General features: G+C 67.3%; 189 protein-coding genes, 3 tRNA genes, 1 other RNA gene and 3 pseudogenes (2 of these 196 running past the window's edge). 113 read left to right on the plus strand and 83 right to left on the minus strand.

Features of this window, described 5'->3' with window-relative positions; all coding sequences use genetic code 11:
* On the plus strand, positions 1 to 439 hold the 3' portion of the coding sequence (locus RTK35_RS04960) for a fatty acid desaturase family protein (RefSeq protein WP_069560568.1). It extends 644 nt beyond the left edge of the window; only the last 439 of its 1083 coding nucleotides appear in the window; the start codon falls outside the window, past its left edge; its stop codon occupies positions 437 to 439.
* A 2-nt stretch (positions 440 to 441) separates the two neighbouring features.
* On the opposite strand, the gene RTK35_RS04965 is transcribed toward RTK35_RS04960, so the two are convergent.
* Positions 442 to 663: a hypothetical protein gene (locus RTK35_RS04965; protein ID WP_316907522.1), complete on the minus strand. Its 222-nt coding sequence runs from the start codon at positions 661 to 663 to the stop codon at positions 442 to 444.
* 211 nt (positions 664 to 874) lie between these two features.
* Complete coding sequence (locus RTK35_RS04970; RefSeq protein WP_316907523.1) at positions 875 to 1348, minus strand: hypothetical protein; 474 nt, start codon at positions 1346 to 1348, stop codon at positions 875 to 877.
* Positions 1349 to 1622: 274 nt separating this feature from the next.
* On the opposite strand from RTK35_RS04970, the gene RTK35_RS04975 reads away from it, so the two are divergent.
* Positions 1623 to 3662: an AsmA family protein gene (locus RTK35_RS04975; RefSeq protein WP_316907524.1), complete on the plus strand. Its 2040-nt coding sequence runs from the start codon at positions 1623 to 1625 to the stop codon at positions 3660 to 3662.
* A 15-nt stretch (positions 3663 to 3677) separates the two neighbouring features.
* Here the strand turns inward: RTK35_RS04975 and RTK35_RS04980 are convergent, their stop codons facing one another.
* The 6 genes from RTK35_RS04980 to RTK35_RS05005 all read right to left on the minus strand — a co-directional run bounded on the left by RTK35_RS04980 (position 3678) and on the right by RTK35_RS05005 (position 7384).
* Positions 3678 to 4124, minus strand: coding sequence for a GyrI-like domain-containing protein (locus RTK35_RS04980; protein WP_074970472.1), 447 nt, complete (start codon positions 4122 to 4124; stop codon positions 3678 to 3680).
* Between the two features lie 83 nt (positions 4125 to 4207).
* Positions 4208 to 4744: a bacterioferritin gene (locus tag RTK35_RS04985; protein ID WP_044401322.1), complete on the minus strand. Its 537-nt coding sequence runs from the start codon at positions 4742 to 4744 to the stop codon at positions 4208 to 4210.
* A 114-nt stretch (positions 4745 to 4858) separates the two neighbouring features.
* On the minus strand, positions 4859 to 5200 hold the full coding sequence (gene osmE, locus RTK35_RS04990; protein WP_107331836.1) for an osmotically-inducible lipoprotein OsmE: 342 nt from the start codon (positions 5198 to 5200) through the stop codon (positions 4859 to 4861).
* Positions 5201 to 5348: 148 nt separating this feature from the next.
* Positions 5349 to 5693, minus strand: coding sequence for an osmotically-inducible lipoprotein OsmE (osmE, locus tag RTK35_RS04995; protein ID WP_044401327.1), 345 nt, complete (start codon positions 5691 to 5693; stop codon positions 5349 to 5351).
* A gap of 117 nt (positions 5694 to 5810) precedes the next feature.
* Complete coding sequence (locus RTK35_RS05000) at positions 5811 to 6023, minus strand: hypothetical protein (protein WP_107331835.1); 213 nt, start codon at positions 6021 to 6023, stop codon at positions 5811 to 5813.
* Between the two features lie 95 nt (positions 6024 to 6118).
* Positions 6119 to 7384: an Hsp70 family protein gene (locus tag RTK35_RS05005; protein WP_044401333.1), complete on the minus strand. Its 1266-nt coding sequence runs from the start codon at positions 7382 to 7384 to the stop codon at positions 6119 to 6121.
* Between the two features lie 131 nt (positions 7385 to 7515).
* On the opposite strand from RTK35_RS05005, the gene RTK35_RS05010 reads away from it, so the two are divergent.
* On the plus strand, positions 7516 to 7785 hold the full coding sequence (locus tag RTK35_RS05010; RefSeq protein ID WP_044401336.1) for a PsiF family protein: 270 nt from the start codon (positions 7516 to 7518) through the stop codon (positions 7783 to 7785).
* Positions 7786 to 7810: 25 nt separating this feature from the next.
* Here the strand turns inward: RTK35_RS05010 and RTK35_RS05015 are convergent, their stop codons facing one another.
* Both RTK35_RS05015 and RTK35_RS05020 read right to left on the minus strand, forming a co-directional pair.
* Complete coding sequence (locus RTK35_RS05015) at positions 7811 to 8248, minus strand: YqaA family protein (RefSeq protein WP_074970468.1); 438 nt, start codon at positions 8246 to 8248, stop codon at positions 7811 to 7813.
* A 40-nt stretch (positions 8249 to 8288) separates the two neighbouring features.
* Positions 8289 to 8606, minus strand: coding sequence for a hypothetical protein (locus RTK35_RS05020; protein WP_107331337.1), 318 nt, complete (start codon positions 8604 to 8606; stop codon positions 8289 to 8291).
* Between the two features lie 250 nt (positions 8607 to 8856).
* On the opposite strand from RTK35_RS05020, the gene RTK35_RS05025 reads away from it, so the two are divergent.
* Both RTK35_RS05025 and RTK35_RS05030 read left to right on the plus strand, forming a co-directional pair.
* Positions 8857 to 9726, plus strand: a complete 870-nt coding sequence (locus RTK35_RS05025; RefSeq protein WP_069560558.1) for an oxaloacetate decarboxylase — start codon at positions 8857 to 8859, stop codon at positions 9724 to 9726.
* A gap of 105 nt (positions 9727 to 9831) precedes the next feature.
* Positions 9832 to 10098: a DksA/TraR family C4-type zinc finger protein gene (locus RTK35_RS05030; protein ID WP_044401346.1), complete on the plus strand. Its 267-nt coding sequence runs from the start codon at positions 9832 to 9834 to the stop codon at positions 10096 to 10098.
* Between the two features lie 7 nt (positions 10099 to 10105).
* On the opposite strand, the gene RTK35_RS05035 is transcribed toward RTK35_RS05030, so the two are convergent.
* From RTK35_RS05035 to RTK35_RS05055, 5 genes are all read right to left on the minus strand, one after another.
* Positions 10106 to 10696, minus strand: coding sequence for a hypothetical protein (locus RTK35_RS05035; RefSeq protein ID WP_044401348.1), 591 nt, complete (start codon positions 10694 to 10696; stop codon positions 10106 to 10108).
* Positions 10697 to 10713: 17 nt separating this feature from the next.
* Positions 10714 to 11115, minus strand: a complete 402-nt coding sequence (locus RTK35_RS05040; protein ID WP_074970462.1) for a DUF3592 domain-containing protein — start codon at positions 11113 to 11115, stop codon at positions 10714 to 10716.
* Between the two features lie 132 nt (positions 11116 to 11247).
* Positions 11248 to 11595: a DUF805 domain-containing protein gene (locus RTK35_RS05045; protein ID WP_160480156.1), complete on the minus strand. Its 348-nt coding sequence runs from the start codon at positions 11593 to 11595 to the stop codon at positions 11248 to 11250.
* A gap of 223 nt (positions 11596 to 11818) precedes the next feature.
* The gene (locus RTK35_RS05050; RefSeq protein WP_172434765.1) at positions 11819 to 12100 is read right to left on the minus strand and encodes a DUF2218 domain-containing protein; all 282 of its coding nucleotides are present in this window, start codon (positions 12098 to 12100) and stop codon (positions 11819 to 11821) included.
* Positions 12101 to 12173: 73 nt separating this feature from the next.
* A complete protein-coding gene (locus RTK35_RS05055) occupies positions 12174 to 12815 on the minus strand; it encodes an NAD(P)-dependent oxidoreductase (protein ID WP_316907525.1) in 642 nt (213 codons plus the stop codon).
* Positions 12816 to 12920: 105 nt separating this feature from the next.
* Here RTK35_RS05055 and RTK35_RS05060 point away from each other — a divergent pair, with 105 nt between their 5' ends.
* From RTK35_RS05060 to RTK35_RS05075, 4 genes are all read left to right on the plus strand, one after another.
* Entirely contained in the window at positions 12921 to 13811 is an 891-nt protein-coding gene (locus RTK35_RS05060) for a LysR family transcriptional regulator (protein WP_044401363.1), read from the plus strand.
* A gap of 79 nt (positions 13812 to 13890) precedes the next feature.
* Positions 13891 to 14772 (plus strand): PA4780 family RIO1-like protein kinase, encoded by an 882-nt coding sequence (locus tag RTK35_RS05065; protein WP_160480154.1) that lies wholly within the window; start codon positions 13891 to 13893, stop codon positions 14770 to 14772.
* Between the two features lie 87 nt (positions 14773 to 14859).
* Positions 14860 to 15324 (plus strand): bacterioferritin, encoded by a 465-nt coding sequence (bfr, locus tag RTK35_RS05070; RefSeq protein ID WP_044401369.1) that lies wholly within the window; start codon positions 14860 to 14862, stop codon positions 15322 to 15324.
* A gap of 199 nt (positions 15325 to 15523) precedes the next feature.
* The gene (locus RTK35_RS05075) at positions 15524 to 16426 is read left to right on the plus strand and encodes an EamA family transporter (protein WP_044401373.1); all 903 of its coding nucleotides are present in this window, start codon (positions 15524 to 15526) and stop codon (positions 16424 to 16426) included.
* Here the strand turns inward: RTK35_RS05075 and cueR are convergent.
* From cueR to RTK35_RS05090, 3 genes are all read right to left on the minus strand, one after another.
* The gene (cueR, locus tag RTK35_RS05080; RefSeq protein WP_044401376.1) at positions 16356 to 16793 is read right to left on the minus strand and encodes a Cu(I)-responsive transcriptional regulator; all 438 of its coding nucleotides are present in this window, start codon (positions 16791 to 16793) and stop codon (positions 16356 to 16358) included. The genes RTK35_RS05075 and cueR overlap by 71 nt on opposite strands.
* 579 nt (positions 16794 to 17372) lie before the next feature.
* Positions 17373 to 19775 (minus strand): heavy metal translocating P-type ATPase, encoded by a 2403-nt coding sequence (locus RTK35_RS05085; RefSeq protein ID WP_316907526.1) that lies wholly within the window; start codon positions 19773 to 19775, stop codon positions 17373 to 17375.
* A gap of 517 nt (positions 19776 to 20292) precedes the next feature.
* Entirely contained in the window at positions 20293 to 20664 is a 372-nt protein-coding gene (locus RTK35_RS05090; RefSeq protein WP_044413027.1) for a hypothetical protein, read from the minus strand.
* Positions 20665 to 20777: 113 nt separating this feature from the next.
* Here RTK35_RS05090 and RTK35_RS05095 point away from each other — a divergent pair, with 113 nt between their 5' ends.
* The 6 genes from RTK35_RS05095 (at position 20778) to RTK35_RS05120 (ending at position 22770) form a co-directional block, all read left to right on the plus strand.
* Positions 20778 to 20975, plus strand: a complete 198-nt coding sequence (locus RTK35_RS05095) for a heavy-metal-associated domain-containing protein (protein ID WP_069563211.1) — start codon at positions 20778 to 20780, stop codon at positions 20973 to 20975.
* Between the two features lie 19 nt (positions 20976 to 20994).
* Positions 20995 to 21087 (plus strand) — tRNA-OTHER (locus RTK35_RS05100).
* Between the two features lie 426 nt (positions 21088 to 21513).
* The gene (locus tag RTK35_RS05105; protein ID WP_182851100.1) at positions 21514 to 21768 is read left to right on the plus strand and encodes a DNA-binding protein; all 255 of its coding nucleotides are present in this window, start codon (positions 21514 to 21516) and stop codon (positions 21766 to 21768) included.
* Positions 21769 to 21900: 132 nt separating this feature from the next.
* On the plus strand, positions 21901 to 22155 hold the full coding sequence (locus RTK35_RS05110; RefSeq protein WP_182851099.1) for a hypothetical protein: 255 nt from the start codon (positions 21901 to 21903) through the stop codon (positions 22153 to 22155).
* A gap of 134 nt (positions 22156 to 22289) precedes the next feature.
* Positions 22290 to 22496, plus strand: coding sequence for a hypothetical protein (locus RTK35_RS05115; RefSeq protein ID WP_316907527.1), 207 nt, complete (start codon positions 22290 to 22292; stop codon positions 22494 to 22496).
* Between the two features lie 25 nt (positions 22497 to 22521).
* Positions 22522 to 22770 (plus strand): DNA-binding protein, encoded by a 249-nt coding sequence (locus RTK35_RS05120; protein WP_316907528.1) that lies wholly within the window; start codon positions 22522 to 22524, stop codon positions 22768 to 22770.
* 5 nt (positions 22771 to 22775) lie between these two features.
* Here RTK35_RS05120 and RTK35_RS05125 read toward each other — a convergent pair whose 3' ends face one another.
* The gene (locus RTK35_RS05125; protein WP_044413014.1) at positions 22776 to 23417 is read right to left on the minus strand and encodes a TetR family transcriptional regulator; all 642 of its coding nucleotides are present in this window, start codon (positions 23415 to 23417) and stop codon (positions 22776 to 22778) included.
* A gap of 152 nt (positions 23418 to 23569) precedes the next feature.
* Between RTK35_RS05125 and RTK35_RS05130 the strand changes: the two genes are divergently transcribed.
* The 3 genes from RTK35_RS05130 to RTK35_RS05140 are packed head-to-tail and all read left to right on the plus strand — an operon-like array spanning position 23570 to position 29148.
* Positions 23570 to 24742, plus strand: a complete 1173-nt coding sequence (locus RTK35_RS05130; RefSeq protein ID WP_044413011.1) for an efflux RND transporter periplasmic adaptor subunit — start codon at positions 23570 to 23572, stop codon at positions 24740 to 24742.
* A 12-nt stretch (positions 24743 to 24754) separates the two neighbouring features.
* A complete protein-coding gene (locus tag RTK35_RS05135) occupies positions 24755 to 27898 on the plus strand; it encodes an efflux RND transporter permease subunit (protein ID WP_316907529.1) in 3144 nt (1047 codons plus the stop codon).
* Between the two features lie 59 nt (positions 27899 to 27957).
* Positions 27958 to 29148, plus strand: coding sequence for a multidrug effflux MFS transporter (locus tag RTK35_RS05140; RefSeq protein ID WP_142014038.1), 1191 nt, complete (start codon positions 27958 to 27960; stop codon positions 29146 to 29148).
* Between the two features lie 12 nt (positions 29149 to 29160).
* Here the strand turns inward: RTK35_RS05140 and RTK35_RS05145 are convergent, their stop codons facing one another.
* From RTK35_RS05145 to RTK35_RS05155, 3 genes are all read right to left on the minus strand, one after another.
* Positions 29161 to 29340 carry a hypothetical protein gene (locus RTK35_RS05145; protein WP_044413002.1) on the minus strand — a complete coding sequence of 60 codons (180 nt, stop codon included), beginning with the start codon at positions 29338 to 29340 and terminating at the stop codon, positions 29161 to 29163.
* 155 nt (positions 29341 to 29495) lie between these two features.
* Positions 29496 to 30509, minus strand: coding sequence for a zinc-binding alcohol dehydrogenase family protein (locus RTK35_RS05150; RefSeq protein ID WP_044413000.1), 1014 nt, complete (start codon positions 30507 to 30509; stop codon positions 29496 to 29498).
* 15 nt (positions 30510 to 30524) lie between these two features.
* Positions 30525 to 30818 (minus strand): putative quinol monooxygenase, encoded by a 294-nt coding sequence (locus tag RTK35_RS05155; protein ID WP_316907530.1) that lies wholly within the window; start codon positions 30816 to 30818, stop codon positions 30525 to 30527.
* A 95-nt stretch (positions 30819 to 30913) separates the two neighbouring features.
* Here RTK35_RS05155 and RTK35_RS05160 point away from each other — a divergent pair, with 95 nt between their 5' ends.
* The 6 genes from RTK35_RS05160 to RTK35_RS05185 all read left to right on the plus strand — a co-directional run bounded on the left by RTK35_RS05160 (position 30914) and on the right by RTK35_RS05185 (position 37811).
* Positions 30914 to 31831, plus strand: a complete 918-nt coding sequence (locus RTK35_RS05160; protein WP_316907531.1) for a LysR family transcriptional regulator — start codon at positions 30914 to 30916, stop codon at positions 31829 to 31831.
* A 237-nt stretch (positions 31832 to 32068) separates the two neighbouring features.
* On the plus strand, positions 32069 to 34663 hold the full coding sequence (locus RTK35_RS05165) for a PAS domain S-box protein (RefSeq protein ID WP_316907532.1): 2595 nt from the start codon (positions 32069 to 32071) through the stop codon (positions 34661 to 34663).
* A gap of 96 nt (positions 34664 to 34759) precedes the next feature.
* On the plus strand, positions 34760 to 35023 hold the full coding sequence (locus RTK35_RS05170) for a PepSY domain-containing protein (protein ID WP_316907533.1): 264 nt from the start codon (positions 34760 to 34762) through the stop codon (positions 35021 to 35023).
* Between the two features lies 1 nt (position 35024).
* A complete protein-coding gene (locus RTK35_RS05175; RefSeq protein WP_044412989.1) occupies positions 35025 to 35558 on the plus strand; it encodes a cytochrome b/b6 domain-containing protein in 534 nt (177 codons plus the stop codon).
* Positions 35559 to 35669: 111 nt separating this feature from the next.
* Positions 35670 to 37046, plus strand: a complete 1377-nt coding sequence (locus tag RTK35_RS05180; RefSeq protein ID WP_208276063.1) for an MFS transporter — start codon at positions 35670 to 35672, stop codon at positions 37044 to 37046.
* A 111-nt stretch (positions 37047 to 37157) separates the two neighbouring features.
* Complete coding sequence (locus tag RTK35_RS05185) at positions 37158 to 37811, plus strand: 7-cyano-7-deazaguanine/7-aminomethyl-7-deazaguanine transporter (RefSeq protein WP_069563199.1); 654 nt, start codon at positions 37158 to 37160, stop codon at positions 37809 to 37811.
* 327 nt (positions 37812 to 38138) lie between these two features.
* Here RTK35_RS05185 and RTK35_RS05190 read toward each other — a convergent pair whose 3' ends face one another.
* From RTK35_RS05190 to RTK35_RS05210, 5 genes are all read right to left on the minus strand, one after another.
* A complete protein-coding gene (locus RTK35_RS05190; protein ID WP_044412980.1) occupies positions 38139 to 39089 on the minus strand; it encodes an adenosine deaminase in 951 nt (316 codons plus the stop codon).
* Between the two features lie 143 nt (positions 39090 to 39232).
* A complete protein-coding gene (locus RTK35_RS05195; RefSeq protein WP_316907534.1) occupies positions 39233 to 40195 on the minus strand; it encodes a 2-oxoglutarate and iron-dependent oxygenase domain-containing protein in 963 nt (320 codons plus the stop codon).
* A gap of 61 nt (positions 40196 to 40256) precedes the next feature.
* On the minus strand, positions 40257 to 41336 hold the full coding sequence (locus RTK35_RS05200) for a BMP family ABC transporter substrate-binding protein (RefSeq protein ID WP_316907535.1): 1080 nt from the start codon (positions 41334 to 41336) through the stop codon (positions 40257 to 40259).
* A gap of 187 nt (positions 41337 to 41523) precedes the next feature.
* Positions 41524 to 42207, minus strand: a complete 684-nt coding sequence (locus RTK35_RS05205; protein WP_316907536.1) for an SDR family oxidoreductase — start codon at positions 42205 to 42207, stop codon at positions 41524 to 41526.
* A gap of 60 nt (positions 42208 to 42267) precedes the next feature.
* Positions 42268 to 43188, minus strand: coding sequence for a LysR family transcriptional regulator (locus tag RTK35_RS05210; protein ID WP_044412968.1), 921 nt, complete (start codon positions 43186 to 43188; stop codon positions 42268 to 42270).
* 123 nt (positions 43189 to 43311) lie between these two features.
* Between RTK35_RS05210 and RTK35_RS05215 the strand changes: the two genes are divergently transcribed.
* From RTK35_RS05215 to gabP, 4 genes are all read left to right on the plus strand, one after another.
* Complete coding sequence (locus RTK35_RS05215; RefSeq protein ID WP_044412965.1) at positions 43312 to 44658, plus strand: aspartate aminotransferase family protein; 1347 nt, start codon at positions 43312 to 43314, stop codon at positions 44656 to 44658.
* On the plus strand, positions 44658 to 44945 hold the full coding sequence (locus RTK35_RS05220) for a cupin domain-containing protein (protein ID WP_316907537.1): 288 nt from the start codon (positions 44658 to 44660) through the stop codon (positions 44943 to 44945). Before RTK35_RS05215 ends, RTK35_RS05220 begins: the two co-directional genes overlap by 1 nt.
* Before the next feature lie 61 nt (positions 44946 to 45006).
* Complete coding sequence (locus RTK35_RS05225) at positions 45007 to 46503, plus strand: CoA-acylating methylmalonate-semialdehyde dehydrogenase (protein WP_044412960.1); 1497 nt, start codon at positions 45007 to 45009, stop codon at positions 46501 to 46503.
* A gap of 180 nt (positions 46504 to 46683) precedes the next feature.
* Positions 46684 to 48105 (plus strand): GABA permease, encoded by a 1422-nt coding sequence (gene gabP, locus RTK35_RS05230; protein ID WP_316907538.1) that lies wholly within the window; start codon positions 46684 to 46686, stop codon positions 48103 to 48105.
* A 63-nt stretch (positions 48106 to 48168) separates the two neighbouring features.
* On the opposite strand, the gene RTK35_RS05235 is transcribed toward gabP, so the two are convergent.
* The 5 genes from RTK35_RS05235 to RTK35_RS05255 all read right to left on the minus strand — a co-directional run bounded on the left by RTK35_RS05235 (position 48169) and on the right by RTK35_RS05255 (position 51960).
* Complete coding sequence (locus tag RTK35_RS05235) at positions 48169 to 48702, minus strand: REP-associated tyrosine transposase (protein ID WP_282888134.1); 534 nt, start codon at positions 48700 to 48702, stop codon at positions 48169 to 48171.
* 422 nt (positions 48703 to 49124) lie between these two features.
* Positions 49125 to 49574 (minus strand): Bro-N domain-containing protein, encoded by a 450-nt coding sequence (locus RTK35_RS05240; protein ID WP_316907539.1) that lies wholly within the window; start codon positions 49572 to 49574, stop codon positions 49125 to 49127.
* Positions 49575 to 50264: 690 nt separating this feature from the next.
* Entirely contained in the window at positions 50265 to 50522 is a 258-nt protein-coding gene (locus tag RTK35_RS05245; RefSeq protein WP_316907540.1) for a helix-hairpin-helix domain-containing protein, read from the minus strand.
* A 9-nt stretch (positions 50523 to 50531) separates the two neighbouring features.
* Entirely contained in the window at positions 50532 to 50987 is a 456-nt protein-coding gene (locus RTK35_RS05250; protein ID WP_142014078.1) for an RDD family protein, read from the minus strand.
* 187 nt (positions 50988 to 51174) lie between these two features.
* On the minus strand, positions 51175 to 51960 hold the full coding sequence (locus RTK35_RS05255) for a hypothetical protein (RefSeq protein WP_316907541.1): 786 nt from the start codon (positions 51958 to 51960) through the stop codon (positions 51175 to 51177).
* A gap of 162 nt (positions 51961 to 52122) precedes the next feature.
* Here RTK35_RS05255 and RTK35_RS05260 point away from each other — a divergent pair, with 162 nt between their 5' ends.
* On the plus strand, positions 52123 to 52839 hold the full coding sequence (locus RTK35_RS05260) for a YafY family protein (RefSeq protein ID WP_316907542.1): 717 nt from the start codon (positions 52123 to 52125) through the stop codon (positions 52837 to 52839).
* Between the two features lie 34 nt (positions 52840 to 52873).
* The gene (locus RTK35_RS05265; protein ID WP_044412937.1) at positions 52874 to 53173 is read left to right on the plus strand and encodes an antibiotic biosynthesis monooxygenase family protein; all 300 of its coding nucleotides are present in this window, start codon (positions 52874 to 52876) and stop codon (positions 53171 to 53173) included.
* Here RTK35_RS05265 and RTK35_RS05270 read toward each other — a convergent pair.
* Complete coding sequence (locus tag RTK35_RS05270) at positions 53160 to 54005, minus strand: arylamine N-acetyltransferase (RefSeq protein WP_316907543.1); 846 nt, start codon at positions 54003 to 54005, stop codon at positions 53160 to 53162. The genes RTK35_RS05265 and RTK35_RS05270 overlap by 14 nt on opposite strands.
* A gap of 391 nt (positions 54006 to 54396) precedes the next feature.
* Between RTK35_RS05270 and RTK35_RS05275 the strand changes: the two genes are divergently transcribed.
* Positions 54397 to 55854: a sodium:solute symporter family protein gene (locus RTK35_RS05275; protein ID WP_044412932.1), complete on the plus strand. Its 1458-nt coding sequence runs from the start codon at positions 54397 to 54399 to the stop codon at positions 55852 to 55854.
* Positions 55855 to 56187: 333 nt separating this feature from the next.
* On the opposite strand, the gene RTK35_RS05280 is transcribed toward RTK35_RS05275, so the two are convergent.
* From RTK35_RS05280 to RTK35_RS05295, 4 genes are all read right to left on the minus strand, one after another.
* Positions 56188 to 57003 carry an outer membrane protein OmpK gene (locus tag RTK35_RS05280; protein WP_142014087.1) on the minus strand — a complete coding sequence of 272 codons (816 nt, stop codon included), beginning with the start codon at positions 57001 to 57003 and terminating at the stop codon, positions 56188 to 56190.
* Positions 57004 to 57726: 723 nt separating this feature from the next.
* On the minus strand, positions 57727 to 59178 hold the full coding sequence (locus tag RTK35_RS05285; protein WP_316907544.1) for an AdeC/AdeK/OprM family multidrug efflux complex outer membrane factor: 1452 nt from the start codon (positions 59176 to 59178) through the stop codon (positions 57727 to 57729).
* On the minus strand, positions 59175 to 62309 hold the full coding sequence (locus RTK35_RS05290) for an efflux RND transporter permease subunit (protein WP_044412925.1): 3135 nt from the start codon (positions 62307 to 62309) through the stop codon (positions 59175 to 59177). The genes RTK35_RS05285 and RTK35_RS05290 overlap by 4 nt, the downstream gene beginning before the upstream one ends.
* A gap of 12 nt (positions 62310 to 62321) precedes the next feature.
* Entirely contained in the window at positions 62322 to 63464 is a 1143-nt protein-coding gene (locus tag RTK35_RS05295; protein WP_316907545.1) for an efflux RND transporter periplasmic adaptor subunit, read from the minus strand.
* Between the two features lie 207 nt (positions 63465 to 63671).
* Here RTK35_RS05295 and RTK35_RS05300 point away from each other — a divergent pair, with 207 nt between their 5' ends.
* A complete protein-coding gene (locus RTK35_RS05300) occupies positions 63672 to 64304 on the plus strand; it encodes a TetR family transcriptional regulator (protein ID WP_044412919.1) in 633 nt (210 codons plus the stop codon).
* A gap of 3 nt (positions 64305 to 64307) precedes the next feature.
* Here RTK35_RS05300 and RTK35_RS05305 read toward each other — a convergent pair whose 3' ends face one another.
* From RTK35_RS05305 to RTK35_RS05325, 5 genes are all read right to left on the minus strand, one after another.
* The gene (locus RTK35_RS05305) at positions 64308 to 65195 is read right to left on the minus strand and encodes a LysR family transcriptional regulator (RefSeq protein ID WP_074973987.1); all 888 of its coding nucleotides are present in this window, start codon (positions 65193 to 65195) and stop codon (positions 64308 to 64310) included.
* Between the two features lie 72 nt (positions 65196 to 65267).
* Positions 65268 to 67025 (minus strand): sulfate permease, encoded by a 1758-nt coding sequence (locus RTK35_RS05310; RefSeq protein WP_316907546.1) that lies wholly within the window; start codon positions 67023 to 67025, stop codon positions 65268 to 65270.
* The gene (locus tag RTK35_RS05315) at positions 67022 to 68758 is read right to left on the minus strand and encodes a bifunctional protein tyrosine phosphatase family protein/NAD(P)/FAD-dependent oxidoreductase (RefSeq protein ID WP_316907547.1); all 1737 of its coding nucleotides are present in this window, start codon (positions 68756 to 68758) and stop codon (positions 67022 to 67024) included. The genes RTK35_RS05310 and RTK35_RS05315 overlap by 4 nt, the downstream gene beginning before the upstream one ends.
* 10 nt (positions 68759 to 68768) lie before the next feature.
* A complete protein-coding gene (locus RTK35_RS05320) occupies positions 68769 to 69632 on the minus strand; it encodes an MBL fold metallo-hydrolase (RefSeq protein WP_316907548.1) in 864 nt (287 codons plus the stop codon).
* Between the two features lie 120 nt (positions 69633 to 69752).
* A complete protein-coding gene (locus RTK35_RS05325; protein ID WP_044412906.1) occupies positions 69753 to 70754 on the minus strand; it encodes an AraC family transcriptional regulator in 1002 nt (333 codons plus the stop codon).
* A 216-nt stretch (positions 70755 to 70970) separates the two neighbouring features.
* Here RTK35_RS05325 and RTK35_RS05330 point away from each other — a divergent pair, with 216 nt between their 5' ends.
* On the plus strand, positions 70971 to 71726 hold the full coding sequence (locus RTK35_RS05330) for an EAL domain-containing protein (RefSeq protein WP_074973995.1): 756 nt from the start codon (positions 70971 to 70973) through the stop codon (positions 71724 to 71726).
* 152 nt (positions 71727 to 71878) lie between these two features.
* Here the strand turns inward: RTK35_RS05330 and RTK35_RS05335 are convergent, their stop codons facing one another.
* From RTK35_RS05335 to cydP, 5 genes are read right to left on the minus strand one after another with little or no spacing between them, the layout of a single operon-like run.
* Positions 71879 to 72184 (minus strand): cyd operon YbgE family protein, encoded by a 306-nt coding sequence (locus tag RTK35_RS05335; RefSeq protein ID WP_074973997.1) that lies wholly within the window; start codon positions 72182 to 72184, stop codon positions 71879 to 71881.
* On the minus strand, positions 72165 to 72275 hold the full coding sequence (cydX, locus tag RTK35_RS05340; protein WP_044412898.1) for a cytochrome bd-I oxidase subunit CydX: 111 nt from the start codon (positions 72273 to 72275) through the stop codon (positions 72165 to 72167). Before cydX ends, RTK35_RS05335 begins: the two co-directional genes overlap by 20 nt.
* 12 nt (positions 72276 to 72287) lie before the next feature.
* On the minus strand, positions 72288 to 73430 hold the full coding sequence (gene cydB / locus RTK35_RS05345; protein ID WP_107330368.1) for a cytochrome d ubiquinol oxidase subunit II: 1143 nt from the start codon (positions 73428 to 73430) through the stop codon (positions 72288 to 72290).
* A gap of 10 nt (positions 73431 to 73440) precedes the next feature.
* On the minus strand, positions 73441 to 75003 hold the full coding sequence (locus tag RTK35_RS05350) for a cytochrome ubiquinol oxidase subunit I (RefSeq protein WP_107330367.1): 1563 nt from the start codon (positions 75001 to 75003) through the stop codon (positions 73441 to 73443).
* Positions 75000 to 75221, minus strand: coding sequence for a cytochrome oxidase putative small subunit CydP (gene cydP / locus RTK35_RS05355; protein ID WP_052807659.1), 222 nt, complete (start codon positions 75219 to 75221; stop codon positions 75000 to 75002). Before cydP ends, RTK35_RS05350 begins: the two co-directional genes overlap by 4 nt.
* A gap of 257 nt (positions 75222 to 75478) precedes the next feature.
* Between cydP and RTK35_RS05360 the strand changes: the two genes are divergently transcribed.
* From RTK35_RS05360 to argE, 10 genes are all read left to right on the plus strand, one after another.
* On the plus strand, positions 75479 to 75775 hold the full coding sequence (locus RTK35_RS05360) for a YceK/YidQ family lipoprotein (RefSeq protein ID WP_044412885.1): 297 nt from the start codon (positions 75479 to 75481) through the stop codon (positions 75773 to 75775).
* A 123-nt stretch (positions 75776 to 75898) separates the two neighbouring features.
* Positions 75899 to 76723, plus strand: a complete 825-nt coding sequence (locus RTK35_RS05365) for a class I SAM-dependent methyltransferase (RefSeq protein WP_172434735.1) — start codon at positions 75899 to 75901, stop codon at positions 76721 to 76723.
* Between the two features lie 160 nt (positions 76724 to 76883).
* Entirely contained in the window at positions 76884 to 77318 is a 435-nt protein-coding gene (locus RTK35_RS05370) for a YeeE/YedE family protein (protein WP_316907549.1), read from the plus strand.
* A gap of 1 nt (position 77319) precedes the next feature.
* The gene (locus tag RTK35_RS05375; RefSeq protein ID WP_316907550.1) at positions 77320 to 77739 is read left to right on the plus strand and encodes a YeeE/YedE family protein; all 420 of its coding nucleotides are present in this window, start codon (positions 77320 to 77322) and stop codon (positions 77737 to 77739) included.
* Positions 77740 to 77751: 12 nt separating this feature from the next.
* The gene (locus tag RTK35_RS05380; protein WP_074974007.1) at positions 77752 to 77940 is read left to right on the plus strand and encodes a DUF2892 domain-containing protein; all 189 of its coding nucleotides are present in this window, start codon (positions 77752 to 77754) and stop codon (positions 77938 to 77940) included.
* Positions 77941 to 78004: 64 nt separating this feature from the next.
* Positions 78005 to 78559 (plus strand): DUF3365 domain-containing protein, encoded by a 555-nt coding sequence (locus RTK35_RS05385; RefSeq protein ID WP_316907551.1) that lies wholly within the window; start codon positions 78005 to 78007, stop codon positions 78557 to 78559.
* A gap of 604 nt (positions 78560 to 79163) precedes the next feature.
* Positions 79164 to 80438, plus strand: coding sequence for an NAD(P)/FAD-dependent oxidoreductase (locus tag RTK35_RS05390; RefSeq protein ID WP_316907552.1), 1275 nt, complete (start codon positions 79164 to 79166; stop codon positions 80436 to 80438).
* Positions 80439 to 80467: 29 nt separating this feature from the next.
* The gene (locus RTK35_RS05395; protein ID WP_044412869.1) at positions 80468 to 80896 is read left to right on the plus strand and encodes a RidA family protein; all 429 of its coding nucleotides are present in this window, start codon (positions 80468 to 80470) and stop codon (positions 80894 to 80896) included.
* 9 nt (positions 80897 to 80905) lie between these two features.
* Positions 80906 to 81583: a DUF1028 domain-containing protein gene (locus RTK35_RS05400; RefSeq protein WP_316907553.1), complete on the plus strand. Its 678-nt coding sequence runs from the start codon at positions 80906 to 80908 to the stop codon at positions 81581 to 81583.
* Entirely contained in the window at positions 81576 to 82733 is a 1158-nt protein-coding gene (gene argE / locus RTK35_RS05405; RefSeq protein ID WP_316907554.1) for an acetylornithine deacetylase, read from the plus strand. Before RTK35_RS05400 ends, argE begins: the two co-directional genes overlap by 8 nt.
* Before the next feature lie 12 nt (positions 82734 to 82745).
* Here argE and RTK35_RS05410 read toward each other — a convergent pair whose 3' ends face one another.
* The 8 genes from RTK35_RS05410 to RTK35_RS05445 form a co-directional block, all read right to left on the minus strand.
* On the minus strand, positions 82746 to 83672 hold the full coding sequence (locus RTK35_RS05410; protein ID WP_282888107.1) for an ABC transporter permease: 927 nt from the start codon (positions 83670 to 83672) through the stop codon (positions 82746 to 82748).
* A gap of 50 nt (positions 83673 to 83722) precedes the next feature.
* Positions 83723 to 84826, minus strand: coding sequence for an ABC transporter permease (locus RTK35_RS05415; protein ID WP_316907555.1), 1104 nt, complete (start codon positions 84824 to 84826; stop codon positions 83723 to 83725).
* A gap of 12 nt (positions 84827 to 84838) precedes the next feature.
* Positions 84839 to 86371, minus strand: coding sequence for an ABC transporter ATP-binding protein (locus RTK35_RS05420; protein ID WP_316907556.1), 1533 nt, complete (start codon positions 86369 to 86371; stop codon positions 84839 to 84841).
* Between the two features lie 1215 nt (positions 86372 to 87586).
* Positions 87587 to 88420, minus strand: coding sequence for a nucleoside-binding protein (locus RTK35_RS05425; RefSeq protein WP_107331372.1), 834 nt, complete (start codon positions 88418 to 88420; stop codon positions 87587 to 87589).
* A gap of 900 nt (positions 88421 to 89320) precedes the next feature.
* Positions 89321 to 90256, minus strand: a complete 936-nt coding sequence (locus RTK35_RS05430; RefSeq protein WP_142014138.1) for a LysR family transcriptional regulator — start codon at positions 90254 to 90256, stop codon at positions 89321 to 89323.
* Positions 90253 to 90852 (minus strand): IMPACT family protein, encoded by a 600-nt coding sequence (locus tag RTK35_RS05435; protein WP_074974025.1) that lies wholly within the window; start codon positions 90850 to 90852, stop codon positions 90253 to 90255. Before RTK35_RS05435 ends, RTK35_RS05430 begins: the two co-directional genes overlap by 4 nt.
* Positions 90852 to 91520, minus strand: coding sequence for a TetR/AcrR family transcriptional regulator (locus RTK35_RS05440; RefSeq protein ID WP_044412842.1), 669 nt, complete (start codon positions 91518 to 91520; stop codon positions 90852 to 90854). The genes RTK35_RS05435 and RTK35_RS05440 overlap by 1 nt, the downstream gene beginning before the upstream one ends.
* 137 nt (positions 91521 to 91657) lie before the next feature.
* Complete coding sequence (locus RTK35_RS05445) at positions 91658 to 92053, minus strand: hypothetical protein (RefSeq protein ID WP_316907557.1); 396 nt, start codon at positions 92051 to 92053, stop codon at positions 91658 to 91660.
* A gap of 191 nt (positions 92054 to 92244) precedes the next feature.
* Between RTK35_RS05445 and RTK35_RS05450 the strand changes: the two genes are divergently transcribed.
* Complete coding sequence (locus RTK35_RS05450) at positions 92245 to 92511, plus strand: type B 50S ribosomal protein L31 (protein ID WP_074974029.1); 267 nt, start codon at positions 92245 to 92247, stop codon at positions 92509 to 92511.
* On the opposite strand, the gene RTK35_RS05455 is transcribed toward RTK35_RS05450, so the two are convergent.
* Positions 92502 to 93437 (minus strand): LysR family transcriptional regulator, encoded by a 936-nt coding sequence (locus RTK35_RS05455; RefSeq protein ID WP_044412836.1) that lies wholly within the window; start codon positions 93435 to 93437, stop codon positions 92502 to 92504. The two genes, RTK35_RS05450 and RTK35_RS05455, sit on opposite strands and share 10 nt — an antisense overlap.
* Positions 93438 to 93698: 261 nt before the next feature.
* On the opposite strand from RTK35_RS05455, the gene RTK35_RS05460 reads away from it, so the two are divergent.
* The 4 genes from RTK35_RS05460 (at position 93699) to RTK35_RS05475 (ending at position 99298) form a co-directional block, all read left to right on the plus strand.
* A complete protein-coding gene (locus tag RTK35_RS05460; protein ID WP_316907558.1) occupies positions 93699 to 95201 on the plus strand; it encodes an aldehyde dehydrogenase in 1503 nt (500 codons plus the stop codon).
* Positions 95202 to 95323: 122 nt separating this feature from the next.
* Entirely contained in the window at positions 95324 to 96370 is a 1047-nt protein-coding gene (locus RTK35_RS05465; protein ID WP_107331348.1) for an ABC transporter substrate-binding protein, read from the plus strand.
* Between the two features lie 104 nt (positions 96371 to 96474).
* Positions 96475 to 97860, plus strand: coding sequence for an APC family permease (locus RTK35_RS05470; protein WP_316907630.1), 1386 nt, complete (start codon positions 96475 to 96477; stop codon positions 97858 to 97860).
* Between the two features lie 55 nt (positions 97861 to 97915).
* Positions 97916 to 99298, plus strand: coding sequence for an aspartate aminotransferase family protein (locus RTK35_RS05475; protein WP_316907559.1), 1383 nt, complete (start codon positions 97916 to 97918; stop codon positions 99296 to 99298).
* A 427-nt stretch (positions 99299 to 99725) separates the two neighbouring features.
* On the opposite strand, the gene RTK35_RS05480 is transcribed toward RTK35_RS05475, so the two are convergent.
* Entirely contained in the window at positions 99726 to 100970 is a 1245-nt protein-coding gene (locus tag RTK35_RS05480; RefSeq protein WP_316907560.1) for an acyl-CoA dehydrogenase family protein, read from the minus strand.
* A 463-nt stretch (positions 100971 to 101433) separates the two neighbouring features.
* Between RTK35_RS05480 and RTK35_RS05485 the strand changes: the two genes are divergently transcribed.
* On the plus strand, positions 101434 to 102423 hold the full coding sequence (locus RTK35_RS05485; protein ID WP_316907561.1) for a hypothetical protein: 990 nt from the start codon (positions 101434 to 101436) through the stop codon (positions 102421 to 102423).
* A 33-nt stretch (positions 102424 to 102456) separates the two neighbouring features.
* Positions 102457 to 103074, plus strand: coding sequence for a hypothetical protein (locus RTK35_RS05490; protein ID WP_316907562.1), 618 nt, complete (start codon positions 102457 to 102459; stop codon positions 103072 to 103074).
* Between the two features lie 266 nt (positions 103075 to 103340).
* Here the strand turns inward: RTK35_RS05490 and RTK35_RS05495 are convergent, their stop codons facing one another.
* From RTK35_RS05495 to RTK35_RS05515, 5 genes are all read right to left on the minus strand, one after another.
* Positions 103341 to 103811, minus strand: a complete 471-nt coding sequence (locus tag RTK35_RS05495) for an arsenate reductase ArsC (RefSeq protein ID WP_142014155.1) — start codon at positions 103809 to 103811, stop codon at positions 103341 to 103343.
* Positions 103812 to 103828: 17 nt separating this feature from the next.
* A complete protein-coding gene (locus tag RTK35_RS05500; protein ID WP_316907563.1) occupies positions 103829 to 105112 on the minus strand; it encodes an arsenic transporter in 1284 nt (427 codons plus the stop codon).
* Positions 105113 to 105122: 10 nt separating this feature from the next.
* Positions 105123 to 105479, minus strand: coding sequence for a metalloregulator ArsR/SmtB family transcription factor (locus tag RTK35_RS05505; RefSeq protein ID WP_316907564.1), 357 nt, complete (start codon positions 105477 to 105479; stop codon positions 105123 to 105125).
* Between the two features lie 150 nt (positions 105480 to 105629).
* Positions 105630 to 106655 (minus strand): sensor domain-containing diguanylate cyclase, encoded by a 1026-nt coding sequence (locus tag RTK35_RS05510; RefSeq protein WP_316907565.1) that lies wholly within the window; start codon positions 106653 to 106655, stop codon positions 105630 to 105632.
* Positions 106656 to 106791: 136 nt separating this feature from the next.
* Complete coding sequence (locus RTK35_RS05515) at positions 106792 to 108138, minus strand: 2-hydroxycarboxylate transporter family protein (RefSeq protein WP_172434722.1); 1347 nt, start codon at positions 108136 to 108138, stop codon at positions 106792 to 106794.
* A 117-nt stretch (positions 108139 to 108255) separates the two neighbouring features.
* Between RTK35_RS05515 and RTK35_RS05520 the strand changes: the two genes are divergently transcribed.
* On the plus strand, positions 108256 to 109173 hold the full coding sequence (locus tag RTK35_RS05520) for a LysR substrate-binding domain-containing protein (protein WP_316907631.1): 918 nt from the start codon (positions 108256 to 108258) through the stop codon (positions 109171 to 109173).
* Positions 109174 to 109183: 10 nt separating this feature from the next.
* Here RTK35_RS05520 and RTK35_RS05525 read toward each other — a convergent pair whose 3' ends face one another.
* From RTK35_RS05525 to leuC, 3 genes are read right to left on the minus strand one after another with little or no spacing between them, the layout of a single operon-like run.
* Positions 109184 to 109879 carry an RraA family protein gene (locus tag RTK35_RS05525; protein WP_316907566.1) on the minus strand — a complete coding sequence of 232 codons (696 nt, stop codon included), beginning with the start codon at positions 109877 to 109879 and terminating at the stop codon, positions 109184 to 109186.
* A 24-nt stretch (positions 109880 to 109903) separates the two neighbouring features.
* Entirely contained in the window at positions 109904 to 110518 is a 615-nt protein-coding gene (leuD, locus tag RTK35_RS05530; RefSeq protein ID WP_394354046.1) for a 3-isopropylmalate dehydratase small subunit, read from the minus strand.
* Positions 110515 to 111936, minus strand: coding sequence for a 3-isopropylmalate dehydratase large subunit (gene leuC, locus RTK35_RS05535; RefSeq protein ID WP_172434719.1), 1422 nt, complete (start codon positions 111934 to 111936; stop codon positions 110515 to 110517). The genes leuD and leuC overlap by 4 nt, the downstream gene beginning before the upstream one ends.
* 256 nt (positions 111937 to 112192) lie before the next feature.
* On the opposite strand from leuC, the gene RTK35_RS05540 reads away from it, so the two are divergent.
* The 11 genes from RTK35_RS05540 to RTK35_RS05590 all read left to right on the plus strand — a co-directional run bounded on the left by RTK35_RS05540 (position 112193) and on the right by RTK35_RS05590 (position 126900).
* Entirely contained in the window at positions 112193 to 113371 is a 1179-nt protein-coding gene (locus RTK35_RS05540; protein WP_316907567.1) for a saccharopine dehydrogenase family protein, read from the plus strand.
* Positions 113372 to 113373: 2 nt separating this feature from the next.
* The gene (locus RTK35_RS05545) at positions 113374 to 114477 is read left to right on the plus strand and encodes a DUF2855 family protein (RefSeq protein WP_316907568.1); all 1104 of its coding nucleotides are present in this window, start codon (positions 113374 to 113376) and stop codon (positions 114475 to 114477) included.
* 250 nt (positions 114478 to 114727) lie between these two features.
* Positions 114728 to 115732, plus strand: a complete 1005-nt coding sequence (locus RTK35_RS05550) for an AraC family transcriptional regulator (RefSeq protein ID WP_316907569.1) — start codon at positions 114728 to 114730, stop codon at positions 115730 to 115732.
* A 111-nt stretch (positions 115733 to 115843) separates the two neighbouring features.
* Positions 115844 to 116458, plus strand: a complete 615-nt coding sequence (locus RTK35_RS05555) for a c-type cytochrome (RefSeq protein WP_316907570.1) — start codon at positions 115844 to 115846, stop codon at positions 116456 to 116458.
* Positions 116459 to 116460: 2 nt separating this feature from the next.
* Positions 116461 to 117636 carry a cytochrome-c peroxidase gene (locus RTK35_RS05560; protein WP_316907571.1) on the plus strand — a complete coding sequence of 392 codons (1176 nt, stop codon included), beginning with the start codon at positions 116461 to 116463 and terminating at the stop codon, positions 117634 to 117636.
* On the plus strand, positions 117633 to 118658 hold the full coding sequence (locus RTK35_RS05565) for a tetratricopeptide repeat protein (protein ID WP_316907572.1): 1026 nt from the start codon (positions 117633 to 117635) through the stop codon (positions 118656 to 118658). The genes RTK35_RS05560 and RTK35_RS05565 overlap by 4 nt, the downstream gene beginning before the upstream one ends.
* A 13-nt stretch (positions 118659 to 118671) precedes the next feature.
* Positions 118672 to 120054, plus strand: a complete 1383-nt coding sequence (locus RTK35_RS05570; protein WP_142014175.1) for a parallel beta-helix domain-containing protein — start codon at positions 118672 to 118674, stop codon at positions 120052 to 120054.
* Positions 120055 to 120356: 302 nt separating this feature from the next.
* Positions 120357 to 121691: a DUF1329 domain-containing protein gene (locus RTK35_RS05575; protein WP_316907573.1), complete on the plus strand. Its 1335-nt coding sequence runs from the start codon at positions 120357 to 120359 to the stop codon at positions 121689 to 121691.
* A gap of 16 nt (positions 121692 to 121707) precedes the next feature.
* On the plus strand, positions 121708 to 123528 hold the full coding sequence (locus tag RTK35_RS05580; RefSeq protein ID WP_316907574.1) for a DUF1302 domain-containing protein: 1821 nt from the start codon (positions 121708 to 121710) through the stop codon (positions 123526 to 123528).
* 55 nt (positions 123529 to 123583) lie between these two features.
* Positions 123584 to 125944 carry an efflux RND transporter permease subunit gene (locus RTK35_RS05585; RefSeq protein WP_316907575.1) on the plus strand — a complete coding sequence of 787 codons (2361 nt, stop codon included), beginning with the start codon at positions 123584 to 123586 and terminating at the stop codon, positions 125942 to 125944.
* Positions 125945 to 125955: 11 nt separating this feature from the next.
* Complete coding sequence (locus RTK35_RS05590; protein WP_316907576.1) at positions 125956 to 126900, plus strand: WD40/YVTN/BNR-like repeat-containing protein; 945 nt, start codon at positions 125956 to 125958, stop codon at positions 126898 to 126900.
* A 7-nt stretch (positions 126901 to 126907) separates the two neighbouring features.
* Here the strand turns inward: RTK35_RS05590 and RTK35_RS05595 are convergent, their stop codons facing one another.
* Together RTK35_RS05595 and RTK35_RS05600 are read right to left on the minus strand one after the other, a co-directional pair.
* Complete coding sequence (locus tag RTK35_RS05595) at positions 126908 to 127456, minus strand: DUF4166 domain-containing protein (RefSeq protein WP_160158620.1); 549 nt, start codon at positions 127454 to 127456, stop codon at positions 126908 to 126910.
* Between the two features lie 241 nt (positions 127457 to 127697).
* Complete coding sequence (locus RTK35_RS05600) at positions 127698 to 128594, minus strand: DMT family transporter (RefSeq protein WP_316907577.1); 897 nt, start codon at positions 128592 to 128594, stop codon at positions 127698 to 127700.
* 83 nt (positions 128595 to 128677) lie between these two features.
* Here RTK35_RS05600 and RTK35_RS05605 point away from each other — a divergent pair, with 83 nt between their 5' ends.
* Positions 128678 to 130009, plus strand: coding sequence for a PLP-dependent aminotransferase family protein (locus RTK35_RS05605; protein ID WP_316907578.1), 1332 nt, complete (start codon positions 128678 to 128680; stop codon positions 130007 to 130009).
* A gap of 9 nt (positions 130010 to 130018) precedes the next feature.
* Here the strand turns inward: RTK35_RS05605 and RTK35_RS05610 are convergent, their stop codons facing one another.
* Together RTK35_RS05610 and RTK35_RS05615 are read right to left on the minus strand one after the other, a co-directional pair.
* Positions 130019 to 130762 (minus strand): class I SAM-dependent methyltransferase, encoded by a 744-nt coding sequence (locus RTK35_RS05610; RefSeq protein WP_316907579.1) that lies wholly within the window; start codon positions 130760 to 130762, stop codon positions 130019 to 130021.
* A gap of 98 nt (positions 130763 to 130860) precedes the next feature.
* Positions 130861 to 131061 (minus strand): hypothetical protein, encoded by a 201-nt coding sequence (locus RTK35_RS05615; protein WP_410478631.1) that lies wholly within the window; start codon positions 131059 to 131061, stop codon positions 130861 to 130863.
* Positions 131062 to 131329: 268 nt separating this feature from the next.
* Between RTK35_RS05615 and RTK35_RS05620 the strand changes: the two genes are divergently transcribed.
* Entirely contained in the window at positions 131330 to 131587 is a 258-nt protein-coding gene (locus RTK35_RS05620; RefSeq protein ID WP_160482741.1) for a hypothetical protein, read from the plus strand.
* Between the two features lie 107 nt (positions 131588 to 131694).
* The gene (locus tag RTK35_RS05625; RefSeq protein WP_316907581.1) at positions 131695 to 132027 is read left to right on the plus strand and encodes a hypothetical protein; all 333 of its coding nucleotides are present in this window, start codon (positions 131695 to 131697) and stop codon (positions 132025 to 132027) included.
* Positions 132028 to 132035: 8 nt separating this feature from the next.
* On the opposite strand, the gene RTK35_RS05630 is transcribed toward RTK35_RS05625, so the two are convergent.
* Positions 132036 to 132392 (minus strand): hypothetical protein, encoded by a 357-nt coding sequence (locus tag RTK35_RS05630; RefSeq protein WP_316907582.1) that lies wholly within the window; start codon positions 132390 to 132392, stop codon positions 132036 to 132038.
* Positions 132393 to 132606: 214 nt separating this feature from the next.
* Here RTK35_RS05630 and RTK35_RS05635 point away from each other — a divergent pair.
* From RTK35_RS05635 to RTK35_RS05675, 9 genes and pseudogenes are all read left to right on the plus strand, one after another.
* Positions 132607 to 134047: pseudogene (locus RTK35_RS05635) on the plus strand (N-6 DNA methylase); the annotation flags it as partial.
* Positions 134048 to 135009: 962 nt separating this feature from the next.
* Positions 135010 to 135444: pseudogene (locus RTK35_RS05640) on the plus strand (helix-turn-helix domain-containing protein); the annotation flags it as partial.
* A gap of 269 nt (positions 135445 to 135713) precedes the next feature.
* Positions 135714 to 135965: pseudogene (locus tag RTK35_RS05645) on the plus strand (hypothetical protein); the annotation flags it as partial.
* Positions 135966 to 135967: 2 nt separating this feature from the next.
* Positions 135968 to 136105: a hypothetical protein gene (locus RTK35_RS05650; protein WP_316907583.1), complete on the plus strand. Its 138-nt coding sequence runs from the start codon at positions 135968 to 135970 to the stop codon at positions 136103 to 136105.
* Positions 136102 to 137112 (plus strand): virulence RhuM family protein, encoded by a 1011-nt coding sequence (locus RTK35_RS05655; RefSeq protein ID WP_316907584.1) that lies wholly within the window; start codon positions 136102 to 136104, stop codon positions 137110 to 137112. Before RTK35_RS05650 ends, RTK35_RS05655 begins: the two co-directional genes overlap by 4 nt.
* A gap of 299 nt (positions 137113 to 137411) precedes the next feature.
* Positions 137412 to 138143 carry a response regulator transcription factor gene (locus RTK35_RS05660; RefSeq protein ID WP_316907633.1) on the plus strand — a complete coding sequence of 244 codons (732 nt, stop codon included), beginning with the start codon at positions 137412 to 137414 and terminating at the stop codon, positions 138141 to 138143.
* Between the two features lie 107 nt (positions 138144 to 138250).
* Positions 138251 to 157564, plus strand: coding sequence for a leukotoxin LktA family filamentous adhesin (locus tag RTK35_RS05665; protein WP_316907585.1), 19314 nt, complete (start codon positions 138251 to 138253; stop codon positions 157562 to 157564).
* Positions 157552 to 159207 (plus strand): ShlB/FhaC/HecB family hemolysin secretion/activation protein, encoded by a 1656-nt coding sequence (locus RTK35_RS05670; protein ID WP_316907586.1) that lies wholly within the window; start codon positions 157552 to 157554, stop codon positions 159205 to 159207. Before RTK35_RS05665 ends, RTK35_RS05670 begins: the two co-directional genes overlap by 13 nt.
* Before the next feature lie 20 nt (positions 159208 to 159227).
* Positions 159228 to 159965 carry a SapC family protein gene (locus RTK35_RS05675; RefSeq protein ID WP_316907587.1) on the plus strand — a complete coding sequence of 246 codons (738 nt, stop codon included), beginning with the start codon at positions 159228 to 159230 and terminating at the stop codon, positions 159963 to 159965.
* Positions 159966 to 160067: 102 nt separating this feature from the next.
* Here RTK35_RS05675 and RTK35_RS05680 read toward each other — a convergent pair whose 3' ends face one another.
* A complete protein-coding gene (locus RTK35_RS05680) occupies positions 160068 to 160343 on the minus strand; it encodes a hypothetical protein (RefSeq protein WP_044413657.1) in 276 nt (91 codons plus the stop codon).
* A gap of 338 nt (positions 160344 to 160681) precedes the next feature.
* On the opposite strand from RTK35_RS05680, the gene RTK35_RS05685 reads away from it, so the two are divergent.
* The 4 genes from RTK35_RS05685 (at position 160682) to RTK35_RS05700 (ending at position 163111) form a co-directional block, all read left to right on the plus strand.
* Entirely contained in the window at positions 160682 to 161062 is a 381-nt protein-coding gene (locus RTK35_RS05685) for a hypothetical protein (protein WP_139233618.1), read from the plus strand.
* 199 nt (positions 161063 to 161261) lie between these two features.
* Complete coding sequence (locus tag RTK35_RS05690) at positions 161262 to 161810, plus strand: hypothetical protein (RefSeq protein WP_243899092.1); 549 nt, start codon at positions 161262 to 161264, stop codon at positions 161808 to 161810.
* Complete coding sequence (locus RTK35_RS05695; protein ID WP_316907588.1) at positions 161774 to 162172, plus strand: tyrosine-type recombinase/integrase; 399 nt, start codon at positions 161774 to 161776, stop codon at positions 162170 to 162172. The genes RTK35_RS05690 and RTK35_RS05695 overlap by 37 nt, the downstream gene beginning before the upstream one ends.
* Positions 162173 to 162232: 60 nt before the next feature.
* Positions 162233 to 163111, plus strand: a complete 879-nt coding sequence (locus RTK35_RS05700; RefSeq protein ID WP_316907589.1) for a hypothetical protein — start codon at positions 162233 to 162235, stop codon at positions 163109 to 163111.
* A 66-nt stretch (positions 163112 to 163177) separates the two neighbouring features.
* Here the strand turns inward: RTK35_RS05700 and ssrA are convergent.
* Positions 163178 to 163529, minus strand: a transfer-messenger RNA (tmRNA) gene (gene ssrA, locus RTK35_RS05705).
* Positions 163530 to 163668: 139 nt separating this feature from the next.
* Between ssrA and RTK35_RS05710 the strand changes: the two genes are divergently transcribed.
* The 4 genes from RTK35_RS05710 (at position 163669) to RTK35_RS05725 (ending at position 183409) form a co-directional block, all read left to right on the plus strand.
* Entirely contained in the window at positions 163669 to 166584 is a 2916-nt protein-coding gene (locus RTK35_RS05710; protein ID WP_316907590.1) for an ATP-binding protein, read from the plus strand.
* A 209-nt stretch (positions 166585 to 166793) separates the two neighbouring features.
* Entirely contained in the window at positions 166794 to 180884 is a 14091-nt protein-coding gene (locus RTK35_RS05715) for a leukotoxin LktA family filamentous adhesin (protein ID WP_316907591.1), read from the plus strand.
* Entirely contained in the window at positions 180871 to 182541 is a 1671-nt protein-coding gene (locus RTK35_RS05720) for a ShlB/FhaC/HecB family hemolysin secretion/activation protein (protein WP_316907592.1), read from the plus strand. Before RTK35_RS05715 ends, RTK35_RS05720 begins: the two co-directional genes overlap by 14 nt.
* 184 nt (positions 182542 to 182725) lie before the next feature.
* On the plus strand, positions 182726 to 183409 hold the full coding sequence (locus RTK35_RS05725; RefSeq protein ID WP_107328328.1) for a response regulator transcription factor: 684 nt from the start codon (positions 182726 to 182728) through the stop codon (positions 183407 to 183409).
* Positions 183410 to 183415: 6 nt separating this feature from the next.
* On the opposite strand, the gene RTK35_RS05730 is transcribed toward RTK35_RS05725, so the two are convergent.
* Positions 183416 to 184156 carry a response regulator transcription factor gene (locus RTK35_RS05730; protein ID WP_316907593.1) on the minus strand — a complete coding sequence of 247 codons (741 nt, stop codon included), beginning with the start codon at positions 184154 to 184156 and terminating at the stop codon, positions 183416 to 183418.
* A 134-nt stretch (positions 184157 to 184290) separates the two neighbouring features.
* On the opposite strand from RTK35_RS05730, the gene RTK35_RS05735 reads away from it, so the two are divergent.
* Complete coding sequence (locus RTK35_RS05735) at positions 184291 to 186282, plus strand: sensor histidine kinase (RefSeq protein WP_316907594.1); 1992 nt, start codon at positions 184291 to 184293, stop codon at positions 186280 to 186282.
* 9 nt (positions 186283 to 186291) lie between these two features.
* Here RTK35_RS05735 and RTK35_RS05740 read toward each other — a convergent pair whose 3' ends face one another.
* The 4 genes from RTK35_RS05740 to RTK35_RS05755 all read right to left on the minus strand — a co-directional run bounded on the left by RTK35_RS05740 (position 186292) and on the right by RTK35_RS05755 (position 192735).
* Positions 186292 to 186573 (minus strand): hypothetical protein, encoded by a 282-nt coding sequence (locus RTK35_RS05740; RefSeq protein ID WP_316907595.1) that lies wholly within the window; start codon positions 186571 to 186573, stop codon positions 186292 to 186294.
* 305 nt (positions 186574 to 186878) lie between these two features.
* The gene (locus RTK35_RS05745; RefSeq protein WP_316907596.1) at positions 186879 to 189689 is read right to left on the minus strand and encodes an FAD-binding and (Fe-S)-binding domain-containing protein; all 2811 of its coding nucleotides are present in this window, start codon (positions 189687 to 189689) and stop codon (positions 186879 to 186881) included.
* A gap of 68 nt (positions 189690 to 189757) precedes the next feature.
* A complete protein-coding gene (gene lldD, locus RTK35_RS05750) occupies positions 189758 to 190903 on the minus strand; it encodes an FMN-dependent L-lactate dehydrogenase LldD (RefSeq protein ID WP_044413668.1) in 1146 nt (381 codons plus the stop codon).
* A 146-nt stretch (positions 190904 to 191049) separates the two neighbouring features.
* On the minus strand, positions 191050 to 192735 hold the full coding sequence (locus tag RTK35_RS05755) for a lactate permease LctP family transporter (protein ID WP_107328323.1): 1686 nt from the start codon (positions 192733 to 192735) through the stop codon (positions 191050 to 191052).
* Positions 192736 to 193050: 315 nt separating this feature from the next.
* Between RTK35_RS05755 and RTK35_RS05760 the strand changes: the two genes are divergently transcribed.
* A complete protein-coding gene (locus RTK35_RS05760) occupies positions 193051 to 193818 on the plus strand; it encodes an FCD domain-containing protein (protein WP_044413674.1) in 768 nt (255 codons plus the stop codon).
* A 60-nt stretch (positions 193819 to 193878) separates the two neighbouring features.
* On the opposite strand, the gene smpB is transcribed toward RTK35_RS05760, so the two are convergent.
* Positions 193879 to 194358, minus strand: a complete 480-nt coding sequence (gene smpB, locus RTK35_RS05765; RefSeq protein WP_044413676.1) for an SsrA-binding protein SmpB — start codon at positions 194356 to 194358, stop codon at positions 193879 to 193881.
* 148 nt (positions 194359 to 194506) lie between these two features.
* On the opposite strand from smpB, the gene RTK35_RS05770 reads away from it, so the two are divergent.
* Positions 194507 to 194941, plus strand: a complete 435-nt coding sequence (locus tag RTK35_RS05770) for a type II toxin-antitoxin system RatA family toxin (RefSeq protein WP_069561650.1) — start codon at positions 194507 to 194509, stop codon at positions 194939 to 194941.
* Positions 194934 to 195254: an RnfH family protein gene (locus tag RTK35_RS05775; RefSeq protein WP_316907597.1), complete on the plus strand. Its 321-nt coding sequence runs from the start codon at positions 194934 to 194936 to the stop codon at positions 195252 to 195254. Before RTK35_RS05770 ends, RTK35_RS05775 begins: the two co-directional genes overlap by 8 nt.
* Positions 195255 to 195349: 95 nt before the next feature.
* Here RTK35_RS05775 and RTK35_RS05780 read toward each other — a convergent pair whose 3' ends face one another.
* On the minus strand, positions 195350 to 195871 hold the full coding sequence (locus RTK35_RS05780; RefSeq protein ID WP_074970392.1) for an outer membrane protein assembly factor BamE: 522 nt from the start codon (positions 195869 to 195871) through the stop codon (positions 195350 to 195352).
* A 96-nt stretch (positions 195872 to 195967) separates the two neighbouring features.
* Here RTK35_RS05780 and fur point away from each other — a divergent pair, with 96 nt between their 5' ends.
* Entirely contained in the window at positions 195968 to 196372 is a 405-nt protein-coding gene (fur, locus tag RTK35_RS05785) for a ferric iron uptake transcriptional regulator (RefSeq protein WP_044413688.1), read from the plus strand.
* 54 nt (positions 196373 to 196426) lie between these two features.
* Here fur and recN read toward each other — a convergent pair whose 3' ends face one another.
* Positions 196427 to 198100 (minus strand): DNA repair protein RecN, encoded by a 1674-nt coding sequence (recN, locus tag RTK35_RS05790; RefSeq protein WP_253126132.1) that lies wholly within the window; start codon positions 198098 to 198100, stop codon positions 196427 to 196429.
* 155 nt (positions 198101 to 198255) lie between these two features.
* Here recN and grpE point away from each other — a divergent pair, with 155 nt between their 5' ends.
* The 8 genes from grpE (at position 198256) to RTK35_RS05830 (ending at position 208452) form a co-directional block, all read left to right on the plus strand.
* On the plus strand, positions 198256 to 198822 hold the full coding sequence (grpE, locus tag RTK35_RS05795; RefSeq protein ID WP_044413691.1) for a nucleotide exchange factor GrpE: 567 nt from the start codon (positions 198256 to 198258) through the stop codon (positions 198820 to 198822).
* A 103-nt stretch (positions 198823 to 198925) separates the two neighbouring features.
* Positions 198926 to 200836, plus strand: coding sequence for a molecular chaperone DnaK (gene dnaK, locus RTK35_RS05800; RefSeq protein WP_044413693.1), 1911 nt, complete (start codon positions 198926 to 198928; stop codon positions 200834 to 200836).
* Between the two features lie 121 nt (positions 200837 to 200957).
* Positions 200958 to 202085: a molecular chaperone DnaJ gene (dnaJ, locus tag RTK35_RS05805; RefSeq protein WP_044413696.1), complete on the plus strand. Its 1128-nt coding sequence runs from the start codon at positions 200958 to 200960 to the stop codon at positions 202083 to 202085.
* A gap of 82 nt (positions 202086 to 202167) precedes the next feature.
* Positions 202168 to 202971 carry a 4-hydroxy-tetrahydrodipicolinate reductase gene (gene dapB / locus RTK35_RS05810; RefSeq protein WP_172434700.1) on the plus strand — a complete coding sequence of 268 codons (804 nt, stop codon included), beginning with the start codon at positions 202168 to 202170 and terminating at the stop codon, positions 202969 to 202971.
* Positions 202972 to 203167: 196 nt separating this feature from the next.
* The gene (carA, locus tag RTK35_RS05815) at positions 203168 to 204304 is read left to right on the plus strand and encodes a glutamine-hydrolyzing carbamoyl-phosphate synthase small subunit (RefSeq protein WP_309041559.1); all 1137 of its coding nucleotides are present in this window, start codon (positions 203168 to 203170) and stop codon (positions 204302 to 204304) included.
* Between the two features lie 35 nt (positions 204305 to 204339).
* Positions 204340 to 207561, plus strand: a complete 3222-nt coding sequence (carB, locus tag RTK35_RS05820) for a carbamoyl-phosphate synthase large subunit (protein WP_172434699.1) — start codon at positions 204340 to 204342, stop codon at positions 207559 to 207561.
* On the plus strand, positions 207558 to 208031 hold the full coding sequence (greA, locus tag RTK35_RS05825) for a transcription elongation factor GreA (RefSeq protein WP_172434698.1): 474 nt from the start codon (positions 207558 to 207560) through the stop codon (positions 208029 to 208031). Before carB ends, greA begins: the two co-directional genes overlap by 4 nt.
* A 121-nt stretch (positions 208032 to 208152) precedes the next feature.
* A complete protein-coding gene (locus tag RTK35_RS05830) occupies positions 208153 to 208452 on the plus strand; it encodes a DUF4149 domain-containing protein (protein WP_316907598.1) in 300 nt (99 codons plus the stop codon).
* A 25-nt stretch (positions 208453 to 208477) separates the two neighbouring features.
* Here the strand turns inward: RTK35_RS05830 and yhbY are convergent, their stop codons facing one another.
* On the minus strand, positions 208478 to 208792 hold the full coding sequence (gene yhbY, locus RTK35_RS05835) for a ribosome assembly RNA-binding protein YhbY (RefSeq protein ID WP_044413714.1): 315 nt from the start codon (positions 208790 to 208792) through the stop codon (positions 208478 to 208480).
* Between the two features lie 76 nt (positions 208793 to 208868).
* On the opposite strand from yhbY, the gene rlmE reads away from it, so the two are divergent.
* The 18 genes from rlmE to RTK35_RS05925 all read left to right on the plus strand — a co-directional run bounded on the left by rlmE (position 208869) and on the right by RTK35_RS05925 (position 226322).
* On the plus strand, positions 208869 to 209492 hold the full coding sequence (gene rlmE, locus RTK35_RS05840) for a 23S rRNA (uridine(2552)-2'-O)-methyltransferase RlmE (protein WP_069561639.1): 624 nt from the start codon (positions 208869 to 208871) through the stop codon (positions 209490 to 209492).
* Between the two features lie 198 nt (positions 209493 to 209690).
* Positions 209691 to 211604 (plus strand): ATP-dependent zinc metalloprotease FtsH, encoded by a 1914-nt coding sequence (gene ftsH, locus RTK35_RS05845; RefSeq protein ID WP_044413721.1) that lies wholly within the window; start codon positions 209691 to 209693, stop codon positions 211602 to 211604.
* Between the two features lie 9 nt (positions 211605 to 211613).
* Positions 211614 to 212465, plus strand: coding sequence for a dihydropteroate synthase (gene folP, locus RTK35_RS05850; protein ID WP_316907599.1), 852 nt, complete (start codon positions 211614 to 211616; stop codon positions 212463 to 212465).
* Between the two features lie 17 nt (positions 212466 to 212482).
* Positions 212483 to 213826, plus strand: coding sequence for a phosphoglucosamine mutase (glmM, locus tag RTK35_RS05855; protein WP_074970385.1), 1344 nt, complete (start codon positions 212483 to 212485; stop codon positions 213824 to 213826).
* A 65-nt stretch (positions 213827 to 213891) separates the two neighbouring features.
* Complete coding sequence (tpiA, locus tag RTK35_RS05860; RefSeq protein ID WP_316907600.1) at positions 213892 to 214647, plus strand: triose-phosphate isomerase; 756 nt, start codon at positions 213892 to 213894, stop codon at positions 214645 to 214647.
* Between the two features lie 4 nt (positions 214648 to 214651).
* Positions 214652 to 215035 (plus strand): preprotein translocase subunit SecG, encoded by a 384-nt coding sequence (secG, locus tag RTK35_RS05865; RefSeq protein WP_052807672.1) that lies wholly within the window; start codon positions 214652 to 214654, stop codon positions 215033 to 215035.
* Positions 215036 to 215045: 10 nt separating this feature from the next.
* A tRNA-Leu gene (locus RTK35_RS05870) sits at positions 215046 to 215131 on the plus strand.
* A 98-nt stretch (positions 215132 to 215229) separates the two neighbouring features.
* Positions 215230 to 215306 (plus strand) — tRNA-Met (locus tag RTK35_RS05875).
* A 124-nt stretch (positions 215307 to 215430) separates the two neighbouring features.
* Entirely contained in the window at positions 215431 to 215889 is a 459-nt protein-coding gene (gene rimP, locus RTK35_RS05880) for a ribosome maturation factor RimP (RefSeq protein WP_316907601.1), read from the plus strand.
* A gap of 47 nt (positions 215890 to 215936) precedes the next feature.
* Positions 215937 to 217418 (plus strand): transcription termination factor NusA, encoded by a 1482-nt coding sequence (gene nusA, locus RTK35_RS05885; protein WP_044413740.1) that lies wholly within the window; start codon positions 215937 to 215939, stop codon positions 217416 to 217418.
* A gap of 26 nt (positions 217419 to 217444) precedes the next feature.
* The gene (infB, locus tag RTK35_RS05890) at positions 217445 to 219976 is read left to right on the plus strand and encodes a translation initiation factor IF-2 (protein WP_316907602.1); all 2532 of its coding nucleotides are present in this window, start codon (positions 217445 to 217447) and stop codon (positions 219974 to 219976) included.
* Positions 219977 to 220076: 100 nt separating this feature from the next.
* Positions 220077 to 220463, plus strand: a complete 387-nt coding sequence (gene rbfA / locus RTK35_RS05895; RefSeq protein WP_044413746.1) for a 30S ribosome-binding factor RbfA — start codon at positions 220077 to 220079, stop codon at positions 220461 to 220463.
* A 2-nt stretch (positions 220464 to 220465) separates the two neighbouring features.
* Positions 220466 to 221383: a tRNA pseudouridine(55) synthase TruB gene (truB, locus tag RTK35_RS05900; RefSeq protein WP_044413749.1), complete on the plus strand. Its 918-nt coding sequence runs from the start codon at positions 220466 to 220468 to the stop codon at positions 221381 to 221383.
* Positions 221384 to 221476: 93 nt separating this feature from the next.
* Positions 221477 to 221746, plus strand: coding sequence for a 30S ribosomal protein S15 (rpsO, locus tag RTK35_RS05905; RefSeq protein WP_044413751.1), 270 nt, complete (start codon positions 221477 to 221479; stop codon positions 221744 to 221746).
* A gap of 164 nt (positions 221747 to 221910) precedes the next feature.
* Positions 221911 to 224019, plus strand: a complete 2109-nt coding sequence (gene pnp / locus RTK35_RS05910) for a polyribonucleotide nucleotidyltransferase (protein WP_044413754.1) — start codon at positions 221911 to 221913, stop codon at positions 224017 to 224019.
* Positions 224020 to 224114: 95 nt separating this feature from the next.
* Complete coding sequence (locus RTK35_RS05915; protein WP_142014293.1) at positions 224115 to 225524, plus strand: DUF4013 domain-containing protein; 1410 nt, start codon at positions 224115 to 224117, stop codon at positions 225522 to 225524.
* 195 nt (positions 225525 to 225719) lie between these two features.
* On the plus strand, positions 225720 to 226076 hold the full coding sequence (locus RTK35_RS05920) for a BON domain-containing protein (RefSeq protein ID WP_044413760.1): 357 nt from the start codon (positions 225720 to 225722) through the stop codon (positions 226074 to 226076).
* Between the two features lie 48 nt (positions 226077 to 226124).
* Entirely contained in the window at positions 226125 to 226322 is a 198-nt protein-coding gene (locus tag RTK35_RS05925) for a CsbD family protein (protein WP_069561625.1), read from the plus strand.
* 53 nt (positions 226323 to 226375) lie between these two features.
* Here the strand turns inward: RTK35_RS05925 and RTK35_RS05930 are convergent, their stop codons facing one another.
* Positions 226376 to 227830: a rhomboid family intramembrane serine protease gene (locus tag RTK35_RS05930; protein WP_316907603.1), complete on the minus strand. Its 1455-nt coding sequence runs from the start codon at positions 227828 to 227830 to the stop codon at positions 226376 to 226378.
* Positions 227831 to 227870: 40 nt separating this feature from the next.
* On the minus strand, positions 227871 to 228025 hold the 3' portion of the coding sequence (locus tag RTK35_RS05935) for a DUF2845 domain-containing protein (RefSeq protein ID WP_316907604.1). 142 nt of this gene lie beyond the right edge of the window; only the last 155 of its 297 coding nucleotides appear in the window; the start codon falls outside the window, past its right edge — the gene reads right to left on this strand; the stop codon is at positions 227871 to 227873.

Consider the following 228025-nt stretch of genomic DNA (forward strand, 5'->3'; position numbering starts at 1 on the left):
GCTGCTGGCGCTGTTGCTGGGGGCCAATGCCTGGGCGGTGCTGGCGGGCAATGCGCTGGCGAACCTGATCCGCAACCTGTGGACCTTCACGGTGATCTTCTGCGGGCATTTCACCGAGCGGGCGGCGGTGTTCCCGCCGGAAGTGCTGGAAGGGGAGACCCGTGGCCAGTGGTACCTGCGTCAGCTGCGGGGCTCCAGCAACCTGGAGGGCGGCCCGCTGCTGCACTTCATGACCGGCAACCTCAGCCACCAGATCGAGCACCACCTGTTCCCCGACCTCCCGGCCCGCCGCTACGGCCAGCTCGCGGTGGAAGTGCGGGAGATCGCCCGGCGCTACGGGCAGGAGTACAACACCGGGCGCCTGTCCCGGCAGTTCGCCACCGTGCTGCGGCGCATCTGGGTCTACCGCCGGCCGGAAACCGCGCTGCCGGCGGCCTGACCTCAGGCGACGCCGTCGGCGCGCAGCAGGCGGTCCGAGCCGCCTTCGGCCAGCCACTGGTCGGGGGCGTGCTGAACCCGGTTGCCGGCCAGCGGCTCCACCACCGGCCGTTCGGCCTCGCCATCGCGGGCTTCACCGAGCACGGGCGGGTGTTCGGCGGGCAGGGCAAAGGCGGCGCTGGACAGGACGCTGAGGAAGAGGGCGGCGAGGGCGTGGGCTTTCATGATCGGACTCCTCTGCAAGGGGGTGAAAGACACGTTGCCTAGGGTACGGATCGGGCGCCGGGGGAGAAGTGAAGGTGGGCGATGGTGGTCATTGATGGAGGTGATGGCATTGATCCTGATAACCAGCTTGGCCCCGTAACACCTGATTGGGCACAGCCAACAAAAAGCCCGGCCTGTGCCGGGCTTTGACTGCCGTTACCGCTGGCCCGCATCAGACCACGCGGTTGGAGCGATCAGCACCGCCTTCAGCAACCCGGAAGCCCTGGGTACGGTCCGAGCCGTCCTCGGCGACGCGGAAGCCTTGGGTGCGGGCCGAACCGTCTTCGGCGACGCGGAAGCCCTGGGTGCGAGCCGAACCGTCTTCAGCGACGCGGAAGCCCTGGGTACGAGCCGAGCCGTCTTCAGCAACGCGGAAGCCCTGGGTACGAGCCGAACCGTCTTCAGCGACGCGGAAGCCTTGGGTGCGAGCCGAACCGTCTTCAGCGACGCGGAAGCCCTGGGTACGGTCCGAGCCGTCTTCGGCGACACGGAAGCCCTGGGTGCGGGCCGAACCGTCCTCAGCAACGCGGAAGCCCTGGGTACGGGCCGAGCCATCTTCGGCAACGGTGTAGGACACAGCGGATTGGACGACCGGTACAGCGAACAGACCGGCGAGGAAGAGGACGGCGAGGGCTTGGCTTTTCATGGTGGTTCTCCTGGAAGTGGGGGGCCGTTGTGGCGACGGGGCCTATGTTCCGCAGCGGCACGCTGGTCAGGAAGTGAACAACCGCGATAGTCGCCATCGACATCGCTGATGGTTGGAAATACCTTGTCGAATCAGTGCCTTGCGCCCCTTGGGCGGCGCGCTGCGAGCGTGATCCGAGTGACGGGGCGGCTCGTTTGCGGAGTCATCCGGCGCGTTTGCCAGTCGGATGGAAAAGGCCGTAGTGGCTCGCTGATACCGAACACGGGAGATAGGCATGACGCGCGGACGCAGAATCCTCGCTTGGACCCTTGGCAGCCTGGTGGCCGTGCTGGTCGGGTTGGGGGTGTTCATCGCCACCTTCGACTGGAACCGCATCAAGGCGCCCCTCAATGAGCGGGTGTCCGCAGCCCTTGGGCGGCCGTTCGCCATTCGCGGGGACCTGAGCGTGAGTTGGCAGCGCGAGCCCACCGAGCCCGGCCTGCGCGCCTGGGTGCCCTGGCCCCATGTGAAGGCCGAGGACCTGGTGCTGGGCAACCCGGACTGGGCCGGCGAAGGCCCCTTCGCCAGCCTGGCGCGGGTGGAGCTGAGCCTGTCCCCGCTGCCCCTGCTGTGGAAGACCGTGAGCATTTCCCGCATCGACCTCACCGAGCCCCGAGCGGACCTACGGCGCCAGGCCGACGGGCGCAACAACTGGACCTTCGACACCCCGCAGCAGGACGGCGACGCACCGTCGGCGTGGACGCTGGACATCGGCGCCATCGGATTCGACCAGGGCGAGGTGAAGGTGGACGACGCTCCCACCCAGACCCGTCTCACCCTGCAGGTGGACCCGTTGGGCCAGCCCATTCCGTTCAGCGACATCGTCGGCGAGCAGGTCGCCGGCAAGGCGGCGGAGCAAGGCGCCACGCCTCAGGACTACGCCTTCGGCTGGAGTGCCAAGGGGCGCTACAAGGGCCAGGCCCTGACGGGCACCGGCAAGGTCGGCGGCCTGCTGGCGCTGAAGGATGCCCGGCGGCCGTTCCCGCTGCAGGCCGATGTGCGCATTGGCGCGACCCGTATCGCGGTGGCCGGCACCCTCACCGATCCGACCCACCTGGGGGCGTTGGACCTGCGCCTGGCGCTGTCCGGCGACAGCCTGGGCAATCTCTACCCGCTCACCGGCGTGACCCTGCCGGACACCCCGGCCTATTCCACCGATGGCCGCCTGGTGGCGCAGTTGCGCGACGCCGGTGGGGCGCAGTTCCACTACCAGGGCTTCAACGGCGCCATCGGCGACAGCGACATCCACGGCGACCTGCATTACCTGGCAGGGCAGCCCCGGCCGAAGCTCTCCGGCGCGCTCACCTCCAACCAGCTGCGCTTCGCCGACCTGGCGCCGCTGATCGGCGCCGATTCCAACGCCGAGAAGAAGGCCCGTGGCGTCACCCGCCAGCAGCCGGCGGACAAGGTGCTGCCGGTGGAGGAATTCCGCACCGAGCGCTGGCGGGTGATGGACGCCGATGTGCGCTTCACCGGCAAGCGCATCGTCCACAGCGACAAGCTGCCCTTCAACGACCTCGAGGCTCACCTGGTGCTGGACGACGGCACGCTGAGCCTGGAACCCCTGCGCTTCGGCATGGCCGGCGGCACCCTGGAGTCCACCGTGCGCCTGGAGGGCGGCCGCGTGCCCCTGCAAGGCCGCGCCCGCCTCAGTGCGCGGCACTTCAAGCTCAAGCAGCTGTTCCCCACCTTCGAGCCGATGCGCACCAGCTTCGGCGAGCTGAACGGCGACGCCGACCTGGCCGGCAGCGGCAACTCCGTGGCGGCGTTGCTGGGCAGCGCCAACGGCAACCTCAAGCTGTTGATGAACGACGGCGCGGTCAGCCGTGGGCTGATGGAGATCGCCGGCCTCAACCTGGGCAACTACCTGGTGGGCAAGCTGTTCGGTGACGACGAGGTGAAGATCAACTGCGCCGCCGCCGACCTGCAGGTGACGCGGGGGCTGGTGACGCCCCGGCTGTTCCTGCTGGACACCGAGAACGCCCTGGTGCAGGTGGACGGCAGCGCCAACCTGGCCAGCGAACGGCTGGACCTGACGGTGAGCCCCGAGTCCAAGGGCTTGCGCATCTTCTCCCTGCGCTCGCCGCTCTACGTGCGCGGCACCTTCAGGAAGCCCGATGCCGGGGTCAAGACGGTGCCGCTGCTGGCGCGGGGTGCGGGCATGGTGGTGCTGGGGGCGGTGGTGGCTCCGGCGGCCGGGCTGCTGGCGCTGGTGGCGCCCAGCGAGGGCGGCAGCAACGCCTGCCAGGGCCTGTTGGCCAAGCCCTCGCGCTAGGCGAGGGCGGCGGGGTCAGAACACCGGCACCCAGAGCAGGGTTTCCGACTTCGGGTCGTGGGGGCCGTGGAAGCCGTCGCCGTATTCCTCGAAGCAGATGCCGGGGCTGGCCTCCAGCCCGCGCTCGGCGAGCAGGAAGTCGTGGATCACCTGGAAGCTGAGGGCGATGTCCGGCGTGCTGCCGACGTGGGTGAACACGGCGTAGCGACCGGCGGGGACCTCGATCAGGGTCATGCCGTCCGGCACCGGGGTGCCGGGCTTGACCGGGTAGCCGGCCAGATAGCCCAGCTCGCCGTTGGGGCGGTGCAGGCAGAGCCCGCAGGGCACGCCATCGCGGCCGCTGATTTCCTCGCTGCGGGGCAGGAAGCGCTCCCACAGCTGGCCGATGTCCTCGGGCGGGGCGTCCGGACGTTCCAGTCCGATGACCTGAAAGGCGGGGCGTTCGATGATGCGCGCGCGCATGGCCGTGTCCTCTTCGGCAGTCTGCTCGGCAGACTGTGCGGCCAGCGCGCGCCGGGATCAAGGGGCATGATGGCCCCGGGCGATCATTCCTTGAGGTCTTCGAGGATATCGGCCATGTCGTCGGCGTGTTCCTCCTCCTGGGCGAGGATCTCCTCGAACAGGCGGCGGGTGGTGGGGTCCTTGTCGCCGAGGAACTGCACGATCTCGCGGTAGCTGTCGATGGCGATGCGCTCGGCGATCAGGTCCTCGGTGACCATCTCGCGCAGATTGCGGCCGGCCACGTACTGGGCGTGGGAGCGCGCCTCCAGCCCGGCGGGGTTGAAGTCGGGCTCGCCGCCCAGCTGCACGATGCGCTCGGCCAGCTGGTCGGCGTGCTGCAGCTCCTGCTGGGCATGTTCGAGGAACTCGGCGGCGGCGATGCTCGCCTTGAGGCCGGTGGCCATGTAGTAGTGGCGCTTGTAGCGCAGGTGGCAGACCAGCTCGGTGGCCAGGGCTTCGTTCAGCAGGCGCAGCACGGTGGGGCGGTCGGCGTTGTAACCCTCGGTCACGGCGCCATCCAGCACGTTCTGGCGGGCGCGCTGGCGCAGGGTGTTCACATCGGTCAGTTGCACGTCACTCATCACGGTTCTCCTTCACGGGTTCTCGGGCCGTGGCGCGACTCTGGGGTCGCAGGCGCAGCGGCCTCCCTGGTGTGTGAGTGCGGCGAAGCGGGAAAAGTTTAGGAAATCTGTGCCTCAGAACAGCCCGTCGCGTTCCACCGTCTCGCGCTGGCCGCAGGTCATGAAGCCGCTGTGTTGCACGCGGCCATTGGCGCCGAAGCTGACGTGGTAGGCCTGCTGGTGGCCCTGGCGGTTGAGGATGTAGTTGTTGCACGAGCCGGGGTGGATGCTGCGCTGGACGATGGAGGACGGGCGTCCGCCGATGGCCAGCACCTGCTCCTTGCTCATGCCTTCCTTGACCTGGCGCACCAGGGGCTCGTTGCGGAAGGTGAGGTAGTCGGTGGGGTTCTCGATCTTCGTCGCACAGCCGGCCCCCGAGGCCAGAGCGGCTGCAAGCAGGAGCGCGCGTGAATGCATGCACAGTCCCCGTCATGTTCGGCTGTTGATAACAGCGCTTGGACAGCAGGGAGCGCCCGCGGTTCGCCCGGATCGGGGCGGCGGGTGTGCGTCAGTCGGCAAATACGGCACGGGGCCATCCCGGGGCGAGGCCCCGGGAGGCGTGGCATCAGCGCTTGGCGGCCTCGGCCTCGTTGCGCTCGTGCTGTTCGCAGGTCATGAAGCCCTTGCCATCGACCCGGCCGTTGGCGTCGAAGCTGACGTAGTAGGGCTGCTGGTGGCCTTCCTTGTTGAGCACGTAGTTGTTGCAGGTGCCGGGGTGCACCACGCGACGCACTTCGCTGGAGGGCGGGCCGCCGAGGGTGAGCACCTGCTGGCGGTCCATGCCGTCTTCCACCTGCTTCACCAGTGGCTCGTTGCGGTAGGTGACGTAGTCGGTGGGGTTTTCCAGCTTGGTGGCGCAACCGGTCACGGCGGCCAGGGCCAGGGCGGCGGGCAGGATGTGCTTGTACATGAAGGTGTCCTCGTATGGGGCGCGGTGGGCCTACGGGACTTTCGAGCACGGGCTCGCTTGGAGAGTTCGAGGAATATTTGCAAGGCGCCCCGGCGGATCGGCAGGGGCGGCGCGGGTTCAGCGGGTGGCGTCTTCGGCGGCGTCCAGGCGGGCCTGGTTCTGGGCGTTGGCCTGGTCGATCTGCTGCTTGAGCTGGTCGGCCTGCTGCTGCAGCTGGCGGGCCTGGTCGGCCTGTGCCTTGGCCTGGGCCGCGCCGGTGGCGGCGGTTTCGCCGAGGCCGCAGCCGCTGAGCAGCAGGGCAGCCAGTGTGAGGAGAAGCGGTGTGCGCATGAGGGTGTCTCCGGTGACGAGGCCCTCAAGGTGCACCCGCCGCCCGGCGCCGGCAAGCCGGGCCGGCGCGAATGGGCGCGGGGGCCGACCTGCGGTCAGCCGTAGCGTTTGCGCGCTTCGATGGCCAGGCCGCTGCCGATGCTGCCGAAGGCGTTGCCTTCGACATGGCGGGCGTTGGGCAGCAGGTCGGCGACGCAGCGGCGCAGGGCGGGGATGCCGCTGGAGCCGCCGGTGAAGAACAGCGTGTCCACCTGCTCCAGGGCGACACCGGCCTGGGCCAGCATGGCCGTGACGCTGGCGCGGATGCGCTCCAGCAGCGGGCCGACGGCCTCCTCGAAGCCGGCGCGGTCCAGCGGCGCCACCAGCCCGGGCTCGACGCGGCCGAGGTCGATGGGGCGTTCCAGGGCTTCGGTCAGCTCGATCTTGCTGTCTTCCACCTGCATGGCCAGCCAGTGGCCGGCACGCTGCTCGATGAGGCGGAACAGGCGGTCGATGCCGGTGGTGTCGACGATGTCGTAGCGCATGTTCTTCAGCGCCAGCTGGGACTTCTGCGCGTAGACGGCGTTGATGGTGTGCCAGGTGGCCAGGTTGAGGTGCACGCTGGTGGGCATCAGCGCGTCGCTCTTCATGCGGCTGCCGTAGCCGAACAGCGGCATCACCCCGGCGAGGGAGAGCTGCTTGTCGAAGTCGGTGCCGCCGATGTGCACGCCGCCGGTGGCGAGGATGTCGCCCTGGCGGTCGGCCACGTCGCGGCGCGCAGGCGACAGGCGCACCAGGGAGAAGTCGGAGGTACCGCCGCCGATGTCGACGATCAGCACCAGCTCCTCGCGCTGGATCTCGCGCTCGTAGTCGAAGGCGGCAGCGATGGGTTCGTACTGGAAGGAGACGTCCTTGAAGCCGAGCTTGTGGGCGACGGCCACCAGGGTGTCCTGGGCTTCGCGGTCGGCCTCGGGGTCGTCGTCGACGAAGAACACCGGGCGGCCCAGCACCACCTGCTCGAAGGGGCGGTCGGCGGCGGCTTCGGCACGCTTCTTCAGCTCGCCGATGAAGATGCCCAGCAGGTCCTTGAAGGGCAGGGCGCTGCCCAGCACGGTGGTCTCGCTCTTGAGCAGCGGCGAACCCAGCAGGCTCTTGAGCGAGCGCATCAGGCGGCCCTCGTAGCCTTCCAGGTATTCGTTCAGGGCCTGGCGGCCGAAGGCGGGGCGACGCTCTTCGGTGTTGAAGAAGATCACCGACGGCAGGGTGACCTTGGCGTCCTCCAGGACGATCAGCGGCTCGCAGTCCGGGCGCCACCAGCCGACGGTGGAGTTGGAGGTGCCGAAGTCGATGCCCAGGGCGCGGGCGGGGAGGGTGGTGCTCATGGTACGAACGGTCCGGGGGTGGAAAAACGGCCGCGCACTATACGCGAGGCGAGGGCGGGTTGCGCGCCTGGCCCGGCGCAGTCTGTCGCACCGTCTAGACTTGCCGGCACCACCGCCCTGGGAGTCACGCCATGAAGACGCTCCGCCTGCCCCTGCTCGTCCTCGCCCTGCTGGCCAGCCTGCCGACCCTGGCCGCCACCCCGCAGGAGAAGATGAAGTCCTGCAACGCCGACGCCACCGCCAAGGGGCTCAAGGGCGACGAGCGCAAGGCGTTCATGTCGCAGTGCCTGAAGATCACCCAGCAGGAACGCATGATCAATTGCAACAAGACGGCCTCGGACAAGGCGCTCAAGGGGGACGAACGCAAGGCCTTCATGAGCGAATGCCTGAAGAAGCCGTAGGCCGCTCACGGCCCGTCGCGACGACTTATCCCCAGCCCAGCGCCAGGGCCGCCACCACGGCGTAGCGGCCGGCCTTGGCCAGCAGCACCAGCAGCAGGAACACGCCGAGCGATTCGCGCATCAGCCCGGCCACCAGGGTGAGCGGGTCGCCGACGATCGGCAGCCAGGACAGCAGCAGGGTCCAGCGGCCGTAGCGCAGGTAGTGCCGACGGGCCCGCTCGATGGCGGATTCCGATACGGGGAACCAGCGCTTCTGGCGGAAATCCGCCAGGTAGCGCCCCAGCAACCAGTTCACCAGCGAACCCAGCACGTTGCCGACGGTGGCCACCAGCAGCAGCGCCCAGGTCGGCTGCGCGCCGTTGAGCAGCAGGCCGAGCAGCACGGCCTCCGACTGCAGGGGCAGCAGGGTGGCGGCGCCGAAGGCGGCGAGGAACAGGCTGGTGTAGGCGAGCAGGTCGGTCATGCGGGCGGGGAGCGAGGGCTGGCGGGCCCTCGCGGGGGGATCAGCGGGTGCCGTTCAGCTTCACCACGTCACCGGAAACGGTGGTGGTGTAGCCGGTCAGGACCCAGGCCCAGAACCAGTCTTCCTGGACCTGGGTGTTGATCATCGCGTCGCCGCCCTTGGCCTTGATGGCGGCCTGCTGGGCGCGGACGAAACGGTTGTTCTGCTGCACGGGGATGAAGCCCACGACCAGCAGGCCGGTGGCGCTGGCCTGGCTATGGCCGATCACGGTGTACTGGCTGCTGTCGAGGTTCTGGGTCTTCATCGGGGTGCCGGTGCAGCCGGCGAGTACCAGGGCGGACAGCAGGCCTGCGGCCATCTTGATGCGGTGTTTCACGGGTATCTCCTTGGGTTGGGCTCCGGCGATTCGTTCGCTGGGATGCGCAATCTAGCGGAGCGGCGGGGCCCAGGTGAACTGCTTTCTGCGGGGGCATCGCTTCCGTTAAGGAAGCTGAAAGACGGAGGCGCGTAGAATGCGCCCACGGCCTATCCGCCGGTCGGTGTGACCTGGGGGTGCGATACTTGCATCCTTCTCGTCGATCAACCTTGCCTGCTGTCTGGACATCACAATGAGAAGAGCCTCCCACCATGAATTGCGCACGGCGTTCCGTGCGTTGCTGAACTCCTCCGCCTGCTACCACACCGCTTCGGTGTTCGACCCCATGTCCGCGCGCATCGCCGCCGACCTCGGTTTCGAGGTGGGCATCCTCGGCGGCTCCGTCGCCTCGCTGCAGGTGCTGGCAGCGCCGGACTTCGCCCTCATCACCCTCAGCGAGTTCGTCGAGCAGGCCGTGCGCATCGGCCGCGTGTCCCGCCTGCCGGTGATCGCCGACGCCGACCACGGCTACGGCAACGCCCTCAACGTGATGCGCACGGTGGTGGAGCTGGAGCGCGCCGGCATCGCCGCGCTGACCATCGAGGACACGCTGCTGCCGGCCCAGTTCGGCCGCAAGTCCACCGACCTGATCAGCGTCGAGGAAGGCGTCGGCAAGATCCGCGCGGCCCTCGAGGCGCGGGTCGACCCGGACCTGGCGATCATCGCCCGCACCCACGCCGGGGTGCTCGGCACCGACGAGGTGATCGCCCGCACCCAGGCCTATCAGGCCGCCGGTGCCGACGGCATCTGCATGGTCGGGGTGGAGGACTTCGAGCACCTGGAGGCCATCGCCGCCGGGCTCCACGTGCCGCTGATGCTGGTCACCTACGGCAACCCCAAGCTGCGCGACAACCAGCGCCTGGCCGACCTGGGCGTGCGTATCGTGGTCAACGGCCACGCCGCCTACTTCGCCGCCATCAAGGCCACCTACGACTGCCTGCGCGAGCAGCGCCACATCGACACCAGCGCCCCTGAGCTCAGCGCCACCGAGCTGACCCACAAGTACACGCTGCCCGAGGACTACATCGTCTGGGCGCGGGAGTACATGAACGTGAAGGAATAGCCCGGAGCGACCTCCACTTGTCGCCCACCGGCCCACGGCCTTGCAAAAGGCCGCCGGCCGCCCGCATAACTCCAGGGTCATCGACAGCGAGAACGGGAGGTCGGGATGGCCAGTGGCTGGGCGGGAGACGGCGCGGTGCAGGAGCAGATCGACAGCACCATCGAAGACGCCGTGCAGCGGGCACGCAGCCAGTTGCCCAAGGGCGAGAGCCTTACCCATTGCGAAGAATGCGACGCCGTGATTCCCCAGGCACGCCGCGAAGCGGTGCCGGGCGTGCGCCTGTGCGTGAACTGCCAGGCCGAACACGACCGCGAGAACGCCGCCTACGCCGGCTACAACCGGCGCGGCAGCAAGGACAGTCAGTTGCGCTGAGGGCGCGTCAGAACAGCGCGCCGAGGTAGGCCGCGCCGCCGGCGCCCGCCTGCAGGCCGACGTTGGCACCGCCCATCACCAGGGCGCCACGGGCCGACTTGAGCAGTTGCTGGGTCAGCATCGGCGACACCGAGAGGCTGGTCAGCGGGCTGGCGTTCATCAGCATCACCGCCGCCAGCAGCTTGGCGTCCAGGCCGAACAGCATGGCCGTGCCGGAGACCCCGGCGAGCACGCCGGCGCCCACTTCCATGTACAGGCAGGGCCCGGTGATCTCATCGCGGGTCAGGTCGCGGTCCTTGATGTCGTCGGCGACGAACACCGCGCCGTCGCTGGGGAAGGCTTCCGCCGCCCCGGCACCGCCGATGCTCTTGCCCTTGATCTTCACGTCCACCTTGCCGAAGCGCGGCAGCTTGGCGCCGATACCGAGGCCGGCGCCGATGCCGCCGTAGCGGAACGGCAGGTCCTGGCCCTGGGGCGAGCGCAGGGTGATGGAGCCGCCGCCCCCGGCAACGAAGGCGATGGTCAGGCCACCGCCGCTGGCGGTGACGTACTGCCAGCGGCTGGGGTTGGCGGGGAAGGGGATGGGCATCTGCGACATGGGTACGTCCTTGTGGGTCAGGGGCGGCGGCCGAAGAGGGTCATCAGGCCGGTGGCGGTGAACACCGCACCGAGTACGCCGAGCAGGGCGGCGGTGCCCCACAGCGCGCCGAAGTCATCCACCACGGCACTGCCGGTGGGGTCGTTGGCCTGGTAGTGGACCTTCACCGGCTGGCCGACCTGGTAGCCGAAGATCAGTCCGCCCTGGGGGTAGGAAACCCGGGCGCCGGTGCTGTCGGTAAAGGCGATCTCCGGGTGCGAGCCGCCGGCGTTCAGGGCGACCACGGCGCCGTCGGCGATCAGGGCCGACTGCAGGAAACCCATGCGGGAAGAGGCGTTGATGGCCATGGCGGCCAGCAGGGCCAGGCCGAGGAGGGCGAAGAGACCACCCTTGAAGAGGGATACCTGGGGTTCCGACATCCTGTGGGTTCCTGAACGTCCGTTTCTGAAAGCAAGAAAGCAAAACGGGCGGTTGCCCGCCCGTTGCAGCGACTGCCGTGGGACAGTCGCGTCGCCCGAGGGTTCCCGTTCAGGCGGGAACCCCGGCCTGGATCAGGCCTTCGGGTTGGGACCGTAGGCGTTCTGGCCCGGGTCGCTGTCCTTGGCCAGCAGGTAGATCAGGTACAGGCCGACCAGCGGGATGAGACCGATCAGGATCATCCAGCCGCTCTTGCCGATGTCGTGCAGACGGCGGACGGTGACGCCCAGGGCCGGCAGCAGGACAGCCAGGCTGTACAGGTTGGCCAGCGGCAGCAGCTTGGCGCTGATCATGCCGAAGATCACGGTCAGGGCGATGGAGATGACGATGTTCACCAGGGTGAACATCCAGTACTCCTTGCGGCGCGCACGGCCGTTGAAGTCAAAGTAATGCTGCTTCAGGCACTTCAAATACCATTCCATTGCGGAACTCCCTTTCTTCGCCGCCTGGCGGCTGTTCGTATCGATTGATGCCAGGCGTTTGGACATGGCTGGCAGGTGCTGCATGGGTCATGCAGGGACGCGACTATAGCGTTTCGTAACAAGCCATTACGTGGACCGGTTCACGGGCCAGCAAATTGCCACCCAGTCAATTTCGGGTGGCGTGGTCACGGAAAGGCACGTGCGATGCCCGTCCCAGAGCGCCTCAGTGCCAGTTCAGCTGCAGCGCTTCCTGCCAGGCGAAGCGTTCGAAGTGGCTGGCCATCACCTCCTTGAGTCGTTCCAGGCTGACAGCGTCTTCGGCTTCCACCCGAAGCGTCAGGCCACCGGCCTCGGCCTGCAGCAGGCCGAGGCCGATGTCGAACTGGATGCGCCCCTGCTGTTCGTCATGGCTGACGGGGATGCGGTGGGCGAAGTGCTTGCACAGCCGGCTGATGTAGCGGGCCGGGGTTTCGGTGACGACGTGGGTGGAGGCGAAGAGGGTCATTGAGGGACTCCTGAACGGTGGAAACGGGGGCAGGCCGCCGGAAAAACCGGCGACCTGATTGGGTAACGCGGCTTCAGTAGCCGACGGTGAAGCGCTTGTGCAGGTGTTGGGGGTTCTCCAGCTCGTCGACGATGGCCACCGCCAGGTCGGCCACGGTGATGCGCGCCGGGTGGTCGCCGTCCATCAGCAGCTCGTTGCCGCCAATGCGGAAGCGGCCCGTGCGTGCGCCCGGCTCCAGCAGCGCCGGCGGGGAGAGGAAGGTCCAGTCCAGGTCGGTCTCGGCCTGGATCAGGTTCAGCGCCTGGCGCGCGCCCTCGGCGCCTTCCTTGTACTCGGCGGGGAACTGCGGGGTGTCGATCAGTTGCAGGCCCGGCGCGACGTACAGGCTGCCCGCTCCGCCCACCACCAGCAGGCGACGGACGCCGGCCTGGCGCACGGCGTCGAAGATGGCGCGGGTGCCCTGGATGAACTGCTCGCGGATGTCGGGGTTGCCCCAGCCGGGGTTGAAGGCGTGCACCACGGCGTCGTGCCCGGCGAGGACGGTGGCGGTGGCGGCCACGTCGTGGATATCGCCCTTCACGGCGGTCAGGCGTTCATGGGCCGGCAGTTTTTCCGGGTGGCGGACCAGGGCGGTGACCTGGTGGCCGCTTTGCAGGGCTTCCTGGACGACGGCGCTGCCGACGAAACCGGTGGCACCGAGGATGGCGATCTTCATGGCTGTCTCCTGTTGAGAATCGTTTGCGACGGTCGCCATCTTGCAGCTGGATAATCAGCGGAAAAAGTGGCAAAAACCGCTTTCACAATTAAGCAGGGCTTACGAATGGAGCAGCTCAAGCGCATGGCGGTGTTCGCCACGGTGGTGGAGAAGGGCTCGATGGTCGCCGCCGGCGAAGCCCTGGGCATGAGCGCGTCCGCAGTCAGCCAGCAGATCCGCAAGCTGGAGGACGCCACCCAGGTCAGCCTGCTCCACCGCACCACCCGCAAGCTCACCCTCACCGAGGCCGGCGCGCTGTTCTACCGCAACTGCGCCCAGGTGCTGGAGCTGGCGCAGCAGGCCGAACAGCGCCTGGCGGAGCTGCGCGATGCGCCGGTGGGGGAGCTGCGCATCGCCGCCCCGGTGGGCTTCTCCGATCGCATGGTCACCGAGGCGCTGGCGCCCCTGCTGGCCGCCCACCCCGGGCTGACGCTGCGGCTGTTCTTCGACGACGAGCAGATCGACCTGGTGGAGCGGCGCATCGACCTGGCCATCCGCGTCGGCCGCCAGGACGACTCCAGCCTGGTGGCGCGGCACCTGGGGGACTGGCCGTCGCTGCTCTGCGCCGCGCCCGGCTACCTGGCGCGGCTGCCGGCCATCGTCCGTCCCGAGCAGCTGCTGGAGCTGGACTGGGTGACCCTGCATGCCGAGCGAACCCTGGGGCCGATCACCCTGGTCGGGCCCGGCGGCGAGGTGCAGCGGCTGCGCATCGAGAGCCGCGTCAGCTGCAACAACATCCTCTCCGCGCGCAGCTTCACCCTGGCCGGTGCCGGCCTGTCCCTGCAGCCGGAACCGGAGATCCGCGAAGAGCTGGCCAGCGGCCGGCTGCTGCGGGTGCTGCCCGACTGGCGCCCGCCGGAGATCGGGCTGTACATCGTCACACCACGGCGCGATGCGCAGCCGGCCAAGGTGCGCTATGCCATCGAGGCCTTGCGTCACAGCCTGTCGCGGCGCTGATGGTCCTGTCGGCGCGCATGCCGTATAAAGTCGGACCATTCCAGTCCCAACCCATTTTCCCGAGGAACGCCGGCAAGGCATGAAGACACCCAAGCGCATCGAACCCCTGGTGGAGGATGGCCTGATCGACGAAGTGGTCAGGCCGCTGATGAGCGGTAAGGAAGCATCCGTCTACGTGGTGCGTTGTGGCAGCGAGTTGCGCTGCGCCAAGGTCTACAAGGAGGCCAACAAGCGAGGCTTCCGCCAGGCGGCCGAGTACCAGGAAGGGCGCAAGGTGCGTAACAGCCGCGACGCCCGGGCCATGGCCAAGGGTTCCAAGTACGGCCGCAAGGAGCAGGAAGAGAACTGGCAGAACGCCGAAGTGGCCGCCCTGTTCCGTCTGGCCAACGCCGGCGTGCGGGTGCCCAAGCCCTACGACTTCCTCGATGGCGTGCTGCTGATGGAGCTGGTCACCGACGGCTACGGCGACGCCGCCCCGCGCCTCAACGACGTCGACCTGACCCCCGAGGACGCCCGCGAATTCCACGCCTTCATGATCGGCGAGATCGTCAAGATGCTCTGCGCCGGCCTGGTCCATGGCGACCTGTCCGAGTTCAACGTGCTGCTCGACCCCTACGGCCCGGTGATCATCGACCTGCCCCAGGCGGTGGACGCCGCCGGCAACAACCACGCCTTCCGCATGCTCGAGCGCGACGTCGGCAACATGGCCGCGTACTTCGGCCAGTTCGCCCCCGAGCTGCGCTACACCCGTTACGCCAAGGAAATGTGGGCGCTCTACGAGGACGGCAAGCTGACCCCGGATACCCAGCTCACCGGTCAGTTCACCGAGCCCGAGGAAGCGGCCGACGTGGATGCGGTGATGCGCGAGATCAAGGCCGCCCTCGCCGAGGAGGAGCGCCGCCAGGCACTGCTGAAGGACACCAGCGACGAACCGCCGACCCCGCCCTGGATGAAGGAGTGAGGGTGTGGCATCGGGCTGCTTGACCGGGCGGTTCCCGAGGACGACCATTGCGCCCTCGGATCACCGCGTTTGCAGGGGAGAACACAGATGAAAGGGCAAGCGGAAGTCGTCGAATACCTCAAGGACCTGCTGCGAGGTGAGCTGGCCGCACGCGACCAGTACTTCCTGCACTCGCGCATGTATGCCGACTGGGGCTTCACCAAGCTCTACGAGCGCATCAACCACGAGATGGAGGAAGAGACCGAACACGCCGATGCCCTGTTGCAGCGCATCCTCTTCCTGGAAAGCACCCCGGACATGACGCCCAAGGCCATCCACCCCGGCGCCACCGTGCCGGAGATGCTGCGCTCGGACCTCAACCTCGAATACGAAGTGCGCGCCGCGCTGAGCAAGGGCATCACCCTGTGCGAGCAGCATGGCGACTACGTCAGCCGCGACATCCTCGCCCTGCAGCTGCAGGACACCGAGGAAGACCACGCCTACTGGCTGGAACAGCAACTGGGGCTGATCGACCGGGTCGGCCTGCAGAACTACCTGCAATCCCAGAGCTGATCGGCCTCGCAACCGTTCATGTAAAAGCCCCCGGAGAGATGCCTCTCCGGGGGCTTTTTCGTGGCGGCGTGCCGGTCTTCTGTTGCCGCCCTGTACGGTCCTGTAGCCGCCCCTGTATCCCCCGAATCCCCGGAATCTGTATCCATACAGCCTCCCGGTGACCTGCTAGCGTGGCCCACCCGCTCCCGGAGTCCCTGCCATGCCGTTGCCGCACATCCTCCTTGCCCTGCTGGTCACCCTGGTCTGGGGCGTGAACTTCGTCGTCATCAAGCTCGGGCTCGGCGAGTTCCCGCCGCTGCTGTTCTGCGCCCTGCGTTTTGCCCTGGCGGCGACGCCCTTGCTGTTCCTGCGCGGGCCGCTGCCGGCGCCGTTGTGGCGGATCGTGCAGATCGGGCTGCTGCTGGGGGTGTTCAAGTTCGGGGTGCTGTTCATCGGCATGAAGCTGGGCATGCCAGCCGGGCTGACCTCGCTGGTGCTGCAGAGCCAGGTGTTCTTCACCGTGCTGATCGCCGCGCTGGTGCTGGGCGAGCGGCCCACGTTGCGGGCGTTGGCGGGCCTGGCGTTGGCGGCTTCGGGGCTGGTGCTGATCGGCCTGGAACGGCCCCTGGGCGATAGCCTGCTGGCCTTCGTGCTGGTGCTGGTGGCGGCCCTGGCCTGGGCCTTCGCCAACATCGCCACCAAGCGCGCCGGTGCCAGCGACATGCTGCGGCTGATCTGCTGGGTGAGCCTGGTGCCGCCCTTGCCGCTGCTGGCGCTGTCCTGGGTGTTCGAGGGGCCGCAGGCGATGGCGGCGGCCTTTGCCCACGCCAGCCTCACCGGCTACCTGTCCCTGGCGTTCGTGGCCTTCGGTGCCACCACCCTGGGGTTCGCCCTGTGGAGCTTCCTGCTCAGTCGCCACCCGGCGAGCCTGGTGACGCCCTTCGCCCTGGCGGTGCCGATTTCCGGGCTGCTGTCCGGCTGGCTGCTGCTGGGCGAGGCCCTCAGCCCGTCGGCGCTGGCGGCCTGTGCCCTGGTGTTCGTCGGCCTGGCGATCACCGTGTTGCCGAAGGACCTGCTGGGGCGCCTGTTGCCCCGCAGCAACCGCCCGATGCCAGGTCCTTGAGGATCGGGCAGTCGGGGCGGTGATCGCCCTGGCAGTGATCCACCAGCTCCTGCAGGGTGTCGCGCAGGCCCACCAGCTCGGCGATGCGCTGGTTCAGTTCGTCGATGTGGGCATTGGCCAGGGCCTTCACGTCGGCACTGGCACGGCCCCGGTCGCGCCACAGGGTGAGCAGGCGGCCCACTTCCTCCAGCGAAAAGCCCAGGTCCCGCGAGCGGCGGATGAAGGCGAGGCTGTGCAGGTCCTGCTCGCTGTACTGCCGGTAGCCGCTGTCGCTGCGGCCGGCCTCGGGGAGCAGGCCGATGGATTCGTAGTAGCGGATCATCTTCGCGGTGAGCCCGCTCTTCTTCGCGGCCTGGCCGATGTTCATGCAGCTGTCCTCTTGGGTTGAGGTGTCCGGGCGCCCCTTGTGGGGCGCTTGGCGAGTGAACTGGCTCTGTCTGCTTTCAAGTGTTGCCAGGCCATTTTTGGCCAGGCCGAATGCCGAACTTTGCTGTTGGTTTCTGTTTCGCCTCGCCGGGCGAGTCACTTTTCTCAATCGCCAGAAAAGTAACCAAAAGCGCTTGCCCCTGCATGCGGCCCGACTACGTCGGGTCCCCTTGCTTCATCATCCTTTCAGGGGCACGCCGCGAAGGGCCATCCCTGGCCCATCGCGGCTCTCGCGACATCCATGTCGCTCAACCCCTTACACGACGATTGCGCTCGGCCTCCTGAAAGGGGCGTTTAGCGGCTGCCCCAACTTCCTCGCCGGAATCTTGATGTGCGCATCACGCTCGAGGCGAAACGGCCTCCGTAGGGCGGTGTAGAGCGAAGCGAAACCCACGCGGCAGGTATTACAGGGCGTCATAAATGCCCGGAAGACACCGTGCTTGAATCTTCGTATCACGTTCACAACAGCTAGCGCATACAGAACCCATGAGTTCGCCCCTGCCAGAACGGCGTCCTGGCATCAGTCTTCCGTGTGTTTCTCCCCGGCCGGTTTCCAGGTCTTCAGCAGGAGGGCGTTGCTCACCACGCTGACGCTGGAGAGGGCCATCGCGGCGCCGGCGACCACCGGGTTGAGCATGCCGGCGGCGGCGAGCGGGATGCCCACCAGGTTGTAGATGAAGGCCCAGAACAGGTTCTGGCGGATCTTGCCGTAGGTGCGCCGGGCGATGTCGAGGGCGGCGGGGACCAGGCGCGGGTCGCCGCGCATCAGGGTGATGCCGGCGGCGTGCATGGCCACGTCGGTGCCACCGCCCATGGCGATGCCCACGTCGGCGGCGGCCAGGGCGGGGGCGTCGTTGATGCCGTCGCCGACCATCGCCACCACCGCGCCGCCGGCCTTGAGCCGGGCCACCTCGGCGGCCTTGTCGGCGGGCAGCACTTCGGCGTGCACGTCGTCGATGCCCAGCGCCTCGGCCACCACCCGGGCGCTGCCGCGGTTGTCGCCGGTGATCAGGTGGCTGGCGATGTGGCGTGCGCGCAGGGCCTGCACGGCATCGCGGGCGCCCTCCTTGAGGCTGTCGCCGAAGGCGAACAGGCCGAGTACCTGTGCCTGGGGCTGCAGCGCCAGCAGCCAGGACAGGGTGCGGCCCTCGGCTTCCCAGGCCTGCGCCGAGGCCAGCAGGGCGCCGCCGTCGAGGCCGTGCTCGTCCAGCAGGCGGCGGTTGCCCAGGGCCAGCAGGCGGCCCTCGACCACGCCCTGGATGCCACGCCCGGTGAGGGACTGGCTGTCGCCCACCTCGGGCACCGCCAGGCCGCGTTCGTCACAGGCATCCAGCACCGCCTTGGCCAGCGGGTGCTCGCTGCCACGCTGCAGGGCGCCGGCCCAGGCCAGCAGGTGCGCGTCGTCGCCATCGGCAGCGGCCAGGTGGGTGATGCGCGGGGTACCGGAGGTGAGGGTGCCGGTCTTGTCGAAGGCCACGGCGGTGACAGCGTGGGCCACCTCCAGGGCTTCGGCGTCCTTGATGAGGATGCCGTGGCGGGCCGCGACGCCGGTGCCCGCCATGATCGCCGTTGGCGTGGCCAGGCCGAGGGCGCAGGGGCAGGCGATCACCAGCACGGCGACGGCGTTGATCAGCGCCGTCTCCAGCGCCGCGCCGGCCAGCAACCAGCCGCCGAGGGTGGCCAGGGCGATCAGCAGCACTGCCGGGACGAACACCTGGCTGACCCGGTCCACCAGCTTCTGGATCGGCGCCTTGGCCGCCTGGGCGTCTTCCACCAGGCGGATGATCCGTGCCAGCACCGTCTCGCCGCCGAGGGCGGTGGTGCGCACCCGCAGGCGCCCCTCGCCGTTGATGGCGCCGCCGGTGACACGGTCGCCCGGGGCCTTGGGCACCGGCAGGCTCTCGCCGCTGATCAGCGCCTCGTCGGCGTGGCTCTGGCCCTCCAGCACCTCGCCGTCCACCGGGAAGCGCTCGCCGGGTTTCACCAGCACCTCGTCGCCCAGCTGGAGTTCGGCGATGGCCACGTCTTCCTCGCGGCCGTCGCGCAGGCGGATGGCGCGCTCCGGGCGCAGGGCTTCCAGGGCGCGGATGGCGGCGCTGGTCTGACGCTTGGCGCGGCTCTCCAGGTACTTGCCCAGCAGCACCAGGGCGATGACCACTGCCGAGGCTTCGAAATACAGGTGCGGCACGTGGCCGGGGTGGGCGGTGGCCCACTGGTAGAGGCTCAGGCCGTAGCCGGCGCTGGTGCCGATGGCCACCAGCAGGTCCATGTTGCCGGCGCCGGCGCGCACAGCCTTCCAGGCGGCGCGGTAGAAGCGCGCGCCGAGGATGAACTGCACCGGCGTGGCCAGGGCGAACTGCACCCAGGCCGGCAGCATCCAGTGCAGGCCGAAGGGTTCCACCAGCATCGGCAGCACCAGCGGGGCCGCCAGCAGCAGGGCCAGCGCCAGGGCCAGGCGCTCCCGTTGCAGCGCCTGGCGGGCGCGGGCCTCGCTGTCATCGGCGTGCTCGGCCTGGTGCAGCCGCGCCTGGTAGCCGGCGCGGGTCACGGCCTGGATCAGCGCCTGGTCGTCCACCCCGTCCAGCCGCTGCACGCTGGCCCGCTCGCTGGCCAGGTTGACGCTCACCTCCAGCACCCCCGGCACCTTGGCCAGGGCACGCTCCACACGACCGGCGCAGCTGGCGCAGGTCATGCCGCCGATCTCCAGCTCCAGGCGCCCCTGGGGCACCTCGTAGCCAGCCCGCTGCACCGCCTCGCGCAGGGCGGGCAGGGCATCGGCGGGGGCCTGGACCCGGGCCTGCTCGCGGGCCAGGTTGACGCTGGCGGACTCCACGCCAGGCACCTTGGCCAACGCGCGCTCCACGCGGCCGGCGCAGCTGGCGCAGGTCATTCCAGTGATGGGCAGGTCGAACGATACGGTCATGGCTGATCCTCCTCGTGGGGCACAGGATCAACCTTGACCCCGTGGCAAGGTCAAGAGGGGAGAGGGCTGCTGAGGAAACGCCGGTGGGTTTTCGATGGCGGTGTTCCAGTGCGCTGTTTCAACGCCAAGCTGGTTATCGAGTTCTGCGGATGTTTCTTGTTTCGCCCTCCCGGGCGAGCCCCTTTTGGCAGTCGCCCCAAAAGGAGCCAAAAGGGCTTGCCCCTGCATACGGGTCCCGCGTTGCGGGACTCCCCTCACTCCATCATCGTTCCAGGGGCCCGCGCTGACGGGCCATCCATGGCCCGGCAGCGCTCTCGCGACATCCATGTCGCTCAACCCCCTACACGATGACTCCGCTCGGCCTCCTGAAGGGGCGGCTTTTTCCCCGCCTCACCTTTCTCGACCAAGCATGAATCCAGAGTGCGCTCGAAAATTGCTCATCGAGCGAGAGCAGGCTGCAGGTCTGGTTCTAGAACGGCGGAACAGAACGTCGTTGAGTGCCCTTTCCAAAGACGTGTCAGGGCAACGGCACCGACGGAATCAGATACAACCCGTGGTCGTTCATGCCCAGTTCATAGCGGCTGACCATCCCGGCCTGCAGGGTGATGGTCTGCGGCTCCTGCACGCCCATGCCGGCACGGCAGGGGGCGGCGTCGAGCAGGCCGAGGCGCACCGAGACCCGGCCCGGAGGCAGGTTCAGCTCCACCGACTGGCCCTGCACCAGGCGCGCAATGAGACGGTCCTGAACGTAGAGGGCCACGTCGCAGCCGGTGGCCAGCTGCATCCGCTCGCGGGAGACCACGAGCATGCCGTAGTTGAGCGGCGCTTCCGCGCGGGCCAGGCCGGGCAGGGTGAGCAGGGCCGCGAGCAACAGGGTGAGGGCTTTCATGACAGGGCTCCGGAGGGGCTGTGGAGCAAGTGTAGGTGCGCGGGGCTTGACCTTGCCACGGTGGCAAGGCGGACACTGCGGGCCGTTCATCCAGCCATCACGAGGAGTCGATCATGCAAGTGTTCAAGGTCCAGGGCATGTCCTGTGGTCATTGCGTACGCGCCGTCACCGAGGCGGTGCAGGCCCGCGACGCGGCGGCGGAGGTCCAGGTGGACCTGGGCGCCGGTGAAGTGCGGGTGGCCAGCCGCCTGGCGGCCGAGCAGGTACTGGAGGCCATCCGCGAGGAGGGCTACCCGGCCGAGCTGGCCTAGCTCCCTGCGCCCCCTCTCTGTAAGACCATCACGCCCGGCGACGCGGCCGGGCTTCGAACCCGGTGGAGGACGACAGCCGTTCCTTACTGGGTTCGACTTCCACTGCCTTCCGCTCTATTCCTTCGCTCTTTACCGTCCTGACCGGATGCAATGCGCGGATGTCGGACCAGAAGAGTTCTTCCGGGAACATTTCCGAGCCGTTGTACTGGAAGGTGAGGAAGTGCGGGGCGTCGTAGACGCCCTCCAGCGCCATCACCACGCCGACGATGCGTACGCAGATAAATCTGGGCTCCGGGGCATCGGGCCAGTCCAGCTCTATCCAGGCCGTGCGGCCAATCAGTGCGCAGGCAGCGTCGAAGGTGAAGTCGGCCATGCTCGATCTCCTATCAAGCGGTTTCCATGGTGTGACTCAACGCGCTGGGTTGGCTTCCTGGCAGGCACGCGCAGCCCTTTCCGTTCCAGGCTCGCTCCGTCACCATCCGGCGATTGCAGGAAAGCTGATTGATAAATAATTCATCAATTAATTGAGCTTTTAGGAATGATTGAGGAGCGTCTTAGAACGCTTGTCCGCCACCTCGGGGCGACTCGACTTGCCGATGCGACCGCTATCAAGGAGCGCCAGCGTTGGCAGACGGTTGCCACAAACCGAAAGGTGAAGGCGCGTGTTGAGGATCTGGAGGAGGTGCTGAAGGCATTCCCCCACTACGAGCTGTGGCTTCTGAAGGGGGATGTGGACCCGGCCAAGGGGCAGGTATCGCCCGACTTCGATGGAGCCCCGCCGGGTGTGGAATAGCGGCCTCCACGCTGGAATGGCCGAAGGGGCGGCTACGTCCCCGTTCCGTATTGCGGTGACACGCTGCTGACCGAGTTCTGCGGATGTCGCCTGTTTTGCCCTCCTTGCGGGCCCTTATGGGGTGACTGAAAAATGGAATCCATTCAGGAAAGGGCAATAGCCCTGATCTACAAGACCGGCCTGGACCATCTGGTCCGAGCATCCGAGATCAACTACAGCCGCTGGAAGAACCTCCGTCATCGAAAGGTTCGGATGAGCACCGAGGAACTGGAGGTGCTGGTCAGGCTGTACCCCCGCTATGGCCTATGGCTGGCGACCGGGACGGTCGCCCCGGAAGCCGGGCAGACGAGCCCGGCCCATGACGATGCATCCTCCTCTCAGGCGTGACATCACCAGACAGATGCGTGGGGTCGGAGTGTCGGCCTCTGCACAGCGCAAGAGAGGCCTTGGGCGAGGCGGAAATGGAGTCAATCAGGAAAAGAGCCAGGGCACTGATCGCTATGGCAGGCATGGAGCGGCTGGTGAAAGAAAGCGAGATCGGCTTTCAGCGCTGGCACAGCGTCAGGTTCAAGGAGATCCGGATGAGCACGGAGGAGCTCGAAGTCTTGCAACGCATGTACCCGCAGTATCGGCTTTGGCTGATCTGCGGAGAGGTCGCACCTGAGATTGGGCAGACGAGCCCGGCCCATGACGACGCACGTACGGACGCATCCTCCTCCCAGTCCTGACGGCGCCAGAGATTCGTTTGAAAACATGGACGAAATCAGAAACAGAGCGCTCTACCTCCTCCGTCTGGCCGGGCCGAAGAGGCTCAGCCAGCTAGGCGAGACCAACCACGAGCGCTGGAAGATCATCAGCAAGGGCGCCATCCGCATGGGCACGGAGGAACTGGCCGTGCTGGTGCGCCTGTATCCGCACTACGCGTTCTGGCTGATCAGCGGCGAAACGGTGCCTGAAGCCGGGCAGACGAGCCCGCTGGAGGCATCCTTCCCCCAGCCGTGACGGCGCTAGGACGCGCTGCGCAGCACTTCATCCCAGTCACGGATCAGCCCACGGAACACCGCGTCCAGCAGCGGCGCGGTGTCCTGCTGCGGGTCGAACAGGGAGATGTCGCGGGTCCAGTCGGTGAACAGGCCGAGGATCTGCGCATGCAGCCCGCGCGAGGCCAGGCGCGGGGTGAGGCCCGGGTGCAGGCGTTCGACGCAGCCGGGCAGGGCGAACAGTGCCTCGCACAGGTCGATGAACTGGTTGACGAAGGCGTTGTGGCGGTCCTCCGCCTCGCGCAGTTCCTCGGTGAACTCGCAGCGGTGCAGGAGGATGGTGAAGATGCGCTTGCGCTGGGCATCCACCGCCAGTGAGGTGATCGCCTCGATGGACAGGTTGCGCAGCGACAGCAGTGCGTCGCGGCCGCTGTAGCCGCAGAGGCGTTCGGTCATCTGCTCCGGGGGCAGGCGCACCTGGTTGAGCATCTCGTGGAACAGGTGGGCCTTGTTCTGGAAGTGCCAGTAGACGGCGCCCCGGGTCACGCCCGCAGCCCGGGCGATCTGTTCCAGGGAGGTATGGGCCACGCCGTTCTCGAGGAACAGCAGCTCGGCGGCGGCCAGGATGTCGGCGCGGGTTTTCTCCGCTTCTTCTTTGGTTCTGCGCATAGCAGTCAGGTGAATAGTGTCTAGGCTTCTTCTCGGGAGTCGGATTCTAGCGACATTGCTGCCGCCCCGGCGCTTCGGCTTCCCCTCTTTTCGTCCTCTCAATCGAAATGCCATTCCACCCGTCCTGGCAGGAATGGCCGTGGAGAATCGCCATGCCGCTCGCTCGCCGCCTGCCCTTGCGCCACGCCCTGCCGGTCGTCGCCTGCCTGCTGTCCGGCCCCCTGGCCGCAGCGGACGCTCCCGCCGGAGGGGGCGCACCGGCGCCCGAGGTACTGGTGGAGACGGTGCGCGAGGGGCCCCTGCCGCTGGTGCTGGAGTACGCCGGGCGCACCGCCGGCTACCGCGAGGTGGAGGTGCGCGCGCAGGTCAGCGGCATCCTCCAGGAGCGCACCTACCAGGAGGGCGCGCGGGTGCAGAAGGGCCAGGTGCTGTTTCGCATCGACCCGCGCACCTACCAGGCCGCCCTGGGCAGCGCCAAGGGCGCGCTGGCCCAGGAGCAGGCGCGCTACCGGCAGACCGAGCGCGACCTCCGGCGCGTGCGCGAGCTGCAGAAGAAGGGCTTCGCCAGCGAGAGCGAGCTGGACAACGCCATCTCCAACTTCGAGCAGAGCAAGGCCAACGTGCAGGCCGCCGAGGCCAACGTCCAGGCCAAGCAGATCGACCTCGACTACACCACGGTGAAGGCGCCCATCAGCGGCATCACCAGCAAGGAGACGCGCTCCGAGGGCAGCCTGGTGGTGGCCGGCGACCCCAACTCCAGCCTGCTGACCCAGCTCACCCAGCTGGACCCGCTGTACGTCAACTTCGGCTACCCCGACACCGAGGCCGAGCGCCTGCGCGAGGGCGTGCAGAGTGGCCGCCTGACCCTGCCGGCCGACGGCAAGCTGACCGCCGTGCTGAAGTTCGGCGACAGCTCCACCTACCCGCTGGAGGGCCGGGTGGACTTCACCGACAGCTTCGTCAACACCGGCACCGGCACCGTCAGCGCCCGCGCGGTGGTGCCCAACCCTGAGCAGAAGCTGCTGCCGGGCCAGTTCGTGCGGGTGCTGATCAAGGGCATCACCCGCCCCGGCACCATCACCGTGCCGGAGCGCGCGCTGTCCCAGGGGCCGCGCGGCACCTTCGTGTTCGTGGTGGACAAGGACGGCGTGGCGCGCATGCGCGAGGTGAAGACCGGCGACACCACCGAGGGCCGCTGGGTGATCCTCTCCGGCGTCTCCGCCGGGGACCGGGTGATCGTCGAGGGCCTGCCCCGGGTGCGCCCGGACGCGCCGGTGAAGGCGGTGGAAGCCCCCGCCGACGGCACCCCGCCGAAGCAGTCCTGAGGAGGGCGCGCCGTGATCTCGCGATTCTTCATCGACCGGCCGGTGTTCGCCGCGGTCATCTCCATCGTCATCATGCTCGGCGGCCTGGCCGCCATGCGCGCGCTGCCCATCGCCCAGTACCCGGAGATCCTCCCGCCGCAGGTCTCGGTGACCGCCAGCTACCCCGGCGCCAGCTCCCAGGTGATCGCCGAGACGGTGGCGGCGCCGCTGGAGCAGGGCATCAACGGCGTGCAGGGGATGATCTACCAGCTGTCCAACTCCGACAGCAACGGCGCCATGAGCCTGACCGTGTACTTCCAGGTGGGCACCGACCCGGACCAGGCCACCATCGACGTCAACAACAAGGTCCAGGCGGCGCTGGCGAAGCTGCCCGAGGAGGTGCGCCGGCAGGGCGTGAAGGTGGAGAAGAAGTCCTCCGACATCCTCCAGGTGGTGACGCTGTTCTCCCCGGACAATTCCCGCGACCCGATCTACATCAGCAACTACGCGCTGATCAACGTGATCGACGAGCTCAAGCGCATCCCCGGCGTCGGTGATGCCAGCCAGTTCGGCTCGAAGAACTACTCCATGCGCATCTGGCTGCGGCCGGACAAGCTGGCCCAGTACAACCTGACGCCCACCGACGTGGTCAAGGCGATCCAGGAGCAGAACTCCCAGTTCGCCGCCGGCAGCTTCGGCAAGCAGCCGCTCAACCAGCCCCAGGACTTCACCTACACCGTCACCACCCAGGGCCGCTTCACCGACCCGAAGGAGTTCGAGAGCGTCATCCTGCGCACCGACGCCACCGGCGCCAGCCTGTTGCTCAAGGACGTGGCGCGGGTCGAGCTGGGGGCCCAGGACTACTCGCTGATGACCTCGCTGAACGGCCAGCAGAACGCCGCCTTCGGCATCTACCTGCAGCCCGGTGCCAACGCCCTGGACACCGCCGAGGCGGTGCGCCAGACCATGGACCGCCTGGCCAAGCGCTTCCCCCAGGGCATCGACTACAAGATCCCCTACGACACCACCAAGTTCGTCAAGGTCTCCATCGAGGAGGTGATCCACACCTTCGTCGAGGCCCTGGTGCTGGTGATGCTGGTGGTCTACCTGTTCCTGCAGAACTGGCGCGCCACGCTGATCCCGGTGCTGGCCATCCCGGTGTCGCTGATCGGCACCTTCGCCGGCATGTACCTGCTGGGCTTTTCCATCAACCTGCTGACCCTGTTCGGCATGGTGCTGGCCATCGGCATCGTGGTGGACGACGCCATCGTGGTGCTGGAGAACGTCGAGCGGGTGATGCGCACCGAGAAGCTCGGCCCGCGCGAGGCGGCGATCAAGGCCATGGAGGAGGTGACCGGGCCGATCATCGCCATCGTGCTGGTGCTCTGCGCGGTATTCGTCCCGGTGGGCTTCCTCGGCGGCCTGGCGGGGCAGATGTACAAGCAGTTCGCGATCACCATCGCGGTGTCGGTGGTGATCTCCGGCATCGTCGCGCTGACCCTCTCGCCAGCACTCTGCGCCCTGCTGCTCAAACCCACCCATGAGGAGCCGGCGGCGCCGTTCCGCTGGTTCAACCGGGCCTTCGACCGCGCCACCGACGGCTACGCCGCCGGGGTGCGCTTCTTCCTCAAGCGCAGTGCCATCGGCTTGCTGCTGTTCGGCGGGATGATCGCGCTGATGGTGGTGCTGTTCGGGCGGGTGCCCGGCTCCCTGGTGCCCGACGAGGACCAGGGCTACGTGATCAACGCCTACTTCCTGCCGCCGGCCGCCTCCCTCACCCGTACCGAGGAAGTCACCAGCGCCGTCACCGAGCAGCTCATGAAGCACCCGGCGGTGCAGGACGTGGTCACCTTCGCCGGCTTCGACGTGCTCACCTTCGGCACCCGCAGCAACGCCGGGGTGTCGTTCATCCCGCTGAAGGACTGGAAGGAGCGCACCACCGAGGAGCTGGATGCGCGCAACCTGCCGCGCGCCTTCATGGCCATGGGCGCCGGGCAGAAGGACGGCGTGGTGATGACCTTCAACCCGCCGCCGATCACCGGCATGAGCACCACCGGCGGCTTCGAGGCCTACCTGCAGGACCGCTCCGGCGGCTCCATCGCGCAGCTGCAGGCGATCGTCGGCAAGTTCGTCGCCGCCGCCGCCAAGCGCCCCGAGCTGGCCGGCGTGAGCACCACCTTCAACGCCAACGTGCCGCAGTACTTCCTCGACCTGGACCGCACCAAGGCCCGCGCCCTGGGGGTGGCGGTGAACGATGTGTTCACGGCCATGCAGTCCACCTTCGGCAGCTACTACGTCAACGACTTCACTCTCTACGGGCGCACCTGGCAGGTGAGCCTGCAGGCCGAGGCGGACTTCCGCCGCAAGCCCGAGGACCTCAGCCAGGTGTACGTGCGCTCCGCCTCCGGCGACCTGGTGCCGCTGTCGTCCCTGGTGCGGGTGCAGCGCATCCTCGGGCCGGACTCCTACGCGCGCTTCAACGTCTACCCGGCAGCCAAGATCCTCGGCGGCCCGGCGCCGGGCTACAGCTCGGGGCAGGCCCTGGCGGCCATGCAGGCGGTGGCGGACGAGGTGCTGGGCGAGGACTACAGCCTGGGCTGGGTCGGCTCTGCCTACCAGGAGCTGGCCACCCAGGGCTCGGGGGGCACCGCCTTCCTGTTCGGGCTGATCATCGTGTTCCTCATCCTCGCCGCCCAGTACGAGCGCTGGACGCTGCCCATCGCGGTGGTCACCGCCGTGCCCTTCGCGGTGTTCGGCGCCATCCTCGCGGTGTGGCTGCGCGGGCTGTCCAACGACGTGTACTTCCAGGTGGGGCTGGTGACGCTGATCGGCCTGGCGGCGAAGAACGCGATCCTCATCATTGAGTTCGCCGTGCTCTGCCGCGAGCAGGGCATGGGCATCTTCGAGTCGTCCCTGGAGGCGGCGCGCCTGCGCTTCCGGCCCATCGTGATGACCTCCCTGGCCTTCATCCTCGGCTGCGTGCCCCTGGCGATCAGCAGCGGTGCGGGCTCGGCGAGCCGACATTCCATCGGCACCGGGGTGATTGGCGGTATGCTAGCGGCCACGGTGCTGGCAACCTTCCTCATCCCGATGTTCTACCTGCTGGTGGAATCCGCTGCCGACAAGCTCGCCCAGCGGCGCGGGAAGAAGGCCCCGCCGGCCGACCCGGTGCACTGACCGGGTCGTCCAACAAGTCGCGCGCCGCCCTCCGGGGCGGCGCCTCGTTCAGGTGATCCATGAATTTCCGCATCCTGCTGATCCTGGGGGCGCTGAGTGCCTTCGGCCCCATGGCGATCGATTTCTACCTGCCCAGCTTCCCGGCCCTGGCCAAGGCGTTCGCGACCGACGTCGAGCACGTCCAGCTGAGCCTGGCGGCCTACTTCGTCGGCCTGGCCATCGGCCAACTGCTCTACGGCCCCATCGCCGACCGCTTCGGCCGGCGTCCGCCGCTGCTGGCGGGGGTGACGCTGTTCACCCTGGCCTCGGTGGCCTGCGCCCTGGCGCCGAGCCTGGAGTGGCTGATCGCCGCGCGCTTCATCCAGGCCCTGGGCGGCTGTGCGGGGATGGTGGTGTCGCGGGCGGTGGTGCGTGACCTGTGTGACCCGGTGTCCTCGGCCAAGGTGTTCTCCCAGCTGATGCTGGTGATGGGGCTGGCGCCGATCCTCGCGCCCCTGGGCGGCGGGTTGCTGCTGGAGAGTTTCGGCTGGCCGTCGATCTTCTACGCGTTGACCCTGTTCAGTGCGCTGGTGCTGGCCGGGGTCTGCGCCTGGCTTCCGGAAACCCTCACCCACGGTGACGAGCGCCCGCCGTTGCGCGGTGCCCTGGGGCAGTACCGGCGCCTGCTGGGGGACGGGGTGTTCATCGGCTATGCGCTGTCCGGCGGGCTGGCCATGGCCGGCATGTTCGCCTACATCGCCGGTTCGCCCTTCGTCTTCATCCAGCTCTATGGCGTGCCGGCCGAGCACTACGGCTGGCTGTTCGGCAGCAACGCGCTGGGCTTCATCCTGGCGGCCCAGGTCAACGCCTGGCTGATGCGCTTCCACGGCCCGGCCTACTGGCTGCGGCGCATGGTCTGGGTGCTGCTGGGCTTCGCCGTGGCGATGCTGGTGGTGGCCCACGCCCACACCGAGGCGCTGTGGCCGCTGCTGGTGCCGCTGTTCTGCGCCACCGCCTGCCTGGGCTGCATCATCCCCAACGCCTCGGCCTCGGCCATGGCCGGCCAGGGGCGCCATGCCGGCAGCGCCTCGGCGCTGATGGGCAGCCTGCAGTTCAGCGTCGCCGCCGGTGCCGCGGCCCTGGTGGGCGTGCTGCACGACGGCACGGCGGTGCCCATGGCGACCGTCATCGCGCTCTGCGCAACGGGGGCGGTGAGCGCGTCCACCTTCACCTGGTGGCGGACGCGCGGGCAGCCTTCAGTGCTGGGCTAGCAGTCTCAGGGGTCAGCCGACGGCTCGTCGGGGCTGTTCGGGCAGGACGTGGGGCGCCTTGAGGCGGGCCTCCAGCACGGCGACGAAGCGTTGCGCCTCGGCCTCGGTGCGGAAGCTGACGGCGTGCTGATCGATGCACACCTGCCAGCTGGGGCCCTGGGCGGTACGGGTAGGACGGACGAGCACTTTCATGGTGGTCACCTCCCTGGTTCGAAAAATTCGAGCACCCAGTGTAGAGCGCGGAGATGGCCCGGAAATGACATCGGTCAATGGCCCGACTGGCGGTCGGGCCATTGCCCATCGAGGCGACCGACGGGCACCCCGGTGACAGGGTGCCCGGCGCGGCCTCAGAAGCCTTCGAGCACGATCTTGCCCTTGGCCTTGCCGCTCTCCAGCAGGGCGTGGGCGCGCTTGAGGTTGGCCGCCTCGATGCGCCCGTAGTGCTCGCCGAAGGTGGTCTTCAGCACGCCCTGGTCGATCAGCTCGCTGACGCGGTTCAGCAGCTTGTGCTGCTCGATCATGTCGGCGGTCTCGAACATCGAGCGGGTGTACATGAACTCCCAGTGCAGCGAGATGCTCTTGCGCTTGAGCTTGAGCACGTCGAGGCCGGCCGGGTCGTCGATCAGCGCCAGCTTGCCCTGGGGCGCCAGGGCTTCCACCAGTTGCTCCAGGTGCTGGTCGGTCTGGGTCAGGCTGGCGACGTGGGTGACGCTGTCGAGGCCGATGCGCTTGAGTTCGGCCGCCAGCGGCTGGCTGTGGTCGATGACGTGGTGGGCGCCCAGCTCGCGGACCCAGGCCTGGGTTTCCGGGCGCGAGGCGGTGCCGATCACCGTCAGCCCGGTGAGCCGGCGAGCCAGCTGCACGAGGATGGAACCGACGCCACCGGCCGCGCCAACCACCAGCAGGCTCTGGCCCTGGTCAGCCTGGCCCTCGGCGATGCCGAGGCGGTCGAACAGCAGCTCCCAGGCGGTGATGGCGGTCAGCGGCAGGGCGGCGGACTTGGCGAAGTCCAGGCTCTGCGGGCGTTTGCCGACGATGCGCTCGTCCACCAGGTGCAGCTCGGCGTTGCCGCCGGGGCGGGTCAGGGCGCCGGCGTAGAACACCTCGTCACCGGGCTGGAACAGGCTGACGTCACCGCCCACCGCCTTCACCACGCCGGAAACGTCCCAGCCCAGCACGCGGGGCTGGCCGTTCTCGGGGGCGGCGTTGCGGCGGATCTTGGTGTCCACCGGGTTCACCGAAATGGCGCGGACCTCCACCAGCAGGTCGCGCGGGCCCGGCGTCGGCTCGGGCAGGTCGATGTCCTGCAGGGCGTCGGGGTGGTCGATGGGCAGGTTCTGGAAATAGGCAACGGCTTTCATCGGGGGCTCCTGGGTTCAGGCGAGGTGTTCGAGGAGGGTGAGGGTGATGCCCTTGAGGCGGCTGCCGTGGGCATCGCCGAAGTGGCGGTAGTGGGCGGTGGCCTGGTGCGCAGCGAGTGCGGCGTCGTCGCGCCAGGTCTCCAGCATGACGAAGCGCAGGGCGTCGGCACGGTCCCGGTGCAGGTCGTACTGCAGGCAGCCGGGTTCGCTGCGGCTGGCGGCGACCAGCTCCCGCAGCGCGGCTTCCACGGCCTCGGCCTGGCCGGGTTGGGCGTCGATGTGGGCGATCAGGTGCAGGGGCGAGGTCATGGTGGCTCTCCGGGAACGATGGCGCATAGGTTGGGCTATTTCGCGGCGTGGAGAAATCCGCTAGAAGGCGACAGTCTTTCAAAGGAATTTTGAAAATGCTGCGCCTCGACGACCTCAACCTGTTCGTCTGCACTGCCGCCCGGGGCAGCCTCTCCGCTGCGGCCCGCGAGCTGGACATCTCCCCGGCCGTGGCCAGCGCCGCCCTGAAGCGCCTGGAGGCCAAGCTGGAGACGCGCCTGCTGATCCGCTCCACCCGCAGCCTGCGCCTGACCCCGGAGGGCGAGCAGTTCCTGGTCCACGCCCGCGAGGCGCTGCGCAGCCTGGAGGAGGGGCGGCGGCAGCTGGCCGGCGGCCGCGAGGGCATCAGCGGCACCCTGCAGCTGTCGGCACCCTCGGACTTCGGCCGCAACGCACTGCTGCCCTGGCTCGACGCCTTCCAGGCCGAGCACCCGCGCCTGGCCCTACGGCTGTACCTGAGCGACCGCACCGCCGACCTGTTCCGCCAGCCGGTGGACATCGCCCTGCGCTACGGCGAGCCGGAGGACTCCAGCCTCGTCGCGCTGCCCATCGCCCCGGACAACCGCCGGGTGCTCTGCGCCGCCCCTGAATACTTCGCCCGCCACGGCCGCCCGGCCCAGCCCGAGGACCTGACCGGGCACACCTGCCTGCTCTACCTGCTGGGCGGCCGCGCCCACGACCGCTGGAGCTTCGAGGACGGGCGCCGCACCCACCTGGTCAGCGTGGCGGGCGACCGCCTCTGCGACGACGCCGACGTGGTGCGGCGCTGGGCGGTGGCCGGGCGCGGGCTGACCTACAAGTCATGGCTGGACGTGGCCGGCGACGTGGCCGCCGGGCGCCTGCAACTGGCCCTGGAGCGCTACCGGGGCGAGCCCACGCCGCTGAACCTGGTGTGCGCCCACCGCGACCAGCTGGGCAAGCCGGTGAAGCTGCTGCGGGAGTTCCTCCGCGAGCGCTGCGACGAGTTGCTGCGCCGCGCGCCCTGGACGCGCTGACGGAAAGCGCGCCCGCAGGGTTGCTCATGGCCCGGCTTCGGCTATCGTGGGCGCCTGTAGGGCACTTCCAGACGTGGCTTGCCGGGTGAAACACGGGCTCGTGCGCGAGTCCGATCAACATGCTCATCGACACCGCGTAAACTGCATTTTTTTCGCTTGTTTGATCTTGCGCTGACCGGCTCGCCTACCTTTTCAAAGGCGCCCTGCAGCGCCGCGACTGCACCCAGGGAGACCTCCTTGCTGCCCCCCGATCCCCGCCCGCCCTCGCGAGGTTTCCCGCTCGACCTGACGCCACCCCGGCTCGGTCTCCACCTGCTGGTGCTCTTCGTCGGCTACCTGCTGCTCGCCCTCGGGGCGGCGTGGCTGTCCCGCCAGCCGGGCACCATCTCCACCCTGTGGTACGCCAACGCCTTCGGCATCGCCTTCCTGTGGAACCAGTCGCCGCGCCGCTGGCCCGTCCTGCTGGGGGTGATGGCGGGCGCCAACGTGCTGGCCGGCAGCCTGATCGGCGACACGCCGCAGATGTCCGCCTGCTTCGTCCCCGCCAACCTGCTGGAGATGAGCCTGGCCGCCTGGCTGCTGCGGCGCACCGGGGTGGCGGTGTACATGGACCGCAGCCCCCTGGCCTTCCTGCGCTTCATCCTGCTCGGCGTGCTGGTGCCGCCGCTGTTCAGCGCACCGCTGGCGGCCGGCCTGCTGCAATGGGCCGATTACGGCAGCTTCTGGCGCACGGCGCTGTCGTGGTTCGAGGGGGCGGTGCTTGGCACCGTGTCGATCCTGCCGTTGATGGTGCAGGTGCAGCTCCACGGCCTGCGCTCCCTGGATATCCGCCGCCGCCCCCGCGAGTTCGGCCTCTACTCCCTGGCGGTGCTGGTGATGACACCGGTGACGCTGCTCTACGTGCCGTTCCCCTTCGTCTACCTGTCCCTGCCGCTGCTGCTGGCGGCGGCGCGCCTGAGCTTCGGTGGCACCGCGCTGCTGGTGGGCTGCATGTCGCTGCTGGGCGGGCTGGTGATCGCCGCCGGCGAGCTGGATGCGCCGCGGGTCGACGGCGTGGCCCGCGAGCTGGCGATCTACCTGCCGTTGCTCCTGTCGCTGTTGCCGCCGCTGCTGCTGGCGGCGGCGGTGGAGCAGGGCCGGCGGCGTCGCCGTGACCTGGCGGCCAGCGAGGCGCGCTTCCGCTCGGCCATGGACGAGTCCGCCATCGGCATGGCCCTGGTGGACCTGGACGGGCGTTGGCAGCGCGTCAACCGTGCCTTGTGCGAGATGCTCGACTACAACCGGGACGACCTGCTGCGGCTGTCGTTCCGCGAGATTTCCCACCCCGACGACCTGCCCCGGGACCTGGCCCTGCTGGACGAACTGCTGGCCGGGCAGCGCACCAGCTATCGCCTGGAGAAACGCTACCTGCGCCGCGACGGCCGCGAAGTCTGGGCGCTGCTGGCGGTGTCGCTGGTGCGCGACGACGAAGGGCGGCCGCAATACTTCATCGCCCAGATCGAAGACATCGACCGCCGCAAGCGCGCCGAAGCCCGCGAGGCCGACCTGCTGCGGCGCTATTCCCTGGCCACCGAAAGCAGTGGCGTGGGCGTGTGGGAGTGGTACCTGGCCAGCGACCGCATCATGTGGGACGACAGCCTGTTCCGCCTCTACGGCCTGGCGCCCCGGCCCGGCGCGGTCAGCTACGGCGACTGGGCGCGCTACCTGCACCCGGCGGATGCCCCCGGCGTCCACTGCCAGCTGCAGCAGGTGCGCCAGGGCCAGGAGCAGGCGGACATCGAATTCCGCGTCATCCACCCGGACGGCCAGGTGCGCGTGCTGCGCGCCCTCGGCAGCCTGGTGCGTGACGCCTCGGGCGAGCCGGAACGGATGGTCGGCACCGCCTGGGACGTGACCGAACTGCGCCAGCTGGCCGAGCGCCTGCGGGACGAGCGCGAGCGCCTGCAGGTGACCCTGAACTCCATCGGCGACGGGGTGGTGACCACCGACCTGCAGGGCCGGGTCAACTTCCTCAACCCGGTGGCGGTGCGCCTCAGCGGCTGGAGCAACGAGCGTGCCCTGGGCCAGCCCATCGAGACGGTGCTGCCCCTGGAGGGCGAGCATGGCGAGGTGCTGGAGAACCCGGTGCGGCAGTGCCTGGAGCAGGGCACCCACGCCAGCATTCCCGGCCTTTCCTCCCTGCGTCACCCGGCCGGCGGCCTGGTGGCGGTGCGCGGCCAGGCCGCGCCGATCCGCAGTGGCCAGGGCGAGTTGCTGGGCAGCGTGCTGGTGTTCACCGACGTCAGCGAGGCGCGGGCGATGCAGAAGCACCTGCGCTACGCCGCCACCCACGACGCCCTCACCGCGCTGCTCAACCGCTCCGCCTTCGAGAGCGCCCTGGCCGAGAGCTGCCACGACGCCGAGCAGAACGACCGCCACAGCGTGCTCTGCTTCATCGACCTGGACCGCTTCAAATACGTCAACGACACCGCCGGGCATGCCGCCGGCGACGAGATGCTGCGGCGCATCGCCCGGCTGATGCAGTCCCTGGTACGCAGCGGCGATGTGTTGGCGCGACTGGGTGGCGACGAGTTCGCGCTGATCCTGCGCAACTGCCCGCTGGACCGCGCCCAGTTGCTGGGCAACCGGCTGATCGAGGGCATCACCCAGATGCCCTTCGAGTGGGAGGACCAGCCCTTCAGCGTCGGCGCCAGCCTGGGCCTGTCGCGTATCCGGTCAGGCAACAGCGACCCCGAGCAGCTGCTGCGCCAGGCCGATGCGGCCTGCTACCAGGCCAAGCGCTCGGGGCGTGGCTGCCTGGCGATCCACGCGGGGTCCTCGGCGGGGGCCTGAGGCCGGCGCGAAGCGCTACAAGGGTTTCGCGCCTGGCAGCCACGGCGGCCGTGGCCTATACCTGCTGGACCCAAACCGAACCACGAGGACATTCCCATGCGCACGTTGCTGCTCTGCCTGGCCTTCGCCAGCCCCCTGGCCATCGCCGGGCCCCAGTGCACCACCGCCGACAAGGCCCAGTGGCAGGACCAGGGCAAGTTCCAGGAGGCCCTCAAGGCCCAGGGCTACGAGATCAAGAAGTTCAAGGTCACCGATGGCAACTGCTACGAGATCTACGGCTGGGACAAGGACAAGCGCAAGGTCGAGATCTACTACGACCCGGTCTCCGGCAAGGCCGTGAAGGAAGAGATCGACGACTGACATGAGCGACACCCGCATCCGCCTCTGGGACCCGCTGGTACGCATCGGCCACTGGACCCTGGTCACCGCCTTCGTGGCCAACTACTTCTTCACCGAGGCGGGCGAGGACTGGCACCGCTGGCTCGGCTACAGCGCCCTGGTGGCGGTGCTGGTGCGCCTGGTGTGGGGCTTCGTCGGCCCCACGCCGGCACGCTGGTCGGACTTCTGGCCCTGGCCCTCGCGGCTGGCCGAGCACGCTCGGGCGCTGGTCAGCGGGCGTCCCTACCACCGCCTGGGGCACTCGCCCATCGGCGCGCTGGTGATGGTGCTCATGCTGCTGCTGATGTTCGGCCTGGGCGTGAGCGGCTTCCTGATGGAGGAGGTGGACTACTTCTGGGGCGAGGACCTGCCCAAGGAGATCCACGAACTCATGGCCAACACCCTGGCCGGCCTGGTCTGCGTGCACCTGCTGGCGGCCGTGGTGGAAAGCGTGCGGCTGCGGGAGAACCTGCCGCTGTCGATGATCACCGGCCGGCGCCGCGCGCCCCACGACTGACGCCTGCCAGGTCGGCGACGGGCCCCCGCAGGTCGCATCCAGCCAATCGCCGCGCCGACCCTCCCTCCCATACTCGTGGCGGACACCGCACCGAGCCGCGAGGGACACCGCATGCACGCACCCGGATACACCGCCGCCGAGCGCCTGGAGCGCTTGCCCATCAGCGGTTACCACCGCCTCATCTTCCTGATCATCGCCCTGGCGTTCTTCTTCGACTCCATGGACCTGGCGATGATGACCTTCCTGCTCGGCTCGATCCGCACCGAGTTCGGCCTCAGCAGCGCCCAGGCCGGGATGCTCGCCAGCGCCAGTTTCGTCGGCATGGTAGTGGGGGCCTCGCTGTCGGGGATGCTCGCCGACCGCTTCGGCCGCAAGCCGGTGTTCCAGGGCAGCATCGTGCTCTGGGGGCTGGCCAGCTACCTGTGTTCCACCGCCCAGGACGTGGAGAGCCTGACGCTGTTCCGCATCCTCCTGGGGATCGGCATGGGCATGGAGTTCCCCATCGCCCAGTCGCTGCTCTCGGAGATGATCCCGGCCTCGCGGCGCGGTCGCTACATCGCCCTCATGGACGGCTTCTGGCCGCTGGGGTTCGTCAGCGCCGGGGTGCTCTCCTACCTGCTGCTGGAGCGCATCGGCTGGCGCGACATCTTCCTGGTACTGGCCCTGCCGGCGGTGTTCGTGCTGGTGATACGCTTCTTCATCCCCGAATCGCCCCGCTGGCTGGAGCAGGTGGGCCGACTCAAGGACGCCGACCGCGTGTTGCGCGACATCGAGCGGCGGGTGGCCGCTTCCCTGGGCCTGGCGCAGTTGCCCGAGCCCGCGCGGCTGCCGCGCCAGGCTGTGCGTGCGCCGAGCCTGTTCGCGGCCTTCGGCGAGTTGTGGTCGCCGCGCTTCCGTCATCGCACGCTGATGATCTGGAGCCTGTGGTTCCTCGCCCTGCTGGGCTTCTACGGCCTCACCTCCTGGCTCAGCGCCTTGCTGCAGCAATCGGGGTTCGCGGTGACCCAGTCTGTCTACTACACGGTGCTGATCTCCCTCGGCGGCATCCCCGGCTTTCTCGTCGCCGCCTGGCTGGTGGAGCGCTGGGGGCGCAAGCCCACCTGCGTGATGACGCTGCTGGGCGGCGGCGTCATGGCCTTCTGCTACGGGCAGAGCGCGGTGTTCGGCGGCAACCAGGCGCTGCTGATCGGCACCGGCCTGGCCATGCAGTTCTTCCTCTTCGGCATGTGGGCGGTGCTCTACACCTGGACCCCGGAGCTGTACCCCACCTCGGCACGGGCCACCGGCTCGGGCTTCGCCTCGGCCGTGGGGCGCATCGGCTCGCTACTGGGGCCGACCCTGGGCGGGCTGCTGATCCCGCTGGCGGGGCAGGTCGGGGTGTTCGCCCTCGGGGCGCTGTGCTTCGGCCTGGCCGCGCTGGTGGTGGCGCTGTTCGGTGTGGAGACCCGTGGGCAGACCCTGGAGGCGCTGTCCGGGGAGGGCGGCTGAGCAGACGAAGCGCCTTTTGTTGACGCGCGGGTCAAGTTAGAATGCGCGCCGCTGTGGCATAGGGCCATGGCATGGGTTCCCTCACCCCATCAGCCAAAAAGGATGACCTCCATGTCCGTCGCGTTTCCCGCGGCCTGGCGCCCTGCGCTGGCCGGCCTGATCGTTTTCCATATCCTCATCATCATCGCCAGCAACTACCTGGTGCAGCTGCCCATGACCCTGTTCGGCTGGCAGACCACCTGGGGCGCCTTCAGCTTCCCGTTCATCTTCCTCGCCACCGACCTGACGGTGCGGCTGATGGGCAAGCAGGCGGCGCGGCGGGTCATCGCCCGGGTCATGGTGCCGGCGCTGGCGGCCTCCTACGTCGTCTCGGTGCTGTTCCAGGATGCGGCGTTCCAGGGCTTCGGCGCCCTGGGCGAATTCAACCTGTTCGTCGCCCGCATCTCCCTGGCGAGCTTCCTCGCCTACGTGCTCGGGCAGGTGCTGGACATCCAGGTGTTCGACCGCCTGCGCAAGATGCGCCAGTGGTGGATCGCCCCGGTGGTCTCCACCATCGCCGGCAACCTGCTGGACACCTTTACCTTCTTCTCCGTCGCCTTCTGGCAGAGCGACAACCCCTTCATGGCCGAGCACTGGGTGGAGATCGCCACCGTTGACTACGGCGTGAAGCTCGGCGTCAGCCTGCTGCTGTTCGTACCGCTGTACGGCGTGCTGCTGGCCGGCATCCTCCGCGCCATCACCCCCCGCAGCGAACGCACCGCCTGATATCCCCCGCCGGTGCATCGGTGGAGACTCGCCAGAGTTTTGCCGGCGGTCCGATGGTGGGCTGAAGCGGAACGCCGCCCGGCCCACACTACGGTTTGCGCGCGTCAGACTCGTAGCCTGGGCTTCAGCCCAGGGAAATGGTGGATCGATGAAGCGCGATCCCCCCTACGCCACGGGCGGGTCCGCAGGCTGCGGTGAGCTCGGCGAACCGCATCGGTCCCGGCGCGGGAGTGTTGCCTGCGTAGGGCGGGCCGGGCGGCGCTCCGCTTCAGCCCACCGCTCTGCCATGTCCACTCGCAAGAAGGGCCGCTTCGCGGCCCTTTTCGTTCACTTCACCAGCCGTGCATCCAGGCTGTTCTGCGCCAGGCGCTGGGCCTGGTCCTGGGTCATGCCCAGGTGTTCGTGCAGGGCGAAGAAGTTCTCGGTGACGTAGCCGCCGAAGTAGGCCGGGTCGTCGGAGTTCACCGTGACCTTCACGCCGCGTTCGAGCATGTCGAGGATGTTGTGCTGGCTCATGTGGTCGAACACGCACAGCTTGGTGTTGGACAGCGGGCAGACGGTCAGCGGGATCTGCTCGTCGATGATGCGCTGCATCAGGCGTTCGTCCTCGATGGCGCGCACGCCGTGGTCGATGCGCTGGATCTTCAGCAGGTCCAGGGCTTCCCAGATGTATTCCGGCGGGCCTTCCTCGCCGGCGTGGGCGACGGTGAGGAAGCCTTCGGCGCGGGCGCGGTCGAACACGCGCTGGAACTTGCTCGGCGGGTGGCCTTGCTCGGAGCTGTCCAGGCCCACGGCGACGAAGGCGTCACGGAAGGGCAGGGCCTGGTCGAGGGTCTTCTGCGCTTCGTCCTCGGAGAGGTGGCGCAGGAAGCTGAGGATCAGCCCGGAGCTGATGCCGAGCTGCTTGCGGCCGTCGTCCAGGGCGTGGCGGATGCCGTTCAGCACCACCTCGAAGGGGATGCCGCGATCGGTGTGGGTCTGCGGGTCGAAGAAGGGCTCGGTGTGGATCACGTTCTGCGCCTTGCAGCGCTGCAGGTAGGCCCAGGTCAGGTCGTAGAAGTCCTGCTCGGTGCGCAGCACGTCGGCGCCCTGGTAGTACAGGTCGAGGAACTCCTGCAGGTTGTTGAAGGCGTAGGCGCTGCGCAGGCTCTCCACGTCGCCCCAGGGCAGGGCGACCTTGTTGCGTTCGGCCAGGGCGAACAGCAGCTCGGGCTCCAGGGAACCCTCCAGGTGCAGGTGCAGTTCGGCCTTGGGCAGGGCGTTGAGCCAGTCGTACATGGTGTTTTCTCGTGATCAGGCGGGGTTGTGGCGGGCAAGTTTAACTTCCCGGACAGGTTTTCGCCGTACCCGCGCCCGAACACCCGGGCCGCGCGGCACGGCCCCTGACGAATGGCCCTGTTCCGCCGAGGGCCGGCCACTGGTCAGGCCGTTTCCTCCCGTCGGTAGGCGTAGGTGTCGGCAAAGCGCGAGAGCAGGTACTCGGCGCTGGTCACCGGTGGGTACTTCGGCGGGTTGTCGGCGCTGGAGCAGTTGGGCAGGCAGCTGATCTCGGTGTCCGGGTGCGGTTCGGCGAAGAAGGGCATGGAGTAGCGGTGCACCCCCAGCGGGCTGATGACCCGGTGCGGGGTGGAGGTGTAACGGTCGTTGCTCCAGCGCGCCATCATGTCGCCGATGTTGACCACGAAGCTGCCGGGGATCGGTGGCGCGTCGATCCACTCCCCGTGGACGTTGCGCACCTGCAGGCCGCCGGCGTCGTCCTGGTAGAGGAGGGTGACGCAGCCGTAGTCGGTGTGGGCGCCGGCGCCCGGCTGGTCGGCGCTGCGGGCGGTGTGGCGCGGCGGGTAGTGGATCATGCGGAACACGCTGATGGGCTCGGCGAAGCGCGCATCGAAGAAGTCGCGCTCGATGCCCAGGGCCAGGGCGATGGCCCGCAGCAGGGTCTGCGCCAGGGCCTGCATGTCGGCGTAGTGCTGCTCCATGAGCGGCGCCCAGCCGGGCAAGTCGGGGTGGCGGTTGGGCCCGCGCAGGGGCTTGCCGGCCAGCACCTCGGGGTGGTCGGCGGCCATGTGGAAGCCCATGTCGAAGGTTTCCTTCAGGTCGCTGGGCTGGGTCGGGTCGAGCTGTTCGGTGGCGATGGCGCCGTAGCCGCGGTGGTGGGCGGTGCGGGTGATGTCGATCTTCAGCTTCTCGGCCTCGGGCAGGGCGAAGAAGGTCTTGGCCGTTGCCAGCAGCGCGTCGATGCGCTCGGGCGGGATGCCGTGTCCGGTGATGTAGAAGAAGCCCCAGTCGCGGCAGGCGGCGTCGATCTGGGTGGCGACATCGCGCCAGGCGGCGCTGTCTGTGCCATAGAGCGGGGCGATGTCGATGAGGGGAAGCGTGTTCATCGGGGTGTCCTTCGGGTATGCGGGTCAGCACCCTCTCCCGCACACGGGGAGAGGGCGGGGCTTACTTCGGCAGTTCCGCCTTGATGCCTTCGACGTAGTAGTTCATGCCCGCCAGGTCGGCGTTGGTGGCGACCACGCCGTCGGCCAGCTTGAGGGTGCCGCTCTGGTCCTTGATCGGGCCGGTGAAGGCGTGGAACTCGCCGCTCTTGATGCGGGCGATGATGTTCTCCGCCTCGGCCTTCACGTCGGTGGGCACCAGGTCGCTGATGGGCAGCTGGATGGTGTCCTCGGCCAGGCCGCCCCAGTAGTCCTGGGACTTCCAGGTGCCGGCCATCACGCCTTCGGCGGCCTGTATGTAGTGCGGCCCCCAGTTGTTGACGATGGAGGTGAGCACGGCCTTGGGCCCGAAGTGCGCCATGTCCGAGGCGTAGCCCACGGAGTACACGCCACGGCGCTCGGCGGCCTGGATCGGCGCCGGGCTGTCGGTGTGCTGGAAGACCACGTCGACGCCCTGGTCGATCAGCGCGTTGGCGGCATCGGCTTCCTTGCCCGGGTCGAACCAGGAGTTGACCCAGACCACCTTGATCTCGGCCTGCGGGTCGTACTTGTTCAGCGCCAGCTGGATGGCGTTGATGTCGCGGATCACCTCGGGGATGGGGAAGGAGGCGATGTAGCCGATCTTGTGGCTCTTGGTCATCTTCGCGGCGAGGAAGCCGCCGACGTAGCGGCCCTCATAGGAGCGCGACAGGTAGGTGCCGAGGTTCTTGTCCTGCTTGTAGCCGGTGGCGTGCTCGAAGGTGACCTTGGGGAACTGCTTGGCCACCTTGGCGGTGGGGTTCATGTAGCCGAAGGAGGTGGTGAAGATCAGGTCGTAGCCGCCCTTGGCCATGTTGCGGATGACCCGCTCGGCGTCGGCGCCCTCGGCGACGTTTTCCACGTAGGTGGTCTCCACCTTGTCGCCCAGCTTGGCCACCAGGGCCTTGCGACCTTCCTCGTGCTGGTAGGTCCAGCCGTGGTCGCCGATGGGGCCGACGTAGACGAAGCCGACCTTCAGCGGATCTGCGGCGGAGGCGCCGAGGGTGGCGCTGAAGCCGATGGCGGCGACGAGGGTGCGCAGCAGGTTCTTCTTGGAATGGAACATGGGGGATGGGGCTCCTGGTCTGTTGTTCTGTGCTGTGCCCTGTGGGCTGACCAGGCGATTGCAAAAAATTGACCAACTGGACAGGCGGCGCGAAAAGCCCCGTGCCAGGCCGGTTGGTGCAGGCGGGCGGCGCCGTCCGCGAGCGCGGATGGTGCACGGCGGTGCCGCCGCGCCGCCTGCTGGTGCGTCACCAGGGCAGGGTTTGGCCCTTGTAGTCGAGGTAATGCTGGCCGCCGCGCCCGGCGTGGGCTTCGATCTGGCGCAGGAGGCCGGCGGTGCTGGTTTCCACGTCGATGTCGGCAGCGTCGCCGCCCATGTCGGTCTTCACCCAGCCCGGGTGCAGGTTGAGCACGGTGGGGCGCGGGCCCTGCCATTCCGCCAGCAGGCTGCGGGTGAGGGAGTTGAGCGCGGCCTTGCTGGCGCGGTAGAGCGCCAGGCCACCGCTGTCGTTGCCGGCCACGCTGCCGAGGGTGGAGCTCATGAAGGCCAGGGTGCCGCCGTCGCGCAGCTGGCCCTTGAGGCGCTCGGCCAGGCGCACCGGGGCGACGGCGTTGGTCATGAACAACTGGGCGACCTCGGCTTCGCTGGCCTGGCTGGCCGACTGGTGGGCGGGGCCGTAGATGCCGGCGTTGACCAGGATGAGGTCGAAGCGGCGACCTTCCAGTTGCCGGGCCAGCGCGTCCTGGCTGTCGGCCTGGGTCAGTTCCAGGGTGGCCAGCTCGACGCCGGGCAGGGCGGCCAGTTCACTGGCGCGGGCCGGGTCGCGCACGGTGGCGGTGACCTGCCAGCCGGCGCCGAGCAGCTGGCGCACCAGGCCCAGGCCGATGCCGCGGGATGCCCCGATGACCAGGGCGGAGTGTGGGGTGCTCATGGGCGGTCCTCCTTGGGATGAGGGGGCCAGCCTACTCGCTTCCGCCGTCGCCCGCGCGCCTCAGCTGGTGCCGGCCAGGGCGTCGAGGAAGCTCTCCAGCACCAGGTGCGGGCGCCGGCCCTTGCGGGTCACGGTGGCCAGGCTGAGGTCGTAGAAGCGGCTCGCCGGCTTGAGGGCGCGCAGGCGGCCCTGCTGCACCCAGAAGGTGGCGTAGTGGTCCGGCAGGTAGCCGATGTAGCGCCCGGTGAGGATGAGGAAGGCCATGCCTTCGCGGTCCGACGCGCTGGCGGTGCAGTTCAGCGCCTGGTACAGGGCCTGGATCTCGGCCGGCAGGCGGAAGGTGGGGGCGATGGCTTCCTGGTCGTTCAGGCGGGCATCGTCCAGCTGGGTGTCGTCGACGTAGAACAGCGGGTGCCCGACCGCGCAGTAGAGCAGCGAGCGTTCCTCGTACAGCGGCTGGTATTCCAGGCCGGACAGCGCCGCCGTCTGCGGCACCACGCCGACGTGCACGCGGCCGTCCAGCACCCCTTGCTCCACCTCGCTGGGGGGCGTCATGCGGATGTTGATCACCACGTCCGGCCCGCGCTCCTTGAGCCGCGCCAGGGCGTGGGTGATGCGCATGTGCGGCAGGGTGACGAGGTTGTCGGTGAGGCCGATGTTCAGCTCGCCGCGCAGGTGCTGGTGCAGGCCGTTGACCTCGGTGCGGAAGGTCTCCAGCGAGGCCAGCAGCTGCTGGGTGGACTGGTAGACCTCGCGGCCTTCCTCGGTCAGCGCGAAGCCGGCCCGGCCGCGCTGGCACAGGCGCAGGCCGAGGCGCTGCTCCAGGTCGCTCATCTGCTGGCTGATGGCCGAGCGGCCGATGCCCAGCACCGTTTCCGCAGCGGAGAAACCGCCGCACTCGACCACGCTGCGGAAGATCCGCAGCAGGCGGATATCGAAGTCACTGACCTGGCCGAGAGGCTCTGGGCGGCGGGTGCTCATTGTTTAGTGAACCCTGAAGTGAAGTTTTCAAAAGTTGGATTTTCCTGACTTTATGCCCGTGGCAATGTCGACTGCAAGAACCCCTCGGTTCCACCCATGACCTGAATTGCGAGGCAGACAGGAATGAACATGCCGCAGACCACCACCCCGTCCCTGGCCAGCCAGCTGAAGCTGGATGCCCACTGGATGCCCTTCTCCGCCAACCGCAACTTCCAGCGCGATCCCCGTCTGATCGTGGCCGCCGAAGGTAGCTGGCTGATCGATGACCAGGGGCGTCGCGTGTACGACAGCCTGTCGGGCCTGTGGACCTGCGGCGCCGGTCACTCCCGCAAGGAAATCCAGGAGGCCGTGGCCAAGCAGCTCGGCACCCTCGACTACTCCCCCGGCTTCCAGTTCGGCCACCCGCTGTCCTTCAAGCTGGCCGAGAAGATCGCCAGCCTGACCCCCGGCGAGCTGAACCACGTGTTCTTCACCGGCTCCGGCTCCGAGTGCGCCGACACCGCCATCAAGATGGCCCGCGCCTACTGGCGCCTGAAAGGCCAGCCGCAGAAGACCAAGCTGATCGGCCGTGCCCGTGGCTACCACGGCGTGAACGTCGCCGGCACCGCCCTGGGCGGCATCGGCGGCAACCGCAAGATGTTCGGCCAGCTGATGGACGTCGACCACCTGCCCCACACCCTGCAGCCGGGCATGGCCTTCACCAAGGGCATGGCCGCCACCGGTGGCGTGGAGCTGGCCAACGAACTGCTCAAGCTGATCGAGTTGCACGACGCCTCCAACATCGCCGCCGTGATCGTCGAGCCGATGTCCGGTTCCGCCGGGGCCATCGTCCCGCCGGTTGGCTACCTGCCGCGCCTGCGCGAGATCTGCGACCAGCACAACATCCTGCTGATCTTCGACGAAGTGATCACCGGCTTCGGCCGCATGGGCAAGTGGACCGGCGCCGAGTACTTCGGTGTGACCCCGGACCTGATGAACGTCGCCAAGCAGATCACCAACGGTGCCATCCCGCTGGGCGCGGTGATCGCCAGCCGCGAGATCTACGAGACCTTCATGAACCAGGCCACCCCGGAATACGCGGTGGAGTTCACCCACGGCTACACCTACTCCGGTCACCCGGTCGCCTGCGCCGCCGGCCTGGCCGCCCTGGAGGTGCTGGAGAAGGAGAACCTCATCCAGCAGTCCGCCGAGCTGGCTCCGCACTTCGAGAAGGCCCTGCACGGCCTGAAGGGCGCCAAGCACGTGGTCGACATCCGCAACTGCGGCCTGGCCGGTGCCCTGCAGATCGCCCCGCGTGACGGCGACGCCATCGTCCGTCCGTTCGAGGCCGGCATGGCCCTGTGGAAGGCCGGCTTCTACGTCCGCTTCGGCGGCGACACCCTGCAGTTCGGGCCCACCTTCAACGCCAAGCCGGAAGACCTCGACCGCGTGTTCGACGCCGTCGGCCAGGCCCTGCAAGGCGTCGCCTGATGAGCGGGCGCCCGCAGGCCGTGCCCACCGTGCAGGTGGACAACGCCGAGGTGATCGTCACCGAGTGGCGCTTCGCCCCGGGCGCCGAGACCGGTCGCCATCGGCATGGCTACGATTACGTGGTCGTGCCCATGACCGACGGCACCCTGCTGCTGGAAACCCCGGAGGGCGAGAAGCTCACCCCCCTGGTGGCCGGGCAGGCCTACTTCCGCAAGGCCGGCGTCGAGCACAACGTGATCAACGCCAGCGACCACGACGTGGTCTTCGTGGAAACCGAACTCAAGTAATGCACGGTCCGCAGCGCCCGCTGCGGACCCACCGGACAAGAACCTGCAAGAGACCCCACCCATGAGCCTCATCCCGCACCTGATCAACGGCGAACGCGTCGCCGACCAAGGCCGCACCGCCGACGTGTTCAACCCGTCCACCGGCGAAGCCATCCACAAGGTCGGCCTGGCCAGCCGCGAAACCCTGCAGAAGGCCATCGACGCCGCCAAGGCCGCCTTCCCCGCCTGGCGCAACACCCCGCCGGCCAAGCGCGCCCAGGTGCTGTTCCGCTTCAAGCAACTGCTGGAGCAGAACGAGGCCGAGATTTCCCGCCTGATCAGCCAGGAGCACGGCAAGACCCTCGAAGACGCCGCCGGTGAACTCAAGCGCGGCATCGAGAACGTCGAATACGCCTGCGCCGCCCCCGAGATCCTCAAGGGCGAGTACAGCCGCAACGTCGGCCCGAACATCGACGCCTGGAGCGACTTCCAGCCGGTGGGCGTGGTCGCCGGCATCACCCCGTTCAACTTCCCGGCCATGGTGCCGCTGTGGATGTACCCGCTGGCCATCGCCTGCGGCAACACCTTCATCCTCAAGCCCTCCGAGCGCGACCCCAGCTCCACCCTGTTCATCGCCGAACTGTTCGAGCAGGCCGGCCTGCCCAAGGGCGTGCTGAACGTGGTGAACGGCGACAAGGAGGCCGTGGACGGCCTGATCGAAGCGCCGGAAGTGAAGGCCATCAGCTTCGTCGGCTCCACCCCCATTGCCGAATACATCTACAGCGAAGGCACCAAGCGCGGTAAGCGCGTCCAGGCCCTGGGCGGCGCCAAGAACCACGCCGTGCTGATGCCCGATGCCGACCTCGACAACGCCGTCAGCGCGCTGATGGGCGCCGCCTACGGCTCCTGCGGCGAGCGCTGCATGGCCATCTCCGTGGCCGTGTGCGTGGGCGACCAGATCGCCGATGCGCTGGTGGAGAAGATCGTTCCGCAGATCAAGGGCCTGAAGATCGGCGCCGGCACCACCTGCGGCCTCGACATGGGCCCGCTGGTTACCGCCGCCGCCCGCGACAAGGTGGTCGGCTACATCGACGACGGCGTCGCAGCCGGCGCCAAGCTGGTGGTGGACGGCCGTGGCTACCGCGTCGCCGGTCATGAAGACGGCTACTTCGTCGGCGGCACCCTGTTCGACAACGTCACCGCCGACATGCGCATCTACCAGGAAGAGATCTTCGGCCCGGTGCTCTGCATCGTTCGCGTCGGCAGCCTGGAAGAAGCCATGCAGCTGATCAACGACCACGAATACGGCAACGGCACCTGCATCTTCACCCGCGACGGTGAAGCCGCCCGCCTGTTCTGCGACGAGATCGAAGTGGGCATGGTCGGCGTCAACGTGCCGCTGCCGGTCCCGGTCAGCTACCACAGCTTCGGTGGCTGGAAGCGTTCCCTGTTCGGCGACCTGCACGCCTACGGCCCGGATGGCGTGCGCTTCTACACCCGCCGCAAGGCCATCACCCAGCGCTGGCCGCAGCGCGCCAGCCACGAGGCCGCGCAATTCGCGTTCCCCAGCAACGGCTGATCCGTACAGGCAAGGGGCATGACCGGTGACGGTCATGCCCCTTTTTCTTTTACCCACGTCCAGAGGTCCCGCTCCGCTCGTCCCCGCTGTTGAACCGCACCACGTGCGCTCGACTCGAACCGACTGTCATCGCCCTTCCAGATGGCAGCGCCACCAAGAACAATCGAGAAGGAATCGCCCATGCCCTCTTCACCGCTCCTCGCCTCGCAACTGCCCCGCGACACCTCCGCGGCCCTCGCGCCCGGTCTCAAGCAACGCCACGTGACCATGCTCTCCATCGCCGGGGTGATCGGCGCCGGCCTGTTCGTCGGCTCCGGCCACGCCATCGCCGCCGCCGGCCCTGCCGTGCTCCTGGCCTACCTGTTCGCCGGCACCCTGGTGGTGTTGGTGATGCGCATGCTCGGGGAGATGGCCGTCGCCTCGCCCGACACCGGCTCCTTCTCCACCTACGCCGACCGCGCCATCGGGCGCTGGGCCGGCTTCACCATCGGCTGGCTCTACTGGTGGTTCTGGGTGCTGGTCATCCCGCTGGAAGCCATCGCCGCGGCGGCCATCCTCAACGCCTGGTTCCCCGCCATCGACACCTGGATATTCGCCTTGCTGGTGACCCTGGCGCTGACCGTCACCAACCTGTTCAGCGTGGCGCGCTACGGCGAGTTCGAGTTCTGGTTCGCCCTGCTCAAGGTGCTGGCGATCATCGCCTTCATCGTGCTGGGTGCCGTGGCCCTCGCCGGTGGCCTGCCGGAACGCGAGGTGAGTGGCCTGGGACAGCTGATGGCGACCCACGGCGGCTTCCTGCCCAACGGCTATGGCGCCGTGGTCGGGGCCCTGCTCACCACCATGTTCAGCTTCATGGGCACCGAGATCGTCACCATCGCCGCCGCCGAGTCGCAGAACCCGGCCCGGCAGATCACCCGCGCCACCCGCTCGGTGATCTGGCGCATCGGCCTGTTCTACCTGGTGTCGATCTTCCTCGTCGTCTCCATCGTGCCGTGGAACGACCCGCAGCTCGCCGAAGTGGGCTCCTACCAGCGCGCCTTGGAACTGCTGGCCATCCCCCACGCCAAGCTGATCGTCGACCTCGTCGTGCTGGTAGCCGTCGCCAGCTGCCTCAACTCGGCGATCTACACCGCCTCGCGCATGGTCTTCTCCCTGGCACGCCGGGGCGACGCGCCCGAGCGCCTGCAGCGCACCAACGCCAGCCAGGTGCCCCGTGCCGCCGTCCTGGCCAGCACCGCCGTGGGCTTCCTCACCACGGTGCTGAACTACTTCGCGCCGGAGAAGGTGTTCGCCTTCCTCCTCGCCTCCTCGGGGGCGGTGGCGCTGCTGGTCTACCTGGTCATCGCCGTGTCCCAGCTGCGCATGCGTCGCCAGTTGCAGCAGGCCGGGGACTCCCCGGAGTTCCGCATGTGGCTGTACCCCTGGCTGACCTGGGCGGTGATCCTGTTCATCAGCGCCGCCCTCATCACCATGCTGGCCATGCCCGCCCACCGGCAGGAGGTGCTGGCCACGGCCCTGCTCAGCGTCCTCATCGTCTGCCTCGGGCTGCTCAATGCCCGGCGCAAGCGGCGCATCGAGGCCGGCATCCCCGCCAGCGCCTGACGGGCCCCGTGTGCAACGCAAAAGCCCCGGCATGGCCGGGGCTTTTGCATTCAAAGGGGCGTTTCAGCGCTCCCCGGATCGGGTCTCCGCCATGTCCCCGCCGCCCGCCCAGTCCCTGGGCAACGTGCCGATCTCCACATAGCGATGGAAGGACGACCACGGCCAGTCCACCACCCGCGCTACGTGGCCATGCTTGCGCGGGTTGTGGTGGATGTAGTCCACGTGTCGGGCGAAGTCGGCATCGTCGCGGATGCGGTGCTCCCAGAAGCGGCGTTGCCAGATGCCGCGCTCCCGGCGTTTGTGACGGCTAGGCGAGAGGGGCTCCTCCGGCATCAGGGCGCGGGAGAAGTGCGCCTTGATCAAGCCCCAGCGCAGCCCGTAGCCGGCATCACCCGGCGGCAGGGTACAGAGCGCATGCAGGTGGTCGGGCAGCACGACGATGGCGTCGATCCGCCAGGGGTGGCGGCGCATCACCGCGCGGAAGCTCTCGCGCAGCAGGTCGATCTGCTCCACCAGCAGGCGGCTGCGGCGGTCGGCGAGGTTGACGGTGAAGAACCAGGTCGAACCCGGCGTGAGGTCGCGTCGGTAGGCGGTCATGGGTAGGCATCCGTGCCAGGAGGGAACGCAGACCCTAGGAAGCGTCACCCCTGTCGACAAGGCCAGGCCAGTGAAGTCGGACCTTTCCACCGCAAAAGACGCAGCGCCCGTAGGACGGGCTTAGCTGTACGAAGCCCATCGCTGGCATGGCGCGTAGGTGGGGTTTGATGCGGTTCGCGTAGCTCACCGCATCCTACGGGGGCAGCCCATGACTGGCGGACTGGGTGTTGTGCATGGGCTCATCAATACATGAATCGTGCGGCCCGTAGGATGGGCTGAGCTGTGCGAAGCCCATCGCTGGCATGGCGCGGAGGTGAGGCTTGATGCGGTTCGCGTAGCTCACCGCATCCTACGGGTGCAGCCCATGGCTGGCGGCCTGGGTGTTGCGCATGAGCTCATCGATACGTGAATCGTGCAGGGGGTCAGGTGCCTATATAGCGGGGCACTTTTTCCCAAGGCATCCACAATTCGCCCTGCCACTCCAGCAACGACAGCCTCTGGTTCTGCCAGCCGATCACAACACGGCGAGGCGTGTAGGTGCTGGTTGCCACTTGGTCACGCAACGTGGGGATGACTTCGCGGGTCAGCCATTCATCAAGGTAAAGACATTCCGGATGACCGAAGCGAATGAGGGCCTTGTAGAGGCCGGCTTCGTTGAGGAGATGAACGTCCTCTTCGTTGCCAGTGGCATAGACGAAACGAGTGGTCCGTGTCTCGAAGGGGCGCAGGCGCCGATGTAACGCTTGAGGATGATGCAGCCCTAGCAGGCGAGCGAAATCGTAGGTGGAGAACCAGGGTTGGTTGTCGATCATCACCCCGCGTAGGGGGCGCTTGTGGCGGATGAAGGTGAAGGGAACATGTACGTCAGGCATCGTCTCTACCCGTAACCAGCAAGTGAATGCAGTGCCGTTGTCTGTTAACGGCAGTTCGTCGCGTGCGTATCAAACGCATGCGTGCATGGTTCAGGTCGTCAAGCCCGGTCGCGGGATTGACCGCGACCGGGCGAAGTTAGGGAACGTGGCGGCGGCGAACAAGGTTGCGCGGGCGGTTTCGGACGTTTCTTCCACGGCGCGAGGCGTTTCACGTTGGCACGTGCGCTTGGCATGGTCAGTTCAGCCTTGGAGTGCCCATAGAATCTGTGGGTGGGGCTGTGGATAACGTTGGGAGAAGCGCTGGCAATGCCCGCCAAGCTTGGCCTGCTGGGCGTTGTTCGCTTTTTCGCCAGCCAATCGTCGATGACAGTGGGGTGGCGGTGCGGCCCGTAGGATGGGCTGAGCTGTGCGAAGCCCATCGCTGGCGTGGCGCGGAGGTGGGGTTTGATGCGGTTCGCGTAGCTCACCGCATCCTACGGATGCGGTCCGTAGGATGGGCTGAGCTGTGCGAAGCCCATCGCTGGCGTGGCGCGGAGGTGGGGCTTGATGCGGCTCGCGTGGCTCACCGCATCCTACGGATGCGGTCCGTAGGATGGGCTGAGCTGTGCGAAGCCCATCGCTGGTGTGGCGCGGAGGTGAGCTTGATGCGGTTCGCGGAGCTCACCGCATCCTACGGGGACGGCGTTTTCGTCAGTTCGCTGGGGATTGGGTGCGGGCGAAGTCGATGATGGCCTGGATGGCGGCGCGGGCCTGGGGGCTGTTGTGCCAGCAGGTGGAGCCCATCATCCGGGCGATCTGCAGGGTCAGGTCGGCGGCTTCGCAGCGGGCCAGTTGCGCCAGGTCGCGGAAGCCGATCTGTTCCAGGCGGCTGACCACGGTGGGGCCGACGCCCTTGAGGGCTACCAGCTGGGCGCGGGTCTCGGGGGTGAAGCCTTGGGATTCGCTCATGGTCGGGCCTCAGCTTTCTGGTTGCTGTGTGGGCGCGTCTTCCATCTCGGCGATGCGCTTGCGTACGGCAGGGATGTCGCTGACCGGGACGACGAAGGTGAAGGCCCACATATCGCCCAGGCGCTGTGCATGGCTGGAGCACAGGACGGCGATGGCGGCAGGGATGGCGCCGATGACGAAGGGGTTGACCTCCACCAGGCGGAAAACGCTGCGAATCAGGACCTGGTTCAGGCTGGGCGGCTCGCCATTGGGGGCGATGACGCGGATGCGGCAGATCCACTTGCCGGGGGTGAAACCGCGCAGCAGCCACTCGCACAGCGGGAAGTACAGGACCATCGGTACGAGGAACATGAGCAGGTTCTGTGTCCACGTGATTAGCACGATGGACAAGGCATAGATCGCTGCGCCGTCGAGGCCAGTAGCGATGGCACGCAGGATGAGCATGTGGATGCGGGAAACGTCCATGTTGGGTACCACGATTGGAACTGAAGGTGCGCCAGTTTAAACGAGCCCCCTCGTTTCGACTGTGATCCGACCGAAAAGACGGCGTTGCGCTGCCCACAATTTCTGTGGGGCAAGCTGTGGATAACATTGGGGCGGATCGCTGCGGCCCCGGCCGCCCGTGGGGTTCAGGCGGCTGGTGGTTTTTCCGTCAGGCGCTGTATTCGCGGCACCAGGTTTCGCCGTATTCCGCGAGCAGGGCCTGGACCAGGCCGCTGGCCTTTGCGGCGTCGGCGAAGCGGAACAGCACCCAGACCAGGCTGCGCACCTGTTCGTCGCGGGTCTTGTAGTGGGGGATGTCCTGCAGGGCGTCGGTGGCCTGCTTGAACCAGGCGAACAGCAGGCGCTGGTCGGCGTCGTCGGCCCCGAACAGGAAGATGAACAGCACGCCGATGAAGGCGAGGCTGAAATCCAGGTTGTCGCGGTCGAAGGCCAGCCGGGCGAACGGCACCGCCTGCAGCACGCGGGTGATTTCGCTGTGCAGCCAGGCGTCCTCGCCGAATTCGGCCCTGAGCTTGGCGGCCTTGGCCAGCATGCCGGGCTGGTGGGCGAAGCGGCCCACCTGGGCGAGCAGGGCCAGGCGGCGGGCGTGGGCCTCCAGGGTCATCTCGCCGCCGAACAGCAGGACCATCTCCCAGCGTTTGAGGCGGCAGCGCGGGTAGCCGTGTTCGGCCAGCACACGGGCCGCGTCCGTCGCTGCGGCGGTTAGCAGGTCGAGGTGGCGCTGGCTCTCGACGGGCGGTGTGCCGCCGTTCAACAGCAGGTAGTAGTAGAAGGCCTGCAAGGTGGCGTCATCGAGCTCCTTCGGCGGCTTCTTCACCAGCGGGGTGATGCTCGGGTGGTGGCTGCAGTAGTAGGCGTTGGAGCTGTTGGCGGCGGCGAAGTCGGCTTCGCCGGAGGCGATGAACTGCTGGATGATTTCCGTCTTGCTGGACATGGGCATTCCCCGGTTGGCGGCGCCTCGCAGCATAGAGGGCCAGGCGGGACATTTCTGCGGGGGCGGTGGCGTTCCCGGCAGGTGGCGGCCCGGCGGCGCTGGTTTTTCAACGGATGCTGTGCGCAAATGCCCGCCGGTTTCCCTTTCACGACGACCCCTGTCATGCGCAAGGCCGATCGCCTGTTCCAGGTGGTGAACCTGATCCGTGCCCACCAGCCCATCAGCGCCCGACGCCTGGCGGAGCGCCTGGGCGTGTCGGTGCGGACCATCTACCGCTACGTGGACGATCTGTCCCTGAGCGGCATCCCGATCTACGGCGAGGCCGGCGTGGGCTATGCGCTGGACGAGCACTTCGAGCTGCCGCCCCTGGCGCTCAATGCCGATGAGCTGGATGCGTTGCTGCTGGGCGTCGAGCTGCTATCGCGCACGGTGGGCGCGGAGATGGCCGGGGCAGCGCGCTCGTTGCTGAGCAAGATCCAGGCGGCGGTGCCGGCCCATGGGCTGGACCCGCAAGCGGCGCCGGTGCGGGCCTTCGTCAGCCCCTTCACCCAGGAGCAGATGCGCCACTGGGATGCACTGCGCCGGGCGATCCGCGACCGTGCGGCGCTGCGCATCGAGTACCTGAGCCTGGACGAGCGCGCCTCCCAGCGGGTGATCCAGCCGGTGGGGTTGTTTTACTGGGTGGGCAAGTGGACGGTGGCGGCCTGGTGCGACCTGCGCGGGGAATACCGCGACTTCCGCGTGGACCGCATCCAGGCACTGGCGCGCCTGCCCGTTGCCGCGCCCGCTGGCGAGGCGCCGAGCCTGGAGGCCTACATGCGCCAGCGCTGCGCGCCGGAGCCGGCCACTGACAGCACGCTGTCAGCAGGGGGCCTCTAGGCTGCGTCGTCCCACCCAGCGGAAGGCGATCAACATGCAAGAGTCATCGGTTCTGGAACTGGTGCTGTTCACCACCAAGCCCGGTCGCGAGGCGCGGGTGGCGGAGCTGCGCGAACAGGTGCGCGAGGCACTGCGGGATTTCGAGGGCTTCATCGGCCTGCGCGGCCTGGCCGCTGTCGAGGGCGCGCCGGTCTACGCCGACCTGGTGGAGTGGACTTCCCACGAGCAGGCCCTGGCTGCCGCGCGGGCCTTCAGCGAGCGGGACCTGCGCTTCCAGCCCTACCTGCGGGAGATCCAGGAAGTGATCTTCATGGGGCACTTCAGCCCGGCGTAGCCGCCAGCAGGGCTGCCAGGCGCTGGCGCAGGGCGGCCAGATCATCGTCACGCAGGGCCAGGCGGAATTCGTGCTGCAGCACCTCCAGCACCGCGTCCGGGTCGGTGAGGGTGCGTTGGTGTGCCTGGCCATCGGGCGTGCGGCGGGTGAACAGGCCGTTGCGCAGGGTCAGGCGCTGCCCGGGTTCGGTGCGGGCGGCCACCAGCATCTGGCAGAACAGGCTGTCCGGGTGGGTGGAGGTGTACCAGTTGCGCGGGGTGTAATCGATCCAGGGCTGGGGCTGCAGGTCGAAGTGGTAGACCGGCAGCCAGGCCTCGCCGATGCGGGTCTCCAGGTGGAAGTCGCCCTGCGTTTCGCTCGGCGGCAGCAGCCGGAAGGGCAGGTCGCCCAGGCCCTCGCGGCCTTCCAGGGGCAGGGCGCGGGTCGGGTTGGCGGAGCCGAAGCCGACATCGGCGAGGTAGGCGCCGTCGGCCAGGTCGATGCGCAGCATCAGGTGCGAGGTGAGGGTCAGCGGCGCTTCGGCGGGCAGCCCCCAGCGCACCCGTGCCACCAGCGACGTGACGTGGAAACCCAGGCTCATCAGCAGCCGGCCGAACAGGCCGTTGAGTTCGAAGCAGTAGCCGCCCCGGCCGCGTTCCACCACCTTGGCGAAGACCCGCTCGGCGTCGATGTGGATGGGCCGTGCCAGCAGCACGTCGAGGTTCTCGAAGGCCACCCGCGCCAGGTGCGCGCCGATCAGGGCATCCAGGGCCTCCCGATCCAGGCGTTGCGGTGCGGGAAGGCCGAGGTGGGCGAGGTAGGCGTGGGTCTGGTCGGGGGTGAGCGGGTGCATGCCGGGCTCCATGGGCGTGACCCGAGGATGCTAGCAGAGCGCCGTGAACCTGCCGCTTGTTCTGGTTATGAAACGGGGCTGTGAAATATACGCAACGTCGCCCGCCAAATTGTCTGACAAACTCCTGATTTATCAATTGCTTGTGTCGCGCCTACGACTATCGTTTGTCGCTTTTTGCGATCACCGGGCGCGTATCTGTTTGACATATTTGACGGGTTTGGCAGACTGCTCGCCCGTTGCGGCAGGTGGCCACGACCCCGGCAAGGCCTGCGCCTTCAGGGGGAGCACTCGCCGGTCGTGACGCGCCACGAAAACAAAAATTCTGTCAGTCCCGGCGGCCTAGCGGGCCCAGCCCACGCCGGATGACGGGCGAGCCACTGGTATTCATCCCATGCTGATCTGGTTTGTTGCGGTCTACCTGCTGATCACCGTCGGTGTCGGCTTCTACGCATCCACTCGCGTCAAGAACTCCAAGGATTTCGCCGCCGGCGGCAGGAGCATGTCCTTCCCCCTGGTCGCGGCGATGGTGTTCGCCACCTGGTTCGGTTCCGAGGCCCTGCTGGGCATCCCCGCCACCTTCATCGAGGAAGGCTTCGCCGGCATCATCGAGGACCCGTTCGGTTCCTTCGGCTGCCTGATGCTGGTGGGCCTGATCTTCGCGCGTCCGCTGTACCGCATGAACCTGCTGACCATCGGCGACTTCTTCCGCAAGCGCTACGGCCCGCACGTCGAGATCTTCACCAGCCTGGTGATCATCGGCTCCTACCTGGGCTGGGTGGCGGCGCAGCTGACCGCCCTGGGCGTGGTGTTCAACGTGCTCTCCGACGGTTCCATCAGCACCACCCAGGGGATGCTGATCGGCACCGGCATCGTGCTGCTCTACACCCTGTTCGGCGGCATGTGGTCGGTGGCGCTGACCGACTTCATGCAGATGATCATCATCGTGGTCGGCCTGGTGTACCTGACCTGGCTGATCGGCGGCATGGCCGGCGGTGCTGATGTGGTCATCAGTCACGCCGCAGCCGAGGGCAAGTTCACCTTCATTCACGGCTTCGAGCCTCGGGACATCGTGGCCTTCATCGCGGCGGCAGTGACCCTGATGCTGGGCTCGATCCCGCAGCAGGACGTCTACGCCCGCGTCATGTCGGCCAAGACCGAGAACATCGCCGCCCGCGCCTCCATGGCCGGCGCGGTGTTCTACCTGTCGTTCTGCATGCTGCCGATCTTCCTCACCTACGCGGCCTCGCTGATCGATCCGGCGATGGTGCAGAAGTGGCTGGCCGAGGATTCGCAGATGATCCTGCCGCACCTGATCATGGAGCGGACCCCGCTGTTCGCCCAGGTGATGTTCTTCGGCGCGCTGCTGTCGGCGATCATGTCCACCGCTTCTGGCACCCTGCTGGCGCCGTCGGTGACCTTCACCGAGAACATCCTGAAGAACTTCGTGCCGGCCATGAGCGACCGTCAGTTCCTGCTGGCCATGCGCGTGAGCGTGGTGCTGATGACCATCGCCACCTCGGTGTTCGCCCTGAACTCCAACGCCAGCATCTACGAGATGGTCGGCAACGCCTACAAGGTCACCCTGGTGGCCGCCGTGGTGCCGCTGTTCGCCGGGCTGTTCTGGAAGCGGGCGACCACCCAGGGCGCGCTGTTCGCCATTGCCTTCGGCCTGCTGAGCTGGGTGTCCCTGGAGCTGACCTACCAGGAAACCGACTTCTGGCCGCCGCAACTGGCCGGCCTGCTGATGAGCCTGCTGGGCATGGTGATCGGTTCGCTGATCCCGCAGTTCAGCCGTGACCGTGGCCAGAGCGTGCAGGGCATCACCGCCTCTGCATCGGCCCGCGCCTGACCCCGGGCGCCCTCCCCGGACAGGGGAGGGCGCTTTGCCTGCCCGCCCGCGTTACCCCTTCCTCTTCGTACTGACTGACTCCGCGCGCCAGGCGGCGGGCCTGTGCTGCCCGTCGTGCAGCCGTGCCGAATCCGTGCCCTGGATGGGCCGGCGGGTGTGCGTGGGGAATGTGGTGGGGGAGGTGAAGAGCGCAGAGGGCGGGTGCCGGGACCCGAGGCGCGCCGGCAGGACGCCGGCGSGYGTGCGTGGGGAATGTGGTGGGGGAGGTGAAGAGCGCAGAGGGCGGGTGCCGGGACCCGAGGCGCGCCGGCAGGACGCCGGCGCGCGGATGGATCAGAAGTGCACCTTGACCAGCAGGCTGGCGGTGTTCTGGTCGGTGCCGCCGAGGATCTTGTCACCCAGGAAGCTGTTGTCGTCGATGCCGTACTTGTTGCTCCAGTAGTCGTACTCGACACCCACGTAGAGCTGCTTGGCGCCCAGGTCCAGGGCCTTGCCCAGGTCGTACTTGATCTGCGGGTTGAAGTGCAGGTTGGCGTGCAGATCGTTGGGGCGGTTGGTGGTGGCGTCCTTGTTGTTCCAGACCCAGTCCATGAAGCCGTCGATGAGGATATCGGACTTGCCCACCGGCACGGTGTAGGACCACACCGGGGTGACCTGCCACTGGCCGGACGGGTTCTTGGTGATGCCGTCGGGCTTGCGGTAGTAGAAGTTCAGCTGGAAGTAGTCGAAGCCGGGCAGGGCCAGGTCGAAGCCCGGGCCGAGCAGGTAGTTCTGGTTGCGGTTCTCGCCACGCTCATAGGTGGCGGCAAGCAGCACGTCGGTCACCGGGCCGAAGGCGATCTTCTGGTCGAACAGCTTGCCGAAGGACAGGCGCGGGGAAATCTCGCCGTAGTAGGTGTTGTTGCCGGCGTTGGCGTCGGCCTTGCCGTTGTAGTTGATCTGGTCGACGAAGAGGAACAGGTCGCCCCAGGTCCAGCCGCTGGCGTGCTCGAAGGTGAAGGTCTGCTGGATCTCGGGGTTGACCTTGAAGTCTTGCCCGTAGAGGTAGGTGACGCTGTTGTTCTGCCACAGCAGGGGACCGTCGGCCAGGGCTTGGCCAGCGGTCAGCAGGCCGCCGGCGAGCGCGAGAGCGGAGAGGGTACGGTTCATTCGGGATGGGCTCCTGGTGCTGGTTTTATTGGCTTCCCTCTGTGTGGAAGCTGTCTGATTGGTCAGGCTTGCCTGCCAGAGCAAGAAAGGAGCCAGTTTTTCGCGACGCCTTCCCCGGGCGCGGGATTATCGGGATAGGCCCCGATGTTTCAAGGGGTTATCGGTGTTTCGAGGTCAAATTCCGACTTGTGGAGGGGCGGGGGCTGCACGGTTATGGGCGGCCGGAGCTGACCGATCGAACAGGCCTGCATCAGTTTGGGGCGCCCCTCCGACGACCTCCGTCACCCCTCAGGGTGGGCTTCAGCCCACGCGGGCAGAGGCATCGCAGTGGATCGTGCTCCACCGTTCCACCAAGCCCTGGCACCCAGGCCTTGGGGATAACCCCCTGGCTCGATGCTCACCGGATGGCGCCGAGGCGCTTCGTAGGATGGGCTGAGCTGTGCGAAGCCCATCATGGTGGGCCGGGCCTGGATTGATGCGGTTCGCCGAGCTCACCGCATCCTACGGGCTCCACCGATCCACCAACGGTGGTTCGGTCTGGCACCGCTGGTGGATGTGAGAACCGCCATCAGGGCCGTTTCCACCACGCCACCGACGTGACCCGCCGTGGCGCTTCCGGTGAACGGGAAACGTGGCTTCCGTGCGCGCATAAAAAAGCCCCCGCCATGGGGCGGGGGCATCGCGCAGCAAGGGTGGCCGCTTCCGTCGGCCGATACACGCGAATCAGGATTTCGGTGCCGCCGGGGTGGTGCTGGCGGTGCGCTCGTTCCAGCCGCCGCCGAGGGCCTTGTACAGGTTGACCTCGCTGGTGAGCTGTTTGAGGCGGGCGCTGATCAGCTGCTGGCGCGCACTGAACAGCTGGCGCTGGGCGTCGAGCAGGGTCAGGTAGCTGTCCACGCCGGTGCGGTAGCGGCGTTCGGCCAGGCCGTAGTACTCCTCGGAGGTGCGCACCAGGTTGCGCTGGGCGTCCAGTTCCTGTTCGTAGGTGGTGCGGGCGGCGAGGCCGTCGGCGACTTCCTGGAACGCGGTCTGGATGGCCTTCTCGTACTGCGCCACCTGGATGTTCTTCTGCACCTCGGCGTAGTCGAGGCTGGCCTTCAGCCGGCCGGCGTTGAAGATCGGCAGGCTGATCTGCGGCTGGAACAGCCAGCTGCCGGAGCTGGCGTCGAACAGCCCGGACAGCTCGGCGCTGCGGCTGCCGGCGTTGGCGGTGAGGGTGATGCGCGGGAAGAACGCTGCCCGTGCCGCGCCGATGCTGGCATTGGCGGCCTTCAGCTGGTGCTCGGCCTGGAGCAGGTCGGGGCGCCGCTGGAGAATCTCCGAGGGCAGGCCGGCGGGCACTTCGGCCAACTGGTCGTCGCTCAGCACTTCGCCCTGGGGCAGGTCGTTGGGCAGCGGGCCGCCCACCAGCAGGGTGAGGGCGTTGCGGTCCTGGGCCACCTGGCGGGTGTACTGCGCCAGGGTCACCTGGGCGCTTTCCACGGCGGTGCGGGCCTGGCTGAGGGACAGCGCGTCGGCCACGCCCACGTCGAAGCTGCGCTGGGTGAGGGCGTAGCTTTCCTGGTAGGTCTTCAGGGTGTCGCGGGTCAGCCGCAACTGGGCCTGGTCGGCCTGCAGGGTGAGGTAGGCGTTGGCGACGCTGGCCAGCAGGCTGATCTGCGCGCTGCGCTGGGCTTCCTCGGTGGCCAGGTACTGTTCGAGCGTCTGCTCGGTCAGGCTGCGCACGCGGCCGAAGAAGTCCAGCTCCCAGGCGCTGACGCCCAGGGTGGCGGCGTAGGAGCCACTGGTGGTGGCGCGGCCGCTGCTGGAGAGGTCCGCCGGCATGCGCTGGCGGGTGCCGCTGCCATCGGCGCTGACGCTGGGGAACAGGTCGGCGCGCTGGATGCTGTACTGGGCGCGGTAGGCCTCGACGTTGAGGGCTGCCACGCGCAGGTCGCGGTTGTTGGTCAGGGCGCTTTCCAGCAGGCGTTGCAGGGCCGGGTCCTGGAAGAACTCGCGCCAGCCGAGATCGGCGGCGGCCACCCGGGACTGGGCGCCGCTGTCGCTGGCGGTGTAGGCCTCGCCCTGGGGCCAGGCGGCGTTCACCGGGGCCTCGGGGCGCTGGTAGTCGGGGATCAGGGAGCAGCCGCCGAGCAGGACGCCGGCGACCGCGAGGGACAGCAGGGACGGCCTCATTCGGCGGCCTCCTTGGTCAGTTCGTCTTTGCTGCGCTTGTCCTTGAACAGCGAGCAGACCAGTACATAGAAGAGCGGCACCCAGAAGATCGCCAGGATGGTCGCGGTGAGCATGCCGCCGATCACGCCGGTACCGATGGCGTGCTGGCTGCCCGAACCGGCGCCGCTGGAGATGGCCATGGGCACCACGCCGAGGATGAACGCCAGCGAGGTCATGATGATCGGGCGCAGGCGCATGCGGCAGGCTTCCACGGCGGCGTCGAACAGGCTCTTGCCCTGTTCGTGCAGCTCCTTGGCGAACTCCACGATGAGGATGGCGTTCTTCGCCGAGAGGCCGATGGTGGTGAGCAGGCCGACCTGGAAGAACACGTCGTTGGACAGGCCGCGCAGGCTGGTGAACAGCAGCGCACCGATCACCCCGAGCGGGACCACCAGCATCACCGAGAACGGGATCGACCAGCTCTCGTAGAGCGCCGCCAGGCAGAGGAACACCACCAGCAGCGAGAGGGCGTACAGCGCCGGGGCCTGGGAGCCGGAGAGGCGCTCCTCGTAGGAGAGACCGGTCCAGGAGTAGCCGACGCCGGCCGGCAGCTGCTTGGCGATGCGCTCGACCGCGGCCATGGCTTCACCGGAGCTGTGGCCCGGGGACGCCTCGCCGAGGATCTCCACCGCCGACACGCCGTTGTAGCGGGCCAGCTTGGGCGCACCGTAGGTCCACTCGCCGCTGGCGAAGGCGCTGAACGGCACCATCTGGCCCTGGTCGTTGCGCACGTACCACTTGTTCAGGTCCTCGGGGTTCATCCGCGCGTCGGCTTCGCCCTGCAGGTAGACCTTCTTCACCCGGCCACGGTCGATGAAGTCGTTGACGTAGCTGGCGCCCCAGGCGATGGACACGGTGTTGTTGATGTCGGAGAGGGAGACGCCGTGGGCACGGGCCTTCTCGTCGTCGATCAGCAACTGGTACTGCGGCTCGTCGCGCAGACCGTTGGCCCGCACGCGGGTGAGCACCGGGTCCTTCGAGGCGAGGGCGAGGAACTGGTCACGGGCGGCGTTGAGGGTTTCATGGCCGACGCCGGCACGGTCCTGGAGGAAGAAGTTGAAGCCGGTGGCGTTGCCCAGCTCCATCACCGCCGGCGGGGCGAAGGCGAACACCATGGCGTCGCGGAAGCTGAAGAAGTGCATCTGCGCGCGGTTGGCCAGGGCGAACACGCTGTGCTCGGCGCCGGGGCGCTCGTTCCACGGTTTGAGCATGATGAAGGCCATGCCCGAGCTCTGGCCGCGACCGGCGAAGTTGAAGCCGGTGACGGTGAACACCGATTTGACCGTGTCCTTCTCCTGGGTCAGCAGGTACTCGCGCATCTGGTCGACCACCACCTGGGTGCGCTCGGCGCTGGCGCCGGACGGGGTCTGCACCTGGGCGAAGAGCACGCCCTGGTCTTCCTCGGGGAGGAAGGCGGTGGGGATGCGGGTGAACAGCCAGGCCATGACGCCGAGGATCACCACGTACATCAGCAGGTACGGCAGCTTGCGGGTGAGGATGCTGCGCACGCCGCGCTCGTAGCCGCGCACGCTGCGGTCGAAGGTGCGGTTGAACCAGCCGAAGAAGCCGCGCTTCTCGTGGTGGCCGCCGTGCACCGGCTTGAGCAGGGTGGCGCACAGCGCCGGGGTGAACACCAGGGCCACCAGCACCGACAGGGCCATGGCCGAGACGATGGTGATGGAGAACTGCCGGTAGATCACGCCGGTGGAGCCGCCGAAGAAGGCCATCGGCAGGAACACCGCCGAGAGCACCAGGGCGATGCCCACCAGGGCACCCTGGATCTGGCCCATGGACTTGCGGGTGGCTTCCAGCGGCGAGAGGCCTTCCTCGGCCATCACCCGCTCGACGTTCTCCACTACGACGATGGCGTCGTCCACCAGCAGGCCGATGGCCAGGACCATGGCGAACATGGTCAGGGTGTTGATGGTGAAGCCGAACGCGGCGAGCACGCCGAAGGTGCCCAGCAGCACCACCGGCACCGCGAGGGTGGGGATGATGGTGGCGCGGAAGTTCTGCAGGAACAGGAACATCACCAGGAACACCAGGACGATGGCTTCGCCCAGGGTGTGGATCACGCCCTCGATGGAGGCGCTGACCACCGGGGTGGTGTCGTAGGGGAACACCACCTTCATGCCCGGCGGGAAGAACGGCTCCAGCTCGGAGATGGTCTGGCGGATGGCCTTGGCGGTGTCCAGCGCGTTGGCGCCGGTGGCCAGCTTGATGGCCATGCCGGAGGCGGGGTTGCCGTTGAACTGGGCGCTGATGCTGTAGTTCTCGCCGCCCAGCTCCACGGTGGCGACGTCACGCAGGCGCACCTGGGAGCCGTCGCGGTTGACCTTGAGGAGGATCTCGCGGAACTGCTCGGGGGTCTGCAGGCGGGTCTTGCCGACGATGGTGGCGTTGAGCTGCTGGCCGGGGGAGGCGGGCAGGCCGCCGAGCTGGCCGGAGGAGATCTGCACGTTCTGCGCCTGGATGGCGGTCTTCACGTCCACCGGGGTCAGTTGGTAGTTGTTCAGCTTGGCCGGGTCGAGCCAGATGCGCATGGCGTACTGGGCTCCGAACACCTGGAAGTCGCCCACGCCCTTGGTCCGCGAGATCGGATCCTGCATGTTGGAGACGATGTAGTTGGCCAGGTCGTTCTTGTCCATGGAGCCGTCTTCGGAGACGACGCCGATCACCAGCAGGAAGTTCTTCACCGCCTTGGTGACGCGGATGCCCTGTTGCTGGACCTCCTGGGGCAGCAGCGGGGTGGCCAGCTGCAGCTTGTTCTGCACCTGCACCTGGGCGATGTCGGGGTTGGTGCCCTGCTCGAAGGTGGCGGTGATGGTCATGCTGCCGTCGGAGTTGCTCTCCGAGGCGATGTAGCGCAGGCCGTCGATGCCGTTGAGCTGTTGCTCGATGACCTGCACCACGGTGTCCTGCACCGTCTGCGCCGAGGCGCCGGGGTAGCTGACCTGGATCGCCACGGCGGGCGCGGCGATGCTCGGGTACTGGTTGATCGGCAGCTTGAGGATGGACAGGCCGCCGGCCAGCATGATCACCAGCGCGATCACCCAGGCGAAGATCGGCCGGTCGATGAAGAATTTCGACATGGAACGGGCTCCTTATGAGCGCTTGGCCGGCTCGGCTTCGGCGGGCTTGGCCTGGGCCACGTTGGTCGCCGGGGCGGTCTTGACCTCGATGCCGGGCTGGACGAACTGCAGGCCTTCGGTGATCAGGCGATCACCCGGGTTCAGGCCCTTGGTCACCAGCCAGCGGTCACCCACGGCACGGTCGGCTTCCAGCGGGCGCATCTCCACCTTGTTCTCGGCATTCACCACCATGGCCACGGCCTGGCCCTTGAGGTCGCGGGTCACGCCCTGCTGGGGCGCGAGGATGGCCTGCTGGTTGACGCCGGAGCTGAGCTGGGCGTGCACGAACATGCCCGGCAGCAGGGTGTGCTCGGGGTTGGGGAACATGGCGCGCAGGGTCACCGAGCCGGTGCCTTCGTCCACCGACACCTCGGAGAACTCCAGGGTGCCTTCGTGCTCGTAGGTGCTGCCGTCTTCCAGGGTCAGGCGCACCTTGGCGGCGTTGTCGCCGGCCTTCTGCAGCTGGCCGCTCTCCAGGTCACGGCGCAGGCGCAGCAGCTCCTTGGTGGACTGGGTGACGTCGACGTAGATCGGGTCGAGCTGCTGGATGGTGGCCATCGCGGTGGTCTGGCCGTTGTTGACCAGCGCGCCCTCGGTCACGGCGGAACGGCCGATGCGGCCGCTGATGGGGGCCAGCACCTTGGTGTAGCGCAGGTCGATGCGGGCCTTCTCCAGCGCTGCTTCGGCGGTCAGCTGGGCGGCGCGGGCCTCGTCGTAGGACTGGCGGCTCACGGCCTGGTCGCTCACCAGGGCCTTGTAGCGGTCGGCCAGGGAACGGGCGGAGGCGAGGGTCGCCTCGGCGCTCTTCAGCGATGCCTGATAGACGGACGGGTCGATCTGGTACAGCTGCTGGCCGGCCTTCGCCTCGGTGCCTTCCTGGAACAGGCGCTTCTGGATGATGCCGTCCACCTGCGGGCGTACCTCGGCGATGCGGAAGGCGCTGGTGCGGCCCGGCAGCTCGGTGGTCAGCGTGTAGGGCTCGGCCTGCAGGGTCACGATGCCCACCTGGGGCGTCTGCTGAGGCGGCGGTGCCGAGGCCTCCTGGCACCCGACGAGCGTGAACGTAGCCAGAGCGACGGCGGAAACCATGGCGGCGAAGGCTGGCTTCTTCTGCATCTGTGTAAGACCTCGTTGTGAGAATTCGTGTGCCCGAACGGGCGAAACCCTCACTGGGAGTGAGGGTAGATTCTTTAGGTTGCTAACGAATATACTTACATGCGTGAACGTTTGTAAATGATTCTTCCTGTATCTCTGTCAGAGAATGTGTCGATAGAGATGTGGGATTTCTCCTATTCGCCCTTTTCATGTGAAGCACCTGTAGGCATGGCCAGACGAACCAAGGAAGAAGCCGAGGAAACCCGCATCCAGATCCTGGATGCCGCCGAGCGCGTCTTTTATGACAAGGGCGTCTCCCGCGCCTCGCTGGCCGAGATTGCCTCGGATGCGGGTGTGTCGCGGGGCGCCATCTATTGGCACTTCGAGAACAAGGTCGACCTGTTCCAGGCCCTCTGCGAGCGCCTGCGCAGCCCGCTTGAGGAGCTGGCCCGCGCCAGCGAGAGCGAGCGCGAGAGCGACCCCCTCGGGCGCATGCGCCAGCTGCTGGTGCGCCTGCTGCTGCGCCTGGTGGATGACCCGCAGAGCCGTCGCATCACCGAAATCCTCCAGCACAAGTGCGAATACACCGACGACCTGGGCGACCTGCGGCGCCGGATGCAGGCCTTCGGCATCGAGTGCGACCAGCGCATCGCCCGCACCCTGGCCAATGCCGTCGGCAAGGGCCAGTTGCCGGCCGACCTCGACTGCCCGCGTGCCGCCGTGGCGGTGCATGCCTACATCGACGGGCTGCAGGCCAACTGGCTGCTGGTGCCGGAAGGCCTCGACCTGGAGCACCAGGCCGAAGCCATGGTGGATGCCCTGCTGGACATGCTCCGCTTCAGCCCCGCCCTGCGCCGCTGAGCCTCAGCCGGCCAGGCGCGCCTGGAGGAAGTCGAGGAAGCACTGGATGCGCAGGGCCAGCTGGGTGTTGCGGTAGTACACCGCGTGGATCGGCTGGCGGTAGTCGCTCATGGCCTCCCCCAGCAGCTTCACCAGCCGCCCCTCGGCCAGGTCCCGGTCACTCATGAAGCTCGCCAGGCAGGCGATGCCCTCGCCGGCCAGGGCCAGCTGGCGCAGCGTCTCGCCGCTGGAGGCGCTGAGGCTCGGGGTGATCCGCCACTGCTCGCCCCCCGCGTGCCGCAACGGCCACAGGTTCAGGCTCTCCGGCTGGGTGAAGCCCAGCAGGCTGTGCCCGGCCAGGTCCTCCACCCGCTCGGGCCGGCCCTGGCGGGCCAGGTAGTCGGGGCTGGCCAGCAGGTGCAGGCGGCTGGCCCCCAGCGGGCGGGCGTGGAGGCTGGAATCCCCCAGCGGGCCGATGCGGATGGCCACGTCGGTGCGCTGTTCCAGCAGGTCGATGATCTGGTCGTTGGTGTTCAGCTCCAGCTGGATGTCCGGGTACAGCGCGCGGAAGGCACCGACATGGGGCACCACCGCGTGCAGCATGAAGGGCGAGGCGGCATTGACCCGCAGGCGCCCGGCGGGGCGCTGGCGGCGCAGGGCCAGGCGCTCTTCGAGGCTGTCCATGCGCTGCAGGATGTCCCGCGCCTGGTCGAGGAAGAAGCGCCCCTCCTCGGTCAGCTCCATGCGCCGGGTGGTGCGGTTGAGCAGGGTGGTGGCGAGCTTGCCCTCCAGCCGCGCGAGGCTGCGGCTGATGGCCGAGGGCGTCAGGTGCAGCTGTTCGGCAGCGGCGCTGATGGAACCGCAGTCGACGACCGCGACGAAGTGCAGGAGCTCATCGGAAGTGGCTTTCATGGCGGCTCATTCGTGAACGGGGCGCAAATGCCGGGCAAGCATAGCGCCCCTTCGGGCACGAATGAGCGGCTGTCAGGTCGAGCGCCGGGGCAGGTGCGCCACGCACGGGTGGTGTGGCGCCGGCTCCTGCAGGCTGTCCGGCGCCAGGGCTTTCAGTGCCTGGTACTGGCTGAGGAACACCTGCCCGCCGAAGGTGCGCAGGAAGGTGCTGCGACCGAGCTGGTCCATCACCGGGCCCTTCACCTCGGACAGGTGCAGCTGCACGTCGCTGGCCCGCAGGCGCTCGACGATGGCCTCCAGGGAATCCAGCGCACTGGCGTCGATCAGGTTCACCCCCGAGCACATCAGCACCAGGTGGCGCACCTGGGGCCGCTGGGCGATCAGCTCGACGATGCGCTCCTCCAGGTAGCGGGCGTTGGGGAAGTACAGGCTCTCGTCCACCCGCAGGGACAGCACCGTCGGGCTCTCGTTGACCGCATGGCGCTCGACGTTGCGGAAGTGCTCGCTGCCCGGCACCTGGCCCACCACCGCCATGTGCGGCCGGCTGGTGCGCCAGAGGAACAGCAGCAGCGACAGGCCGACACCCAGCAGGATGCCGCTCTCCACCCCCATCAGCAGCACGCCGGCCATGGTGGCCAGCTGCGCGGCGCCGTCCTGCCAGGCGTAGCGCCAGGTGCGCAGCAGCGAGCCCAGGTCCACCAGGCTGAGCACCGCGACGATGATGGTGGCGGCCAGCACCGCCTGGGGCAGTTCGTGCAGCAGCGGCGTCAGCAGCAGGGTGCCGAGGGCGATGCCGCCGGCGGTCATCACCCCGGCCAGGGGCGTCTGCGCGCCGGCGTCGTGGTTCACCACCGAGCGGGCGAAGCCGCCGGTGACCGGGAAGCCGCCGCTGAAGGCCGCCGCCACGTTGGCCGCACCGAGGCCGAGCAGCTCGTTGTCCGGGCCGATGCGCTGGCGCCGGGTGGCGGCCAGGGTCTGCGCCACCGACACCGATTCGACGAAACCCACCAGGCTGATCAGCAGGGCGGAAGGCAGCAGCTTGGCTGCCAGCGCCGGGTCCAGGCTGGGCAGGGTGAACCCGGGCAACCCCGAGGGAATGTCCCCCACCACCTTCACCCCGTGGGCGCCGAGGCCCAGCAGGCTGACGGCGAGGATCGCCACCACGATGGCCAGGGCCGGCGCCGCCCGTGCCAGGCCGGCGGGCAGGCCGAGGCGGAGCAGGGTGGCCTTGGCCCGGCTGCGCGCCCACCACAGCCACAGCAGGCTGAGCCCGCCGATCAGCAGCGTGGTGGGGTTCAGCGAGGGCAGGTGCTGGACCAGCGAGGGCAGCAGCTCCGGCAGGGTGTCGCCGCCGGCCTGCACACCGAGGAGGTGCTTGAGCTGGCCGCAGGCGATCAGCAACCCGGAGGCGTTGATGAAACCGGAGATCACCGGGTGGCTGAGGAAGTTGGCGAGAAACCCCAGGCGCAGCACCGCCATGCCCGCCAGCAGCAGGCCGCTGAGCAGGGCCAGCAGCAGGGCGGCGCTGGCGTACTCGGCACTGCCGGCGGGGAACAGCGGCTGCAGGGTGCTGGCGGTCATCAGCGACACCACGGCCACCGGCCCCACCGCCAGGGTGCGGCTGGAGCCGAACAGCGCATAGGCCAGCAACGGCAGGATGCTGGCGTAGAGCCCGGCGATGGGTGGCAGCCCGGCGAGCATGGCGTAGGCCAGGCTCTGGGGCACCAGCATCAGGGTCACGATCACCGCGGCGAGGGCGTCCTGGCCGGCGGCGGCGCGGTCGTAGCCACTCAGCCAGTCGGTGCAGGGCAGCCAGTGCTTGAGGCTCACTTCCGTTCCCGCTCGAAGTCGCAGGCGGCCGGGGCCTCCACCGCCAGGGGTTCATGGGGCAGGTGCCTGGGCTCGGCCAGCCACTCGCGGCCCCGCAGCATCATGTCGAAGTAGATGCCGGGCATGGCCCGCACCTTCAGGTCCCAGGCCAGGCGGCGCGGCACCCGTGGGTCGAGGGGGAAGGTGGGCAGCAGCTTGCCGCCATAGCCGAACTCGGCCAGCACCACCTTGCCGCGTTCCACGGTGAGCGGGCAGGCGCCGTAGCCGTCGTAGAGCGCCCGTGGCCCACGGCCGGCCAGCACCGCCAGGAGGTTCTCCGCCACCACCGGGGCTTGCTTGCGCACGGCGGCGGCGGTCTTGGCATTGGGCGCGGCGCAGACGTCACCCAGGCTGAAGATGTTGCCGAAGCGCGGGTGGCGCAGGGTCTCGTGGTCGGCCTCGACCCAGCCCTCGGCGTTGGCCAGCACGCTGTCGCGAATGAAGCGCGGGGCCTTCTGCGGCGGCACCACATGGAGCAGGTCGAAGGTCTTCTCCAGCTCATGGACCTGGCCGTCCTTGCCGGTCTGGCGGAACCAGGCGCGCCGCGCCGGGCCGTCCACCTTCACCAGTTGCGTGGTCAGCTGCAGGTTCACGCCGTAGCGCTCGATGTAGCCCATCAGCGTCGGGACGAAGTCAGCCACGCCGAACAGCGCGGCGCCGGCGCTGCAGAACTCGGGCTGGATGGCGCCCAGCCGGCCCTCGCGCTGCCACCAGTCGCAGGACAGGTAGAGCGCCTTCTGCGGTGCGCCGGCGCATTTGATCGGCATCGGCGGCTGGGTGAACAGGGCGCGCCCTTCGCGCAGTTCCTGCACCAGGCGCCAGGTGTAGGGCGCCAGCTCGAAGCGGTAGTTGGAGGTGACGCCGTTGCGGCCGAGGGTTTCCTCCAGGCCGTCGATGGCGCCCCAGTCCAGGCTCAGCCCGGGGCACACCACCAGGGCCCGGTAGGCGAGGCGGGTGCCGTCTTCCAGCACCACGCACTGCTGCTCCGGCTCGAAGGCGGCCACGGCGGCGTGCACCCACTGCGCCTGGGGCGGGATGCACTGGGCCATGGGGCGCTCGGTGCGGGCGCGGTCGAACACGCCGGCGCCCACCAGGGTCCAGCCGGGCTGGTAGTGGTGCTGGTCACGGGGCTCCACCACGGCGATGCGCAAGCCGGGCTGGCGCTTGAGCAGGCTGGCGGTCACCGCGCAGCCGGCGGCACCGCCGCCCACCACCACCACGTCGTAGCGCTGGCCGGGGCTGGCGTGGCTGGGCTCGGCACGCGGTGCGTCCTGCCAGCGCTGTTCCAGGCGCGGGGCCAGGCCGCTGAGGTCGTAGCCGGCCTCGCGGGCGGTGGCCAGCAGGGCCAACGGGTCGAGGTGATGGGCTTCGCTCAGGGCCCACAGGCTGCAGGAGCGGGTGCCGGTCCGGCAGTAGGCCAGCACCGGGCCACGCACCTGGGCGAGGAGGGCGTTGAAGGCCTCGACGTCGGCATCGCGGATCTGCCCGGACACCACCGGCAGGTGGTGGTAGTCCAGGCCATTGGCCTGGGCGGCGGCCTGCATCTCGGCAGAGCTGGGCTGCTGCTCGCCCTCGTTGTCCGGGCGGTTGTTGATCACGCAGCGGTAGCCCGCGGCGGCCAGGGTGCCCATGTCCGCCGGCTGCAGCTGGGTGGAGACGGCGATGAAGGGGGTGAGGCGCTTGATGCTGTCCATGGTCGGCCTCTCAGAGTGCGTTCAGGGGAATCTTCAGGTAGCGGGTGCCGTTGGCCTCGGCCGGCGGCAACTGCCCGGCGCGCATGTTCACCTGCACCGAGGGCAGGATCAGGGCGGGCATGCCGAGGGTGGCGTCGCGGGCCTGGCGCATGGCGACGAACTCGTCTTCGCTGATGCCTTCGTGCACGTGCACGTTGTGGGCACGTTCCTCGCCCACGCTGGTCTGGTAGAGGAAGTGCTCGCGCCCCGGGGCCTTGTAGTCGTGGCACATGAACAGGCGGGTGGCGTCCGGCAGGTCGAACAGCCGGCGGATGGAGCGGTACAGGGTGCGCGCGTCGCCGCCGGGGAAGTCGCAGCGGGCGGTACCGTAGTCGGGCATGAACAGGGTGTCGCCGACGAACGCGGCGTCGCCGATCAGGTAGGTCATGCAGGCCGGGGTGTGGCCGGGGGTGTGCAGCGCCTGGGCCTGGATGCCGCCGACGCTGAAGCGGTCGCCGTCCTTGAGCAGGTGGTCGAACTGGCTGCCATCGGTGGCGAAGCCGCTCTCGGCGTTGAACAGCGTGCCGAAGGTCCGCTGCACCACGGTGATGTGCTCGCCGATGGCCAGCCTGCCGCCCAGCTGGCGCTGGATGTAGGGCGCGGCGGAGAGGTGGTCGGCGTGGACGTGGGTCTCCAGGATCCACTCCAGGGTCAGCCCCTGTTCGCGCACATAGGTGATCAGGCGGTCGGCGCTGGCGGTGCGGGTGCGCCCGGCGGCGGGGTCGTAGTCGAGCACCGAGTCCACCACGGCGCAGCGCCGGGAGGCCGGGTCGCTCACCACGTAGCTGTAGGTGAAGGTGGCGGGGTCGAAGAAGGGTTCAACGTGGGCAGTCATGGTTCAGCTCTCCTTAAATACCCCTTGGGGTATTTGTATGATGCTGAGCATAGCTGTCATCCAGTTATATATTTATATTTTTTTGATATATGCGGCGGCGCGCTGAAACCTTCGGGGTATTCAACCCAGGTCGGCGCGATAGCGGTTGGGCGACATGCCGAACCAGCGCAGACAGGCCTTGTGGAAACTGCTCTGGTCGTTGAAGCCGAGGGTGGTGGCGATGTACTTGATGCTCCGCGTGGAGCGCCTCAGGTAGTCGTGGGCCAGGCGCAGGCGGCAATCGTCGGCGATGGCCTTGAAGTGGGTGTCCTCGCGGTCCAGCGCGTTCTGCAGGCTGCGCGGGCTGAGGCCCAGGCGCTCGGCGATGTCCGGCAGGGTAGGGCGGGCCTGGGCGGCGATCAGTTCCATCAGCAGGCGGCGCACCCGGGCCGCCACCGAACCGTTGAGGATCTCGTGGGCCATGTGCTGTGCGCGCTCGGCGTGCAGGGCGTCCAGCGCCTCGTCGGCGGTGGGCAGCGGCAACTCGGCGATGGACGGGCAGAACACCAGGGCATTGGTGCGCGCGGAGAACACCAGGTCCGGGCCGAACAGGCGCGCCAGGCGGGCGGTGTTTTCCGGCTCGGGGTAGGTGAACTCCACGCGGATCGGCATCGGCCGGTGATAGGGCTCCAGCCAGTGGATCAACGCCAGCACCAGCGCCGCGCCGGCATCGAGGAAGGCCCGGGGGGCGCTCAACTGGCCCAGCTCGCGCCCGTGCAGCACCAGGTTGCCGGCGCTGTCCCGGTCGAGGAACAGCTGCGAGCCGCTGCTGATCAGCGGGTGGTACTCCACTACCCGTTCCAGCGCGTTGCCCAGGGTCGGGGCGGACATGATGCTGTAGGTGAACGGGCTCCACACCGACGGGTGGGCGTAGTGGTAGGCCAGCAGGCCCAGGTCCGGGTTGCCGGTCTGCCGCAGGGCCTCGTCGAACAGGCCGTAGATCACTGCCGTCCGGATTGGCGCGCCACTGGCCAGCGCGGCTTCGATCTCCTGTGCGGGGATCGCCAGGCTGTCCGGGTCGACTCCTGACTTGACCAGGGCCTTCCACAGGACCTTCGAACAGGCGGCGGTAATCGCGTACATGAATCTATCCAGGCCGGGTCATTGAGTTCTTGGAAGTGGGGTCGCCCTGTACTTCAGGACAAGGAAAAGGTGTCCCCGGACACTTACCGCGCATTTCTTCGCAATAGGATAATTTCCGTGAAAAACTTCACAAAGTTTTATGTGCGTGCATGTTCCCGCGCATGCCGGTTCTTTGTGGATTTAAAACATTCATCGAGGTCGTCCTTGTGTGCGCGCATGTCCCAATCCAGTGATCTTGCCTGTGAGTTCTACGATGCATTGAACGACGGGAAGTTGGGCCTGGCCTTTCAACCGGTGGTCCATTCCCGGCACCCCCATCGTGTTCTCTATTACGAAGGCCTGCTGCGCAGCCTGGCCGAACCGTTTCCCTGCAATCCCATCGCCCTGCTGGAGCGCCTGGGGCGCATCCGCCTGCTGGACGCCTCGGTGGTGTCCAACGTCGTGCGCCTGCTGGACCGCAACCCAGCCCTCACCCTCGGCTGCAACATCTCGGCCCTGAGCGCCGCCCTCGACCCCGGCTGGGAGGCTCTGGGCGGCCTGTTCGAGGACCGTCCGGAACTGGCTGGTCGGCTGGTCATCGAGATCACCGAGAGCGCCCGCTTCGGCAGCCACGCCGATGCCCTGGCGTTCTTCCAGCGCTTCTCCCACCTGGGTTGCAAGGTGGCGGTGGACGACCTCGGCGCCGGCTGTTTCACCCTGGATTTCGTCGCCGAGGCGCGCCCCGGCATCATCAAGATCGACCGCAGCTACCTGGTGGAAGCACGGGAGGGCGGCTCGGCACTCAGGCGTCTGGAACAGGTCGTCGAAACCTGCCGGGATATATCCCCGGTGGTGGTACTCGAAGGCATCGAAACCCCGGCCGACCATCAACTTGCCTGCGCGGTAAATGTCGAATGGCTGCAAGGCTTCTTGTTCGGCATGCCGCGTGTCGATCACCCGGATATACCGGGCAATGGATCACTGAAGTTCTGATGGGTGTTCGCGAGAGTTGCGCAGCTTAACCGTCTGGTGAATGCACTGGCGTGGCGTTGATAACACTTTCGAACATGGGCGAAGTGCAATTGGAAGTTGACCAATTCGACAACTTCACAATTGCCGATACCCCCCGCCTTGCGCGGGGGCGTTCAGAAACCCTGTGCCCGGGCCAGCAGCGCGTAGCCCAGCACCAGCAGCGGCCAGGCGCACCAGGGGCTGAACAGCAGGCGCCAGGGCAGGGCGCGCGGGACGAAGCCCACGCCGTGGACGAAGCCGCCGCTGATGCCGAGCATGGTCAGCATCAGCAGGCCGTGGGAGTAGGCGCCCGTGTCATCGACGAAGGCACCGGGGTGGATCAGCAACAGCAGCGCCAGCGGCGCCGCCAGCAGCAGCGAGAGCGCTCGCCCCAGCGGGGCGGCGCTCAGGGCGCGGGGCTCAGTCACTGGCGTCCTCATCCAGGTTCTGCGTGGTTTCCAGCCACAGCGCGTTGATGATCCCGAAGCTGCAGGCCAGCAGCACACCGAGTATCCAGGCGAAGTACCACATGGTCGGGCTCCTTCAGTAGAGGCGATGGGTGTTTTCGTCGATGTGCGCGGTGGTCACCCGGCCCCACATCTTCGCGTAGCCCCAGAGGGTGTAGATCAGGATCAGCGGCACGAAGAGGCAGGCCACCACGAACATGATCCCCAGGGTCTTGTGGCTGGACACCGCATCCCACACCGTCAGGCTCGACATCGGGTCCAGCGAGGACGGCATGACGAAGGGGAACAGCGCGAAGCCGGCGGTGCACAGGGTGCCGACGATGGCCAGGCTCGACCCGAGGAAGGCCAGCCCGCCGCGCCGCGCCGAGGCACCGGCCAGGGCCAGCAGCGCGCCGAGCACGCCGAGTACCGGCGCCAGCATGGTCCACGGGTAGGCCGCGTAGTTGCCCAGCCAGCCGGGGTTGCCGGCGGCCACCTGCTTGGCCAGCGGGCTCAGCGCCTTGCCGGTCTCCAGCGGTGCGGCGATCACCTGCCCGTTGATGCCGCCCAGCCACAGCCAGGCCCCCGCAGCGAGGAAGGCCGCCAGGTACACCAGCGCCGCCACCTGCGCCGCGCGCCGGCTGCGCAGGGCTACATCGCCCTCGGTGCGCATCATCAGCCAGGTGGCGCCGTGCAGCATCAGCATCGACAGGCTGGTCACCCCGGCCACCAGGCCGAAGGGGTTGAGCAGTTGCCAGAAGCTGCCGTGGTAGCTCACCCGCAGGTCCCCGTCGAACTGGAAGGGCACGCCCAGCAGCAGGTTGCCGAAGGCCACGCCGAACACCAGCGAGGGCACCAGCGCCCCGGCGAACAGCCCCCAGTCCCAGGTCTGCCGCCAGCGGGTGTTGGCCAGCTTGCTGCGGTAGTCGAAGCCCACCGGGCGCACGAACAGGGCGAACAGCACCAGCAACATCGCCCAGTAGAAGCCCGAGAAGGCGGCGGCGTAGACCAGCGGCCAGGCGGCGAACAGCGCGCCGCCGGCGGTGATCAGCCAGACCTGGTTGCCGTCCCAGTGCGGCGCGATGGTGTTGATCACCACCCGGCGCTCACTGTCGGTGCGGCCGACGATCGGCAGCAGCGCCGCCGCCCCCAGGTCGAAGCCATCGGTCAGGGCGAAGCCGATCAGCAGCACGCCCACCAGGACCCACCAGATCAGCTTGAGGCTTTCGTAATCCAGCATGGCGGTCTCCTCAGGCAGCGGCCGGTTGTTGCTCGAAGTGGTAGCGCCCGGTGTGCAGGCTGGAGGGCCCGAGCCGCGCGAAGCGGATCATCAGGTACATCTCCACCACCAGCAGCAGGCTGTAGAAGGCGATCAGCGCGGTCAGCGAACCCCACACATCGCCAGTACTCAGGCTCGACGTGGACAGGTGCGTCGGCAGCACCTCGCCGATGGACCAGGGCTGGCGGCCGTGCTCGGCCACGTACCAGCCGGTCTGCGCGGCGAGCCACGGCAGCGGCAGGCTCCACAGCGCCCACTTCAGCAGCCAGGGTTTGCGCTCCTCGTTCTTGCGCGCCGAGGCCCAGAAGGCACAGGCGAACAGCGCCAGCATGAGGAAGCCGGCGGCCACCATGACGCGGAAGCTGAAGAACAGCGAAAGCACGTCGGGGATGGTGTCCAGGCTGGCCTGGCGCACCTGCTCGTCGGTCGCGTCCACTACCTTGTCGGTGTACTTCTTCAGCAGCAGGCCGTAGCCCAGGTCCAGCTTCACCGCGTTGAAGGCCGCCAGGGTGGCCTCGCTGCGGTCACCGCCGCGCAGTTGCTCCAGCAGCGCGTAGGCCTTCATGCCATTGCGGATGCGCGCCTCGTGCTGCACCAGCAGGTCCTTGATGCCGGTGACCTCCTTGTCCAGCGAGCGGGTGGCGATCAGGCCCAGCACATAGGGGATCTTGATGGCGTAGTCGGTGCGCATGGCCTCCTGGTCGGGGATGCCGAACAGGGTGAAGCCCGCCGGTGCCGGGTGGGTGTCCCACTCGGCCTCGATGGCCGCCAGCTTGGTCTTCTGCACGTCGCCGATCTCGTAGCCGGACTCGTCGCCCAGCACGATCACCGAGAGGATCGACGCCAGGCCGAAGGCCGAGGCGATGGCGAAGGAGCGGCGGGCGAAGCCCTGGTCACGCTTCTTCAGCAGGTACCAGCTGGAGATCGCCAGCACGAAGATCGCCCCGGTCACGTAGCCGGCTGCCACGGTGTGGACGAACTTGACCTGGGCCACCGGGTTGAACAGCAGGGCGCCGAAGTCGGTCAGCTCCATGCGCATGGTCTCGAAGTTGAACTCCGCGCCCACCGGGTTCTGCATCCAGCCGTTGGCGATCAGGATCCACAGCGCCGAGAGGTTCGAGCCCAGCGCCACCAGCCAGGTCACGGTCAGGTGCTGCACGCGGGTGAGGCGGTCCCAGCCGAAGAAGAACAGGCCGATGAAGGTGGATTCGAGGAAGAACGCCATCAGGCCCTCGATGGCCAGCGGCGCGCCGAAGATATCCCCCACGTAGTGGCTGTAGTAGGCCCAGTTGGTACCGAACTGGAACTCCATGGTCAGCCCGGTGGTGACGCCGAGGGCGAAGTTGATGCCGAACAGCTTGCCCCAGAACTGCGTCATGTCCTTGTACACCTGCTTGCCGGTCATCACGTACACCGACTCCATGATCGCCAGCAGGAACGACAGGCCGAGCGTCAGGGGCACGAACAGGAAGTGGTACATCGCAGTCAGGGCGAACTGCAGGCGCGATAGATCGACGACTGCTTCCGTGATCATCTCGGGCTCTCCTCAGTGGATGGTTGGGGGGATGCGGAAGGGGGCGTGGGCGCATCGAGCAGGCGGGCGGCTGTACGTGATGCGCCGTCACGGGGGACCGTGGGGGCGTCGAACCAGAGCGTCTTGATGCCCCAGAGCAGCAGGAGCTTGATCAGCAGGATGCAGGTGATTTCCCTGACCAGGGTGCGCGAGGACATGAGCGTACGACGTGTGTGCATGCCAGATACCCCTTGGGGTATGAATGGTCCCTATTCTTGATCCTGGCCATCTCCCTGCACAAGGTGTGGGTAATGCGGCTGGGTGTCGCAGTGCAAGCTTAGCCAGTTCTCGCGCATGTCAAGGTTGGCGAGGGCTGCAGCCGAGGTCGGGATGATCGCCGGCACGCCTGCCGTGTCGAGATGTCGCAGCCGTTCACGGACCGCGGAGACGCCGATGGGGTAGGCTGCACCCCCATCCACCCCTGGCGTGACGGACCATGCGAACCCTCATCACCGCACTCACCTGCCTGGCCCTGAGCGGCTGCGGCACCTTGCTCGGCCGCGCCGACGACCACACCCCGAGCGGGCTGATCGGCCACGACTACTACAAGGGCGTGAAGGCCGACGTCATGCTGCTCAGCTTCGACCTGTACCCCGGCTACGGCGGCTATGCCTCGCTGTTCTGCTGGCTCAGCGTGGTCTGCCCGGTGGCCACCGTCGTCTCCATGCCGGTGGACGCCACCGTGGACACCGTGCTGCTGCCCTGGGACGCCTACTCGGCCTCGCACTTCTAGCCTTACAGCGCGCACGCCATCGGTCGGCGGCTTAATCCGACAGTACCCACCGTCGCCGGTATCTGGACGGAGGCGCCCCCGAGGCGCAGCATCGACGGCCTTCACGGACGACAGGAAGACCCCATGAACGGATACCTGGATCTCAATCGCGCCAACTGGGATGACCGCGCCCCCCTGCACGCCGCCTCGGCGGACTATCAGGTGGAGCGCTTCGTCAGAGACCCCGGCCACCTCTCCGACGTGGTGCGTTTCGACCAGCCGCGTCTCGGCGACATCGTCGGCCTGCGCGGCGTGCACCTGCAGTGCCACATCGGCACCGACACCCTTTCCCTGGCGCGCCTCGGCGCCCGCATGACCGGCCTCGACTTCTCCCCCGCCTCCCTCGAGCAGGCCCGCGAACTGGCACGGCGCTGCGACGCCCCGCTGGAGTTCGTCGAGGCCGAGGTCTGTGCCGCCGACCAGGCCCTGCCGCGCGCCAGCTTCGACTTCGTCTACACCGGCATCGGCGCCCTCTGCTGGCTGCCCAGCATCCGCGACTGGGCGCGTACCGTTGCGGCCCTGCTCAAGCCCGGCGGCTGGCTGTTCATCCGCGACGGGCATCCCATGCTCGGTGCCGTGAACGAAGCACGCCTGGACGGCCTGGTGATCGAATACCCCTACTTCGAACGCCCCGAGCCGATGGTCTGGGACGACGCCAGCAGCTACGTCGAGACCGACCGCCCCCTCACCGCCACCCGCACCCACGAGTGGAACCACGGCCTCGGCGAGATCATCACCGCGCTGCTGGAGAACGGCATGACCCTCACCGGGCTGGAAGAACACCGCAGCCTGCCCTGGGAGGCCCTGCCCGGGCGTATGCACCGCGTCAGCGGCGGCGAATGGCGCCTCAGCGAAGCCCCCGACCGCCTGCCCCTCAGCTACACCCTTCAGGCCGTCAAGCGCGGCTGAACCTGCCTCGGGAGCCCTCCGGGGCTCCGCCTTTCTCCTCGACCGTTCATCCGCTGCGGCGAAATGGCCGCTTGCCGGCACGTTTGCGCTGTAGCTAAATACCCCTATGGGTATATTGGCGAGCGAAAACGCTGCGCCCGATGGTCAACGAGGAGACCCCGTGCACATCGACTGGATGGCCTTCACCCCCGGCTCCGCCTTGGCCGGTGGCGTGCTGATCGGCCTGGCGGCGGGCGCCTTCGCCGCCTTCAACGGGCGCATCGCCGGCATCAGCGGCCTGCTGGGCGCGCTGCTGCAACCGGGCAGCGAAGGGCGGGGCGAGAAGGTCCTGTTCCTCCTTGGCCTGCTGCTCGCCCCGCTGCTCTGGGGGCTGCTGGGCCACTGGCCGCAACCGCAATTCCACACCGGCGCCCTCGGCCTGGTGGCGGCCGGCCTGCTGGTGGGGCTGGGCACCCGCTATGGCGCCGGCTGCACCAGCGGCCACGGCGTCTGCGGCCTGTCGCGGCTGTCATCGCGCTCCCTGGTGGCGGTGGCCTGCTTCATGGCCAGCGGCTTTGCCAGCGTCTTCGTCATCCGCCATCTGCTGGGGGCTTGAGATGAGCCGACTGAGCGCATTCCTCGCCGGCCTGGTGTTCGGCCTCGGCCTGCTGCTGGCCGGCATGGCCGACCCGACCAAGGTCCTCGGCTTCCTCGACCTGGCCGGCGCCTGGGACCCGTCCCTGGCCCTGGTGATGGCCGGCGCCATCGGCGCCGCCCTGCTTCCCATGGCCTGGGCCCGGCGCCACGACCGCTCGCTGCTGGGCGAGCCCATGCGCCTGCCCGAGCGCCGCGACCTCGACCGCCGCCTGATCGGCGGCAGCCTGCTGTTCGGCATCGGCTGGGGCATCGCCGGCATCTGCCCCGGCCCGGCGGTGGCGCTGCTGCTGACCGGCCACTGGCAGGTGCTGCTGTTCGTTGTCGCCATGCTCGCCGGCATGGCGCTGTTCACCGTGCTGGATCGCCCGCGCGGCCACTGAAGGAGACCCGCCATGACTGCCAACGTTGGAACCCTCGACCGCACCCTGCGCCTCATCGTCGGCCTGCTGCTGATCGCCCTCGCGGTGTTCGGCGTGATCGGCGCCTGGGGGTATATCGGCATCGTCCCGCTGCTCACCGGGCTGTTCCGTTTCTGCCCGGCCTACCCGCTGCTGGGCATCAACACCTGCACGCGCCGCTGAGCGGTTGCGTCCTTTCACCACCGCCGCGAAGGATCGCCGTTGCGATGCGGCCAAGGAGTTCGTCATGCGTTACCCCCTGCTCGCCGCCTGCCTGGGGCTGTGTGTCAGCGCCCAGGCCGAGAGCCTCGACGCCCGCATTGCCGAAGGCGCCGCGCTGATCCCGGCCTTCCAGAAGCACCTGCTGGAGACCGTCCAGGGCGCCATGCGCCAGGGCGGCCCGGCCCAGGCCGTGGCGGCCTGCCAGACCCTCGCCCCCGGCATCGCCGAGGCCCACGGGCAGGACGGCTGGCGCGTCGGCCGCACCGCCCTCAAGGTGCGCAACCCGGCCAACGCCCCGGATACCTGGGAGCGCGAGGTGCTGGAGGACTTCGCCCGCCGCGCCCAGACCGGCGAACCCCTGGCCGGCATGCAGCGCGCCGAAGTGGTCGACGGCGAAGTGCGGGTGATGAAACCCATCGCCACCGGCGCGCCGTGCCTCGCCTGCCACGGCCCCCAGGTCGAGCCGCAGCTGGCCCGCCTGATCCGCGAGCGCTACCCCGACGACCAGGCCACCGGCTTCCGCGAAGGCGAACTGCGCGGCGCCTTCACCCTGCGCCGCCCCGTCGGCGACGAAGGCTGACCCGCCCGCTCCGTGCCCCACCCCGATGGGCTTCGCACAGCTCAACCCATCCTACGGCCGCTCCGTGCCCCCGTAGGATGCGGTGAGCTCGGCGAACCGCATCGCCCCACGCCGCCCCCGCCCCGATGGGCTTCGCACAGCGCAGCCCATCCTACGGCCGCTCCGTGCCACCCGTAGGATGCGGTGAGCTCGGCGAACCGCATCGCCCCACGCCGACCCCCACCCCGATGGGCTTCGCACAGCTCAACCCATCCTACGGCCGCTCCGTGCCCCCGTAGGATGCGGTGAGCTACGCGAACCGCATCAAGCACGCCCCGCACCGCCGCTCCCAACCCCGCGCCGTTGCCGAGTTTTTTCATGGGCAGCGAGCATATTTTTAATAATTTTCCTGGCCTGGAAGCTGGCGCACCATCTGCCCGACCCGAACGAAAGCCAGACCGCACAGACGGTCGAGCCGGGGTGCAGCGTGCGTGATTCCAGCCTCCAACGGCCTCGTGCCCGCCTGCCCGGTTCATCCCTCTGCGCCTTGTCCGTCGTTCTCCGCCGGCCCTGAGCGGCCTGCAATTCCAAGAGCCGAAAACCGCCCAGCAGAAGGACACCGACCATGACCGTTGGACAGACTGAAATCGATACCCTGATCGTCGGCGCGGGCCAGGCCGGCATCGCCATGAGCGAGCACCTGACCCGGCTCGGCGTGCCCCACCTGGTGCTGGAGCGCGACCGCATCGCCGAACGCTGGCGCTCCCAGCGCTGGGATTCCCTGGTGGCTAACGGCCCGGTCTGGCACGACCGCTTCCCCGGCATGGAATTCGAGGGCATGTCTCCCGACGCCTTCGCCTCCAAGGAGCAGGTGGCGGACTACTTCGAAGCCTACGTGCAGCGCTTCGAAGTGCCGGTGCGCACCGGCGTCGAAGTCACCCGCGTGGTGCGCAACGTCGGCCAGCCGGGGTTCCGCGTGGAGACCTCCGAGGGCGTGATCCAGGCCCGTCATGTCGTGGCCGCCACCGGGCCCTTCCAGCGCCCGGTGATCCCCGCCATCGCCCCGCGCAGCGAGACCCTGGTGCAGCTGCACTCCGCCGACTACCGCAACCCCGGCCAACTGCCCGCAGGCGCCGTGCTGGTGGTGGGTGCCGGCTCCTCCGGCGTGCAGATCGCCGATGAACTGCAACGCGCCGGCAAGCAGGTCTACCTCTCCGTCGGTGCCCACGACCGCCCGCCGCGCAGCTACCGCGGCCGCGATTTCTGCTGGTGGCTGGGGGTGCTCGGCGAGTGGGACCAGCAGGCCATGAAGCCCGGCCGCGAGCACGTCACCATCGCCGTCAGCGGCGCCCGGGGCGGTCACACCGTGGACTTCCGCGCCCTCGCCGAGCAGGGCATCACCCTGGTGGGGCTGACCCAGGCCTTCGACGGCAGCACCGTCCGCTTCGCCAACGACCTGGCCGACAACCTCGCCCGGGGCGACGAGAACTACCTGTCCCTGCTGGACGCCGCCGATGCCTACATCGAGCGCAACGGCCTGGACCTGCCGGCCGAGCCCGAAGCCCGCCGCACGCGCCCCGACCCGGCCTGCGTGCGCGAGCCGATCCTCGAACTGGACCTGGCCGCCGCCGGCATCGGCGCCATCATCTGGGCCACCGGCTTCGCCACCGACTACAGCTGGCTGCAGGTGGACGCCTTCGACGCCCAGGGCAAGCCCCGCCACCAGCGCGGCGTGTCCAGCGAACCGGGGGTCTACTTCCTCGGCCTGCCGTGGCTGTCGCGCCGGGGCTCCTCGTTCATCTGGGGTGTCTGGCACGACGCCAAGCACGTGGCCGACCAGATCGCCACCCAGCGCAAGTACCTCGCCTACCACGACGCCGCCCAGCGCCGTCAGGGCTGAGCCCCGAACCCGACGCCAAGGACACCGCCATGCCGACCCATACCCGCATCCGCATGTTCAACACCCGCGACACCTACCCCAACCAGACCCTGGACAACGACCTCTGCCAGGCCGTGCGCGCCGGCAACACCGTCTACGTGCGCGGCCAGGTGGGCACCGATTTCGACGGCAACCTGGTGGGCCTGGGCGACCCCCGGGCCCAGGCCGAGCAGGCCATGAAGAACGTCAAGCAACTGCTCGAAGAGGCCGGCAGCGACCTCTCCCACATCGTCAAGACCACCACCTACCTGATCGACCCGCGCTACCGCGAGCCGGTCTACCAGGAGGTGGGCAAGTGGCTCAAGGGGGTGTTCCCCATCTCCACCGGCCTGGTGGTCTCGGCCCTCGGCCAGCCGCAGTGGCTGATGGAGATCGACGTGATCGCCGTGATCCCCGATGACTGGCAGGCCACCCGCTAAGGAGCTCCCATGACCTTTTCCATCGTCGGCCGTTGCGCGGAAACCGGGCAGCTGGGCATCGCCATCAGTTCCTCCAGCATCGCCGTCGGCGCGCGCTGCCCCTGGGTGCGTGCCGGGGTGGGGGCGGTGGCCACGCAGAACGTCACCCTGCCGGCCCTGGGGCCGCAGATCCTCGACCTGCTGGACGCCCAGCACCTCACGCCCCAGGCCGCCCTCGACCGGGCCCTGGGCGCCAACGGCTGGAGCCAGTACCGCCAGGTGACGGTCATCGACGGCCAGGGCCGCACCGCGCTGTTCAGCGGCAGCGAAGCCCTCGGCGTGCACAACGCCGTGGCCGGCGAGCAGTGCGTGGCCGCCGGCAACCTGCTGTCCGACCCGGCGGTGATCGACGCCATGGTGCGCGCCTTCGAAACCTCCGAAGGGCAACTGGCCGAGCGCCTGCTCAGCGCCATGCAGGCGGCCATGGCCGCCGGGGGCGAAGCCGGCCCGGTGCACTCGGCAGCGCTCAAGGTGATGGGCGACCTCACCTGGCCCATCGTCGACCTGCGGGTGGACTGGGCCGAGCATGACCCCATCGGCGTGCTCGCCGGGCTCTGGCAGGCCTATGCCCCGCAGCAGCAGGACTACATCACCCGCGCCCTGCACCCGACGGCGGCGCCCAGCTACGGAGTGCCCGGGGATGAGTGACGCCACCAGCCTCGACCTGCTGGAGCGGCTGGTGGCCTTCCCCACCGTCAGCCGTGACTCCAACCTGGCGCTGATCGGCTTCATCCGCGACTACCTCGCCGGCCACGGCGTGGCCAGCGAGCTGTTCCTCAATGCCGAGGGCACCAAGGCCAACCTCTTCGCCACCCTCGGCCCCACCGACCGGGGCGGGGTGGTGCTGTCCGGGCACACCGACGTGGTCCCGGTGGACGGCCAGGCCTGGACCCGCGACCCGTTCCGCCTCAGCGAAAGCGAGGGCCGCCTCTACGGGCGCGGCACCGCCGACATGAAGGGCTTCATCGCCTCGGTACTGGCCGCCGTGCCGGCCTTCCTCGCCCAGCCGCTGCGCCTGCCGGTGCACCTGGCGTTCTCCTACGACGAGGAAGTGGGCTGCCTGGGCGTGCGCTCCCTGCTCGACGCCCTCGCCCAGCGGCCCAACCGGCCGCGCCTGTGCCTGATCGGCGAGCCCACCGAACTGCGCCCGGTACTCGGCCACAAGGGCAAGCTGGCCATGCGCTGCCAGGTGCACGGCGCCGCCTGCCATTCCGCCTACGCGCCACAGGGGGTCAATGCCATCGAATACGCCGCGCGGCTGATCGGCCACCTGGGCGAGATCGGCGCGGAGCTAGCCCGCCCCGAGCACCACGACCCGCGTTTCGACCCGCCGTACTCCACCGTGCAGACCGGGCTGATCGAGGGCGGCCGGGCGCTGAACATCGTCCCTGCCGAATGCCGCTTCGACTTCGAGGTGCGCGCCCTGCCGGGCTTCGACGCCCAGCAGGTGGCGACGCGCCTGGACCGTTACGCCCAGGCCGAGCTGGTGCCGCGCATGCAGGCCGTGCAGCCGGGCACCGGCATCCGCTTCGAGCCCCTGGGCAGCTACCCGGGCCTGGCCACCGATGCTGCCAGCGAGGCGGCCGAACTGGTGGCACTGATCAGCGGCTCGCGGGACTTCGGCACCGTGGCCTTCGGCACCGAAGGCGGGCTGTTCCACGAGGCCGGCATCCCCACTGTGGTCTGCGGCCCCGGCAGCATGGACCAGGGCCACAAGCCCGACGAGTTCGTCACCCTCGCCCAGCTGGAGGCCTGCGACGCCATGCTGCTGCGCCTGGCCGAGCACCTGCGGGCCTGAATCACCGCGCCCTCAGTGCCCGCCCTTCCAGGGCTGGCCGAGGGACACCGGGGCGAACAGGCGGGTGCGCACCGCGTCGCGGGAGAGCAGCACCAGCACCAGGATGGTCGCCACGTAGGGCAGCATCGCCAGCAGGTTGGCCGGGATGGCGAGCCCCACGCCCTGGGCCACCAGGTGCAGGATGCTGGCCAGGCCGAACAGGTAGGCGCCCAGCAGCACGCGGAACACCCGCCAGCTGGCGAACACCACCAGCGCCAGGGCGATCCAGCCGCGCCCGGCGGTCATGTTCTCCGCCCACATCGGCGTGTACGCCAGGGACAGGTAGGCCCCGGCCATGCCCGCCATCGCCCCGCCGAACAGCACCGCCAGGGTGCGCACCCGCAGCACCGGCAGGCCCATGGCGCTGGCCGCGTCGGGGTTCTCGCCCACTGCCTGCAGCACCAGGCCGATGCGGCTCTTCAGCAGGGCCCAGGCGATCAGCGCGAACAGCGCGAAGGACAGGTAGACCATCAGGTCCTGGCTGAACAGCACCTTGCCCAGCACCGGCAGCGCACCCAGCAGCGGGAGCGCCACCGGCTCGAAGCCCGCCAGCGGCTTGCCCACCCAGGCTGCGCCGACGAAGGACGACAGGCCGATGCCGAAGATGGTCAGCGCCAGCCCGGTGGCCACCTGGTTGGCGTTGCAGCCCAGCGCCACCAGGGCGAACAGCGCCGACAGCAGCACCCCGGCAGCCATCGCCGCCAGCACCCCGAGCCAGAGGCTGCCGGTGCCGATGGCGGCGATGAAGCCCACCACCGCACCGAACAGCATCATTCCCTCCTGGCCGAGGTTGAGCACGCCGCTCTTTTCACACACCAGCTCGCCCAGGGCCACCAGCAGCAGCGGCGTGCCGCAGCGGACCATGGCGAAGAGGATGTTGGTCAGCAGATCGAGATCCATGGGTCAGAAGCCTCGGGCGGCGAGCCGCGCGTCAGGAAGAGGGGAGAGGGTCATGCCAGGGCCCCGCGTGCGCGGGCCGTCGTGCGCAGCGTCCAGCGGGCCGCCAGGCGCGGGCGGTAGAGGATCAGCACGTCACAGGCGAGCAGGAAGAACAGCATCATTCCCTGGAACAGCTGGGTGATGGATTGCGGCAGGTTCAGCGCCATCTGCGCGTTCTCGCCGCCCAGGTAGAGCAGCGCCATCAGCAGGCCGGCGGCGAGGATGCCGAACGGGTTCAGGCGACCGAGGAAGGCCACGGTGATGGCGGCGTAGCCGTAGCCCGGCGACACCTGCGGCACCAGCTGGCCGATGGGGCCGGTGACCTCGCCGACCCCGGCCAGGCCCGCCAGGCCGCCGCTGAGCAGCAGCACCAGCCACACCAGCCGCCGCTCGCGGAAGCCGACGAAGCCGGCCGCGCGCTTGTCCAGGCCGAGCACCTTGATCTGGAAGCCGAGGAAGCTCCTGTGCAGCAGCACCCACACCGTCACCAGCGCCAGCAGGGCGAAGTACAGGCCGATGTGCAGGCGCAGGTCCTCGAACACCGGCGGCAGGCGCGTGGCGTCGCCGAACATGGCCGACTCGGGGAAGTTGAAGCCGCCCGGGTCCTTCAGTGGGCCGTGCACCGCATACAGCAGCAGGTTCAGCGCCACGTAGTTGAGCATGATGGTGGTGAGGATCTCGTTGGCGTTGAAGCGCGTGCGCAGCCAGGCCGCCAGCGCGCCCCAGGCGGCCCCGGCGAGGGTGCCGGCGGCCAGCACCAGCACCAGCGCCCAGCGGCTCTCCCAGTCGATGACGTGGACCGCCAGCGCGCTGCCGGCCAGGGCACCGACCAGCAACTGGCCCTCGGCGCCGATGTTCCACACCCGCGCCTGGTAGGCCACGGCCAGGCCCAGGGCGCAGAGCAGGATGGGCAGCGCCTTCACCAGCAGCTCGGAGACGCCGTAGAGGTCGCTCACCGGCGCGATCAGCAGGGTGTGCAGGGTTTCCAGCGGGTCCTTGCCCAGGGCCAGGAACAGCAGCGAGCCGCAGGCCAGGGTCAGCAGGCCGGCCAGCACCGGGGAGAGCACCAGCATCGCCCGCGAGGGCTGGGTGCGGGGAACGAGGGATAACAGCATGGGGGCTCCGGGTCAGGCGGCTTGGGGCGAATCGAAGCGGCCGGCCATCCAGCGGCCGACCTCCTGGGCGGTGGTGTCCGGCACCGGCTTGAGCGCCGACAGCTCGCCGCTGCACAGCGCACCGATGCGGTCGCTGATCTGGAACAGCTCGTCCAGGTCCTCGGAGATCACCAGGATCGCCGCGCCGGCATCCCGCAGCGCGATCAGCGCACGGTGGATGGCCGCCGCCGCGCCCACGTCCACGCCCCAGGTGGGGTGCGCGGCCACCAGCAGCCTGGGTTGCTGGAGGATCTCGCGGCCGAGGATGAACTTCTGCAGGTTGCCGCCGGAGAGGCTGCGGGCGGCGGTGTGGGCATCCGGGGTCTTCACCGCGAAGCGGCGGATCACCTCCTCGGCGAAGGCCAGCACCCGGCCCCGGCGCACCAGGCCGTGGCGCAGCAGGCCCTGGCGCGAGGCGGTGAGCAGCGCATTGTCCGCCAGGGACAGCTCCGGCACCGCGCCGTGCCCCAGGCGCTCGGCCGGCACGAAGGCCAGGCCCCGGGCGCGCCGCGCATCCGGTGGCAACTGGCCCACCGCCTGCCCGGCGAAACGCACCGCCGCCGCCTTGGCCGGCGGCAGCCGGGCCTCACCGGAGAGCAGCGCCAGCAGCTCGTCCTGGCCGTTGCCGGCCACCCCGGCGATGCCGACGATCTCGCCGCTGCGCACCTCCAGGCCGATGGCTTTCAGCGACACGCCGAACGGGTCGGGGTTGTGCCAGTCGAGGCCCTCCAGGTGCAGGAAGGGCGCGCCGCCGCTGACCTTGGGGTACTGCGCCACCAGCCCTTCGGCATCGCCCACCATCAGCTGCGCCAGCTCCAGGTCGCTGCACGCGGCCGGGATGCACTGGCCGGAGACACGGCCGCCACGCAGCACCGTGGCGCTGTGGCAGAGCGCCCGCACCTCGGCCAGCTTGTGGCTGATAAAGAGGATGCTGCAGCCCTCGGCTGCCAGCCGGCGCAGGGTGACGAACAGCTCCTCGGCCTCCTGCGGGGTGAGCACCGAGGTGGGTTCGTCGAGGATCAGCAGGCGGATGTCCTGCATCAGGCAGCGGACGATCTCCACCCGCTGGCGCTCGCCGATGGACAGCGCATGCACCAGCCGCCCCGGTTCCAGGGCCATGCCGTAGCGCTGCGACACCTCGCGGATGCGAGCCTCCAGCTGCCTGGGCGTGCCGGCCTCGCGACCGAGGGCCAGGGCAATGTTCTCGGCCACGGTGAGGGTCTCGAACAGCGAAAAGTGCTGGAACACCATGCCGATGCCCAGGGCGCGGGCCTGGGCCGGGTCGCGCACCCGCCGTGTCTCGCCCTGCCAGCGGATCTCGCCGGCATCGGGCTGCACCACGCCGTAGATGATCTTCATCAGCGTGCTCTTGCCGGCACCGTTCTCGCCCAGCAGGGCATGGATCTCCCCGGGGGCGATGGCCAGGTCGACACGGTCGTTGGCCAGGCAGCCGGGGTAGCGCTTGGTGATGCCCAGGAGTTCCAGGCGGGGAGGGGAGGCGGTCATGGGGCTTCACTCGATCAATCAGCTGGCCCTGCCAAAGCAAAAAGCTGGCCATCGGGTCAGAAAGCGCGCGGGCCTTGGAACAGCGAGACGGCGGGGTGCCAGGGGCGCGCGGAGGCTGCACGCAAATGGGGCGTGGACGGTGGGGGGCGCACCGTTGTGGCGGTTTTTCGATCAGGGCGGCGCAGGCCTTGGCGCAGCAGGGCTGGCGTGGTTATTCCCAAGGTTATCCACAGGTCTGTCCACGGTTATTGTGGGCGAGCACGGGGCACCTCGACGGGATGCTGGCGCGGTGCCTTATTTCCCAGCGAAATTAATCCATGCCTGTCAAGCCCTTGCGTGCGCCATTTGGGCGCAGGGCAGGGTGGTCGTTATTTGATCAGCTCGCGGCAGGCACCACGGCACGCAGCCCGGCGCCACCTTTGCAAAGGTTATCCACAGGCTTGTCCCCGGCTTTTGTGGGCGGTTCCGGATCGCCGGAAGTGACAGGGCGGCCCCCGTAGCCTGGGCTTCAGCCCAGGGACTGGCTGGCGAAGGATCTCCAGGTTGAAGCGCAGGGCTGGGTGTGTGGAATCCCCGGACTGAAGTCCGGGCTACGGCCCGCACCACGACGTTGCGGAGAGCACCCGCAGCCTGGGCTTCAGCCCAGGGATGGGCTGGCGAGGATTCCCAAGTTGAAGCACAGGGCCGGGTGTGCGGAATTCCCGGACTGAAGTCCGGGCTACGGCCTATGCCACGGCGTTGCGGACGGCACCCGTAGCCTGGGCTTCAGCCCAGGGACTGGCTGGCGAAGGATTCCCAGGTTGAAGCTCAGGGCCTGGTGTGCGGAATCCCCGGACCGAAGTCCGGGCTACGGCCTATGCCACGGCGAGAGGAAGGCGCCCGTAGCCTGGGCTTCAGCCCAGGGATGGGCTGGCGAAGGACTCGCAGGTTGAAGCTCAAGGCCGGATGTGCGGAATCCCCGGACCGAAGTCCGGGCTACGGCCTATGCCACGGCGTGAGGAAGGCACCCGTAGCCTGGGCTTCAGCCCAGGGGTGGGCTGGCGAGGGATTTCCAGGTTGAAGCTCAGGGCCGGGTGCGCGGAATCCCCGGACTGAAGTCCGGGCTACGGCCCGCACCACGATGTTGCGGGGGCACCCGTAGCCCGGGCTTCAGCCCGGGGCATGGCCGGCGAAGGCGCCCCAGGCTGAAGCCCGAACCACGGGGCCGGGTAGGGCTCAGAAGCTGAGTTCGAGGTTGAGGGTCGGGGTGGAGGTGCGGCTGCCGCGCCCGCCGTCCACGCCGAACTTGTTGTGCCAGTACTCGTAGCCGACGCCGAACCACAGGTTGGGCTGCACCCGGTCGCCCGGGCGGGCGGCCACCATCAGGGCGGTGCGCATGAGGGTTTCCGGGGCGGTGTCGCGGTTGTTGTAGTCCTCGCCCTTCTCCCCGATGTGGTTGACGAAGCCCTGGAACTTGGCCGCGTGGTCGCCCACCTTGAACGGCCGCAGCCAGGTCAGGTTGAGGTTGTAGGTGCCGTCGAAGGTGAGGTTCTCGTGGCGCACGCCGGGGATGCCGCTGTGGTTGCGCTCGCGGTAGTAGAGCAGGCTCAGGTCGAGCACGCCGACGGTGTTGAACTTGAGGGTCGGGCCGAACACCAGGGCGCGCTTCTTGGCCGAGGCGCGGTTGTTGTTGCGGCTGGCGTCGAAGCCGGCAGTGAAGGCGTAGTCCTTGATCAGGCCGGTGCCCAGGGGCTGGTCGAACACCCGCGAGGCGAACAGCTGGTGGCGGTAGGTGGCGTAGACCTCGCTGCCGCCCTCGTCGGTGCCCTTGCGCGGGTCGCGGTTGTCGGAGAGGAACACGTCGAGGTTGAAGAAGTTGCTGCCGTACTGGTAGCCGCTGGCGTGGGTGAAGCTGTAGATGCGCTTGGCGAACTTGTCCGGGTTGTTGGGGTTGGTGAACTGCTGGCCATAGCGGAAGCCCAGGCTGTTGTTCATCCATTCCAGTGCGCTGGCCTCCCCGGCCATGACGAAGGCCAGTGCCAACGACGCTCCCTGCAGTGCTTTTTTCATTGTTGTGGCTCCTGTGGAGTGGGGTATCGACAGTTCGGTACGGACACCGAGCGACGCAGTATCGGCACAAGCCCGGTGTGCGCCAAAGAACAGTATTTCGCTCGGGCTGATGCCGGAACGGCAGCGCTGAATTGACCTGGAAGTCAGTATTTTCGCGGCCTCCAGTCCGGCGGGCGTTCCGCGCGCTCAAGGGCGCAGGCTGGCGTGAAGGGCAGAAATCGAGCGGGTAGGCAGAGGGCATGGGCTGACGCCGAAAGCCGGCGCCGGCACCAGTGCTAGAAGCAATCTTTACGATGGAAAGCGGCCAGGGCGGTAGTCTCTAGATCACAACAAGGCTGTTGTCTTTGGAGTTGCTAAGGTACCCATGCATTAAATCCGACCGGCTTGGGACACTCTTCCTTTCCCCAAGTAGCTTGGAAAAGCGAGAACGTTACTTTTGCAGTTTTCGGTGTGATTAGAGTGGCGTCGACATAGTCCAGAATCCTGTGTGTATATTCCTCGCCTTGAGCGGTAACTATCAAAAAATTACCGCCAGATTTCCTTTCCCAGCAGCCATATGTAGATGTGCCATTGGACTTGAGTACGTAGGACTTCATCCGGTTGGCGTTTGCGAGGGGGAGTTCGCATGAACGCTCTGGAAAAAGAGTTATTGAGGGAGAATCTACAGGGAATATATCCCCAGAGCATCGATGGCCTTTTTCTGCACTCACAAGAATTTTTTCACCACTGGCGCACCCATAAAGTGAAATTGAAACCAAGCAGATAAATATCTTTTTCGAAAACATAACGACTGCTTCTCTTGCGTAGGTTGGAGCGTTTGCGAATGGCCTATTGGGCAAGCCCGAGAGCTTATCTCAGGGGCAGAAAACGCTTCGGTGAATTCGATCGCTTAGTGAAGCCTCAGAGCCGCGGCGGTTCCTCGCCCTCGCGGCGGGCGATCTCCTCGGCCATCAGCCGGGCGAAGGCGTCCACCGCCACCGGCAGGTGACGCCCGGCGCGCATGTACAGGCCGAGGTCGCTGTGCAGGCCGCCCTGATCGGTCAGCGGCAGGTGCAGCAGCTCGCCGCTGGCGAGGTCGGCCTCCAGGCCGATGCGGGTCTGGAAGGCGATGCCCAGGCCGCGCCTGACCATCTGCCGGGCCAGCTCCAGGGAGCTGCTTTCCAGCACCGGCAGGCCGGGCTGGCGCAGGCGGCGGAACAGCGGGCCGATCTGGTGGTGCAGGGACAGCTCGCGCTTGGCGAGGATCAGCCCGTGCTCGGCGCAGGCGGCGAAGGCCACCTCCTGGCGCTGGGCCAGGGGATGGCCGGCGGGGACGATGGCCCCGAGGCGGAAGTGCCCCAGGCACAGCTGCTGCAGCTCGGCGCTGCGTTGCAGGCCGAAGGCCAGGCCCAGGTCGGCGTCGCCGCTGAGCACCGCCTCGGGGATGGCCTGGGAGCCGAGGGTGGTGACGCCCACGGTGATGCGCGGATAGCGCGTGTGCATGGCGTCGAGCACGCGGGGCAGCAGGTCGAGGGTCACGCCTTCGACGGTGGCGATCTCCACGTGGCCGGTACTCAGGCCCTGCATGGCGTCCAGCTCCGAGCGCACCCGCTCCAGATCCTGCAGCACCACGGTGACGTGGCGTGACAGGGTCTCGCCGGCCGGGGTCAGGCGCAGGCCGCCGGGCAGACGCTCGAACAGCGGCGTGCCCAACTCGTCCTCCAGCTTGAGGATCTGCCGGTTCACCGCCGACGAGGCGACGTTGAGCCGGCGCGCCGCCTCGCGGATGGAGTGGCAGCGCCGGACCATGTCGAAGTAGAGGATGGCCGGGGAGTGGATGCGCAGGCGGCCGCTCACGGCGCCACCTCCTCCACCGGTTGCAGCTGGCTGCGGCCCCGGCTGAGGTCGGCCAGCACCTGCTGCAGGGCCGCCTGGCGTTCCGCCGGCAGGGCCAGCTCCAGCCAGGCGCCCTCGGCGTCGTAGGCCTCGTCTTCCAGCCGTGCCTGGTGCTCGGCCAGGCGCGCCTTGAACGGGGCCAGTTCGGCGAAGGCCACGTGCCCGCGCAGGCGCTGCAGGGCCAGCAGCTCGGTGCGTTCGCCGCCCTGCAGGCACTTGGCGGCGCTGCCGCCGTAGGCCCGCGCCAGGCCGCCGGTGCCGAGCTGGATGCCGCCGTACCAGCGGATCACCAGCACCGCCACGCGGTCCATGTCCTGGCCCTCGATGGCGGCGAGCATCGGCCGCCCGGCGGTGCCGCCGGGTTCGCCGTCGTCGCTGAAGCGGTACTGCGCGCCCACCTTCCAGGCCCAGCAGTTGTGGCTGGCGGCGGGGTCGCTGTGGGTGGCGATGAAGGCCTGGGCCTCTGCCGCGCTGGTGACCGGCGCGGCCAGGGCGATGAAGCGGCTCTTGCGGATTTCCTCGCGGTACTCGCAGGGCCCGGCCAGGGTGAAGGGCATCAGGCGCTGGCCGGCGGCGTCAGGCCGCAGCCCTTGAGGATGATGTGGGTGAGGGTCTGGGCGGCGACTTCGTAGTCGTCCTTGGTCAGGCGCTTGCGGCCGCTGACGCGGCAGATCTGCGAGCCGAAGTCGGCGTAGTGCTGGGTGCTGCCCCAGAGCAGGAAGATCAGGTGCATCGGGTCCACCGGGTCCAGCTTGCCGGCGGCCACCCAGGCCTCGAACACGGCGGCGCGGCCGCGGAACCAGTCGCGGTAGTCCTGGTTGAAATGCTTGTCGAGGCAGCTGCCGCCGCTGATCACTTCCATGGCGAAGATCTTCGAGGCCAGCGGGTAGCGGCGGGAGAACTCCAGCTTGGCGCGGATGTAGCGGGCCAGTGCTTCGGCCGGGTCGTCCTCGGCGGTGAGGGTGTTGAAGGTGCTGTCCCACAGCTCGAGGATGTTGCTCAGCACCGCCACGTAGAGCCCCAGCTTGTTGCTGAAGTAGTAGTGCAGGTTGGCCTTGGGCAGGTCGGCGCGCAGCGCGATGGCGTTCATGCTGGTGCCTTTGAAACCGTGCTTGGCGAACTCCTCCTCGGCGGCGGCGAGGATGATCTCTTCGTTCTTCTGGCGGATGCGGCCGGCGGGTTTGCCGGTGGCGGCGGGGCTGTGGGCGGGAACCAGGACAGTCATGGTGTTTCCAGGGAATTCAGGGGCGGGCGAATGCACTGATACCGCAAGCGCGGGCCCGCCGACAAGCCGCACGACGGGATCGGTGCCGGTTTTGTCGCCGCTGCACCAGCCCGGTGCGCAATGGTCCCGCCCGGAGGTCAGTCGCAACCTTTCAGGCGGTTGCAGGAGAGCCGTATGCGGTCGCCGGCGGAGGTGGAGAGGCGGTTCAGCACGTTCCAGCCCATGCGCCGGCCAAAGCCGAACCACACGGTGCCGTCGCTGCTGATGCCGCTGAGCAGCAGCAGGCGGCCGAAGCGTGTGCTGGTCTGGGCCCAGCCGAGGCCGGTCAGGCCGTCGTGGCCGCGCAGGTAGAGGTCGTTGCCCTGGATGGCCATGCCGTAGAAGCCGCCCTGGCCGTCGTTGCAGTGCATCAGGGTGGCGCTGCGGGTGCAGTGGGGGAGGGGGCCCAGGGGGATGGGAAGGGCGGCTTGGGACAGGGTCGGCAGCAGGAGGAGGGGGAGGGTGGTCAGGAGGGCGAGACGCGGGATGTTCATGACTGTTGATCAAGCCGTCTTCGGTGGGGGGCCGGGTTGTCACGGAGTCAGGACGGGGAGCCAGTTCTGCTGAATCTCTCCAGACAGGGCATCGGCGCAGTGGGGGCTCACGGCGCACTTCCATGGCTATTGAAAATCATTCTCGACAAGCGCAGGATGCGTAACTTTATAACATTTGCATCGGAGGCTCCATGAAACCCGGCATTCACCCCGACTACCGGCCTGTGCTGTTCCACGACACCTCGGCCAATGCGTTCTTCCTGATCGGTTCCACCGTGGAAACCGACCGCACCTACGTGCACAGCGATGGCCAGACCTACCCCTACGTGGCGCTGGACGTGTCCAGCGCGTCGCACCCGGTCTACACCGGCCAGCAGCGCCAGGTGGCGGCGGAGGGGCGCATTGCCCACTTCAACAAGCGCTTCGCTGCTTTCGGTGGGCGCGGGACTCAGGGCTGAGGCGTGGCCTCGCGGGCCTGGGCCAGTTGGCCCAAGCGTTCGCGGCAGAAGTCCACGAACAGCTGGGCCGGCTTGGTCAGCTGGGCGCGTTTGAGGCGTGCGGCCACCAGGCCGGAGGTGGCCACCGGTTCGGTGATGTCCACGCACACCACCCGCTGGCCGTCGTAGGTGCACTCGGAATGGGGGCGGGTGACCAGCAGGGAGAAGCCGAAGCCCTGGCCCACCATGCCGCGCACCATCTCGATGGAGGGCGAGCTGAAGACGATGTTGGGCGTCAGCCCCAGCTCGTGGAACAGGCTGACGAAGTAGGTGCGGCTCGGCTGCACGTCCAGCAGGATCATCGGCTCCAGGCACAGGTCGCGCAGCGACACCTGGGCCTGGCGGGCGAAGCGGTGGTGTTCCGGCAGCAGCGCGTAGGGCTTCTGCGGGGCCATCAGCGGCTCGGTGGCGATGGTGCTGTCCAGCTCGTGGTCGTAGAGGAAGGCCAGGTCGAAGGTGCCGGCGGTCAGCCCTTGCACCAGTTCCTGCTGCTCGCCGTCGCGGATGCGGATGTCCACCCCTGGGTACAGCGCGCGGAACCCCGCGATCAGTTGCGGCAGGTAGAGCGGCGCCACCGTCTCGAAGCAGCCGATGTCGATCTGCCCGGCGACGATGTCGTTGTCCGCCAGGGCGTTCTGCTCGAACTCCCGCGCCACCCGCAGCAGCTCCAGGGCCTTCTCGTAGAAGCGCGTGCCGCTGGGGGTCAGCGACACGCCCTGGGCGTGGTGGCGGATGAACAGCTGCACGCCGAAGCTCTCCTCCAGCCCCTTGATGGCCGTGGAGATGGACGGCTGGGCGATGTAGAGCTTGCGGGACGCCTCGGCCACGCTGCCGGATTCCACCGTGGTCACGAAGTACCTCAGTTGCCGCAGGGTGTAGGTCGCCATGGGACTCCTCCTCGTTTCAACAGCCTGATCTCAGCAGCCCGATCTCGACGGCCTGTGCCACCTGTGCCGGCCGCGCCTCGCCCGTGGAGCGGAAGGCCAGCACCATACCCCAGGCCGCAGCGGGTGGGCCGATCGGCTGGTGAGCTTTTTCATGGCTAGCGAGCATATTTTTAATAATTTTCCTCATGCCCCCGCTGGCGCACCATCTGCCCCGACCCGAACGACAACCAGACCGCGAAGACGGTCGACAGGGGGTGCAGCGTGTACGACCTCGGCTATTGGCAGCAGCGAGCCGCCCGGCAATCCATCATCGACAAGGCCCTGATCGGCGGCCGCCTGGTGAGTGCCGCTTCCGGCGCCACCTTCGATTCCATCAACCCCGCGACCAACCAGCTGCTGGCCCGCGTCGCCGCCTGCGACACGGCGGACGTCGACCTCGCCGTGCGCAGCGCCCGCCAGGCCTTCGAGCACGGCCCCTGGGCGCGCATGGCGCCGGCCGAGCGCAAGAAGATCCTGCTGCGCCTCGCCGAGCTGATGCTGGCCCACCGCGAAGAGCTGGCCCTGCTGGACTCGCTGGACATGGGCAAGCCGGTGATGGACGCCTACACCATCGACGTGCCCGGCGCCGCCAACGTCTTCGCCTGGTACGCCGAATCCCTCGACAAGCTCTACGACCAGGTGGCGCCCACTGCGCCCAACGCCCTGGCCACCATCACCCGCGAAGCGCTGGGTGTGGTCGCCGCCGTGGTGCCCTGGAACTTCCCCCTCGACATGGCCGCCTGGAAGCTGGCCCCGGCCCTGGCCGCCGGCAACAGCGTGGTGCTCAAGCCCGCTGAGCAGTCCCCCGCCTCGGCCCTGCGCCTGGGCGAGCTGGCCCTGGAGGCGGGCCTCCCCGAAGGCGTGCTGAACGTGGTGCCCGGCCTCGGCGAGCAGGCCGGCCGTGCCCTGGGCCTGCACCCGGACGTGGACTGCCTGGTGTTCACCGGCTCCACCCAGGTGGGCAAGTACTTCATGGGCTATTCGGCCCAGTCCAACCTCAAGCAGGTCTGGCTGGAATGCGGCGGCAAGAGCCCCAACCTGGTGTTCGACGACTGCCGCGACCTCGACCTCGCCGCCGAGAAGGCCGCGTTCGGCATCTTCTTCAACCAGGGCGAAGTGTGCTCGGCCAACTCGCGCCTCTACGTACAGCGCAGCATCCGCGACGAATTCATCGAACGCCTGCTGGCCAAGGCCCGCGACTGGATGCCCGGCGACCCGCTGGACCCGGCCAGCCGCGCCGGCGCCATCGTCGACAGCAGCCAGACCCGGCGCATCCTGGGCTTCATCGAGCAGGCCCAGGGCCAGGGCGCCCGGCTGCTCGCCGGTGGCCGGCAACTGACCTTCAACGGCTCCAGCAACTTCATCGAACCGACCCTGTTCGCCGACGTCGGCCCCGGCACCGTCCTCGCCCGCGAGGAAGTCTTCGGCCCGGTGCTGGCCATCAGCACCTTCGACCACGAAGACGAAGCCATCCGCCTGGCCAACGACAGCGTCTACGGCCTCGCCGCCTCGGTCTGGAGCGACGACCTGCACCGTGCTCACCGCGTGGCCCGCGCCCTCAAGGCCGGCACCGTGTCGGTGAACACCGTCGACGCCCTCGACGTCAGCGTGCCCTTCGGCGGCGGCCGCCAGTCCGGCTTCGGTCGCGACCTGTCGCTGCACGCCTTCGACAAGTACTGCCAGCTGAAGACCACCTGGTTCCAGCTGCGCCCCGGCCCCGCGTAGGCCCCGCCCGCGCGGGGACCAAGGTCGCCCCAGACGACCGGCCCCGATCCACCCCGCGTTCGCGCGGGGTCATGACTGCCTCCGTAACTGACAACAACCCAACAAGCAGTGAGGGAGTTCCCATGCGCATGTCCTTGCGTCGTACCGCTTTTGCCCTGAGCGCCCTGGCCGGCCTCAGCGGTTCCGTGCTGGCCGCCCCGGCCAGCCTCACCGTCATCTCCTTCGGCGGCGCCACCAAGGCCGCCCAGGACGCGGCCTACTTCCGCCCCTTCGAAGCCAGCGGCGCCGCGCGTGTGGTGGCCGGCGAATACAACGGCGAACTGTCCAAGGTGAAGGCCATGGTCGACATCGGCCAGGTCACCTGGGACGTGGTCGAAGTGGAATCCCCCGAGCTGCTGCGCGGCTGCGAGGAAGGCCTGTTCGAGCGCCTCGACCCGGCGGTGATCGGCGACCCTGGCCAGTACATCCCCAACACCGTCAGCGAGTGCGGCGTGGCCAGCTACGTCTGGTCCATGGTGCTGGCCTACGACGCCAGCCGGCTGAGCAGCGCCCCCACCTCCTGGGCCGACTTCTGGGACCTGCAGCGCTTCCCCGGCAAGCGCGGCCTGCGCAAGGGTGCCAAGTACACCCTGGAAGCCGCGCTGCTGGCCGACGGCGTCAAGCCCGCCGACCTCTACCGCGTGCTGGAGACCCCCGAAGGCGTCGCCCGCGCCTTCCGCAAGCTCGACCAGATCAAGCCCAGCATCCAGTGGTGGGAAGCCGGCGCCCAGCCGCCGCAATGGCTGGTGGCCGGCGACGTGGTGATGTCCGCCGCCTACAACGGGCGCATCGCCGCCGCCCAGCAGGAAGGCTCGAAGCTGTCCATCGTTTGGGCCGGCAACCTCTACGACCCGGACCACTGGGCCATCGTCCGCGGCAGCCCGAACAAGGCCGCTGCCGAACGCTTCATCGCCTTCGCCAGCCAGGCGCCGAACCAGCAGGCGTTCTCCACCCGCATCCCCTACGGGCCGGTGAACAAGGCCGCCCTGGATGCCCTGCCGGAGGCCACCCGCGCCCAGCTGCCCACCGCCCCGGCCAACCTGGCCGACGCCCAGCTGGTGAGCGCCGAGTTCTGGGTCAACCACGGCGAGGAGCTGGAGGAGCGCTTCAACGCCTGGGCCGCGCGCTGAGATCACAAGGGCGCGGCCGGCCCGCGCCCTGCATCACCGACCCGCCGGCCGGCGGGCGCATAACAACGACAAGATCGGAGGGTGTCATGAGTGCAAGTGTGTCCATGCCCGTGCAGGGGCAGGAGGAAGTCGGCGGGTTCCGCCGGGTGCTGGGGCTCGGCGCGTTGCTCGCCGTGGCCATCGGCCTGGTGGTGTCCCAGGGCGTGATGGTGCTGATGCTGCAAGGCGCCGGCCTCTCCGGCCTGGGCTTCCTGGTGCCGCTGGGGCTGGCCTGGCTGCTGGCGCTGAGCTACGCCTTCTCGTTCTCCGAACTGGCGCTGATGATCCCCCGCGCCGGCGGCCTGTCCAGCTACACCGAAGTGGCCCTGGGGCACTTCCCGGCCATCCTCGCCACCTTCTCCGGCTATGTGGTGGTGGCGATGTTCGCCCTCTCCGCCGAGCTGCTGCTGCTCGACCTGATCATCGGCAAGGTCTACCCCGACGTGTTCCCGCCCTTCAGCGTCGCCTTCGGCGTGCTCGGCCTGTTCACCGTGCTCAACCTCCTGGGCATCGACATCTTCGCCAGGCTGCAGACCGCCCTGGCAGTGGTGATGGTCATCGTCCTGCTGGTGCTGGGCATTGCCGCCATCGCCAAGGGCGCCCCGGGCACCACCGCCAGCAGCGTGCTGCACGGTGACTGGAACCCCATGGGCGCCGGCGTGCTGACCCTTACCGCCATGGCCGTGTGGGGCTTCGTCGGCGCCGAGTTCGTCTGCCCGCTGGTGGAGGAGACCAAGCGCCCCGAACGCAACATTCCGCGCTCGATGATCATCGGCCTCACCGTCATCTTCCTCACCATCGCCCTGTACTGCCTGGGCGCGCTGTTCATGCTGCCGGCCGAGGCGCTGACCACCAATGCCCTGCCGCACTACCTGTTCGCCACCACGGTGTTCGGCGAGTCCGGCGAAGTGTTCCTGGTGATCGCCGCCGTCACCGCCACCTGCAGCACCCTCAACACCTCGCTGGCAGCCATCCCGCGCATGCTCTACGGCATGGCCCAGAACGGCCAGGCGTTCCCGCAGTTCAAACGGCTCAGCCCGCGTGCCCGCACCCCCTGGGTGGCGGTGCTGTTCGTCGCCGCCATCACCGGCCTGCCGATCCTCGCCATGGGCCAGGACGCCGCCTCCATCAACCTGCTGCTGCTGGCCGCCGCACTGGCCTGGCTGCTGGCGTACATCATCGTCCACCTCGACGTGATCGCCCTGCGCCGCCGCTACCCGGCCATCGCCCGGCCGTTCCGCACGCCGTTCTACCCGCTGCCGCAGCTGTTCGGCATCGGCGGCATGCTCTATGCAATCGCCTACGCCTCGCCGAGCCCGGACATGACCGGGAAGATCTTCGGCATCGCCGGCGTGGTGCTGGGCCTGGTGTCGCTGATCGCCGTGGCCTGGATCAAATGGGTGATGGGCAAGCCGCTGTTCCGCCCCGAGCCCCTGCCTGCCGCCCAGTGAGCCGCATCAACACGAACCCGCAACGCCCCCGCAAGGGGAGAAAGGAGACACCGACATGAACGCCCCATTCCAGGCCCAACGTGACACCCGCGACTACCAGGCGGCTGACGCGGCCCACCACATCCACGCCTTCCTCGACCAGAAGGCGCTCAACGCCGAAGGGCCGCGCGTGATCGTCGGCGGCGACCGCCTGCACCTCTGGGACAACGACGGCAAGCGCTACCTGGATGGCATGTCCGGCCTGTGGTGCACCAACCTCGGCTACGGCCGCAAGGACCTCGCCGCCGCCGCCTCGCAGCAGCTGGAGCAGCTGCCGTACTACAACATGTTCTTCCACACCACCCACCCGGCGGTGATCGAACTCTCCGAGCTGCTCTTCAGCCTGCTGCCCGGCCACTACAGCCACGCCGTCTACACCAACTCCGGCTCCGAGGCCAACGAGGTGCTGATCCGCACCGCGCGCCGCTACTGGCAGATCCTCGGCAAGCCCGAGAAGCGCATCATGATCGGCCGCTGGAACGGCTACCACGGCTCCACCCTCGGCTCCACCGCCCTCGGCGGCATGAAGTTCATGCACGAGATGGGCGGCATGCTGCCGGACTTCGAACACATCGACGAACCCTACTGGTACGCCCAGGGCGGCGACCTCAGCCCCGAGGAATTCGGCCTGCGCGCCGCCCGCCAGCTGGAAGAGAAGATCCTCGAACTGGGTGCCGACAAGGTCGCCGCCTTCGTCGCCGAACCCTTCCAGGGCGCCGGCGGCATGATCTTCCCGCCGGAGTCCTACTGGCCCGAGATCCAGCGCATCTGCCGGAAGTACGACGTGCTGCTGTGCGCCGATGAAGTGATCGGCGGCTTCGGCCGCACCGGCGAATGGTTCGCCCACCAGCACTTCGGCTTCCAGCCGGACACCCTCTCCATCGCCAAGGGCCTCACCAGCGGCTACATCCCCATGGGCGGCCTGGTGCTGAGCAAGCGCATGGCCGAAGTCCTGGTGGAGCAGGGCGGCGTCTTCGCCCACGGCCTGACCTACTCCGGCCACCCGGTGGCCGCCGCCGTGGCCATCGCCAACCTCAAGGCCCTGCGTGACGAAGGGGTGGTCCGCCAGGTCAAGGCCGACACCGGCCCCTACCTGCAGCAGTGCCTGCGCGAAGTGTTCGGCAACCACCCGCTGGTGGGCGACATCCAGGGCACCGGCCTGGTCGCCGCCCTGCAGCTGGCCGAAGACAAGGCCTCCCGCAAGCGCTTCGACAACGAGAACGACATCGCCTGGCGCTGCCGCACCCTCGGCTTCGAAGAAGGCGTGATCATCCGCTCCACCCTCGGCCGCATGATCATGGCCCCCGCCTTGGTGGCCACCCGCGCCGAACTGGACGAGCTGGTGGAAAAGACCCGCAAGGCCCTCGACCGCACCGCCCAGGAACTGGGCCGGCTCTGACACCGCCCCACCCAACGCCCCGGGGCCCAACCCCGGGGCGTTTTCGTGCCTCAGCACATCCTACGAACCACGTGGCGATGCCCGCGTATTCCGGGCAGGCCCGTAGGATGCGGTGAGCTCGGCGAACCGCATCGGTCCCCGCACGGGGGCATTGCCTGCGTAACGTGATGCGCTTCGTACCTCAGCACATCCTACGGACCACGTGGCGATGCCTGCGTATTCCGGGCGGGCCCGTAGGATGCGGTGAGCTCGGCGAACCGCATCGGCTTCCGCGCGGGGGCATTGCCTGCGTAACGTGATGCGCTTCGTACCTCAGCACATCCTACGGACCACGCGGCAATGCCCGCGTATCCCGGGCGGGCCCGTAGGATGCGGTGAGCTCAGCGAACCGCATCGTTCCTTGCGCGGGATCACTGCCCCGGCACGCTCACCCCTGGCGGCTGCCGCCGCCGATCTGCCACACGTAGGGCGGTTCGGTGCCGTTGACGTGCCAGTCGCCGACGATGCGCTCCTTGTAGATCACCGGGTTGTGGGAGGCCGCCGTGCGGGCGTTGCGCCAGTGGCGGTCGAGCTGACGGCTGACGCTGGTGGCCGAAGCGCCGAGGGCGTTGAACAGGTCGCTGGTGGCGCGCAGCACCAGCTCCACAGCGGCCACCTGGGCCTGGGCCGACTCCAGTTCGGCATGCACGTTGGCCAGGCGCTCGGCCTCGTCGTCCCCGGCGAAGTGCGCCAGGTAGGCCCGCTGGGCGGCCTCGGCCGCGCGCAGGGTGGCTGCCTCGGCTGCATAGACCTGGCCGGAGGCCTTGCCGATCACCTGCTGCACCTGCGGGTCCTCGCTCACCGCCGAGGCGTTGCCGTGGCTGAACACCCGGGTACGGCGACTCACCTCGCCAGCGAAGTCCCGCAGGGCGCCACGCCCGGAACCGGCCAGCACCGCCAGCAGCACCAGCTGGTAGAACGCCGTCTGGTAGCGGAAGCGCTCGGCGAAGTCGATCAGGTTGGCTTCCTCCACCACCGCGTCCTTGAACACCGAAGTGCCGCTGCCGGTGGTGCGCTGGCCGAAACCGTCCCAGTCGTCCTGCTGCTGCACACCGGCCTGGTGGGTGCTGATGGCGGCGATCACGTCACGGCCGTTGTCGTCGCGGCGGGCGAACAGGTCGATCCAGTCGGAGAACAGGCTGCCGGTGCTGTAGTACTTGGTGCCGTTGACCACCCACTGGTCGCCCTTGCGGCTGACCCGGGTGATCACGTCGCCGATCTTCACCGCGCCCACCTCGGTCCAGGCGCAGCCCACCAGGTCACCGGCGACGAAGCGCTCGAACCACAGGGCCTGGGACGCATGGGCCTGGGCGTTGAGGCGGTCCTCGACGAAGGCGAAGTTGCCGCGCAGCGCCTGGGGCACGTTGGAGTCCGCCTCGGCCAGCTCGATCAGCAACTGGAACAGCTGCGGCAGCGAAGCCCCCGCACCGCCGAAGGCCACCGGGATGCGCACCGCGCCGAAGCCGGCCTCCTTCAGCCAGCGGATGGGTTCGTAGGGCAGGGTGCGCTCGCGCTCGCGGGCCACCGCGCCCTCGGCGATGCGCGCGAAGATCGGGCGGAAGCGCTGGGCCAGCGCCTCGTAGTCGGTACCGGTGGACAGGGCGGCGGGCAGGGTCTTTTGCTGGGCAGTCATGGAAGGGCTCCTGGGGTGAAAGGGACCGTAGCGGTCGTCCACCTCCCTTTTGCAGGGGCCGTGCCGCAGGCTCCAGAGCCCCGTGTTCCGTGGCGTTCAGGGTGTTTTCCACAGCCACGACGAGGCGCCGGGCCTGTTGCCGGCAGGGCAGGCTGCTGATCGGCTGTTCCACAGCAGGCAGGTGGACGGAACACCGCCATCACGCCCCAGACACAGGCGGATCCGGTCCCCGCGAGACCCAAGCCCGGAGACGTGTTGTGGAGGGCGGATCAGCGATGGCGCGGAAAGGTGCAAAGGTTCCGCTGTGACGGCCAGCGAGCGTGATAGTGTCGCGGCCTTCAGGGAAGCCGTTGGAGCAAGGGATATGCAATGTAAGACCTGGTGTCGACGTGTCGCGCGCCTGTCATGGCGGCTGGTTCTGGGAGGCCTCCTGGGTGCTGGGCTGCTGGCCTGTAGCGAACCCGTGGACCCGTCCTTCATCCAGACATTCATCGATGTGAACAAGCGCGGAGATGACTCCGCCTCGACCGCTCAGTTCGATGCGCAACTCGGGGTGTTGGCTGTAGGGCGTGAGAGCGGGCGTGTGGAAATCTGGAGTACTCGCGAATCCGGTCGCCGCATTGGCGTGCAGGGGCATCCGGCGCGTCCGGAGTTCCTGGCCTTTGGCCATGACGATGGCATCGTGCTGAGTGCCTCGCGCTTCGATAACAATGCCATTGACCCGAGCTCCGGCGTTCGTATCTGGGATGCCGCCACCGGAGAGCTGCGTGCAACCGTGTCGGGCCTATGGGCGCCAGGCCCGTTGGCTGCGCTGCCGCAGAAGCACCTCTTCCTGATCAGCGACACGTCCGACCTGCTTCTCTATGACTTCGCTCAGCGGAAAGGAGTGGGTACCCGCTTGTCGTTGAAAACCAGCCTGATCACGGCACTGGCCGTCAACGCCAAAAACGGCTTGATCGCGGTGGGTGGTGGCGACGGCAAGGTATTCACCTTGCGTCTGGTCGTGGGCGAAGACGAAGTACCCAGGCTGGAAGTCGTCAAGCAGGCTGACCCCTACAACAGTGCGCCTCGCAGCGATGTGCTCGACCTGGCGTGGTTCGATGACGACCGGCGCTTGGTGGCAGCGAACCGTATCCCGGAAGGTGCCGGGCGTGACGTATTGGGTGAGGTGGTGGAATGGGACCCTCAGGAGCTGACGCCTCTGCGTCGGTTCCCCATTTCCCTGCAGACCCTCAACTGGGCCTCCCATACCCCTGGGGAGCCCTGGATGGTGCTGGCAGGAACCGAGTCGACACGGGGTCGTATCGAGCTGGTAGACCTCCGCAACGGCGTTGCCTGGCGCTACAAGGCCAACACTGAACGCTCCCGCGCAGTCCTGCTTCCGGACGTTCGCGCGGGCCTCATTCTGCAAAGCGGAGGCGCTACGCGGATTGCCTACCTCGATCAGGAGTGAGCGGCCTGTGCGCAGGCTCGCAGGGTGCCGCCCATGACTTCCTTGCTGGAGGACTGGTGCGCCTTCTGCGAAGGGCGGGCGTCGTTCGACAAGAGCCACTTTCTCGGCTTGCTCAAGGGATGCCGTGACCCCGAGGCCATTCGCCAGGTATTTCGCTACTTCCCCGACGCGGACGAAATGAGCCGAAGAGCCTGGGACGTCATCTCGTCAGGGACGCTGGAGAATGCGCTCTACCTGCTGCCCCGAAAGGAGTGCGGCCTGGCCGAACGCCTGACACTCGGAGAGGCTTGGCTGCGCGAGCTGGCGCGGGTATGCGAGGCCTTTGGAGACGAGGAGCTGGCGGCGATCTGCCGTACCGCGAGGGTTGTTGCCGCCACCCGCGACGAGGTTCATGCCGCACGAATGCAGGACATTCCCGAGCTTTGGGTGTTCGATCGGCTCGGGGACGAAATCCGTGCACGAAAGACGCTGCATACCGAGGCGGCCTATGGGCTGCATGAAGCGCTTTATGGGTTGGCCGCCGATTACTACCTGGCCTGGTACATCGCCCAACCCCTTTTCGACCTGGACATCGACCTGGCTCGCTACTTGCGGCTCTGGCGAGCCGGCGGTATTTGCGCGCTGATGCCAACCCGGCTGCTGGTGAGTTGAAGCCTGTACTCCGGACCGAGAGCCATCGCGGTATCGGTGCGTACTTGGCGTGATGCGCTTCGTGCCTCAGCACATCCTACGAACCACGTGGCAATGCCCACATAGCCCTAGGCGGGCCCGTAGGATGCGGTGAGCTCGGCGAACCGCATCGGTCCCCGTGCGCCTCAAACCCCGTGGCGACGCCCCCGTAGCCTGGGCTTCAGCCCAGGGAAATCGTGGATCGATGAAGCGCTATCCCCCTACGCCACCCCGGCGATCGGCCGGCTTCAAAGCCGGCCGATGCGGTCGAGTTCGGCTTGCAGGGCGGGGCGGTCGAGGTGGGCGAAGGGCAGGGCGAAGAAGGCGCGGCAGCGGGCTTCGATGCGTTGCAGGGTGGCGTCGAAGGCGGCGTCCACCTCGGCGTCGCTGCCCTGCACGTCGGACGGGTCGGCCAGGCCCCAGTGGGTCTTCAGCGCGGGGCCGAAGTAGACCGGGCAGGCTTCGCCGGCGGCGTTGTCGCACACGGTCACCACGATGTCCGGCGGGTTGTGTTCGAAGGCGTCGTTGCCCTTGCTGCTCAAGCCGTCGGTGGCGATGCCGGCGCGGGCGAGGGTGGTCAGGCTGCGCGGCAGCACCTGGCCCTTGGGGTGGCTGCCGGCGCTCACCGCTTCGAAGCCGTCCGGGGCGAGGTGGTTGAACAGCGCCTCGGAGAGGATGCTGCGGCAGCTGTTGGCGGTGCACATGAACAGGACACGCATGGCGGGTTCTCGCAAGGTCAGAGCCCCAGGCGCAGGGCCAGGGCGGAGAGGGTGATGAGCAGCACCGGCAGGGTCAGCAGGATGCCCACGCGGAAGTAGTAGCCCCAGGTGATGCGCACGCCCTTGCGCGCCAGCACGTGGAGCCAGAGCAGGGTGGCGAGGCTGCCGATGGGGGTGATCTTCGGCCCCAGGTCGCAGCCGATGACGTTGGCGTAGATCATCGCCTCGCGCACCACGCCCTCGCTGGCGCTGGCCTGGATCGACAGCGCCCCCACCAGCACGCTGGGCATGTTGTTCATCACCGACGACAAGCCCGCCGAGAGCAGCCCGGTGCCCAGCGCCGCGCCCCACACGCCGTGTTCGGCGAAGCGGTCGAGCAGGGCGGTGAGGCCGTCGGTGAGGCCGGCGTTCTTCAGCCCGTAGACCACCAGGTACATGCCCAGGGAGAACACCACCACCTGCCAGGGCGCCTCGCGCAGCACCTTGCGCGTGGCGATCACATGGCCCCGCGCGGCGACGATGAACAGCAGCACCGCACAGGCCGCCGCCACCGCGCTGATGGGCACGCCGAGCGGCTCCAGGGCGAACAGCCCGACCAGCAGCACCAGCAGCATCCAGCCGCCGGTGATGAAGGTGGCGCGGTCGCGGATGGCCGCCTCGGGGGCCTTCAGTGCCTCCACCGGGTAGCGTGCGGGGATGTCGCGGCGGAAGAACAGGTACAGCACCGCCAGGGTCGCCGCCACGCTGGCCAGGTTCACCGGCACCATCACCGAGGCGTATTCGGCGAAGCCCAGGCCGAAGTAGTCGGCCGAGACGATGTTCACCAGGTTCGACACCACCAGCGGCAGGCTCGCGGTGTCGGCGATGAAGCCCGCCGCCATCACGAAGGCCAGGGTGGTGGCCGGGGAGAAGCGCAGCGCCAGCAGCATCGACATGACGATGGGGGTGAGGATCAGCGCCGCGCCGTCGTTGGCGAACAGCGCCGACACCGCCGCCCCCAGCAGGATGCAGTAGGCGAACAGCCGCGCCCCGCTGCCCTTGGCCCAGCGCGCCACGTGCAGCGCCGCCCACTCGAAGAAGCCGGCCTCGTCCAGCAGCAGGCTGATGACGATCACCGCGATGAAGGTGGCCGTGGCGTTCCAGACGATGGCCCACACGGTGGGGATATCCTGCAGCGACACCGCACCCACCGCCAGGGCGATCAGCGCCCCCAGGCTCGCGCTCCAGCCCACGCCCAGCCCGCGCGGCTGCCAGATGACCAGCAGCAGGGTGAAGAGAAAGACCGCCAAGGCAATCAGCATGGCCACCTCCTCAGCACGCCGGGCAGCAGGCGGCGGCCTGTCCCGGTCGCCCTTCCATGCCGTGCAGCCGCGCCGCGTCCGCCGCCAGCCACTCGGCCGTACAGCGTAGCGCTACCTCCAGCAGCTCGCCCACCCAGGCGGGGAGGGCCGGGTTCAGCCGGTAGTACACCCACTGGCCCTGGCGGCGATCCAGCAGCAGCCCGGCGGCGCGCAGTTGCGCCAGGTGGCGGCTGATCTTCGGCTGGCTGTCCCCCAGCGCGCACACCAGCTCGCACACGCACAGCTCGCCCTCCTGGGCGATGAGCAGCGTCGCGCGGGCTCGCGTCGGGTCGGCCAGGCACTTGAACAGGTCGGGTGGGGCGATCATGGCGGCAGGGTCCGGATATATGGGAAAGCGAATATATGGAAATCCATATGTGCGCTCAAGCGCTGCTGCTTTCGTCAGCCGATGATCGGCATGCCTCACACCCGTGGAGGCGCTGGCCGATGGTGCGAGGCGCCGCCGTAGCCGGCGCTTTCAGGCCCGTTCGACGCGATCCCGGCCGTTGCGTTTGGCCAGGTACAGCGCCGTGTCGGCACGCTCCAGGGCTGCAGCATGGCTTTCGCCAGTGCCGGCCAGGGTGGCCCCGAAGCTGGCGGTCTGGGTCAGGTACGTGGCCTTGTGGGCCATGGGGGTGGCACTCACGGCCTGGCGCAGGCGTTCGGCAACCTGGGCGAGTTCTTCGCCGTCGAGCACGCAGACGAGCACGACGAACTCTTCGCCGCCGATCCGCGCGAGCACATCATCGGGACGCAGCTGGGATTTCAGCCGGCGTGCGCTTTCCCACAGGACGACGTCGCCCATGGCGTGGCCGTGCCGGTCATTGACGTGCTTGAAATGGTCAAGGTCGCCGTAGATGACGCCGAGTGACTGGCCCCTGGCTGCCACACGGTGGTGCAGCAGGGGGTAGAAATGCTCCAGCCCCCGGCGGTTCCACAACTGCGTCAAGGGGTCGAGCATGGCCTTGCGCTGCTCACGCCCGATGGCCTCTCTCAGGGTGTGGGTGTGCTCGCTGAGGCTGCGCAGCTGGATGTACCCCTCGGCAAGCACCGCAAGCTCCTTGAGCCGTCTGATCTCGGTTTCGTCGAGGTGGCGCGGCTTGATGTCGGTGATGCACAAGGCACCAACCGCCTGGCCGTTTGCCGCATGGATGGGGTAGCCGGCGTAGAAGCGCAGGTACGGCGGGCCGATCACCATCGGGTTGTCGGCGAAGCGTTCGTCGCAGGTGGTGTCCGGCACCTGGAACGCCTCCGACAGCAGGATGGTGTGCCCGCAGAACGACGTGCTCCTGGGGGTTTCGCAGTTCAGGTGGCCCGCCCGCGCCTTGAACCACTGCCGCTCCTGGTCAATCAGGGTGATGGAGGCCGCGTCGGCATTGAACAGCTCGCGGGCCAGGCGCGTCAGCGTATCCAGGTAGTGGTCGGCGGGGGTGTCGAGGATCTCCAGGTGGTGGAGGGCGTCCAGGCGCAGGGATTCGTCGGGTGCGTAAGGCGCGGCAAGCATGTCGAATCCCTTTTCCGTGCAGCATCTCGTTGCGCTGCGTTGTGGTTGAGAGGCGGCGCCCCTTGTGGGGGCGCCCGGGGTCAGGAGAAAGAACTGCGAGGACCTTGTGGGTCGGTGCAGGTGCGACGCATCGGGGCTACTTCAGCAACCCCAGCAGGAGCGTCGCGAGGATGACGGTGGCAGCACCGCCGATGCGTGTGGAGATCTGGGCGAACGGCATGAGCTGCATGCGGTTGGAGGCCGAGAGGATGGCCACATCGCCAGTGCCGCCCAGGCCGCTGTGGCAGCAGGTGACGATGGCGGACTCCACGGGAAACATCTTCAGCAGGTTGCCGATCACGAAGCCGGCGAAGGTCATGCTGATCACCACCGCTGCGCAGACCGCGACATAGCCGACCGAGAACACCTTGACCACGCTGTCGAGCGGGACGTAGAGCAGGCCGAGGCCGATCATCACGGGCCAGATGAAGGCGGTGGAAATCAGCTTGTAGAACGCACGGCTGCCTTCTTCGAGCGGCTGCGGCAAGACCTGCAAGTACTTGAACAGCACCGCGATGAGGATCATCAGCACCGGGCCGGGGATGTGCACGACCTTCTCCAGCAAGCCGCCCAGGATGAAGAAGGTGCAGATCAGCAGAACGCCGGCCCCCATGTAGCGGAAGTCCAGGTTGTGTGGCGCCTCGTTGACCAGAAACAGATCGTTCTCGGCCTTGGCGCGGATCAGCATCCCGTTACCGCTCAGCTCAGGGCGCTTCAGGCCGATGCGTGCCATCACCCCGGCGCAGATGATCGCGACGATGTTGCCGACCACCGCAGCGGGCACCAGCTGCGCGACATACTGCTCGGGCGTGCCCCCCAGCAGGCTGGAATAGGCCAGGGACAGCGGCAGGATGCCCTCGCCGATGCCCCCGCCAATGATCGGCACGATGATGAAGAAAAAGGTGTGGTACGGGCTGTAGCCGAACAGTGCTCCCACTGCCAGCCCACAGCCGACCGACACCAGCGTGCCGAATACAAGAGGCACAAACATGCGCAGCATCCCCTGCACCAGGATGACCCGGTGCATGCCCAGGATGCTGCCGACCACCAGGCTGGCGATGACGAAGTAGAGGAAGTTCGCGTCCTTCATGAGGACCCGGGCGGCGTCCAGGGTGGGCGCGCCGAAGAAGCCGTAGTAGACCAGCACCGACGGCAGCAGCAGGCAGAGGATGGCCCCGCCGCCGATGTCGCGGAGGATCGGGATGCGTTGCCCCAACTGACCCAGCAGCATGCCCATGGTCATGATGACCGCCAGCCCGCCGATCATGGTTTTCGGCAGGAGCCCGTAATGGGCAGAGAGGAACACGATCAGCGAGATGCCGAGGAAATAAGGAAATGGAATAACGCCAACTTCGTAGTTGGCAACACGCGCCAGGAGTGGAACTTCAATAGTTGAGGGCAGGGGCTGCTCAGGTAGTTCTGGAAGTTGGGGTGGTGTATTCATTGGTGTCGACCCATGCTTGTTCTTGTTAGTGAGTGTCTTGGCAATGTTTGCAGTTGCACATGTGAATGATGCTATCGTTCGCCCCCCGGCGAGATAAACCAGCGGACCATGAAGGCTATGGACACAAACCGTGTTGAATTACCGCTACCTGAAGACCTGCGGGTCTTCCTCATGGTCATTCGCAAGGGGAGTTTCGCCGGCGCGGCAGACCAGCTGGGGCAGTCTCCGGCCTATGTCAGCAAGCGCATCCGCGTGCTGGAAGAGGCGCTGCACGCGCGCCTGCTGCACCGCACGACACGCCGGGTGGCACTCACGGATGCCGGTGAGCGCACCCGACGTTGGGCCATTCGCATCCTGAATGACATGGACGAGTTCATGGATGAACTGTCCGACGCGCGAAGTGCTCCACAAGGGGCAGTCAATATCTGCAGTAGTTTCGGATTCGGGCGAAATCATGTGGCGCCCGCAATTGCAGAGTTGACGGCCCGCTATCCCAAGTTGGAAGTGAAGTTGGATGTTTTTGACCGGGTCGTCGACATTATCAGCGAAGGTTTCGATTTGGAAATTCGTGTCGGGGACGATATTCCGGGGCAGCATATATGCCGCCAATTGGCGAGTAATGAACGGGTGCTGTGCGCCACGCCGGATTACCTTGCCCGGCATGGCGTGCCAGGCAGCATTGCGGAGTTGGAGCACCACGATTGCCTGATCCTGAAGGAGCGCAACAACCCCTTCGGCATCTGGCAGCTCAAGCGTGGGGACGAGGCCGTGTCCGTACGGGTCAGCGGGCCGCTCTCTTCGAACAACGGCGAAATCGTCCTGCAGTGGGCCCTGAGCGGAAAGGGCATCCTGCTCCGCTCGCAGTGGGACGTCCGGCCCCTGATTGCCCAGGGCCGGCTCGTGCAGGTGCTGCATGGCTACACCCAGAGTGCGAATGTCTGGGCCGTGTACCCAACCCGGCTCTCGGACTCCGCCAAGCTCCGGGTCTGTGTGGAGTTTCTTGAGACCTACCTGAAACGCCTCCTGCGTCAGTGAAGCCTGGCGTTCAAACCGGGCAACCCTTGCTTTTCAACAGCGTGTCGAAACGGCTCGAATCGTAGGTACCGCTCTCGATGGAGGCCATGATGGCTCTTTCGCGGTCGAGTAGTTGGTAGCAAGCCCGGTGCATACGTGCCAGTTCTTCGCGCGGTATGGCCACGACACCGTCCAGGTCGCCGATCACCAGGTCACCCGGGTTCACCAGCATGCCGGCGCACAGGATGGGGACGTTGATTTCCCCGTTCCCCTCGCTGCTGGGGCCGCGATGGGCGCTCTCCAGCGCAAAGACGGGCAGCTCTCCTCCCCGCCATTCGGCCAGGTCACGAATCGCCCCGGCGACGACAAACCCGACGACGCCCGCCCGCAGGGCCAGCGCGCGCATGATGCTGCCCACCACGGCGCGAGTCGTGTCGCCGCTGCCATCGATCACGATCACATCGCCAGGGCGCGCCATCAGGATGGCCTTCAGCACCATCAGGTTGTCGCCCGGTCGGGTGCGCACCGTGAGCGCGGTTCCCAGCAGCGGCCTTTCACCGTGGAAGGGCTTCAGGCCCAGGGCCCCACAGTTGCGCCCCAGGCAATCGCTGACGATGGCACTCGGGATGTGGGCGAAGGCCTCCAGCCAACGGCGTTCCACGGAGGGGGCGCAGGGGTGGATCGCGTAGCCCGTTGGCCACGTCCGTCTCGAGTTGATTTCCAGCATGTCGGCTCCGAATGGCAGGGCGGTTCAGGCCAGCCAGGGGTGACGGCGGTGGTGTTCCTGCTCGAAGGCCTCGATCAGCGGCGCGCGTTGCAGGGTGGCGCCGATGGCATCCAGCCCGAGCAGCAGATACTCCTTGCGCAGCGGGTCGATGTCGAAGCTGATGTAGAGGCCGTTCTCGAAACTGATGCGCTGGGTAGGCAGGTCGATGGTGACCTTGGTGCAGCCCTGCTTGGTCAGCACGCTGGCGATCAGGTCGACCTGCGCCGGGGTGAGCTGGATCAGGAGCAAGCCATTGCGCTGACAGTTGTCGAAGAAGATCCCCGCGAAACTGGTGCCGATGATCGCCCGTATCCCGAGTTGCTTCAGGCCCCACACGGCATGTTCACGGCTGGAGCCGCAGCCGAAGTTGGGGCCCACCAGCAGAAAGCTGGCCCCCTGGAACGGGCTGCGGTTGAGGATGAACTCCGGGTTTGGCACGCCATCCGGCAGGAAGCGGAGGTCGAAGAAGACCCCCCGCTCCAACCCATTGCGATCGATGCCCTTGAGAAACTGCTTGGGCATGATCACGTCGGTGTCGATATTGGCAGCCAGAAGCGGGGCGGCAGTACCGCGGACTTTCACAAACGGCTCCATGCTCAGGCCTCCAGCGAGAATGTACGGACGTCGACCAGGTGCCCCGTCACAGCGGCGGCGGCGACCATGGCCGGGCTCATCAGGTGGGTGCGCGCACCGGCGCCCTGACGCCCCTCGAAGTTGCGGTTGGTGCTGGACGCACAACGGTCACCCGGCGCGAGGACGTCATCGTTCATCGCCAGGCACATCGAACAGCCGGACTGCCGCCACTCGAAACCCGCCGCCTGAAACAGCGCCGCCAACCCCTCGCGTTCGGCCTGCTCACGGACTTGCGTGGACCCCGGGACGATGATCGCGCGCACGTGCTTCGCGACCTGGCGCCCCGCCACCACCCGTGCCGCGTCTCGCAGGTCCTCGATGCGGGCGTTGGTGCAGGAGCCGATGAACGCATGGGTGATCGGGATCTCGCTCAGCCGTGTACCGGGCTCCAGGCCCATGTAGCGCAGGGCGCGCTGCAGGTCTTGCCGTCGGATCAGGTCGGGCTCCTGCTCCGGGTCCGGTACCCGCTCATGGATGGCCGCCGCCTGGTCCGGGCTGGTGCCCCAGGTCACCATCGGCTCGATCTCGCTGGCGTCCAGGTAGACCTCCGAATCGAAGCGTGCGCCTGGGTCGGTGCGCAGCTGCTTCCAGTGCTCCACGGCGACTTCCCATTGCTCGCCCTTGGGCGCGCGAGGCCGGTCCTGCAGGTACGCATAGACCTTCTCATCGGGCGCCATGAAGGCCCCGCGAGCCCCAGCCTCCACCGCCATGTTGCAGATCGTCATGCGGGCTTCGACGCTCAGTTCGCCGATGACCTGGCCCGTGAACTCGATGGCATAGCCCGTCGCCCCCGCCGCGCCGATCTGGCGGATCAGCGCCATGATGATGTCCTTCGAGGTGACGCCCAGGCCCAGTGTCCCCTCCACCGTGACCCGCATGGTCTTGAGGCGTTTGTAGACCAGCGTCTGCGTAGCCAGCAGGTGCTCGATCTCCGACGTGCCGATGCCGAAACCGAACGCCCCCAGGGCCCCGTAGGTGGTGGTATGGCTGTCGCCTGCCGCCACCACCATGCCCGGCAGGATGAAGCCCTGCTCGGGCGCGACCACGTGCTCGATGCCCTGGCGCTTGTCGAGCACATCGAACAGCTCGATGCCAAAGTCCCGGCAGTTCTGTTCCAGGTAGGACACCTGCAACGCCCCGCCCTCGTCGGGCATGGCCGCCACCCGCTGGGGGGCGGTGGGATTCACGTGGTCCACCACCGCCAGGGTCGCCTGGGGGCGCCATACCTGCCGGTCGGCCTCGCGCAGGCCGCTGAAGGCCTGGGGGCTGGTGTATTCATTGGCGACCTGGCGGTCGATGTAGAGCAGGACGTGGCCGCTGTCATCGAGCGTGCAGATGGTGTGCGAGTCGATGTGCTTGTCGTACAGGGTCTTGGGGGCATGCATGGGCGTTCTCGCGGTTAATTGTTGTGCGAGTCGGAAAATCACGGTGTGGCCACCGGAGCGGTGGGCCCTTGCAAGAATATGGAGCGCCGGATGCGCATCAAGGCGGCCTTGGTGAAGGCTCGATTTCCGAAACGTGTTCAATCGGCCGCTCATTCCGCCGCGCTTATGCCCCGTGATTCCCCGCGTTCCTTGAAATTGACGGCACCCGGGGCCGCGCCTAGCGTCTGGGGTTTCCCTCCCGTACAAGGACACCGCGATGAAAAAGACGGCTGAGTTCGACCTGATTGTCTTCGGCGCCTCCGGCTACACCGGCCGGCTGGTGGCCGAATACCTCGTGCAGGCCTACGGCAACGACAGCGCCCTGCGCTGGGCCATGGCCGGGCGTGACCTGGCCAAGCTGGCGGCGGTGCGGGACGAGATCGGCGCCCCGGCCGACACCCCCCTGGTGGTGGCGGACACCAACGACGCCGCCAGCCTGCGCGCCCTGGTGGCACGCACCCGCGCCGTGCTCACCACCGTCGGCCCCTACCAGCTCTACGGCGAGCCCCTGGTGGCGGCCTGCGCCGAGGCCGGGGTGGACTACGTCGACCTCTGCGGCGAGCCGGCCTGGATGCGCCGCATGATCGACGCCCACAGCGCCGCCGCGCAGCAGAGCGGGGCGCGCATCGTGTTCTCCTGCGGGTTCGACTCCATCCCCTTCGACCTCGGCGTGTTCTTCCTCCAGCAGGCCGCCAAGGCGCGCTTCGGCGTTCCGCTGCAACGCATCAAGGGCCGCGTGCGCCAGCTCAAGGGCACCTTCTCCGGCGGCACCGCCGCCAGCCTCAAGGCCACCCTGGCCGCCGCCAAGGCCGCCCCCTCGGTGCTGCAGCTGCTGGTCAACCCCTTCGCCCTGGCCCCCGGCTTCAACGGCCCGGCACAACCGGCCGGGGACCGCCCCGCCTACGACGAAGCCCTCGGCAGCTGGGCCGCGCCCTTCATCATGGCGGCCATCAACACCCGCAACGTGCACCGCTCCAACTTCCTCCTCGGGCACGCCTACGGCGCCGACTTCGTCTACGACGAAATGCTGCTCACCGGCCCCGGCGACAAGGGCAAGGCCATCGCCGAAGCCGTGGCGGCGGACCGCTCCCTGGCCAGCGACAGCGCGCCCAAACCCGGCGAAGGCCCGACCCGCGAGGAGCGCGAGAGCGGCCATTACGACCTGCTGTTCGTCGGCGAAACGGCGGACGGACGCACCCTGCGCGCCGGCGTCACCGGCCAGCGCGACCCCGGCTACGGCTCCACCTCGCGGATGATCACCGAGAGCGCCCTGTGCCTGCTGCGCGACGCCACCCAGACCCCCGGCGGCATCTGGACCACCGCCCCGGCCATGGGCGAGGCGCTGATCCAGCGGCTCACCGCCCACGCCGGCCTCACCTTCCGCCTCGAGGACTGACCATGGCCGAGCAACTCGACTTCCTCGTCGACCGCCACGACCTCACCCGCTGCCAGTGCCAGGCCAGCCCGCTGGCCGAAGCCCTGGCGCCGGGGCAGGTGCGCCTGCGCCTCGACCACTTCGCCTTCACCGCCAACAACGTCACCTACGCCGCCATGGGCGAGAGCCTGCACTACTGGCGCTTCTTCCCCGCGCCCGAGGGCTGGGGCAAGGTCCCGGTGTGGGGCTTCGCCGAGGTGGAGGCCAGCGCCTGCGACGGCATCGCCGTGGGCGAGCGCGTCTACGGCTACTTCCCCATGTCCAGCCACCTGGTGGTGGAGCCGGCCCAGGTGCGCGAGGGCGGCTTCCTCGACGGCGCCGAGCACCGCCGGCCGCTGCCGGTGATCTACAACCAGTACCTGCGCTGCGCCCGCGACCCGCTCTACGCCACCGGCAGCGAAGCGCTGCAGATGCTGCTGCGCCCGCTGTTCACCACCTCCTTCCTGTTGGACGACTTCCTCGGCGACAACCAGCTGTTCGGCGCCCGTCGCGTGGTGCTCACCAGCGCCTCCAGCAAGACCGCCATCGGCCTGGCCGAACTGCTGCACCGCCAGCGCGAAGCCCGGGGCGGCTATGAAGTGGTGGGGCTGACCTCCGCCGGCAACCGCGCCTTCGTCGAGGGCCTGGGCTGCTACGACCGGGTGATCGGCTATGACGAGGTGGCTGAGCTGGGCGCCGAGGTCCCCACCCTGACCGTGGACTTCGCCGGCAACGGCGAACTGCTCGGCCACCTGCACCGCCTGCTGGGCGAGCAGCTGCGCTACAGCTGCCTGGTGGGCGCGGCACACTGGGACCAGCGCGGCGGCCTGCCCCGTGACCTGCCCGGCCCCCGGCCGACGCTGTTCTTCGCCCCCAGCCAGGCCGAGAAACGCCTCAAGGAATGGGGCGGCCCCGGCTTCCAGGCGCGCCTGGCGGATTGCTGGACGCAGTTCCTCACCTTCGCCGGGCACTGGCTGCAGGTGCAGGAAGGCTCCGGCGCCGAGGCGGTGGAGCAGGTCTACCGCGACGTACTCGCCGGCCACGCCGACCCGCGCATCGGCCACGTGCTGGCGCTGCCGGCACGCTGAGGCGGCTCGTAACGCAGAGGCACCTGACGCCCTGGCGGAGACCGCCAGGGCGTCAGGTGCCTGCCAGGTTGCTGCTACCCGCCAAGCCTGGTGACACGTTGCGGGGACCCTCAGTGCTTCGCCGCGTTCTGTGTCGAATATTCTTTGCAAATTGTTTCGCTTTGGACGTAGGCTGAAACGCCGTCGCGGCCTGCCTCGCGCCAGACCTTTCCTACAACAAGAAAAATGACTGGATCGGATTAGTCCCTTTATGTCCAAGCCCCGTCGTGTCCACACCATCTACACCGAATCCTTGTTCCAGCAGCGGCTGAAGTTCTTTGCGCCCTTTCTGCGCGAGGCCGGTCTGGACGACTCCGTGCTGACCCGCGCCGATTGTGCGGTGCCGCTGTCGTGTTTCGTCGCCCTGTGGGAGTTGCTGGGAGGCAAGGTCGATCCCGACATCGGCCTGTTGATCGGCTCCGAGCCCACCCGGCATGTTCTCGGGGCCTATGGCCACGTTGTGCGCAGCGCCCCTGACCTGCCCACTGCACTGGCTTGCATGAGCCGCTACATCGTCGTTCACAGTCAGGCCACCCGGCTGGATGTGCACTTCACTGCCGAACATGTGGTGATCGACTACCAGCTCACCGACCCGACCATCACCCAGCGCCGTCAGGATGCCGAGCTGTCCATCTCGCTGATCGCCACCAGCCTCCGCGAGATCACCGACAGCGAGTTGTACCCGCTGCGTGTGGAGTTCGAACACGCCGCTCCGCCGCGTACCACGGTCCACCAGGACACCTTCCGCTGCCCGGTGGCGTTCTCTGCCGGCAGTAACCGCCTCTACTACGGTCTGGACCTTCTCGACCGCCCCTTGATCACCGCCGACGCCCGCCTGCACGTAGCCCTGGTGGCCGGCATGGAGGAACAGCGCCAGGCACGCCTGGCCGAGTCCGACCTGGTCGGCCACCTCAGCCAGGTGATTGCCGCCCGTCTGCCCCATGGCGACGTCAGCCTGGAGCAGGTGGCCCGCAGCGAAGGCATGAGCGCCCGTACCCTGCAGCGGCGTCTGGGTGAACAGCAGATCGAGTTCAGCGTCCTGGTGGAGGACGTGCGGCGTGCCCTGGCCCTGGAATACGTCAGCCATTCCGGGCACAACCTCACGGAAGTGGCATTGATGCTCGGTTATTCCGAAGCCAGCTCCTTCAGCCGTGCGTTCCGCCGCTGGACCCAGCTCACCCCCCAGCAGTACCGCCAGAGGGCCCGCAGCGCCTGACCTGGCGTTTGGCGTGGCCTGTCAAACTCTCTGTCGCCTCCTGCCAAGCCAGCGCGGGAGCCTCCTCGGTAGCCTCTGACCTCGTTTGATCCGCGAGGCAGGAGGTACGAGGTGAAAGGGTTCGCACTGTGGAGCGCCATGCTCCTGGGGACGATGGCGCCGCTGATTGTCCAGGCATCGGGGCAGGCCCTGTTCCAGCAGCGCTGCCAGGCCTGTCATCAGGCCGATGCCAGCGGCAGCGAAACACTCAAGGCGCCGGCCCTGGCCGGGTTGTCCGCGCCCTACCTGGCCTTGCAACTGCGGCACTTCCGCGACGGCGTGCGGGGTGCTGCGCCTGGCGACACCGAAGGCCAGCTCATGGCTGGCATGGCCAAGGGCTTGAGCGACGGTGATATCACCGCCCTGGCCGACTACCTCGCCGCCCAGCCCACCGTCATGGCGCCCCGGCCGCCGGCCCCCCAGGGGTTCGCCGCCCGTGGACTCTACTCCTCCTGCTCCAGTTGCCACGGCGCCAGTGCCGAAGGCTTCGATAGCCTGGGGGCCCCGCGGCTGGCCGGCCAGCACAGCGGCTACCTGAAGGCGCAACTGGTGAAGTTCCGCCAGGGCCTGCGCGGTACCCACCCGGATGACGCCCATGGCGCTCAGATGCGTGCCATGGCCATCGCCATCCCCAGCGAGGCCACACTCGACACCCTTGTCCAGTACATCGGCCAGCAGGGGCGCTGAACATGCGCGCCTGCCGGATCTGGTTGCCCATCCTGCTGCTGCTCGCCCCACAGGCCTGGGCGCAGGCACCCGTGCGCCTCAGCGAGGCGTGTCCGCCGAGCTTCGAGAAGCTCGCCGACGGCACCTGCCAACTGCGCACCCTGTACGACTTCTACGACTCCCCCGAAGCCCATGGAGGCCTGCGTGCCAGCCTGCCGGCGGAGCCAGCGCGCTACACCCCCGAGCAGATCGACCTGGGCCGCTACCTGTTCTTCGATCCGTTGCTGTCCGGACGCGGCGACCTCGCCTGCGCCTCCTGCCACCAGCCGGCCAAAGGCCTGGCCGATGGTCGTGCCCAGGCCCTTGGCGTGCGGCGCGCGGACGGCAGTCGCACGCCTCTGCCCCGTGCCACCCCCAGCCTGTGGAACGTCGCCTTCCTCAAGCGGTGGATGTGGGACGGCAGCGAGAAGAGCCTGCCGGCCCAGGCCCAACGCCCGCTGTTCTCCCCCGAGGAGATGGCCAATACCCCCGAGCAGCTGGTGCGTTCGCTGAACGCCGCGCCCGGCTACCCGCCGCTGTTCCAGCAGGCTTTCGGCCAGGCCCCCAGCGTGGACACCGCCACCCGCGCACTGGCTGCCTTCCAGTCCACCCTGGTGAGCTTCAACAGTCGGTACGACCGCTACGTGCACGGTGACAGCAGCGCCCTCACGGCCCAGGAAGTCCGCGGTTACAACAGCTTCCGCGGCTTCGTCGGGCGCTGCACCCAGTGCCACATCCCGCCTTTGTTCACCGACAGCGAGCTGGCGGTGATCGGCCTGCCCAATGCCGCCGGGCAGGGTTTCGACGCCGGTGCCGGCAAGGGCTCCAGCGACCCGGCCCTGCTGGGCGCATTCAAGGTGCCGACCCTGCGCAACATCACCCGCACCGCACCGTACTTCCACGCCGGCCAGGCGCAGACCCTCGCCGATGCCGTGCACTTCTACAACGACACCCGTGGCCATGCGGCCCCGGCTGGCGTTCCGCTCAAGCTGCATTGGCACATCCACATGACCCGTGGCCCGCAGCTCAGCGCCCAGGACGAGGCCGACATCGTCGCCTTCCTCGACAGCCTCGAAGACGAGCTGCTGCTGCCGCGCACCCCGGATGCCGTTCCCTCGGGCCTCAAGCCCTCCACCACCCTCGACGCGGAGTCCCCATGAACCATTCCAAGTTGCTGTTGAGCCTGGCGCTGGCCGTTGCCTCGACCTGGGCCCAGGCCGAATCCGAGCGCGGCGTGTCCGTGGCGGCCGAGCTGTCCCGACCAGAAGTCATCGCCCGCTATGAGAAGGAGGCCCAGCCGAAACTGGTCTGCGCCGAACCGGCCTCGGCCGATGCCTTGCTGCAGGCCTACCAAGGCCTTGCCAGTCATAAGTGGAGCCGAAGCGAGCTGGGCTGCGCCGCCCTCTATGGTTTCCAGCTGGCCCAGGGGCAGTCCTCCAATGTCGAACTGGCGTTCGGCGCACTGGTTACCCAGATCGACTACCTCGACCTGCTCGCCAGTGAGTACGAAGGCCTCTATGCCGGGCCGGAAACCAGCGCCGAATTGCGCCTGCGCTGGAAGCAAGCGCGCAGCCAAGGGCAGGCCCTGGTCGATCAACTGGAGCCGCTGGCCGGCAAGACCCTGGAGTTCCGCACTTTGCGCGCCACCTTCTGGATGGCCTCGACGGTGAAGGAGAGCAACCCCATCGAGGCGGCGACCGCCGCCGCCCGAGCGCTGCCCGAGCTTGAGGCGGTGGTCGCCGAAAAGCCCGAGACCCTTGGCGGCCTGCCGCTGATGCTGCTGGGGCGCATGACCTTCCTGCTGCCCGAGTTCGCCGGCGGTGACCCGGTGCGTGCCATCGAACTGCTCAGGCAGGGCGTCGCTGTTAACCCCCAGGACATGGTGATGCGCCGCTGGCTCGCCGAAGTGCTGATCAGCGAACGCCAGTACCCAGAGGCCCGCGAGGTGATCAAGGCAGCCATCGCTGCCCCGGTCAACAGTGCCGAACCCCAGGCCTACGCCGACGAGATGCGCGCCATGGCCGGCCTGGCCCGGCGGGTGAAGGACGAGGCCATGGCCGAGCAGGTGGCCCAACAGCGCAGTCGTTTCCTCGAAGCCCATCCGTACCTGCTCGCCCGGCGCTCCTCTGCCTCCTTCGGGCATGGCGGCGCCGATCCCTTCACTGGCAAAGAAGCCGACTAAGAGGACTCCCCCCATGAAGAAGCTGTTCACCCTCGGGGCGATCGCCCTCAGCCTGACCACCTGGCAAGCCACCACCCAGGCCGCCGAACTGCGGGTCGAGCCCGGCCAAAGCATCCAGGATGCCGTGCGCAAGGCGCAGCCCGGCGATACCGTGCTGGTGGAGCCCGGTCGCTATGTGGAAACCGTGTTCATCGACAAGCAGAACATCACCCTCAAAGGGGTGGTGCGCAACGGCGAGCGCCCGGTGCTCGACGGTGAGAACCGCCTCAACGATGGCGTGCTGGCAGCCGGCCACGGCGCCGTGATCCAGGGTCTGCACGTCAAGCGCTTCAAGGGCAACGCGATCATGACCCAGGGCGCCAACAACTTTCAGATCCTCGACAACTACGTCGAGGGTGCCTTCTACGGCATCTTTCCGCAGTTCGGTAAGAACGGCCTGGTCAAGGGCAACGAGATCACCGGTGCCGAGGATGCCGGCATCTACGTCGGCATGAGCGACAACATCGACGTGATCGGCAACAAGGCCCACGGCAACGTCATCGGCCTGGAACTGGAGAACACCCGCAAGGCGCTGATGGCCGACAACGACGTCACCGGCAACTCCAGTGGCATCGTGCTCTCGCTGATTCCCGGGCTGCCGGTCAAGGACAGCCGCGACATGGTCATCAAGAACAACCGCATCGTCGACAACAACCTGAAGAACTTCGCCCCAGCCAGCTCCATCGCTGCCGGCGTGCCCGAGGGGTCGGGCATCCTCATCGTCGGTGCCGACGAGGTCAGCGTCGAAGGCAACCTCATCGAGAACCACCACAGCGTCGGGCTGATGGTGGTAGACACCCTCACCTTCGGCCTACCTGACGATCCCAAGGTGGACCCCTACCCGGATCGCATCCAGGTGTTGAAGAACACCTGGAAGCGCAATGGGGAGCAGCCCTCCGGTGTGATCGGCCAGTTCATCGCCCCAAGCGGGCGGGTCGGCTTCGAGATCATCGCCACCGGCAAGGAAAAGGACAGCTGCACCGCCCAGCAGGATGGGGTCGAGTCCCTCGGCACCAAGCGCTGGAGCCGCTGCACCGACGGCCTGACCTTCGCCAGCCTCACCAGCGTGCGCCCGGAAAAACCCATTCCCAGCGAACCGCTGACCGCCGAGCAGAAAGGGCGGTTCACTTACCTCGCCGTGTGCACCGGTTGCCATGCCTACAGCAGCGTGCTGCACGGACCTTCCATGCAGTCGATCCAGGCGCTGTACAAGGACAACCCTCAGGGGTTGGTGAAGTTCATCGCCCACCCCGAGCGCAAGCGCAGCGACTTTCCCGAGATGCCACCGCAGGCCTACCTGGGCGACGAGACTCTCTCGGCGATTGCCCACTACATCCTCAATGACCTGAAGAACTGAGCCGGCGACAGGGATGCATTGTCCCGCTTGCTGCCACGGCGCGTGGTGGACCGAATGATCGGCCGGTGGTTGGGCGTGCTGCCCCCGGCCTGACGAGCGGGTTGTCATCCGTGTGTTGCTTTTTCACCGGCTACGGCCGGTGTTTTTTTGCCCGCGCTGCACTTGGCATCGAATGCCAAGAACTCTGACGCCTCCTGGCAAGCCAGGGGGGAAGGCCGGGTGCAATTCTGCGGACGCCAACGCCGCCGGGCACACCCGAGCATGGGCCGGCGAGCCCTACAAGAAGCAGAAAGGAGAGGACTGTGCGCACTTCAAGAAAGACGTCATTCCGAGTCCTGGGTTGCCTTGCCCTGCTGGGCCTGGCCCAGGCGTCATACGCCGAACTGACACCCTTCGGCGCCCAGCGCGAAGGCAACGCCGCGGGCACCGTTCCCGCCTGGGAAGGGCGCCTTGCCCAGATGCCCCAGGGCTGGCAGCTGCGTGACCCCGATCCGCTGGCCGGCGAGAAGCCGCTGTTCACCGTCAACGCCGGCAACGTCGCCCAGTACGCCGCCCAGTTGCCCGCCGGCCAGGCCGCGCTGCTCAAGCAGTTGCCCGGCTACTTCATCAACGTCTACCCCAGCCACCGCAGTTGCGGCTACCCGCAGGAGGTGCTGGAGCGTACCGCCCGTTTCGCCGGCCAGGCCCGCATCGGGGCGGACGGCTGGAGCCTGGAGAACGCGGCCGGCGCGGCCATTCCCTTCCCCGAGCCCAAGAGCGGCATCGAGGTGATGTGGAACTACAAGATGCGCTACATGGGCAAAGGGCGGCGCTACCAGAGTTCGCTGATGCTGCCCGGCCAGAACGGCAACATCTTCGAGGCCAAGCAGTGGAACTACGAGTTCTACCCCCACAGCGACCCGGCCCTGGAGCCGGGCTCCGATGCCTATGGCATCGAGAGCAAGAGCCTCTATGAAGTGATCACTCCCTCGGCCCGTGCCGGCGAGCTGTACCTCATCCACGCCTACATGGACCGCCCGCAGGATGCCTGGATCTATTTCCCGGGCCAGCGCCGCGTGCGTCGTGCGCCGTCCTTCGCCTACGACAACCCGGTGTCTGGCTCCGATGGCCTCTACATGGTCGACCAGATCCACATGTACAGCGGCGCCCCGGATCGCTACGACTTCAAGCTGCTGGGCAAGCGCGAGTTCATCACCCCGTACAACACCTACGACTTTGCCGCCAAGACCCACACCTACGCCGAACTGCTCGGTCCCGACTCCCTCAAGCCCGGCGTGAAGCGCTACGAACTGCACCGCCTGTGGGTGGTGGAGGCCACGGTGAAACCGGGCAAGCGCCACACCTACGCCAAGCGCGTGTTCTATTTCGATGAAGACAGCTGGTCCCTCCAGCACGTCGACAGCTACGACGCCAAGGGCAACCTGTGGCGTGTGCAGGACCACAGCCTGGTGGCCTCGCCCGAGCTGAACACCTGCATCAACGCCGGCTTCGAGCTCTACGACCTGGTCGCCAAGCGCTACCTGGTGGACGACTACATGCAGGAAAGCGAACTGATCGACCTCAAGGCCGGCGACAACGGCGGCATCACCGACAGCACCTTCAACCCCAGCGAACTGCGTCGGCGCGGCGAGCGCTGATCCCGGAGGCACGATCATGACCACAACGGACGTACGCACCGTGCTCACCCGCGGCCGCCTGGCGCTGGCCATCTTCCTGGCAGGCGGGGTCGGCAGCCTGCCGGCCCAGGCCTTCACCTTCGGCACCGAAGGACAGGGCGTGTGGGGCAGCTTCGACTCCACCCTCAGCTATGGCTTTTCCCAGCGGCTCTCCTCGCCGGACTGCCAGGTGCTGGGCAACGACAGCGGCGGCTGCAACCCCGGCCTGAACAACGAGCTGTCGCGCTACTACAACCTGGCCCAGGGCACCGGCTACGCCAACGCCGACAACAACTACACCAACGCTGATGACGGCAACCTCAACTACCACAAGCACGACGTCTACTCCCAAGTGCTCAAGGGCATCCACGAACTGAGCCTGAAGTTCGGCGACGGCTGGAGCGCCCTGGGCCGGGTGAGCTGGATGAAGGACTTCAAGATGGACAATGTCCGCACCGTGGCGCTGGACGACGACGCCAAGCGGGCTTCCAGCGAGCGCATCGACCTGCTCGACCTGTGGGTGGCCAAGAGCTTCGACCTGGCGGATCGGCCGGCCAAGGTGAAGCTCGGCAACCAGGTGATCAGCTGGGGCGAGGAGATCTTCTTCTCCGGCGGCATCAACCAGATCAACGCCATGAGCCTGCCCAAGTTCCACACCCCCGGTACCCAGCTCAAGGAGGTGTTCATCCCCGCGCCGATGGCCTCCTTCAGTATCGGCCTGACCGACTCGCTGAGCCTGGAGAGCTACTACCAGTTCAAGTGGAACGCCTACGACCTGGACGCCTCCGGCACCTACTTCTCCAACGCCGACATCGTCGGCGAGGGGCACCGGCCGATCTTCCTCTCCACTTCAGTGGTGGAGGGTCAACTGGGTGCCGGTACCTGTGCCGTGCTCACCCCCACCGGGCGCTGCGGTGCGCCGGAGATCAGCGGGCTGGACGTCCAGACCCTCATCGGCCTGGGCCTGGCGATTCCCTACGGCGGTACTGACCGCCCCTCCAACGGCGGTCAGTACGGCCTGGCCCTGCGCTGGATGGTGGACGAGATCGAGACCGAGTTCGGCCTGTTCTACCAGCGCTACCACGACAAGACCCCCTTCGTCGGCTACACCGGCAATCGCAGCGGCCAGGTCACCAGCTACTTCATCAGCTATGGCGAAGACCGTGACCTCTATGGCGTGTCCATGAACACCATGTTCGGTCCGGTGGCCGTGGGGGCGGAGCTGTCCTACCGCCCGGAAGACAGTGTGGCCGTTGACCCTACCCTGTCCTTCGGCTCGCTGCTGGGGGGCGCGTTCGACGCCGACAGCGTGTTCGACGTCGGTCGCCACCCCGGCTACGTGAAGGAAAAGAAATGGCAGTTCGACGCCAACGCCACCTACGGTTTCTCCGCCAGCGACCCGCTGGGCTTCATCCCCGAGCAACTGGGGGCGGATGACGCGGTGTTCATCGCCGAAGTGGTGGGCGTGCGCTACCCCGACCTGAAGACCGACGGCAGCGTGCCCTACCTGCTCAACAACTTCTCGCTGCCGGACCGGGGCGCCTGGGCCTACATCGCCGAGTTCGCCCTGAACTACCAGGACGCCTTCGGCACCGGTATCACCCTCACCCCGCAACTGGACTTCTCCCACGAGTTCAGCGGCACGGCGCCCAACGCCGCCCTGGTGGAGGGGCGCAAGTCACTCACCACCTCGCTGCTGTTCAACTACCGCTCGCGCTGGAAGGGCGGCGTCCAGTGGGTGAGCTACTGGGGAGGTGGCGAGCTGAACGGTCTGACCGACCGCGACTTCATCAGCGCCAACCTGTCCTACTCCTTCTGATCCCTCGCCCCCTCGCCGGTCCGGGAGGGGGCACCGTGCTTTCGGGAACATCGCCATGCTGTCCACACTGGTCGCCAGCCTTGAACGGCTGTTCTTTCGTCACCGCCTCGTCACCCTGCTGTGCATGGGCGTGGTCACCCTCGTGATGGCGGTGTTCGCCCTGCAGTTGCGCATGTCGGCCGGGTTCGACAAGCAGTTGCCCCAGCAGCACCCCTTCATCAAGACCTTCAACCAGTACCGGGACGTCCTGTTCGGCGCCAACCGCCTGGTGGTGGTGCTGCACGCGCGGGATGGCGACATCTGGAACCCCGCCGCCCTGACGCGCCTGCACGACCTGACCCAGGCCGTGTTCTTCATGCCCGGCGTGGACCGGCGCACCGTCACCTCGCTGTGGACCCCCAACACCCGTGCCGTGCAGATCACCGAAGAGGGCATGAAGTCCGAGGATGTGATCGGCGGCGACGTCACCGTCGACACCCTCGATGCCGCCGCCATCGCTGGCATCCGCGAACGCACCCAGATCGGTGGCTTCGTCGGCAGCCTGGTGGCCAATGACAGCTCGGGCGCCATGGTCACCGCCGAACTCAACGAAGTGGACCCGGAAACCGGCGAAACCCTGGACTACAAGGCCTTCAGTGAGCGCCTGGAGCGCGAACTGCGCACGGTGTTCAGCGACAGCCACTTCGACGTGCAGATCATCGGCTTCGCCAAGCAGATGGGCGACATCAGTGCCGGCGCCTCCAGCGTGGTGGGCTTCTTCGCCCTGGCCTTCCTGCTCACCGCGGCCGCCGTCTACTGGTACACCCGCTCCTGGGCGCTGACGGCGCTGCCCTTGATCTGCTCGCTGACCTCCGTGGTGTGGCAGTTCGGCACCCTCACGCTGCTGGGCTACGACCTCGACCCGCTGGCCATCCTGGTGCCCTTCCTGGTATTCGCCATTGGCGTGTCCCACGGGGTGCAGCAGGTCAACTTCATCGCCAAGGAAGTCTGTGCCGGCGCCGATGCCGTCACCGCCGCCCGGCGCAGCTTCAGCGGCCTGTTCATTCCCGGCACCCTGGCGCTGGTCACCGCCTTCGTCGGCTTCGCCACCCTGGTGCTGGTGCCCATCCCGATGATCCGCGAACTGGCCATCACGGCGTCCATCGGCGTGGCCTACAAGATCGTCACCAACCTCATCATGCTGCCGGTGCTGGCCAGCTACTTCCGCTTCGACCCCGGTTACGCCAGCCGCCTGCAACCCCTGCAGGCCAAGCGTGACCGGCTGATGAGCCGCATCGGCCGCTTCGCCGAACCGCGTTACGCTGCCCTCGGCAGCGCCTGCTGCCTGGTCCTGCTGGGCGTGGCCTTCTGGCAGAGCCAGGGGCGCCACGTGGGGCATGTGCTGCCAGGGGCGCCGGAGCTGCGCAACGACGCCCGCTACAACCAGGACATGGCCAGCGTGGTGGCCCACTTCGGCCTGGGCCTGGATGTGCTCACCGTAGTAGCCGAAGGGCCGGAAGCGGCCTGCTACGACGTGCGCAAGATGCACGCCCTGGACCGTTTCACCTGGTACATGACCAATGTGCCCGGCGTGCTGGCGGCGCAGTCGCTGCCCCAGCTGGCCAAGCTGGCAGCCTCTGGCGTGAACGAGGGCAACCCGAAATGGGCCGAGCTGCCCAGCGAGTCAGCGGCCCTTGGCGAGGCCGTGCACCAGGTGCCGGAGTCCCTGCGGCTGTACAACGAAACCTGCAGCGTACTGCCCATCAATCTCTACCTGGCCGACCACAAGTCCACCACCCTCAAGGCCGTGGTGGCGGCGGTCCAGCGCTATGCCCGCGAACACCCCGAGCCGGGCCTCAGCCTGCGCCTGGCCAGCGGTAACGCCGGCATCCAGGCGGCCGCCGACGAAGTGGTGGAAGCGTCCGAGCTGCCAATGATGCTCTACGTCTACCTCACCATCGTCGCCCTGGTGTGCCTGGTCTACCGCGACTGGCGCGCCATGCTCGCCTGCTGCCTGCCGCTGACCCTGGCCACTTTCCTCGGCTACTGGTTCATGAAGACGCTGGACATCGGCCTCACCGTCGCCACCCTGCCGGTGATGGTGCTCGCCGTGGGGGTGGGCGTGGACTACGCCTTCTACATCTACAACCGCCTGCAGCACCACCTGGCCGACGGCCTGAGCATCACCGCCGCTTTCCAGATGGCCCTGCGCGAAGTGGGTGTGGCCACCCTGTTCACCGCCGTCACCCTGTCCATCGGCGTGGCCACCTGGTCCTTCTCGCCGCTGAAGTTCCAGGCCGACATGGGCCAACTGCTCACCTTCATGTTCATGGTCAACATGCTCATGGCGCTCACCTTGCTGCCGGCTATCGCCATCATGCTCGACCACCTCATTCCGCGCCGCGCGCCCGTGCGTGCGCCACGCATTGCCCATTGATGGAGGCCCCCATGACCGCATCCCGCTGCATCACCGGCCTGCTGCTGGCCTGCTGCCTGTGGTGGCCGACCGTGCAGGCCGCCGAAGCGAGCCCATCTGCCCTGCGCCTGCCCGGTGCGCAGCAAGCGCCCCTGGTGGCTCTGGCGCAGGCAGGCGAGCGCTTGGTGGCCGCAGGTGATCATGGCGTCATCCTGCTCAGCGACGACCGGCTCACCTGGCGTCAGGCCCGCAGCGTACCGGTGGATACCCTGCTCACCAGCCTCGCCTTCATCGACCCCCAGCGGGGCTGGGCCGTCGGGCACGGCGGCACCGTGCTGCAGACCCGGGATGGCGGCGAGACCTGGCAGGCGCAGCAGCTCAACGGACAGCCCGTGCTGCTGTCGATCCATATGCAGGCCGATGGCCACGGACTGGTCACTGGTGCCTATGGTTACGCCGCCCGAACCCTTGATGGCGGGCAGACCTGGCAGCCGTTCAAGGTGTCCGCCGAGGATGACTACCACCTCAACCAGGTGTTCCCGGCACCGGGGGGCGCGCTGTACATCGTCGCCGAGGCCGGGCAGGTCTACCGCTCTTATGACGCTGGCAACCACTGGAAGGCCCTGGACACCGGCGCCGACGGCTCCTTCTGGACCGGCCTGGTCCTGCGTGACGGGCGCCTGCTGGTGGCTGGCATGAGTGGCCGACTGCTGCTCAGCGAGGACCAGGGTGAACACTGGCGGGAACTGGACGTGGGTACCGATGCCGCCATTACCGCCCTGGCCGAACTGCGCGACGGGCGCCTGGCACTGGTGGGCAATGGCGGCTTGTTCGCCGTGGCCGACCCGCACCTCAAGCGCTTTCGCACCCTTGTTCGCGACGACCGCCAGGGCATCGCCGCACTGGCCCTGCGGGACAACCTCAACCTCGTGCTGGCCGGCGCCCAGGGCATCGGCAACCAGGCCCTGTCGCCGTGAGGTGGGCTCAGCCCGCCGCCTCCAGCAGCCCCTCGTAGGTCACCAGCGGCCCCAGCAGCGGCAGCGAGAAGGCCACATGGAAGCGGTAGCGGCCGGCTTCGATACGCTTGTAGGCATCGGTGCGCGGCAGCAGCGCGCGGGGCAGCGGCAGGCCCCACAGGCGGATGCCCAGGCAGCGCCAGAACCAGCCCCCGTCGATCACGTCCACCGTCAGCAGCAGGCGCAGCGGCCCGGTGGACTCCACCCAATGACCGCCCTCGGCCAGGCAGCCCACCGGCGCGAAGTGGGAAGTGAGCGGCGCCTGCCCGTCGAAGCTGCGGGACCACAGCAGCGCCGCGTCCTGGTGGGCGATGGTCACCTCCAGGCGGTGCGGGCCGGGGCCGGGGAAGCGCATCTTCTTCGCCAGACGCCGCCCCAGCACCCCCGCCAGCCCGTGGCCGTAGGTGATGGTCACCTCGCCCAGCAGGCGCCCGCCGTGGCTGTGCAGGTGCTGGAGCTGGGGATGCAGCTCACTGAAACGGTCGCCGAACCAGCGGCGGGTCGCGGTGGTGGACATGGCAGGGCCTGAAGAGGGGAGAGGTGCGCAGTCTGGCAGGCCCGTCGCGGCCACGCAGTCGGTTTTTCCCCAGCCTGTTAACGGGCCCGCAGCGGCCACGCAGCCCGTTTCCACAGGGTTTTTGAAAAACGTAGGCGAGGCAGGCGATGCAAGGCGAAAACGGCCTAAAAAGCGCAGTTTAGTTTGTAAATGAGCATTTTTAGGGCGTTTTCAACGCGGCAGCGGCCACGCAGCCAGTTTTTCACCGGGCGAAGCGCCGCGCCCCGGCTACACAGAAGATCACCGCCACCGTCACCCCCAGCATCGCCGGGCTCACCGACTCCCCCAGCAGGCCAGCCGCCAGGGCCAGGCCGAAGAAGGGCTGCAGCAGCTGCAACTGCCCCACCGCCGCGATGCCGCCCTGGGCCAGGCCCCGGTACCAGAACACGAAGCCGATCAGCATGCTGAACAGCGACACGTAGCCCAGGCTCAGCCAGGCCGGCAGCGTGATGCCGGCAAGGCCCGCCGGCAGGCGGTACAGGGCCAGCGCCAGCATCACCGGCAGCGCCAGCACCAGCGCCCAGCAGATCACCTGCCAGCCGCCCAGGCTGCGCGACAGCCGCGCGCCCTCGGCATAACCCAGCCCGCACACCACGATGGCCAGCAGCATCAGCAGGTCGCCACGGGGCGAGGCCGTCAGCCCCTGGGCCACGGCGAAGCCCACCACCAGCAGGCTGCCCAGCACCGAGAAGCCCCAGAACGCCGGGCGCGGCCGCTCGCCGCCGCGCAGCACGCCGAAGGCCGCCGTGGCCAGCGGCAGCAGGCCGAGAAAGACGATGGAGTGCGCCGAGGTCACCGTTTGCAGCGCCAGCGCCGTGAGCAGCGGAAAGCCCACCACCACGCCCATCGCCACCACCGCCAGCGGCAGCAGCTGGCTACGGGAAGGGCGCGGCGCCCCGGCCGCCAGCAGCAACGCCAGCGCCAGCAGCCCGGCCAGACTGGCCCGCGCCACGGTGAGGAACAGCGGGTCGAACTCCAGCACGGCCACGCGGGTGGCCGGCAGCGAACCGCTGAAGATCAGCACGCCGATCAGACCGTTCAGCCAGCCGCTGCCGGCCAGGGAACGGGTGGGGGAAGAGGGGGTGACGGTGCGTTCCACGACGGGCTCCTCGCTGTTTGGGCGCCGTCACCGTACGATCCAGCGGTTGATACGCTCAAATAATTGTCATGGATACAGCGCCCATGCCCCGCTCCCGCTACAAGGCCGTCGTCGATGCCCTGGCCCGGCAGATCCGCAGCGGCGAACTGCCGCCCGGCACCCGCCTGCCCACCCACCGCGAGCTGGCCCGGCGTGAAGGCGTCGCCCTGGCCACCGCCACGCGCATCTACGCCGAGCTGGAACAGATGGGCCTGGTGAGCGGCGAGACCGGGCGCGGCACCTTCGTCCGCGAGCTGGCCCTGCCGCCGGGGCACGGGGTGGACCAGCCCGGCGTCTCGGCCGGGGTGGCCGACCTCAACTTCAACTACCCCACGCTCCCCGGCCAGGCCGAACTGCTGCGCACCGCCCTGCGGCAGCTGGCGCTTTCCGGCGACCTGGAGGCGTTGCTGCGCTACCAGCCCCACGCCGGCCGCCCCCACGAACGCGCGGTGGTGGCGCGGCACCTGCAGCAGCGCGGGCTGAGCGTGGAGGCCGCCGAGGTGCTGCTGGTGAGCGGCGCCCAGCACGGCCTGGCGATCAGCCTCATGGCCCGGCTGCGCCCCGGCGACGTGGTGGCGGCGGATGCGCTGACCTACCCCGGCTTCAAGGTGCTGGCCGAAGCCCTGCACCTGGAGGTGGTGGCCGTACCCGCCAAGCCCGACGGGCCGGACCTGGACGCCCTGGCGCAGCTGTGCCGACGCCGGCCGGTGCGCGCGCTCTACAGCATGGCGACCCTGCACAACCCCCTGGGCTGGGTGCTGCCGCTGGCCACCCGCCAGCGCCTGGTGGCCCTGGCCGAGGCCCATGACCTGCTGCTGATCGAAGATGCCGCCTACGCCTACCTCGCCGAGAACCCGCCGCCGCCCCTGGCCGCGCTCGCCCCGGCGCGCACTCTGTACGTCTCGGGCCTGTCCAAGAGTCTCGCCACCGGGCTGCGCATCGGCTTCGTCGCCGCCCCCGAAGACTGGGTGCCGAGCCTGGAGCGCAGCCTGCGCGCCACCACCTGGAACACCCCGGGGCTGATCACCGCCCTGGCCTGCGCCTGGCTGGAAGACGGCACCGTGGCCCGCCTGGAGGCGCAGAAGCGTGACGACGCCCGCGCCCGCCAGGCCCTTGCGGCCCAGGCGCTGGCCGGCATCGAGCACCTCGGCCACCCGGCCTCCTACTTCCGCTGGCTGCCGCTGCCGGAAGCGGCGCGGGCCGACCGCATCACCCAGGCCCTGCTGGAGGAGGGCATTGCCGTCTCCACCGCCGAACCCTTCTGCACCGCGCCCCACGTGCCCCACGCGCTGCGCGTGGCCCTCGGCTCGGTGGACCTGGCGACCCTGGAGCGCGCCCTGCGCCGGGTCGCCTGGGTGGTCAGCGCGGCGGGGTGAGGCGCGCGCTCAGCGCTTCACGCAGACGAACAGCGCATTGCCGGAGCGGCCGTCCCAAGGGGTGATGCGCTCGTAGTCGTGCTCGAACACCTGCACCTCGAAGTGCGGCGCCAGCAGCTGCTGCAACTCATCGAAGTCGGTGGCGACCATCGGGTGCTCGTCCTCCCAGCGCTGGGTGATGCCGTTGGTGGTCTTCTCGATGCACAGGCGCAGCGCCTGCTGCTCCCCCTCGCCCCGGTAGAACCAGCCGGAGCCGAAGGTGAAGGCGCTGCCCTCGTGCACCACCGAATGGCGCACGAAGGACTGGTTGTCGATCTGCCGCTTGTCCACCGTGTTGAAGCAGAACACCCCGCCCGCCGCCAGCGCCCCGTGCACCTGCTCCAGGCAGGCCTGCAACGGCGTCAGGCCGGGGTTGTAGTGCAGGGAATAGAGGAAGCAGGTGATCAGGTCCTGGGGCGCGTCCACCGTGAAGCTGGCCATGTCCTGCCGGCTGAACTGCGCCTCGGGGCAGCGCAATTGGGCCAGGTCCAGCATCGGCTGGTTGATGTCCAGGCCGGCGCTGGCGTAGCCGAAGTCGAGGAAGTGCCGCACATGGGGCCCCGTCCCGCAGGCCAGGTCCAGGTGCCGCCGACCCGAGGTGCCGAACAGCTGGTGCAGGCGCCGTACGCAATGGCTCTGGGCCTGGTAGTCGATGTCCGCGCACATCAGGTCGTAGTAGGCGGAGAGGTCGGTGTAGAGCGCGTTGGAAGACATAGGGGCCAGCCGCCAGCAGAACGAAAAGGCGCGCATGGTAACCCAGCGCCGCGCGCAGCCTGTCGGATGGCGCAACGGCGCAGGAGGAGGAGGGGGAATTACTCGGCGGGGTCGGCAGCCTGGGCGTCGTAGGCCGGGCTGGTCTGGCCCTTCTCGGGGATGATCTCGCCACTGGCGAGCCACAGCGCGTACTGCGGGTAGAGCTGCACGAGGGCCGTCATTTCCTGGGTACTGATGCGGGTGCGCTTGTCGTAGCGAACCGTTCTCCAGCGGGTGCCGCTGATGTCCGTCGTTCTCACCAGCTCATCCAGGCCGGTGATGTCGACGAGAGATCTGATCCGATCGTCTATTGATTCCATATCGATCTATAGCGTTCTCTTTGTACTGTACAAAAATACCGTACAAAATGTATTATCCATTGTAATGTACGCGGGTTCCTGGCCTGTGCCGGGAGCGGCGTACCCCGAAAAGTTGAACATAGTGCAATAAAAGCCATGGGCTGTGGAGGTAAACCCGCCCCTTGCGGGTGAAGGCCAGCCTGGGCGCGTACCCAAGGAGGGATCTCGGATGCAGGCACTTCCCGTGTCCAACGCCGCTGCCGCGCTGGACTATCTCGGCCAGACCGTGGTCATGGAACTGCGCTGGGCCGCCGAGTCGACGTCCACCTGGGGCATCTACCACGTGCTCGGGCTCGTCGTGCCGATGGCCGGGGTGTATGAGAGCGGCCACTTCCTCGTCATGGACGCCGTCAACGGCGGCGACTTCCCGGACGAAATCTTCTGGGACACCATCCGCACCCTGCTGCCCCTGAACCCGAGCGACTGAAGCGCCGGGCGCCCCACGCATTTGTGGCGGCCTGCACGCCGGGCGAAAGCGCGAGCGCATATCCTGCCCTCCCGACCCGGCGCATCCCGCGCCCAAGGACAGCCCCCATGAAACGCGCCTGGTGCCTCGCACTGCTGATGCTGGCCAGCCACCCCCTGCTGGCCGCCACCCTGCACGAAGCCGAAACCAAGAACCTCGCCTACTCCATCAGCGGCGAGCAGACGACCGTCATCACCTTCATCAACCACGCCCGCGCCACCCGCAAGCTGTACTGGCTCAACTACGAAGGCCAACGCGTCCTCTACAAGGAACTGCGTGCCGGCCAACGCCAGCGCTTCGACACCTACCTCACCCACCCCTGGCTGGTCACCGACGCCGACGACAACGCCCTGACGATCTACTACCCGGATACCGAGCCGAGGGTGGTGGAGTTGAGGTAGGGGGCGGGCTACTGGAATAGCCCTTCGAGCGTCCGCAGCGCACTGAGGATCGGAGGGGTTGCAAGATCGGACGTCGGGCCCAACTCGGGCATGGCCTCCCGCACGTATGCCAGCGGAATGACCGGCCCGAATCCCGCCAGGATCTGGGCAGCAGCCGGGAACACCGCCGGGTGCAGCACAAGTACCGACTCATCGACACCTACCCACACACCCGGCCCGAGCCACTCCCACTGGCGAAGACTCTCGGCCAATGCGTGCTGCCCAATCGCCGCCGCCCCCTGTTCGAGCAGGTGACGGACCAACACGACGTCCACGTCATGCAGGCGAAGGGTGCGGTTGGCGAACTCGAAGAGGTGGTGGGCCATGGAGGTAATGGGGCGGGTTGTTTGACGATGGCGTAGCTAAACCGGCTTGTGTCCGTCATTCAAGCTGTGTGGGTGGCCTGTCCGCTTCTCGGCTGTACCCACGAACCGCATAACCGAGGCCATCTGCCGCGACTGCCCACCTTGTTGGCCTGACGTTTCCAGGGATTCGAAGGTTAGAATCGGCGCCTTTACGGGCCCACCCTGGAGTAGTTGCGTGAACACGGAGAATCATTCCCAGACTGCCGCCTTCCTCTGGTCGATTGCCGACCTGCTGCGCGGCGACTTCAAGCAATCCCAGTACGGTCGCATCATCCTGCCGTTCACCCTGCTGCGGCGGATGGAGTGCGTGCTGGAGCCGACCAAGGATGCGGTGATTCGTGAGTCCTTCGCCCAGGAAGGGCGGCCCGATCAGGTGCGCGAAATGCTCCTGCTGCGCGCGTCTGGGCAGCCCTTCTTCAACGCTTCCAAGCTCCGTCTGGCGACTCTGTCCGATACCCAGACCAGCGATGACCTGCTGGGCTATGTGCAGGCCTTCAGCAAGGACGCGCGGGAGATCTTCGAGCACTTCCACTTCGAAGACTTCGTGCAGCAGCTCGCCGCAGCGGACCTGCTCTACCAGGTGGTGCAGCGCTTTGCCGCCGCCGACCTGAGCCCCGAGCGCATCAGCAACTTCGGCATGGGCATCATCTTCGAGGAGCTGATCCGCAAGTTTGCGGAAAGCTCCAACGAAACCGCCGGGGAGCACTTCACCCCGCGCGACATCGTGCACCTGACCACCTCGCTGGTGATCACCGGGCAGGACGACAAGCTCAAGCCCAACAACATCGTCACCATCTATGACCCGACGGCGGGCACGGGCGGCTTCCTTTCCGAGGGGGACGAGTACATCCAGTCCATCAGCGAGAAGGTCACCGTGTCCCTGCACGGCCAGGAGCTGAACCCCGAGTCCTACGCCATCTGCAAGGCGGACATGCTGATCAAGGGGCAGAAGGTCGAGAACATCAAGCTGGGCAACACCCTCTCCAACGACCAGTTGGACGGCCCCGAGCACCGCTTCGACTTCATGCTCAGCAACCCGCCGTTCGGCGTGGAATGGAAGAAGGTGCAGAAGCAGATCACCGACGAGCACAGCGAAAAGGGCTTCAACGGCCGCTTCGGCCCCGGTTTGCCGCGCGTCTCCGATGGCTCGCTGCTGTTTTTGATGCACCTGGTGAGCAAAATGCGCGACCCGCGTGAGGGCGGTTCGCGCATTGGCATCATCCTCAACGGCTCGCCGCTGTTCACCGGCGGCGCCGGTTCGGGCGAGTCGGAGATTCGCCGCTACCTGCTGCAGAACGACTACGTCGAGGCCATCGTCGCCCTGCCCACCGACATGTTCTACAACACCGGTATTGCTACCTATGTTTTGTTGATATCCAACCGTAAAAAGGCCGATCGCATAGGCAAGGTGCAGCTTATTGACGCCAGTAACATTTACGCTCCTATGCGAAAGAGTATTGCTAGCAAACGTAAGTATTTTGCTAAGGAGCAAGTTGTCGAGATATTAAAGCTGTATGAGGACTTTGAAGAGGCGGCGAATAGCAAGATATTTAAAACTACAGAGCTAGGCTATCGGCGTATCACTATAGAACGTCCACTACGCTTGAGCTTCTCGGTTACTCCTATAAAACTCTCCGCCTATGAAAAATTTAAGGGGGCCGAACAGATAGAGCTCTTTGCCAAGGTGGAAGGCTGCTTCGATAATCTGCAGGCTTTACTCATGGCTACTGGTATAAAAAAGCTTTCAAAAAGCGGGGAAAAGGCGGTGCTAGCCTGCTTTGGTGAGCGTGATCCACGAGCCAAGCCACTACTGAGCGATAACGGGGATTTGGTTCCTGATGTTCATATGCGAAAGTCGGTGAATGTGCCTCTGAGCCAGTCTGTCGAAGACTATTTTAAACGTGAGGTGAAACCCTACGCTGAGGACTCTTGGATCTCTCTTTCATCCACTGATGAAAGCGACGGGGAAGTTGGCATTGTAGGGTATGAAATCAATTTTCATCGACTCAGAGTGCAGGCCCAAATTGAGCGTCTTGAATCGCAATGCAAAAATTATTGCTCCTCAAACTTAGAGCGTCTTGCAGTGGCAGTCATTGATGGTGGGGATGTGGAGCAGTTATTTTGTTGCGAAAATTCTATATTTTTGAAGAAAAACGGTTCGCCATCCATAAGGTCAATACTTGATATTGGTTTAACGTCGCACAAGAATTATATTCAAATTGTCCTTGGGGAGGAGGCGTTAGCGGACTATATTGTGGCTTTCTTCCAGTCGGAGCTCGGCGCTTTATGCTTGGAGGCATCCATGCAGGGTGTAGCGCAGAAACACTTAAGATCTGAAGATCTAGACTGTGTCGTTGTGGCGCTTCCAAGCATAGACAAACAGAAAGATATTGTTGAAACATCAAGAAAGCTGAGGTCTCTAAAAGAGGTCATTGAAGAATTTGATAGCGAGCTGGCTTTGAATCCAGCAAGCTCAAATTTGCTTCAACATAGGCTTGATGGAATGCTGGATGTTTTAGGGCGCTTGACCTTTGAAGATAAAGTGAGAAGTATAATTCGGGTGGGTGAGACGGATGTGGCAGAGTTTAAGTCATCATTTAGTCTTGATGTAAGGAAGCAAGAAAGTGCGCGCTATATTGAAGATGCGTCACTAAAAACAGTAGTTGCCTTCTTGAATACGAGTGGCGGGGCTCTCTTGGTCGGTATTTCAGATGATGGTGAAATTCTTGGTTTGAATGAGGAGATAAAAAGATTTCACAAGGGGAGTGAGGATAAGTTTCTCTTGCATTGGAAAAATAGTTTGAAAAGTCGAATTGGTGAGCAATATTACCCATTCATCTCAACCAAGCTTGTTGATTTGAGTGGGAAAAGTATTTTGTGGATTGATTGCAAGCCATCGATAATTCCGTGCTATCTAGATGGGAGGGATTTTTATGTTAGAACAAATCCTGCAACAGATAAGCTTGAGGGGCCAAAACTTGTTGAGTACGTGAATAATCATTTCAAATCTTAATTTTCCAGCAATTAGTTCTACAGCTACTGAGTCGGTAAGAATATTTTTGAGCTCAGGCAGGATGAAGCAGAACGGCACCCTATGATGCGCTGCGTCCTGACTTTAAGGTGCCGGTGGCAAAGATCGAGGCGTGCAGCTTCAAGCTAGATCACGGCGTGAACCCGCCCCCTACAGCGCTACCGTTGCAACCGCCTGCGGGTGGTGCCGGAGTTGTCTTGGTCGCTCCATGTCTGCGAGAGCGCGTGCAGCCTGCGGCTGTACTGATGTAGTTCCTCACCGACATCGCCGACCGCATCAGCCGCCAGGAGGATGTGATGGCCCAGGTGAGCAACCACTCGCCGGAGCAGGTGATGCACGGGCTGTTCCCCAAGCGCGTGCTGGACAGCGTGCTGGATGCCATGACCGACTTCGAGAAGCTGTCGCTGCAAGTGCTGGATAATGAGACCAAGAGCCGTGCGTTCGCGTTGGTGATTCTCCAGCTGCTGGCAGAGCAGGGCCTGGCGCAATCAAAAGGAGTTTAGGGATGCCCATTCGCACCCAGATATGGACCGTCGGCGCGCAGCCCGCGCCGCTGAAAAGCGCGCTGCTGGCCAGCGAGCAGTTTCTTGAGGACATGACAGAATCTGAATTCAGCATGCCGAGTGCTGTGAGTGCGCCATGAATGAGCTGATCCTCTACACCACCGAAGACGGGCGCAGCCAGATCAAGCTGCGAGCCAAGGACCAGACGGTCTGGCTCTCGCAGCGTGAAATGGCGGAGCTGTTCGACGTCAGCACCGATAACGTCAGCCTGCACCTGAAGAATATCTTTGAGGATGGCGAGTTGAGCCGCGACGCAACTACCGAGGAATCCTCGGTAGTTCAAACCGAGGGCGCTCGCCACGTACAGCGCAAGGTCACGCTCTACAACCTGGATGCCATTCTGGCGGTGGGTTACCGGGTGCGCTCACCGCGTGGGGTGCAGTTCCGGCGCTGGGCCTCCACGGTGCTCAGGGAGTATCTGCTCAAGGGCTTTGTGCTGGACGACGAGCGCCTGAAGAACCCGGATGGCCGCCCGGACTACTTCGACGAGATGCTCGCGCGCATCCGCGACATCCGTGCCTCGGAAAAGCGCTTTTATCAAAAGGTTCGCGACCTCTTCGCGCTGAGCGTCGACTACGACAAGACCGACCAGGCAACGCAGACCTTTTTCGCCACGGTGCAGAACCTGCTGCTCTATGCGGTGACGCAACAGACGGCCGCTGAACTGATTACGGCCCGAGCCAATCCTGATGATCCGTACTTCGGTCTCATGCATTGGCAGGGGGCGCAGGTGCGCAAGCAGGACATCCTGATCGCCAAGAACTACCTGAGCGCCGACGAGATCGACACCCTGAACCGGCTGGTGGTGATCTTTCTGGAAACGGCCGAACTGCGCACCAAGCGCCGCGAGCCGATCCCCATGAGCTTCTGGCGGCAGAACGTGGACCAGATCATCGGCAGCAACGGTTTCCCGGTACTCACCCATGCCGGCAAGGTGAGCCACGCGCAAATGGAACGTGCCACCACTGCGCTTTATCTCGATTACGACCAGCGTCGCAAACAGGACGAGGCGCGTCAGGCCGATGCGCAGGACGAAGCCGAACTCAAGGCGCTGGAAAACACACTCAAGAAACGACCCAAGCTATGACCGAACAAGGTCAGAAATAGCTAGGCAAACTCTCGGGGCGATTGCTGACCAATTGCGCGGGTCGATGAACGCTGACGATTTGCGCGATTACAGGCTGTCCTTCCGCTTCCTGCGCTAACTATGAGCAGGCTGCTGGGCACGAACTGTCCGGACGTGACGCCTGGCTGCTGGACCCGGCCGAGGCAGCGCAGGCCGGCAGTTCCCAGCCCTACCACCCATCCCCCCACCCACCCGTTACATTGAAACGCCACCATCCCCGCCGGTATAACGGCGCCCCCACCACCGACAGAAGTACGTCGATGTTCAAAGACCGGATTCTCGTAGTAGAGGACGCGCCCGAGCTGCGCGAGATGCTGGAGCTGTATCTGCAGGAGGCGGGTTACGCGGTGGAGAGCACGGCCCTGGGCCGCGAGTGCCTGCGCCTGGTGGAGCAGGACCCGCCGTCGCTGGTGCTGCTGGACATCGGCCTGCCGGACATCGACGGTCTGAGCGTGGTGGCGCGGTTGCGGGCGTCGTCGCCGAACATGGGGGTGATGCTGGTGACGGCGCGGGACGATGACTTCGACCGCATCGTCGGGCTGGAGGCGGGGGCCGATTGCTACCTCACCAAGCCGGTGAACCTGCGGGTGCTGCTGGCCCAGGTGCGCAGCCTGATGCGTCGCTACGGCAAGGCCGCGCCGGATGCGCCGAGCGGCCTGCGCCTGGGGCGCTTCCAGGTGGACCTGCTGTACCGCCGCATCCTCGACGAGCACGGCGAGGACGTGAGCCTGACGCCCGGCGAGTTCGCCCTGCTGATCGGGCTGATCGAGCGGCGCGGCAAGGTGGTGAGCCGCCAGCAACTGCTGTCGAGCATGCGCATGGGCCCGGACGAGGAGGCCGACCTGCGCACGGTCGATACGCTGATCGGGCGGCTGCGGCGCAAGCTCGAACGCAGCCCGAACCGGCCGCTGCTGATCCAGACGGTGTACGGCAAGGGTTATCGTCTGGCGGCCGAGGGGGAGATTGTCGAGGAATTGGCGCCGAGTTCCTGACAAATTTGAACGGTTTGACACAAGCTTGAATGCCGGTCTTTGGCTTTGCCAAAGGGGCCTCGCGGACAATTGGGAGTTGCCAAAAGTCCGTCTGACACGAGGTCTGCATGTCGTCCAAGCGCCGTTCCCAAGCCGTTCCGCACAGGTCTTTCCGCCCGGCTTTCCAGCCCAACCGGATCACCGCCGCGCTGCTGGTGAGCATGGGGGGCGTGTCCGCCGCCTGGGGTGAGGCCAACGTCATCCAGGTCGGTGGCGGCAGCTACGCCGTGCCGGACGTGGGGGTGATCAACTACCCGGGCACCGGTACCCAGGTGAAGGTCAGCGCCGACGGCAAGATCACCGACATCACCACCACCACGGTGCGCGGGCAGACCGGTTTCAACTCCTTCCGCCAGTTCCAGGTCGGTGACGGCAACACCGTGAACCTCTACGTGCCGGGCGGCGCCACGGCGCTGGTGAACCTGGTGCACGACTCCCGGGTGATGATCAACGGCACCCTCAACGGGGTGCTCGCCGACAGCGGCAAGATCGGCGGCCACATCATCTTCGCCGACCCCCACGGCCTGGTGGTGGGTTCCCAGGGCGTGATCAACGTCGGCTCGCTCACCGTCAGCACCCCCAGCGCGCAGCAGATGCAGCAGCTCTCTGCCGTGGCCATGTCCGGCACCGACGGCGTGGGCGACCGCGTGGCAGAGGACCTGGCCGCCGGGCGCTACAACGACGCAGGCAAGGTGACCGACCTCTCCAGCCCGGATCGCGGCAAGGTGGAGATCAAGGGCCGCATCGAGGCCGCCGGTTCGGTGAATATCTTCGGCGCCGCTGCCCTGGTGGCGGACAAGGCCTTGGTGGCCAGCGGCGTGGACCCGGCGGATGCGGTGTTCAAGGGCACCGTGAACGTCGACGGCGCGGCCATCGGCCAGGCGGTGAAGAGCGAGCAGGGCGCCCTGCGCATCGTCGGCCGCGAGTCGGCGGAAGTCTCCGGCGAGCTGCTGGCGCTGATGAAGGATTCCAGCGGTGGCGGCGTCTACGTCTCCGCCGGCGACACCCTGGAGGTGAAGGGCACGGCGCGCATCGCCACCGCGCCCAAGGTCACCGACCCGCGCCGCGCCAACACCCAGAATGGCCGCATCGAACTGACCGGCAGCACGGTCAACGTGCGCAGCGGCGCGCAGATCAGCAGCGTCGCCAACAGTGCGGGCAACGGCAAATCCGGCGACATCCGCATCGCCGCCATCAGCAATGGCGCCTGCGCCGCCTGCGAGGGCAGCACCGGCAAGCTGGACAGCGTGGATGCGCTGATCGCCGAGGCCAAGAGCCAGCCCAGTGGCGTGCTCAACGTCGGCAAGGGCACGGCCACCGTGCTGATCGAGAACGGTGCGGTGGTGGACGCCAGCCATGCCAACGAAGGCCAGGCCGGCAATGTGCAGGTCAGCGCCGACGCCATCAGCAAGCAGATCGGCGGCTATTCCTCGGCCCAGGCCAAGGTCACCGTGGCCGGCACCCTCAAGGGCCGCGACGTGTCGGTGCAGGCCCGCGCCACCTCCAGCGTGGACCCGAGCCTGCTCAACGCCTTCTTCGACCGCGCCGAGATCAAGGCCAGCATCGAGAAGCTCAAGCAGCGCGAGAACTGGAGCGACGAGCAGGTCTGGTCGAACATCGTCGACTCGCTGCTGCCGCTCTCCGGCCTGGGTTCGCTGAAGGACCTGGACCAGCTCAAGGGCATCGGTGCCAACCCCGAGGACCTCAGCCAGCTGGTGGGCCTGCTGCCCTATCTGGCGGTGTCCATCGCCCACGCCGATGCCAGCGTCGACATCCTCGACAAGGCCAACCTGGTGGCCCTGCGTGACCTGCTGCTGAATGCCGAGAGCACCCGCAAGTCCACCGGAGAGACCTTCTCCATCCCGGTGGTCAACGGCTTCCTGCCGTTCAACGCCGGCATCGCCTTCGGGCGCATTTCCGGCACCACGGCGCTGGACGTGCGCAGCGGCGCGCGCCTCTCCGCCGTGCAGCACCTGGACATGCAGGCGCGCAGCGACAACCTGCTCAAGGTCACCGCCGAGTCCACCAACAACCACGACGCCGAAGGCAAGCCGCTGAGCACCGTGGGCTTCGCCTTCGCCATGGCCAACAGCGACATCACCACCCACGCCCAGGTGCACAAGGGCGCGCTGCTGAACACCGCCGGCGACGTCAGCCTGATCGCCCTCACCGAGCAGTCGCTGGAGAACAAGGCGCAGTTCAAGTCCATCGGCAACGGCGCCGTCGGCGGCCCGGTGCTGGCCCTGTCGGTGCTCGCCAGCCGCACCGAGGCGAAGTTCGATGCCGACCTGAAGGGGGCCAACCGCCTCAACGTCAGCGCGGTGAACCTGGTCACCAAGCAGATCAACGAGGCCAGCTCCCAGGCCGGCAAGAGCAAGCTGGACTTCCTCAAGTTCCGCGCGCTGGGCACGGTGGACCCGATCAAGAACTACGTCCTCAGCAAGTTCAAGGACGTCAACCCGACCCAGCCCACCGACAGCAAGTACCGCCTGGCCGCCACCGTGGCCGTTGCCACCGCTGACCACGACGCCACTGCCAGCATCGGCAGCGGCGCCAACGTCGACCTGCGTGGCGACCTGACGGTCACCGCCGTGCAGGAGCTGCGCGAGCTGCACAACGTCTCCACGGCGACGGTCAATGGCTCGTCCGCCGGCAAGGACCAGAACGACTACTCCCTGAGCGTGGCCCTGGCCATCGGCGTGTACAACCAGGACACCCGCGCGCTGATCGGCGACGGCGCGGTGCTGGCCGCCGACCGCGTCGGCGTGGGCGCACGCTTCGAGCAGCCGCTGAGCTTCGGTGGCTTCGACCGCTGGAGTTCGCTGGGCTCGGTCTTCTCCAACCTCAAGGCCCTGGCCGGCTGGCCGAACGACATCGGCGGGCTGTTCAGCACCCAGTACGCCAACTCGACGGGCACCTCCGACAAGCTGGCCATCACCGGCTCGGTGTCGGTGGTGACCAACACCGTGCAGACCCAGGCCTGGGTCGGCGACAACGTGAGCCTGACCGCGCGCCGTGGCAGTGACGCCGCCTGGTCCTCCTCGCTGCTGGACCGCCTCAACCGCCGCCGCGACAGCAACGGGCTGTTGCTGCCCTCGGAACAGCTGCTGGTGGACCGTCGCTGGAACTGGCAGCGCGTCGCTGAAGTCGGCGCGGAGAATCACCTCCAGCAACTCGCCGTGGCCGGCAACATCGGCATGCTGCTGTTCGGCACCAGCGTGGGCACCGATCCCAAGGTCACCGGCACCCAGGACGGCACCGCCCTGGGCGGCTCGGTCAACGTGCAGACCATTCTCAGCGAGGCCACCGCCGGCATCGGCGCGGGCACCACTGTCGACGCCAAGGGCCTGAACGTCTCGGCCCTGCAGGACGACCTGGTCATGGCCTTCAGCCCCTCGGCCGGCGAGGGCGTGAGTGCCGCCGCCAACGGCGCCGCCGTGGCCAACACCCTGACCTCCAGGGTGGGCGCCTCGCTGCACAGCAGCAGTACCGTCAACGCCGACAAGCTGGACGTCCACGCCGAGCACCGCCTGGGCCTGTGGACCGCTGCCGGTGGCGTGGCCATGGGCGGCACCGCCGGCTTCGGCGGCGGCCTGGCGCTGAACGTACTCACCACCACGGTGGAGGCCCTGGTGGGGGATAACCGCAGCTGGCGCCCCACGGTCATGGGCACCGGGCTCAGCCTCGGCAAGACCGGCCTGTGGAAGGTCAACCAGCTCGACGTGCAGGCCCTGAGCAATGGCCAGAGCGGCGCCTTCGCCATCGCCGGGGCGGTGGCCAAGGGCAAGGACGAGCAGAAGGACCAGGACACCTCCACCAGCAAGAACGGCGACATCGGCAAGCCCACCGCCGAGCTGGCGGACTCCTTCGGCCAGTCCATCCTGCAGTCGCTGACCTTCGGCGTGACCGGCCTCACCGACGGGCTCAACGTGGCCGGCGGCGCAGCCGGCAAGGTCAAGGACGTCGGCGTGACCGTCGGCGGCAAGCTCAAGGGCGCCTGGGGCAGCTTCACCGGGCTGTTCAAGGGCAAGCCCGCCCCCGCACCCGCCCCGACTCCCGGGGGCGGCGGCCCTGACCCGGATCCGGCGCCGACCCCCGATCCCGCGCCGGGCTCCGGCTCGGACGGCGGCGGCAGTGGTGGCGACCAGAGCGGCAAGGGCTTCGCCATTGCCGGTGCCGGTTCGGCGAGCCTGAACATCTCGGCGCAGAAGAGCCGCGCGCTGGTCAGCGGCATCAGCCTGGACCCGCGCTCCCTCGCGGATGGCGGCAGCACGGTCAACCTGCTGGCGCTGAACCAGACCCACCAGTACAGCGGCTCCGGTGCCGGCGCCATCACCCTGGCCGGCAAGCAGAAGAGCGAGTCCAGCGCGGCCCTGTCCGGTGCGCTGGCCTTCAACAACCTGCTCAACGTCACCGAAGCGCGCCTGCAGAACGCCACGCTGACCAACAACGACGCCCTGCGCGTGCAGGCCCTGAGCGGTGGCGACCAGATCGCCATGGGCCTGGGCCTGTCGGTGGCCACCGCCGGCACCGACACCAACGTGGCCGTGTCGCTGTCCGGCTCGGCCGGCTACATGGGCAACAAGACCGTCGCCCAGGTGATCGACAGCCGCGTGCTGCAGCGCGCCGCTGCGCCCGGCAGCATCGAGGTCGCGGCCTATGACCGCGCCCGCGTGATGCTTGGCGGCGGGGCCTTCGCCGGCAGCAAGGGCAACGGCGGCAGCGTCGGCGGCTCGGTGGTGGTCGGCGTGCTCAACAACACCCTGGCGGCCGAGTGGCTGGGCAGCCAGGCCGAGGATTTCGCCCGCTTCGACCTCTCCGCCAACAGCGCCGCGCGCGTGCTCGGCGGGGCCCTGGCCGCCGCCGTGAGCACCGGCAGCGACAGCGGCACCGGGGCCGGCTCGCTGGTGGCACTGGTGCTGAACAACAGCACCACGGCCCGTGTCGACGGCTGGGACCCGACCCAGGACAACAACCCGGTCGACCTCAAGCTGTCGTCCCTCAAGGGCGGCAGCCTGAGCGTCACCGCCCAGAGCCTGACCGGCGCCAGCCCGCTGGACGCGCTGTTCAGCGCGGCCGCCGCCGGCACCCTCTCGGTCAGCGACCTGGACCAGGACGGCAACCGCACCGCCGCCGGCATCGACGTCAAGCACACCAGCAACAACAACCTGGTGGAAGGCGGCGTCGCCGACGGCACCACCTCCCACGACCTGTTCAATGGGCAGATCGCCGGTGAAGCGGTCATGGCCGTGGCCGGCAGCCTGGCGGCCAGCGGTGGCCAGGCCGGCGTCGGCGGCTCCCTGGCGCTGGTCTACGCCGGCAGCCGCTACGGTGCCAGCCTGGCCAACAGCCTGGTGGACCTGAGCGGTGCCCTGGCGGTGCGCGCCGGCCACGGCTCGGACGTGATCGCTGCAGCCATCGGCGCTGCCGGCAGCTCGGCGGTCGGCGTCTCCGGCTCGGCCACCGCGCTGGTCGGCCGAGGGGACGTGAGCGCCAGCGTCGACATGGGCGGGCGCACCCTCAAGGCGGCCAGCCTGGACGTTTCCGCCGTGCGCAGCGGCGGCCTGTATTCCCTGGCCGGCAACATCACCGGCAGCAAGGGCACGGCCTCGGTCGGCGGCGCCCTGAGCCTCGCCGACCTGGAGCAGCACGCCAGCGCCACCGTGGGCAACGGCACCTACCAGCTGGGCGGCAACCTCGACGTGGCCGCGCGGATGGAGAGCCGCATCATCAGCGCTGCGCTGTCCGGCGTGGTGTCCGGCAGCGGTGTCGCCGTGGGCGGCGCGATGGTCTTCAACCGCATCGCCGACGTCGTCACCGCGCAACTGAGCAAGGCCACGGTGGAGGCGGCGAACCTCAAGCTGAGCACCCGCCAGCCGGCCTCGGCGGCCAACATCTGGTCGCTGGCCTTCAACCTGGCGGCCGGCGGTGGCGCGGCCGGCGTCGGTGGTGCGGTGGCGGTCAACCTGATCGAAGCCCAGCGCAACGCCGAATTGCTGGACAGCAAGGTCGACCTCACCGGCGCGGCGACCCTGGAGTCGTCCTTCGATGGCGCCATCTGGGGCGTCGGCGTGGACGCCGCCGGGGGCAACACCGCCGGGGTCGGCGGCTCGGTGGTGGTCAACAACATCGGCGGTGGCGACCGCGTGCGGGTCAACAACAGCACCCTGCGCACCCAGGGCAGCGGCAAGGCCCTGACCCTCGACGCCGCATCCGGCAGCGGCCTGATGATCGCCGCGCTGTCCGGCTCGGTGACCGGCGGCGGCACCGGTGCCGTGGGCGGCGCCCTGTCGGTGAACCGCATCGGCATCAATCGCGCGGCGCAGATCAGCGGCGGCAGCCTGGTCAGCGGCTTCTCCAGCGCCAGCCTGGCAGCCGGCAGCAGCCAGGCCATCTACTCCGCGGCCCTGGCGGGCGGCGGTGGTGGCACCTTCTCGGTGAACGGCTCCAGCACCAGCAACGTGATCGAGGGCAGCGAGCAGGCCACGGTATCCGACAGCACCCTGAAGGTGGGCAGCCTGTCGCTCTCGGCGGCGCGTGGCGACCGCACCATCTGGAGCCTCGCCGGGGTCGGCGGCGGTTCCGGCACCGCCTCCTTCGGCGTGGCCAATGCCAACAACGTGGTGCTGGCCAAGCGCATCGCCGAGATCAGCCAGAGCGTCGTGGAGCTGGCCGGCAGCCTGGAGCTGAAGGCCGGCGGTGCGGCGCGCATCCGTTCCGCCGCACTGGGCGGCGGCGGTGCCGGTACGGCGGCGGTGGCTGCCTCGGTGGCGGCCAACGTGATCCAGGGCGAGGAGCGTGCCAGCCTCAGCGGCAGCACCGTCACCGGCGCCAACGGGGTGAAGGTCCTCGCCAGCGAGGGCGATGCCGACATCGTCACCCTGGCCGGCAACGTCCAGGGCGCCGGAACGGGTGCCGGGGCCGGGGCCATCGCGGTCAGCACCATCGACCAGCAGCGCCGGGCGCAGATCCTCGGCAGCTACCTCGGTGCCGGCAGCAGCGCGGTGGCGGTCACCGCGCGCAGCGGCGGCAGCATCTACAGCGGCGCACTCAGCGGTGCCGTCGGCGGCACGGCCGCTGGCAGCTTCTCCAACACCAGCAACCACATCGGCATGGTCACCGAGGCGCTGGTGGACAACAGCGCCGGCAGCGCCGGCACGCTGGGCGTGAAGGCCAGCGACGATTCCGTCATCCGTTCGGTCGCCGGTGGCCTGGCGGTGGGCGGCACGGCCTCGGCGGGCCTGGCGACGGCCGTCAACCATGTCGGCAACCGCATCGAGGCGCGGGTGCGCGGCAACCGCAACGCCGAGGGCTGGACCCTCAGGGACCTGCTGGTGAGCGCCCGTTCCGGCGCGGCCATCGACACCCTGTCCACCTCTATTTCGGGCTCCGGCACGGCTTCGGTGGGCGTCGGGGCATCCACCAGCCTGCTGCTGACCGCGAGCAAGGCGCTCATCGACGGCGGCGCGCGGGTGCGTGCGGACAACAACGTCGTGGTGCAGGCGGCCAACAACGACCGCGTGCTTTCCAGCGGCCTGATCCTCTCGGGCAGCGGCACCGCTGCGGTGTCCGGCCTGGCCACCGTGACGGTGGTCGAAAGCACCACCGAGGCCGGCATCAGCGGCAGTGGCACCCAGGTCGATGCGCTGGCCAAGGGCGACGCGGTGGCCGTGGACAGCGGCGTGCTGAAGAACGCCCCGAACACCGGCAGCTGGGCCAGCGCCCAGCAGTTCACCCCGGTGCTCGACCTGCAGACCCAGACCGAGCAGGTGCGCGGCCTGGCCGTGCGTGCCACCTCGCTGCAGCAGGTCGGCGTGGTCAGCAACAGCACCGCCGTGAGCCTGGTGCCGCTGTACAGCGGTTCCGTCGCGGCACTGAGCAACACCAATGTGTTGGCCGGCGCCACCCGCGCCTGGATCGAGGACGCGGCGATCAACCAGGGCGACAACAGCGCCGCCGGCCTGGCCCAGCAGGTCAGCGTCGGAGCCTTCAGCCATGCCTTCAGCTTCGGCGGCGTGTTCAGCGCCTCGCTGTCCCTCGGGGTGGCGGCGGTGGCGGCGACCCTCGACAGCGGCGTGATCAGCCGCGAGGTGGAGGCCCGCCTGAGCAACGTCCGCTTGGTCAGCCGGGGCGACACTTCGGTGCGCGCGGCCTCGACCCAGGCCGCCAGCAACGTGGTGGTCAGCGGCGGCGGTGGCATCGTCGGCGTGGCCGGCGGTGCCGGCGTGCTGGTGGTCAAGGGCAGCACCCAGGCCCTGGTGGACCGGGGCAGCCAGCTCGACGTGGGTGCGCTGAAAGTCAGCGCCAGCGCACTGAACCAGCTCTCGGCCAACGTCGGCAGCGTGGCCGGTGGCGCGGTGGGCGCCGGTGCCTCCCAGGGCTTCGCCTACAACCAGAGCACCGTGCGTGCCTGGGTCGGCCAGCGCGAGGGCAACGGCCCGCGCACCCGGGTGGCCAGCAGCGGTGCGGTGAGCATCCGGGCCGACAGCGACACCGATGTGCTCGGCAACAGCGCCAGCGCCTCGGGCGGTGCTGCGGCCCTGGCCGGGGCGGCCAACATCGTGGTGCTGGAGAACACCACCGAAGCCGGTGCCCGCTATGCCGACCTGGGCAGCGACAGCCGCCGCCTGGCGAGCCTGGACATCCACGCCGTCGATCGCCTCGGTGCGCTGCTCAACGCCGGCGGCCTGGGCGTGGCGGGCGGCGGCCCGTCCCTGGGCGCGGCGGCCAACGTGCTGGCGGCCAACAGTGCCGTGCGCGCGTTGCTGATCGACAGCGACACCCGCACGACGGGCGCTCTCAGCGTGACGGCGCTGCGGGAAACCAACGCCAAGCTCTTCACCCTCACCGCCGGTGTCGGCGGCAGCGCGGCACTGGGTGGCAGCCTGGGTCTGCTGTTGCTGGGGCCGGGCGCGATTGCGCAGGACGGCTACGACCCGCTCGCCGAGCTGGACAAGGGCGGCAAGGGCACCCTCAGCACTGCCGACCGCCTGGGCAACCGCGATGTGCCGGTCAGTGAGTACGACAGCGTGTCCCTGGTGGATGGCCAGGTGGTGCTCGGCCGCGCCACGACCAGCGCCGAGAGCACCCGCGCGAAGAACGCCAGTCAACTGGGCTCGGTGAAGGACCGCCTGGGCGCGGGCGCCAGCTCCCGCCATGAGACGGTGGCGCGGGTCACCGGGGGCAACGTGACGGCCGGCGTGGTCAAGGTCACCGCCAACGACCTGCTGCGCAGCCTCAACGTGGCCGGTTCGGGCCAGCTCGGCTCCATCGCCGCCGGTGGCGGCATGGCCTTCAGCCTGTCCAACGCGCGGGTGGCCGCCGAGCTGTCGCCCGTGTCGCTGAGCGCCACCAGCCTGGAGCTGGGCGCCCACAGCGGCACCCTGGCGCTGCAGCCCGGCGACACCACCAGCGGTACGCAGGCGCTGGACGTGCGCAGCTATGCCGGGGCGGTGGGCTTCGGTGCCGGCCTGGGCGCGGCGCTCTCCATCGGCGTGCTGAACAACCAGGTCGAGGCCCTGCTGGGCGGCGGCCAGACCTACACCGGCACGCTGAAGGCCAGCGCGCTGGAAGACAGCGGCGTCACCAGCACAGCCGGCGGTGGTGCCGCCGGTGGCCTGGCGGCCGGCGTGGTGGTGGCCACGGCCAAGCGTACCGGCTCGGCCCAGTTGAACCTGGCGGGCGGGGCCCAGCTCAGCGCCAGCGACATGGCGCTGCAGGGCCAGAGCCTGGGCAGCGTCACGGCCGACGCCATCGGCGCGGCCGGCGGCCTGGTGGCTGCCGGTACGGCCGCCCTGGCCGTGGCCCAGGACAGCACCCGCGTGCAGGTCGCCAGCGGCAACCAGGTGCGCCTGGAGGCGCGCAGCGGCCAGGTGCTGCTGGATGCCCAGGCCACGCCGCGTGCCAGGGCCCGCGCCATCGGCGCGACCCTGGGCGGCACCCTCGGCGTGGGCGCTTCGGTGGCCGTTGCCGAATCGGCCAACCGTGTCAGCGCGACCCTGGGTGATCGCAACGAGGTCATCGGCCAGTCGCTGTCGCTCAAGGCCCGCCTGCTGGACAGCAGCGGCAGCGGCTACGACCCGAAGACCGCCAACGTCAGCGCCGAGGCGGTGGCCGGCACCGGCGCGCTCTACTACAGCGCCAACGCCTCGGTGGCCACGGCCACCAACAGCTCGGTGGTCACCGCGGCCACCGGTAGCGACCTGAAGCTGCCGGCCGGCGCGGTGGACATCCTCGCCGACAGCCGCACCCAGCAGTACGCCAAGGCGCTGGGCATTTCCGCCGGCGGCCTGGCGCTGGGCGCCGCCGTGGCCGAAGCCAAGGCGGTGACCCTGACCGAGGCGCTGCTCGGCGCGCGGGCGATGCAGGGCGCGCTGACCCGCCTGGACGTGAACGCCAGCGGGCGTGACCTCAACCAGGCCGACAGCACCGCCGGCAGCGGCGGTCTGGTGGCCGGCAATGCCAGCGTGGCCAAGACCCTGGCCAACGGTGTGGTGCGGGCGCGCATCGGCAGCGGCTCCCAGCTGAACGTGGCTGGCGCGCTGACCCTCAAGGCCACCTACCAGGGCCATTACGCCAGCCAGGCGGACTCGGTGAACGCCGCGCTGCTCGGCGGCAGCGGCGCCCTGGCGCGCAACCAGATCACCGGCACCAGCGCGGCAGAGATCGGCGACGGCGCGCTGCTCTTCGCCAAGGGCAACCTGCTGGCCGAGGCCTCCAACCTGTTCGCCAGCCACCACGCGGGCGCGGCGGCCAGCGGCGCGGGCGGCGGCGTGATCAGCGGCCAGGCGGTGGTGTCGGACACCGACATCAGCGGCAGCGCGCGGGTCGAGGTGGGCGACAACGCCAGCCTGGCCGGCGCCCAGGACGGTGACTGGGCCAAGTCCCTGCAGCTGCTGGCCAGCCAGCAGGTCTTCACCCGTGACTACGCCACCCTGAGCACCGGCGGCGGCATCGCGGCGGGCGGGGTCGAAACCAGCCACGACGTGACCCTCGACAGCCAGGTGAAGGTCGGTGCCGGCAGCAGCCTGCACAGCCTCGGCAGCCTGGCGCTGAACACCTACCACCGCGCCGGCACCTCCGCCGAAGCCCTGGCCAGCACCTGGGGCGCGGCCGGTGGCGCGGGCACGGTGGCCAACAGCACCCTGACCAGCACCCAGGGCGTGTCGGTGGGCCGCAACGCCCGCTTGTTCGCCCTGGGCAACGTGACCCTCGGCGCCGGCCAGGACAAGGACGGCCGCTGGACCTCGTCGCTGGTTTCCGATGCCTCGGCCCAGAGCGTGGTGCGCGGGATCATCGCTATCCCCGTGGCCCGCGCCAGCAGCCTGGTGAAGGACACCACCCGGGTGACGGTGGCCAGCGGCAGCGAGGTGGTGGCCGCGCGCGACATCACCATCGGCGGCTTCAAGGCCCAGGTCTCGGCCACGGCCGATGGCACGGCGCGGGGCTACCAGCTGGGCTTCATCCCGGTCACCGACCGCGACAGCACCACCAAGACCGAGCGGGACAGCCAGGTCAGCCTGGAGGGCACCTTCATCGCCGGCCGCTACAACGAGCTGCTGATCGAGATCGACGCCAACGGCAACCTGACCCAAACCGCTGGCCTGCCGATCCCGGTGACCTTCACCCCCGGTTTCGTGCCGACCGCCTGGCTGGACGGCATGACCGGCATGAGCCCGGAGGTGAGCCAGATCCTCCGGGGCACCCTGTCGAGCAGCGCGGTGGGCGCCTTCGGCTTTGGCGACATGCTCGCCGCCGGCGGCAACATCACCGTGCAGGCCGACCGGGTCAGCGGCAGTGCCTCGCTCACCGCCAAGGGGGCACCGCGCATCGAGATCACCAACCGCAGCAACAACTACCTGCTGATCGGCTCGGTGCTGATCCCCGACCAGCCGAGCGGCCGCGTGCTGTTCACCGGCGGGGCCAGCGAGGCGACCTTCGGCGGCCACGTGAGCCGCACCGCCAGCACCCAGCGCGCCCAGGTGCGCATCAGCAACACCTACAGCGGTGGGGCGGGCAACTCGTCCTACGGCCCGGCGATCTTCCTCACCGACGACATCTACAACCAGGGCGGCCTGATCCACATCGCCAACGCCAACGGCTCCCTGGGCCAGTTCGGCACCACCTGGGGCCAGCAGGTGCTGGTGGAGGTGCCGAACGGCTCGATGACCGTGTTCTCGCCGGACAAGTACTACTCGGTGGGCGGCAACCCGCTCAGCGAGTGGAAGAACTTCGCCGCGGTGACCGGCTCGGCCAATGTCGCCATCGAGCTGATCGCCAACGCCTTCTACGGCAGCCAGTTGGGGGACAGCAACCGGGGGCTGCTCTACCAGGGCGCCATCTATGGCGATGACTCCGGTTCGAGCATCGTCCTGTTCGGCGGCTGCCGCCCGGCGACCGGCTCGGTGTGCTCGGAGTCGGTGGGCAAGTCCTTCACCGGCCAGGCGGTGCAGTTCCATGGCATCACCAACCAGGACTCGTGGATGCCGGTGGTGCGCAGCATGGCGCTGCAGAAGAAGGCCTATGGCTACAACAACGCCAGCCTGCAGGGCGGTTCGAAGATCGTCGGTGGCCAGGTGGGTATCCAGGCCAAGTACATCGACATCAACGGCACCATCTCCAGCGGCCAGCAGACCCAGCGCAGTCTGGTGATCGATGCCGACTTCGACAACTGGGTGTCGCAGCAGGACTGCCGCATCGGCGACGCCTGCCTGGTGGACATCCCCACCCAGTACCTGCTGAGTACCGGCGGGGCGGTGGCGGCCAAGTTCGACTTCGGCACCAACACCATCCAGCTGGACGACATCAACGCCTCCGGCGGCGGCTTCGTCTACCTCAAGGGCGGCATCATCAGCACCAACAACCTGGGGGCGATCAAGGTCAACAACGGCTACGGCCAGGTGCAGGTGACCAACAGGTCCTCCAGCGCGCTGCAGCTGGGCAACATCGAGACCGGCAACAGCTCGGTGGGCATCGTGCAGATCGTCGACACCCTCAAGGCGCCGGTGGCCGGCAACGCCTACGCCACCACCTGGTACGTGCACACCCAGGGCCAGGGCCTGGCGATCTACGACAATGCCAACGGCGGCAACTCCCTGGCCAGTGCCCGCCTGGTCAGCACCAGCGGTGCCAGCAGCGCTAGCTACAACCCGTTGGCCAATGCCCGCTTCGAGTGGACGCAGAAGGCCAACCTGTCGCGCAGCATCGGCTCCAACGACCCGCTGTCGGTCAGCAACTGGGTGTGGAACGACGTGGCGCCCAACGAGCACTGGACCTACAGCACCGGCACCGTGGTGCAGCAGGCCAACGACGCCACCTACCAGCAGGACATCAGCGGGTCGTTCAGCAACTTCGACGGCAGGAGCGTGGCCTACCACGGCTGCGGCAAGAACCTCGGCGAGGGCTGCAACTGGGGGTTCATCGCCAGCGGCCAGCACACCGATGGCGACCGCAAGGGCGAGCTGTACGCAGGCTGGACCTACCGCTACCCGCTGGCGGCCTCCATCACCGTCAAGCACTCGGTGAAGGCGGACAACCCGTTCAGCATCAGCTTCGTCGGCAACAGCAGCGGCAGCATCGATGTGACCACCGGCGGTGACCTGTACACCGCCGGCCGCCTCAACAACGCCGCCGGCACCACCACGCTGCGCGCCGGTGGCGACATCCTCTCGCTGAAGACCAGCAGCCTCTACAGCGCCCATCTGGACCTGCAGGCCGGCGGCGCCATCGGCAGCGACCTGTCGGCCTTCCGTGCCGGCCTGGTGGACGGCGGCACCCTGCGCGCCACGGCCAACGGCTCCATCAACCTGGACCTCAGCTCCTCGGCGGTGCTGCGTACCCTGGCCTCGCAGCAGGGCAACCTGACCCTGCGGGCCAGCGGCAGCCTGCTGGCGGGCATCAGCGATCCGGGCCAGGTGCACCTGCAGGCGCGCAACCTGGTGCTGGAGAGTGGCGAGGCCATCGGCGGCGCCGGCCAGGCCCTGCGCCTGAAGGTGACCGAACGCACCCAGGCCGATGGCTCGGTGGTGGATGGCCGCGTGGACGCCAGCGCGGTGCGCGACATCTACCTGGACGAGACCCAGGGCGACCTGTGGGTCGGCCGCATTGCCTCCAGCACCGGCGATGTATGGGTGCGGGTGGCCAATGGCTCGCTGCGCGACGCCAACCGCCGCCTGGCGGCGCAGACCCTCAGCGATGCACAGCGTGCCTCGGTGTGGGAGCGCCTCAAGCTGACCAGCGCCCTGGGCGCCGAGGACAACATCCGCGTCACCACTGCCACGCCCTTCGAGCAGCAGGTCAACGCCCAGTACCGCGAGTACTGGAGCCTGCTGCAGCTGGGCAAGCACACCGCTGGTGAGCTGCAGCTGGACGCACGCGGCATCGAGCTGTACCGGCCGCTGGCCGAGCTGCGCGCCGGCAAGACCGGGCTCAGCGACGCCGAGGTGGTGGCCCAGGCCCGTGCGCGCCTGGACCTGCTGGAAGACGCCTTCAGCCGCGACATCGGCGCCGGCTGGCGCGATGCGGCGGCGTTCAGGACCTACAACGAGGCCTTCGCCTTCCACGCCAGCCAGGCGCAGCTGGATGCGCTGGGCCGCGATGCGGTGTGGACCGAGGGCGAGCTGCGCTACGCCATCGACAAGGTCGCCCTGGGCACCAGTGGCGGCTCCTCGGTGGGCAACGCCGAACCGAACCTCTCGGGCCGCCGCGTGACCCTGCAGGTGGCCAGCGATGTCGGCCAGTTGGCGAACAACCTCGACATCGACTTCCAGGACCTGCGCAGCGGCAACCTGAGCGCGGCGCAGGCGGCGGCCCTGGTGGTGGCCAACGCACCGGGTGACGTGCAGCTGGTGCGTGATGCCAACGGCCAGGTGACCCGCGTATCGGTCAACCGCACCCTGCCGTTCTACGTGTCCGCCAGCGAGGCGTTCAGCGCCGACGTGGGCGGCCACCTGTTCCTGCAGGCCAACGGCGACCTGCAGCTGGACGCGGTGAAGGTCGGCCAGGACGCGCGCCTGGCCACCCCCGGCAGCCTGCTGGTGGCCGCCGGCAGCAGCGGCCTGCTGCGGGTGGGTGGGGACCTCAGCCTGCTGGCCGGCAATGGCAGCCTGGGCAATGCCAGCGACCCGTCGCGGGCACTGAGCCTGGACGTGAGCGGTCGCCTGCTGGCGGCCTCGTCCGGCCAGGACGTGGCGCTGCGCTGGCTCAAGGGTGACTTCCGCATCGGCCGTGTTCTGGCGGTGGGGGACGTGTACCTGGAGGCCAGCGACGGCAGCCTGAGCGATGCGCTGGGCGGCCTCGCGGTGAGCGGCCGCAGTATCCGCCTGAAGGCCCGCGGCAGCATCGGTGCCCAGGGCGGCGCGCTGCAGGTGCAGCTGGAATCGGCCAGCGGCGGCAGCCTGTCCGCCGAGGCCGGCCAGGGCATCTGGCTGAGCAGCGAGAAGGACCTGAGCCTGAACGGCCTGAAGGCCGGCGGGGCGATGGGCGTCACCGTGGTCGGCAAGCTTGGTGCGCAGAACCTGAGCGCCGCCGGCGACCTCAGCCTGGGCGCCAGCGATGACCTGGCCGTGAGCGATGCAGCAGCCCTGGGTGACCTGCGCCTGACCAGCCTGCGTGGTATCAGCCTGGGCGGCGCACTGAAATCCGGCGGCCTGCTGCGCGCCAGTGCCGGGACCGACCTGCACAGCCTGGGCGGCGCCCAGCTAGACGCCGGCCGCCTGGAGCTGACCGGCAATTCCCTGGCCCTGGGCGCGGACAACCGTGTGAAGGCCGGCAGCCTGTCGCTGATCAGCAACGGCCTGCTGAGCCTCGGGGCACGCAGCCTGCTGGACATCGCCGGACAGGCCGACATGGAAGGCCAGCAGCTGCGCATGGACAGCGGCGTGCGCCTGCTGGCCGACGGGCTGATCCGCCTGCGCAGCCTGGGCGACATGCGTCTGGGCCAACTGGTCAGCCGGGCCGCCAGCGGTCAGCCGCAGTTCGACCTGCGCGCCGGTGGCCACCTGCTGGACAACGGCGATCGCCTGGTCAACCTCAGTGCCCAGCAGCCGGGCCAGGCCCAGCTGCACGCCGACGGTGACATCGGCGAGGCCGGCGGCGCCCTGCGCGTGAGCCTGCCGCAGCTGGACCAGGCGGTGGCCGGTGGTGCGCTGTACCTGGACCTGGACGGCGACACCCGTGGCGACCTGCTGAAGGCCGGCACCCGCCTGGCCCTGCACGGCAATGGCCTGGCGGACTACCGCCGGCTGCAGGCTGGCAGTGCGCTGGGCGTCGAGGTCAGCCACCTGGTCGCCGAGCAGGTGCAGGCCGGCGGTGACTGGACCCTGCGCGCCACCCGCGCTCAGATCGGCACCGGCCGCAGCGAGGGCCGTGCGGACCTGGTGGTGAGCCAGCGCCTGGACGCGACCCGCCTGGGTACGGCCGGCCGCCTGGACCTGCGTGCCGGCGAGGCGGTGATCGACCGTGCGGATGCCGATGGCGAGATGAACCTGGCGGCCACCGGCCTGCTGCAGGTGAACACCCTCGGCGGCGGCGCCAACGCCGTGCTGAAGGCCGCTGACCTGCGCCTGGGCGAGGTGACGCTGCAAGGCGTGGCCGACATGAGCGCCCCGGCGCTGCAACTGACCCGACTGAACGCCCAGCGTTGGCTGCTGAACGGTGGTTCGGCGCAGGTGGGCGACGTGGTCGTGACCCGCGATGCCGATCTGCAACTGAGCGGCGATCTGCGCCTTTCCAGCCTGAACAGCGGCAGCGATGTGCAGCTGCACAGCCGCAACGCCAACCTGGGCGCTGTCGTGGCCGCTGGCCGCGCCAACCTGGTGGTGGACCAGCGCCTGGACGCGAGCCGCCTGGATACGGCTGGTCGCCTGGACCTGCGTGCCGGCGATGCGCTGATCGACCGCGCCAACGCCAACGGCGAACTGAACCTGGCGACCACCGGCCTGCTGCAGGTGAACAGCCTCGGCGGCGGCGCCAACGCCGTGCTGAAGGCCGCCGACCTGCGCCTGGGCGAGGTGACGCTGCAGGGCGTGGCCGACATGACGGCCCCGGCGCTGCAACTGACCCGACTGAACGCCCAGCGTTGGCTGCTGAACGGCGGCTCGGCGCAGGTGGGTGACGTGGTCCTGACCCGCGATGCCGACCTGCAACTGAGCGGCGACCTGCGCCTTTCCAGCCTGAACAGCGGCAGCGGCGTGCGGATGCGCGTCGGCAGTGCCTCGCGCATCGGCCAGCTCGACGTGGGCGGCGACCTCGACCTGCAACTGCCCGGCGTACTCGACCTGGGCCGGGCGACGGTGCAGGGCAAGGCGCTGCTGGCCCACAGTGGCGTGGCCGGCACGGCCCTGCGCTATGGCGACCTGACGGTGGCGAACAGCCTGACGCTGACCGGCGCGGGTGATTGGACCGGTGGCCAGGCGCAAGTGGGCGAGGGCATCGAGGTGCGGGTCGGCAGCGCCGACCTGGGCCTGCTCGACAGTGCCCGTGGCGCGCTGCTGCTGCGCGCCGATGGCCTGTTCCACGCCGGCGCGCTGACCAGCCGGGCCCAGGGCATCGACCTGGAAGCCGGGCGCATCGACGTGGGTACGGCGCGTGCGGCGGACACACTGCGCCTGCACAGCCGCAGCGACCTGAGCCTGTTCAGCGGCCTGAGCGGCAGCGATATGCGCCTGACCACGGCCGCTGGTTCGCTGGGCACCATCCGCTTCGGCCTGCTGACCGATCCGTCGGCGGCCAACGTGCTGGTGCCGTCGCACCTGAAGGCCGGCCGCGACCTGCTGGTGCAGACCGATGGCGACGTTTTCGGTGGCAATGCCGAGGCTGAGCGCGAGCTGCGCATGCTCGGCCGCAACCTGTTCTTCGGTCGCGCCCAGAGCCTGCAGGACGACATCTTCCTGCAGGCCAGCGGGGCCGCCAGCCAGGGCCACGGCAACATCTCCGGCCTGCTGGTGGAGGCCAAGCGCGACGTGGGCATCGTGGCCAATGGCGACCTGAACATGCCGACGGTGCGCTACGGCGGCACCTACTCGCTGAAGGCCGGGCGCGACCTGACCATCGGCCTGGGTGGCAACCTGGACATCAGCGGCTATGCCGAGGCGGGGCGTGACCTGACCTTCATCATCGCCGGCAACGTGGACCTGCAAGGCGTCACCGCCGGCCGCAACGTCAGCATCGAGTCGGGCGAGTACATCAACATCGACGAGGCGGTACGCGCCGGTGGCGATGTGCGCCTGGTGGCCCGCAGCGGCGACATCCGCGTCGGCCAGGGCGTCTACTCCACTGCGCAGCCGTACCAGGGCCAGGCCTTGAGCGGCAACGTGGTGCTGCAGGCCAGCGGCAACGTCAGCGCGCCGGTGATCGAGGCGGCGGCAGGCTCCATCGATGTCAGCGGTGGGCACCTGACGCTGGGTTCGCTGGGTGCCAGCGGCGATGTCAGCCTGCTCGCCCGTGGCGCCATCAGCGTCAGCGGTACCAGCCGCAGCGGCGGCAACCAGACCTGGCAGGCGGACGGGCAGATCGGCTTCAACCAGCTGCTGGCCCAGGGCCAGGCGCTGCTGGACAGCCTGATGGACGTGCGCGGCAGCGTGCTGCGTGCGGGCCAGGGGGCGAGCGTGGACGCCGGCCGGCGTGCGGGCGGCGATGCCCAGGCCGACATCCAGCTGACTCAGGTGGAGGCGCCGCGCCTGGCGCTGTGGGCCGGCGACCTGGTGCGGGTGGCGGACGCGGGCATCGGCCAGCGCCTGTCGCTGCAGGGCGGTGACATCCAGCTCTATGGCCGCCACACCGGCGCCGGCCAGCTCGACCTGTGGGTGGAGGGCAGCGGCCAGGCCAACGCCCGTCGCCTGGAACTGGAGCTGGACGCCGCCGACGTGCGCTCGCCGCGCCTGAATGCGGTGGACAGCCGCATCAAGGTCAGCGGCAACCGGGTCGAGCTGCTGGCGGCGGCCGGTGTCGACCGCCTGGCGTTGCAGACCGGCAGCGCACGCATCCTGATGGACAACCTGTCGCCGGCCTACCAGGGCGGGGCAGACGTGCAGCTGTACGAGCTGGACAAGGCCTTCCGCCTCAAGCAGGACGACCTCACCAGCACCACCAGCGCCTATGTGCTGCACCGCCGCACCACCCACCAGGTGCTGGTGGAGAACTTCAGCACGGCCCACGCCGAAACGCCGACCGGGGTGCTCTACCAGGGCATCAGCGCGGCGCGTTACCTGGACCAGCACCTGTCCGGCGGCGGGGTGGCCCAGCGCCTGGCCAGCCTGCTGCAGGCACCGGCCGCCCCGAGTACCTGGACGCCCAATTGGCAGGGCGCCCGTGAGGAGAACGCAGTACCCATGAACCTTGATCTCGAACGCTGGCACCAGGAGGGCACGCAGTGGCAGTTGTAATGAAGGGGACGCCCCTGCGCCTGGTGTGGCCGCTGCTGCTGTGGAGCGGTTTGCAGCCGGCGCTGGCGGCGGACCTGACGCCCGCTGCGGTATCCGGGCAGATCGACCCCGGGCTCGGCCGTGAGCGGCTGGAGCGCGAGCGCCAGGCACGTGACGTGGAGGAGCGCGCCCGGCGCATCCAGATGCCGGCCCTGCAGGGCGAGGCGGCTCCGGAGCAGCAGTTGCCCGAGCAGGATGTGCAGTTCAGCCTGCGCGGCATCAGCTTCAACAGCTCGGTGTTCCTGCCCAGGGAGCAGCTCAACGCGCTGGCCGGCGAGTACGTCGGCCGGCCGATCGGCTTTGCCGACCTGAATGCGCTGCTGCGTCGGATCAACGCGCTGTACACCGAGCGCGGCCAGCTCACGGCGCGTGCCATCGTCCCGCCCCAGGAGCTGGCGGACGGTGTGCTGCGGGTGGTGCTGATCGAGGCGAGCGTCGACCAGGTGCAATGGAAGCGCGCGCCGAAGGCGGTGGACGAGGACTTCTACCGCCAGCGCCTGGAGGTGGAAGCGGACAAGACCCTGGACAGCCAGGCGCTGATGACCGCGCTGCAGCGCTTCAATTCGACCACCCCGGGACCGCAGGTGAGCGCCAGCCTGGCGCCGGGCCAGCGCTTCGGCACCACGCGGGTGGACCTGGAGGCCTACGAGCCGGACCCGCTGCAATGGAGCCTGTTCCTCAACAACTACGGCAACGAGGGCAGCGGCCGCGAGCAGTACGGCGGCAGCCTGACCTGGTTCTCGCCCACTGGCGTGGCCGATGCCTTCAGCCTGCTGCTGATGGCCAGCGAGGCCAGCCGCTACGGCAGCCTGCGCTACAGCCGGCCGGTGAACCGCTACAACGGGGTGGTGTTCGTCGAGGGTTCGGCGAACCGCCTGCAGATCGAGGAGGGCCCGTTCGCGGCGCTGAACATCGAGGGCAATTCCAGCAGCTATGGCATCGGCTACGACCAGCCGTGGTGGCTGAACGAGCGCTGGCAGGCCCTGGGCGGCGTCGCCTATCGCCAGCAGGCCTCGGAAACCACCATCGAGGGTGTGGGGCTGAGCGAGACCGACATCCGCGAGATGATCCTCAAGGGCCAGCTGGAATACCGCAGCCAGCCCTGGTACCTGCGCTACGAGCAGCGCGTGCGCCAGGCCACGCTGGACAACCGCATCACCGGCGACAGCGGCAACTACAGCCTGCTGGGCGGCGATGCCTACCTGATGCGTTCGCTACCGGCGCGCTTCGAGGCCGTCGGCCGGTTCGGCTGGCAGTACGCCACCGACGCCGCCAACCTGCCCTCCAGCCTGTACTACCAGTTCGGCGGGATCAGCAGCGTGCGCGGCTATGACGCGGGGGTCATCTCGTCGCCCCAGGGCATGACGCTCAATCTTGAAATGCATTGGCGCTACAGTGAGCGCTGGCAACCATTCGTGTTCTTCGATTACGGCCGGGCCATGGAGCTCGGCACCGCCGATGTCGACCTGCAAAGCGTCGGCGTCGGTCTCAACTTCAACTGGGGCCGGCATTTCAGTGCCAGCCTCGTGGCCGCCAACACCCTCAAGGACGTGGTGCCGGACCAGGACAGCGGGCAACTGCTGGCCCAGTTCGTACTGCGCTGAGCTACACAACGGAGACACTCATGACCACCCTGCTGCTGTACAAGGACATCCAGGCCCTCAACCGCGAGGAGCACAAGGCGCTCAAGCTGCGTGCCGCCGAGGATTGCGGCTTTGCCGGTTCCACCCACCTGGTCCCCCTGGCCGGCCTGGAATTCTTCCAGGCGGCGCCGCACTACCCGATCCTGTTCATCGGCGAAGGCGAGCGCCTGGTGCCCATCGCCCTGCTCGGTCTGAAGGAAGGCACCAACAGCTACCTCGACGCGCAGCAGCGCTGGCAGGCGGACACCTACATCCCGGCCTTCGTGCGGCGCTACCCGTTCGTGCTGGCCCAGGACGATGCCCACAACTTCACCGTGTGCTTCGACGCGGCCTATGAAGGCTGGAACGAGGGCGAGGGCCGTGAGCTGTTCGTGGAGGAGGGCGGCAACAGCGCGTTCCTCGACGAGATGATCGAGTTCCTGCAGAACTTCTCCGCCGAGATGGAGCGCACCCGGCTGTTCGTCCTCAAGCTCGAGGAACTGGGCCTGCTGGCCAAGCGCACCCTGCAACTGACCCACTCCAGCGGGGAGACCTTCGTGCTGTCGGACTTCCTGGCGGTGGACGAAGAGAAGTTCCTCGCCCTGGACGATGCCCAGGTGCTGGAGCTGCACAAGACCGGCTTCCTCGGCTGGATCTATGCCCACCTGATGTCCCTGGGCAACGCCAACCGCCTGTTCACCCGCATGATCACCTCCCGTGGCGAGGCGGCCCTGCACTGAGTGCCGGCGGGCGGGGCTCCGCACCCCGTCCGTGCTGGCGGGTGCGGGCATGAAAAAAGACGTCCTCAGACGTCTTTTTTTGTGGGCGCTCGGGGGCTGTGGTCAGGCTTGCGCCTGGGCCGCGCGCCTCGAGGCCGTCTCCCGGGCTACGGCCTTCCAGGTCTTCTGCTCCGGCTCCAGCTCGGGATAGGCCTTCACCGCCGGATTGATGAGGTCCATGACGATCATGCCCATGGCTTTGCCGGTGATCCGGGTCAGGTCGTCCTGCTGCGCCTCCGTCAGGTGCGGGAGTGCCTCCTGGAGCAGGTCGTTCAGTGCCGCCAGCGCATCGATCCCGCCGTCCCGTATGGCCTTGGCGGCGTCCAACGTCAGTGTCATGGGGCTTCTCCATCCTGGGAATTGGGAGCGGCAGTATGGCAAAAGCCAGTCGAGGGCCCAAAGAAAAAGCCGGATCAGTGCAAGCGCAGTAAAGGATGTTCTGATGTAAAAAGTTGCTGCACGAGTTATGTGACTCAGATAACCCGTGGTGAAAGGTGCCAGAGAATTGCCTGATGAAACCACGACGGTTCCGAACTGTTTTTGATGAGTCGTAGCCGGGTTCTCATATCCTTTGAACTCGGCTACCGCGATCCTCCTTTGACGCTGGTGCCTTCTCCTGCCTATGCCGCTATAGTTTGAGGCTCGATCGGTTCACTGCCGTGCCAAGGAATGCAACCATGAAATCCGGTGCCCTATCCATACTAATATTCACAATAGTTGGCCCAATCATCGGTCTGTTGATCTTATTTCGAGGCAGTCTTGAAGCTCTGGTATTCCCTTTTACTCTTATGGCGGCATTCATGATGGGAGGGCCGGTGGCCGCTATAACTGGTGTGATTTTTGTTATTTTTCAAGCCATAACAGTCAGATTAAGCAGCCTCACTTATATGTGGTGGGGGATGGGCGCGATCCTCGGGGGAGCAGCCGGGATCACTGCGGCAATCGCTTCAAAACTACTGCTGAGTGACTTTAATAATGCTTCAAATATTTACTGGTTTTGTGGGGTTGTAGGTGCAATTTGCGGAGCTGTTCGATATGCACTTCCAACTGATCATTAGCATGTTCGAGTCGTTCTCTGTCGGTCATGGCCACGCCGAGCGTGGTGGTCAAATCCGATGCAATCGGTGGTCAAGGGCAATGCTATTCCGCAACCAATAGCAGTGAACTCTGCGCCCGCAGCGCCTGGGTGCTTCTAGTCGAGCCAGTCGCTACACGCTCATAGATCAACTTCCCGCCTCGCCTAGCTGTATGACTTGCATGGTCTGGGGCGATTCACAGCGCTTCGAAGCAACTTGCCGTGCCAGGGTTATCGAGGCCCCTTCATGGACGCCCAAACCGAAGGATCGTCGCCGGCTCTCTGAGTTGATCAGCCTCTGGTACAACCTGCACGGGCACTCACTCCGGGACGGAAAGCGTCGTCTCTCCAAGCTGGAGCAGGTGGCTGTTCGTCTGCGTAACCCGATTGCAAGGCATCTCGACGCTTCAGACTACTCCGCCATGCGGCGTAAACGTCTCGATGCGGGTGTGTCACCGAAGACGATGAACAACGAACTTGGCTACATCCGCGCCGTGTTCAACGAACTGCGTGACCTGGGCCAGCTCGACTATGACAACCCACTAGCAAGCGTGAAGCCGCTCAAGCTGCAAGAGCGTGAATTGTCCTGGCTCACTCAGGACCAGATAGGCGAACTGCTGGACGCCATTTGCACCGGCTGCGAGAACCCCCACACCGAACTGGTGACACTGCTTTGTCTCGCCACGGGTGCCAGATGGTCGGAGGCCGAAAAGCTCCCCCAAACCGCCTGAAGGGGAATGTCGTCACCTATGCCGGCACCAAGTCAGGTAAGGTCCGTTCCGTCCCTATATCCAGGGAGCTTGCGGATCGGCTCAGGAAGCACTGGCGCACACACGGGCAGTTCACGTCGCGCATCACATCCTTCCTCCGGGCCTTGAAGCGAACCACCATCAAGCTCCCGAAAGGGCAGGCTACCCACGCCCTTCGCCACACCTTCGCCAGTCACTTCATCCAGAACGGCGGCAACATCCTCACCCTGCAGAAAATCCTGGGACACTCCACTGTCGCCATGACAATGCGGTCTGCGCACCTTGCCCGAGATCACCTGCAGGATGCTGTGACATTTGGCCCGCTCGCAACTGCTAGCCATTGAATTGCCATTACTTCAAGTAGGTTGCATGATCGATTTGCAGCCACGTACAAGGAGTAGTTCATGCAGTATGCGTATTGTCACATCGACCAGCGTGTTTGGGAGGCCTCTGACTTTTCTCGTCTACCAGCTGAGGAAATTGCTGAGAAGAGAAACAGTCTGTCCTGTGTCGAATGTAATGCTCTTGGATGGTATAGGCGGCAGAGTACGCACGGTCATCCGGCTCACTTTTGCGCTCATCACGAACCAACCTGCGAGCTGAAAGCTGAGTATGTTGTTGTTGATGACGACCAGGGTGATGGTCTAGAGGCTGTCGACCAGATCAAGAGCAGTGGCGAGATTGTTGTACGCCTTGACAAGGAGCAAGGTGGAGAAATCGACGTTCTACCTCCTCCGAATACTGTTCCAGGTGGTGAGGTTGAAAGCGGCGGACGCACCCATGTGATTCGGGGTGATGATCGATACTCAAGTCAGGAATTCACTCTCAAAAGAATTCTGCATCGTCTCGTACAAAGTCCGGATTTCCGTCAGTCGCACGCCAAAGTTACCTTCTACAGACGTGAAAACGAGCCCTACATCCAGGGGCGTGTTTGTGATGTGACAAGGGCCTTCAGCGAGATTTCGCGAGCTGACGTCGATACTGCAAAATTTTTCTGGGGTCCTATAACCAGCGCCGGCCGCACCACCGACGGTAAGATCTGGCTCAATTCTTCTCCTCGATATCAATCGGTGAGTATCGCCATATTTGGGGATATCGCTGATGACTTTCTAGAAGCATTCAAGATCAAGGATCTAGACGATCTAGCTGGTGCGCACGTCCTCGTTTCTGGGCGCTGCATGTACACAGGTGAGAGGGGCATCAAGCCAATCATTTGGTGTGGCGCATTGCACCAGATCGTTATTCGGCGATACCGGGCCGCAAACCTGAAGGTCGCCGGTTAGATTCGACACTTTTTCGACACCCAAAGAAAAACCCCTGAATTTCTCTGGGAAAATCAGGGGTTTATTTGGTGGAGCCGGGGGGATTTGAACCCCCGTCCGCCAGTTCTCCGCTTTCGGGACTACATGCTTAGCCTGGTCTACTGAGTTAGCTCATTGCCGCCCGACAGGCAGGGTGCTTTGAGCGAGCTGTATAAGTTTTAGCCGTTACGTCTACAGCGAACTTGGCGGCGATCCTGTTCTATCTGACAGTCGTTTCGGGTTTACAGGCATCCCCTAGCGACTGCTGGCGCATTAAGCAGCCAGAGCGTAGTTGTCGTCGTTGGCAACTATTAAAGTGCAGCAACTGATTTACGAGGTCTGCTGCCAGCTCGGCATGCCCCTAGAGTTTTGTTACCGGCGTCGAATCCTAATCGGCCCCGATGCTCGCTCTAGAGCAGGGGCGCATCGTACGCCAAAACCCGGGCAACGTCGACAGCCCCGCGATAATTGGGGGTGGGCTGGCCGCATGACATATGATTGCCAGCTATCGTCAGGGTGTCCCTTACAGAGAGCGTCCCATGCTGCGTTCACGTCATCCCCTTCGCCAGTGGATCTGGCGGGCGTTCGTGCAGAGCGCGCTGATTCCGCTGATCCTCGTGGAGTCGGTGCTGATCGCCGTCTACCTGCTGACCAACGGCGCCATCCGCGATGCGCAGGTGGACTACCTGCAGCGCAGCGCGCTGGAGGACCTGAGCAGCGCGGTGGTGCGCGAGGGCAAGATCATCGACGGGCGGCTGCACAGCATCGAGGTGCTGACGCGGATGTACCGCGACGCCGCCTACCGCGCGCTGCACCACGAGGACTTCCGCCCAGACGCCCTGGAGCGCCAGCGCCACGCGCAGACCCCGGACGGGGTGTTCTACACCCGCAGCGACGACGGCCGCGCCGCCTCCTTCTATGCCAACAGCACCCCGCCGGCGCAGCAGGACCGCGAGAAGGTGATGCGCCTGTCGCAGCTGGACCCGCTGATGAAGTCCATCCGCGAGTCCGACCCGCTGATGGCGGCGGTCTACTTCAACACCTGGGACAGCTACAACCGCATCTATCCCTTCTTCATGACCCCCGAGCAGTATCCCCATGACATGGTGATACCCGACTACAACTTCTATTACCTCGCCGACGCCACCCACAACCCGCTGCGCCGCGTGGTCTGGACCGACGTCTACCTGGACCCGGCCGGGCAGGGCTGGATGATGTCCGCCATCGCCCCGGTGTACACCGGTGACTTCCTCGATGGCGTGGTGGGCCTCGATATCACCGTCGACAAGATGCTCAAGGAGATCGGCGGCCTCAAGGTGCCGTGGCAGGGCTACGCCATGTTGGTGAGCCGGGACAACAGCATCATGGCGCTGCCCGAGGCCGGCGAGCGTGACTTCAGCCTGCGCGAGCTCACCAGCTACTCCTACGAGGAGGCGGTGCGCCGCGAGATGCTCAAGCCCGAGGACTTCAAGCTCGACCGCTTCCCTGAGATGCGCCCGCTGCTGGCGGCCATGAGCGGTGACAAGGGCAACGTGCAGGAGGTGGTGCTGGGCGGACGCAAGCAGATGATCGCCTGGGCCGAGATCCCGCAGACCGGCTGGCGCCTGATGATGGTGGTGGACGAGGCCAACATCTTCAGCGAGACCAACCGTCTGGCCGAGCGCTACCAGCAGATCGGCTACCTGCTGATCGCCGGCCTGGCCTTCTTCTACGCGCTGTTCTTCGCCTGGATGTGGTCGCGCTCGCGGCGCCTGTCCAATGAGCTGTCGGTGCCCATGTCCGGCATCGTCGGGATGATGAGCAGCCTGGGCCGGGGCGATTACCACCCCGCCGCGCCGCAGAGCGGCATCCAGGAGCTGGCCGACATGGCCGAGGCGGTGCAGCACACCGGCGCCCAGTTGCAGGCCAGCGAGCAGGAGCGCTTCCAGGCCCAGCGCAACCTGGAGCTGGTGCTGGAGAGCACCACCGAGAGCATCTGGGAGACCGACCCTCAGGCCCACACCATCCGCATCAGCGGGCGCTTCGCCCGGCGCTTCGGGCTGCCCAGCGACCACCTCAGCCTGGCCGACTTCAACAAGCGCGTGCACCCCGACGACATTGAGCGGCTGCGCCAGCTGCGCACCCAGTTCTCCGCCGGTGAGCAGGAGAACTTCGACGCCGAGTACCGCTTCGCCGACGCCAATGGGCAATACGCCTGGCTGCTCAGCCGCGGCAAGGTGCTGGAGCGGGATGCCGACGGCCACGCCAAGCTGGTGGCCGGCACCCACGTGGACATCACCCGCCTCAAGGAGGTGGAAGAGGAGCTGCGCCGCGCCACCCGTGAAGCCCAGGCCGCCAGCCAGGCCAAGAGCCGCTTCCTCTCCAGCATGAGCCACGAGCTGCGCACCCCGCTCAACGCCATCCACGGCTTCGCCCAGCTCATCACCCTGGATGCCGAAGGCCGCGAGGAGCGCCGGGAGGAGGGCGAGTACGCCCAGGAGATCGTCAACGCCAGCCGGCACCTCACCTCGCTGGTGGACGACATCCTCGACCTCTCCAGCATCGAGAGCCGCCGCCAGCAACTGCAGCTCAAGCCGGTGGACATCGGCCCGCTGCTGACCAGTTGCGCCGAGCTGATCCAGCCCGAGCTGCAGTCACGCCAGCTGCAACTGCAGATGATGGCCTCGCCCGAATCGGCGCTGTTCGTCATGGCCGATGCCCGTCGCCTGCGGCAGGTGCTGCTCAACTTGCTGTCCAACGCGGTCAAGTACAACAGCCCCCAGGGCATGGTCAGCCTTGGCTACGAAGTGCGCGCCACCGGCGTGCGCCTGTGGGTGGCCGACACCGGCTCGGGCCTCAGCGAAGAGCAGCAGGCCATGCTGTTCCAGCCGTTCCAGCGCCTGGGCCGGGAGAACTCCACCATTCCGGGGACCGGCATCGGCCTGGTGCTGTGCCGCGAACTGGCGGAGCTGATGGGCGGGCACATCGGCTTCAGCAGCACCCCCGGCGTCGGCAGCCGCTTCTGGATCGACCTGCCCAGCGCCGCCGCACCCCAGCCCCAGGGCTCGCTCAACGAGCACATCGGCGCCATCACCCTGCCGGAAGTGCTCTGCGTCGAGGACCACCCGGCCTGCCTCAAGGTGCTCAAGGAAGGGCTGCGTGAAGTGGCCGACGTGCGCGGGGTCGGCTCCATCGGCCGCGCCCTCGCCACCCTCGACCAGATGACCCCGGCGCTGCTGGTGCTGGACCTGGACCTGCCCGACGGCGACGGCCTGCAGGTGCTCGACCAGGTGCGCCGCTCCGCCCACCTGCAGGGCATGCCGGTGATGGTGGTCAGCGCTGCGGCCGACGACGCCCTGCTGGCCGAGGCGCGCCGCCGGGGCGCCGATGCCTGCATGACCAAACCGGTGGACCTGCAGCAACTGCGGCAGCTCGCCGTGTCCCTGCTGGAACGCGCCGCCCGCACCAACGAGTAAGCCCCGCGCGGGCGTGGCCCTCGGCCTCGCCCGCTCCCCCGCCTGCCGGGTGGCAGGGTGCTGGCCAATTGTCAGCATTGCTCAGTTTCAGCGTCAGCCCCGTCCCTATACTCGCGCCAAACCTTTACTCCCAGCCGGCCCCCTGAACGCCCGGCACGCTCCGTCGTGCCCGGACGCCAGGACGCCTATGCCTCAAGGATTGCGCGCATATGAACCACGTCTATCGCACCATCTGGAACCACGCCAAAGGGGTCTGGCAAGTCGTGGGGGAGCACACCACGCGGCAGGGCAAGACCAAGTCCAGCAAGAGCGCCAGCGGCGCCGGCGTGCTGGCCCTGAGTGCCGTGCTGGTGACGCCGGGCGCGCACGCCCAGGGGATAGTCACCGATGGGCGGACGGCCACCACCGTCACCCAGAACGGCCAGGTGACCGACATCCGCACCAGCACCATCCAGGGCGGCAACGGCTTCAACTCGTTCTCGCGCTTCAACGTCGGCAGCGGCGAGACCGCCAACCTCTACGTGCCGGACTCGGCCAACGCACTGATCAACATCGTTCGTGACCAGCGCAGCGAGATCAACGGCATCCTCAACGGCTACAAGAACGGCCAGATCGGCGGCGACATCTACTTCGCCAACCCCCACGGCATGGTGGTGGGCGAGCAGGGCGTGATCAACGTCGGCTCCCTCACCGTCACCACCCCCGACACCGCTTCCCTGGAGCGCCTGCTGGGCGCCGACGGCCGCATCGACGAGCAGGCCGTGGCCCAGCTCAAGGCCGGCAACCTGCCGCTGTCCGAGAGCGGCCTGGTGTCCGTGCGCGGCCAGGTCAACGCCAAGAACGGCATCACCCTCAGCGCCCATGACGTCGGCATCGCCGCCGGCGCCCAGCTCACCAGTGGCCAGCAGGCACTGCCGCGCATCGAGCAACTGGTGAACATCGACGGCCTCGACAGTGGCGCCGCCCTCACCGAAGTGAATGGCGAGATCCGCATCGTCGCCGCCCATGACGTCAACGTGAACGGCCAGGTGGTGGCCGACGGCGCTGCCGGCCAGCAGGCCGGCAGCGTGGAGATCCGTGCCGGCCACGACATCGTCATCGGCCAGGGCGCGCGGGTGTCCGCCTCCGGGCAGGGCGAGCACTCCGATGGTGGCCAGGTCGTGGTCAAGGCCAAGCAGCAGACCACCCTCGCCCAGGGGGCCACCGTCGCGGCCAATGCTGGCCGCAGCGGGGACGGCGGCTCGGTGGAGCTGTCCGCCGACAAGACCGTCACCTGGGCCGGCAGCCTCGAAGCCAGTGCCGGGCAGGGCGGCAAGGCCGGCAGCGTGCTGATCGACCCCGAAGAGATCAACGTCGCCCAGGACCAGCGCCTCGGTGGTGCCAACTACACCCTGCAGGCCTCGAAGAAGATCAGCCTCGCCGACGGCGTGATGGTCTCCACCCGCAACATCGCCAACGCCCAGACCGCCACCCAGGACCAGCACCGCGATGCCGTCTCCATCGGCGACTCCGGCAACATCACCCTCGAAGCGCCCAGCATCGTCCTCGGCGACAACGCCAAGCTCTATGCCCACACCAACACCAGCGCCTACCAGGGCGGCGACATCACCCTCAAGGCCACCGCCACCGAAGGCGCGCTGATCACCCCCGGCGTGCAGGTCGGTGTCGGCAGCAACAAGACCGAGATCAGCCTCGGCCAGGGCGTCGAGGTCCGCGGCCGCAAGGTCAACATCACCGCCGAGTCCTCCACCGCGCTGACCGACAGCCTCTCCGAGCAGGGCCTGTACAACGCCTACGACGCCGACGGCAACCCCATCGCCCAGGTCCTCACCGACCAGCAGATGGCCAGCCAGCGCGAAGCGCTGCTCAAGTCCGGCGCCATCACCCCCGACCAGGCCGCCGCCGGCCAGAAGGGCTTCTTCGAGGGGCTGATCGACACCCTGGTCGGCAACGGCCTGCTGGCCGGCGTGCAGGTGCTGGACGCCCAGGCCAAGGTCAACATCGGTGACCGCGTCACCATCGTCGGCAGCGGCGACGTCAACATCGCCGCCCATGCCGCCACCAACGCCAAGGCCGAAGTGCGCGGCCTGCACGTCGGTGCCGTGGTCGCCGTGACCAGCACCGACGCTTCCCTCAACGTCGGCCAGAATGCCCGCATCGAGTCCCAGGCCGGCGACGTCACCCTCAAGAGCCAGTCCGATACCACCGTCGACACCAGCGTCAAGGCGATGAAGGTGTCCTCCAAGCTGCCGGTGACCGTGACCGCCAACGTCTCCTACGCCGACGGCACCGCCGACACCACCGTCGGTGCCGGCAGCCTGATCAAGGCCGCTGGCGACGCCAGCGTGCTGGCCGAGCAGAACAAGACCTACAAGGTCGCCGCCATCGCCGGCGACAGCGAAGGCGCCGTGGGCATCGCCGTGCTGGTGGCCATCTCCGACCTGGATGCGCGCAACCACTTCAACGGCACCCTCGAAGCCGGCCACGACGCCAAGCTGGCCGCCACCGTCAACACCGTGAAGAACCAGCACAGCGCCACCGTGCTGCTGGGCGACAACCTCGGCACCCGCGTCGCCAAGCTGCAGAGCGATGCGGTGAACAAGCTGGTGGACGGCATGAAGTCCTTCCTCGGCAAGACCACCGAGAAGGCCGGCGAGCAGAACAAGGACGAGAACACCGACGGCTTCCTCAAGAAGCTCGGCATGGCCGGCGCCGTCGCCTACGTCAACCACGACAACAACGCCAGCCTGGAGCTGGGCAGCCAGGCCAGGGTCAAGGCCGGCAACAACGCCGCACTCAGCGCCGAGGTGACCGACGCGCTGAACAGCACTGTCGCCACCGAGATCTCCGACCAGAAGGCCGCCGCCAAGCCGTTCAGCCTGGACACCGAGAGCACCGGCAAGGAAAACGCCGCGTCGGTGGCCATCCTCATCAGCACCCAGAACAACACCGCCGTCCTCAACGTGCGCCCGGGCGCGGAACTGGACGCCCTCAAGACCCTCTCGCTGACCTCCAAGGCCCGCCTGCCGTGGCTGGACCAGAGCCGCCTGTCCAACGTCATCAAGGGCTTCGGCAGCGACAGCATCGGTGACTTCGTCGACACCGTCAGCGCCGGTGACCAGCTCTTCAGCACCTGGGTCAACGCCACCGCCGCCGTCTCCGGCGAGAACGCCCAGGACAGCGGCAACGCCCTGAGCGGCATGGTCAACATCAACGACGTCGGCCTCTCCGCCAAGGTCGACGTCGCCGATGGCGTGCGCATCAACCAGGACGCGGCCTACCGAGGCCAGCAGCAGATCGTCGACATCCAGGCGCGCACCGAATCGCAGATGCTCAACGTCACCGCCGACCCGGCGGTGTTCAACACCGGCGGTGCCAAGAACGGCATGGGCGCGGGCGTCATCGTCGGCAACTACACCCACCAGGCCGAGGCCACCGTGGGCGCCGTGGACCTGCACGCCAACGACCTCAAGGTCCAGGCCGTCACCGACATCGACCTGATCAACTACGCCGTCGCCGGCTCCAAGAACGGCTCCAATGCCCTCAGCGGCTCGGTGTCGGTCTCCGGCCTGCACAACACCACCCGCGCCGGCATCGACGACGGCGCGCACCTGGACGTGACCCGCGCCAACGGCGGCAACGGCAACATCGACATCAGCGCCCGCGACGAGACCGACGCCCTCACCATCACCGGCGGCGTGGTCAGCACCACCACCCGCGCCGCGGGCGTGGCCACCGGCGTGCACGACATCGACCGCACCACCGAAGCCTGGCTGGGCAGCCGCGACACCCACCTGGCGGCCGGCAGCACCCGCGCCGACGGCGACCTCAACGTCAAGGCCGACGCCGATGGCCGCATCGGCAACTACGCGCTCTCCGTCGCCCTCACCGCCCCGCCGGCCCCGGCCAAGCCCGGCCAGCCCCAGGCCCGCGATGGCAGCGGCGCCTTCGGCGTCAACATCTCCGGCTCGGCGGCGGTCAACACCGTCGACAACCGGGTCAGCGCCCGCGTCACCGACGACCTGGACCTGACCGCCGGCGCGGTCAACGTCCAGGCCAGCGACGACACCGCCCTGCACGCCATTGCCGGCGGTGCTGCCGTTTCCCGCAACACCGGCGACGGCGTCGGCCTGGCCGGCGCCTACACGCAGAACAGCGTGGACTCGCGCATCGAGGCCGAGCTGGCCGCCACCGGCCACGTCACCAGCCGCAGCGTGGATGTCCAGGCGGACAACGAAAGCAGCGCCCTGTCGATTTCCGCCGGCGTCTCCGCCAGCGCCTCGGCCACCAGCTACCAGGTGGCCGGTTCGGTCAGCGTCAACAACATCGACGCCACCACCCGCGCGCGCCTGGCCGACGGCGACGTCACCGCCACCGACGGCGCCAAGGTCGCCGCCCGTGACGACTCCACCCTGCACGCCGTGGCCGGTGCCGTCACCTACGGCGGCAAGGCCGGGGTCGGTGCAGGCCTGTCGATCAACCACATCGAAGGGGCGACCGAGGCCGAGGTGGACAACCTGCGCGGCCTGCACAGCAATGGCAGCCTGGACGTCAGCGCCAGCGACACCTCCGACCTGGTGTCGGTGGCCGCCGCCATGGGCTACTCCAACAAGTACGCCTTCGACGGCGCCGTCTCCATCAACGAGCTGGACCACGACACCCGCGCCGCCGTCAGCGGCAGCCAGGGCCTGGTGCTCGGCGGCGGCCTCACCGTCGACGCCCACAACGCCAGCACCATCTGGAACGCCAGCGGCTCGGCGGCCATCGGCCGTGGCGGCGCCATCGGGGCCAGCTTCGGCTACAACACCATCAGCGACCGCGTCACCGCCGAACTGCTCAACAGCAACGTGCAGGCCGCCAGCGCCCAGCTCAAGGCGCGCCAGGACGGCGACATCAACGCCCTGGTGGCCGGTGGTGCCGTGGCTGCCCAGTCCGGTCCGGCGGTGGCCGGTTCGGTGGCCATCAACACCATCGACAACCAGACCCGCGCCAGCAGCCAGGACAGCACCCTGGTCAGCCGTGGTGCGCTGAGCATCGACGCCCAGGACGCCTCGCGCATCCGCAGCCTGACGGGTGCTCTGGCCTACGGCGGCCAAGGCGCCGGTATCGGCCTGGCCGGCTCGTACAACAAAATCCTCGGCGGTGTTTATGCCGGTGCCCACGGCGGCGTCCTGCAGGCAGGCGAACTGCTGCGGGTCAGCGCCCTGCGCAACCAGCAGCTGCAAACCCTGGCCGCCGGTGCCGGCGCCAGCGGCTCCACCGGCGTGGCCGGTTCGGTGGCGGTCAACATGGCCGGCGGCAGCACCCTGGCCGAGCTGGCTGGCGGCGTGAAGGCCAGCACCGACGGCAGCCTGCTGCTCAGCGCCCGTTCCGACAGCGACATCGAAACCGTGGCCGGCGCCCTCGGCGTGGGCATGGGCGGTGTCGGCCTGGCCGGCGCCGTGGCGGTCAACCAGCTCGATGGCACCACCACCGCCCGCGTCAGCGGCAGCGGCACCCAGCTCACGGCCAAGGGCCAGGGCACCGCCGTGCAGGTGGACAACGGCCAGCTCGACGGCGACACCAGTCGTGACCTGCGCGACCGCACCCGTCAGGAAAGCCTCAATGGCGTGGGCGTGATCGCCAGCAGCACCGACGAGATCAACACCGTGGCCGCCAGTGTCGGTGGCGGCTCCAGCGTCGGCGTGTCCGGCGCGGTCACCGTCAACCATGCCGGCGGCGCCACCCTGGCCGCCATCGATGACGCCAGCGTCACCAGCCAGGCAGCGACCCAGGTCGGCGCCTACCACCACACCCGCGTCACCACCGGCAACGGTGCGGGCGCGGGCGGCGGTTCCGCCGGCGTGGGCGCTTCGGTCACCACCAATACCCTCGACCACGACACCCAGGCGCGCGTCAGTGCCGCCAACCTGACCGCCCAGGGCGACATCGGTGTCAACGCCCGCGCCACCCACGACCTGGATGCCGTGGTGGTCGGCGCCGCCCTCGGCGGCAGCGCCGGGGTCAATGGCTCGGTGGCCGTCACCACCCTGGACGGCGCCGTGCGCAGCCGCGTGGACGGCTCCAGCCTGCACAGCCAGGGCGGCGGCATCGAGATCGCGGCCGATGCCGACAATGACCTGAACATCGTCGCCGGCGGCGTGGCCGGGGGCGGCGTGGCCGGTGTGGGGGCCACCGTGGTGGTCACCGACCTCGACCAGCGCACCGAAGCCGGTACCTCCGGCAACACCCGCCTGGACGCGGCCGGCCTGACCCAGGTCGACGCCCAGGCGGCCCAGGACATCGACGTCGTCGCCTTCACCGGTGCCGGTGGCGGCACCGCCGGCGTGGCCGGCACCGTCAACGTGCTCACCTCCACCGGCCAGACACTGGCCGGCATCGGCGCCGGTTCCCAGGTCAACACCCGCCAGGACGGCGCCCAGCAGGACGTGCGCGTCCATGCCCGCGACAGCCTCGACACCACCAGTGTGCTCGGCACCGTCGGTGCCGGCGGTGTGGCCGGCGTCGGCGCGGGTGCCGACGTGCAGGTGGTGCGCAGCGGCGCCGTGGCCAGCGTCGGTGACGGCGCGGTGGTCAACGCCGACCGCGACATCAGCGTCAGCGCCGAGAACGACCGTGACATCGACTCCGCCTCCATCGCGGCCGCCGGTGGCGGCTACGTCGGCGCCGGGGCGGGCGTCTCGGTGGTCAGCGTCGCTTCCGGGGCGTCCTCCAATGCCACCGGCAGCCTCGACAACAGCCTGGGCAACGCCCAGCAGGTGGGCCGCAACTCCGGTCTCAACGGGCAGATGGGCAACCAGTTCGCCGGTGCCTCGCAATTGCAGGCCGACATCAACGCGCGGCAGCAGAGCGTCAGCCCCAACAGCACCTTCCTGGCCAGCCCGGACAGCACCCAGTACTCCGCCGCTGCGCGGGTGGGCAACGCCACCCTCGACGCCGGCCGCAACATCGCCGTCAGCGCCCGCAACACCACCGATGCGGCCAGCGAGGCGGCCGGTGTGGCCGCCGGTGCCGTCGGCGCCGGTGCAGGCGTGGCGGTGATCAACGTCGGTGACCGCAGCCTGGCCGAGCTGGGCGGTGTGGCCAAGGCCGGCGGCAACCTCAGCATCCAGGCCGAAGACGCCCAGGGCGGCACCACCGAAGCCAAGGCCCAGGCCGGCGGCGGTGGCGTGGTCGGGCTGGGGGCCGCCGTGGCCGTCAGCGAGAAGACCAGCAGCACCACCGCCCAGGTGCTCGACGGGGCGAAGATCACCACCGGTGGCGCGCTGCAGGTCGGCGCGCGGCTGGACCATGCGCTGAAGTCCGAAACCGTCGGCGTCGCCGTGGGTGGCGTGGCCGTCGGGGCCAGCGTCGCCACCACCAGCAGCGCCGGCCAGGCTCAGGCACTGCTGGGCAGGAACGTTCAGGTGACGGCCGGCAGCGTCGCCGTCGACGCCACCGCACGCTCCACCAACAACGCCCAGGCCGTGGGGGCCAGCGGCGGCATCCTCGCCGGCAACGCAGTGGTCGCCACCGCCAGCGACACCACCAAGGCCCGCGCCTGGGCCGGCGACGGCAGCCTGCTGCTGGCGCGCAACGGCGTCGGCATCCGCGCCAGCACCGACCCGATGACCCGTGCCCTGGCCTTCGGCGCCAGCATCGGCAGCGGGGCCATCGGTGCCAGCGTCGCCACCGCCAAGGTCAACAATGGGGTCGAAGCCGGCACAGGAGCAGTGAACATCGGCGCGGCCTCGCTGGAGGTCACCGCGTCCGCCCAGCGCACCCGCGACCAGAGCGCCGAGGCCAAGGCCACCGGCGCCACCGGTGGCGTGCTGATGGGCATCAACGCCACTGTGGCCGCCTCCGACCTGGATACCGACGTCCTGGCCCAGGTGGGCGAGGGCAGCCAACTGGCGATCACCGGCAATGCGGCGGTGAAGGCCAGCGACGCCACCCGGGTCAAGACCGACTCCACTGGCATCGCCGTGGGCGGTGCCCTGGCCATGGGCGCCAACGTCGGCAAGGCCGACATCGATGCCGCCCAGCGCGTACGCTTCGGCGCCAGCGGCCGGGTGGACGGCACCCTCGACCTCTCCGCCGCCGGCACCAATGGCATCACCGGTGACGCCGTGGCCGGCAGCGGCGGCGTGATTGCCGGCAGCGCTTCCACCCTCGACCTGGAGGCCTCCAGCACCACCGCCGTGGAGGTGCTGGGCAGCACCGCCCTGCAGAGCGGCAAGGCCAACGTGAAGGCCGAGCACCAGCTCGACTACGACGCCGACAGCGACTCGCTGCAGGCCGCCGCCGTCGGTGCCTCCGGCACCTTCATCGACCTGTCCCTGGGCGCCGACACCCAGGTGCAGTTCCGCGACGGCGCGCGCCTGGCTGGGCGCGAAGGCCTCGATGTGGAGGCCCACAGCATCACCCAGGGCGGCGCCGATGCTTACTCCGGCTCCGGTGGCGTGCTCACCGGCAGCGCCGTGCTGGTGGAAAACGCCATCCGTGACAGCAGCCGCATCCTGCTGGGCAACAACGTGAACCTGGCCACCAACGGCAGCCCGCTGGACGTGGAGAAGGGCCACCTGCGCATGAATGCGCACAACACCATGCGCGTGGCCGACGTTGGCCGGCTCAGGGCCGGTGGTGCCATCGCTGCGCCCTACGCCGGCACCGAGCTGAAGGTGACGGTGAACAACCAGGTGCTGGTGGGCGACAACGCCAACCTGCGCAGCAGCGGCCTGCTGCAGGTCGGCAGCTACAGCGACACCCGCGCCAGCACCGATGCCCGCGTGGACGTGTTCGGCCTGGTGGGCGCCGGTGGCGGCGACTCGAAGATCGACCTGACCGCCAGCCAACTGGTGCGCTTCGGTGCCAACGCCGACCTGCTGGGCTACGGCAACATCGGCCTGCGCGCCGGCCAGAGCGGCGACGGCAACCTGTCCAACGACATCCGCGCCAAGGCCAACACCCTGGTGGTGAACAACACCCTGGTGCCGGTGACCGCTGTGCTCGACGTGGACGCCGTGGCCAGCACCACCAACGACCTGATCCTGGGCAACAACAACCAGGTGCGCTCGGTGCGCAACGTCGATCTGGTCGCCACCAACGGCAAGGTCTCCGCCGATGGCAGCGGCACCGGCAAGAACCCCTACCTGTCGCTGTTCTCCAGCGAGCAGACGGTGCGCTCCAACAAGGTCAACCAGCTGGCCAGCCTGAACCTGGCCAACGCCAAGGTGGTGGCTGGCGTGGCCAACCGCCAGGAACTCTACTGGGACGGCCAGACCGCCCGCGTGGTGTCCTCCCTGGGCGACCTGACCTACAGCGTCTCCAAGGCTGGCAGTGCCAATGCGTTCCGTCCGCTGGCGCAGATCGACGCGACCCTGACCCAGCTCAACCAGCAACTGGCCGGGCTGACCCCGGGCTCCAGCGAGCACGCCCGCCTGAGCGAGCAGATCGCCCTGTACACCCAGATGCGCGCCAGCACCGCCAAGTCCCTCGGGGCTGGCGCCGATGGCACCACTTCGGTGGACAGCCTGATCGTCAACGACCTGATCGCCGGTGCCGGTGACATCCGCGTGGGGGCCGACCGCATCCAGCAGTCCGGTGCCGACCTGACCGCCTACGGCGCACCCACCGTGGTGATCCACAACAGCTCCGACGACTACCTGGTGACCAACGGCATCCTGGTTTCGGCCGCGGGCACCGGCACCATCACCTCCACCGGTGCTGCCAAGCTCGGCAACAGCGGTGCGCGCCTGACCGAGGTGGGGCGCTCGCAGTCGGACTTCTACGACGCCAACCAGCGCCCGAGCGTGCCCTCGATCGTCATCCGCAACACCTACGACACCCAGCAGGCCGGCAACACCAGCCCTGCGCCGGCCATTCTGGTGCTCGGTGACATCCAGAACCTCAAGGGCAACACCGCGCTGAGCAACGTCTCGGGCAACGTCTCGCAGTTCGCCACCATCGAGAGCTACCAGCTGAGCATGAACGTGCCCAACGGCGACCTGTTCGTGAACCTGCCGGGGCGTACCTGGAACCTGGCCTCGGTGCAGGCGGAATGGGCCACCATCATCAGGAACCTGTCGCCGGAAGTTCGTGGCCTGCTCAACGGCCGTTCGGTCACCGATGCGATTGCCGAGTACGCCGCCAACGCCGTCTACAACACCAACGCCGATGGTTCCCTCAAGTACACCGACGCGGAGGCCTTCACCGACTTCCTGATCCGCCGCTACGGCCGTGGCGATGGGCGGGATCAGCAGGTCATCGTCGGCGGCATCGTGCGTGACTACTGGGAGAACGACGACACCGACACCTCCGACCGGGTGGACTTCAAGGATGGCAAGTACATCTACACAGGCAACCAGGACGCGGACGACCTGTCGTGCGTGCTCGGGCTCAACTGTGTGACGGGGGTATGGAACTGGACCTACGTTGGCCTCAACACCCTGGGGACCCGCAACAACGTGGCGCTGAACCAGGCCGATACCAGCGGTTCCGCGCAGAGCGCCCTGCGGGTGGGCGGGGCCCTGGCGATCAACGCCAAGAACATCAACATCAACGCCGGCATCGAGGTGGGCAGCCGCACCGACTGGTCGTTGAACCTCAACGGTGCGGTGGCCAACGAAATCGGCAGCATCGCCGCCGGCAACGGCCTGGTGCGCCTGAACAGCGTCTCGGCCCTCGACGGCAGCGACGAGGTGCCGCTGGTCTACTGGGATTCGGACAACCGCCGCATCCAGGTGCAGCGCATCGACGCCGCCGGCGGTGGCTCGGTGTCGCTGACCGGCAATATCATCAACACCAACGTGCTGGGCAACATCCGGGTCAACTCCGGGTATGGCGACGTGCAGATCAACAACACCACCGGCTACGACCTGCTGCTCTCGGACATCGACCTGGGCAACGGCGGGCAGAGCGTGGTGCGCGTCACCGACACCCTGAAGTCCTGGGGCGACGGCCGTGCGCAGACCTGGTGGTACGTGAACCAGGCGGGGCAGACCAGCGTCTCGGTCTACAACGACTCCAACGGTGCCAGCGGCCTGACCGGCGCGCTGCTGGACAGCACCATCGACCGCGAATTCACCTACAAACCCCAGACCGGCGCGCGCTACGAGTGGACCCACGAGTACCACGTGACCCGCAACTACAGCGGCGGCACCTCGGTGTCCGGTGACACCACCGACATGGACGAGAAGCTCGGCAGCTGGGTGAGCGCGATCTCCAACGCCGACGGCTCGTCCTACCGTGTGGGCGACGGCAAGGTGGTGGTGCGTGATGCCACCGGCGACGACAAGGCCTTCATGCAGTGGGCCAACGGCGAGATCGGCTTCACCCGGGTCACCGTGACCGATGACGGCAACAACGACTGGGGTGGCTTCGACAACGGCACCGTGTTCAACGTCGCCAACGACATCAAGCTGACCCTCACCAACAGCGTGAAGGCCGACTACGCCATCCCGATCCGCTTCGTCGGCAACACCGAGTCGCGGCTGAAGGTGGACTCCACCTCCAACGTGATGGTCGGCGGCGACATCCGTAACAACGTCGGCACCAGCCGCTTCGACGTGACCGGCGGCTCGCTGCAGCAGGCCGGCGGTTCGCTGCAGGGCAAGGACCTGATACTCAACGCCAGCCAGGGCATCGGCAGCGCCAGCCAGGGCCTGAACATCATCGACTCCCGCGTGGCCGGCGCCTCCATCAGCGCGCTGAGCCAGGGCGATGTGTTCCTCAACAGCACTGGCGACGTGTACGCCAAGTCGATCCAGACCACCGGTGACGTCACCGTCAACGCCGTCGGCGGCATCTACCAGCACGCCGACACCACGGGGGTGGCGATTGCCGGCGACGTGCTCAACCTGCACTCGGGCTCGGGCAGCTCCATCGGTGGGGTGAACCGCCCGCTGGTGACCCAGAGCAACGAGATCAACGCCTCGGCCCCGGGCAGCGTGACCCTGACCCAGGCCAGCGGGCACATGAAGGTGGGCTTCATCGAGTCGCTGTTCGGCAACGTCGAGCTGAACACCCCGAGTGGTCAGATCATCGGTGCCGCGCCCAAGGGCGAGACCCAGGACGCCAAGCGTCAGGCGCAGATCAAGGAGTGGGAGGCCATGGGCCTCACCGACGCCGACAACGCCAAGAGCACCATCAATGGCTACGAGAACCTGGTGGAGCGCTACTACGGCGAGTACTGGTCCATCCGTGGCCTGGCCAGCAACCCGGACGGCAGCTTCAGCCTCAGCCAGCAGGGCCTGACCCAGTACCGCGAGCAGGTGGCGGCGAGCCTCGGCCGGGCACCGACCGATGCCGAGATCAACACCGCCATCAAGGCCCGCTACCAGGAGGCGAAGAGCTTCCTGGCCGGCGCGCCGGGCCTCGACCAGGGGCTGCTGCAGACCCGCGACAGCGGCTTCCAGTACAGCCTCGACACCCAGTCCGCGCTGTATGCGCAGATGACCCATGGCGCGGTGTGGGACAAGAGCATGCTGGGCACGGTGATCAACGCCGGCGCCGTGGCCGGGGAGCGCCCGTCCACCGGTGCGCTGCCCAACGTCGCCGCGACCCAGGGCTCGATCCGCCTGAACAACGACCCGACCCAGCCGCTGCCGGCCTCGGAGACCCTGGTGTTCACCCTCAAACGGACTGGCGACTACCTGCCGCTGGTGACCCAGCTGTCGTCCTCGGAAGGCAACCAGTACAGCTCCAGCCAGCTGCTGGCCTTCCTCGCCGAAGCCAAGCCGGGCACCCTGCAGGCCGAGCAGGTGGATGGCGACACCGTCCGCGTGACCCTGCGCCCGCGCTACGACCTGGTGGTGGAAGCCAAGGACCCGGTGGTGATCGACGCCAAGGGCGACTACCACGTCGGCACCTCCCAGGACGTGATCCTCAAGGACATCACCGTCGGCGGCACCCTCTACGTCTACGCCGGCCGTGACGTGATCAACCAGACCGCCAAGGGCGTGGCTGGCGCGGTCACCGGCGGCCTGTACATCGACGCCGGGCGCAACATCGGCTCGCCGGACAACCCGATCCAGGTCACCAACAACGGCAACGACCCGGTCACCGTCTACCGCCTGGTGGCACCGGGCACCGCCAACGTGGTGGTGCTCAACGGCAACGTGGTGGTCGGCAAGATCGACGTGAAGGGCGAGACCAACCTGGTGGCCAACCACGGCAACTTCTCGTCCCTGGGCGACCACGCCACCTTCACCGGCGGCCTGGTGAACCTGCGTGCGGTGGACGGCAACGGCAAGACTTCGGGCTACATCGGCACCGCAGTCGATCCGTTCAAGGTGGTGCAGCAGCAGGGCGCGCTGGGGCTGTTCGGCCTGGGCGCCAACATCCTCGCCACCCAGAACGACCTGGTGATGAGCAACAGCGTGCTCGACGGCCGCGTGGGCCTGACCGCTGCGACCGGGTCGATCCGCATGGACGACGAGGACTCGGTGATCCGTACCACCGACGAAGCCGACGGCCAGGTGGACCTGGTGGCGGCCACCGGCGTGGGTGACGCGACCACGGCGGTGCGCCTGCACACCAGTCGCTTCAACGCCGAGACCCCGGTGGGCGACGTCAACCTGCACCTGCTGCGCGAGGCCCATGCCCAGCGCGTGCACGCCCTGACCGGCTCGGCGCGGGTGATCGGCGAAGGCGACGGGGTGCTGGGCACCACCGACCTGGACCTGGACGACGTGCGCGTGGCGCGCAACCTGGAGCTGCGTGCCGAGAGCATCCGTGGCCGTGTGACCCAGACCGTGCAGAGCACGCCGCTGAGCCTGTGGGCCACCCACCTGGGCGGCGGCATGGCCGACCGCGTCGACCTGGCGGTGAGCGCTGCGCCCTATGTCCGCGCCGAGCAGCTGGCGGCGCGGGTGGCAGACGTGCGCTCCGATGCCACGCGCTTCAACGTGCTCAACGGCACCATCGGCGAGCAGATGAACCTGACCACCGGCTACGTGACCGCGCTGATGGACAACACCACCCCGGCGCTGCGCTACGACCACGACTTCCAGTACTACATCCCCTGGAAGGGCTTCAGCCTCGACCTGGAGACCCGCGGTGCCACCGGCTCCCGCGCGCCGATGTGGTTCGACGTGGCCCGTGGCGTGTTCACCCGCAACCAGGTGACCAGTGGCTTCGCCGCTTTCGACGTGGCCCGTCCGCACTTCAGCGCCGATTTTCGCAGCACCGCCGACGGCCGCGCCATGCCGGCCTTCTCGGCGGCCTACCCGGTCCGCCCGGTGCTGCGGCCCGCCCAAGAACTCTCCACCGCCCCGCTGGCGGTCAACCTCGGTAGCCAGAGCGACGATGACTCGATCTAACCCCCTGAACTGCGGTGGCCTGCGCGCCACCGCCCTCCGCCTGCCCTTCCTGCTCGGCGCTGCCGGGATGCTCGGCTGCACCCTGGCCCAGGCCGAGGCACTGCCCTCCGGCGCGCTGCCGGGCGCCATCAGCTCCGAGTTGCTGCGCCAGCCGCAGCGCTCCCTGGATCGCCAGGCCGGCCAGGCCGATGACGGCACCCCGGTGCTCAAGGTGCCGCTGGTGGGCGACCAGAAACTGCCGGAGAACGCCCAGCTCAGCTTCGAGCTGGCGTCGGTGGTGTTCAGCGAAACGGCGATCCTCGACACCGCGCAGTTGCAGGCGCTGGTGCAGCCCTACCTGGGTCGCAAGGTCGGCTTCGCCGAGCTGCAGCAACTGATCTCGGCGGTGAACCGCCTCTACGACGCCAAGGGCTATGCCACGGCACGGGCCATCCTGCCGCCGCAGCGCATCGAGAACGGCCAGGTGCGGGTGCAACTGGTGGAAGGCCGGGTCGGCGAGGTGGTACTGGAAGGCAACCACTACATGAAGGACGGCTTCATCCGTGATCGCCTCGCCGTGCAGCCCGGCGAGCTGGTGAACCCGCAGCGCCTGGAGGAGGAGCTGTCGCGCTTCAACCGCCTCAGCTCGGGCAGCCTGTCCGCCTCGCTGCAGCCGGGCAAAGGCTACGGCCTGACCGACGTCTACGTGAACGTCAACGAGCCGCCGGCCAACAGCCTGGACCTGTTCGCCAACAACCACGGCTACGAGTCCACCGGCGAGGAGACCGGCGGGCTGATGTACCGCCACTACGGTGCCTTGGGCCGCGATGACGTGTTCTCGGCGTTCTTCTCCGGTTCGCGCGGCTCGGGCGTCGGCATGCTGGCCTACGACGCGCCGTTCAACGACCTGGGCGGCCGCATCGGTGGGCGCGTGGGCAAGAGCCGGGCGAAGGTGATCTACGGCCCGTTCAGCAGCCTGGATTCGGAGAGCGATTCGAAGAACGGCTCGCTGTTCATCAGCCACCCGCTGTGGAGCAACCAGCGCTGGCTGCTGACCGGCCAGCTGACCTACGGCGAACAGCGCACCCGCAACTACATCTCCGATGTGTTCCTCAACGAGAACCGGGTGAAGAGCACCCAGGCCGACCTCACCGCGCTGTACCTGGCGCCGGGGCGTTCGCTGCGGGTCGGGGTGGGCTACCAGGAGGCACGCAGCGAGCTGCAGGGCACCACGGTGCGCGAGGTGTTCGACCTGTGGAACGGCTACTGGCAGCTCTACCAGGCCCTGGACGAGCGCTGGTTCCTCAACGCCTCCGGTGGCTGGCAGTACTCGCGCAAGGAAGGCGTGCCGTCCAGCCAGCTGTTCCAGATCGGCGGGGCGTCCACGGTGCGCGGCTACCGCCAGGGCGAGCTGGCCGGCGACGGCGGGGTGTATTCCAACCTGCAGGCCAACTACCGGGTGACGCCGACCTTCACCGGTTTCGGCTTCTACGACTACGGCCGCATCGACTCCTCGTTCCGCCAGCCGGAGAAGCTGGACAGCGTGGGCGCAGGTTTCAACTGGCAGGTGACCTCGCGCCTGAGCGGCGAGGCCACGGTGGGCGTGCCGCTGACCAAGGTCCGCTCCGACCAGGACTCGGCGTACGTCAACCTGCAACTGGTGTTCAAGGTCCTTTGAGGCCGGCCACACCGACCTTCCAGCTTAGGCGTGGCCCACCCGAGCCACGTCGTTTCCGCCCCCGCGAGGGGGCGGCCTTTATCCATGCCGGAGCCTTTCGATACACTGCGTCGCCGCCCGCGATGCCTGCTCCCCGTAGAACCCGACGGGCGCCTTTCCCCTTGGCGGCCTGTCGATTCCCGCAATGCTCGAACTGATCCTGCTCGAAGACGAACCCGTGATGGCCCAGGAGCTGGGCGAGTTCCTCCGTGACTGCGGTTACCGGGTGACGCTGGCCACGGACCTGGCCGGCTTCAACCTGGCATTCGACGAGCGCCGGCACCACCTGGCGGTGCTCGACCTGGGCTTGCCCGACGGCGATGGCCTGGAGCTGATCCAGGCCCTGCGCGAGCGCGGCAGCACCCTGGGGATCGTCGCCTTCACCGCGCGCGGCACCACCGACCACAAGGTGTCGGGCTTCCGTGTCGGGGCGGACCACTACCTGGCCAAGGGCTGTGACCTGGAGGAACTGGCGGCGGTGCTCGAAGCCCTGCGCCGGCGTCTGGGCCTGCAGCGAGAGGCCTCGCCCTGGCGGCTGGAGGCTGGGCCGCGCGAGTTGTACGCACCCAACCAGCGGATGCTGCGGTTGTCCCATCAGGACATGCGGGTGCTCGAACGGCTGATGGCGAGCGCTGGCGACAATGTCAGCCGCCGGCAGGTGGTCGAGGCCCTGGGCGAGGATTGGCTGACCTACGACCAGCGTCGCCTGGACACCCAGATCCGCCGGCTGCGGCGCAATGTCGAGCAGGCCACGGGGCTGGAGCTGCCGCTCAAGACCCTGCGCAACAACGGCTATTGCTTCTACGAGCGGGTACAGATTGTCGATTGAGCGCCCTCACAGGCGCAGCAGCAGGGCGGCGGTGAAGGCATAGCCCTGGTTGCGCAAGGCACGGATGGGGGCTGGCAGGCCGGTGAAGCTGAGGATCTTGCGCCGCAGGCGGCTGAAGATGGCTTCCAGGCGGCGTTCGTCGTAGGTCAGCCAGTTTTCGCCCAGCCGCTCCGCCAGGCTCCGACGGCTCGCGGTGCGTTCCGGTGCTTGCTGCATGCAGGCCACCACCTGGCATTCGGCGCGGCTGAGCTCGACGGTCTTGCCGTCGGGGGCTATCAGTTGCTGGTGCCGTGGGTCCAGCACCCAGCAGTCCCCGCAGGGGCTGGCCTGCATCGACAGGCGCCGCATCAGGGCGGCCGTCACGGCTGCCAGTTCCACATCCGGAAGGGGCCGCGTCAGGCAGTGATCGGCGCCCAGGGCGTAGCCCTGCAGGCGTTGCTCGAGCTGGGCGCGCTCGGTGACGAGGATCAGCCCAGCGCCGGGCCAGAGCCGACGGATGCGTCGGGCCAGGGGCATTTCCAGGCCGTCGTCGGGGCGCACCTCCAGGAGGATGATGTGGGGGGCGAAGAGGGCGATCTCCACGTCCTGCAACTGGGCGGCGTTGCTCGTCATCAGGCTGCGGGCCATCGGCTGCAGGCCCGAGGCCAGGTCCACGAGGCCGTCCGGCGAGGCTTCGATCACCAGCAGGCGCATCTGTGCCGGTGAGGCCGGTGAGGGCGGCAGGAGCAGTGGGCTGGACAGGGTCATGGCATGTGCCGGCGCGAGGTGCGATGAGCGGGATGCTAGCCAAGCAGCCCAGGGCAACGGCTGAGCAAATCTGAGCAATGTCCTACGGGCAGAGTAGAATCGCGCTCTTGCTTATAGCTTTTGGCCATTACTCGATGTTCCGCGCTCTGTTGCTGATGCTGCTCTTGCTGCCGCTGGCCCCCGCCCAGGCCGATCCTCTGCTGCTGGGGGACAAGAGCCTCAGTGCCGGTGGGCACCTGGAGCGCCTGGATGATCCCCGGGGCGTGCTCGATGCCGAGACGGCCAATGCGTCGTCGGGCTGGCGGCCCCTGCCGAGCAGCCTCAGTGCGGGGTTCGTTCACGACGTGATCTGGCTGCGCCTGGTGGTGCAGGCCGGTGACGCGTCGCCGACACACTGGATGCTGGTGCTGAGCAACCCGCTGCTCGACGAGGTGACCTTCTACGACCTGGATGGCAGCCCCCGCGTGCTGCAGGGCGGTGAGGCGATCGGCCGGGAGCGTTGGAGGGTGGACTATCGCTCGCCCGTGTTCCCGCTGGCGCTGACGCCCGACCAGCCGCGGGTGGTGCTGCTGCGCCTGAAGTCCAAGAACGCGATGTCGGTGAGCGTGCGCCTGATGCCCCAGGCCCAGTTCTCCCACAGCAGTCGCATGGAGTACCTGGGCTACGGGCTGTACTTCGGCATCTACCTGGCGCTGATCCTCTTCCACGCCGTGTTCTGGCGCATGACCCATGCGCCGGAGAGTGGCTGGTACCTGGCCTATGTGAGCTTCTGCGTGTGGATCGAGAGCCTTACCCTGGGCCTGCCGCAGCATGTGTTCAACCTGCCGATGTGGTTGAGCGACCCGCTGCTGGGCTGTGCCCTGGGCCTGGGCATGCCGGTGGGGCTGATCTTCGCCCAGCGCCAACTGGATCTGCGGCGCTACCCGCGCCTGCGGCGGACGGTAACGGTGCTGTCGGTGGTGATCGGCGTGAGTTCGTCGCTGCTGGTGCTGGCCGGCCATTACCAGTTGGGCGCGCCGCTGAACCAGGTCGCCGTGCTGCTGAGCATTCCGCTGTTCATCGGGCTGGCCGTATGGCTGATGGTGCAGGGGCACCGGCCGGCACGCTCGTTCCTGCTGCTGTTCGGCATCTATTACCTGGGGATCGGCGTCAGCTTCCTGCGCAACCTGGGCTATGTACCGGCGACCTTCTTCACCGACAACGCAGTCGCCATCGGGGCCCTGCTGCACATGGGCCTGATGAGCATGCGCATCATCCAGCACTACCGCCGGCTGAAGGTGGAGAAGCGCCGGGCACAGTCGGCCTTCAAGCAGCTGATGCACGATCACAATGCCAAGCTGGAGTCGCAGATTTCCGTGCGCACCCGCGAGCTGCGCGAGGAGATCCGCCGGCGTACCTGGCTGGAGGAGGAGTTGCGCGAGTCGTTGCGCCACGAGAAGCAGATGCGCGAGCAGCAGCGTGACTTCGTGGCGATGGTGTCCCACGAGTTCCGCACGCCGCTGGCGATCATCGGTACCTCGGCCCAGCAGATCGCCCGCAACCTGGACGCTGCGCCGGAGCGCAACGAGCAGCGCTGCCGCAATATCCGCGAGGCGTCCAACCGGCTCATGACGCTGGTGGACGACTACCTCAACCACGACCGCATGGCTGAGTCGACCATGGAGCTGCGGCGCGCCAGCCATGACCTGCACGAGCTGCTCGCGAGCAGCCTGGCGGACTTCCCGCCGGGGCGCCTGCAGGTCGACTACCGGGCGCGCCCTCGACTGCTGGACGTCGACCTGGGGCTGCTGCGGGTGGCGCTGCGCAACCTGCTGGCCAACGCCGACCGCCATGCACCAATGGAGACGCCGGTGCGTGTCCAGGTCGACGAGGTGGCGGACCGGCTGGAGGTGCGGGTGTTCAATGGCGGGCCCGCGATTCCCGCTGACCAGGCGCCGTTGCTGTTCCAGAAGTACTTCCGGGGCACCCAGGCGCAGCATGCACCGGGGGCGGGGCTGGGGCTCTACCTGGTCAAGCGCATCGCCGAACTGCACGGCGGCAGCCTGGTGCTGGAGAGCCGGGGCGACGACGGTCCCATCTGCTTCCGCCTGCACCTGCCGGTGGCAGGCGCAGCGGTGCCGGCCTGAGCCCCGACGTTACTGCGACGCGCCGGCGCTGCCGCCGTCGGTGTTGGGACGCTGCAGGCGTTGCAGGGCCATGTTCGAGGCGCTGATGCAGCCTTCGGTGTCGCCGTGGGTCTTGGCCTGTTCGGCCTTGGCGCGCAGGTCCTGGACTTCCTGCTTGAGCGGATCGCCGAGGGTGGCGGCGGTGGCGAGCTGGTCGCTGATCTTCTGCAGGTTGAGGGTGCAGAGGTCGTCGGCGAAGGCCAGGGGGGACGCCAGCAGGGTGGCGCCGAGCAGCAGGGCAGTGCGTTTCATGGGGTGGTCCTCTCTTCGTTCTGTGGCACTCGGAGGGGCCTTGCGGGAAGGCCGGGTGGAGCACGGATGTCCGAGATGGGCGAGCCGGCGCGAAGCGGGCTCATGAAGGTGGACAGGGTGGCGGGGAGGGCGGTTCAGGTTTTCTGCTGGGAGACCTGTCGCCGCCCCACCGTCCCACGCTTGGCAACAGTGCAGCGTGCGCACACACGTTGCTGTCGGGAATCGCAGTTGCAGGGCTGTGAAGAACCATAAAAAAGCCCCGCTTGAGGCGGGGCGCAATCCGTGCCGGGCACGGCTCTTGAGGTTCAGTCCGCGCGGGGGCGGGTGACCCGGTCCACCAGGTAGACCAGGCTGTGGTAGTCGATGCCGCTGTGGTGGCTGAGGCCGATCTCGCAGGTGCGGCTGGTGGAGACGCCTTCCTCGCAGATCTGCACGGCGTCCTTCAGGCTGCGCAGGGCGTTGCCGTTGAGTTCCGGGGTGGTGAAGCCCTTGTCGCCGGCGAAGCCGCAGCAGTGGATGCCTTCGGGGACGACCACCTGGCGGGTGCAGCGGCTGACCAGGTCGATCAGCGCCTGGGATTCGCCCAGGTGCTGGGTGCTGCAGGTGACGTGGACGGCCACCGGCTGCTCCTGGGGGGTGAACTCCAGGCGGTCGAGCAGGTGGGTGCGGATGAACTTCACCGGGTCGTGGATCTTCAACCGGGGGTCGTCCAGGTCCTGCACCAGGCGCAGGGTGCAGGGGCTGGTGTCGCAGTAGATCGGGTCGAGGCCGCCGCGGCTGGCGCGCAGCAGTTCGGCCAGTAGTTCGTCGCGCTTGTCGTCAGCCTGGCGGGCGTAGCCCTTGGAGGCGAAGGGCTGGCCACAGCAGAGGTTGTCGGCGTTGTCGGGGAAGACCACCTGGTAGCCGGCCTTCTCCAGCAGCTGGCGGGTCTTGTCCATCAGCGGCATCTGTTCCTCGGCACCGGCGGCCGGGCCCATGGCGCGGGAGACGCAGGCGGTGAGGTAGACCACGCGCGGGCGCTCGCCCACGGGGCCGGCGGCCGGTGGGTCGAAGCGCACCGGTTGCGGCATGGCCGGGGTCCACTGGGGCAGGCGTTCGCCACTGGCGCGGTGCAGGGCACCGCTGAGGCGCGCCAGGCGCGGGGCGCCGAGCATGGCTCGGGTGAGGTTGGCGGTGGCCAGCAGCAGGCGCGCGCCCTTGAGGGTGGTGGCGAAGTTGCGCGCGAGCCAGGTGGCGGTGCCGGGGCGGTGGGCGTGTTCGCCACGCAGCTTGCGCACCAGGTCGCCGGTGTTGATGCCGACGGGGCAGCGCTGGGCGCAGAGGCCGGTGGCGGCGCAGGTGTCGACGCCCTGGTAGGCGAAGGCTTCTTCCAGCTCGCGGGTGTCGATGCCGGCGCGCTTGCGGGCCTGGATGTCACGCCAGATGACGATGCGCTGGCGTGGGCTGAGGGTCAGGCCCTTGGAGGGGCAGACCGGCTCGCAGAAGCCGCATTCGATGCACTTGTCGACGATCTCGTCGGCGGCCGGCAGCGGCTTGAGGTTCTTCAGGTGCAGTTCGCGGTCGTCGCTGAGGATGACGCCGGGGTTGAGGATGCCGGTGGGGTCGAGCAGGCGCTTGAGCTGCCACATCAGCTGGTAGGCGTCGTGGCCCCATTCCAGTTCGACGAAGGGCGCCATGTTGCGGCCGGTGCCGTGTTCGGCCTTGAGGGCGCCGCCGAATTCGACGGCGACCAGTTGGGCGACGTCCTGCATGAAGGCGTCGTAGCGGGCGACCTGCTCGGGGCTGTCGAAGCCCTGGGTGAAGACGAAGTGCAGGTTCCCTTCCAGGGCGTGGCCGAAGAGGATCGCTTCGTCGTAGCGGTGCTTGTCGAACAGTTCGATCAGGCGGTTGACGCCGGCGGCGAGCTGTTCGACGGGGAAGGTGACGTCTTCGATGATCACCGTGGTGCCGGTCTGGCGCACGGCGCCGACGGCGGGGAAGGTGTCCTTGCGGATCTTCCACAGCTGGTTGTAGACGACCGGGTCTTCGCTGAAGTCGACCTTCTGCTCCACCGGGAAGTCGGCGATGGAGGCGGTGATGCGGGCGAGCTGTTCGTGCAGCAGGCTGGCGCTGGCGGCGCGGGATTCGATGAGCAGGGCGCAGGCGCTGGCGGAGAGGCCCTTGACCCAGGTGGGCATGCCGGGCTTCTCCTGCACGGAGCGCAGGCTGCGGCGGTCCAGCAGTTCGACGGCGGAGACCGGTTGCTGCTTGAGCACGGGGACGGCGCGGCAGCAGGTTTCCACGTCGGGGAAGACGATCAGCGCGGAGGCCTTGTGCGGGTGCTCGGGCACGGTGTCGTAGGTGACGGCGCTGATGAAGCCGAGGGTGCCTTCGGAGCCCACCAGCAGGTGGGTGAGGATGTCCAGCGGCTGGTCGTAGTCCACCAGGGCGTTGAGGGACAGGCCGGTGGTGTTCTTCAGGCGGTACTTGTGGCGGATCTTCGCGGCCAGTTCGGTGTTGGCGCGGGTCTGCCGGCCGAGTTCGGCCAGGCGCTCCAGCAGCTCGCCGTGGCTGGCCTGGAAGGCGGCGACGCTGGCCGGGTCTTCGCTGTCCAGCAGGGTGCCGTCGGCCAGCACCAGGCGCAGGCCGGCGAGGGTGTGGTAGCTGTTCTGGGCGGTGCCGCAGCACATGCCGCTGGCGTTGTTGGCGACGATGCCGCCGATCTTGCAGGCGTTGATGGAGGCCGGGTCGGGCCCGATCTTGCGGCCGTAGGGGGCGAGCCAGGCGTTGGCCTGGGCGCCGATGACGCCGGGCTGCAGGCGGATCTGTGCGCCGCCCTGGCGGATGTCGCGGCCGTTCCAGTTGTCACCGAGGACGATCAGTACCGAGTCGCTGATGGCCTGGCCGGAGAGGCTGGTGCCGGCGGCGCGGAAGGTGACGGGCACCTGTTCGGCGTGGGCGGCCTTGAGCAGGGTGATGACTTCGGCTTCGCTCTCGACCCGCACCACCAGCTTGGGGATGAGGCGGTAGAAGCTGGCGTCGGTGCCGAAGGCGAGGGTGGAGAGCGCATCGTCGAAGCGCCGGTCGCGGGGGATCAGGCGCTCGACGGTGTGCAGGAAGGCGGCGGGCAGGCTCATCGGTCAGGTCCTGTCATCAACGGTGGGGTGCGGGCCGCTTGGGCGGCCTCGTCTTGGATGGGCGCCGTTCAGCGGGGCAGGTCGCGCACCAGTGAGTCGGCGTTGATCTCGGCGATGGACTTGGCGCCGGTGAGCACCATGGCCACGCGCATTTCCTTTTCGATCAGGTCCAGCAGGTTGCTCACGCCGGCGCCGCCGGCGGCGGCCAGGGCGTAGACGAAGGCGCGGCCGAGCATGACGGTGTCGGCGCCGAGGGCGAGCATGCGCACGACGTCGAGGCCGGTGCGGATGCCGGAGTCGGCGAGGATCTTCAGCTCGCCCTTGACGGCGTCGGCGATGGCGGGCAGGGCGCGGGCGCTGGAGAGCACGCCGTCGAGCTGCCGGCCGCCGTGGTTGGAGACGATGATGCCGTCGGCGCCGAAGGTGACGGCGTCACGGGCGTCCTCGGGGTCGAGGATGCCCTTGATGACCATGGGGCCTTGCCAGAAGTCGCGGATCCATTCGAGGTCCTTCCAGGAGATGGAGGGGTCGAAGTTGGCGCCGAGCCAGCCGATGTAGTCGGCCAGGCCGGTGGGGTTGCCGCGGTAGGTGGAGATGTTGCCGAGGTCGTGGGGCTTGCCCAGCAGGCCGACGTCCCAGGCCCAGGCGGGGTGGGTCATGGCTTGCAGCACGCGGCGCAGCGGGGCGTTGGGGCCGCTCATGCCGGAGTGGGCGTCACGGTAGCGGGCGCCGGGCACGGGCATGTCGACGGTGAAGACGAGGGTGGTGACGCCGGCGGCCTTGGCGCGCTCCAGGGCGTTGCGCATGAAGCCGCGGTCCTTGAGCACGTAGAGCTGGAACCACATGGGCCGGTCGATGGCTGGGGCGACTTCTTCGATCGGGCACACCGAGACGGTGGAAAGGGTGAAGGGGATGCCCTTGGCCGCTGCGGCCTTGGCGGCCTGCACTTCGCCGCGCCGGGCGTACATGCCGGTGAGGCCGACGGGGGCGAGGGCGACGGGCATGGCGAGGGTTTCGCCGAACAGCTGGGTTTCGAGGCTGAGCTCGGACATGTTCCGCAGCACGCGCTGGCGCAGGGCGATGTCGGCCAGGTCCTGCACGTTGCGGCGCAGGGTGTGCTCGGCGTAGGCGCCGCCGTCGATGTAGTGGAACAGGAAGGGCGGCAGCTTGCGTTGGGCGGCGGCGCGGTAGTCGGTGGAGGCGGAGATGATCATGGGCTCTTCCGTTTTGGCAGAAAACGTGGATCGGGCGCGCTGGAGCGATACAGGGCGGAAATGGCCGGGGAGCCAAGCCTACCTATGTAGGCGAGCCTCCCCGAGGCCATTCCCTTGCTGCATCGCCGACGCGCAGCCGGCCCTGGTCAGTGAACCAGCATGCCGGTGAACACATAGGCCTGCGCCAGGGTGATCAGACCGACCATGGCGGCGAACAGCAGGCTGTGCTTCAGGGTGAAGCGGAACAGGTCCGATTCCTTGCCGACCATGCCGGTGGCGGCGCAGGCCACGGCGATGGACTGCGGGGAGATCATCTTGCCGGTGACGCCACCGCTGGTGTTGGCGGCGACCAGGAGGGTGTCGTTGACGCCGATCTGGTGGGCGGTGGTGGCCTGCAGCGAGCCGAACAGGGCGTTGGAGGAGGTGTCGGAACCGGTCAGGAACACGCCCAGCCAGCCGAGGAACGGCGAGAAGAACGGGAAGGCCGCGCCAGTGCCGGCCAGCACCAGCGCCAGGGTGGTGGACATGCCGGAGAAGTTGGTGACGAAGGCGAAGGCCAGCACCATGCCGATGGAGAGGATCGGCAGTTTCAGCTCGACGAAGGTTTCACCGAGACTGGTCAGACCATTTTTAAAGTTGATCTTCAGGACCAGCATGGAGACCACGGCGGAGAGGAAGATCGCGGTGCCGGTGGCGGAGATCGGGTCGAACTTGTAGACGGCCGGAATCGCGGTGGCGGTGGCGACGATGGGGGCGCCTTTCATCACCAGCTGGTCCAGGTGCGGGATGGCGAACATGAAGACGAAGTGCTCCAGCGCACCACCTGGGGCGAACAGGGCCTTGAACGGCTTCAGGGTCCAGATGGTCACCAGCACGGTGAGGATCAGGAAGGGCGACCAGGCCTTGAGGATCTCGCCGAAGCTGTAGGGCGACGGGGTGGTGCTGCGCGGGCCGCCGAAGCCGCCCATGACGGCTGCACCGCCGGAGACGCCGACCACTTCGCGGTCTTCGGCGCGCTTGGGTTGCCACACCTTGAGGAACAGGGTGAGGGACACCAGGCTCACCAGGGCAGAGGTGATGTCGGGCAGTTCCGGGCCGATGAAGTTGGAGGTGAAGTACTGGGTGATGGCGAAGCTGGCACCGGCGACGAGGGCGGCCGGCCAGGTTTCCTTGATGCCGCGCCAGCCATCCATCATGGCCACCAGCCAGAACGGCACGATGATCGACAGGAACGGCAGTTGGCGGCCGGTCATGGCGCCGATCTTGAAGGCGTCGATGCCGGTGACCTGGCCCGCGACGATGATCGGGATGCCGAGGGCACCGAAGGCCACCGGGGCAGTGTTGGCGATCAGGCACAGGCCGGCGGCGTAGAGCGGGTTGAAGCCCAGACCCACCAGCAGCGCGGCGGTGATGGCCACGGGGGCGCCGAAGCCGGCAGCCCCTTCGAGGAAGGCGCCGAAGGAGAAGCCGATGAGCAGCACCTGCAGGCGCTGGTCGTCGGTGATGGACAGCACGGAGCTGCGGATCACTTCGAACTGGCCGCTCTTGACGGTGAGTTTGTAGAGGAACACCGCGGCGACGATGATCCAGGCGATGGGCCAGAGGCCGTAGGCGAAGCCGTAGCCGGCGGCGGCGAAGGCCATGTCGACCGGCATCTTGAAGGCGAAGATCGCGACCGCGAGGGACAGGGCCAGGGTGATGGTGCCTGCGATGTAGCCCTTCATGCGGAACACGGCGAGGGCGAGGAAGAAGAACACGATGGGGATCAAGGCGACCAGCGCGGACAGGCCGAGGCTGCCGAGCGGGGTGTAGATCTGTTGCCAAGCTTGCATTCGGGTGGCTCCCTGATTGTTTTTGGAGTGCCTGTTGGCCTTCCGGAGTCGTTGCGCTCGTGGCGCAGCAGCAGGCAATTGCTCTCCGTTCGGCGTTTTCGTCGAATTGGTATTACCAATTTACAAAATCGACGGCTCAGGGTAAAAGCCCTCCTATTGACCTGTCAATTTCGTGTCCTACAACTTTGGTCGAGCGCATGGGGCTCATCTGCGCCTTGTGGATGACGATGGCGCTGGTTAGGCTGCCGCGCTGAATGAGCTGGGCTGCCATGGCAGGCGGCTGGAACGGGAACGGAACGGTGGTTCGGGAGGGGTATGGGATTCGGTCAGGTGCGTCAGCGCCGTCTGTCGGATGACATCGTCGATCACCTTGAGGCGATGATCCTCGAGGGGACCCTGAAAGCAGGCGAGCGACTGCCGGCGGAGCGTGTGCTGGCCGAGCAGTTCGGGGTGTCGCGTCCGTCCCTGCGGGAGGCGATCCAGAAGCTGGTGGCCAAGGGGCTGCTGGTGAGCCGGCAGGGTGGCGGCAACTATGTGTCGGCGGAGCTGGGGTCGACCTTCAGTGATCCGCTGCTGAAGCTGCTGGAGGGCAACCCCGACGCGCAGCGCGATCTGCTGGAGTTCCGCCATACGCTGGAAGGTTCCTGCGCCTACTACGCGGCGCTGCGGGCGACGGCTGTTGACCATGAGCGCCTGGGCGAGGCTTTCGAGGCGCTGCAGGCCTGCTATTCGCCGGGCAGCCAGGCGACTCGGGAGGAGGAGGGCGCCGCCGATGCGCGCTTCCACCTGGCGATTGCCGAGGCCAGCCACAATGCGGTGCTGCTGCACACCATCCGTGGGCTGTTCGATCTGCTCAAGCACAACGTGGTGACCAACATCGGCGGGATGTACCTGCAGCGCAGCGAGACCCGCGACATGCTGATGGCACAGCATCGGGCGCTGTACGAGGCGATCATCGAGCGGCGTGCGGAGGAGGCGCGGGAGGTGTCCCATCGCCACATCGACTACGTGCAGGAAGTGCTGGCCGAGGGGCGGCTGGAGGCGGTGCGCCTGGAGCGGGCGCAGCGGCGCCAGGGCATCTGAGTCGTCAGTGCGCGCAAACGAAAACGCCGGGCAATGCCCGGCGTTTCTGTCTGGCGAGGATCACTCCTTGCCTTTGGTGCGCATGGCGCGCTCGATCTCGCGGTCGGAGTCGCGTTCCTTCTCCGTGGCGCGCTTGTCGAATTCCTTCTTGCCCTTCACCAGGGCGATCTCGCACTTGATCAGGTGGGCCTTCCAGTACAGCGAGAGGGCGACGCAGGTGTAGCCCTTCTGCTGGACGGCGCCGAACAGCTTGCCCAGTTCGCGCTTGTGCAGCAGCAGCTTGCGGGTGCGCACGGGGTCGGCGATGACGTGGGTGCTGGCGGTCTTCAGCGGGGTGATGTGGCTACCGAGCAGCCAGGCCTCGCCGTCCTTCAGCAGTACGTAACTGTCCACCAGCTGGGCCTTGCCGGCACGGAGGCTCTTGACCTCCCAGCCTGCCAGGGCGAGGCCTGCCTCGAAGCGCTGCTCGACGAAGTAGTCGTGCAGGGCCTTCTTGTTCTGTGCGATGGAGCCTTGGGATTGTTTCTTTTGCTTAGCCATAGGCGCGGCATTATAGGGAGTCGCTCGCCAGCCCGCTACGGCGGCGTAGGCTTGAGCGCGTTGGGCGAATCCCCGACAATGCGCGCTCTTTTTTTGACCAGCCGTGTTGCCCCTGCTGCAGCCGACTGACTGACGTTCAGAGGCTCCGATGTCCACGCATATCCAGCGTTCCGCGCTGCTCCCCTATCCCGCCAAGGCGCTCTACGACCTGGTCAACGATGTGGTGCGCTACCCCGAATTCCTGCCCTGGTGCGCGAGCAGCGAGGTGCTGGAATCGAGCGAGTCGCACATGGTGGCCAGCCTGGGTGTGGCCAAGGGCGGGATCAGCCAGCGCTTCGTCACCCGCAATGTGCTGGTGGAGGGGGCGAGCATCGAGATGAACCTGGAGGAAGGGCCGTTCACCGAGCTGCATGGGGTCTGGCACTTCAAGGCGCTGGGTGAGAAAGCCTGCAAGATCAGCCTGGACCTGTCTTTCGATTACGCCGGGCCGATCGTCAAGGCGACCCTTGGGCCGCTGTTCAATCAGGCGGCGAACACCTTGGTGGATGCCTTCTGCCAGCGGGCCAAGCAGCTGTATGGCTGAGTCGCTGATCGCCGTCGAGGTGGTGTGCGCGCTGCCTGATCGTCAGCGCCTGGTGCGGCTGGATGTGCCAGCCGGCACGACGTTGCGCCAGGCTGTGCTGATGGCGGGGCTGGCGGAGGCGTTTCCCGACCTGGACCTGGCGGCTGCGCCGCTGGGCATCTTCGGCAAGGCGGCGCAGGACGCCGAGGTTCGGCAGGTCGAGGCGGGGGATCGCGTCGAGGTCTATCGGCCGCTGGTGGCCGATCCGAAGGAGGTGCGCAAGGCGCGTGCCGCGCGTGCAGCTCAGGCCAGGGGAGAAGGTCGGGGCGACTGATCGGCGTCTGAGGACGCTGCGGCTGTCGGTCCTTCTCGATCAGGTAGGTACAAAAAAGCCCGGAACCAGTCCGGGCTTTTTCATGTGCGCTGCAGTTATTGCGGCGTGGTGTCCAGGGGTTCCGGGATCGGGACCGGTACGGTTTCCACCTGGTCCACTTCCTTCTGGATCTGCTCCAGCAGCGAACCGGGCTTGGCTTTCTCTTCCGGCTTCTGCTGGGTGGGTTTGTTCGGGGTGACTTGGTTGTTGCCGTCGCTGCCGAGGATCGCCTCGTCGCGGCTGACGCCAGGCATGAAGTCACCGCCCAGGCCGATCAACTGGTCGTTGCCGTCGAACAGCAGCGTGACGCGCTCCTGCTGACGCTGGCCGCCGCCGGGCTGGATGCTGTAGAGGTAATCCCAGCGGTTGGCGTGGAAGGTATCGAGAATCAAGGGGTTGCCCATGATAAACCGCACTTGGCGCCGGGTCATTCCGGGCTTCAACTGGTCTATCATGTCCTGCGTTACGACGTTGCCTTGCTGGATGTCGATCTTGTAGACACCGGGAAACGAACAACCGGCGAGTGCGAGCAGGCCTGCAAATGAGAGGCTGGTCAGCAGGAGCTTGGTGTTTTGCATCGGTGGGTGACTTCCACTATCTTGGCTGGGCAACGAAAATCCGATCATACCCGCATTGAGGGAAGCTGCGAAGCAGCATCCACGAGAAAGCTGACCATGGTTGAAAATAACGAACTTCGCAAAGCCGGTCTGAAGGTCACCCTGCCTCGGGTGAAGATCCTTCAGATGCTCGACTCCGCCGATCAGCGTCACATGAGTGCCGAGGATGTGTACAAGGCACTGATGGAAGCCGGCGAGGACGTAGGCCTTGCGACGGTCTACCGCGTGCTTACCCAGTTCGAGGCTGCCGGCCTCGTCGTCCGCCACAACTTCGATGGCGGCCATGCCGTGTTCGAACTGGCTGACAGCGGCCACCACGACCACATGGTCTGCGTGGACTCCGGTGAGGTCATCGAATTCATCGACGCCGAAATCGAAAAGCGGCAGAAAGAGATCGTGAAAGAGCACGGCTTCGAGCTCGTCGATCACAATCTGGTGCTGTACGTGCGCAAGAAGAAGTGATTTCCGCTCCATGAAAAAGGCGACCTCGGGTCGCCTTTTTCATGCCTGCGCGAATCAGTGGCGGGCGCTGGTGACCATCTTGCGGGCGTGGGCGATGGACTCTTCGGTGAGGTCGACGCCGCCCAGCATGCGGGCGATCTCCTCCACGCGCGCCGCGTCGTCGAGGTTGGCGACGGCGGTGCGGGTTTCCTTGCTGCCGCGCTTCTTGTGCACGAAGAGGTGGTGATGGCCCTGGGCGGCCACCTGGGGCAGGTGGGTGACGGTGAGGACCTGGCCGCGTTCACCCAGGCGCCGCAGCAACTGGCCGACCACTTCTGCGGTGGGGCCGCCGATGCCCACGTCCACTTCGTCGAACACCAGGGTCGGTACCCGCGAGGTCTGTGCGGTGATGACCTGGATGGCCAGGCTGATCCGGGACAGCTCGCCGCCCGAGGCGACCTTGGCCAGACCCTTGAGGGGCTGACCCGGGTTGGCGCTGACCAGGAACTCCACCTGTTCCTGCCCGTTCGGCTGGGGTTCGTCGCTTTCGATACTGCGCAGCTCGATGCTGAAACGCCCGCCGGGCATGCCCAGGCGTTGCATCTCCGCCTCCACGGCCTTGGCCAGCTTGCCGGCCGCTTTGCCGCGCAACTGGCTCAGCTCGGCGGCTTTTGCCTGGTAGTGGCGGGCATAGGCCGCCAGTTCGTCCCCGAGGCGCTCCACCGCCTCGTCATCGGCATTGAGCGCTTCGATCTCCTCCAGCAGCGTGTGCTGCAGGTGAGGCAGTTCGCTGGGATGGATGCGGTGCTTGCGGGCCAGGGTGTAGAGCGTATCGAGGCGTTCTTCGACCTCCTGCTGGCGGTGCGGGTCGGCATCGAAATGGTCGATGAAGCGGTTGATCTCGCCGACCGCTTCTTCCACCTGGATCTGGGCGCTGGCCAGCAGGTTGACGGCTTCGGCAATGGGGCCCTGCTGGGCGTTGAAGGCCGTCAGGCGGTTGAGGCTGGAGGTGAGGGCGCTGAGGACGTTGCCGGCATCGCTCTCGCTGCACATGTCCAGTACCTGGCGGCAGCCGGCCAGCAGGCCTTCGGCGTTGGACAGGGTCTTGTGCTCGGCTTCTAGTTGCTCCAGTTCGTTGTCGCCGAGGGCCAGTTGTTCCAGTTCTTCCAACTGGTAGCTGAGCAATTGGTGGCGGGCGCGCTGCTCCTCGCTGTTGCGGGACAGGCGCTGGAGCTCCTGGCGGGTCTGGCGCCAGCGCTGGGCGGCGAGCTGGACCTGGCGGGCCAGGTCGCTGGCGCCGGCAAATTCGTCCAGCAGGCGCCGATGGGTGTCCGGCTTGAGCAGCGACTGATGCTCATGCTGGCTGTGGATGTCGATCAGCAGCTCGCCCAGTGCCTTGAGGTCGCCCTGGGGGCAGGGCGTGCCGTTTATATAGGCACGGGAGCGGCCTTCCGCAGTGATGACCCGGCGCAGGATGCACGGGCCGTCGGTTTCCAGGTCTCGCTCGGCGAGCCAGGCGCGGGCTTCGGGGATGTCGCTCAGGTCGAAGCTGGCGAGGATGTCGGCCTTCTCCGCGCCGGGGCGGACGGCGCCGCTGTCGGCGCGGTCGCCCAGGGTCAGGCCGAGGGCGTCGAGCATGATCGACTTGCCCGCGCCGGTCTCGCCGGTGATCACGGTCATGCCGCCTTCGAGCTCAAGATCCAGGTGCTCGACGATGGCGTAGTTGTGGACTGAGAGGTGGACCAGCATGGCGGGGACTCCCCTGGGCTTAGGCTGGCTATTTATACAGTGTTTGTTTTCCGGCTGACAATCGCCTGCTGCCCTTGAAGCGACAAATTGCGACCCCATATAGGCGGACAGATCGGCGGGTCATTCCCCGCCACCGTTTCAGTAAGGAGGAAGGCATGGCAGACGAACAGAACCTGGATACCCAGAACCCCGAGGTGAGCGCACCGGCTGACGTGGCGGGCGAGGACCTCGTGGCCCGCGTCCAGGCGCTGGAGGAGCAACTGGCTGCGGCCCAGGACCAGTCCCTGCGTACCGCCGCCGAGCTGCAGAACATCCGCCGCCGTGCGGAGCAGGATGTCGAGAAGGCACACAAGTTCGCCCTGGAGAAGTTCGCCAACGACCTGCTGCCGGTGGTCGACAGCCTGGAGCGCGGCCTGGAGCTGACCAGTGCCGAGGACGAGGCCGTTCGCCCTGTACGTGAAGGCGTCGAGCTGACCCTGAAGCTGTTCCACGACACCCTGAAGCGCTTCCAGGTCGAGGCCGTCGACCCCCATGGCGCTCCGTTCAACCCGGAGCACCACCAGGCGATGGCAATGGAAGAGAGCACCCATGTCGAGCCGGGTAGCGTCCTGAAGGTCTTCCAGAAGGGCTACCTGCTCAACGGCCGCCTGCTGCGCCCGGCCATGGTCGTGGTCAGCAAGGCCCCGGCCGAAGCGCCGCCGTCCATCGACGAGCAGGCTTGAAATCCGGCTTAGGGCCCCCATCTGGTAGTCCAAGCGTTCACATGCTGATGCGGCCCCCAAGCGAGCGGGGCCGTAAAGAAATCAAAGTTTCGGGAGAGAGAATATGGGCAAGATCATCGGTATCGACCTGGGTACCACCAACTCCTGCGTTTCCATTCTTGAGAATGGCAACGTCAAGGTGATCGAGAACGCCGAAGGCGCGCGTACCACCCCCTCGATCATCGCCTACACCAACGACGGCGAGATCCTGGTCGGCCAGTCCGCCAAGCGCCAGGCCGTCACCAACCCGCACAACACCCTCTACGCCGTGAAGCGCCTGATTGGCCGCCGCTTCGACGAGGATGTCGTGCAGAAGGACATCAAGCTGGTTCCCTACAAGATCGCCAAGGCCGACAACGGTGACGCCTGGGTGGAAGTGAAGGGCCAGAAGATGGCGCCTCCGCAGATCTCCGCGGAAGTGCTGAAGAAGATGAAGAAGACCGCCGAAGACTACCTCGGCGAGCCGGTGACCGAAGCTGTCATCACCGTACCGGCCTACTTCAACGACAGCCAGCGCCAGGCCACCAAGGACGCCGGCCGTATCGCCGGCCTGGACGTCAAGCGCATCATCAACGAGCCCACCGCGGCTGCGCTGGCCTACGGCATGGACAAGGCCAAGGGCGACCACACTGTGATCGTCTATGACCTGGGTGGCGGTACCTTCGACGTGTCGGTCATCGAGATCGCCGAAGTGGACGGCGAGCACCAGTTCGAAGTGCTGGCCACCAACGGCGACACCTTCCTGGGTGGTGAGGACTTCGACATCCGCCTGATCGACTACCTCGTCGACGAGTTCAAGAAAGAGTCCGGCATCGACCTGAAGGGCGACCCGCTGGCCATGCAGCGCCTGAAAGAGGCTGCCGAGAAGGCCAAGATCGAGCTGTCCTCCAGCCAGCAGACCGACGTCAACCTGCCGTACATCACTGCAGACCAGACCGGTCCGAAGCACCTGAACGTGAAGATTTCCCGCGCCAAGCTGGAAGCCCTGGTGGAAGACCTGGTTGCTCGCACCATCGAGCCGTGCCGCATCGCGCTGAAAGATGCTGGCCTGGACGTGGGCGATATCCACGAAGTCATCCTGGTCGGTGGTCAGACCCGCATGCCGCTGGTGCAGAAGCAAGTCGCCGACTTCTTCGGCAAGGAAGCGCGCAAGGACGTCAACCCGGACGAAGCCGTCGCCATCGGTGCGGCCATCCAGGGCGCCGTACTGGCCGGTGACGTGAAGGACGTGCTGCTGCTCGACGTGAGCCCGCTGACCCTGGGTATCGAGACCCTGGGTGGCGTGATGACTCCGCTGATCGAGAAGAACACCACCATCCCGACCAAGAAGTCCCAGGTGTTCTCCACTGCCGACGACAACCAGTCCGCCGTGACCATTCACGTGCTGCAGGGTGAGCGCAAGCAGGCCGGCCAGAACAAGTCCCTGGGCAAGTTCGACCTGGCCGAGATCCCGCCGGCTCCGCGTGGCGTGCCGCAGATCGAAGTGACCTTCGACATCGACGCCAACGGCATCCTGCACGTGTCCGCCAAGGACAAGGCCACCGGCAAGCAGCAGTCCATCGTGATCAAGGCCAACTCCGGCCTGTCCGAGGAAGAAATCCAGCAGATGGTGCGTGACGCCGAAGCCAACGCCGAGGAAGACCGCAAGTTCGAAGAGCTGGCCGGTGCCCGCAACCAGGGCGATGCGCTGGTTCACGCCACCCGCAAGATGATCACCGAAGCGGGCGACAAAGCCACTGCTGAAGAGAAGGCGGCCATCGAGAAAGCCGTAGGCGAGCTGGAAGTTGCCGTGAAAGGCGATGACAAGGCCGAGATCGAAGCCAAGATGAACGCGCTGTCCCAGGCTTCCGCTCCGCTGGCGCAGAAGATGTACGCCGAGCAGGCCAAGGCCGGCGAGGGTGCTCCCGCAGGCGACGACAAGGCTGCCGACGATGCCGTCGACGCCGAGTTCGAAGAGGTCAAGGACAACAAGTAAGCGCCACGCTTGCTTGCGCTCCTGCCCCGGGCCGTTCGGCCCGGGGTGATTCGCCACGCGGGGGCTTGCTCCCGCGTCGGCGTGTCTGGAGGGCGCGAAACTTTCAGAGTGCAGAGAACCAATGGCTAAACGTGACTTTTACGAAATCCTCGGTGTGGAGCGTGGCGCCAGCGAGGCCGAGCTGAAGAAGGCCTATCGTCGCCTGGCCATGAAGTACCACCCGGACCGCAACCCGGGGGACAAGGAGTCCGAGGAGAAATTCAAGGAGGCCAACGAGGCCTACGAAATCCTCTCGGATGCCAGCAAACGCGCGGCCTACGATCAGTACGGCCATGCCGGCGTCGATCCGCAGATGGGCGGCGGCGGTGGGGCAGGGTTCGGCGGGGCGAGCTTCTCCGACATCTTCGGTGACGTGTTCAGCGACTTCTTCGGTGGCCAGCGCGGTGGCCAGCGTGGCGGTGCCCAGCGTGGCAGCGACCTGCGCTACACCCTTGAGCTGGATCTCGAAGAGGCGGTTCGCGGCACGACCGTGACTATCCGTGTGCCGACCCTGGTCAACTGCAAGACCTGCGATGGCTCCGGTGCGAAGAAAGGCACCAGCCCTGTCACCTGCACCACCTGCGGTGGTATTGGTCAGGTGCGCATGCAGCAGGGCTTCTTCTCCGTCCAGCAGACCTGCCCGCGCTGCCACGGCACCGGAAAGATGATCAGTGACCCGTGCGGCAGCTGCCATGGCCAGGGGCGTGTGGAAGAGCACAAGACCCTGTCGGTGAAGGTGCCGTCCGGCGTGGACACCGGCGACCGTATCCGCCTGTCCGGCGAAGGCGAGGCGGGCGTGATGGGCGGGCCGCCCGGCGACTTGTACGTGGTGGTCAACGTGCGCGAGCACCCGATCTTCCAGCGTGACGGCAAGCACCTGTACTGCGAGGTGCCGATCAGCTTCGCCGATGCGGCGCTGGGCGGTGAGCTGGAAGTGCCCACCCTGGACGGCCGCGTCAAGTTGAAAATCCCCGAGGCAACCCAGACCGGCAAGCTGTTCCGCCTGCGTGGCAAGGGCGTTGCCCCTGTGCGGGGTGGTGGTGCGGGTGACTTGATGTGCCGCGTGGTGGTCGAGACGCCGGTGAATCTGGACAAGCGCCAGCGGGAACTGCTGGAAGAGTTCCGCAAGAGCTTGCAGAGTGACGGCTCCCATTCGCCCAAGGCCAGCACCTGGTTCGAGGGCATGAAGCGCTTCTTTGGTGATCTTTGATGCAGGGCGCCAGGCGGTGCACGGCAGGCTTGGCCTAATCGTGCGCGGGGCCTGGCGCTTCTAGCTTGGAGCTTTGTTCGTTATGCGACGTATTGCAGTGATGGGCGCCGCCGGGCGCATGGGCAAGACCCTGATCGAAGCGGTCCAGCAGAACCCGGGTGCCGGCCTGACCGCCGCCATCGATCGACCCGACAGCACCCTGGTGGGGGCTGATGCAGGTGAGCTGGCCGCCCTGGGGCGTATCGGCGTGCCGCTCTCGGGCGACCTGGCCAAGGTGGTGGACGAGTTCGACGTGCTGATCGACTTCACCCACCCGTCGGTGACCCTGAAGAACCTGGAGGTCTGCCGCCAGGCGGGCAAGGCCATGGTCATCGGTACCACCGGTTTCACCGCCGAGGAGAAGGCGCTGCTGGCTGATGCGGCCAAGCAGATCCCCATCGTCTTTGCCGCAAACTTCAGCGTCGGGGTGAATCTCTGCCTCAAGCTGCTGGACACCGCTGCGCGGGTGCTCGGCGACGAAGTGGACATCGAGATCATCGAAGCTCATCACCGCCACAAGGTCGATGCCCCCTCCGGCACCGCGCTGCGCATGGGTGAGGTGGTGGCCGAGGCCCTGGGGCGCGACCTGTCGAAGGTGGCGGTCTATGGGCGTGAAGGTCAGACGGGCGCTCGCGAGCGCGAAACCATCGGCTTTGCCACCGTGCGTGCAGGTGATGTGGTCGGCGACCATACCGTCCTGTTCGCGGCCGATGGCGAGCGCGTCGAGATCACCCACAAGGCGTCCAGTCGCATGACGTTCGCCCGTGGCGCCGTACGTGCCGCGCTGTGGCTGGATGGCCAGGGGGCCGGCCTGTACGACATGCAGGATGTGCTGGGGCTGCGCTGATTATTGGTCGCGGAATGCAGTTTGGTGATGTCTTTCCTGTGGACCGAAATGACGCATTCCTGTAAGCTGCAGCTTTAGTGTGTCCACTAAAAGTTACGCAGAAATGGCTCAGATAAAAAAGCGGGGTGACGGTATCAACGTCATCCCGCTTTTTTACAATCTGCGTTTGCTTCAGCCTTAGATACGGGAGGTCTTCTTGACTAAGCCAGCCATACTCGCGCTTGCCGACGGCAGCATTTTCCGCGGCGAGTCCATCGGGGCCGACGGCCAGACCATCGGAGAGGTGGTGTTCAACACTGCCATGACCGGCTACCAGGAAATCCTCACCGATCCTTCCTATGCGCAGCAGATCGTCACCCTGACCTATCCCCACATCGGCAACACCGGCATCACGCCGGAAGATGCCGAGTCCGACCGCGTCTGGGCCGCCGGCCTGATCATTCGCGACCTGCCGCTGCTGGCCAGCAACTGGCGCAGCAAGCAGTCCCTGCCGGAATACCTGCAGGCGACCGGTACCGTTGCGATCGCCGGGCTTGATACCCGTCGCCTGACCCGCATCCTGCGTGAGAAGGGCTCCCAGAACGGCTGCATCCTGGTCGGTGCCGATGCTACCGAGGAAAAGGCACTGGAACTGGCACGCAGCTTCCCGGGCCTGAAAGGCATGGACCTGGCCAAGGAAGTGACCTGCGAGAAGCCTTATGAATGGCGCTCCAGTGTCTGGAACCTGGAAAGCGACAGCCACCCCGAGATCGCTGCTGCCGAGCTGCCCTACCACGTGGTGGCTTATGACTACGGCGTGAAGCTGAACATCCTGCGCATGCTCGTCGCACGTGGTTGCCGCCTGACCGTGGTGCCGGCCAAGACCCCGGCCAAGGACGTGCTCGCCCTGAGTCCGGATGGCGTCTTCCTGTCCAACGGCCCGGGTGACCCGGAGCCTTGCGACTACGCCATCGCCGCCATCAAGGAAATCCTTGAGACCGACATCCCGGTGTTCGGTATCTGCCTGGGCCACCAGTTGCTGGCCCTGGCCTCCGGTGCCCGCACCATGAAGATGGGCCACGGCCACCACGGCGCCAACCACCCGGTGCAGGACCTGGATTCCGGCGTGGTGATGATCACCAGCCAGAACCACGGTTTCGCCGTGGACGAGTCCAGCATGCCGGCCAACCTGCGTGCCACCCACAAGTCACTGTTCGACGGCACCCTGCAGGGCATCGAGCGCACCGACAAGGTGGCCTTCAGCTTCCAGGGGCACCCCGAGGCGAGCCCCGGTCCGCACGATGTGGCTCCGCTGTTCGATCGCTTCATCGAAACCATGGCCAAGCGCCGCTGATCCTCGCCGACTGACCCAAGGATTCGAGTAAGACCATGCCAAAACGTACAGATATCAAAAGCATCCTGATCCTCGGCGCCGGCCCCATCGTCATCGGCCAGGCCTGCGAGTTCGACTACTCGGGCGCCCAGGCCTGCAAGGCCCTGAAGGAAGAAGGTTTCCGCGTCATCCTGGTGAACTCCAACCCGGCCACCATCATGACCGACCCGGCCATGGCCGACGCCACCTACATCGAGCCGATCAAGTGGCAGACCGTTGCCAAGATCATCGAGAAGGAACGTCCTGACGCCCTCCTGCCCACCATGGGCGGCCAGACCGCGCTGAACTGCGCCCTGGACCTGGAGCGCCATGGCGTCCTGGAGAAGTTCGGCGTCGAGATGATCGGTGCCAACGCCGACACCATCGACAAGGCCGAGGACCGTTCGCGCTTCGACAAGGCCATGAAGGACATCGGCCTGGCCTGCCCGCGCTCCGGCATCGCCCACAGCATGGAAGAGGCCTATGGCGTCCTCGAGATGGTCGGTTTCCCTTGCATCATCCGTCCGTCCTTCACCATGGGCGGCACCGGTGGCGGCATCGCCTACAACCGTGAAGAGTTCGAAGAGATCTGCGCCCGTGGCCTGGACCTGTCCCCGACCAACGAGCTGCTGATCGACGAGTCCCTGATCGGCTGGAAGGAATACGAGATGGAGGTTGTCCGCGACAAGAAGGACAACTGCATCATCGTCTGCGCCATCGAGAACTTCGACCCGATGGGCGTGCACACCGGTGACTCCATCACCGTGGCGCCCGCGCAGACCCTGACCGACAAGGAATACCAGATCCTGCGCAACGCCTCCCTGGCGGTGCTGCGCGAGATCGGCGTGGAGACCGGCGGTTCCAACGTGCAGTTCGGCATCTGCCCGAACACCGGCCGCATGGTCGTGATCGAGATGAACCCGCGCGTATCCCGCTCCTCCGCCCTGGCCTCCAAGGCCACCGGCTTCCCGATCGCCAAGATCGCCGCCAAGCTGGCTGTCGGCTACACGCTGGACGAACTGCAGAACGACATCACCGGCGGTCGTACCCCGGCGTCCTTCGAGCCGGCCATCGATTACGTGGTGACCAAGGTTCCGCGCTTTGCCTTCGAGAAGTTCCCCAAGGCTGACGCCCGCCTGACCACCCAGATGAAGTCCGTGGGCGAAGTGATGGCCATCGGTCGCACCTTCCAGGAGTCCGTGCAGAAGGCCCTGCGTGGTCTGGAAGTCGGCGTTGCCGGCTTCGATCCCAAGCTGGACCTGGCCGACCCCGAGGCCGAGAGTATCCTCAAGCGCGAGCTGACCGTGCCGGGAGCCGAGCGTATCTGGTACGTGGCCGACGCATTCCGCGCCGGCAAGACGGTCGACGAAGTGTTCGACCTCACTCGCATTGACGAGTGGTTCCTGATCCAGATCGAAGACTTGGTGAAGGAAGAGCAGCAGGTGCAGACCCTGGGCCTGTCCGGGATCGACTACGAGCTGATGCGCCGCCTCAAGCGCAAGGGCTTCTCCGATGCGCGCCTCGCCAAGCTGCTGGGTGTCACCGAGAAGAACCTGCGGGCCCATCGCCACAAGCTGAAAGTGCTACCGGTTTACAAGCGCGTCGACACCTGTGCTGCCGAATTCGCCACCGACACCGCCTACATGTACTCGACCTACGAGGAAGAGTGCGAGGCGAACCCGTCCGGTCGCGACAAGATCATGATCCTGGGTGGCGGCCCCAACCGCATCGGCCAAGGCATCGAGTTCGACTACTGCTGCGTGCACGCCGCGTTGGCGATGCGCGAAGACGGCTACGAGACCATCATGGTCAACTGCAACCCGGAGACCGTCTCCACCGACTACGACACCTCGGATCGCCTGTATTTCGAGCCGGTGACCCTGGAAGACGTACTGGAGATCGTCCGCGTCGAGCAGCCCAAGGGCGTCATCGTGCAGTACGGCGGCCAAACCCCGCTGAAGCTGTGCCGCGCCCTCGAAGAGGCCGGCGTACCGATCATCGGCACCAGCCCGGATGCCATCGACCGTGCCGAAGACCGCGAGCGCTTCCAGCAGATGGTCCAGCGTCTCAACCTGCGCCAACCGGCCAACGCCACGGCCCGTAGCGAAGACGAAGCCCTGGCCCTGTCCAAGGGCATCGGCTACCCGATGGTGGTGCGTCCGTCCTACGTGCTGGGCGGCCGCGCGATGGAAATCGTCTACCAGGAAGAAGAGCTCAAGCGCTACATGCGTGAGGCCGTGAAGGTCTCCAACGACAGCCCGGTGCTGCTGGATCGCTTCCTCAACTGCGCCATCGAGGTGGACGTGGATGCGGTGTGCGACGGCGAAACCGTCGTGATCGGCGCGATCATGCAGCATATCGAGCAGGCTGGCGTGCACTCCGGTGACTCCGCGTGCTCGCTGCCGCCGTACTCGCTGCCGAAGCACATCCAGGACGAGATCCGCGAGCAGGTCAAGAAGATGGCCTTGGAGTTGGGCGTCGTCGGCCTGATGAACGTGCAGATGGCCGTGCAGGGCGAGGACATCTACGTGATCGAGGTGAACCCGCGCGCGTCCCGTACCGTGCCGTTCGTCTCCAAGTGCATCGGCGAGTCCCTGGCCAAGGTGGCCGCACGCGTCATGGCAGGCAAGAGCCTGGCTGAGGTCGGCTTCACCCAGGAGATCATTCCGCCGTTCTTCAGCGTCAAGGAGGCGGTGTTCCCCTTCGCCAAGTTCCCGGGCGTCGACCCGATCCTCGGCCCGGAAATGAAGTCCACTGGCGAGGTCATGGGCGTGGGTGATACCTTCGGCGAGGCCTTTGCCAAGGCCCAGCTCGGTGCCAGCGAGATCCTCCCGAACTCCGGTACTGCCTTCATCAGCGTGCGCGAAGACGACAAGGCCGAGGCCGTTCAAGTCGCTCGTGACCTGGTGGCGCTGGGCTTCGAGGTCGTGGCGACTGCCGGTACCGCGCGTGTCATCGAGGCCGCCGGCCTGCCGGTACGCCGGGTGAACAAGGTGACCGAAGGTCGTCCCCATGTGGTCGACATGATCAAGAACGACGAGGTCACCCTGATCATCAATACCACCGAGGGGCGTCAGTCCATTGCCGACTCCTACTCGATCCGTCGTAACGCCCTGCAGCACAAGATCTACTGCACCACCACCATCGCGGCGGGGCAGGCGGTCTGTGAGGCGCTCAAGTTCGGTCCCGAGAAGACCGTGCGCCGCTTGCAGGATCTCCATGCAGGAATCAACGCATGACCAAGTTTCCGATGACCATCCAGGGCGCTCAGGCCCTGGAAGACGAACTCAAGGCGCTCAAGATCGAGCGCCCGAAGATCAGCCAGGCCATTGCCGAGGCGCGTGAGCTGGGCGATCTCAAGGAGAACGCCGAGTACCATGCTGCTCGTGAGCAGCAGGGCCTGGCCGAGGCGCGCATCCGCGACATCGAGGCCAAGCTGTCCAACGCCCACATCATCGACATCACCACCATCCCCCACAGTGGCAAGGTGATCTTCGGTGCGACCGTGGACATCGCCAACGTCGAGACCGACGAAACCGTGACCTACCAGATCGTGGGTGACGACGAGGCCGACATCAAGCGTGGCAAGCTCTCGGTCAGCTCCCCCATCGCGCGAGCGCTGGTGGGCAAGGTCGAGGGTGATGTGGTGGTGGTGAAGACGCCCAGCGGTCTGGTCGAGTACGAGATCGTCGAGGTTCGCCATATCTGATCGACGCTCGTCCCGTGCAGCGGTAGCCGGGTGGCAGCTAGCCCAGACATTCTGGGTCGGCGGCCTCTGGCTGCTGCACTTCGTGGTTCTGCCAGCCTTGGAGCGAGTGGGATTCGCGCCATTGTTGGTGGAAGAGCTGTCTCGCAGCCTGTCCCCGCTGTTGGTGGGGTTTGCGGCGTTCTGTGGCGTGCTTCAGTTGGGGCTGCTGGCCTGGCTAGAGGGCGCGCGCAGCGTGTTGCGGGATTCGCGAGGGCAGCTGCTGTTGGTCATCCTGCTGGCGGCAACGATCTTTCTGGTCGTCAGCTTCTGGAAAACCGAGTTCGCTCGCCTGTTGGCATTCAGCTACATGGTGTTGACGCTGTGTGGTGCGTTGCTGGTCGTGCAGCCCGTGCCGGGCGGTGATCGCCGCAGGGCGCGCTAAGTGGCGCCCCGTCGGCTTCAAGGCATCAAAGGCCGCTGAAGCGGCTGATGTTGGAGAGGTTGCGGTTGGGCTTGGGATTGCGGCGGTAGATCAGCGCCATCTTGCCGATGACCTGAACCAGTTCGCACTTGCCGGCTTCGCAAAGCTCGTCAATCAGCGCGCGCCGATCCTCGCGTTCGGTGATGCGGAACTGCACCTTGATCAGTTCGTGATCGTTGAGCGCACGATCCAGTTCGGCCAGGACCCCTTCGGTCAGGCCGTTCTCGGCCACGATCAATACCGGTTTCAGGTGGTGGCCGATAGATTTGTATTGCTTCTTGTGCTCCTGAGAGAGCGCCATAATCAGACCCCTGCGAAAAAAGGCTGCTAGTTTACCCGAGTGACTTCGGGGCGCACAGCCGAACACGAGGTATCCCGTGGCCCGTTCCAAGACTAGCCATCGTTGGCTGAAAGAACATTTCGATGACCCCTACGTCAAGATGGCGCAGAAGGATGGTTATCGTTCGCGTGCCAGCTACAAGCTGCTGGAGATTCAGGAGAAGGACCGCATTCTTCGACCCGGCATGACCGTGGTCGACCTCGGGGCTGCGCCGGGCGGCTGGTCCCAGGTCACCAGTCGGGTGATTGGTGATCGAGGGCGGCTCATCGCGTCGGACATCCTTGAAATGGACAGCATTCCGGACGTCACCTTCATTCAGGGGGACTTCACCGACGATGTGGTCTTTGCCCGGATCCTCGAGGCGATCGGCGAGCACCCGGTCGACCTTGTGATTTCCGACATGGCCCCCAATATGAGTGGTGTCAGGGCGGCCGATCAGCCGCGTGCCATGTACCTGTGCGAGCTGGCGCTCGATCTTGCGGCGCGAGTCCTGACGCCGGGTGGTGATTTCCTGATCAAGATATTCCAGGGTGAGGGATTCGACCTCTACCACAAGCAGGTCAAGGAAATGTTCGACAAGGTGCTGATGCGCAAACCGCTTTCGTCGCGTGATCGCTCACGCGAGCAATACCTGCTCGCGCGCGGCTTTCGCGGGGAATAGACTGCGACAGATAGGTGGTTCGCGGGTCTCATGGAGTGGGACCGCCGTCACGGCGAGCGCCAGGCATCATAAAGGGTTACAGACGGCGCCTGCCGGCCGGCAGGGGTTGTGGTGTAAGTTAGGCCGGTTGATAACCAGCCGTCATGCGGGGCACGTTCCGTGACGGAGCCTGCTCCAGAGGGTAGCTAATTGAACGACATGGCAAAGAACCTGATCCTGTGGCTGATCATCGCCGCCGTACTGGTCACGGTGATGAACAACTTCTCCAGCCCCAGCGAACCGCAGACGCTGAACTATTCCGACTTCATCCAGCAGGTGAAGGACGGCAAGGTCGAGCGCGTCACCGTCGATGGCTATGTCATCACCGGTAAGCGCAATGACGGCGATACCTTCAAGACCATCCGGCCTGCCATCCAGGACAACGGCCTGATCGGCGACCTGGTCAACAACAACGTGGTCATCGAGGGGCGCCAGCCCGAGCAGCAGAGCATCTGGACCCAGTTGCTCGTTGCCAGCTTCCCCATCCTGGTGATCATCGCGGTCTTCATGTTCTTCATGCGTCAGATGCAGGGCGGTGGCGGTGGCCGTGGTGGCCCGATGAGCTTTGGCAAGAGCAAGGCTCGCCTGCTGTCCGAGGACCAGGTGAAGACCACCTTGGCCGACGTCGCGGGTTGCGACGAAGCCAAGGAAGAAGTCGGCGAGCTTGTCGAGTTCCTGCGTGACCCGGGCAAGTTCCAGCGCCTGGGCGGTCGCATTCCCCGTGGCGTGCTGATGGTCGGCCCGCCCGGTACCGGCAAGACCCTGCTCGCCAAGGCGATTGCGGGCGAAGCCAAGGTTCCGTTCTTCACCATTTCCGGTTCTGATTTCGTCGAGATGTTCGTTGGCGTGGGTGCCTCACGTGTACGCGACATGTTCGACCAGGCCAAGAAACACGCTCCCTGCATCATCTTCATCGACGAGATCGACGCCGTCGGTCGCCATCGCGGCGCTGGCCTGGGTGGCGGTCACGACGAGCGCGAGCAGACCCTCAACCAGTTGCTGGTGGAGATGGACGGTTTCGAAATGAACGACGGCATCATCGTGATCGCCGCCACCAACCGCCCGGATGTGCTCGATCCGGCGCTGCTCCGTCCGGGCCGCTTCGATCGCCAGGTGGTTGTAGGCCTGCCGGACATCCGTGGGCGCGAGCAGATCCTCAAGGTGCACATGCGCAAGGTACCGGTTGGCGACGACGTGGATCCTGCTGTCATCGCCCGTGGCACGCCCGGTTTCTCGGGGGCCGACCTGGCGAACCTGGTCAACGAGGCTTCGCTGTTCGCTGCCCGTGTGAACAAGCGCATCGTCGAGATGCGTGAGTTCGAACTGGCCAAGGACAAGATCATGATGGGCGCCGAGCGCAAGACCATGGTCATGTCCGAGAAGGAGAAGCTCAATACCGCCTACCACGAGGCCGGTCACGCGATCGTGGGTCGCATCGTTCCGGAGCATGATCCGGTCTACAAGGTTTCGATCATTCCGCGTGGCCGCGCGCTGGGTGTCACCATGTTCCTTCCGGAGGAGGATCGCTACAGCCTGTCCAAGCGCGCGCTGATCAGCCAGGTCTGCTCGCTGTTCGGCGGCCGGATCGCCGAGGAAATGACCCTGGGCTTCGATGGTGTGACCACTGGCGCATCCAACGACATCATGCGTGCGACCCAGATCGCGCGGAACATGGTGACCAAGTGGGGCTTGTCCGAGAAGCTCGGTCCGCTGATGTATGCGGAAGAAGAGGGCGAGGTCTTCCTGGGGCGCAGTGCTGGCAGCCAGCACTCGAATGTATCGGCGCAGACCGCGCAGCTCATCGATCAGGAAGTGCGTAGCATCATCGATCACTGCTATGCCACCGCCAAGCAGATCCTGGTGGATCACCGCGACAAGCTCGACATGATGGCCGAGGCCTTGATGAAATTCGAAACCATCGACGCCGACCAGATCGACGACATCATGGCGGGGCGCCAGCCGCGCGAGCCGAAGGATTGGCAAGGTGGCTCGGGTACCTCCGGCAAGTCCGCTCCGCGTGAGGAGTCGCCTCGCCCGGAGAATCCGATCGGTGGGCCCGCTGGCGAACACTAAGGATTCTTGATGAGTTCCATGCAGTACCCGACCCGGTTGCCTTGCGGCAACCGGGTTCTTGATTTGGGGCGCCCGCATGTCATGGGCATCCTTAACGTAACTCCCGACTCCTTTTCCGATGGCGGTCGCTTCAGTCAGTGCGATGCCGCGCTGCGTCATGCCAGCGCCATGGTGGCGTCCGGAGCGACGCTCATCGATGTCGGCGGGGAGTCGACTCGGCCTGGCGCTCGCCCGGTCTCGCCTACCGAGGAGCTGGAGCGTGTCGCGCCAGTGGTCGAGGCGATTGCGCGCGAGCTGGATGTCATCATTTCCCTGGATACGTCCACCCCTGCTGTGATGCGGGAAGGCGCCAGGTTGGGCGCGGGCCTCATCAACGATGTGCGAGCCTTGCGCCGGGATGGAGCGCTGGATGCTGCCGCGGACAGTGGACTTCCCGTGTGCCTGATGCACATGCGTGGAGAGCCCGGCAACATGCAGGATGCGCCTGCCTACGACGATGTCGTCCGGGAGGTCGGTGAGTTCCTGCAGGAGCGCATGAGAGCCTGCAGCGAAGCCGGTATTCCTGAAGAGCGAATCGTGCTCGATCCCGGGTTCGGCTTTGCCAAGAGTCTCCAGCACAATCTCGTGCTGTTTCGTCATCTGGCTGAGCTGGGGCGTCTCGGTCGCCCCCTGTTGGTCGGTGTGTCGCGGAAAAGCATGATCGGTCAGGTGCTGGGGCGTGATGTCGACCAGCGCCTGTACGGCAGTCTTGGGCTGGCAGCCCTGGCCGTCTCAAAGGGCGCGTGCATCCTGCGGGTGCACGATGTGGCCGAGACGGTTGATGTCATCAGAATGATCGCCGCAGTCGAAGCGGCGGAGTAGGAATCGCGGAGCAGTAGATGAGCAGAAAGTACTTTGGCACCGACGGCATTCGTGGGCACGTTGGGCAATTCCCGATCACTCCGGACTTCATGCTCAAGCTCGGCTGGGCGGCGGGCATGGCGTTCCGCAAGCAGGGTAAGTGCCGAATCCTCATCGGCAAGGACACGCGGATCTCCGGCTACATGTTCGAGTCCGCCCTGGAGGCTGGTCTCTCTGCCGCCGGTGCCGACGTGATGCTGCTGGGTCCCATGCCCACGCCTGCGATTGCCTACCTGACGCGCACCTTTCTGGCGGATGCGGGCATCGTGATCAGCGCATCCCACAACCCCCACAGCGACAACGGCATCAAGTTCTTCTCCGGCCAGGGTGTGAAGCTCTCCGATGAAGTCGAATTGATGATCGAGGAGCTGCTCGACCAGCCGATGCAGGTGGTGGAGTCGGCCAACCTCGGCAAGGTTTCCCGGATCAACGACGCGGCGGGGCGCTACATCGAGTTCTGCAAGAGCACGGTGCCGATGAGCACGGACCTGGGCGGCATGAAGATCGTCGTCGACTGTGCCCATGGTGCGACCTACAAGGTGGCGCCGAGTGTGTTTCGTGAGTTGGGAGGCAACGTTTCGGTGCTTGCGGCGCAGCCCAACGGCCTGAACATCAACGACAAATGCGGCTCCACCCATATGCAGGCCTTGCAGGCCGAGGTCGTGGCCCAGCATGCGGACATCGGTATTGCCTTCGATGGCGACGGCGACCGCGTGCTGATGGTCGACCACACGGGCGCCATCGTGGACGGGGATGAGCTGCTGTACATCATTGCCCGCGACCTCCAGGAGCGGGGCAAGCTCAGCAATGATGGCGTCGTGGGTACACTCATGACCAATCTTGGTCTGGAGCTGGCGCTTGCCGAGATGGGGATTCCCTTTACTCGTGCCAAGGTCGGCGATCGCTATGTGATTGCCGAGATGCATGAGCGTGGCTGGACCCTGGGCGGGGAAAATTCCGGACACATCCTTTGCAGCTACTTCACCACCACCGGCGATGCCTTGATTGCGGCGCTGCAGGTGCTGCTGGCCCTGCAGCGCCGTGGCCAGTCGCTGGCGGAGGCTCGCCAGGGCATGCGCAAGTGCCCGCAGGTTCTTCTCAATGTCCGCTACAGCGGGGAAGGCCTGGATCCTGTCGAGCACCCGGCCGTTAAGGACGCTTGTGCTAGGGTCACCGAACGCATGGCGGGGCGCGGGCGAGTACTGTTGCGCAAGTCCGGGACCGAGCCGCTGGTGCGTGTGATGGTGGAAGGGGACGACGAAAAGCAGGTCCGCACTTACGCCGAGGAGCTCGTGAAGGTTGTTTCCGAGGTATGTGCTTGATTTCGCTTGCTAGTTGGAAAAACCTCGGATAACATCTGCGCCCACTTTGATCGACGAGGTACGGCATGCGTCGCCCTTTGGTAGCTGGTAACTGGAAAATGCACGGTACCCGCGCCAGTGTCGCAGAGCTGATCAAAGGTCTTCATCAGCAGGTTGTACCGGCTGATGTCGATGTGGTGGTTATCCCGCCTTCCCTGTACATCGCCCAGGTTGCTCAAGTGATCGATGGTGGCTCTATCTCCATCGGTGCTCAGGATTGCGCAATAGAGCCCATGCAGGCTGCCCTTACCGGGGAGATTGCTGCGGTTCAACTGGCGGATGCAGGTTGCAAGTGGGTCCTCGTTGGTCACTCCGAGCGTCGTTTGATTCTTGGTGAGCGTAATGATGTTGTGAGTCGCAAGTTTGCTGCTGCTCAGGCGTGCGGTCTGGTTCCGATTCTCTGTGTCGGCGAGACCCGCGAGCAGCGTGAGGCAGGCGAAACCCTGCGTGTGGTTGGTGAGCAGATTGGTAGCGTCATTGAGGAGCTGGGTGTTGGTGCCTTCTCTTCTGCGGTAATTGCGTATGAGCCTGTCTGGGCCATCGGTACCGGGTTGACTGCTTCTCCTGTTCAGGCGCAAGAAGTTCATGCTGCGATCCGTTCGCAATTGTCGGTCGAGAGTGTCGAGATAGCGGCGGGTGTGAGAATTCTGTACGGCGGCAGTGTGAAGGCTGCCAGTGCGGCTGAGTTGTTCGGGATGCCGGATATTGATGGGGGGCTTGTGGGTGGAGCTTCCCTGAATGCAGATGAGTTCGGTGCGATTTGTCGTGCCGCAGGAAGCTGACGAGATGCTTGAAACTGTCGTTATCGTGGTGCACCTGCTCGTCGCCATCGGCGTTGTGGTTCTGGTGTTGCTGCAACATGGTAAAGGCGCGGATGCAGGCGCTTCGTTTGGTGCAGGTGCTTCGGGTACTGTTTTTGGAAGCCAAGGTTCTGCTACCTTTCTGAGTCGCTTTACTGGTATACTCGCCGCGGTTTTTTTCATTACCAGTCTGGGTTTAGCGTTCTTTGCTAAGCAAAAGGCTGAAGCTCTGAGTCACGTTGGTCTGCCGGATCCGGCCGCCATCGAGGTTCAGCAGCAAAAGCCGGCATCTGATGATGTGCCGGTGCTCGAAGAGCAGAAGCCCGCAGGATCTGCAGGTGACGTTCCGCAAGCTCCAGAGCAGAAGTAAGGCAAGTTTTGCCGAGGTGGTGGAATTGGTAGACACGCTACCTTGAGGTGGTAGTGGCCATAGGCTGTAGGGGTTCGAGTCCCCTCCTCGGTACCATGCAAGACAAGGAAGCCCGCAGTAGCGGGCTTTCTTGCTGGAGGAGTGTCAGGTTGACCGGGCGTCTGTCTGGTCGTATACTCCGGGCCCAGCTTTGACGCGGGGTGGAGCAGTCTGGTAGCTCGTCGGGCTCATAACCCGAAGGTCGTTGGTTCAAATCCAGCCCCCGCAACCAGTTCAAGCAGAGCCCCTTTTAAGGGGCTTTTTGCTAGCTGGATCACTTTGCCATCGGTTCCGGATGGCTTTCATGATGGGCGTTATGCCCATTTTTTATTTCTACGGCATGCGAGGGCAAACAGGTGTCGAGCAAGCTAGAACAGTTGCAGGCCTTGCTGGCCCCGGTGGTCGAGGCGCTCGGCTATCAGTGCTGGGGTATCGAGTTCCTGTCCCAGGGGCGCCATTCGCTCCTGCGCGTCTACATCGATCATGAGAACGGCATCCTCATCGACGACTGCGAAAAGGTCAGTCGTCAGATCAGTGGCGTTCTTGATGTGGAAGATCCCATCTCCAGCGAATACACCCTTGAGGTGTCCTCGCCCGGCATGGATCGTCCCTTGTTCAGACTCGAGCAGTTCGCGGCCCATGCCGGAGAGCTCGTGAAAATCAAGTTGCGTTCTCCCTACGAGGGCCGGCGCAACTTCCACGGTCTCCTCCGCGGGGTGGAGGAACAGGATGTGGTGGTTCTCGTCGAGGATCACGAGTACCTGTTGCCGATCGACCTGATCGACAAGGCCAACATCATTCCCCGTTTTGACTGAGACGCGGATCCCGCGGGTCCAATGGATTGCGAAAGGCGAGGCGTACGATGAGCAAAGAAGTACTGCTGGTTGTAGAGTCGGTATCCAACGAGAAAGGGGTGCCGGCAGGTGTGATTTTCGAAGCGCTGGAGCTGGCACTGGCCACCGCTACCAAGAAGCGCTTCGAGGACGAGGTTGACCTGCGTGTGTCCATCAACCGGCACACCGGTAGCTATGACACTTTCCGCCGCTGGGCGGTGGTGGACGACGAGAACTTCGAGGATCCGGCCATCCAGCTGACCCTCGACCAGGCCCAGGCCCGTGACGAGAATGCCAAGATCGGCGACGTCATCGAAGAGAAGATCGAATCCATCGAGTTCGGCCGCATTGCTGCCCAGACCGCCAAGCAGGTCATCGTGCAGAAGGTGCGCGAAGCCGAGCGTGCACAGGTGGTCGAGGCCTATCGCGAGAAGCTGGGCGACATCATTTCCGGTACGGTCAAGAAGGTCACCCGTGACAACGTGATCGTCGACCTGGGCAACAACGCCGAGGCGTTGCTGGCCCGTGAGGACATCATCCCCCGTGAGACCTTCCGCGTCGGCGCCCGTGTTCGGGCCCTGCTGAAGGAAATCCGCACCGAGAACCGTGGTCCGCAACTGATCCTCTCGCGCACCGCGCCGCAGATGCTGATCGAGCTGTTCCGCATTGAAGTACCGGAAATCGCCGAAGAGCTGATCGAAGTGATGGCCGCCTCCCGTGACCCGGGTTCGCGCGCTAAGATCGCCGTTCGCTCCAAGGACAAGCGTATCGACCCGCAGGGCGCCTGCATCGGCATGCGTGGCTCCCGCGTCCAGGCTGTTTCTGGCGAGCTGGGCGGTGAGCGTGTCGATATCGTCCTGTGGGACGACAACCCCGCTCAGTTCGTCATCAACGCCATGGCTCCGGCCGAAGTGGCGGCGATCATCGTCGACGAAGATGCCCATGCCATGGACATCGCCGTTGCCGAGGACAACCTCGCCCAGGCCATCGGCCGTGGCGGCCAGAACGTTCGCCTGGCCAGCCAGCTGACCGGCTGGACCCTGAACGTGATGACCGAGGCGGACATCCAGGCCAAGCAGCAGGCCGAGACCGGCGACATCATGCAGTCCTTCGTCGATGAACTCGGCGTGGATGAAGAGCTGGCTCAGGTGCTGGTGGAGGAAGGTTTCACCAGCCTAGAAGAGATCGCCTACGTGCCCATGGAAGAGATGCTGAGCATCGATGGGTTCGACGAGGACATCGTCAACGAGCTGCGCGCCCGCGCCAAGGATCGCCTGCTGACCAAGGCGATCGCGACCGAAGAGAAGCTGGCCGATGCCCAGCCCGCCGAGGATCTGCTGGAACTCGAGGGCATGGACAAGGAGCTGGCGGTCGAACTGGCGGTGCGTGGCGTAATCAATCGCGAAGACCTGGCCGAGCAGTCGATCGACGACCTGCTCGACATCGACGGCATGGACGAAGAGCGTGCCGGCAAGCTGATCATGGCCGCCCGAGCCCATTGGTTCGAATAAGCAGTGCGGCCTGAGGAGAGAAGTGCATGACGCAAGTCACGGTGAAAGAACTGGCCAAGGTGGTCGATACACCGGTGGAGCGCCTGCTGCAGCAGATGCGTGAGGCAGGCCTGCCTCACAGCAGCGCCGACCAGGTGGTGACCGACAGTGAAAAACAGGCGCTGCTCGCGCACCTGAAGAGCAGCCATGGCGAGCGCCTGGAAGAACCCCGCAAGATCACGCTGCAGCGCAAGACCACGACCACCCTGAAGGTGGCGGGCAGCAAGACCATCAGCGTCGAAGTGCGTAAGAAGAAGACCTACGTCAAGCGCAGCCCTGACGAGATCGAAGCCGAGAAGCAGCGCGAGCTGGAAGAGCAGCGTGCCGCCGAAGAGGCCGCACGCGCCAAGGCCGAGGAAGAGGCCAAGCGCCGCGCCGAAGAAGAGGCCCGCCGTGAGGCGGACGCCCGTGCCAAGGACGCTGCTCGCAGCCCCGAGGCTCCGGCAGCAGTGGCTGCTGCTCCCGCAGCCCAGGCGGCTCCGGCTGCCGGCACCGCTGCTGCGGCACCCGCCGCAGCAGGCGCTGCCGACGATCGCCGTCGCGAAGAGCCTCGCCGTCCGGAACGCGCCCGTGACGAAGACGACCGTCGCGACCGCAAGCAAGCCCAGCACCGTCCCTCCGCCAAGGAGAAGGAAAAGGTGCCGTCGCCGCGTATTGCTCCGCGCAGCACCGAGGAAGAGAGCGACAGCTACCGTCGCGGTGGCCGTGGCAAGTCCAAGCTCAAGAAGCGCAACCAGCACGGGTTCCAGAGCCCGACGGGGCCGATCGTGCGAGAAGTCAGCATCGGTGAGACCATCACCGTGGCAGAGCTGGCGGCCCAGATGGCCGTCAAGGGCGCCGAAGTGGTCAAGTTCATGTTCAAGATGGGCAGTCCTGTCACCATCAACCAGGTGCTCGATCGCGAGACCGCGCAGCTGGTCGTCGAGGAGATGGGCCACAAGGTCAAGCTCGTCAACGAGAACGCCCTGGAAGACCAACTGGCCGAATCGCTGAAGTACGAAGGCGAGTCGTTCTCCCGTGCACCGGTCGTGACCGTCATGGGTCACGTCGACCACGGCAAGACCTCGCTACTCGACTACATCCGTCGCGCCAAGGTGGCGTCGGGCGAAGCCGGTGGCATCACCCAGCACATCGGTGCCTACCACGTGGAAACCCCGCGCGGCATGGTCACCTTCCTCGACACCCCCGGTCACGCCGCGTTCACCGCCATGCGTGCCCGTGGTGCCAAGGCCACTGACATCGTCATCCTCGTGGTGGCGGCTGACGACGGCGTGATGCCGCAGACCCAGGAAGCGGTCCAGCACGCGAAAGCCGCTGGCGTGCCGATCGTGGTCGCCATCAACAAGATGGACAAGCCGGAAGCCAACCCGGACAACATCAAGAACGGCCTGGCCGCGCTGGATGTGATCCCCGAGGAGTGGGGCGGTGACACCCAGTTCGTGCCCGTTTCGGCCAAGGCTGGTACCGGCGTCGACGAGCTGCTGGAAGCTGTCCTGCTGCAGGCCGAGGTACTCGAACTCACCGCTACCCCGTCCGCTCCCGGTCGTGGTGTCGTGGTCGAGTCCCGCCTGGACAAGGGCCGTGGCCCGGTGGCCACCCTGCTGGTCCAGGACGGTACCCTGCGTCAGGGCGACATGGTCCTGGTGGGCGTCAACTACGGCCGCGTTCGCGCCATGCTCGACGAGAACGGCAAGTCCATCAAGGAAGCCGGTCCGTCGATCCCCGTGGAAATCCTCGGCCTCGACGGCACCCCGGATGCGGGTGACGATATGACCGTGGTGGCCGACGAGAAGAAGGCCCGCGAAGTGGCCCTGTTCCGTCAAGGCAAGTTCCGTGAGGTCAAGCTGGCCCGTCAGCACAGCTCGAAGCTGGAAAACATCTTCGAGACCATGGGCCAGGACGAGAAGAAGACCCTCAACATCGTGCTCAAGTCCGATGTGCGTGGTTCTCTGGAAGCCCTGCAGGGTGCCCTGTCCGACCTCGGCAACGACGAAGTCCAGGTGCGTGTGGTCGGTGGCGGCGTCGGTGGCATCACCGAGTCCGATGCCAACCTGGCGCTGGCCTCCAACGCCGTTCTGTTCGGCTTCAACGTGCGTGCCGACGCCGGTGCGCGCAAGATCGTCGAGCAGGAAGGCATCGACCTGCGCTACTACAACGTCATCTACGACATCATCGAGGACGTCAAGAAGGCCCTCACCGGCATGCTTGGCAGCGATGTGCGCGAGAACATCCTGGGTACCGCCGAGGTACGCGACGTGTTCCGCTCGCCGAAGTTCGGCGCCATCGCCGGCTGCATGGTCATCGAGGGTACTGTCCATCGGAACCGCCCGATCCGCGTACTGCGCGACGACGTGGTGATCTTCGAAGGCGAACTGGAATCCCTGCGCCGCTTCAAGGACGACGTGTCCGAAGTGCGGAACGGCATGGAGTGCGGTATCGGCGTGAAGAGCTACAACGACGTGAAGGTCGGCGACAAGATCGAGGTCTTCGAGAAGGTCCAGGTGGCCCGCTCGCTCTGAGTGGCCACTGACCAGAAGCTGGGAGCCGGGTGCTGCGCGGGGTGATTGACACCGCCAGTTCCAGCTCCCGGCTTTTTGGTTTTTGAGTGAGTACCGATTTATGCCAAAAGAATACAGCCGCACCCAGCGCATCGGTGACCAGATGCAGCGCGAACTGGCCCTGCTGATCCAGCGTGAGGTCAAGGACCCGCGCCTGGGCATGGTCACCATCACCGGCGTCGAAGTGGCGCGGGATCTCGGCCATGCCAAGATCTTCATCACCGTGATGGGCCAGGACGACAACGCCGAGGTCATCCGTCTCAACACCGAGATCCTCAACGACGCCGCCGGCTATCTGCGCATGCTGCTGGGCAAGTCCATGAAGCTGCGGAGCGTGCCCCAGCTGCACTTCCACTACGATGCCAGCATTCGCCGTGGCGCCGAGCTGTCCGCGCTGATCGAGCGTGCGGTCGCCGAAGACCGTCGGCATCAGGGTGACGAGGACTGACGGTGGCCCAGGTCAAGCGTATCCGCCGTGATGTGAGCGGCATCCTCATCCTCGACAAGCCCCGTGGCATGAGCTCCAACCAGGCCCTGCAGAAGGTCCGCTGGTTGCTCAATGCGGAGAAGGCCGGCCACACCGGCAGCCTCGATCCCCTGGCCACGGGCGTGCTGCCCCTGTGCTTCGGTGAAGCCACCAAGTTCTCCCAGTACCTCCTGGACGCCGACAAGGGCTACGAGACCGTTGCCCAGCTGGGCGTCACCACCACCACCGGCGATGCCGAGGGCGAGGTGCTCGAACGGCGCGATGTGACCGTTGGTCGCGACGAGCTGGAGGCGGCCCTGGGGCGCTTCCGCGGTGAGATCCAGCAGGTGCCGCCGATGTACTCGGCCCTGAAGAAGGACGGGCAGCCCCTCTACAAGCTGGCACGTGCCGGCGAAGTAGTGGAGCGCGAGGCGCGTTCTGTTACTATTGCGCGCCTGGAACTGCTGGCCTTCGATTCCACCAAGGCCACGCTTTCCGTCAGTTGCAGCAAAGGCACCTACATTCGCACCCTGGTCGAGGACCTTGGCCAGGTGCTGGGGTGTGGTGGCCACGTCGCTGAACTGCGTCGCACCCAGGCCGGCCCCTTCAACCTGTCCCAGGCCATCAGCCTCGAGGAACTGGAGAAGGCCCACGCCGAAGGTGGCAACGAAGCGCTCGACCGCTTCCTGCTCCCCTCCGACAGTGGCCTGGAGCACTGGCCCTTGGTGCAACTGAGCGAACACAGTGCCTATTACTGGCTGCACGGGCAGCCGGTAAGGGCTCCCGAAGCGCCGAAGTTCGGCATGCTGCGGGTGCAGGATCACACCGGTCGCTTCATCGGCATTGGTGAAGTGAGCGATGACGGGCGCATAGCGCCACGTCGACTGATTCGGTCGGAATGACCGATTCGAGGGTGGCTGTTAATAGGCACGGTCACACCTCTTTTTAAAACACGGGATTCGTTCCCGGCCTATTACTCTCAGAGGAAGCCCATCATGGCACTGAGCGTTGCTGAAAAAGCCCAGATCGTTAACGAGTACAAGCAAGCTGAAGGCGATACCGGTTCTCCGGAAGTGCAGATCGCACTGCTGACCGCCAACATCAACAAGCTGCAGGATCACTTCAAGGCCAACGGCAAAGACCACCACTCCCGTCGTGGTCTGATCCGCATGGTTAACCAGCGTCGCAAGCTGCTGGACTACCTGAAGGGTAAGGACACCACTCGTTACAGCGCCCTGATCGGTCGTCTGGGTCTGCGTCGCTAAGACGCATTCGAGCTGGAAGCTGGAAGCCGGAAGCTGGAAGCAGGACATCGCGCTTGCTTCCAGCTTCTGGTTTCCAGCTTCAGGCTTTTTGAGGAAGACGGCGGGTCCGACTCCCGCGCCTTTCGCAGATTTCCCCCAAGGCAACAAAAGAGAAGGAAAACACCGTGAACCCGGTAATCAAGAAGTTCCAATTCGGTCAATCGACCGTCACCCTCGAGACTGGCCGTATCGCCCGTCAAGCCAGCGGCGCCGTTCTGGTCACCGTTGATAACGATGTCACCGTCCTGGTGACCGTGGTCGGTGCCAAGCAGGCCGACCCGGGCAAGGGGTTCTTCCCGCTGTCCGTGCACTACCAGGAAAAGACCTACGCCGCCGGCCGCATCCCCGGTGGCTTCTTCAAGCGTGAAGGCCGGCCCTCCGAGAAAGAGACCCTGACCTCCCGCCTGATCGACCGCCCGATCCGCCCGCTGTTCCCCGAAGGTTTCCTCAACGAAGTGCAGGTCATCTGCACCGTCGTCTCCACCAACAAGAAGACTGATCCGGACATCGCCTCCATGATCGGTACTTCCGCTGCCCTGGCCATCTCCGGCATTCCGTTCGCCGGCCCGATCGGCGCGGCCCGCGTGGCTTACCACGAGAGCACCGGCTACCTGCTGAACCCCAACTACGAGCAGCTCAAGGCCTCCAGCCTCGACATGGTCGTGGCCGGTACCCAGGACGCCGTGCTGATGGTCGAATCCGAAGCCGACGAGCTGACCGAAGACCAGATGCTGGGCGCCGTGCTGTTCGCCCACCAGGAATTCCAGGCCGTGATCAATGCCGTCAAGGAATTCGCCGCCGAAGCGGGCAAGCCGACCTGGAACTGGACTGCTCCCGCCGAGAACACCGCCCTGCTCAGCGCCATCAAGGCCGAGTTCGGCGAAGCCATCTCCCAGGCCTACACCATCACCATCAAGCAGGACCGCTACAACCGCCTCGACGAGCTGCGCGACCAGGTCGTCGCCCGCTTCGCTGGCGAGGAAGCCGGCCAGTTCCCGGCGGGTGAAGTGAAGGATGCCTTCGGCCTGCTGGAATACCGCACCGTTCGCGAGAACATCGTTAACGGCAAGCCGCGTATCGACGGCCGTGACACCCGCACCGTCCGCCCGCTGAAGATCGAAGTCGGCGTGCTGGACAAGACCCACGGTTCCGCCCTGTTCACCCGTGGCGAAACCCAGGCCCTGGTCGTTGCCACCCTCGGCACTGCCCGTGACGCCCAGCTGCTGGACACCCTGGAAGGCGAGCGCAAGGACGCCTTCATGCTGCACTACAACTTCCCGCCCTTCTCGGTCGGTGAGTGCGGTCGCATGGGCAGCGCCGGTCGCCGCGAAATCGGCCACGGCCGCCTGGCCCGTCGTGGCGTCGCCGCCATGCTGCCGAAGGGCGACGAGTTCCCCTACACCATCCGCGTGGTGTCCGAGATCACCGAATCCAACGGTTCCAGCTCCATGGCTTCCGTCTGCGGCGCCTCCCTGGCCCTGATGGACGCCGGCGTGCCGATGCGCGCTCCGGTGGCCGGTATCGCCATGGGCCTGGTGAAGGAAGGTGACAAGTTCGCCGTCCTGACCGACATCCTGGGTGACGAAGACCACCTGGGCGACATGGACTTCAAGGTGGCCGGTACTGCCAAGGGCGTCACCGCCCTGCAGATGGACATCAAGATCAACGGTATCACCGAAGAGATCATGGAGATCGCCCTGGAGCAGGCACTCGAAGCACGCCTGAACATCCTCGGCCAGATGAACCAGGTCATCGCCGAGTCCCGCAGCGAGCTGTCCGAAAACGCCCCGACCATGCTGGCCATGAAGATCGACTCGGACAAGATCCGCGACGTCATCGGCAAGGGCGGCGCCACCATCCGCGGCATCTGCGAAGAGACCAAGGCCTCCATCGACATCGAAGACGATGGCAGCGTGAAGATCTTCGGCGAGACCAAGGAAGCCGCCGAGGCCGCCAGGCAGCGCGTTCTGGCCATCACCGCAGAAGCGGAGATCGGCAAGGTCTACGTCGGCAAGGTCGAGCGCATCGTTGATTTCGGTGCCTTCGTCAACATCCTTCCCGGCAAGGATGGCCTGGTGCACATCTCGCAGATCAGCGACAAGCGCATCGACAAGGTCACCGACGTCCTGCAGGAAGGCCAGGAAGTGAAGGTCCTGGTGCTGGACGTGGACAACCGTGGTCGCATCAAGCTGTCCATGAAGGATGTCGAGGCTGCTGAAGCTTCCGGCGTCTGATAACCGGTCGGCTGTATGAAAGAGGGCCCCTTGCGGGCCCTCTTTCGTTTCTCGGAGAATGGCGCGCCGCCAGTCGCCGACAAGGATTCCAGGTCATGGAAAAGACCTACTGCAAGTACCACCAGGCCCAACCCGCCACCTGGCACTGCCCGGCCTGCGACCGTCACTTCGGTGACTGCTGCATCCCCCTCAACGCCGAACGCCCGGACGAATCCCCGGCCTGCCCGCTGTGCCGCGCGCAACTGCACTTCCTGGGCGCCGCCAACACCGCCCAACCCTTCTGGGAACGCATTCCGCAGTTCTTCCGCTACGGCCTGCAGACCGGCCCCCTGGCCTTTGCCGCCGTGCTCGGCCTGGCCAGCCTGTTCATGCCGCGCTCGATCATCCTCTGGGTCGCGCTGTTCAGCATCGCCACCAAGTACTTCCACAGCGTCATCGAAGCGGCCAGCGAGGGTTCCCGCGAGGCCCCCGGGCTGGCCACTGCCTTCGTCGGTGAAGGCTTCCTGCTGTTCATCAAGCAGCTGGTGGTGTTCCTGGTGGCCTTCGCCGTGCTCTGGCTGGCCGCCGATTTCCACAGCGAGGCCCTGTTCTGGGCCGTGAACATCGGCCTCATGCTGCTGATGCCGGCGAGCATCATCCGCCTGGCCCTGAACAAGGAGCTCGGTGCCGCGCTGAGTCCCGAACAGCTCGGCGACGTGATCAAGGCCATGGGCTGGCGCTACCTGATCCTCTGCGTGTTCCTGTTCATCCTCTGGCAGTCGCCCGGCTACGTCACCGTGCTACTGGCCCACGGCCTGCCGCGCGTGGTGCTGATGCCCATCGCCGCCTTCCTGTTCGGTTATTTCGGCGTGGTCATGTGCGCCATGATGGGCTACGCGGTTTTCCAGTATCAGGGCGCCCTGGGCTTCGCGATTGCCGAAGAGGGCGGGCACGAGGGCTACCCCGAGCCGGAGTGGCGCCGCCGCCGCGCCCTCGCCGAAGCCGAGGTGCGGGTCAAGGAAGGACAGACTGCCGCCGCGCTGGAAACCCTCACCGCCGCCCTGGAGCGGGACCCGAACGACCTGCGCCTCAACGAGCGCTTCCACCAGCTGCTGTTCGGCCTCAACGAAACCGCCCGCTGCCTGCGCCACCTTGCCCACTACCTGCCCATCGCCGCCCGCGAGAATCCGGCGCTGGGGGCCACCGCACTGCTCAATGCCCGCCGGCTGAAGGCCGACTACCTGCCGGAGGACCCGCAGGTCTGCGAGCGCATCGCCGCGGCCCTGGTGGATCGCCACAAGGCCAAGGAAGCCATCAGCCTGTTGCGCAACCTGCACCAGCGCTTCCCGGACTACCCCAACGTCCCCCGGGCCTATTTGCTGGCAGCCCGGGCCCTGGCCGAACAGCTCGGCCAGGTGGAGCAGGCCGGCAAGCTGCTCGCCTTCATCCGGGCCCGCTACCCGGCCACGCCGTTACTCGGCGAAGTGACGGCGCTGGAGTCCACCCTGGCCCGCCTGGCGGGCTGAGTGGTCGTGCAAAGTGCACGCGCCGCTTGGCTGCATCCTGCAATCTGCAAGCCGAGCGGTGCTGTGGTTAATTTATAAGTAATTGATTTAAAAGGATTAAATCTGTTGGTCAAGGCTGGCACAGGCCTTGCGATACCTACAGTGACTGCAGACAGGACAAGGCTGCAGAACATTGTGAGTAACAGGAGAATCCTCATGAAACAGTCCTTCCACAGCGTCACCCTTGCCGCCGTAGCTGCCGCCGCCCTCAGCCTGCCCCTGGCCGGCAACGTATTCGCCGCCCAGGCCGCCCCGACCCAACTGGCTGCCAATACCGTCGACAAGGCTGAAGAAGCCGTGTCCGACACCTGGATCACTAGCAAGGTGAAATCCAGCTTCCTGGCCGACAAGAACCTCAGCGCCCTGGACATCAAGGTCGAGACCAACAAAGGTGTGGTTGCTCTGTCCGGCGTGGTTTCCAGCGATGCCGAGCGCGACCTGGCCATCAGCACCGCCAAGTCCATCAAGGGCGTGACCGCTGTCGCCGCCGACGGCCTGAAGTCCGCCGAATGATCCCTGGCGCCGCCCTGCGGGGCGGCGCCCACCCGAGGAGGCAATGCCATGAACGCTGACATCATCAAAGGCAAGTGGAAGCAACTCAGCGGCCGTATCAAGGAGCGCTGGGGCAACCTGACCGACGACGACCTGGATATCGCCGAAGGCCACAGCGAATACCTGGTGGGCAAGCTCCAGGAGCGCTACGGCTGGAGCAAGGAGCGCGCGCAGGACGAACTGCGTGACTTCAGCAGCCGCCTCTGAGCCTGACCCGTACACCTCGATCCCCGCTTCGGCGGGGATCGTCGTTTCCGCGGTCAGCGGGCCAGGTGTGCGCGGTAGAGGCCAAGCTGCCGGGTCTGCTCGGCGTCGGGGAAGGCCTTGTTGAGGAAGGCGGCCAGCTCCGCCACGCCGCGCAGGTCCTGGCGTTGCCCCAGTTGCTTGGCCAGCGCCAGGGTCATCACCGGTAGTTGTGCAGGGGCCGGCGCCTGCCGGGCGATCACTCGCCACACCCCCAGGCCGGCCGGGCCTTCACCCAGCTTGAGCAGTCGCTGCAGCAGGTTGGCCAGCACGGCCGGGTGTTGCAGCCACTGCTGTTCGGGAGCGCTGAGGTCCGTGGCCATCTGCAGCAACAGGCCCCGTGCAGGCGTCGGGTCCGGCAGGGCGAAGACCTGCTTGAGCACGGCGCTGGCCAGGGGCTTGTCCTTGCGGGTGCGGGCAACCGGGTAGAGGCGCTCCAGCAACGCCACCCGCCCGGGGTAGCGGGCCAGCAGGTCCAGCCCGCGTGCTGGCACCTGGTCCAGGGCGAAACGCCCGATCAGGGCTTCCAGCGCGGCCAGTTCGCGCTTGAACGGCGCGTCCGGGTCTTCCTTGGCCAGGTACTGCTCGTCCACTTTCAGCGCGCCGATGCGCCGGGGCAGCCAGGTGCCGAGGAAGCCGGAGGCGAGGCCCCCCAGGTGGGCGTAGTAGTTGACGTGGTCGTTGGCCAGCAGCAGCCCGTAGAGTTCCTTGCCCATCCAGATGGGCAGGATCCACAGGGCGGGGGCCTTGAAGTAGCCCATCATCGGGCCGAGCCAGTAGAAGAAGTTGATCCGCCGCAGGGCGTAGACGCCGATGTACATCCCCATCAGCCCCGCCACCGCGCCCGAGGCGCCGATGCCGGGCACCCAGCCCGGGTCCATCGCCCACCACAGCAGGTGCGAGGCCAGGCCGCTGGCCAGGTACAGCCCCAGGTAGGCCGCTGCGCCCAGCGCACGCTCCAGGGCGAAGCCGCAGATGAACAGGAAGATCATGTTGCCCAGCAGGTGGTCGAAGCTGCCGTGGAGGAACATCGCCCCGAACAGCCCTTCCACCGTGAAGCGCTTGGGGATGAAGCCGAAGCGGTAGCTGCTCAGGCTGTCCCGTGCGGCCTCGGCCGGCGCTCGCGCGCGCTGCCAGGCCGGGTCCGCCTGGTAGGCGGCCGAACGGTGCAGTTCGTCTTCGAACTCCAGGTCCCGCAGGGCGTAGAGCGCCAGGTCGTTCCGGCGGGCGGAGTCGAGGGCGCGGCGTTCCTCCGGGTCCAGTTCATGGCGCTTGCTCAGGCTCTCGACGAATAGCGCACGCTCGCGGTTGAGCAGGCCGGCATCGAGATACGCCCGCACCGCCTCCTCGGAGCGAGCCCCGTCGCCGCCCTGGTAGACGAAATAGATCAGCGCGTTGAGCACGACGAGGAACAGTGTGACGACCGGCGGGCGTTTCCAGTCCAGGGGGTGTTCGGCGGGGAGGATGACCAAGCGTGACGTCCTTGTCGCGTAGAGGGTTCAGCCGAGCGGGTCAGTCCCGCTTGCTTTCGACGGTGCTGAGGCGGCCGCCGATGAAGTCGAGGTAGTAGTACATGCCGTTCACGGGGCCATAGACCCATTCCTCCACCTGCATTTCCTGGCGGCCGCTGCGGGTCTCGGAGTAGCCGATGAGGTTGCGCGCAGCGG

The organism is Pseudomonas sp. zfem003 (assembly GCF_032621675.1).
Lineage (GTDB): Bacteria > Pseudomonadota > Gammaproteobacteria > Pseudomonadales > Pseudomonadaceae > Metapseudomonas > Metapseudomonas otitidis.

What these genes read in the sequence shown, in the direction of transcription:
- RTK35_RS04965 (WP_316907522.1), bottom strand. Translation starts at nt 663, where the DNA reads ATGAAAGCCCACGCCCTCGCCGCCCTCTTCCTCAGCGTCCTGTCCAGC.
- RTK35_RS04970 (WP_316907523.1), bottom strand. Translation starts at nt 1,348, where the DNA reads ATGAAAAGCCAAGCCCTCGCCGTCCTCTTCCTCGCCGGTCTGTTCGCT.
- RTK35_RS04975 (WP_316907524.1), top strand. Translation starts at nt 1,623, where the DNA reads ATGACGCGCGGACGCAGAATCCTCGCTTGGACCCTTGGCAGCCTGGTG.
- RTK35_RS04980 (WP_074970472.1), bottom strand. Translation starts at nt 4,124, where the DNA reads ATGCGCGCGCGCATCATCGAACGCCCCGCCTTTCAGGTCATCGGACTG.
- RTK35_RS04985 (WP_044401322.1), bottom strand. Translation starts at nt 4,744, where the DNA reads ATGAGTGACGTGCAACTGACCGATGTGAACACCCTGCGCCAGCGCGCC.
- osmE (WP_107331836.1), bottom strand. Translation starts at nt 5,200, where the DNA reads ATGCATTCACGCGCGCTCCTGCTTGCAGCCGCTCTGGCCTCGGGGGCC.
- osmE (WP_044401327.1), bottom strand. Translation starts at nt 5,693, where the DNA reads ATGTACAAGCACATCCTGCCCGCCGCCCTGGCCCTGGCCGCCGTGACC.
- RTK35_RS05000 (WP_107331835.1), bottom strand. Translation starts at nt 6,023, where the DNA reads ATGCGCACACCGCTTCTCCTCACACTGGCTGCCCTGCTGCTCAGCGGC.
- RTK35_RS05005 (WP_044401333.1), bottom strand. Translation starts at nt 7,384, where the DNA reads ATGAGCACCACCCTCCCCGCCCGCGCCCTGGGCATCGACTTCGGCACC.
- RTK35_RS05010 (WP_044401336.1), top strand. Translation starts at nt 7,516, where the DNA reads ATGAAGACGCTCCGCCTGCCCCTGCTCGTCCTCGCCCTGCTGGCCAGC.
- RTK35_RS05015 (WP_074970468.1), bottom strand. Translation starts at nt 8,248, where the DNA reads ATGACCGACCTGCTCGCCTACACCAGCCTGTTCCTCGCCGCCTTCGGC.
- RTK35_RS05020 (WP_107331337.1), bottom strand. Translation starts at nt 8,606, where the DNA reads ATGGCCGCAGGCCTGCTGTCCGCCCTGGTACTCGCCGGCTGCACCGGC.
- RTK35_RS05025 (WP_069560558.1), top strand. Translation starts at nt 8,857, where the DNA reads ATGAGAAGAGCCTCCCACCATGAATTGCGCACGGCGTTCCGTGCGTTG.
- RTK35_RS05030 (WP_044401346.1), top strand. Translation starts at nt 9,832, where the DNA reads ATGGCCAGTGGCTGGGCGGGAGACGGCGCGGTGCAGGAGCAGATCGAC.
- RTK35_RS05035 (WP_044401348.1), bottom strand. Translation starts at nt 10,696, where the DNA reads ATGTCGCAGATGCCCATCCCCTTCCCCGCCAACCCCAGCCGCTGGCAG.
- RTK35_RS05040 (WP_074970462.1), bottom strand. Translation starts at nt 11,115, where the DNA reads ATGTCGGAACCCCAGGTATCCCTCTTCAAGGGTGGTCTCTTCGCCCTC.
- RTK35_RS05045 (WP_160480156.1), bottom strand. Translation starts at nt 11,595, where the DNA reads ATGGAATGGTATTTGAAGTGCCTGAAGCAGCATTACTTTGACTTCAAC.
- RTK35_RS05050 (WP_172434765.1), bottom strand. Translation starts at nt 12,100, where the DNA reads ATGACCCTCTTCGCCTCCACCCACGTCGTCACCGAAACCCCGGCCCGC.
- RTK35_RS05055 (WP_316907525.1), bottom strand. Translation starts at nt 12,815, where the DNA reads ATGAAGATCGCCATCCTCGGTGCCACCGGTTTCGTCGGCAGCGCCGTC.
- RTK35_RS05060 (WP_044401363.1), top strand. Translation starts at nt 12,921, where the DNA reads ATGGAGCAGCTCAAGCGCATGGCGGTGTTCGCCACGGTGGTGGAGAAG.
- RTK35_RS05065 (WP_160480154.1), top strand. Translation starts at nt 13,891, where the DNA reads ATGAAGACACCCAAGCGCATCGAACCCCTGGTGGAGGATGGCCTGATC.
- bfr (WP_044401369.1), top strand. Translation starts at nt 14,860, where the DNA reads ATGAAAGGGCAAGCGGAAGTCGTCGAATACCTCAAGGACCTGCTGCGA.
- RTK35_RS05075 (WP_044401373.1), top strand. Translation starts at nt 15,524, where the DNA reads ATGCCGTTGCCGCACATCCTCCTTGCCCTGCTGGTCACCCTGGTCTGG.
- cueR (WP_044401376.1), bottom strand. Translation starts at nt 16,793, where the DNA reads ATGAACATCGGCCAGGCCGCGAAGAAGAGCGGGCTCACCGCGAAGATG.
- RTK35_RS05085 (WP_316907526.1), bottom strand. Translation starts at nt 19,775, where the DNA reads ATGACCGTATCGTTCGACCTGCCCATCACTGGAATGACCTGCGCCAGC.
- RTK35_RS05090 (WP_044413027.1), bottom strand. Translation starts at nt 20,664, where the DNA reads ATGAAAGCCCTCACCCTGTTGCTCGCGGCCCTGCTCACCCTGCCCGGC.
- RTK35_RS05095 (WP_069563211.1), top strand. Translation starts at nt 20,778, where the DNA reads ATGCAAGTGTTCAAGGTCCAGGGCATGTCCTGTGGTCATTGCGTACGC.
- RTK35_RS05105 (WP_182851100.1), top strand. Translation starts at nt 21,514, where the DNA reads ATGATTGAGGAGCGTCTTAGAACGCTTGTCCGCCACCTCGGGGCGACT.
- RTK35_RS05110 (WP_182851099.1), top strand. Translation starts at nt 21,901, where the DNA reads ATGGAATCCATTCAGGAAAGGGCAATAGCCCTGATCTACAAGACCGGC.
- RTK35_RS05120 (WP_316907528.1), top strand. Translation starts at nt 22,522, where the DNA reads ATGGACGAAATCAGAAACAGAGCGCTCTACCTCCTCCGTCTGGCCGGG.
- RTK35_RS05125 (WP_044413014.1), bottom strand. Translation starts at nt 23,417, where the DNA reads ATGCGCAGAACCAAAGAAGAAGCGGAGAAAACCCGCGCCGACATCCTG.
- RTK35_RS05130 (WP_044413011.1), top strand. Translation starts at nt 23,570, where the DNA reads ATGCCGCTCGCTCGCCGCCTGCCCTTGCGCCACGCCCTGCCGGTCGTC.
- RTK35_RS05140 (WP_142014038.1), top strand. Translation starts at nt 27,958, where the DNA reads ATGAATTTCCGCATCCTGCTGATCCTGGGGGCGCTGAGTGCCTTCGGC.
- RTK35_RS05145 (WP_044413002.1), bottom strand. Translation starts at nt 29,340, where the DNA reads ATGAAAGTGCTCGTCCGTCCTACCCGTACCGCCCAGGGCCCCAGCTGG.
- RTK35_RS05150 (WP_044413000.1), bottom strand. Translation starts at nt 30,509, where the DNA reads ATGAAAGCCGTTGCCTATTTCCAGAACCTGCCCATCGACCACCCCGAC.
- RTK35_RS05155 (WP_316907530.1), bottom strand. Translation starts at nt 30,818, where the DNA reads ATGACCTCGCCCCTGCACCTGATCGCCCACATCGACGCCCAACCCGGC.
- RTK35_RS05160 (WP_316907531.1), top strand. Translation starts at nt 30,914, where the DNA reads ATGCTGCGCCTCGACGACCTCAACCTGTTCGTCTGCACTGCCGCCCGG.
- RTK35_RS05170 (WP_316907533.1), top strand. Translation starts at nt 34,760, where the DNA reads ATGCGCACGTTGCTGCTCTGCCTGGCCTTCGCCAGCCCCCTGGCCATC.
- RTK35_RS05175 (WP_044412989.1), top strand. Translation starts at nt 35,025, where the DNA reads ATGAGCGACACCCGCATCCGCCTCTGGGACCCGCTGGTACGCATCGGC.
- RTK35_RS05180 (WP_208276063.1), top strand. Translation starts at nt 35,670, where the DNA reads ATGCACGCACCCGGATACACCGCCGCCGAGCGCCTGGAGCGCTTGCCC.
- RTK35_RS05185 (WP_069563199.1), top strand. Translation starts at nt 37,158, where the DNA reads ATGTCCGTCGCGTTTCCCGCGGCCTGGCGCCCTGCGCTGGCCGGCCTG.
- RTK35_RS05190 (WP_044412980.1), bottom strand. Translation starts at nt 39,089, where the DNA reads ATGTACGACTGGCTCAACGCCCTGCCCAAGGCCGAACTGCACCTGCAC.
- RTK35_RS05195 (WP_316907534.1), bottom strand. Translation starts at nt 40,195, where the DNA reads ATGAACACGCTTCCCCTCATCGACATCGCCCCGCTCTATGGCACAGAC.
- RTK35_RS05200 (WP_316907535.1), bottom strand. Translation starts at nt 41,336, where the DNA reads ATGTTCCATTCCAAGAAGAACCTGCTGCGCACCCTCGTCGCCGCCATC.
- RTK35_RS05205 (WP_316907536.1), bottom strand. Translation starts at nt 42,207, where the DNA reads ATGAGCACCCCACACTCCGCCCTGGTCATCGGGGCATCCCGCGGCATC.
- RTK35_RS05210 (WP_044412968.1), bottom strand. Translation starts at nt 43,188, where the DNA reads ATGAGCACCCGCCGCCCAGAGCCTCTCGGCCAGGTCAGTGACTTCGAT.
- RTK35_RS05215 (WP_044412965.1), top strand. Translation starts at nt 43,312, where the DNA reads ATGAACATGCCGCAGACCACCACCCCGTCCCTGGCCAGCCAGCTGAAG.
- RTK35_RS05220 (WP_316907537.1), top strand. Translation starts at nt 44,658, where the DNA reads ATGAGCGGGCGCCCGCAGGCCGTGCCCACCGTGCAGGTGGACAACGCC.
- RTK35_RS05225 (WP_044412960.1), top strand. Translation starts at nt 45,007, where the DNA reads ATGAGCCTCATCCCGCACCTGATCAACGGCGAACGCGTCGCCGACCAA.
- gabP (WP_316907538.1), top strand. Translation starts at nt 46,684, where the DNA reads ATGCCCTCTTCACCGCTCCTCGCCTCGCAACTGCCCCGCGACACCTCC.
- RTK35_RS05235 (WP_282888134.1), bottom strand. Translation starts at nt 48,702, where the DNA reads ATGACCGCCTACCGACGCGACCTCACGCCGGGTTCGACCTGGTTCTTC.
- RTK35_RS05240 (WP_316907539.1), bottom strand. Translation starts at nt 49,574, where the DNA reads ATGCCTGACGTACATGTTCCCTTCACCTTCATCCGCCACAAGCGCCCC.
- RTK35_RS05245 (WP_316907540.1), bottom strand. Translation starts at nt 50,522, where the DNA reads ATGAGCGAATCCCAAGGCTTCACCCCCGAGACCCGCGCCCAGCTGGTA.
- RTK35_RS05250 (WP_142014078.1), bottom strand. Translation starts at nt 50,987, where the DNA reads ATGGACGTTTCCCGCATCCACATGCTCATCCTGCGTGCCATCGCTACT.
- RTK35_RS05255 (WP_316907541.1), bottom strand. Translation starts at nt 51,960, where the DNA reads ATGTCCAGCAAGACGGAAATCATCCAGCAGTTCATCGCCTCCGGCGAA.
- RTK35_RS05260 (WP_316907542.1), top strand. Translation starts at nt 52,123, where the DNA reads ATGCGCAAGGCCGATCGCCTGTTCCAGGTGGTGAACCTGATCCGTGCC.
- RTK35_RS05265 (WP_044412937.1), top strand. Translation starts at nt 52,874, where the DNA reads ATGCAAGAGTCATCGGTTCTGGAACTGGTGCTGTTCACCACCAAGCCC.
- RTK35_RS05270 (WP_316907543.1), bottom strand. Translation starts at nt 54,005, where the DNA reads ATGCACCCGCTCACCCCCGACCAGACCCACGCCTACCTCGCCCACCTC.
- RTK35_RS05275 (WP_044412932.1), top strand. Translation starts at nt 54,397, where the DNA reads ATGCTGATCTGGTTTGTTGCGGTCTACCTGCTGATCACCGTCGGTGTC.
- RTK35_RS05280 (WP_142014087.1), bottom strand. Translation starts at nt 57,003, where the DNA reads ATGAACCGTACCCTCTCCGCTCTCGCGCTCGCCGGCGGCCTGCTGACC.
- RTK35_RS05285 (WP_316907544.1), bottom strand. Translation starts at nt 59,178, where the DNA reads ATGAGGCCGTCCCTGCTGTCCCTCGCGGTCGCCGGCGTCCTGCTCGGC.
- RTK35_RS05290 (WP_044412925.1), bottom strand. Translation starts at nt 62,309, where the DNA reads ATGTCGAAATTCTTCATCGACCGGCCGATCTTCGCCTGGGTGATCGCG.
- RTK35_RS05295 (WP_316907545.1), bottom strand. Translation starts at nt 63,464, where the DNA reads ATGCAGAAGAAGCCAGCCTTCGCCGCCATGGTTTCCGCCGTCGCTCTG.
- RTK35_RS05300 (WP_044412919.1), top strand. Translation starts at nt 63,672, where the DNA reads ATGGCCAGACGAACCAAGGAAGAAGCCGAGGAAACCCGCATCCAGATC.
- RTK35_RS05305 (WP_074973987.1), bottom strand. Translation starts at nt 65,195, where the DNA reads ATGAAAGCCACTTCCGATGAGCTCCTGCACTTCGTCGCGGTCGTCGAC.
- RTK35_RS05315 (WP_316907547.1), bottom strand. Translation starts at nt 68,758, where the DNA reads ATGGACAGCATCAAGCGCCTCACCCCCTTCATCGCCGTCTCCACCCAG.
- RTK35_RS05320 (WP_316907548.1), bottom strand. Translation starts at nt 69,632, where the DNA reads ATGACTGCCCACGTTGAACCCTTCTTCGACCCCGCCACCTTCACCTAC.
- RTK35_RS05325 (WP_044412906.1), bottom strand. Translation starts at nt 70,754, where the DNA reads ATGTACGCGATTACCGCCGCCTGTTCGAAGGTCCTGTGGAAGGCCCTG.
- RTK35_RS05330 (WP_074973995.1), top strand. Translation starts at nt 70,971, where the DNA reads ATGTCCCAATCCAGTGATCTTGCCTGTGAGTTCTACGATGCATTGAAC.
- RTK35_RS05335 (WP_074973997.1), bottom strand. Translation starts at nt 72,184, where the DNA reads ATGAGGACGCCAGTGACTGAGCCCCGCGCCCTGAGCGCCGCCCCGCTG.
- cydX (WP_044412898.1), bottom strand. Translation starts at nt 72,275, where the DNA reads ATGTGGTACTTCGCCTGGATACTCGGTGTGCTGCTGGCCTGCAGCTTC.
- cydB (WP_107330368.1), bottom strand. Translation starts at nt 73,430, where the DNA reads ATGCTGGATTACGAAAGCCTCAAGCTGATCTGGTGGGTCCTGGTGGGC.
- RTK35_RS05350 (WP_107330367.1), bottom strand. Translation starts at nt 75,003, where the DNA reads ATGATCACGGAAGCAGTCGTCGATCTATCGCGCCTGCAGTTCGCCCTG.
- cydP (WP_052807659.1), bottom strand. Translation starts at nt 75,221, where the DNA reads ATGCACACACGTCGTACGCTCATGTCCTCGCGCACCCTGGTCAGGGAA.
- RTK35_RS05360 (WP_044412885.1), top strand. Translation starts at nt 75,479, where the DNA reads ATGCGAACCCTCATCACCGCACTCACCTGCCTGGCCCTGAGCGGCTGC.
- RTK35_RS05365 (WP_172434735.1), top strand. Translation starts at nt 75,899, where the DNA reads ATGAACGGATACCTGGATCTCAATCGCGCCAACTGGGATGACCGCGCC.
- RTK35_RS05375 (WP_316907550.1), top strand. Translation starts at nt 77,320, where the DNA reads ATGAGCCGACTGAGCGCATTCCTCGCCGGCCTGGTGTTCGGCCTCGGC.
- RTK35_RS05380 (WP_074974007.1), top strand. Translation starts at nt 77,752, where the DNA reads ATGACTGCCAACGTTGGAACCCTCGACCGCACCCTGCGCCTCATCGTC.
- RTK35_RS05385 (WP_316907551.1), top strand. Translation starts at nt 78,005, where the DNA reads ATGCGTTACCCCCTGCTCGCCGCCTGCCTGGGGCTGTGTGTCAGCGCC.
- RTK35_RS05390 (WP_316907552.1), top strand. Translation starts at nt 79,164, where the DNA reads ATGACCGTTGGACAGACTGAAATCGATACCCTGATCGTCGGCGCGGGC.
- RTK35_RS05395 (WP_044412869.1), top strand. Translation starts at nt 80,468, where the DNA reads ATGCCGACCCATACCCGCATCCGCATGTTCAACACCCGCGACACCTAC.
- RTK35_RS05400 (WP_316907553.1), top strand. Translation starts at nt 80,906, where the DNA reads ATGACCTTTTCCATCGTCGGCCGTTGCGCGGAAACCGGGCAGCTGGGC.
- argE (WP_316907554.1), top strand. Translation starts at nt 81,576, where the DNA reads ATGAGTGACGCCACCAGCCTCGACCTGCTGGAGCGGCTGGTGGCCTTC.
- RTK35_RS05410 (WP_282888107.1), bottom strand. Translation starts at nt 83,672, where the DNA reads ATGGATCTCGATCTGCTGACCAACATCCTCTTCGCCATGGTCCGCTGC.
- RTK35_RS05415 (WP_316907555.1), bottom strand. Translation starts at nt 84,826, where the DNA reads ATGCTGTTATCCCTCGTTCCCCGCACCCAGCCCTCGCGGGCGATGCTG.
- RTK35_RS05420 (WP_316907556.1), bottom strand. Translation starts at nt 86,371, where the DNA reads ATGACCGCCTCCCCTCCCCGCCTGGAACTCCTGGGCATCACCAAGCGC.
- RTK35_RS05425 (WP_107331372.1), bottom strand. Translation starts at nt 88,420, where the DNA reads ATGAAAAAAGCACTGCAGGGAGCGTCGTTGGCACTGGCCTTCGTCATG.
- RTK35_RS05435 (WP_074974025.1), bottom strand. Translation starts at nt 90,852, where the DNA reads ATGCCCTTCACCCTGGCCGGGCCCTGCGAGTACCGCGAGGAAATCCGC.
- RTK35_RS05440 (WP_044412842.1), bottom strand. Translation starts at nt 91,520, where the DNA reads ATGACTGTCCTGGTTCCCGCCCACAGCCCCGCCGCCACCGGCAAACCC.
- RTK35_RS05445 (WP_316907557.1), bottom strand. Translation starts at nt 92,053, where the DNA reads ATGAACATCCCGCGTCTCGCCCTCCTGACCACCCTCCCCCTCCTCCTG.
- RTK35_RS05450 (WP_074974029.1), top strand. Translation starts at nt 92,245, where the DNA reads ATGAAACCCGGCATTCACCCCGACTACCGGCCTGTGCTGTTCCACGAC.
- RTK35_RS05455 (WP_044412836.1), bottom strand. Translation starts at nt 93,437, where the DNA reads ATGGCGACCTACACCCTGCGGCAACTGAGGTACTTCGTGACCACGGTG.
- RTK35_RS05465 (WP_107331348.1), top strand. Translation starts at nt 95,324, where the DNA reads ATGCGCATGTCCTTGCGTCGTACCGCTTTTGCCCTGAGCGCCCTGGCC.
- RTK35_RS05470 (WP_316907630.1), top strand. Translation starts at nt 96,475, where the DNA reads ATGCCCGTGCAGGGGCAGGAGGAAGTCGGCGGGTTCCGCCGGGTGCTG.
- RTK35_RS05475 (WP_316907559.1), top strand. Translation starts at nt 97,916, where the DNA reads ATGAACGCCCCATTCCAGGCCCAACGTGACACCCGCGACTACCAGGCG.
- RTK35_RS05480 (WP_316907560.1), bottom strand. Translation starts at nt 100,970, where the DNA reads ATGACTGCCCAGCAAAAGACCCTGCCCGCCGCCCTGTCCACCGGTACC.
- RTK35_RS05490 (WP_316907562.1), top strand. Translation starts at nt 102,457, where the DNA reads ATGACTTCCTTGCTGGAGGACTGGTGCGCCTTCTGCGAAGGGCGGGCG.
- RTK35_RS05495 (WP_142014155.1), bottom strand. Translation starts at nt 103,811, where the DNA reads ATGCGTGTCCTGTTCATGTGCACCGCCAACAGCTGCCGCAGCATCCTC.
- RTK35_RS05500 (WP_316907563.1), bottom strand. Translation starts at nt 105,112, where the DNA reads ATGCTGATTGCCTTGGCGGTCTTTCTCTTCACCCTGCTGCTGGTCATC.
- RTK35_RS05505 (WP_316907564.1), bottom strand. Translation starts at nt 105,479, where the DNA reads ATGATCGCCCCACCCGACCTGTTCAAGTGCCTGGCCGACCCGACGCGA.
- RTK35_RS05510 (WP_316907565.1), bottom strand. Translation starts at nt 106,655, where the DNA reads ATGCTTGCCGCGCCTTACGCACCCGACGAATCCCTGCGCCTGGACGCC.
- RTK35_RS05515 (WP_172434722.1), bottom strand. Translation starts at nt 108,138, where the DNA reads ATGAATACACCACCCCAACTTCCAGAACTACCTGAGCAGCCCCTGCCC.
- RTK35_RS05520 (WP_316907631.1), top strand. Translation starts at nt 108,256, where the DNA reads ATGGACACAAACCGTGTTGAATTACCGCTACCTGAAGACCTGCGGGTC.
- RTK35_RS05525 (WP_316907566.1), bottom strand. Translation starts at nt 109,879, where the DNA reads ATGCTGGAAATCAACTCGAGACGGACGTGGCCAACGGGCTACGCGATC.
- leuC (WP_172434719.1), bottom strand. Translation starts at nt 111,936, where the DNA reads ATGCATGCCCCCAAGACCCTGTACGACAAGCACATCGACTCGCACACC.
- RTK35_RS05540 (WP_316907567.1), top strand. Translation starts at nt 112,193, where the DNA reads ATGAAAAAGACGGCTGAGTTCGACCTGATTGTCTTCGGCGCCTCCGGC.
- RTK35_RS05545 (WP_316907568.1), top strand. Translation starts at nt 113,374, where the DNA reads ATGGCCGAGCAACTCGACTTCCTCGTCGACCGCCACGACCTCACCCGC.
- RTK35_RS05550 (WP_316907569.1), top strand. Translation starts at nt 114,728, where the DNA reads ATGTCCAAGCCCCGTCGTGTCCACACCATCTACACCGAATCCTTGTTC.
- RTK35_RS05560 (WP_316907571.1), top strand. Translation starts at nt 116,461, where the DNA reads ATGCGCGCCTGCCGGATCTGGTTGCCCATCCTGCTGCTGCTCGCCCCA.
- RTK35_RS05565 (WP_316907572.1), top strand. Translation starts at nt 117,633, where the DNA reads ATGAACCATTCCAAGTTGCTGTTGAGCCTGGCGCTGGCCGTTGCCTCG.
- RTK35_RS05570 (WP_142014175.1), top strand. Translation starts at nt 118,672, where the DNA reads ATGAAGAAGCTGTTCACCCTCGGGGCGATCGCCCTCAGCCTGACCACC.
- RTK35_RS05580 (WP_316907574.1), top strand. Translation starts at nt 121,708, where the DNA reads ATGACCACAACGGACGTACGCACCGTGCTCACCCGCGGCCGCCTGGCG.
- RTK35_RS05585 (WP_316907575.1), top strand. Translation starts at nt 123,584, where the DNA reads ATGCTGTCCACACTGGTCGCCAGCCTTGAACGGCTGTTCTTTCGTCAC.
- RTK35_RS05590 (WP_316907576.1), top strand. Translation starts at nt 125,956, where the DNA reads ATGACCGCATCCCGCTGCATCACCGGCCTGCTGCTGGCCTGCTGCCTG.
- RTK35_RS05595 (WP_160158620.1), bottom strand. Translation starts at nt 127,456, where the DNA reads ATGTCCACCACCGCGACCCGCCGCTGGTTCGGCGACCGTTTCAGTGAG.
- RTK35_RS05605 (WP_316907578.1), top strand. Translation starts at nt 128,678, where the DNA reads ATGCCCCGCTCCCGCTACAAGGCCGTCGTCGATGCCCTGGCCCGGCAG.
- RTK35_RS05610 (WP_316907579.1), bottom strand. Translation starts at nt 130,762, where the DNA reads ATGTCTTCCAACGCGCTCTACACCGACCTCTCCGCCTACTACGACCTG.
- RTK35_RS05620 (WP_160482741.1), top strand. Translation starts at nt 131,330, where the DNA reads ATGCAGGCACTTCCCGTGTCCAACGCCGCTGCCGCGCTGGACTATCTC.
- RTK35_RS05625 (WP_316907581.1), top strand. Translation starts at nt 131,695, where the DNA reads ATGAAACGCGCCTGGTGCCTCGCACTGCTGATGCTGGCCAGCCACCCC.
- RTK35_RS05630 (WP_316907582.1), bottom strand. Translation starts at nt 132,392, where the DNA reads ATGGCCCACCACCTCTTCGAGTTCGCCAACCGCACCCTTCGCCTGCAT.
- RTK35_RS05650 (WP_316907583.1), top strand. Translation starts at nt 135,968, where the DNA reads ATGCCCATTCGCACCCAGATATGGACCGTCGGCGCGCAGCCCGCGCCG.
- RTK35_RS05655 (WP_316907584.1), top strand. Translation starts at nt 136,102, where the DNA reads ATGAATGAGCTGATCCTCTACACCACCGAAGACGGGCGCAGCCAGATC.
- RTK35_RS05660 (WP_316907633.1), top strand. Translation starts at nt 137,412, where the DNA reads ATGTTCAAAGACCGGATTCTCGTAGTAGAGGACGCGCCCGAGCTGCGC.
- RTK35_RS05665 (WP_316907585.1), top strand. Translation starts at nt 138,251, where the DNA reads ATGTCGTCCAAGCGCCGTTCCCAAGCCGTTCCGCACAGGTCTTTCCGC.
- RTK35_RS05675 (WP_316907587.1), top strand. Translation starts at nt 159,228, where the DNA reads ATGACCACCCTGCTGCTGTACAAGGACATCCAGGCCCTCAACCGCGAG.
- RTK35_RS05680 (WP_044413657.1), bottom strand. Translation starts at nt 160,343, where the DNA reads ATGACACTGACGTTGGACGCCGCCAAGGCCATACGGGACGGCGGGATC.
- RTK35_RS05685 (WP_139233618.1), top strand. Translation starts at nt 160,682, where the DNA reads ATGAAATCCGGTGCCCTATCCATACTAATATTCACAATAGTTGGCCCA.
- RTK35_RS05690 (WP_243899092.1), top strand. Translation starts at nt 161,262, where the DNA reads ATGGTCTGGGGCGATTCACAGCGCTTCGAAGCAACTTGCCGTGCCAGG.
- RTK35_RS05695 (WP_316907588.1), top strand. Translation starts at nt 161,774, where the DNA reads ATGGTCGGAGGCCGAAAAGCTCCCCCAAACCGCCTGAAGGGGAATGTC.
- RTK35_RS05700 (WP_316907589.1), top strand. Translation starts at nt 162,233, where the DNA reads ATGCAGTATGCGTATTGTCACATCGACCAGCGTGTTTGGGAGGCCTCT.
- RTK35_RS05710 (WP_316907590.1), top strand. Translation starts at nt 163,669, where the DNA reads ATGCTGCGTTCACGTCATCCCCTTCGCCAGTGGATCTGGCGGGCGTTC.
- RTK35_RS05715 (WP_316907591.1), top strand. Translation starts at nt 166,794, where the DNA reads ATGAACCACGTCTATCGCACCATCTGGAACCACGCCAAAGGGGTCTGG.
- RTK35_RS05720 (WP_316907592.1), top strand. Translation starts at nt 180,871, where the DNA reads ATGACTCGATCTAACCCCCTGAACTGCGGTGGCCTGCGCGCCACCGCC.
- RTK35_RS05725 (WP_107328328.1), top strand. Translation starts at nt 182,726, where the DNA reads ATGCTCGAACTGATCCTGCTCGAAGACGAACCCGTGATGGCCCAGGAG.
- RTK35_RS05730 (WP_316907593.1), bottom strand. Translation starts at nt 184,156, where the DNA reads ATGACCCTGTCCAGCCCACTGCTCCTGCCGCCCTCACCGGCCTCACCG.
- RTK35_RS05735 (WP_316907594.1), top strand. Translation starts at nt 184,291, where the DNA reads ATGTTCCGCGCTCTGTTGCTGATGCTGCTCTTGCTGCCGCTGGCCCCC.
- RTK35_RS05740 (WP_316907595.1), bottom strand. Translation starts at nt 186,573, where the DNA reads ATGAAACGCACTGCCCTGCTGCTCGGCGCCACCCTGCTGGCGTCCCCC.
- RTK35_RS05745 (WP_316907596.1), bottom strand. Translation starts at nt 189,689, where the DNA reads ATGAGCCTGCCCGCCGCCTTCCTGCACACCGTCGAGCGCCTGATCCCC.
- lldD (WP_044413668.1), bottom strand. Translation starts at nt 190,903, where the DNA reads ATGATCATCTCCGCCTCCACCGACTACCGCGCCGCCGCCCAACGCAAG.
- RTK35_RS05755 (WP_107328323.1), bottom strand. Translation starts at nt 192,735, where the DNA reads ATGCAAGCTTGGCAACAGATCTACACCCCGCTCGGCAGCCTCGGCCTG.
- RTK35_RS05760 (WP_044413674.1), top strand. Translation starts at nt 193,051, where the DNA reads ATGGGATTCGGTCAGGTGCGTCAGCGCCGTCTGTCGGATGACATCGTC.
- smpB (WP_044413676.1), bottom strand. Translation starts at nt 194,358, where the DNA reads ATGGCTAAGCAAAAGAAACAATCCCAAGGCTCCATCGCACAGAACAAG.
- RTK35_RS05770 (WP_069561650.1), top strand. Translation starts at nt 194,507, where the DNA reads ATGTCCACGCATATCCAGCGTTCCGCGCTGCTCCCCTATCCCGCCAAG.
- RTK35_RS05775 (WP_316907597.1), top strand. Translation starts at nt 194,934, where the DNA reads ATGGCTGAGTCGCTGATCGCCGTCGAGGTGGTGTGCGCGCTGCCTGAT.
- RTK35_RS05780 (WP_074970392.1), bottom strand. Translation starts at nt 195,871, where the DNA reads ATGCAAAACACCAAGCTCCTGCTGACCAGCCTCTCATTTGCAGGCCTG.
- fur (WP_044413688.1), top strand. Translation starts at nt 195,968, where the DNA reads ATGGTTGAAAATAACGAACTTCGCAAAGCCGGTCTGAAGGTCACCCTG.
- recN (WP_253126132.1), bottom strand. Translation starts at nt 198,100, where the DNA reads ATGCTGGTCCACCTCTCAGTCCACAACTACGCCATCGTCGAGCACCTG.
- grpE (WP_044413691.1), top strand. Translation starts at nt 198,256, where the DNA reads ATGGCAGACGAACAGAACCTGGATACCCAGAACCCCGAGGTGAGCGCA.
- dnaK (WP_044413693.1), top strand. Translation starts at nt 198,926, where the DNA reads ATGGGCAAGATCATCGGTATCGACCTGGGTACCACCAACTCCTGCGTT.
- dnaJ (WP_044413696.1), top strand. Translation starts at nt 200,958, where the DNA reads ATGGCTAAACGTGACTTTTACGAAATCCTCGGTGTGGAGCGTGGCGCC.
- dapB (WP_172434700.1), top strand. Translation starts at nt 202,168, where the DNA reads ATGCGACGTATTGCAGTGATGGGCGCCGCCGGGCGCATGGGCAAGACC.
- carB (WP_172434699.1), top strand. Translation starts at nt 204,340, where the DNA reads ATGCCAAAACGTACAGATATCAAAAGCATCCTGATCCTCGGCGCCGGC.
- greA (WP_172434698.1), top strand. Translation starts at nt 207,558, where the DNA reads ATGACCAAGTTTCCGATGACCATCCAGGGCGCTCAGGCCCTGGAAGAC.
- yhbY (WP_044413714.1), bottom strand. Translation starts at nt 208,792, where the DNA reads ATGGCGCTCTCTCAGGAGCACAAGAAGCAATACAAATCTATCGGCCAC.
- ftsH (WP_044413721.1), top strand. Translation starts at nt 209,691, where the DNA reads ATGGCAAAGAACCTGATCCTGTGGCTGATCATCGCCGCCGTACTGGTC.
- folP (WP_316907599.1), top strand. Translation starts at nt 211,614, where the DNA reads ATGAGTTCCATGCAGTACCCGACCCGGTTGCCTTGCGGCAACCGGGTT.
- glmM (WP_074970385.1), top strand. Translation starts at nt 212,483, where the DNA reads ATGAGCAGAAAGTACTTTGGCACCGACGGCATTCGTGGGCACGTTGGG.
- tpiA (WP_316907600.1), top strand. Translation starts at nt 213,892, where the DNA reads ATGCGTCGCCCTTTGGTAGCTGGTAACTGGAAAATGCACGGTACCCGC.
- secG (WP_052807672.1), top strand. Translation starts at nt 214,652, where the DNA reads ATGCTTGAAACTGTCGTTATCGTGGTGCACCTGCTCGTCGCCATCGGC.
- nusA (WP_044413740.1), top strand. Translation starts at nt 215,937, where the DNA reads ATGAGCAAAGAAGTACTGCTGGTTGTAGAGTCGGTATCCAACGAGAAA.
- infB (WP_316907602.1), top strand. Translation starts at nt 217,445, where the DNA reads ATGACGCAAGTCACGGTGAAAGAACTGGCCAAGGTGGTCGATACACCG.
- rbfA (WP_044413746.1), top strand. Translation starts at nt 220,077, where the DNA reads ATGCCAAAAGAATACAGCCGCACCCAGCGCATCGGTGACCAGATGCAG.
- rpsO (WP_044413751.1), top strand. Translation starts at nt 221,477, where the DNA reads ATGGCACTGAGCGTTGCTGAAAAAGCCCAGATCGTTAACGAGTACAAG.
- RTK35_RS05915 (WP_142014293.1), top strand. Translation starts at nt 224,115, where the DNA reads ATGGAAAAGACCTACTGCAAGTACCACCAGGCCCAACCCGCCACCTGG.
- RTK35_RS05920 (WP_044413760.1), top strand. Translation starts at nt 225,720, where the DNA reads ATGAAACAGTCCTTCCACAGCGTCACCCTTGCCGCCGTAGCTGCCGCC.
- RTK35_RS05925 (WP_069561625.1), top strand. Translation starts at nt 226,125, where the DNA reads ATGAACGCTGACATCATCAAAGGCAAGTGGAAGCAACTCAGCGGCCGT.